Annotated in this window: 188 protein-coding genes, 1 tRNA gene, 1 other RNA gene, 1 pseudogene and 3 riboswitches (1 of these 194 cut by a window edge); of the genes and pseudogenes, 53 read left to right on the top strand and 138 right to left on the bottom strand. The window is 36.9% G+C overall.

All coding sequences use genetic code 11. From position 1 onward, the window contains the following. The 21 genes from C1A05_RS12300 to C1A05_RS12395 form a co-directional block, all read right to left on the bottom strand. On the bottom strand, nucleotides 1-1347 hold the 5' portion of the coding sequence (locus C1A05_RS12300) for a Na+/H+ antiporter NhaC family protein (protein ID WP_102028538.1). Its footprint begins 219 nt before the window's first position; the window shows 1347 of its 1566 coding nt (coding positions 1-1347); its start codon is at nucleotides 1345-1347; its stop codon lies beyond the left edge, outside the window. A gap of 142 nt (nucleotides 1348-1489) precedes the next feature. Continuing rightward, a complete protein-coding gene (yunB, locus tag C1A05_RS12305; protein WP_159462067.1) occupies nucleotides 1490-2278 on the bottom strand; it encodes a sporulation protein YunB in 789 nt (262 codons plus the stop codon). Between the two features lie 150 nt (nucleotides 2279-2428). Further along, nucleotides 2429-2731 carry a YunC family protein gene (locus C1A05_RS12310; RefSeq protein ID WP_102028540.1) on the bottom strand — a complete coding sequence of 101 codons (303 nt, stop codon included), beginning with the start codon at nucleotides 2729-2731 and terminating at the stop codon, nucleotides 2429-2431. Nucleotides 2732-2792: 61 nt separating this feature from the next. Beyond that, entirely contained in the window at nucleotides 2793-4187 is a 1395-nt protein-coding gene (locus tag C1A05_RS12315; RefSeq protein ID WP_102028541.1) for a bifunctional metallophosphatase/5'-nucleotidase, read from the bottom strand. 14 nt (nucleotides 4188-4201) lie between these two features. Beyond that, nucleotides 4202-5023 (bottom strand): sulfite exporter TauE/SafE family protein, encoded by an 822-nt coding sequence (locus tag C1A05_RS12320; protein WP_102028542.1) that lies wholly within the window; start codon nucleotides 5021-5023, stop codon nucleotides 4202-4204. A gap of 137 nt (nucleotides 5024-5160) precedes the next feature. After that, nucleotides 5161-6558, bottom strand: a complete 1398-nt coding sequence (gene sufB, locus C1A05_RS12325; protein ID WP_102028543.1) for a Fe-S cluster assembly protein SufB — start codon at nucleotides 6556-6558, stop codon at nucleotides 5161-5163. Nucleotides 6559-6649: 91 nt separating this feature from the next. Then, on the bottom strand, nucleotides 6650-7096 hold the full coding sequence (sufU, locus tag C1A05_RS12330) for a Fe-S cluster assembly sulfur transfer protein SufU (RefSeq protein ID WP_102028544.1): 447 nt from the start codon (nucleotides 7094-7096) through the stop codon (nucleotides 6650-6652). Continuing rightward, entirely contained in the window at nucleotides 7086-8306 is a 1221-nt protein-coding gene (locus C1A05_RS12335) for a cysteine desulfurase (RefSeq protein ID WP_102028545.1), read from the bottom strand. Before C1A05_RS12335 ends, sufU begins: the two co-directional genes overlap by 11 nt. Beyond that, on the bottom strand, nucleotides 8306-9616 hold the full coding sequence (sufD, locus tag C1A05_RS12340) for a Fe-S cluster assembly protein SufD (protein WP_102028546.1): 1311 nt from the start codon (nucleotides 9614-9616) through the stop codon (nucleotides 8306-8308). The genes C1A05_RS12335 and sufD overlap by 1 nt, the downstream gene beginning before the upstream one ends. Before the next feature lie 17 nt (nucleotides 9617-9633). After that, nucleotides 9634-10419 carry a Fe-S cluster assembly ATPase SufC gene (gene sufC / locus C1A05_RS12345; RefSeq protein WP_102028547.1) on the bottom strand — a complete coding sequence of 262 codons (786 nt, stop codon included), beginning with the start codon at nucleotides 10417-10419 and terminating at the stop codon, nucleotides 9634-9636. A 335-nt stretch (nucleotides 10420-10754) separates the two neighbouring features. Beyond that, a complete protein-coding gene (locus C1A05_RS18185) occupies nucleotides 10755-10895 on the bottom strand; it encodes a hypothetical protein (RefSeq protein WP_200816499.1) in 141 nt (46 codons plus the stop codon). Nucleotides 10896-11133: 238 nt separating this feature from the next. Beyond that, nucleotides 11134-11967 (bottom strand): MetQ/NlpA family ABC transporter substrate-binding protein, encoded by an 834-nt coding sequence (locus C1A05_RS12350; protein ID WP_102028548.1) that lies wholly within the window; start codon nucleotides 11965-11967, stop codon nucleotides 11134-11136. A 16-nt stretch (nucleotides 11968-11983) separates the two neighbouring features. Further along, entirely contained in the window at nucleotides 11984-12652 is a 669-nt protein-coding gene (locus C1A05_RS12355; protein ID WP_102028549.1) for a methionine ABC transporter permease, read from the bottom strand. After that, on the bottom strand, nucleotides 12653-13669 hold the full coding sequence (locus C1A05_RS12360) for a methionine ABC transporter ATP-binding protein (RefSeq protein WP_102028550.1): 1017 nt from the start codon (nucleotides 13667-13669) through the stop codon (nucleotides 12653-12655). A 121-nt stretch (nucleotides 13670-13790) separates the two neighbouring features. Further along, nucleotides 13791-13899: riboswitch (SAM riboswitch) on the bottom strand. 170 nt (nucleotides 13900-14069) lie between these two features. Continuing rightward, a riboswitch (SAM riboswitch) is annotated at nucleotides 14070-14179 on the bottom strand. 101 nt (nucleotides 14180-14280) lie between these two features. Then, complete coding sequence (locus tag C1A05_RS12365) at nucleotides 14281-14586, bottom strand: thioredoxin family protein (RefSeq protein ID WP_102028551.1); 306 nt, start codon at nucleotides 14584-14586, stop codon at nucleotides 14281-14283. Then, a complete protein-coding gene (locus C1A05_RS12370; RefSeq protein WP_102028715.1) occupies nucleotides 14583-14945 on the bottom strand; it encodes a toprim domain-containing protein in 363 nt (120 codons plus the stop codon). Before C1A05_RS12370 ends, C1A05_RS12365 begins: the two co-directional genes overlap by 4 nt. Before the next feature lie 100 nt (nucleotides 14946-15045). Next, nucleotides 15046-15429, bottom strand: a complete 384-nt coding sequence (gene gcvH / locus C1A05_RS12375) for a glycine cleavage system protein GcvH (RefSeq protein WP_102028552.1) — start codon at nucleotides 15427-15429, stop codon at nucleotides 15046-15048. A gap of 67 nt (nucleotides 15430-15496) precedes the next feature. Next, nucleotides 15497-15853: an arsenate reductase family protein gene (locus C1A05_RS12380; RefSeq protein WP_102028553.1), complete on the bottom strand. Its 357-nt coding sequence runs from the start codon at nucleotides 15851-15853 to the stop codon at nucleotides 15497-15499. Nucleotides 15854-16379: 526 nt separating this feature from the next. Next, on the bottom strand, nucleotides 16380-18164 hold the full coding sequence (locus tag C1A05_RS12385; RefSeq protein WP_102028554.1) for an acyl-CoA dehydrogenase family protein: 1785 nt from the start codon (nucleotides 18162-18164) through the stop codon (nucleotides 16380-16382). A 26-nt stretch (nucleotides 18165-18190) separates the two neighbouring features. Beyond that, nucleotides 18191-19366, bottom strand: coding sequence for an acetyl-CoA C-acetyltransferase (locus C1A05_RS12390; RefSeq protein ID WP_102028555.1), 1176 nt, complete (start codon nucleotides 19364-19366; stop codon nucleotides 18191-18193). A 36-nt stretch (nucleotides 19367-19402) separates the two neighbouring features. Further along, complete coding sequence (locus C1A05_RS12395) at nucleotides 19403-21802, bottom strand: 3-hydroxyacyl-CoA dehydrogenase/enoyl-CoA hydratase family protein (RefSeq protein ID WP_102028556.1); 2400 nt, start codon at nucleotides 21800-21802, stop codon at nucleotides 19403-19405. Between the two features lie 228 nt (nucleotides 21803-22030). Here C1A05_RS12395 and C1A05_RS12400 point away from each other — a divergent pair, with 228 nt between their 5' ends. The 5 genes from C1A05_RS12400 to C1A05_RS12420 all read left to right on the top strand — a co-directional run bounded on the left by C1A05_RS12400 (nucleotide 22031) and on the right by C1A05_RS12420 (nucleotide 25646). After that, on the top strand, nucleotides 22031-22303 hold the full coding sequence (locus C1A05_RS12400) for a hypothetical protein (RefSeq protein WP_102028557.1): 273 nt from the start codon (nucleotides 22031-22033) through the stop codon (nucleotides 22301-22303). 62 nt (nucleotides 22304-22365) lie between these two features. Continuing rightward, nucleotides 22366-22701, top strand: a complete 336-nt coding sequence (locus C1A05_RS12405) for a spore coat protein (RefSeq protein WP_373419479.1) — start codon at nucleotides 22366-22368, stop codon at nucleotides 22699-22701. 318 nt (nucleotides 22702-23019) lie between these two features. Beyond that, entirely contained in the window at nucleotides 23020-24048 is a 1029-nt protein-coding gene (locus C1A05_RS12410) for a metal ABC transporter solute-binding protein, Zn/Mn family (RefSeq protein ID WP_102028558.1), read from the top strand. 4 nt (nucleotides 24049-24052) lie between these two features. Further along, nucleotides 24053-24808 carry a metal ABC transporter ATP-binding protein gene (locus C1A05_RS12415; RefSeq protein WP_102028559.1) on the top strand — a complete coding sequence of 252 codons (756 nt, stop codon included), beginning with the start codon at nucleotides 24053-24055 and terminating at the stop codon, nucleotides 24806-24808. Nucleotides 24809-24821: 13 nt separating this feature from the next. Next, on the top strand, nucleotides 24822-25646 hold the full coding sequence (locus C1A05_RS12420) for a metal ABC transporter permease (RefSeq protein ID WP_102028560.1): 825 nt from the start codon (nucleotides 24822-24824) through the stop codon (nucleotides 25644-25646). Between the two features lie 289 nt (nucleotides 25647-25935). Here the strand turns inward: C1A05_RS12420 and C1A05_RS12425 are convergent, their stop codons facing one another. After that, entirely contained in the window at nucleotides 25936-28005 is a 2070-nt protein-coding gene (locus tag C1A05_RS12425) for a sensor domain-containing protein (protein ID WP_102028561.1), read from the bottom strand. 138 nt (nucleotides 28006-28143) lie between these two features. Between C1A05_RS12425 and C1A05_RS12430 the strand changes: the two genes are divergently transcribed. Then, nucleotides 28144-28650 (top strand): GNAT family N-acetyltransferase, encoded by a 507-nt coding sequence (locus C1A05_RS12430; RefSeq protein WP_102028562.1) that lies wholly within the window; start codon nucleotides 28144-28146, stop codon nucleotides 28648-28650. Between the two features lie 90 nt (nucleotides 28651-28740). Here C1A05_RS12430 and C1A05_RS12435 read toward each other — a convergent pair whose 3' ends face one another. Continuing rightward, complete coding sequence (locus C1A05_RS12435; RefSeq protein ID WP_102028563.1) at nucleotides 28741-30459, bottom strand: Yip1 family protein; 1719 nt, start codon at nucleotides 30457-30459, stop codon at nucleotides 28741-28743. A gap of 329 nt (nucleotides 30460-30788) precedes the next feature. On the opposite strand from C1A05_RS12435, the gene C1A05_RS12440 reads away from it, so the two are divergent. Beyond that, on the top strand, nucleotides 30789-31307 hold the full coding sequence (locus C1A05_RS12440) for an RNA polymerase sigma factor (RefSeq protein ID WP_102028564.1): 519 nt from the start codon (nucleotides 30789-30791) through the stop codon (nucleotides 31305-31307). Then, nucleotides 31294-32055 carry a hypothetical protein gene (locus C1A05_RS12445; RefSeq protein WP_234998512.1) on the top strand — a complete coding sequence of 254 codons (762 nt, stop codon included), beginning with the start codon at nucleotides 31294-31296 and terminating at the stop codon, nucleotides 32053-32055. The genes C1A05_RS12440 and C1A05_RS12445 overlap by 14 nt, the downstream gene beginning before the upstream one ends. A gap of 180 nt (nucleotides 32056-32235) precedes the next feature. Here the strand turns inward: C1A05_RS12445 and C1A05_RS18055 are convergent, their stop codons facing one another. Then, nucleotides 32236-32391 carry a hypothetical protein gene (locus C1A05_RS18055; protein ID WP_159462068.1) on the bottom strand — a complete coding sequence of 52 codons (156 nt, stop codon included), beginning with the start codon at nucleotides 32389-32391 and terminating at the stop codon, nucleotides 32236-32238. A gap of 313 nt (nucleotides 32392-32704) precedes the next feature. After that, entirely contained in the window at nucleotides 32705-34390 is a 1686-nt protein-coding gene (locus C1A05_RS12455; RefSeq protein ID WP_102028566.1) for a PucR family transcriptional regulator, read from the bottom strand. A gap of 201 nt (nucleotides 34391-34591) precedes the next feature. Between C1A05_RS12455 and C1A05_RS12460 the strand changes: the two genes are divergently transcribed. From C1A05_RS12460 to C1A05_RS12485, 6 genes are all read left to right on the top strand, one after another. Continuing rightward, entirely contained in the window at nucleotides 34592-35788 is a 1197-nt protein-coding gene (locus C1A05_RS12460; protein ID WP_373419478.1) for a cystathionine gamma-synthase family protein, read from the top strand. A 37-nt stretch (nucleotides 35789-35825) separates the two neighbouring features. Beyond that, on the top strand, nucleotides 35826-37073 hold the full coding sequence (locus C1A05_RS12465) for a M20 metallopeptidase family protein (protein WP_234998513.1): 1248 nt from the start codon (nucleotides 35826-35828) through the stop codon (nucleotides 37071-37073). Then, nucleotides 37063-38139, top strand: coding sequence for a homoserine dehydrogenase (locus tag C1A05_RS12470; protein WP_102028569.1), 1077 nt, complete (start codon nucleotides 37063-37065; stop codon nucleotides 38137-38139). The genes C1A05_RS12465 and C1A05_RS12470 overlap by 11 nt, the downstream gene beginning before the upstream one ends. A 17-nt stretch (nucleotides 38140-38156) precedes the next feature. Further along, entirely contained in the window at nucleotides 38157-39593 is a 1437-nt protein-coding gene (locus C1A05_RS12475; protein ID WP_102028570.1) for an aldehyde dehydrogenase family protein, read from the top strand. Nucleotides 39594-40059: 466 nt separating this feature from the next. Beyond that, complete coding sequence (locus C1A05_RS12480; protein WP_102028571.1) at nucleotides 40060-41283, top strand: M24 family metallopeptidase; 1224 nt, start codon at nucleotides 40060-40062, stop codon at nucleotides 41281-41283. Nucleotides 41284-41890: 607 nt separating this feature from the next. Then, nucleotides 41891-46192: a S8 family serine peptidase gene (locus C1A05_RS12485; protein ID WP_102028572.1), complete on the top strand. Its 4302-nt coding sequence runs from the start codon at nucleotides 41891-41893 to the stop codon at nucleotides 46190-46192. Nucleotides 46193-46242: 50 nt separating this feature from the next. Here C1A05_RS12485 and C1A05_RS12490 read toward each other — a convergent pair whose 3' ends face one another. Continuing rightward, nucleotides 46243-47400, bottom strand: coding sequence for an acyl-CoA dehydrogenase family protein (locus C1A05_RS12490; RefSeq protein WP_102028573.1), 1158 nt, complete (start codon nucleotides 47398-47400; stop codon nucleotides 46243-46245). A gap of 82 nt (nucleotides 47401-47482) precedes the next feature. Next, nucleotides 47483-48529, bottom strand: coding sequence for a PQQ-dependent sugar dehydrogenase (locus C1A05_RS12495; protein ID WP_102028574.1), 1047 nt, complete (start codon nucleotides 48527-48529; stop codon nucleotides 47483-47485). Between the two features lie 145 nt (nucleotides 48530-48674). Between C1A05_RS12495 and C1A05_RS12500 the strand changes: the two genes are divergently transcribed. Further along, the gene (locus tag C1A05_RS12500) at nucleotides 48675-49544 is read left to right on the top strand and encodes an SDR family oxidoreductase (protein ID WP_102028718.1); all 870 of its coding nucleotides are present in this window, start codon (nucleotides 48675-48677) and stop codon (nucleotides 49542-49544) included. A gap of 73 nt (nucleotides 49545-49617) precedes the next feature. On the opposite strand, the gene C1A05_RS12505 is transcribed toward C1A05_RS12500, so the two are convergent. The 9 genes from C1A05_RS12505 to C1A05_RS12545 all read right to left on the bottom strand — a co-directional run bounded on the left by C1A05_RS12505 (nucleotide 49618) and on the right by C1A05_RS12545 (nucleotide 57543). Beyond that, nucleotides 49618-50556: a siderophore ABC transporter substrate-binding protein gene (locus C1A05_RS12505; protein WP_102028575.1), complete on the bottom strand. Its 939-nt coding sequence runs from the start codon at nucleotides 50554-50556 to the stop codon at nucleotides 49618-49620. A 31-nt stretch (nucleotides 50557-50587) separates the two neighbouring features. Continuing rightward, the gene (locus tag C1A05_RS12510; RefSeq protein WP_102028576.1) at nucleotides 50588-51346 is read right to left on the bottom strand and encodes an iron ABC transporter ATP-binding protein; all 759 of its coding nucleotides are present in this window, start codon (nucleotides 51344-51346) and stop codon (nucleotides 50588-50590) included. After that, the gene (locus C1A05_RS12515) at nucleotides 51340-52290 is read right to left on the bottom strand and encodes an iron chelate uptake ABC transporter family permease subunit (protein WP_102028577.1); all 951 of its coding nucleotides are present in this window, start codon (nucleotides 52288-52290) and stop codon (nucleotides 51340-51342) included. Before C1A05_RS12515 ends, C1A05_RS12510 begins: the two co-directional genes overlap by 7 nt. Next, nucleotides 52280-53236 carry an ABC transporter permease gene (locus C1A05_RS12520; RefSeq protein WP_102028578.1) on the bottom strand — a complete coding sequence of 319 codons (957 nt, stop codon included), beginning with the start codon at nucleotides 53234-53236 and terminating at the stop codon, nucleotides 52280-52282. The genes C1A05_RS12515 and C1A05_RS12520 overlap by 11 nt, the downstream gene beginning before the upstream one ends. 398 nt (nucleotides 53237-53634) lie before the next feature. Beyond that, complete coding sequence (locus tag C1A05_RS12525; RefSeq protein WP_102028579.1) at nucleotides 53635-54204, bottom strand: DUF4825 domain-containing protein; 570 nt, start codon at nucleotides 54202-54204, stop codon at nucleotides 53635-53637. 13 nt (nucleotides 54205-54217) lie between these two features. Beyond that, complete coding sequence (locus C1A05_RS12530) at nucleotides 54218-55201, bottom strand: ABC transporter permease subunit (protein ID WP_102028580.1); 984 nt, start codon at nucleotides 55199-55201, stop codon at nucleotides 54218-54220. Then, the gene (locus tag C1A05_RS12535; protein ID WP_102028581.1) at nucleotides 55191-56069 is read right to left on the bottom strand and encodes an ABC transporter ATP-binding protein; all 879 of its coding nucleotides are present in this window, start codon (nucleotides 56067-56069) and stop codon (nucleotides 55191-55193) included. Before C1A05_RS12535 ends, C1A05_RS12530 begins: the two co-directional genes overlap by 11 nt. After that, nucleotides 56032-56454, bottom strand: coding sequence for a GntR family transcriptional regulator (locus C1A05_RS12540; RefSeq protein ID WP_102028582.1), 423 nt, complete (start codon nucleotides 56452-56454; stop codon nucleotides 56032-56034). The genes C1A05_RS12535 and C1A05_RS12540 overlap by 38 nt, the downstream gene beginning before the upstream one ends. 117 nt (nucleotides 56455-56571) lie before the next feature. Beyond that, nucleotides 56572-57543, bottom strand: a complete 972-nt coding sequence (locus C1A05_RS12545; protein WP_102028583.1) for an acyltransferase family protein — start codon at nucleotides 57541-57543, stop codon at nucleotides 56572-56574. A gap of 261 nt (nucleotides 57544-57804) precedes the next feature. Here C1A05_RS12545 and C1A05_RS12550 point away from each other — a divergent pair, with 261 nt between their 5' ends. Further along, nucleotides 57805-58944, top strand: coding sequence for a conserved virulence factor C family protein (locus C1A05_RS12550; protein WP_102028584.1), 1140 nt, complete (start codon nucleotides 57805-57807; stop codon nucleotides 58942-58944). Between the two features lie 208 nt (nucleotides 58945-59152). Here C1A05_RS12550 and C1A05_RS12555 read toward each other — a convergent pair whose 3' ends face one another. The 3 genes from C1A05_RS12555 to C1A05_RS12565 form a co-directional block, all read right to left on the bottom strand. Next, entirely contained in the window at nucleotides 59153-59632 is a 480-nt protein-coding gene (locus C1A05_RS12555) for a DUF1189 family protein (RefSeq protein WP_159462069.1), read from the bottom strand. Between the two features lie 139 nt (nucleotides 59633-59771). Next, nucleotides 59772-60029, bottom strand: a complete 258-nt coding sequence (locus C1A05_RS12560; protein WP_102028586.1) for an alpha/beta-type small acid-soluble spore protein — start codon at nucleotides 60027-60029, stop codon at nucleotides 59772-59774. Between the two features lie 72 nt (nucleotides 60030-60101). Then, complete coding sequence (locus C1A05_RS12565) at nucleotides 60102-60404, bottom strand: iron-sulfur cluster biosynthesis family protein (RefSeq protein ID WP_102028587.1); 303 nt, start codon at nucleotides 60402-60404, stop codon at nucleotides 60102-60104. Nucleotides 60405-60557: 153 nt separating this feature from the next. Between C1A05_RS12565 and C1A05_RS12570 the strand changes: the two genes are divergently transcribed. Further along, complete coding sequence (locus tag C1A05_RS12570) at nucleotides 60558-61166, top strand: DUF4352 domain-containing protein (RefSeq protein WP_102028588.1); 609 nt, start codon at nucleotides 60558-60560, stop codon at nucleotides 61164-61166. A 66-nt stretch (nucleotides 61167-61232) separates the two neighbouring features. Here C1A05_RS12570 and C1A05_RS12575 read toward each other — a convergent pair whose 3' ends face one another. Then, on the bottom strand, nucleotides 61233-62843 hold the full coding sequence (locus C1A05_RS12575; protein ID WP_102028589.1) for a long-chain fatty acid--CoA ligase: 1611 nt from the start codon (nucleotides 62841-62843) through the stop codon (nucleotides 61233-61235). Between the two features lie 258 nt (nucleotides 62844-63101). Further along, entirely contained in the window at nucleotides 63102-64055 is a 954-nt protein-coding gene (locus tag C1A05_RS12580; protein WP_102028590.1) for an alpha/beta hydrolase, read from the bottom strand. A gap of 234 nt (nucleotides 64056-64289) precedes the next feature. On the opposite strand from C1A05_RS12580, the gene C1A05_RS12585 reads away from it, so the two are divergent. The 5 genes from C1A05_RS12585 to C1A05_RS12605 all read left to right on the top strand — a co-directional run bounded on the left by C1A05_RS12585 (nucleotide 64290) and on the right by C1A05_RS12605 (nucleotide 69315). Continuing rightward, nucleotides 64290-66035 carry a carbon starvation CstA family protein gene (locus tag C1A05_RS12585; RefSeq protein ID WP_102028591.1) on the top strand — a complete coding sequence of 582 codons (1746 nt, stop codon included), beginning with the start codon at nucleotides 64290-64292 and terminating at the stop codon, nucleotides 66033-66035. A 96-nt stretch (nucleotides 66036-66131) separates the two neighbouring features. Beyond that, nucleotides 66132-66398 (top strand): cory-CC-star protein, encoded by a 267-nt coding sequence (locus tag C1A05_RS12590; RefSeq protein WP_102028592.1) that lies wholly within the window; start codon nucleotides 66132-66134, stop codon nucleotides 66396-66398. A gap of 15 nt (nucleotides 66399-66413) precedes the next feature. Further along, nucleotides 66414-67367 (top strand): ArsA family ATPase, encoded by a 954-nt coding sequence (locus tag C1A05_RS12595; protein WP_102028593.1) that lies wholly within the window; start codon nucleotides 66414-66416, stop codon nucleotides 67365-67367. Then, on the top strand, nucleotides 67367-68353 hold the full coding sequence (locus C1A05_RS12600) for a zinc-binding dehydrogenase (protein ID WP_102028594.1): 987 nt from the start codon (nucleotides 67367-67369) through the stop codon (nucleotides 68351-68353). The genes C1A05_RS12595 and C1A05_RS12600 overlap by 1 nt, the downstream gene beginning before the upstream one ends. Before the next feature lie 2 nt (nucleotides 68354-68355). Continuing rightward, a complete protein-coding gene (locus tag C1A05_RS12605) occupies nucleotides 68356-69315 on the top strand; it encodes a nuclease-related domain-containing protein (RefSeq protein ID WP_234998515.1) in 960 nt (319 codons plus the stop codon). A gap of 748 nt (nucleotides 69316-70063) precedes the next feature. Here C1A05_RS12605 and C1A05_RS12610 read toward each other — a convergent pair. Further along, a complete protein-coding gene (locus C1A05_RS12610) occupies nucleotides 70064-70435 on the bottom strand; it encodes a carboxymuconolactone decarboxylase family protein (RefSeq protein ID WP_234998520.1) in 372 nt (123 codons plus the stop codon). A 173-nt stretch (nucleotides 70436-70608) separates the two neighbouring features. Here C1A05_RS12610 and yfkAB point away from each other — a divergent pair, with 173 nt between their 5' ends. Further along, nucleotides 70609-71736: a radical SAM/CxCxxxxC motif protein YfkAB gene (yfkAB, locus tag C1A05_RS12615; RefSeq protein WP_102028596.1), complete on the top strand. Its 1128-nt coding sequence runs from the start codon at nucleotides 70609-70611 to the stop codon at nucleotides 71734-71736. 79 nt (nucleotides 71737-71815) lie between these two features. Here the strand turns inward: yfkAB and C1A05_RS12620 are convergent, their stop codons facing one another. After that, entirely contained in the window at nucleotides 71816-72397 is a 582-nt protein-coding gene (locus C1A05_RS12620; RefSeq protein WP_102028597.1) for a DUF1836 domain-containing protein, read from the bottom strand. Nucleotides 72398-72537: 140 nt separating this feature from the next. Between C1A05_RS12620 and trhA the strand changes: the two genes are divergently transcribed. Further along, complete coding sequence (trhA, locus tag C1A05_RS12625; protein WP_102028598.1) at nucleotides 72538-73185, top strand: PAQR family membrane homeostasis protein TrhA; 648 nt, start codon at nucleotides 72538-72540, stop codon at nucleotides 73183-73185. A 159-nt stretch (nucleotides 73186-73344) separates the two neighbouring features. Continuing rightward, nucleotides 73345-74031, top strand: a complete 687-nt coding sequence (pnuC, locus tag C1A05_RS12630; RefSeq protein WP_200816495.1) for a nicotinamide riboside transporter PnuC — start codon at nucleotides 73345-73347, stop codon at nucleotides 74029-74031. A gap of 190 nt (nucleotides 74032-74221) precedes the next feature. Here the strand turns inward: pnuC and C1A05_RS12635 are convergent, their stop codons facing one another. From C1A05_RS12635 to C1A05_RS12660, 6 genes are all read right to left on the bottom strand, one after another. Next, nucleotides 74222-75169, bottom strand: a complete 948-nt coding sequence (locus C1A05_RS12635; RefSeq protein WP_102028721.1) for an alpha/beta hydrolase — start codon at nucleotides 75167-75169, stop codon at nucleotides 74222-74224. A 130-nt stretch (nucleotides 75170-75299) separates the two neighbouring features. Then, a complete protein-coding gene (locus C1A05_RS12640; RefSeq protein ID WP_102028599.1) occupies nucleotides 75300-76310 on the bottom strand; it encodes an NADP-dependent oxidoreductase in 1011 nt (336 codons plus the stop codon). 204 nt (nucleotides 76311-76514) lie between these two features. Continuing rightward, on the bottom strand, nucleotides 76515-79721 hold the full coding sequence (locus C1A05_RS12645; RefSeq protein WP_102028600.1) for an FtsX-like permease family protein: 3207 nt from the start codon (nucleotides 79719-79721) through the stop codon (nucleotides 76515-76517). Continuing rightward, entirely contained in the window at nucleotides 79718-80413 is a 696-nt protein-coding gene (locus tag C1A05_RS12650; RefSeq protein WP_234998521.1) for an ABC transporter ATP-binding protein, read from the bottom strand. The genes C1A05_RS12645 and C1A05_RS12650 overlap by 4 nt, the downstream gene beginning before the upstream one ends. A 191-nt stretch (nucleotides 80414-80604) precedes the next feature. Beyond that, nucleotides 80605-81798 carry an MFS transporter gene (locus tag C1A05_RS12655; protein ID WP_102028602.1) on the bottom strand — a complete coding sequence of 398 codons (1194 nt, stop codon included), beginning with the start codon at nucleotides 81796-81798 and terminating at the stop codon, nucleotides 80605-80607. Nucleotides 81799-81816: 18 nt separating this feature from the next. Next, complete coding sequence (locus C1A05_RS12660) at nucleotides 81817-82260, bottom strand: MarR family winged helix-turn-helix transcriptional regulator (RefSeq protein WP_102028603.1); 444 nt, start codon at nucleotides 82258-82260, stop codon at nucleotides 81817-81819. Nucleotides 82261-82526: 266 nt separating this feature from the next. On the opposite strand from C1A05_RS12660, the gene C1A05_RS12665 reads away from it, so the two are divergent. Further along, nucleotides 82527-83141, top strand: coding sequence for a YitT family protein (locus C1A05_RS12665; RefSeq protein WP_102028604.1), 615 nt, complete (start codon nucleotides 82527-82529; stop codon nucleotides 83139-83141). Here C1A05_RS12665 and C1A05_RS12670 read toward each other — a convergent pair whose 3' ends face one another. Together C1A05_RS12670 and C1A05_RS12675 are read right to left on the bottom strand one after the other, a co-directional pair. Next, nucleotides 83142-84320, bottom strand: coding sequence for an MFS transporter (locus tag C1A05_RS12670; protein ID WP_102028722.1), 1179 nt, complete (start codon nucleotides 84318-84320; stop codon nucleotides 83142-83144). 80 nt (nucleotides 84321-84400) lie between these two features. Next, a complete protein-coding gene (locus tag C1A05_RS12675) occupies nucleotides 84401-84901 on the bottom strand; it encodes a DUF3231 family protein (protein ID WP_102028605.1) in 501 nt (166 codons plus the stop codon). Nucleotides 84902-85064: 163 nt separating this feature from the next. Between C1A05_RS12675 and C1A05_RS12680 the strand changes: the two genes are divergently transcribed. The 4 genes from C1A05_RS12680 (at nucleotide 85065) to C1A05_RS12695 (ending at nucleotide 88162) form a co-directional block, all read left to right on the top strand. Continuing rightward, the gene (locus C1A05_RS12680; RefSeq protein WP_102028606.1) at nucleotides 85065-86030 is read left to right on the top strand and encodes a sulfonate ABC transporter substrate-binding protein; all 966 of its coding nucleotides are present in this window, start codon (nucleotides 85065-85067) and stop codon (nucleotides 86028-86030) included. A gap of 28 nt (nucleotides 86031-86058) precedes the next feature. Beyond that, nucleotides 86059-86823, top strand: coding sequence for an aliphatic sulfonate ABC transporter permease SsuC (gene ssuC / locus C1A05_RS12685; protein WP_102028607.1), 765 nt, complete (start codon nucleotides 86059-86061; stop codon nucleotides 86821-86823). A 20-nt stretch (nucleotides 86824-86843) separates the two neighbouring features. Then, the gene (locus C1A05_RS12690; RefSeq protein WP_102028608.1) at nucleotides 86844-87602 is read left to right on the top strand and encodes an ATP-binding cassette domain-containing protein; all 759 of its coding nucleotides are present in this window, start codon (nucleotides 86844-86846) and stop codon (nucleotides 87600-87602) included. Between the two features lie 122 nt (nucleotides 87603-87724). After that, nucleotides 87725-88162 (top strand): YndM family protein, encoded by a 438-nt coding sequence (locus C1A05_RS12695; RefSeq protein ID WP_102028609.1) that lies wholly within the window; start codon nucleotides 87725-87727, stop codon nucleotides 88160-88162. A 38-nt stretch (nucleotides 88163-88200) separates the two neighbouring features. On the opposite strand, the gene C1A05_RS12700 is transcribed toward C1A05_RS12695, so the two are convergent. Both C1A05_RS12700 and C1A05_RS12705 read right to left on the bottom strand, forming a co-directional pair. After that, the gene (locus C1A05_RS12700) at nucleotides 88201-89376 is read right to left on the bottom strand and encodes a D-alanyl-D-alanine carboxypeptidase family protein (RefSeq protein ID WP_234998524.1); all 1176 of its coding nucleotides are present in this window, start codon (nucleotides 89374-89376) and stop codon (nucleotides 88201-88203) included. A gap of 308 nt (nucleotides 89377-89684) precedes the next feature. Beyond that, nucleotides 89685-91193, bottom strand: a complete 1509-nt coding sequence (locus C1A05_RS12705) for a methyl-accepting chemotaxis protein (RefSeq protein ID WP_102028610.1) — start codon at nucleotides 91191-91193, stop codon at nucleotides 89685-89687. A gap of 247 nt (nucleotides 91194-91440) precedes the next feature. Here C1A05_RS12705 and C1A05_RS12710 point away from each other — a divergent pair, with 247 nt between their 5' ends. The 4 genes from C1A05_RS12710 to C1A05_RS12725 all read left to right on the top strand — a co-directional run bounded on the left by C1A05_RS12710 (nucleotide 91441) and on the right by C1A05_RS12725 (nucleotide 94822). Then, the gene (locus C1A05_RS12710; RefSeq protein ID WP_102028611.1) at nucleotides 91441-92031 is read left to right on the top strand and encodes a YdhK family protein; all 591 of its coding nucleotides are present in this window, start codon (nucleotides 91441-91443) and stop codon (nucleotides 92029-92031) included. Nucleotides 92032-92178: 147 nt separating this feature from the next. Next, on the top strand, nucleotides 92179-92715 hold the full coding sequence (locus tag C1A05_RS12715; protein WP_102028612.1) for an RNA polymerase sigma factor: 537 nt from the start codon (nucleotides 92179-92181) through the stop codon (nucleotides 92713-92715). Further along, nucleotides 92691-94013, top strand: a complete 1323-nt coding sequence (locus C1A05_RS12720; protein WP_102028613.1) for a DUF4179 domain-containing protein — start codon at nucleotides 92691-92693, stop codon at nucleotides 94011-94013. The genes C1A05_RS12715 and C1A05_RS12720 overlap by 25 nt, the downstream gene beginning before the upstream one ends. Before the next feature lie 170 nt (nucleotides 94014-94183). Then, nucleotides 94184-94822, top strand: a complete 639-nt coding sequence (locus C1A05_RS12725; protein WP_234998539.1) for a TerC family protein — start codon at nucleotides 94184-94186, stop codon at nucleotides 94820-94822. 76 nt (nucleotides 94823-94898) lie between these two features. Here C1A05_RS12725 and C1A05_RS12730 read toward each other — a convergent pair whose 3' ends face one another. The 4 genes from C1A05_RS12730 to xylA all read right to left on the bottom strand — a co-directional run bounded on the left by C1A05_RS12730 (nucleotide 94899) and on the right by xylA (nucleotide 100330). Further along, nucleotides 94899-96269, bottom strand: a complete 1371-nt coding sequence (locus C1A05_RS12730) for an MATE family efflux transporter (RefSeq protein WP_102028615.1) — start codon at nucleotides 96267-96269, stop codon at nucleotides 94899-94901. 172 nt (nucleotides 96270-96441) lie between these two features. Next, on the bottom strand, nucleotides 96442-97266 hold the full coding sequence (locus C1A05_RS12735) for an aldo/keto reductase (RefSeq protein ID WP_102028616.1): 825 nt from the start codon (nucleotides 97264-97266) through the stop codon (nucleotides 96442-96444). Nucleotides 97267-97402: 136 nt separating this feature from the next. Next, nucleotides 97403-98902 carry a xylulokinase gene (gene xylB, locus C1A05_RS12740; protein WP_102028617.1) on the bottom strand — a complete coding sequence of 500 codons (1500 nt, stop codon included), beginning with the start codon at nucleotides 98900-98902 and terminating at the stop codon, nucleotides 97403-97405. Between the two features lie 102 nt (nucleotides 98903-99004). Beyond that, entirely contained in the window at nucleotides 99005-100330 is a 1326-nt protein-coding gene (gene xylA, locus C1A05_RS12745) for a xylose isomerase (RefSeq protein WP_102028618.1), read from the bottom strand. A gap of 301 nt (nucleotides 100331-100631) precedes the next feature. Between xylA and C1A05_RS12750 the strand changes: the two genes are divergently transcribed. After that, nucleotides 100632-101246 (top strand): YesL family protein, encoded by a 615-nt coding sequence (locus C1A05_RS12750; protein WP_102028619.1) that lies wholly within the window; start codon nucleotides 100632-100634, stop codon nucleotides 101244-101246. Between the two features lie 68 nt (nucleotides 101247-101314). On the opposite strand, the gene C1A05_RS12755 is transcribed toward C1A05_RS12750, so the two are convergent. The 4 genes from C1A05_RS12755 to C1A05_RS12770 form a co-directional block, all read right to left on the bottom strand. After that, on the bottom strand, nucleotides 101315-102922 hold the full coding sequence (locus C1A05_RS12755; protein WP_102028620.1) for a glycoside hydrolase family 43 protein: 1608 nt from the start codon (nucleotides 102920-102922) through the stop codon (nucleotides 101315-101317). 24 nt (nucleotides 102923-102946) lie between these two features. Then, nucleotides 102947-103768, bottom strand: a complete 822-nt coding sequence (locus C1A05_RS12760; protein WP_102028621.1) for a carbohydrate ABC transporter permease — start codon at nucleotides 103766-103768, stop codon at nucleotides 102947-102949. A 12-nt stretch (nucleotides 103769-103780) separates the two neighbouring features. Further along, nucleotides 103781-104659 (bottom strand): carbohydrate ABC transporter permease, encoded by an 879-nt coding sequence (locus tag C1A05_RS12765; RefSeq protein ID WP_102028622.1) that lies wholly within the window; start codon nucleotides 104657-104659, stop codon nucleotides 103781-103783. A 298-nt stretch (nucleotides 104660-104957) separates the two neighbouring features. Then, complete coding sequence (locus C1A05_RS12770) at nucleotides 104958-106274, bottom strand: extracellular solute-binding protein (protein ID WP_102028623.1); 1317 nt, start codon at nucleotides 106272-106274, stop codon at nucleotides 104958-104960. Between the two features lie 261 nt (nucleotides 106275-106535). On the opposite strand from C1A05_RS12770, the gene C1A05_RS12775 reads away from it, so the two are divergent. After that, nucleotides 106536-107735 carry an ROK family transcriptional regulator gene (locus C1A05_RS12775; RefSeq protein ID WP_102028624.1) on the top strand — a complete coding sequence of 400 codons (1200 nt, stop codon included), beginning with the start codon at nucleotides 106536-106538 and terminating at the stop codon, nucleotides 107733-107735. Nucleotides 107736-107837: 102 nt separating this feature from the next. Here the strand turns inward: C1A05_RS12775 and ssrA are convergent. Together ssrA and smpB are read right to left on the bottom strand one after the other, a co-directional pair. Further along, nucleotides 107838-108200: a transfer-messenger RNA gene (gene ssrA / locus C1A05_RS12780) on the bottom strand. 155 nt (nucleotides 108201-108355) lie between these two features. Then, entirely contained in the window at nucleotides 108356-108817 is a 462-nt protein-coding gene (gene smpB, locus C1A05_RS12785) for an SsrA-binding protein SmpB (protein WP_102028625.1), read from the bottom strand. Nucleotides 108818-109052: 235 nt separating this feature from the next. Here smpB and C1A05_RS12790 point away from each other — a divergent pair, with 235 nt between their 5' ends. Continuing rightward, on the top strand, nucleotides 109053-109913 hold the full coding sequence (locus C1A05_RS12790) for a GNAT family N-acetyltransferase (RefSeq protein WP_102028626.1): 861 nt from the start codon (nucleotides 109053-109055) through the stop codon (nucleotides 109911-109913). Nucleotides 109914-110430: 517 nt separating this feature from the next. Here C1A05_RS12790 and rnr read toward each other — a convergent pair. The 3 genes from rnr to secG form a co-directional block, all read right to left on the bottom strand. Next, nucleotides 110431-112749 (bottom strand): ribonuclease R, encoded by a 2319-nt coding sequence (rnr, locus tag C1A05_RS12795; protein WP_200816496.1) that lies wholly within the window; start codon nucleotides 112747-112749, stop codon nucleotides 110431-110433. A 42-nt stretch (nucleotides 112750-112791) separates the two neighbouring features. Continuing rightward, the gene (locus C1A05_RS12800) at nucleotides 112792-113541 is read right to left on the bottom strand and encodes an alpha/beta hydrolase (protein ID WP_102028627.1); all 750 of its coding nucleotides are present in this window, start codon (nucleotides 113539-113541) and stop codon (nucleotides 112792-112794) included. Nucleotides 113542-113702: 161 nt separating this feature from the next. Beyond that, nucleotides 113703-113939: a preprotein translocase subunit SecG gene (gene secG / locus C1A05_RS12805; RefSeq protein ID WP_102028628.1), complete on the bottom strand. Its 237-nt coding sequence runs from the start codon at nucleotides 113937-113939 to the stop codon at nucleotides 113703-113705. Between the two features lie 220 nt (nucleotides 113940-114159). Here secG and C1A05_RS12810 point away from each other — a divergent pair, with 220 nt between their 5' ends. After that, nucleotides 114160-114426, top strand: coding sequence for a phosphocarrier protein HPr (locus C1A05_RS12810; protein ID WP_102028629.1), 267 nt, complete (start codon nucleotides 114160-114162; stop codon nucleotides 114424-114426). A 4-nt stretch (nucleotides 114427-114430) separates the two neighbouring features. Further along, nucleotides 114431-116143, top strand: a complete 1713-nt coding sequence (ptsP, locus tag C1A05_RS12815; protein WP_102028630.1) for a phosphoenolpyruvate--protein phosphotransferase — start codon at nucleotides 114431-114433, stop codon at nucleotides 116141-116143. Nucleotides 116144-116182: 39 nt separating this feature from the next. Here ptsP and C1A05_RS12820 read toward each other — a convergent pair whose 3' ends face one another. From C1A05_RS12820 to C1A05_RS12855, 8 genes are all read right to left on the bottom strand, one after another. Continuing rightward, the gene (locus C1A05_RS12820; RefSeq protein ID WP_159462070.1) at nucleotides 116183-117160 is read right to left on the bottom strand and encodes an NERD domain-containing protein; all 978 of its coding nucleotides are present in this window, start codon (nucleotides 117158-117160) and stop codon (nucleotides 116183-116185) included. A 603-nt stretch (nucleotides 117161-117763) separates the two neighbouring features. Next, nucleotides 117764-119047 carry a phosphopyruvate hydratase gene (eno, locus tag C1A05_RS12825; RefSeq protein ID WP_102028632.1) on the bottom strand — a complete coding sequence of 428 codons (1284 nt, stop codon included), beginning with the start codon at nucleotides 119045-119047 and terminating at the stop codon, nucleotides 117764-117766. Nucleotides 119048-119080: 33 nt separating this feature from the next. Next, nucleotides 119081-120619 (bottom strand): 2,3-bisphosphoglycerate-independent phosphoglycerate mutase, encoded by a 1539-nt coding sequence (gene gpmI, locus C1A05_RS12830; RefSeq protein WP_102028633.1) that lies wholly within the window; start codon nucleotides 120617-120619, stop codon nucleotides 119081-119083. After that, nucleotides 120616-121374: a triose-phosphate isomerase gene (gene tpiA, locus C1A05_RS12835; RefSeq protein ID WP_102028634.1), complete on the bottom strand. Its 759-nt coding sequence runs from the start codon at nucleotides 121372-121374 to the stop codon at nucleotides 120616-120618. The genes gpmI and tpiA overlap by 4 nt, the downstream gene beginning before the upstream one ends. A 26-nt stretch (nucleotides 121375-121400) precedes the next feature. Beyond that, nucleotides 121401-122582, bottom strand: coding sequence for a phosphoglycerate kinase (locus C1A05_RS12840; protein ID WP_102028635.1), 1182 nt, complete (start codon nucleotides 122580-122582; stop codon nucleotides 121401-121403). Between the two features lie 172 nt (nucleotides 122583-122754). Continuing rightward, the gene (gap, locus tag C1A05_RS12845; RefSeq protein WP_102028636.1) at nucleotides 122755-123762 is read right to left on the bottom strand and encodes a type I glyceraldehyde-3-phosphate dehydrogenase; all 1008 of its coding nucleotides are present in this window, start codon (nucleotides 123760-123762) and stop codon (nucleotides 122755-122757) included. Nucleotides 123763-123807: 45 nt separating this feature from the next. Beyond that, nucleotides 123808-124824, bottom strand: coding sequence for a sugar-binding transcriptional regulator (locus C1A05_RS12850; protein WP_102028637.1), 1017 nt, complete (start codon nucleotides 124822-124824; stop codon nucleotides 123808-123810). Nucleotides 124825-124964: 140 nt separating this feature from the next. Next, nucleotides 124965-125207, bottom strand: coding sequence for a glutaredoxin family protein (locus tag C1A05_RS12855; protein WP_102028638.1), 243 nt, complete (start codon nucleotides 125205-125207; stop codon nucleotides 124965-124967). A 185-nt stretch (nucleotides 125208-125392) separates the two neighbouring features. On the opposite strand from C1A05_RS12855, the gene C1A05_RS12860 reads away from it, so the two are divergent. Continuing rightward, nucleotides 125393-125464, top strand: a tRNA-Arg gene (locus tag C1A05_RS12860). Between the two features lie 125 nt (nucleotides 125465-125589). On the opposite strand, the gene C1A05_RS12865 is transcribed toward C1A05_RS12860, so the two are convergent. After that, nucleotides 125590-125916, bottom strand: coding sequence for a hypothetical protein (locus C1A05_RS12865; RefSeq protein ID WP_102028639.1), 327 nt, complete (start codon nucleotides 125914-125916; stop codon nucleotides 125590-125592). Nucleotides 125917-126781: 865 nt separating this feature from the next. Here C1A05_RS12865 and clpP point away from each other — a divergent pair. Further along, nucleotides 126782-127369 (top strand): ATP-dependent Clp endopeptidase proteolytic subunit ClpP, encoded by a 588-nt coding sequence (gene clpP, locus C1A05_RS12870; protein WP_102028640.1) that lies wholly within the window; start codon nucleotides 126782-126784, stop codon nucleotides 127367-127369. A gap of 103 nt (nucleotides 127370-127472) precedes the next feature. Here the strand turns inward: clpP and C1A05_RS12875 are convergent, their stop codons facing one another. From C1A05_RS12875 to C1A05_RS12905, 7 genes are all read right to left on the bottom strand, one after another. Beyond that, nucleotides 127473-127730, bottom strand: coding sequence for an HPr family phosphocarrier protein (locus C1A05_RS12875; protein ID WP_102028641.1), 258 nt, complete (start codon nucleotides 127728-127730; stop codon nucleotides 127473-127475). A gap of 212 nt (nucleotides 127731-127942) precedes the next feature. Next, entirely contained in the window at nucleotides 127943-128884 is a 942-nt protein-coding gene (gene whiA, locus C1A05_RS12880) for a DNA-binding protein WhiA (protein ID WP_102028642.1), read from the bottom strand. 79 nt (nucleotides 128885-128963) lie between these two features. After that, on the bottom strand, nucleotides 128964-129920 hold the full coding sequence (locus C1A05_RS12885) for a gluconeogenesis factor YvcK family protein (protein WP_102028643.1): 957 nt from the start codon (nucleotides 129918-129920) through the stop codon (nucleotides 128964-128966). 9 nt (nucleotides 129921-129929) lie between these two features. Beyond that, nucleotides 129930-130811 (bottom strand): RNase adapter RapZ, encoded by an 882-nt coding sequence (gene rapZ / locus C1A05_RS12890; RefSeq protein WP_102028644.1) that lies wholly within the window; start codon nucleotides 130809-130811, stop codon nucleotides 129930-129932. Between the two features lie 27 nt (nucleotides 130812-130838). After that, nucleotides 130839-131306 (bottom strand): 8-oxo-dGTP diphosphatase, encoded by a 468-nt coding sequence (locus C1A05_RS12895; protein ID WP_102028645.1) that lies wholly within the window; start codon nucleotides 131304-131306, stop codon nucleotides 130839-130841. 390 nt (nucleotides 131307-131696) lie between these two features. Further along, on the bottom strand, nucleotides 131697-132650 hold the full coding sequence (gene trxB / locus C1A05_RS12900) for a thioredoxin-disulfide reductase (RefSeq protein ID WP_102028646.1): 954 nt from the start codon (nucleotides 132648-132650) through the stop codon (nucleotides 131697-131699). A gap of 35 nt (nucleotides 132651-132685) precedes the next feature. Beyond that, nucleotides 132686-133759 (bottom strand): tetratricopeptide repeat protein, encoded by a 1074-nt coding sequence (locus C1A05_RS12905; RefSeq protein WP_234998532.1) that lies wholly within the window; start codon nucleotides 133757-133759, stop codon nucleotides 132686-132688. Nucleotides 133760-133962: 203 nt separating this feature from the next. On the opposite strand from C1A05_RS12905, the gene C1A05_RS12910 reads away from it, so the two are divergent. Then, nucleotides 133963-135978, top strand: a complete 2016-nt coding sequence (locus tag C1A05_RS12910; protein WP_102028647.1) for a penicillin-binding transpeptidase domain-containing protein — start codon at nucleotides 133963-133965, stop codon at nucleotides 135976-135978. A 489-nt stretch (nucleotides 135979-136467) separates the two neighbouring features. On the opposite strand, the gene C1A05_RS12915 is transcribed toward C1A05_RS12910, so the two are convergent. The 19 genes from C1A05_RS12915 to C1A05_RS13005 form a co-directional block, all read right to left on the bottom strand. Further along, nucleotides 136468-138129: a glycerol-3-phosphate dehydrogenase/oxidase gene (locus C1A05_RS12915; protein WP_102028648.1), complete on the bottom strand. Its 1662-nt coding sequence runs from the start codon at nucleotides 138127-138129 to the stop codon at nucleotides 136468-136470. 380 nt (nucleotides 138130-138509) lie between these two features. Then, the gene (gene glpK, locus C1A05_RS12920; RefSeq protein WP_102028649.1) at nucleotides 138510-140000 is read right to left on the bottom strand and encodes a glycerol kinase GlpK; all 1491 of its coding nucleotides are present in this window, start codon (nucleotides 139998-140000) and stop codon (nucleotides 138510-138512) included. Nucleotides 140001-140024: 24 nt separating this feature from the next. Next, complete coding sequence (locus tag C1A05_RS12925) at nucleotides 140025-140858, bottom strand: MIP/aquaporin family protein (RefSeq protein WP_102028650.1); 834 nt, start codon at nucleotides 140856-140858, stop codon at nucleotides 140025-140027. Between the two features lie 227 nt (nucleotides 140859-141085). Next, nucleotides 141086-141631 (bottom strand): glycerol-3-phosphate responsive antiterminator, encoded by a 546-nt coding sequence (locus C1A05_RS12930; protein ID WP_102028651.1) that lies wholly within the window; start codon nucleotides 141629-141631, stop codon nucleotides 141086-141088. A 112-nt stretch (nucleotides 141632-141743) separates the two neighbouring features. After that, on the bottom strand, nucleotides 141744-142121 hold the full coding sequence (dhaM, locus tag C1A05_RS12935; protein ID WP_102028652.1) for a dihydroxyacetone kinase phosphoryl donor subunit DhaM: 378 nt from the start codon (nucleotides 142119-142121) through the stop codon (nucleotides 141744-141746). 6 nt (nucleotides 142122-142127) lie between these two features. Further along, nucleotides 142128-142748 carry a dihydroxyacetone kinase subunit DhaL gene (dhaL, locus tag C1A05_RS12940; protein WP_102028653.1) on the bottom strand — a complete coding sequence of 207 codons (621 nt, stop codon included), beginning with the start codon at nucleotides 142746-142748 and terminating at the stop codon, nucleotides 142128-142130. A 27-nt stretch (nucleotides 142749-142775) separates the two neighbouring features. After that, the gene (gene dhaK / locus C1A05_RS12945) at nucleotides 142776-143771 is read right to left on the bottom strand and encodes a dihydroxyacetone kinase subunit DhaK (protein ID WP_102028654.1); all 996 of its coding nucleotides are present in this window, start codon (nucleotides 143769-143771) and stop codon (nucleotides 142776-142778) included. A 513-nt stretch (nucleotides 143772-144284) separates the two neighbouring features. Continuing rightward, nucleotides 144285-144809: an acyltransferase gene (locus C1A05_RS12950; protein ID WP_102028655.1), complete on the bottom strand. Its 525-nt coding sequence runs from the start codon at nucleotides 144807-144809 to the stop codon at nucleotides 144285-144287. Between the two features lie 4 nt (nucleotides 144810-144813). Then, entirely contained in the window at nucleotides 144814-145452 is a 639-nt protein-coding gene (gene ppaX / locus C1A05_RS12955) for a pyrophosphatase PpaX (protein WP_102028656.1), read from the bottom strand. Beyond that, a complete protein-coding gene (locus C1A05_RS12960) occupies nucleotides 145427-146386 on the bottom strand; it encodes a nucleoside recognition domain-containing protein (RefSeq protein ID WP_102028657.1) in 960 nt (319 codons plus the stop codon). Before C1A05_RS12960 ends, ppaX begins: the two co-directional genes overlap by 26 nt. An 11-nt stretch (nucleotides 146387-146397) precedes the next feature. Beyond that, entirely contained in the window at nucleotides 146398-147240 is an 843-nt protein-coding gene (gene lgt / locus C1A05_RS12965; RefSeq protein WP_102028658.1) for a prolipoprotein diacylglyceryl transferase, read from the bottom strand. A gap of 100 nt (nucleotides 147241-147340) precedes the next feature. Beyond that, complete coding sequence (gene hprK / locus C1A05_RS12970; protein ID WP_102028659.1) at nucleotides 147341-148276, bottom strand: HPr(Ser) kinase/phosphatase; 936 nt, start codon at nucleotides 148274-148276, stop codon at nucleotides 147341-147343. A 230-nt stretch (nucleotides 148277-148506) separates the two neighbouring features. Further along, complete coding sequence (locus tag C1A05_RS12975; RefSeq protein WP_102028660.1) at nucleotides 148507-148866, bottom strand: phage holin family protein; 360 nt, start codon at nucleotides 148864-148866, stop codon at nucleotides 148507-148509. 13 nt (nucleotides 148867-148879) lie between these two features. Continuing rightward, nucleotides 148880-149977: a DUF4097 family beta strand repeat-containing protein gene (locus C1A05_RS12980; protein WP_102028661.1), complete on the bottom strand. Its 1098-nt coding sequence runs from the start codon at nucleotides 149975-149977 to the stop codon at nucleotides 148880-148882. Nucleotides 149978-150163: 186 nt separating this feature from the next. Further along, entirely contained in the window at nucleotides 150164-150823 is a 660-nt protein-coding gene (gene bshB2, locus C1A05_RS12985; protein WP_102028662.1) for a bacillithiol biosynthesis deacetylase BshB2, read from the bottom strand. Nucleotides 150824-150843: 20 nt separating this feature from the next. Then, nucleotides 150844-151197: a YojF family protein gene (locus C1A05_RS12990; protein WP_102028663.1), complete on the bottom strand. Its 354-nt coding sequence runs from the start codon at nucleotides 151195-151197 to the stop codon at nucleotides 150844-150846. 67 nt (nucleotides 151198-151264) lie between these two features. Continuing rightward, complete coding sequence (uvrA, locus tag C1A05_RS12995; protein ID WP_102028664.1) at nucleotides 151265-154135, bottom strand: excinuclease ABC subunit UvrA; 2871 nt, start codon at nucleotides 154133-154135, stop codon at nucleotides 151265-151267. 7 nt (nucleotides 154136-154142) lie between these two features. Beyond that, nucleotides 154143-156122, bottom strand: a complete 1980-nt coding sequence (gene uvrB / locus C1A05_RS13000) for an excinuclease ABC subunit UvrB (RefSeq protein WP_102028665.1) — start codon at nucleotides 156120-156122, stop codon at nucleotides 154143-154145. 143 nt (nucleotides 156123-156265) lie between these two features. Continuing rightward, a complete protein-coding gene (locus C1A05_RS13005; RefSeq protein ID WP_102028666.1) occupies nucleotides 156266-156922 on the bottom strand; it encodes an SGNH/GDSL hydrolase family protein in 657 nt (218 codons plus the stop codon). 60 nt (nucleotides 156923-156982) lie between these two features. Here C1A05_RS13005 and C1A05_RS13010 point away from each other — a divergent pair, with 60 nt between their 5' ends. Then, a complete protein-coding gene (locus tag C1A05_RS13010) occupies nucleotides 156983-157225 on the top strand; it encodes a hypothetical protein (RefSeq protein WP_102028667.1) in 243 nt (80 codons plus the stop codon). Nucleotides 157226-157397: 172 nt separating this feature from the next. Here C1A05_RS13010 and C1A05_RS13015 read toward each other — a convergent pair whose 3' ends face one another. Further along, a complete protein-coding gene (locus C1A05_RS13015) occupies nucleotides 157398-158609 on the bottom strand; it encodes a PDZ domain-containing protein (RefSeq protein WP_102028668.1) in 1212 nt (403 codons plus the stop codon). Nucleotides 158610-158933: 324 nt separating this feature from the next. Between C1A05_RS13015 and C1A05_RS13020 the strand changes: the two genes are divergently transcribed. Next, nucleotides 158934-159851, top strand: coding sequence for a DUF6612 family protein (locus C1A05_RS13020; protein ID WP_102028669.1), 918 nt, complete (start codon nucleotides 158934-158936; stop codon nucleotides 159849-159851). Nucleotides 159852-159943: 92 nt separating this feature from the next. Here C1A05_RS13020 and C1A05_RS13025 read toward each other — a convergent pair whose 3' ends face one another. From C1A05_RS13025 to C1A05_RS13065, 9 genes are all read right to left on the bottom strand, one after another. Further along, complete coding sequence (locus C1A05_RS13025; protein ID WP_102028670.1) at nucleotides 159944-161428, bottom strand: S41 family peptidase; 1485 nt, start codon at nucleotides 161426-161428, stop codon at nucleotides 159944-159946. Between the two features lie 126 nt (nucleotides 161429-161554). Then, entirely contained in the window at nucleotides 161555-162844 is a 1290-nt protein-coding gene (locus C1A05_RS13030; protein WP_102028671.1) for a murein hydrolase activator EnvC family protein, read from the bottom strand. Nucleotides 162845-162938: 94 nt separating this feature from the next. Next, entirely contained in the window at nucleotides 162939-163829 is an 891-nt protein-coding gene (gene ftsX, locus C1A05_RS13035; RefSeq protein WP_102028672.1) for a permease-like cell division protein FtsX, read from the bottom strand. Then, on the bottom strand, nucleotides 163819-164505 hold the full coding sequence (gene ftsE / locus C1A05_RS13040; RefSeq protein WP_102028673.1) for a cell division ATP-binding protein FtsE: 687 nt from the start codon (nucleotides 164503-164505) through the stop codon (nucleotides 163819-163821). The genes ftsX and ftsE overlap by 11 nt, the downstream gene beginning before the upstream one ends. A 280-nt stretch (nucleotides 164506-164785) precedes the next feature. Beyond that, nucleotides 164786-165289 (bottom strand): c-type cytochrome, encoded by a 504-nt coding sequence (locus C1A05_RS13045; RefSeq protein WP_102028674.1) that lies wholly within the window; start codon nucleotides 165287-165289, stop codon nucleotides 164786-164788. A 66-nt stretch (nucleotides 165290-165355) separates the two neighbouring features. Then, on the bottom strand, nucleotides 165356-166222 hold the full coding sequence (locus C1A05_RS13050; protein WP_102028675.1) for a YitT family protein: 867 nt from the start codon (nucleotides 166220-166222) through the stop codon (nucleotides 165356-165358). A gap of 210 nt (nucleotides 166223-166432) precedes the next feature. Next, nucleotides 166433-167531, bottom strand: a protein-coding gene (gene prfB, locus C1A05_RS13055) for a peptide chain release factor 2 (RefSeq protein WP_102028676.1) whose coding sequence is annotated in 2 segments (ribosomal slippage) — nucleotides 166433-167467 and nucleotides 167469-167531 — 1098 coding nt in all. Because the reading frame shifts where the segments join, the coding sequence is not laid out codon by codon here. Between the two features lie 534 nt (nucleotides 167532-168065). After that, nucleotides 168066-170576 carry a preprotein translocase subunit SecA gene (gene secA, locus C1A05_RS13060; RefSeq protein ID WP_102028677.1) on the bottom strand — a complete coding sequence of 837 codons (2511 nt, stop codon included), beginning with the start codon at nucleotides 170574-170576 and terminating at the stop codon, nucleotides 168066-168068. Nucleotides 170577-170701: 125 nt separating this feature from the next. Next, nucleotides 170702-171307, bottom strand: coding sequence for a CadD family cadmium resistance transporter (locus C1A05_RS13065; RefSeq protein WP_102028678.1), 606 nt, complete (start codon nucleotides 171305-171307; stop codon nucleotides 170702-170704). Nucleotides 171308-171483: 176 nt separating this feature from the next. Between C1A05_RS13065 and C1A05_RS18060 the strand changes: the two genes are divergently transcribed. After that, a complete protein-coding gene (locus C1A05_RS18060) occupies nucleotides 171484-171636 on the top strand; it encodes a hypothetical protein (RefSeq protein WP_159462071.1) in 153 nt (50 codons plus the stop codon). Nucleotides 171637-171927: 291 nt separating this feature from the next. On the opposite strand, the gene hpf is transcribed toward C1A05_RS18060, so the two are convergent. Beyond that, entirely contained in the window at nucleotides 171928-172482 is a 555-nt protein-coding gene (gene hpf / locus C1A05_RS13070) for a ribosome hibernation-promoting factor, HPF/YfiA family (protein WP_102028679.1), read from the bottom strand. Nucleotides 172483-173073: 591 nt separating this feature from the next. Here hpf and C1A05_RS13075 point away from each other — a divergent pair. From C1A05_RS13075 to C1A05_RS17880, 5 genes are all read left to right on the top strand, one after another. Continuing rightward, nucleotides 173074-173373 carry a DUF4176 domain-containing protein gene (locus C1A05_RS13075; RefSeq protein WP_102028680.1) on the top strand — a complete coding sequence of 100 codons (300 nt, stop codon included), beginning with the start codon at nucleotides 173074-173076 and terminating at the stop codon, nucleotides 173371-173373. Beyond that, the gene (locus C1A05_RS13080) at nucleotides 173370-173999 is read left to right on the top strand and encodes a hypothetical protein (protein ID WP_102028681.1); all 630 of its coding nucleotides are present in this window, start codon (nucleotides 173370-173372) and stop codon (nucleotides 173997-173999) included. The genes C1A05_RS13075 and C1A05_RS13080 overlap by 4 nt, the downstream gene beginning before the upstream one ends. 13 nt (nucleotides 174000-174012) lie before the next feature. Continuing rightward, nucleotides 174013-175446: an alpha/beta fold hydrolase gene (locus C1A05_RS13085; RefSeq protein ID WP_102028682.1), complete on the top strand. Its 1434-nt coding sequence runs from the start codon at nucleotides 174013-174015 to the stop codon at nucleotides 175444-175446. After that, nucleotides 175443-176579, top strand: coding sequence for a hypothetical protein (locus tag C1A05_RS13090; RefSeq protein WP_102028683.1), 1137 nt, complete (start codon nucleotides 175443-175445; stop codon nucleotides 176577-176579). Before C1A05_RS13085 ends, C1A05_RS13090 begins: the two co-directional genes overlap by 4 nt. 216 nt (nucleotides 176580-176795) lie before the next feature. Then, nucleotides 176796-177284, top strand: coding sequence for a hypothetical protein (locus C1A05_RS17880; protein WP_159462072.1), 489 nt, complete (start codon nucleotides 176796-176798; stop codon nucleotides 177282-177284). Here C1A05_RS17880 and C1A05_RS13100 read toward each other — a convergent pair. The 16 genes from C1A05_RS13100 to flaG all read right to left on the bottom strand — a co-directional run bounded on the left by C1A05_RS13100 (nucleotide 177267) and on the right by flaG (nucleotide 194981). Continuing rightward, nucleotides 177267-178550 carry a GntP family permease gene (locus tag C1A05_RS13100; RefSeq protein WP_102028685.1) on the bottom strand — a complete coding sequence of 428 codons (1284 nt, stop codon included), beginning with the start codon at nucleotides 178548-178550 and terminating at the stop codon, nucleotides 177267-177269. The two genes, C1A05_RS17880 and C1A05_RS13100, sit on opposite strands and share 18 nt — an antisense overlap. Before the next feature lie 49 nt (nucleotides 178551-178599). Next, on the bottom strand, nucleotides 178600-179778 hold the full coding sequence (locus C1A05_RS13105; RefSeq protein ID WP_102028686.1) for a thiolase family protein: 1179 nt from the start codon (nucleotides 179776-179778) through the stop codon (nucleotides 178600-178602). Between the two features lie 17 nt (nucleotides 179779-179795). Further along, nucleotides 179796-180572, bottom strand: coding sequence for a 3-hydroxybutyrate dehydrogenase (locus C1A05_RS13110; RefSeq protein WP_102028687.1), 777 nt, complete (start codon nucleotides 180570-180572; stop codon nucleotides 179796-179798). A gap of 17 nt (nucleotides 180573-180589) precedes the next feature. Continuing rightward, nucleotides 180590-181267, bottom strand: a complete 678-nt coding sequence (locus C1A05_RS13115) for a 3-oxoacid CoA-transferase subunit B (RefSeq protein WP_102028688.1) — start codon at nucleotides 181265-181267, stop codon at nucleotides 180590-180592. 19 nt (nucleotides 181268-181286) lie between these two features. Beyond that, nucleotides 181287-181982: a CoA transferase subunit A gene (locus C1A05_RS13120; RefSeq protein ID WP_102028689.1), complete on the bottom strand. Its 696-nt coding sequence runs from the start codon at nucleotides 181980-181982 to the stop codon at nucleotides 181287-181289. Between the two features lie 204 nt (nucleotides 181983-182186). Continuing rightward, nucleotides 182187-183557 carry a sigma-54 interaction domain-containing protein gene (locus C1A05_RS13125; protein WP_102028690.1) on the bottom strand — a complete coding sequence of 457 codons (1371 nt, stop codon included), beginning with the start codon at nucleotides 183555-183557 and terminating at the stop codon, nucleotides 182187-182189. Between the two features lie 691 nt (nucleotides 183558-184248). Then, complete coding sequence (locus C1A05_RS13130) at nucleotides 184249-184518, bottom strand: hypothetical protein (protein WP_102028691.1); 270 nt, start codon at nucleotides 184516-184518, stop codon at nucleotides 184249-184251. 9 nt (nucleotides 184519-184527) lie between these two features. Further along, entirely contained in the window at nucleotides 184528-186255 is a 1728-nt protein-coding gene (locus C1A05_RS18330; RefSeq protein WP_234998534.1) for a hypothetical protein, read from the bottom strand. A 394-nt stretch (nucleotides 186256-186649) separates the two neighbouring features. Next, nucleotides 186650-187159, bottom strand: coding sequence for an ankyrin repeat domain-containing protein (locus C1A05_RS13140; protein ID WP_102028692.1), 510 nt, complete (start codon nucleotides 187157-187159; stop codon nucleotides 186650-186652). Between the two features lie 22 nt (nucleotides 187160-187181). Beyond that, a complete protein-coding gene (locus tag C1A05_RS18335; RefSeq protein ID WP_234998536.1) occupies nucleotides 187182-188993 on the bottom strand; it encodes an AHH domain-containing protein in 1812 nt (603 codons plus the stop codon). A 366-nt stretch (nucleotides 188994-189359) separates the two neighbouring features. Beyond that, entirely contained in the window at nucleotides 189360-191105 is a 1746-nt protein-coding gene (locus C1A05_RS13150) for a methyl-accepting chemotaxis protein (RefSeq protein ID WP_102028693.1), read from the bottom strand. A gap of 181 nt (nucleotides 191106-191286) precedes the next feature. Further along, nucleotides 191287-191369, bottom strand: a riboswitch (cyclic di-GMP riboswitch). A gap of 234 nt (nucleotides 191370-191603) precedes the next feature. After that, nucleotides 191604-191966: a hypothetical protein gene (locus tag C1A05_RS13155; RefSeq protein WP_102028694.1), complete on the bottom strand. Its 363-nt coding sequence runs from the start codon at nucleotides 191964-191966 to the stop codon at nucleotides 191604-191606. A gap of 8 nt (nucleotides 191967-191974) precedes the next feature. Further along, nucleotides 191975-192328: a flagellar protein FliT gene (locus C1A05_RS13160; RefSeq protein WP_102028695.1), complete on the bottom strand. Its 354-nt coding sequence runs from the start codon at nucleotides 192326-192328 to the stop codon at nucleotides 191975-191977. Continuing rightward, nucleotides 192328-192735: a flagellar export chaperone FliS gene (gene fliS, locus C1A05_RS13165; protein ID WP_102028696.1), complete on the bottom strand. Its 408-nt coding sequence runs from the start codon at nucleotides 192733-192735 to the stop codon at nucleotides 192328-192330. Before fliS ends, C1A05_RS13160 begins: the two co-directional genes overlap by 1 nt. Before the next feature lie 11 nt (nucleotides 192736-192746). After that, nucleotides 192747-194591 carry a flagellar filament capping protein FliD gene (gene fliD, locus C1A05_RS13170; protein ID WP_102028697.1) on the bottom strand — a complete coding sequence of 615 codons (1845 nt, stop codon included), beginning with the start codon at nucleotides 194589-194591 and terminating at the stop codon, nucleotides 192747-192749. A 15-nt stretch (nucleotides 194592-194606) separates the two neighbouring features. After that, a complete protein-coding gene (gene flaG / locus C1A05_RS13175; protein ID WP_102028698.1) occupies nucleotides 194607-194981 on the bottom strand; it encodes a flagellar protein FlaG in 375 nt (124 codons plus the stop codon). Nucleotides 194982-195146: 165 nt separating this feature from the next. Here flaG and C1A05_RS13180 point away from each other — a divergent pair, with 165 nt between their 5' ends. From C1A05_RS13180 to rfbB, 3 genes are all read left to right on the top strand, one after another. Beyond that, on the top strand, nucleotides 195147-196301 hold the full coding sequence (locus C1A05_RS13180) for a DegT/DnrJ/EryC1/StrS family aminotransferase (protein WP_234998537.1): 1155 nt from the start codon (nucleotides 195147-195149) through the stop codon (nucleotides 196299-196301). Between the two features lie 19 nt (nucleotides 196302-196320). After that, the gene (gene rfbA, locus C1A05_RS13185; protein ID WP_102028700.1) at nucleotides 196321-197187 is read left to right on the top strand and encodes a glucose-1-phosphate thymidylyltransferase RfbA; all 867 of its coding nucleotides are present in this window, start codon (nucleotides 196321-196323) and stop codon (nucleotides 197185-197187) included. 213 nt (nucleotides 197188-197400) lie between these two features. Then, the gene (gene rfbB / locus C1A05_RS13190; protein WP_200816497.1) at nucleotides 197401-198372 is read left to right on the top strand and encodes a dTDP-glucose 4,6-dehydratase; all 972 of its coding nucleotides are present in this window, start codon (nucleotides 197401-197403) and stop codon (nucleotides 198370-198372) included. Between the two features lie 67 nt (nucleotides 198373-198439). On the opposite strand, the gene C1A05_RS13195 is transcribed toward rfbB, so the two are convergent. From C1A05_RS13195 to hag, 10 genes and pseudogenes are all read right to left on the bottom strand, one after another. Further along, on the bottom strand, nucleotides 198440-199630 hold the full coding sequence (locus C1A05_RS13195; protein WP_102028701.1) for a dicarboxylate/amino acid:cation symporter: 1191 nt from the start codon (nucleotides 199628-199630) through the stop codon (nucleotides 198440-198442). A 69-nt stretch (nucleotides 199631-199699) separates the two neighbouring features. After that, nucleotides 199700-200182 (bottom strand): GNAT family N-acetyltransferase, encoded by a 483-nt coding sequence (locus C1A05_RS13200; RefSeq protein WP_102028702.1) that lies wholly within the window; start codon nucleotides 200180-200182, stop codon nucleotides 199700-199702. A 53-nt stretch (nucleotides 200183-200235) separates the two neighbouring features. Then, complete coding sequence (locus C1A05_RS13205) at nucleotides 200236-201426, bottom strand: ATP-grasp domain-containing protein (protein WP_102028703.1); 1191 nt, start codon at nucleotides 201424-201426, stop codon at nucleotides 200236-200238. Nucleotides 201427-201481: 55 nt separating this feature from the next. Further along, a complete protein-coding gene (locus C1A05_RS13210) occupies nucleotides 201482-202474 on the bottom strand; it encodes a glycosyltransferase family 2 protein (protein ID WP_102028704.1) in 993 nt (330 codons plus the stop codon). Between the two features lie 55 nt (nucleotides 202475-202529). Next, nucleotides 202530-204014: a hypothetical protein gene (locus C1A05_RS13215; RefSeq protein WP_102028705.1), complete on the bottom strand. Its 1485-nt coding sequence runs from the start codon at nucleotides 204012-204014 to the stop codon at nucleotides 202530-202532. Nucleotides 204015-204080: 66 nt separating this feature from the next. Next, nucleotides 204081-205070, bottom strand: coding sequence for a Gfo/Idh/MocA family protein (locus tag C1A05_RS13220; RefSeq protein ID WP_373419480.1), 990 nt, complete (start codon nucleotides 205068-205070; stop codon nucleotides 204081-204083). Continuing rightward, a pseudogene (locus C1A05_RS18555) lies at nucleotides 205044-205433 on the bottom strand (adenylyltransferase/cytidyltransferase family protein); the annotation flags it as partial. The gene C1A05_RS13220 and the pseudogene C1A05_RS18555, both read right to left, overlap by 27 nt. A gap of 167 nt (nucleotides 205434-205600) precedes the next feature. Further along, the gene (locus C1A05_RS13225; protein WP_102028707.1) at nucleotides 205601-206659 is read right to left on the bottom strand and encodes a glycosyltransferase family 2 protein; all 1059 of its coding nucleotides are present in this window, start codon (nucleotides 206657-206659) and stop codon (nucleotides 205601-205603) included. Nucleotides 206660-206683: 24 nt separating this feature from the next. Then, on the bottom strand, nucleotides 206684-208621 hold the full coding sequence (locus C1A05_RS13230) for a tetratricopeptide repeat-containing glycosyltransferase family 2 protein (protein WP_102028708.1): 1938 nt from the start codon (nucleotides 208619-208621) through the stop codon (nucleotides 206684-206686). Between the two features lie 93 nt (nucleotides 208622-208714). After that, nucleotides 208715-209536: a flagellin Hag gene (hag, locus tag C1A05_RS13235; RefSeq protein ID WP_102028709.1), complete on the bottom strand. Its 822-nt coding sequence runs from the start codon at nucleotides 209534-209536 to the stop codon at nucleotides 208715-208717. Nucleotides 209537-209853 lie beyond the last annotated feature (317 nt).

A 209853-nucleotide genomic window follows, 5' to 3' on the forward strand; every position in this document is an offset into this window, starting at 1 on the left:
GATGGTTGTATCGGATATTGGTGAACAATGATCACCAAACACAGATCCAGCCAGCACCGCTGCAAGAGTAGGTAAAAACATATCTACATCTAAATTAGCTGCTATACTTCCTGCAATCGGAAGCATAATTCCAAAGGTACCCCATGAAGTGCCGGTAGCAAATGCCATTACTCCACATAATAGAAAAATAATGAAAGGTAAATATTCTACTTTAAGTTCGGATTGCTCTACAAGGTTTGCTAAATAAGGACCTGTTTCCAGTAGCTCAATAACTGCCCCAAGCATCCAAGCTAAAAGTAAGATATAAATAGCAGGCAGCATGGATTTTGTACCTTCTACGATAACCTTTCCATTGGTAGCACTTGAGTGTCTATTAAGCAAATATAAAACCATCGCAACGATAACACCTATTAAACCACCAAGAAATAACGAGAAATTTACATCCGTGTTATTAAATATCGCAAATATATCCACAGATCCAGTTGTATTCTGAATTCCAGTAACAATCATAGACGTGATTGTTACTCCAATTAATACAATAATTGGGATTAACAAAAATGAAACATGTCCTTTTTTCGATTCTATTAAATCATCTTCCATCCCATTATTAAGATCTTTTCGATTCGGATCCACTAATTCACCAGTTTGAATCGCTCTTCTTTCATGAATCTTCATAGGACCAATATCCAATTTTAATAAAATAACAATGAAAACAAATAGTAATGCCACAATAGCATACAAGTTCATCGGAATCATTTTAACAAATGCTTCTAGAGGCTCATATTGAATCAATTTATTCTCTTCAATAATTACGGCAAGTGTTCCAATGATATAAGCTCCCCAACTTGAAATAGGTGCTAGAACCGTAATCGGCGCTGAGGTCGAATCAATAATATACGCAAGCTTTGCTCTTGATACTCGATATCTATCTGTTAATGGACGCGCAACCTGCCCTACAGCCAAGCTATTAAAATAATCATCTATAAAGATAACAATACCTAAAAACGATGGTACTAGCTGTGCACCTTTTCTCGTTTTTACTTTGGTGATAGCCCAATCGCCGAACGCTTTCGTTCCTCCAGAGGCTGCCATATACGCAGTCATAATCCCTAAGAAAATTAAAAACAGCAGTAAATATACATTTCCTAAATTAACTGCACCTTCTGCTACAAAGATGTCAGAAAAAGATGACCAAATTGTCTTGAGCCCCTGTAAAACATCAAACTCCGTTATAATTAGAGCTCCAATTATAATTCCTACACCAAGTGATAATAATACCTTTCTCGTTAATAAAACTAAAATAATCATCACAATTGGCGGTATTAATGAATATATCGTACCAACCATATATCTCTTCCTTCCTAAACATTAATAGCATATCTTGATGTAAAAAAAGGTAATGACAGAGCTATCTCTATCATTACCTTTGTTAGTCTATCACTTTTACTATTCACGTTACAAGCAAATTTTAACCAATTTATTTAACTCTTTATTCTTGAAGGGAATCATACGGAACCGTTACCTCAGGACCGTCACTCCCACCACCACTACCAAAGAATTCTGGTACATCTCCAGGAATTAGTTGTCCATCTAAATATACATTTTGCGTATACTCAGCAATTTCAGTGGAAAATGGAACAACGATTTGAACGGTAACCTTTAAGTCCATGGTTAAATTTAAAAATGTATTGTTGATTCCTAACTCTTCTTTTTTAATGCTTATATCGGACTGTGCAACGCCGATGATTGAAAATCGAATTGGTATTTGGGGACCCAGGTTCGCAAGTAGTGTATTGTTTGTCGCTTGCCCTAATGGTACCGATGTAAATGCGGAACTTTGATTTAAATTATCTGGATCAATTTCTTCCTCCGTTGATTCTGGCTGCACGTCTAAAGACATTTCAGGAATGGGGTCACCCCGCTCTACCCTTTTTAAGTAATTTTCAACTCGATATTGAGCATTCCGTTGAATTGTGTTTACAACAACAGGATCCCAACCGTATGAAATAAGATTGCCTTGTTCATCAAACTCTAAGCTAGCTAATCGAGCGCCTTCTAAATCATCCATCATTTTTTTACTAATTGCTTGATTGATCGCTTGTCTTGCAACTTGTTCAATTCTTTGTTCTGCAATATCCATTAAAGTAGGTCGTATTTGCTTATCAATTAATTCTAAGCTAACAAATACAGTAAAAATGAATACAATTAATGTAATAATAAATACTCTGCCTACTGGAGGCGGTCCTTTTCTTTGTTGCTTTCCAAATTTTCTTCTCACACCTAATACCTCCTCTGTACAATCTATGCAAGTACAAAGAAGGGTTGACCAATTTTTTTATGGAAAATTTCTTAACTTTTTACTCATGACTAAAAACGCTTGAATTTTATCATCCAAGCGTTTTTAGAATGTATTTTTTATCCAATTTTACTACAATAACAATAATGCTTCTTTACAGTTCATTCCTTCTTCCCAACCATACTTCTCTTTGGATGCAATTGTTACTTTATCGAGAGGCGCTTCTAATAACTGTTCAATTGTTTTGACACCAACTGCTCTTCCTGCCACAATTTCACGCTCGTATAACTTATCACTTAATAAGTCTACATCTAATGCGCCACACATAATATAGCCAACCTCATTGGAAACTACTAACAAGTTAGTCTTCGGTAATTTAACTTGCACAGCAGTAAATGCTTTATCGTCAATCCATAAAGGTTTAACAGTAACCAACTTGCTCCACGCTCCCTTCTCATACAATGTATGAGAAGAGCTTGGAAATGTGAACTACGATTTACCCATTCCTTCTTATTAACGAGTATGTTAACAAATCTCGTAAAAATTCAGGTAAAAAGTACTTCTTATCTTTTGCACGCGATACGGAGGGAAGTAACGTGCCAAACGTAAACGTATCAGCAGTTGCTAACGTGTACACTTTATTTAAGTCTAATGGTTCATTATTGATTAAGACATGAAGGATTCGTTCCTCACCATCATGCCCTTTTTTTGTTTTCAAAACGATATTAGAGAATATCATTTTTCCAATTTGCTTACCTCTGAAACCAAATCCTTTAAGCTCATATTCCATAAACGATTTCGTGTGGACCATTCGTAACGTCTCTAACAATTGGTCCCCAACTATAGAAACAGTGGCAGGATTTATAGGGTGAGGACAAATGCGATGGATATCCTCTCTTGTAATGTCCCCCATCGGCAAATCCTCAAGCAAAACACCTGCATTAAGCATTGCACAATCGGCTTTTGTCCACTCCCTTAGAAGGTCAGTTAAATCCGTCATAAGCGCACTTTCTTTAAACCAATTAACTTTTAATGGATCTTTTAATGAAATTATTTTTTCATCTAAAATTTGATGTGCTTGACCCTCGTACTTGTTAAGCAGACTTAGGACCTCTTCGTCTTCAGGGGCGTTTGTTAAATCCATTGCTTTGGCAGATTTCGTAATAATTCGCTTTTGGCTGTGATCCCACTCTATGCATGCCTCTCCTACATAAAAGCCATGTTTCCCGACAGCTCCTAACAACGTATCCTTTACCATTTCTCCATCTTTTAATAAATGATGCGTATGTCCACCTACTATAAAATCAATATTGTTATAGTTGTTACTAATGTATTCATCCTCACTAAAACCTAAATGAGATAGAAGAATCACAATATCACTTTGGGAAGAAAGCGTAGGTAGAAACGTATCTAATGCATCATAAGGTGATATCGCGTTCCAGCCTAATGGTTGGTAAAAGGCGTTAAATGGTGCTGTTAGTCCCATCACTCCAACCTTCAAGCCACTTTTTGTTTCTAGAATCGTATAAGGTTTTAACCAGTTAGGTGTTTTTTTCTCAACTGGATGAATGTTAGCACATACTACTTCAAAGCTTGCATCCTTATATAAAGTATGAAAACTTTCACTAGGCAGTGTTATTCCTTCGTTATTTCCAATTGTAACTGCATGATAGCCACCATGGTTTAACAACTCCACATTGGATTTACCTAAAGACGCTTCTGTAATTGGATGAAAACGATCGATATGGTCCCCATTATCAAATAAAAAATAGGATTCCTTTTTTTGTTCATGATTTTGTTTTCTTTGCTTCAAGAAATGAGCAATTTTCGGCCAATTTTCAAAATGGCTATGAATGTCACTCGTAAAGTAAAGATAAATATTTTCGACCATTTACGTGTCTCCTCTTATCTTAAACCTTCCCAAATTAAATTAATGCCTACTAATATGATTAAAATGCGTAAAACCCACTCAATCGTTTCATTTTTCATTCGTTGACTCGCTTTAGCTCCTACAGTTCCTCCGAACCAAGCACCAATAATAAAGAATAAAGCATAGCCCCAAATAATATGCCCAAGTGCAATATGGGCAACGGAACTAATACTACTCGATATAAAAATCATGAACATCGAAGTTGGTGCTGCAATATGAGCAGGGAAGCCAAATAACATGATCATGGTCGGCACCATTAAGGAGCCTCCACCAATTCCAAAAAGCCCAGAGCATGTTCCAACAAAAAACGCAATAAGTAGAGCTACTGGTATAGAATAGGAATATGTATATGTTTCGCCATTATGTGTAAATGTCCTTTGAAAACCTTTAGTATTGGTGCTAAGTTTACTCGCAGAAATTCTTTTGCGTACAAAAAACATGGCGGAAATAATAATCATTAAAATTCCAAAATATAATTTAAAGCTTTCTCCTTCAATATAACGATTCAACCAGACACCGAATAAGGAGCCAGGAATACTAGCTATTAAAAAAATCGATCCACTTTTTATATCTACACGTTTATATTTTATATATGCGTATGTAGAAGAAAGACCTGTAAACACCATTACTAATAAAGACATACCAACTAGTGTTTGGGGAGTTGCCCAAGAAAAGTCTTCGAAAAAATTTGCTAAAATTAAAATGGATGGAACAAAAATCACTCCACCACCTAATCCTGCAATACTACCGAGAAAAGCTGTACAAAACCCAATAACGATGAGTAAAATATACATCATGTAGAATCCCTACTATCTGTAAAATTTTCTTCCTCTAACATGTGATTCCTATTTTATCATAATGTTTTATTGTATAGAAACGTAATGAAATAGAAATAACCCCGTTCCTTTTAAGAAACGGGGTTATCTTACACTTATTAACCGATAGAACCTTCCATCTCGAACTTGATTAGACGGTTCATTTCTACGGCATATTCCATAGGAAGTTCTTTTGTAAATGGCTCAATGAAGCCCATTACGATCATTTCTGTAGCTTCCTCTTCTGAAATACCACGACTCATTAAATAGAACAATTGCTCTTCAGATACTTTTGATACCTTCGCTTCATGCTCTAAAGAAATATTATCGTTTAAAATCTCATTGTAAGGAATCGTATCGGATGTTGATTTATTGTCCATAATTAACGTATCACATTCAATGTTTGAACGTGCTCCATCCGCTTTTTTACCAAAGTGAACGATACCACGATAGGTTACTTTACCACCTTGTTTAGAGATGGATTTCGAAACAATTGTGGATGAAGTGTTCGGTGCTAAGTGCATCATTTTTGCACCAGCATCTTGGTGCTGACCTTTACCTGCGAATGCGATAGATAGTGTCATACCACGAGCACCTTCACCTTTTAGGAATACTGCAGGGTATTTCATTGTAAGTTTAGAACCAATGTTACCGTCTACCCATTCCATTGTTGCATTTTCATGAGCTTCCGCACGTTTTGTAACTAGGTTATATACGTTATTTGCCCAGTTTTGGATAGTTGTATATCGACAATACGCATCCTTCTTAACGTAAATTTCAACAACGGCACTGTGTAGAGAGTTTGTTGTGTAAACAGGTGCTGTACATCCTTCAACATAGTGTACAGAAGCACCTTCATCAACGATAATGAGAGTACGCTCAAATTGTCCCATATTTTCGGAGTTAATACGGAAGTAGGCCTGTAATGGCGTATCACATTTTACCCCTTTTGGTACGTAAATGAAAGATCCACCAGACCAAACTGCAGAGTTTAATGCAGCAAATTTGTTATCAGAGTAAGGAATAATTTTTCCGAAATACTCTTTAAATAAGTCTTCATTCTCTTTTAATGCTGTATCTGTATCTTTAAAAACGATACCTAATTTTTCAATATCCTCTTTAATGTTGTGGTAAACAACTTCAGATTCGTATTGTGCAGATACACCAGCTAAATATTTTTGCTCTGCTTCTGGAATACCTAACTTATCAAATGTTTGTTTGATTTCGTCAGGAACCTCATCCCATGATCTCTCGGATTTTTCAGATGGTTTTACATAATACGTAATCTCATCGAAATTTAATTCTCCTAAATCCCCACCCCATTGTGGCATTGGTTTACTGTAAAAATGCTTCAATGCTTTAAGGCGATAGTCAAGCATCCATTCAGGTTCTTCTTTCATGCGAGAGATTTCTCTTACAACTTTTTCAGTAAGTCCACGCTCGGTACGGAAAATCGATACGTCACGATCATGGAACCCATATTTATAATCACCGATCTCTGGTGCCTTTTTAGCCATGTAAATACCTCCTTTAAAATTAAAAGCAAAACGACCTTTTTGCCAATAACATCTTCTTAAAAGCAAGTCGTAATATAATGAAACAAAAGAATTACGCTTTGTTAGCGTCTACTCCTTTTTCCATTGCTTTCCAAGCTAGCGTTGCACATTTAATTCGTGCTGGAAATTTGGAAACACCTTGTAATGCTAGAACATCACCAAGTTCTTCTTCTACATCTGAATCCACATCTTTCCCTTGAATCATTTCAGAAAAGACAGTGGATAGCTTCAATGCATCCTCTATAGACTTTCCTTTTATTACTTGTGTCATCATAGAAGCCGAGGACATGCTAATGGAACATCCTTCACCTTCAAACTTCGCATCCTTCACAATTCCATCTTCAACATGAAGCTGTAAGTGAATTCGATCGCCACAAGTAGGATTATTCATATCGATTGTAAGGTGATCGTCTCCTGTTAATGACCCTCTGTTGCGAGGGTTTTTGTAGTGATCCATAATGACTTGCCTGTATAATGTCTCGAGGTTATTAAAAGACATCACCAAAAAACTCCTTTGTTTTACGAAGTGATGCTACTAGTATATCAATTTCTTCCTTCGTATTATATAGGTAAAAACTTGCTCTAGCAGTTGCCGTAACATTTAACCATTTCATTAATGGCTGTGCACAATGATGACCTGCTCGAATTGCAATACCTTCAGAGTCTAATGCTGTTGCAACATCGTGTGGATGCACATCATCTAAATTAAACGTTACGAGTCCTGCTCGATTTTCTGGTCCATAAATTTGGATGCCATCAATCGTTTTCATTTGCTGTAAAGCATATGCAGCTAATTCTTTTTCATGCTTTTCAATATTGTCTAATCCAATTTCCTCTAAATAATCAATTGCAGCACCTAAACCAATTGCTCCAGCAATGATTGGTGTACCACCTTCAAATTTCCAAGGGAGCTCTTTCCATGTTGATTCATATAAATCAACAAAGTCAATCATCTCTCCACCAAATTCGACTGGTTCCATTTCTTCCAATAATTGTTGTTTACCGTATAAAACGCCGATTCCACTAGGTCCTAACATTTTATGTCCGGAGAATACAAAAAAGTCACAATCTAAATCTTGCACGTCGATTTTCATATGAGGAGTACTTTGGGCGCCATCCACTATGAGTTTTGCTCCGTGCTTATGGGCGATTTCCGCAACTTCCTTAATCGGGTTAATAGTACCTAATACGTTTGATACATGGGCCATCGCTACAAGTTTCGTACGGTCTGTTATCGCATTTTCAACATCTTCCATACGAATGCTACCATCTTCTTGTAAAGGAATATATTTTAATATGGCTCCTTTAGCTTTGGCAGCCTGCTGCCATGGAATTAAATTACTATGATGTTCCATTGGGGTAAGGACGATTTCATCGCCCTCCTCCAAATGTAACCTTACATAACTATATGCCACCGTATTAATCGCTGTCGTAGTACCTCTTGTAAAAATTATTTCTTTTGTACTATTCGCATTAATAAAGTTTTTCACTTTGTCACGAGCACCTTCATATCCTTCCGTTGCTCTTGTGCCTAAAGTATGAACCCCACGGTGAACATTAGAATTGTTCAATCGATAATACTCATTAATCTTTTCAATTACAGGAATAGGTTTTTGAGATGTCGCTGCACTATCTAAATATACTAATGGATGTCCGTTAACTTCCTGATTCAAAATGGGAAACGATTTTCGGATCTCCTTAATATCCATTAGTTAACTTTCCTTTCAATCACATTTGTAAGCTGTTTTTGAACAGCTTCAATTGGGATTTGGTTCACTACTGGTGCTAAGAAACCATGGATTACCAATCTTTCTGCTTCTTCTTTTGAAATACCACGGCTCATTAGGTAATAAAGCTGAATTGGATCTACACGTCCAACAGATGCAGCGTGACCTGCCATAACATCGTCTTCATCAATTAGAAGCATTGGGTTCGCATCTCCGCGAGCACCAGGGCTTAGCATGAGGACACGAGACTCTTGTTCCGCATTTGATTTTGTTGCACCATGTTCAATTTTACCAATCCCAGTAAATATTCCACTTGCGTTTTCCTTCATTACACCATGTGTAAGGATAAAGCCCTCTGAGTTTTTACCGAAATGTGTAATATTTGCTACGAAATTTTGCTTCTGATTTCCACGACCTACTGTTACTGCCTTTGCTTCTGAGAACGAATTATCTCCCATAAGGTCAGTGTGGTTTTCCGAAACAGTATTTCCGTCATTCATTTGACCTAATGCCCACTCAATTTTGGCATCACGATAAGCTACACCACGTCGGTTTACATAAGTAGTTGTACCTTCTGCAAAATTATCAACTGCTCCATAAGAAACCTTCGCTTGGTCATTCGCAATTACCTCTGTAATGATATTTGCAACGGATGGTTTATCATGGTTGTTGGAAATATAGTTTTCTACATACGTTACTTGACTACCTTGTTCGGCAACAATAAGTACGTGATTGAATAGTCCAGCCTGCTCATCCTCTTGCCAAAATACTACTTGAAGTGGGTCTTCAATAATTACGTTCTTTGGAACATATACGAATACGCCACCATTTAGTAATGCTGCATGTAAAGCAGTTAAACGATTTTGGTCCACCTTACTTGCATCACGCATAAAATATTTTTGAACCAATTCAGGATTTTCTTTAGCAGCTGTAAAAATGTCTGTGAAGATAACACCTTTATCTACTAAATCAGCAGATAGTGTTTGATATGCAACACTATGATTGCGTTGAATAATAACATTATCGTTTTTCTCTTCTTGGTTAAAGAATACGTTTAATTCCTCAGGTAAATCAGCCAAGCTTTCGATTGGAGAACCTTCAACTTCATGTTTAAATTCAGTGAAATTCCAAGTTTTAATACTGGTCTTTTCCGGCTTCGGCATTGCAAGCTCTTCCGCTTGTTTTAATGCATCTAAACGGAAGTTTTTTAACCAATCTGGTTCACCACGTTTTTCAGAAAACTGACTAACATACTGATGATCGTATGGTAATTTCGTTGTTTCTACAGTCATGTTACCCCTCCTATCGATTACGCTTCTTGACCTACAGTTTCATCTTCAATTCCTAGTTCTTCTTTAATCCAGTCATAACCTTCAGCTTCTAACTTTTGAGCTAATTCAGGTCCACCAGACTTCACAACACGTCCTTGCATCATTACATGTACTTTATCTGGAGTTACATATTCAAGTAAGCGTTGATAGTGGGTAATGATTAAGCAACCAAAATCTTCGCCACGCATTTTGTTTATACCTTTTGATACTACTTTTAGAGCATCAATATCTAAACCAGAGTCAATTTCATCAAGAATTGCAATAGCAGGCTTCAATAGCATAAGCTGTAAAATTTCATTACGCTTTTTCTCCCCACCAGAGAATCCTTCATTTAAATAACGTTGAGCCATATTTTTATCCATTTCTAAGAAATCCATTGTTCCATCCATTTCTTTAATGAATTTCATTAGAGGAATTTCATCGCCTTCTTCACGACGTGCGTTAATAGAAGATCTTAAAAAGTCAGAGTTTGTTACACCAGAAATTTCACTTGGATATTGCATAGCTAGGAATAATCCAGCTTTAGCACGCTCGTCAACTTCCATTTCTAATACATCTTTTCCATCAATATGAATACTTCCTTGTGTAACTTCATATTTTGGGTGTCCCATTATAGCGGAAGCAAGTGTTGATTTACCAGTTCCGTTTGGTCCCATAACCGCATGGAATTCACCAGTGTTAATTGTTAAATTTACACCTTTCAAGATTTCTTTTCCGTCAATTTCTACGTGAAGATCCTTAATTTCTAAAGTTGATCCTGCCATGTAAATAACCTCCATTGCTTTTATTAATAAATGTAATATTTATTCTCAATCTATTCTCATTACAATCTTATAACATTTCGCATCTATTATCAACAAATACGGATAAAGGTTTTTTTTATAATTTACAAATAAAAACACCCTTCGATAAAAGTGTAACATAAGTAATAAATCCTGTTCACTTTCACCTTATTGTAACCTAAATCGTAAAACGCTAAGCCGATATGTATAGGTAAAAAAATGTATTATATTATAGAAGAAAGTCGTAGTTACATTCGGTACTAATTAGGTCCTCCCCATACAAAAGGAGACATCCTTTCGAATGTCTCCTTTTTTTATTATTTAAAAGTGTAGCGATCTACTTCAGAATATATAAATTGACCTTTTCGATAATTCTGTTCTCGACGTTTTTCAACCATTAGACGTTTTTCCAATTTACGGCTATATTCCTCATAGCCAATTCCGTGTGCCTGTTGCATTGCCTTTTCCATCTCACCAGTATAATTCAAATGCAAATAATCAGAAATAATAGGTCATCCCTTTCATTTAGTTTACAATAGCAATGATATCATGCTGGTCATTCCTGCTCAACGCGGATATTTATTTATAAACAAAAATATAAAGGGATTCAATCGATGGAGAATCGATTAAATCCCTCATATCTATGTTTCGTAAAAAACCCTTACTTATACGAAGTAATACTCCCGATTTAATAAATTACTCAGAAACCGGTACAATTGCCCCGTTATATTCTTCCTTCATAAATGTTTGAATTTCTTCAGAACGTAATACTTCTACTAACGTTTGAAGAGCTTCATTATCTTTGTTTTCGGATTTTGTTACAATTAAATTCGCATATGGTGATTCTGAACCTTCTAATAAAAGAGCATCTTCAGTTGGTAATAGTCCTGCTTCAATAGCATAATTCGTATTAATCGCAACTAATGCATCTTCTTCACGGTTATAATATTCCGGTAATAGTGCAGGCTCAATGCTGTCATCAAATTCTAAGTTTAATGGATTTTCCGCAATATCATCGAAATCTGCAGTTAAATTATCTGTACCTTCTTTAAGTGTAATCACACCATCTCGTGCTAATAAAGAAAGAATACGTCCACGATCTGCTTCCGAGCTACTCATAATTACAACAGTGCCTTCAGGTATTTCTTCTACACTTGATACACTTTTAGAATAAATACCAATTGGTTCGATATGGATTCCACCTAAGCTGACAAAATCATAACCAAACTCTTCTATTTGTCCTTCTAGGTATGGTGTGTGCTGGAAGTAGTTTGCATCTAGTCGATCTTCTTCTAAATCACGATTCGGTAAAATATAGTCATCATATTCTTCAATTACTAATTCAATACCCTTTTCTTCTAAAATAGGCTTCGCTTTTTCTAATACTTCAGAGTGAGGAATAACCGCTGCTCCAATTGTGATTGTTTTAGAATCATCTGATCCGTTGCCATCCTCTTTCTCACTGCTTCCACATGCCGCCAAAAACGTAATTAATAATGCAGTAACTAATAGTCCAAGATATTTTTTCATCTGTATGTCTCTCCTTTTAACGTTTATCTAATTTTCTCGAAATAAAATCCCCAATAAACTGGAATATAAATACGATAATGACAATAAGTACAGTACAAGCAAACACTACATCAAAATCCCACTTTTGGAATCCTCGTCGATAGGCTAGGTCACCTAATCCCCCTGCACCAATCGCACCTGCCATTGCTGTATATCCAATTAGAGATATTGCGGTAACCGTAATACCTGATACTAATGCGGGCATAGATTCTGGTATTAAAACTTTGAAAATAACATGGCGTGTTTTCGCTCCCATAGCCTTCGCTGCTTCCAGGACTCCTCTATCCACCTCCTTTAATGCAATTTCCACCATACGAGCATAAAACGGCGCCGCCCCTATAATAAGAGCAGGCAATGCTGCTTCTGGACCTCTTATGGTACCCATTAACCAATCGGTAAACGGGAATAATAATAGAATCAAAATAATAAACGGTATCGCACGAAATACGTTAACAATTGTTGCCACTACAAAATTAGCTGGCTTATTCGCCCATATATTTCCTTGATCGGTTAAGAACAGTAGTAATCCTAATAAAATACCGATAATTAAAGTTCCAAGTACCGAGATACCTGTCATAAAAAATGTTTCTTTTGTCGCTACAATTAAATCTTCCACTACAACATTCGGAAAAAGTTCTCTTAGCATTTACCTCACCTCCACTTCAACAGATGTATTAGATAGGAAGTGAATGGCTTTATCGATTTCATTTTGCGGTCCATCGATGTGAACAAATAATGCACCGTAAGTTCCTTCTTGTGTTTGTGTAATATTCCCTTGAAGGATATTTATATCAATATCAAAACCTTTTGCTAACTGACTTATTAGCGCCTGATTTGTTGTTTCCCCAACAAAATGCAATCGTAACACTTTCCCTGTTTCAAAGGAATTGGCAAGTGTATCAATTAATGCTTGGTCTTGAGGTGGCCCCATTACTTGTTGAACAAAGTGTTTTGTAATCGATTGTTTTGGATGCATAAAGACATCTAATGCATCGCCCTGTTCCACAATCTTCCCACTATCCATAACAGCGACCCTATGGCATATTTTTTTAATTACATGCATTTCGTGGGTAATTAGAATAATGGTCAGTCCAAGCTTTTTGTTAATACTAACAAGTAAATCTAATATATCCTCCGTTGTTTTAGGATCTAATGCAGATGTTGCTTCATCACACAATAGCACCTCTGGATCATTTGCAAGTGCTCTTGCAATTCCCACACGTTGCTTTTGACCACCGCTTAACTGAGAAGGGTAATGATTTTCTCTACCCTTAAGTCCTACAAGGTCTATTAGCTCCAACGCCTTTTCTTTACGTTGCTTTCTCGGCACTCCAGCTATTTCTAATGAAAACGTAATATTCTTTAATACCGTTCTTGACCAAAGAAGATTAAAATGCTGAAAAATCATTCCGATCTTTTGTCTTTCTTTTCTTAATTGGCCAGTCTTCAATTTCGTTATATTTTTATCATTTATTACGACATCTCCTTGTGTAGGATCTTCCAAACGGTTGATTAATCGTATAAACGTACTTTTTCCTGCGCCACTATAGCCAATAACCCCGAATATTTCCCCTTTGTGTATTTTCAAATCTATATCGTCTACCGCAACCACTTGATTATGTTTGGACTTATACACCTTTGATAGATTTTGAATCGTAATCATTGTGCAACCTCCCCCGCTCTACGTTGATTCTTGTCTTTAGTATTTCTTAACTTTATTTTTGTAAACAAAAAAGCCTTTCTGTTCATGAAAGAACAGAAAGGCGGTTTCACACTAGACTGTTCTCTCATCTTGCAAAGCAATCGCTTTACAGGAATTGGCACCGTGTCAAACAATTGTTTGATGGTTGCCGGGTTTCATAGGGCCAGTCCCTCCACCTCTCTGGATAAGAGAAAATTTATCTATTAATTTTTCAATAAGGTTCATAAGGTAATGAGTACTTTAACTCGATAACACTTTAAAACAATATAGTACGAAAGTAATAATACAATGAGTATAAAGATGTGTCAACCATTTTTTAATATAAAAAAATCCCTCTAAAGAAGAGGGATTTTCATCGCTCTTCTCATCTTCCAAAGCCTACGCTTTGTTGGAATTAGCACCGCTTCAAGCAATTTGCCTGATGGTTGCTGGGTTTCATAGGGCCAGTCCCTCCACCTCTCTGGATAAGAAAGCATTACCGTATTCACTTTTAACTAAGTGTAATCATACCAAATGAATAATTTTGGGTCAACAAAAAATATTTTCTATTTCCGTGGAAATAATTGTCGAAATCAATTATATTCCTTTATCTTTTCTAATAGATATGGAACGGAGCGAAATGCATATACTTTTTCCAAGACCTTTCCTTTTTGCATTATTGCAAGACATGGAACACTTTCAATTTTATGTTTTTGCATAAAGTCAGGAAATAGCGAAGCATTCATAGAATGAAACGCCGGCACTCCTTCTATATGTTCCATTGCATCTAACATTTTATGTGCTACTTGGCATGTGCCACAAAATGGTGTGTAAATATATAAAAACTGATATGGATGATGTTGAAGTACAGAAAAATCATCCTTCGTTACTTCAATCATTCAATTCTCCCTTTCAAAAATTCCGGATATATTTCTATATTAGCACTCGCCAAGATGGATGCAAGTACATGATCCGGAGTTGTTTCCACTTCACGATAAGAACGATCTACATATAAATTCACTGCATGTGGCAATTCCATAATCAATTGTTTTCTTAACTTATGGCCAGAGTCATCTTCATCCACTAAAATAAAGACATCCTTATCATCAAGCATATATTGATCAACAAGTTCTTCTACTTTTGTAATCCCCATTGTTCCATTTGTGCATATTATAAGAACATCATCATTTATTATTCTTTTAACCTTCTTTAAATCGGATCGTCCCTCAACAATAATGACTTTCTCTTCATATTCCAATTCCATTAGTCTTCATCACCTTTATAATCGGTAACTGGTACGCGTTCTAAAGTGAAGTAAAGCAAAGGCAGTGAATAGAATCACTGCCCATTTCTATATTTTATTCTTCATTAATTAATGCTTCATACTCTTCTGCAGACATAAGTTTTTCAACATCAGACGCATCATTCGGTTCTACAACAATCATCCATGCTTTCTCATATGGAGATTCATTAACGAACTCAGGACTATCGTCTAGGTCCTCATTTATTTCTACTACTTTCCCACTAATCGGAGCATATAATTCAGAAACTGTTTTTACAGATTCCACACTACCAAATGGTTCATCCGCCTCAATTTCATCGCCTACTTCAGGTAACTCTACGAAAACAATGTCTCCTAGCTCTGATTGTGCAAAATCGGTAATACCTATACGTACTTTATCCCCTTCTACTTTAACCCATTCATGTTCTTCCGTATATCGCAAATCTTTTGGTAAACTCATTCAAATCCCTCCAATATTAATTATATGTATGATGTATTCAAATAGCGCAAGTCTTTATTTGCTAGCTCTATTTCCAAGTATTTTCAAATGTATCTTCTTTAAAGCCTACAGTAACCTTATTCCCGTCTGTTACAATCGGGCGCTTTATTAGCATACCATCTGATGCCAACCACTGAATCTTTTCTTTGTCTGAGGAAGAATCTAGCTTATCTTTAAGTCCTAGTTCACGATACTTCTTCCCACTCGTATTAAAAAACTTTTTAATTGGCAATCCACTTTTTTCGATTAGAGAAGTAAGCTCCTCTTCTGTTGGTGGATTTTCAACAATATGAATTGGTTCATACGTTACTCCATTCTCATCCATCCACTTCAATGCTTTTTTACAAGTACCGCAGTTCGGATAATGATAGACGGTTAGTGCCATAAGTACAGTCCTCCTAGCGAAATATCATATCTTCATCATATCATTTTTTTTATAAAAATAGAAAAGGTTTACTATTTGTTTGTGCTTTTCTGTATGATTTTTTAGTTCCATTTTGGATTATTTCTTATTTTGGATTTTTTTTCGGTTCATTAGGTGATGTTTTCTTCAAGACCTGGAGATTTTTCGGCAGCTCATCGTAGTTTTTCATCAGCACAATTGGAGGATTCTTCAACTTAATAACATTTTCCTGCAACTGAGTTTAATTTTTCAACAACTCAAAGCATTTTTCCCGCAACATGCACGGATTTTTCAACAACCCAAAGCATTTTTCCCGCAACACGAATGGACTTTCCTTCAACTCATAGCACTTTTTCCGCAACATGCACGGGGTTTCCTACAACTCATTTCATACATGCACGGGGGTTTCTCCAACTCATAGCACATGACCAACAACTATATGCTATATCTCCCGAATTCACAGAAAAAAGCATCCGCCCTAAAGCGAATGCTTTTACAATTAAACCGATCAAACAACGTATTTTTCTTCTTCAATAATAGTTGCTGCAATTTCGCGTTTTTTAGCAAATAGATTTTTTGGATCATGACGAGTAAGTTTACGTAAAGCACCAAGCATCATACGTAGTGTATCACCTGTTTCGCTAGCAACTAAGATCTCTTTTGCATTTGCTTCAATTCTATTGAACGCTTCTTGTGTGAATACTTCGGTGTATAAAACTTTTAGTTTGTTTTTCTCTTCGCCTGATTTGTTCAATGCTTTTTCTGTACGCAATACTGCAGATTCAATATTGTAAATGTCAGCTGCAATATCCGCTATATTCGAAAGGATTTCTTGTTCTTTTTCTAGCTTTTCACCAAATTTTTGCGCTGCCAAACCAGCTGCAAGTAAGCCAATTTTCTTTGCATTTTTCAATAAATATTTTTCTTGCTCAAGTGCTGCATCTCCAACTTGCTCTGGCATCATCATCATTAATTCCTCTTGAAGTGCCATTGCTTTTTGGAATAATGGAAGCTCACCCTTCATTGCCTTTTTAATAAATGTTCCTGGCACAATTAGGCGGTTAATTTCATTGGTTCCTTCGAAAATTCGGTTAATCCGGGAATCACGGTATGCGCGCTCCACTTCGTATTCTTGCATGAAACCATAGCCACCATGAATTTGAACTGCTTCGTCTACACAATAATCTAGTAATTCGGTTGCAGCATATTTATTCATTGAGCATTCAATTGCATATTCTGCAATACCTTTTGCTACTTCACTACCATCGTTCAGTTCCTCTTGCGTTAGGTTTCCTAAGCGTTGTTCAAATAGACCTACTGTACGGTATACTGCACTTTCATTTGCATAAATATCTGCAGCCATTTTACCGAACTTTTCTTGAGTTAATGTAAAGCTGGAGATTGGTGTTTTAAACTGTTTTCGTTCATTTGCATATTTCACAGCAAGCTCTAATGCTCGCTTAGAACCACCAACACCACCAATAGCAAGCTTATAACGACCCACATTCAAAATGTTAAAGGCAATTACATGTCCGCGGCCAATTTCGCCTAAAACATTTTCTACAGGTACTTCTGCATCCTCTAAAATTAATGTACGAGTAGAAGATGATTTAATACCCATTTTCTTTTCTTCAGGACCAGTTGAAACTCCAGGGAAATCTCTTTCTACTATAAATGCTGTGAATTTTTCACCATCAATCTTAGCATAAACAACAAATACATCAGCAAATGCAGAGTTTGTAATCCACTGTTTTTCACCATTTAAAACATAATGTGTTCCAGCTTCGTTTAACTTTGCAGTTGTTTTTGCGCCTAATGCATCTGATCCAGAGCCAGGCTCCGTTAATGCATATGCAGCAAGCAATTCACCAGTAGCTAATTTCGGTAAATATTTTTTCTTTTGTTCTTCATTTCCAAAGAATACGATAGGTAAAGAGCCGATTCCTACATGAGCTCCGTGAGAAATAGAGAATCCACCAGCACGGGACATTTTTTCTGTAATTAAGGAAGAACTAATCTTATCAAGTCCTAAACCACCATACTCTTCTGGCACATCTGCACCAAGCAACCCTAAATCACCAGCTTGCTTCAACAATTTAACAGAAATATCAAATTGGTGATCTTCCAATTCATCAATATGTGGAACCACTTCATTTACTACATAGTCTTCTGTTGTTTTTGCAATCATATGATGCTCGTCTGTGAAATCCTCAGGCGTAATTATATCTTCACCTGTTAAATCTTCAACTAAAAAGGAACCACCTTTAAATACTTTCTCTTTTGTTTCACTCATTCTTATTTCCTCCCTATTAAATAGATTTATAGAAGTTCAAATACTCCAGCAGCACCCATTCCGCCACCAATACACATGGTGACAACACCAAATTGTTCATTTCGTCGTTTCATTTCATGGATTAAGGAAAGGGTTAATTTCGTTCCTGTACATCCAAGTGGATGGCCTAAAGCGATAGCCCCACCATTTACATTTACTTTATCTTCATCTAATCCTAGTTCACGAATTACTCGTAAAGACTGGGATGCGAATGCTTCATTTAATTCAAATAAACCTATATCAGATAGAGAAAGCCCTGCAATTTCCAAAGCTTTTGGAACTGCTTTAATAGGTCCAACTCCCATAATCTCAGGCTCCACTCCTGCTACCGCAAAAGAGCGGAATTTCGCTAAAGGTTGAAGTCCTTCTGCTTTTGCTTTTTCATGATCCATTAGTAAAACAGTTGCTGCACCATCACTCATTTGAGAAGAGTTACCAGCTGTAACACTTCCTTTAACGGAGAATGCCGGTCGTAACTTACTTAATACTTCAACCGTTGTACCTGGCCGAACACCTTCATCTTGATTGAAGACGATCTTCTTTTCTTGAACTTTGTTGTTATGATCTAAGTCACGAACGGTGACCTCAACTGGTACAATTTCATCAACAAATTTTCCTTCTTGGATCGCTTTTGCGGCACGCTCATGACTTCTTACTGCGAATGCATCTTGATCCTCACGAGAAATTCCAAAACGATTGGCAACCTCTTCTGCTGTATGACCCATCGACATGTAATAACCTGGTGCATTTTCCACTAATTGTAGGTTGGGCTTAATAACGTGTCCTCCCATCGGTATCATGCTCATGGACTCCGCTCCACCAGCAACAATTGTATCGCTGTGCCCTAACATAATTCGTTCTGCACCATATGCGATACTTTGAAGACCTGATGAGCAATATCGATTGATGGTTACACCTGGAGTATCAATGGAAAGACCCGCAAGACCTGCAATGTTTCTTGCCATGTTCATCCCTTGTTCTGCCTCAGGCATCGCACAACCAATAATGACATCATCAATATTTCCTTCGTAGTTGTTTGCACGTTTTAATGTTTCCTTTAACGCGATTGCAGCTAAATCATCTGGACGAGTATGTGCAAGTGTACCTTTTTTCGCTCTACCTACAGGTGTACGCGCACCTGCAACAATAACTGCTTCTTTCACAATTTATCCCCCTCTTCCATTATCAAAATTACGACACTAGTTACGTAGTGGCTTCCCTTTCACGAGCATGTGTTGCATTCTTGCTTGTGTTTTTGGCTCACCTATTAAGCTAAGGAATGCTTCACGTTCTAAATCTAGTAAATAATCTTCATCAACAAGTGTTCCTTCTTTCAAACGACCACCTGCTAATACAAATGCAAGCTTTTCTGCAATTTTCAAATCATGCTCGGAAGCATACCCACCTTGAGCAAGCTGCTTTGCTCCTAATAGCATCGTTGCATATCCCGCTTCCCCTACAACTGGTACCTTCACACGTTGACGTGGTTGAAAGCCTTCCGTATCTAAAGCCAACACTTTTTGTTTTGCATCATAGATTAAATGATCCTGATTTACACTAATTGCATCATGCTGGTTTAAGAAACCATTTTCTCTTGCCTCTGCTGCGGACGTAGATACTTTCGCCATTGCAACCTTTTCAAATACATCATTCGCAATTTTTTGTAAATCTAGGTCAACACCAGCAGGTAGGCCTTGCAATTGTTTTATATAAAGCTCTTTACTTCCGCCTCCACCTGGGATTAATCCAACTCCAAATTCTACAAGTCCCATGTACGTTTCCTGAGATGCTTGAATTGCTGTAGCCGGAAGGGATACTTCTGCACCACCACCAAGTGTCATTCCAAATGGTGCTGCAACAACAGGTTTTTCACTATATTTAATCGCAAGCATTGCTTGTTGGAATTGCTGTACGATCATACCTAGTTCCATAAAGTTATAATCCTGTGCTTCCATTAGCATCATCCCAAGGTTTGCACCAACACAGAAGTTCTTTCCTTGGTTTCCGATTACAAGCCCCTTATAATTCTGCTTCACTTCCTCTAAGGACTTATTAATCATTTGAATAATATCTAATCCAATTGCATTGCTTTGAGAATGGAATTCTAGCAATGCAACATCGTCCCCAATATCTAGCAAACTAGCACCAGAATTTTTAAATATAACGCCATTTGTTTCTTTGTGTAATTTCAAATTAATATTTTTCACATTTTTGGGTAATTGTTTATACTCTCCATTGTCGTAGTAGTAAACGACACCATTATCTTTTTTATAGAAAGTTTCATAACCATTTGCGAGCATTTCTTCCACCCAAGCTGGCACCGTAACTTCTTCTTCTTTCATACGTTCCACAGATGTTTTTACTCCGATTGCATCCCACATTTCAAATGGACCTAATTCCCAACCAAAGCCCCATTTCATCGCATTATCTATAGCAGGAATATCATCAGCGATTTCTCCTAAAAGCTCTGCAGAATAAATTAGTGCCGGTTTTGAAATGGACCAAATCAAATCTGCTGCGCGATCACCTTTTGCATTTACAAGCGCTTTCAATTTACGTTTAACGCCTTTTTCTTGCTTCGCCATTTGGGTTGCTGCAGTTGTTAGCTTTTTACGTTCTTGGTACTCAAGGGTTTCCGGGTTCAGTTCATAAATAACGCTACCCTTTTCCCCTTTCTTCTTTACAAAAAATCCTTGGCCTGACTTAGCACCTAACCAGCCTTTTTCTAGCATACTGTGCATGAAGTCCGGCACTTCAAATACTGCTTTTTCTTCTCCATCCACTTGGTCATATACGTTTTTTGCAACATGAGCAAATGTATCAAGACCAACAACATCTAACGTACGGAATGTTGCACTTTTTGGTCTTCCAATTAATGGACCAGTTACAGAGTCTACCTCCCCAACACTGTAGCCGCCTTTCAGCATTTCTCTTACTGTAACAAGTAGTCCATATGTGCCAATTCGGTTTGCGATAAAGTTTGGTGTATCTTTAGCCTCTACCACCCCTTTACCTAATACATCCTCCCCAAAGGTTTTCATAAAGCTTAAAACTTCAGGATCGGTTTTCTCAGTTGGGATTACTTCCAACAGCTTTAAGTATCGTGGCGGGTTAAAGAAGTGTGTTCCTAAGAAATGCTTTTGAAAATCCTCTGAACGTCCTTCTGCCATGGCTTCAATAGATATGCCTGATGTATTTGAGCTTACAATGGAACCCTTTTTACGATATTGATCTACACGCTCAAACACGATTTTTTTAATATCTAACCGTTCTACAACAACTTCAATAATCCAATCTACATCCGAAAGCTTCTCCATATGGTCATCCATATTTCCAACTTCAATTAAATCCAAACTTTTTTTACTCGTAATTGGAGAAGGCTTTTGTTTCAATAGCTTTTGCTTTGCAGTAGCACTAATTCTGTTTCTTACCTTCGCATCTTCTAAGGTTAACCCTTTTCGCTTTTCATCATCTGTTAATTCTCGAGGTACAATATCAAGCATTAATGTTGGAATTCCTACATTTGCAAGATGTGCAGCAATTCCAGCACCCATAACACCTGAACCTAAAACTGCAGCACGCTTGATTTGTCGTTTCATTTCAGTTCCCCCTTCTTTTGAATGAATACTCATTCATTTTATTCCCTAAAAAAATGTAGATAGCTCCCTATCTAACTTTATAACATAACTATAAAATATATTCTGACATTTCGCAATCCTTTTTATCTGAATTTTTTCTTTCTACCTCCTTTCTCTCTTAAGAAAAGCATACATTTCTAATTTTTAGGAAATCTAATAAAGATTACATATTTAAAGGAGGTTTATCGCATGTCACAACCCCAAAATAATCAATATAATCAGCCAAACTCTACAAACATGCCCAGTCCACCTAATATGATTAGCACTAAAGATCAAATGTATTTAGCAGATATGCTTTCTTGGAACTTAGTAGCACTTAAAAAAGCACACTTTTATGCACAACAGTGTCAAAATGAGGATGTTAAATCTGCGCTTAATCAAGCAGGTCAAATGCATCAAAAACATTATAATTTAATATTAGAGCATTTAAACAAAAACCCTAGCCCACAAGTTAGTCATTAATGGAGGGACAAGTGATGACAAATGAAGAGCAGCTAAAGCAAGATGCGAATCGAAATATGCAAATGCAACAAATGCAGTTGAATCAAACCATTTCCAATCAAGAAACCCAAGTAGCAGAAACACCTGAAATGAATGAGCGTGATTTCATTTCGGACATGTTAGCTACAGAAAAATATTTTACTAGTGCCTATAGCACTGCTTTAAATGAAGTAAGTAATCAAACCATTTATCAAGACTTAGCAACCATTTTTAAAGAGACACAGGATTGCCAGCGTAATCTATATGAAACTATGTTTCGTAATGGCTGGTATAAGCTTGAAATTGCGGATCAACAAAAAATGCAACAGTCTTATCAAACTTTTTCCGGCTATAAAAACCAATTCCCTTATGTACAATAATCGACTTTTTCATATCAGATAGAAATACGGATATGCACCCAGTTATGAAACGTCTTTAAGCACCAGAAAAATAGGAAACACCAGTGGCAAAGGAATTCACTGGTGTTTTGATTTTAAAGGAAGCCTAATGGGCAAAATAAAATATAAATAGGAAAATTTCTCTAAATCGTAATCATTCCTATTTACAAACGGTAATCATTACGATAAAATGAGTTTTGTCAATTTGGAGACGAAAGAATGAAACGAGATGTACCATTAAATAGCATTATTGTTTTCCTAACACGTTGTATTTAATAGCTTAGAAAGGTGAAAAACATCATGAAGAAATTCATAATACTCGTTATTACCATGCTTGTTCTTTCTGCATGTAATATAAATGATAATAGCAATACCAATAATACCGAAAAGAAAGCATTAGATATAATCGTATCCTCCTATCCTCTAGAGTACATTGTGACTCGATTAGGAGAAGATGCCTTGAACGTAAAATCTATCTTACCACCTGGTGCTGATGCTCACTCTTATGAACCAACCGCCAAGGAGATTGTGGAGGTCGCTAAGAGTGATTTGTTTATTTATACTGGAGAATTGATGGAACCTTATGCAGATAGCATTGCAGATTCCTTAAAAAGTGAAGATGTCCTACTCGTTTCTTTAGATCATGCAGAAGCCGTTTTTCAACAAGTAGACTCTAGTAATCTAGAAGGAGATAATCATCAGCATGAATCGAATGCACATGAGGAGGAAATTGATGCACATCATCATGAACACAAGGAAGAAGCTCATGAGTTAGATAGTCACGATGGTCATTCACATGGTGATGTAGATCCTCATTTTTGGTTAGACCCAAATCGGATGGTTACTGCAAGCGAACATATCAAGACCGAGCTTTCACATCATTTTCCTGAATATGCTTCTTTGTTTTCAGCGAATTTTAAATCGTTGAAAGCGGACTTAGAAAATTTGAATGATGAGTTTAAACAAATGGTAGATAGACATGAAAAGCGCACTATCTTCGTTTCACACGCAGCTTTTGGGTATTGGGAAGAAGAATATGGAATGGAGCAATTATCCATTAGAGGCCTATCTACATCTAACGAACCATCTCAAAAGGAATTAGCCGTATTAGTGGAGCAAGTTCAACACTCTAATATTCCATATGTCATTTTAGAGCAAAATCAACAAGATCAGCTTGCTTCCTTATTAGCAAAAGAATTAGACTTAGAAACGTTGTATATTCATAACTTATCTGTATTAAGTGATGAGGAAATTAAATCCGGTGAAGATTATCTGTCGATTATGAGAAAAAATATTCAAACGATCGACCAAGCACTAGGAAGGAGGTAATAGGATGTCCGTTCCTATATTATCAGTTCATAATTTAGATTATAAATACACCCAAGCACCTGTCTTGAAAAATATCAATATGGACATACATGAAGGGGCATTTGTCGGTCTGGTTGGTCCAAACGGTTCTGGAAAAACAACGCTAATTAGACTGCTTTTAGGCATTCAACGTATTCAATCAGGAAATATAGAACTTTTTGGAACACCAATTCAGAAGTTTAAAAAATGGAATAAAATAAGTTTTGTTTCCCAAAAGGCGAATACATTTAATAAGGGATTTCCAGCAACGGTATACGAAGTTGTTTCGATGGGATTAACAAGCAAAAAAGGCTATTTGAGCTTTTTCACAAAAAAAGATAAGGAAAAAATTATTGCAGCGATAAACAGTGTCGGAATGGGAGATTATGTTCATCAAAATATCGGGGATTTATCTGGTGGTCAACAGCAAAGGGTTTTTATTGCTAGATCATTAGTTAGTGATCCAGAGCTTATTATTTTGGATGAACCAACTGTAGGGGTTGATACGGAAAATGTGGAGAGATTTTATAACATGCTCTCTAGGTTAAATAAAGAGCGTGGCATTACTCTACTTCTTGTTTCACACGACATTGGAACGATTACGTCCTATGTGACAGACTTGCTCTGTTTAAACAAGACGATTCATTATCACGGAGATCCGAAAACTTTCCAACAAAAAAGTGATGAAGAGCTCTCTAATTTTTACGGTCATTCGATGCATTCCATAACGCATCAGCACTAAGTGGAGGTACACTATGTTAGAAACTTTTTTACAATTTGAATTTTTACGGAATACTTTTTACACAGGTTTAATTGTAGGGATTATTGCTCCACTGTTAGGTACTTTTATCGTTGTTCGACGCCTCTCGTTAATCGCTGATGGGCTGTCGCACGTTACATTAGCTGGAATTGCCTTTGGGATGTTTATGCAGAAAAAGTTTGCCCTATTGGCTTTCTCACCTTTTTATACAGGAATTGGATTTTCCATCATCGGTGCCATTATCATTGAATACCTACGAAGCATATATCAATCCTTTCAAGAAATTGCGATACCGATTATTTTATCCGTCGGTGTTGGCCTAAGTGTTATCTTTATTTCTCTAGCAGATGGGTTTAATACGGATCTATATGGTTATTTATTTGGGTCTGTTGCTGCCGTTAGTCGGGAAAATCTATACCTAATCATTGGAATAGCCATCTTTATTATTGCTGCTATTATTTTCTTTTATAAAGAATTGTTTGCATTGTCCTTTGATGAAGAGTATGCCAACGTTTCCGGTATTCATGCCCGATTCATTCATTTGCTGTTTATTATATTAACCGCATTAGCGATCTCAGCATCCATCCGAATCGTTGGTGTATTGCTTGTATCTGCTCTAATGACCTTGCCAGTTGCTGCTAGTATTCGAATCGCCAAAAGCTTTAAGCAAGCCATATTCTTAAGTATCTTGTTTGGTGAATTAGCGGTATTATCTGGTTTAATAAGTGGGTATTACTTTGAAATTCCACCTGGTGGAACAATCGTAATAGCAGCCGCGCTTATTTTAGGGCTGACACTTGTTTTTAGAAGAAAGAAATAATAGAACCGTATAGTAAACAAGAAAATCCAAACCAGGATATACTTCAACGTATAGGTTTGGATTTTTTTATTCTAAATAGGAGCTAGATAAGGGAGCACTAGCAAACACTACGGAAATACACTCATCTTTCCAGAGGCTATGCGTTGAGCCATCTTAGTCGTAAAGTACACGCGCCTTGCAGGGACTCATCGTCTTTACTTATCACAGGAGTCTCCGTGTATTTCCTTCACTTTATTAGCGGCTTTTACTAAGAATTATTGAAGCTATTGCAATTACTTGCCTCTTATTCCTAAGCTAGATTGGCTCGTAATTGTAGTTGTTCAATCAATTGTTGGGAGGAGAGTGGTTTGCTGTAGTAAAATCCTTGTCCTATCGTACAGCCATGGGACTTTAAATACTGACTCACAACTTCTGTTTCTACTCCTTCCCCAACCACTTCCATACCGCTTGCTTTGGCAACGTGAATAATAAAATCTACCATACTAGATTGGCCTTCATCGATCATTTTCACAAACGATTTGTCAATTTTTAAGAAATCAATCGGTAGCTCCTGTAAATATTTTAGCGAGCTATAGCCTGTACCAAAATCATCGATGCTAATTTTTATACCGTGCTGTTTCAATTTGTTTAAGTTTTCTAAGCTATTTTTTATATCCATTGCAACAGTTTCTGTAATTTCGATATGTACAATATGCTTTGGCACTTCATAATCGTCTAAGATGGTAATAAATTTTTCCACAAAGTCTTTATTATAAAATTGGTTTGCAGATAAATTAATGGATACATTTGGAATATGAATTTGTCGCTTCTGCCACTTTATATAATCTTTACATACTTGACGAACCACGTATTCGGTTAACGGAGAAATGAGGCCACTTTCCTCTGCAATTGGAATAAAAACATTTGGTGGAATAAATCCCTCTTTTGGATGCTCCCATCTTAATAATGCTTCAACACCATAGAGTTCCTCCGTCTGTAAATCTACCTGGGGTTGATAATAAACCTCGAGTTTTTCACCCTTTATTGCCCGATGAAGTTCATTTTCATAAAAGAAATTGCTTCCGTCATCATGCATGGATTTATCATATAATTGGTACACATTCCGTTCCTTTTTCGCACGGGAAAGGGCAATGTTTGCTGTGATTGATAACTGCTCATAATGGTCCCCATCATTCGGATAAATACTAACACCCATAGACAACGTAATATGAACAGGCTGTCCTTTTACAAGTATCGGTTCATTAAAACTAGCAAAAATAGTTCGGCAAACATCCACTACCTTTTCTTCATTTTCCAAATTCGGGAGAAAACAGCCAAATTCATCTCCTTTTAAGCGTGCAACTATCCCATTGTGACCAACCGCTTCTTGAACCTTTCGTCCTGCCTCTAGAATAATATGGTCTGCAAAACGACTCCCGAACTTTTTATTCATAATATGAAATCGATCCAAATCCATAACAAGCATTGCACTTTTACGATTGGAATGCTCTACTAAATAATGATGTATGTATTGATAAAAATAGTCATGATTATATAAACCAGTACTTTGATCATAGTTTTTTAAGTACTCTATTCGCTTCTTCGCTTCCTTATAGTCTGTCATATCACTAAAAATGATTTGAAAGCCATTAATCTTTTTATATTGATTAAAGATAGGAGAGCAAGAAAGCTGTAGGATTTTTTGCTGCCCACTTGCAGAAAAGGTTTTGATTTCGTTATGCTGTAATTCATATGTAGTATTGGATTCCTGCATATTAAAAGGACAAGAAAAATTAGGAATAAATTTTTGTACCGATTGCCCAACTGTATTATCGGCACTGTATTCTAAAATAAATTCGGCTTGTTTGTTCCACATAGTCACATGGCCATCTTTATCACAAACCACCATACCTAAAGGCGAATACTCCAGGATTGTTTGTAACTGGTTTTTCGCTTCCCACAGCGCTCTTTCTTTTTCCTTCATTTCCTTCAAGTCTATGAAAATACCAAAATATTGGCGAATTGTTCCCGCTTCATCACGAACAGGATAAATGGATAAAAACTCAGGAACCGTATTTCCATTCGTATCCTTCGTCTCAATCTCACCCTGCCACTTTCCATTTTCTCGAATAATCCGGACAATTTCCTTAAAAAATTCTCTAGGATAATGGAGATGCTTGATGTTGGAAAAGTGCATTCCAATTAGCTGGTCTTCTTTATATCCTGCCATGGCTAAAAACCGACGATTCGCTTTTGTAATCTTCCCTCGATTGTCAGTTATAATAATCCCTTGATTAATATTTTGAATAACTTGATTCGCAATGTGTTCATCAATATTTGCATTTACACTAGAGCTACTATTCGTTTTATCTAATTGCATAAAACTCCTCCTAAAGGAAGTCTATTTCTCTACCATATATTATACATTAAATATCAAAAAAATCTAAAAATTTATAAAAACTGACAAAAATTTTGTTATAGTTAAGGAAAAAGAATCTTATATGTGGAAGGTGATGGAATGGGAATAACGCTCAAAACACTCCATAACAATTTAGTAGATTTAGATGCAATTGCAACGGTTTTTGTCGAATGCTTTCCAACTAATGACAAACAAGAATTTCGTAAAAGTCTTACCAAACATATGACGTATGAGGGTTTTCAAGGAATTGTAGCTTATGAGAATAGCGAAGTAGTGGGATTTGCATATGGCTATACTTCTTTAAAAGGACAATATTACAGGAATTTGCTAGAAAGTGCATTAACCGAACAACAACAGGAAGATTGGTTGCAGGACTGTTTTGAATTCGTTGAACTTTGCGTAAAGACAACAGCGCGCAAAAAAGGGATAGGTACCAATTTACATGATGCACTATTCCAGAATGTCACCACACAAACTGCAATATTAACAACACAAATAGATAACCTAGCCGCAAGAGCAATGTATAAAAAATTAGGATGGGAGGAAATTAAAAAGCCTTTTTATCCTGGTGAGGAGCCTTATGTCATATTAGGTAAGAAACTGTAAGGAAAACTTATAGGATTGGATTCCATAATAAAACAAACCCCCTAAAGAATGTTAGGGGGTTAAATCCTTATATTACTAGTTCTTATACTTTTACTCAGTTAGTCCTTCAATGGAAAGTTCCTCTACAATTGCTGTTCCGTTTCCAAGTATGTTTGCTTTTAATTCCACACGATCACCTTCTTGGATAAATATAGACAACGGGGCTTTTGAAGCATTAATCGTATAGATTGTTTTGTCCCCAGTTAATATAAATTGAACAAGTTGATCTGTATTTTGCGTCGTTACTACAACACGGTCAACTACACCACTTTGTTCCTCAAGGCTAGTTTCCCCTGTAGATTCTACATTACTTGGATCCTGAGCCAATGCTAAACGATATTTATCAAGTGTTTCTTTGGCAGTATCCCCAAATACAACAAAGTCAGAATCTGCTGCTTTGATGTAGGCATAATGCTTAAATAATCCATTTGGATCCAACACATTTACGACCCAAGTCGGGTTTCCGTCGATGTTGTAAAGAATAGGCATGGATCCGGTCCAGTTTTTCTCCGGAAATTCTTTATTCACAATTTCCTTCGCACCCTTACTGTCCATTATCCCGTTATTTTTATCTCCATTATAATAGACCAGTTCTCCTGTTCGTGCATTGACCAACGTATATCCAAGTGCCGAGTCTATATTTTCTTTAGGAGATGACATATCTGTAAAATAGTGCATTTGGCCAGCTTCATCAAAAACTGGTGTTACATTGCTTTCTGTCCCAGATTCATTCGGGATCTTCACGTCCTTTTTACCGAAGATGGAATTCAACCAACCGTGAACATATTTACCGAAGTATTCATTTTCATCAGATGCCAATTCTGAACTTATTGGTCCATCCACAAACGCTGGCGCTCTTTCCACATCGTAAAGTGTTACCTCACTTGTTACTGGGTCCACTACCGCAACATGAAGAGTGGACATATCTGGTTTGTTCGTTAAGCCAATCGGTTTATAAACCGTTTGTACATACCATGGCTTTCCTTCTTCATCTACTTCAATCTGTGCTTCCCCACTTTGAATATAAGTTGGATAAGCACTGTAAATCACACGCTTAATGTTCTGATTAAAATAACTAGAGTTTGTATAACGCATGGTGCTTTCAACAAATTTTGGCTGTGCATTAATATCCGTAGCAGAAATCATAAAGTAACCCGCTGTTTCTTTCCCACGAATATATTTCCAAAAGCCTGAGAACTCAACAGGTGCTACGAAAACAATTTCATCATTAACCATTTGTACTTGTAGCTTCCCTAAATCGTAAAACTGTGTATTGGGCACAACACTCATCGCTTTTTGCACTTTGTTACGTGCAAATTCTGGTGATACGACAATAGGGGTAGCATCTTTGTCTAAAGGCTTCGCTTCCTCTACTTCTGTTTTAGCTATCGTATTATAAGAGTTATCTAATGTCGTAATACCAAGTACAAGTAAAGCCAAAAATGCTATTACGGAAACTGAAATTATTCCAATTACAAGAAAATCTAATTTCTGACTAGCTTTCGAAAATGGCTTCGTTGATGTTAAACCATATATAAGTAGTACGCCAAAAAATGCTACGATTAAATTTAACGCAGTCATATTTGGAATTGTAATCGCAGGTAAAATAAGATAAACGATACCAGCTGTAATGATAAATAGAATCACAAAGGTATAAATTATTGCTTTCAAACTGTTAGCACGTTTTTGACTACTCGTTCCAAGAATAAATAGGCTAACGATAAAATAAAGAATAAATGAAATTATCGTTGTTGTTAATATTCCACCCATGTTTTCATCTCCTTCTGTCTGTTAGTAGTAATACGATTGAGGCTTCAAAAGGTTTCATTTAAATAAGTCCATTGTATGACTATATCATACTTATACAAAACTGTTTCCTATATTGGGTTTTCAGGAAGGTATTTTGGAAAATTAATTAATCGTATTAAGTTAGCTTGCAAACATTGATGTTTTGTCACAAACTTTTTAAAGTGACTCGTTAATGTCTACTTTTCTATTATTTATGTTACAGCAGATAAATATAATTTTTTCAAAAAAAGTGAAATATATAGAGCATCTCATTCGACTAATTTAATGAATGAATTACGGGGGAGAGATAGATGTCTAGTAACAAAATATCCGATTGGTTTTTTCAATACAACAAAGATATATACCATTTTTTACTCTACTACGTAGGATCAGGTGACATAGAAGATTTAGTTCAAGAAGTATTTATCCGTGCTATTAAAGGGTTTGATGACTATCAATGGGAATCTAGTCCAAAAACATGGCTCTTCTCTATTGCACGTAACGTAGGAAGAGATGAAATCAGAAAAAGAGCGAGAAAAAGATTCCGAATGAACAAAGATAATTTTTTGAGTTATCATGAGTCAACGTCCGAAATGACACCAGAAAAAGTACTTCAATTAAATGAGAAAAATAAACAACTATATAAGGCAATAAGATCTTTAAAATCCAATTATCGTGATGTGATTATCCTTCGAGCTATTAAGGAACAGTCTGTTTCAGAAACAGCTGCTATTTTAAATTGGAATGAAAATAAAGTTCGAATTACATATCACCGAGCATTAAAGACTTTGGAGAGAAAAAAGGAGGAAATTGATTTTGAAAGAGAATGAACGTTTTACTAATTTAATTGAAGAATTACGATCTCTTCCAGAACCTAACTTTGAGAAGGATTTTGATATAAATAAACAATATAAAATACACGATAATCTTATGAACTTTTCAAAAAGATTTGAAAAAAACAAACGAAAAGGTACTATGATAAAACATCTATCAACACCATTTCTAGCAATAGCTGCACTTCTATTATTTTCTATTATATTTTTTAGTAATAATAATGATTCGAGCAATTTAAGCTCCCCAGTAAATCAAGAGGGTTCCCAAAATCCTGAGTTTGAATTATACAAAGGAAATGCATTAAAGATAGCCGTTATTGGTCAGGCACCAACTGTTAAAGAGACTCAGGTGACATTTGAAGAAATTTCCTTTTCTGATTTGACTCAGAAGCAAATAAGTTCTTTTGACGCAGTGATTATTACAGAAGAAAATCTTCAGCAAGCCTCCAAAAGTAAATATGCAAATATATATGTAAACTCAACCATTCCTTTCTTCTTTCTATCAGCATATAGTCATATTCCTTTTACCATGGAAGGAAATGAATTTAATAAATATTGGAAATGGGCACCTGGTAAAGAGTACGCAGTCGGTATTCTTAAGTCACAAGAGGATGAATCCTTAAAAGGCTGGGGATTTGGTTTATATAATGATGAAATGACGGAGAAGAATTTACAAAATGTTTACTCTAGAATTTTTGAGGTAATTAATGAAATAGATTCTTCTCAACGTAATTTTAATTATTGAAATTTCTTGATAGTTACAACTTCTTAACTTTTTATCCAAATTTCATATTCAAACATTAAATCGAAAAACGAACCCCTTAGTGACCAGCTAAAGGGTTCGTTTTTTGATGACTAGTGTAATAGCCAATGAACAAATTTGCTTATTTGATTAAAGACTTTTCCATTTTATGCGAATCAAAGTCTACTTCTCTTCCTTCCATTTCTCATATATCACTTGAAGAGCATCCTTCAATTCCTTAATTTCTTCATTAGAAAGTTTCGCTCCACCATATCGTACTTTTTGATATAACTCTAAATCGGCAACGGGATAGGATAATCTTGCAAACCAGTCTTCCACCGTTTCTGATCCATTTCTACCATAACCTTTTTTTCAACGCATACTTTTCAAATTCAAAAACAAGTTTTCTTGCAGGGTCTGCTGGTTTTCGAAAGAACCGGCGAAACGTAGCCTTGCTTTTTACATTCTCTTTGTTATTAGCACCTTTTGTATGGGAGACTAGAATGTTTTCCTCTTGAGGAAATGGATGAATTCTTTTTCGATAGACTCTTATTGCAATGATCACCAAAATAATAACTGCAATAACCCCTTCCCCCTTTAACGTAAATCTATTATATCAATATATTTTGAAAATACTTAACCCTTTCACAAGCTAACCGATATTTCCAATCATCCATAAGCGAATACTTAACTCTATTAAAAATACTTCATCCGGATTGTCTAAGGAACAGTCTGTTAGCTTTTCAATTTTTTTTAAGCGATAAAGAAGAGATTGTCGATGAAGATTTAGTTCCCGGGCAGTTTGACTAACGTTTCCTTTATTCCGACTATATGTTACAAAGGTATGCACTAAGTCAATCCCACGCTCTTTGTCATATTCTAGCAAACTACTTAATGTTTGCTCTGTAATTTCCTTTAAGTCGTTACTCTCTGTTAAGGCCATCAATGCTCGATCTAATCTCGTATCCGAATACATATGAATACGGCCAATCCCTTTTTGTCTTCTCCCAATCTCTAATGCTTTTTGAGCTTCTTGGTAGCTAATGTTAAACATCTGGGATCCTGCTGTTTTGCTTATTCCCCAAGATACTACTAAATCCGGTATGAGTTGTTGAAGTCGAGTTCTAAATTGGGAGTAGAATTGATCTGTCATCTCTCGAACATTATCATGTTTTACCTCTAAATAGACGATAAAATGATCTCGTTGAAAGGTGAATAGAAGATGTGCATCCAATGCCTTTCCGGAATAATAGATTTCATCCTCTATTCTTCGTGTAATCGTTTGGGTCCATTGTTCAAAGGACGTCCCAATTGATTTCTTATGAAAAATTTCTCGTAAATTTTCTGGACATCCAATTAAACAAACAAAGGGCAAATTTATTTGATAGTTTAATGTTTTAGCTCGGGAAAGCATTTCATCCCATGAGGTAAGCTTTTCTTTTGCTAAACTCCAGACAAAATCATCTCGCAATTTCATTTCGGTCTCTACAATTGAATTTTCTTTTAAAAAGCTCAAAGCAATTGCTGTAACCCCATGCTCCAACAGCTGGATGGTCTTCTCCCCTTCTAAGCTTTCTAATTTCTCTTGATTAAAATCATCTACAAGTAAAAATCCTTGTACTTCACTAGCCGAATGTACTAAAAATTGCATCATGCTATTTTCCTTGCTATGGATAACTTGTGCATTGGAAGCAGCCGTTAGGGAAACGCCATCATACACGGAATAAAACGGATCATAGTCGACAGATTTTAAGTAGTCATTCCAGGTATGAGTAAGCTTTTCTGCTTTTTTACTCTTTCCCTTTATTCGCCCCCTCATATCGGTTATAATAATTGGCTTCTCGATTGTCTGATAAAGGTAATCTGCGATATCAAATAGGTCCCCATTTTGTAAAATAACATGGAGGAGCTCTTGTTGAATCTTTTCGTTTCTTTTTAAGATGCGCTCTTCTTCTCGTTTTAATGCTTGCATGACAACCTGTACCACATCAGCAAATCGTACCTCCCAAGGCAAAACAATAATTGGAAATTGGTGATTCTCTGCCAATCTTTTTACCGTATGTGGAATTTCATGTATGTAACGTCCAATTGCCATCGCTAGACCTGCTGCTTCGGAAGCAATAACTTCCTCCACAAATTGACAAAATACGTTTTCGTCATGACTACATCCAATACCTGTACTTAATACAAACTCATTTTTCCGCACAAAGTTTTCTACAGGAGTTTCCATTACGGAAACCCATTCCACAATTGATTCACTCAAACAATCTACACTCGTAACCAGTTTTCCTTCCCGAATCAATGGTAATTCCACTACCTCTTTCATCGTTAACCTCAAGTAAGAACCCCCTCCAATCCTGGTCCATTGGAATTTTTCAAACAAACAATTAAAAACTGTTTAAAGACTTGAGAAAAATTTCATACATTTTTACGAATATTCAATAAATTAATTTTACCATAGTATAAACCTTATAAGGTAACCATACGAAAAAGCGTGTGGAATGATGCCTACTTAAACAAAACGAGGAGGTCGATGTTGTTGTCAAAAAATCAGGAAGTGACAAAAGCAACAAAAACAGTATGGTCTGGTGAAAAAGAATTTTTATCTCATGGAGCAACGCAAGTACCTACCGTATTTAGTGTTGGTTATGGGTACGAGGATTTAGATCATTGGTTAGATGTTGCATTAGGAAAAGAAAAAGGACACATCTATGGAAGAATGTCAAATCCGACTGTACAATCATTTGAAGAAAAAGTAAAAGCATTAGAAGATGCGGAAAAATGTGTTAGTTTTTCAACTGGAATGGCAGCAATAAGCAATACGTTATATACCTTCCTCCAACCAGGAGATCGTATTGTAACCATTAAAGATACGTATGGTGGAACCAATAAAATATTTTTAGAGTTCTTACCGAAGCTTCATGTTGATGTAGAATTATGCGATACAACTGATCATGAAGCATTAGAACGAGAAGTTGAGAAAGGCTGCAAATTTCTTTATTTAGAAACACCGACAAACCCAACGTTAAAAGTAGTAGATTTAGTACGAATGATCAAAAAAGCAAAGGAGGTTGGAGCCCTCGTAGTTGTGGATAACACGTTCGCAACTCCAATCAATCAAAATCCATTACAACTAGGTGCTGACCTTGTTATCCATAGCGCAACCAAATACTTAGGGGGACACGCAGACGCATTAGGTGGAGTTGTTTGTGGTAGTGAAGAATTGGTTAACCAAGTGTTTCATTATAGAGAAATAAATGGGGCAACATTACAGCCAATGAGCGCATATTTACTGTTGCGTGGGATGAAGACGTTAGATTTAAGAGTACAAAAGCAAAATGAAAATGCATTGAAGGTTGCAACGTATTTAGAACAACATCCGGAGGTTTCCAATGTCTATTATCCTGGCCTTGTGAGTAATGAAGGTCATGACATTGCAAAAAAACAAATGAGAGGTTTTGGCGGGATGTTGAGCTTTACCTTAACAGGTGGAGTCGATGCCGTAAAAGAATTCCTACCAAAACTAACATATGCACATAGAGCAGCAAACTTAGGAGCTGTAGAAACAACTGTAGGACCACCAAGAACGACAAGTCATGTTGAAAATACACCTGAAGAAAGAAAAGCAATGGGAATCTCCGAGGGGCTCATTAGATATTCAGCAGGGATTGAAGATGCAGATGATTTGATAGCCGACCTAGAGCAAGCATTTTCTTATATAACGGTTAAGGCGTAATGTAATTTACTCGACGTCAAAGGGGGTGAGGGATGAAGTGTCCTTTTTAGAACAGGCCATAGAGATAAAAAAAGAACTCATTCGATCAAGACGACAATTGCACCAATATCCAGAGTTAAGTTTTAAAGAATTTGAGACTACTGCATTTCTTGTGAAAAAATTACAGGCTATAAAAGGCATGATAGTGTTAACTGGAGTAGAGCGTGTAGGCTTACCAACTGGTGTGATTGGAATATTGTCCTCTGGAAACGGTCCAACAATCGCCGTCCGAGCGGATATAGATGCGCTACCAATAACAGAAGAAAACCATACAAATTATACATCGAAAAACAACGGGGTTATGCATGCATGTGGGCATGACGCTCATACTTCCATCTTACTCGGAACTGCCACATTGCTTGCTGAGAAAATGAGAAAAAAGGAACTTTCAGGCACGATAAAATTTATCTTTCAACCTGCAGAAGAGGATATAGATGTTTCTGGATTAACAGGATCGCCACACCTTATCCAAGCAGGTGTCTTAAACGATGTGGATGTTGCACTTGCACTTCACGTCAATCCTGAGCAACCAGTTGGTGAAGTTTTAGTCAATAGCGGATATAGTATGGCAAGCGTTGATACGTTTAAAGCAACTATTCAAGCATCTGGTGGGCATGCAGCGTATCCTCATCTAGCAACAGACCCCATTTGGATGTTAGGAAACCTACTTCAAGCCATTCAAGGTATTGTAGCACGTAAAATTTCTCCTTTAGAACCATCCGTCCTTAGTGTGACACATGTAGAAACGACACCCTCCTTTAATGTAATTCCAAACGAAGTAACACTACAAGGTACAATTCGAAGCTATAACCCAGACATTCGTATTAAACTACAGGAAGAATTAAGGAATACATGTCATCTAATCTCAGTCTTAGGTGGAGAATATAAGCTTGAGATTAATCAGGGTGAACCTGTGTTATACAATCATCCGGTAGTAATCTATTGGTTGACGGAGACCATATCGGATCTATTACCAAATTTCAAAATAAATATTGGTCCTTATGGATTAGGGGGAGAGGATTTTAGCCATATGCTTGAAAAAGTTCCAGGGGCTATGTTCTTTCTTGGTGCAAAAGTAGACGAACGGGAAAACGGGGGATTACACATGCCACAGTTTGATGTAAATGAGGAAGCACTTGTGTATGGAGCTGCGATAATGGCAGAAACTGTTACGCGATACTTAAACGGCAACTATACATTATCCCTTGAAAAAGAAGAGAAAGGAGCTGACATGCATGGCACATAAAGTAGCTTTTATTGGATTTGGCGGAGTCGGCCAAGGTTTAATGGAAATTTTACGCACAAAAAAGGAAAATCTAAAACGCTCACTAGGCTTAGAAATCGAGGTAGTTTCTATTTGTGATTTGATAAAAGGATCCATTCATCACCCAGACGGATTGGATATAGAGAAAGTTGCAAAGGTTATGCAAACAACAGGACAATTAGAAGATTATCCCGAAGTAGATGGGCTCATAAGAGGATGGGATAGCTTAACAACCATTGAACATACAAACGCAGATACCATTATTGAAATTACGTATACAGATGTTCATACTGGTCAACCAGCGATTGATCATTGTCGAGCAGCATTTCAAAACGGCAAAAACGTTGTCATGAGTAATAAAGGTCCTGTTGCTGTTGCTTATCATGAACTCTCCGAACTAGCAAAGGAGGCTGGAGTTGCTTGGGGCTTTGAAGGCACCGTTATGAGTGGGACTCCCGCTTTACGTATGCCTTTAGTGTCACTTACAGGAAATGAGATAACGGAAATCAAAGGCATCTTAAACGGGACGACGAACTTCATTCTAACGGAGATGGAAAAAGGAATCTCCTATGAAGAAGCCTTAAAGCAGGCTCAACAACTAGGATATGCCGAAGCAGACCCGACCAGTGATGTGGAAGGCTATGATGCATTGTACAAAGTTGTTATATTAGCAAATGTCCTAATGGGAGTACCATTAAAAAAGGAAGATGTTATTTGTAAAGGAATCACCCACCTTACGCTTCAGGATATAGAAGAAGCAAAGCTTGCGAACAAACGTTATAAAATGCTAGGAAAAATTAAAAAGAGTGGCGATCATGTTGTTGCATCGGTTCAACCAGAAAAGCTCGATCTTTCTGACCCATTAGCTGGTGTAAGCGGTGCTACAAATGCCATCACGTATGAATGCGATTTATCAGGTCCTATTACGTTACTTGGTGCTGGGGCTGGGATTATGGAAACAGGCTTTGCCTTACTCATCGACATTATTAATATTGACCGAAACGTTATTCATGCAAAACAAAATAGCGCTTTAAATGTGACCACATAGAGAAGGGAGTGTTTAAAATGAAGACCTCAGTCGAACAGGTAAAAATGTGTGTAGGCGGCGAATGGATAACGAGTAAAGAGCATATTGAAGTAATTGACCCGCAAAACAACGAAATCATCGCAAGTGTCCCTAAGGCAACAAAAGAAGATGTTCTCCACGCAATCGAAGAAGGTAAGACGGGTGCAGAAATAGCAGCCAGCTTATCGGTTCATGTGCGGATGAGTATTTTACAAAAAGCTGCACGTATACTAGATGAGGAAAAAGAAGAATTTGCGATCACAATCGCTAGAGAAGGTAGTAAAACCATTAAAGAGGCAACAAATGAAGTAAAACGGGCAATTGAAACATTAACAATTAGTGCGGAAGAAGCACGACGTATAAGCGGAGAAACACTTGCCTTCGATCAACGTCCTGGAAGTGAAAAACGTATAGGCTACTATTATCGTTTTCCAATCGGTTTAATTGCGGCCATCACACCGTTTAACGATCCTCTTAATTTAGTAGCACATAAAGTTGGTCCAGCAATCGCCAGCGGCAATGCGATTATTGTAAAGCCCGCTACTACTACACCTTTAAGTGCGTTAAAACTAGCTAGTGTATTGGAGAAAGCGGGTCTTCCCAAAAAAATATTGAGCGTTGTGACAGGGCGAGGAAGTGAAATTGGAAGTGTGCTCGCAGCTCATGAAGCTATACGTATGATTTCCTTCACAGGTGGAGTAGAAACAGGACGAAAGCTTGCAAGAAAAGCTGGAATTAAAAAGCTAGGTATGGAATTAGGATCGAACTCCCCTACTATTGTACTAAAGGATGCGAATATAGATTTAGCAGTGGAGTCAACTGTTTCAGGTTCCTTTTCCGCCGCAGGTCAAAATTGTATTGGTGTACAACGGATTTATATAGAAAAAGAGATTTATGAACGGTTTAAAACCCAATTTGTGGCTCGAACAAATGACTATAAGATTGGCAATAAGCTATCTCCTTCTACTGATATGGGCCCCCTTATAACCGAAAAAGAAGCAATCCGAGTAGAAAGTTGGGTTGAGGAAGCAATTGAAAATGGTGCAGAACTTCTATGTGGTGGTAAACGGAACGGCGCATTCTATGAACCTACCGTTTTAGAAAAAGTACCAGAAAACTGTCGATTAGCGTATGAAGAGATTTTTGGTCCAGTTGTTACACTGTACGCTGTAGAAAACCTAGATGAGGCAATTGCTGCTGCAAATAATGTAGATTATGGTTTACAAGCTGGAATTTTCACGAAAAATATCGAACACGCGCATAAGGCTATTCATAAGCTAAATGTAGGCGGAATTATGATTAATGACAGTAGTGATTACCGGATGGACGCCATGCCTTTTGGTGGAGTAAAAAATTCAGGACTCGGACGCGAAGGCATACAATTTACCATACAAGAAATGACAGAGCCCAAGGTAGTATGCTTTAACCTTAAATGATATTTTTGATGTTAGATCATGGCAATTGGCAATTATTTCGGTTGATATAATAACCGACGTACTGTTCTCCCTCAACTAATTGATGTTGAGTGCTTAAAAGCGCTGTGTTGGTCGACATTTGATTGATTGGGGTTGTTTATGAACTCGGAATCCGGTGAATGAGCTAAAATCGGGCACATAGGATTGTCTAGGATCCCGAATACCAGAAAATTTGTAAAAACCGGGCACATAGCAATAGTATTTGAATCCGAAAACCCTATTAACATAAATACACGGAGGCTCCTGCGGAAAGCGGAGTCAATTTCCGTGGCGTATGCCATTTACTATTTCAGATTTTTTATCATTACCTACAATCTTAAAGACGAAAAAAGTGCTGAAGTGAACCTAGTGATACATGATTCAATCTATCCTTCTACAACTCAACTAATAAACCAAATTATATTCACCTCTCGCGAAAGGATGTGAAGTGAACGTGTTTGCTCTAGAAGAATATAAAGAAAGAGTAACGAAAACAAAACAAAAAATGAATGAACAAGGACTTGAAGTACTATTACTCGTTAACCCTTCAAACATGAATTATTTAAGCGGATACGATGCTTGGAGCTTTTATGTTCATCAATTGCTTGTCGTCATTATTGATGAAGAGCAACCAATATGGATAGGTAGAGAAATGGATGCAAACAGCGCAAAAATCTCAACCTGGATGAATGATTTAAATATCATCGCTTATCCTGATGATTACATTCAATCGGATAGCAAACATCCAATGGAATTTGTTGCTAATATTTTAACGGAAATTGGTCAAGGGAATCGAGTCATTGGAGTAGAAATGGAAACCCATTTTTCAAGTGCTCTTTCCTACCAAAAACTCGTGCAAGCATTACCAAACGCAACCTTTAAAGACGCAGGTCAATTAGTAAACTGGGTCCGTAATATTAAATCTCCTCAGGAAATTGAATATATGAAAAAGGCAGGTAAACTTGCAGAGCTAGCTATGCAAAAGGCATATGACATAACAGATATAGGTATAAGAGAATGTGACGTTGCAGCAAATATTTATTTTGCACAAATTAGTGGAACCCCAGAGTTCGGTGGTGACTATCCGGCTATTGTGCCAATGATGCCTTCAGGAAGAAAAACATCTGCTCCTCATTTCACTTGGACAGATGATCAATATAATGCTAACGATCCGGTTATTTTTGAGTTAGCTGGATGCTACAAACGATATCATTCACCGTTAGCCCGAACAATGGTAATTGGAGAACCTAATGATAAAATGATTGATACTGCTAAAGTTGTCATAGAAGGATTAAATAATACACTAGCATTTATTAAGCCAGGTGTAACAGCTGAAGAAATTGAAGCAGTATGGCAGACTTCTATTGCAAAGTATGGATACCATAAACCTTCTCGGCTTGGTTATTCTGTTGGATTAAGCTATCCTCCAGATTGGGGAGAACATACAATTAGTATTCGACATGGTGATAAGACTGTGATTCAACCAAATATGACATTACACATTATCCCTGGTCTATGGTTCGATCAATACGGTGTGGAAATAAGTGAAGCCATTTGCGTTACGGAGCATGGATGTGAAACATTAGCAAATTTCCCAAGGAATTTATTCATTAAAAAAAGCGCACCTAAACTGTATGTCAACGGAACAAGTACTTTACCAAAAGATAAATAAATCTATCAAGCCGAAAATGGAGGCGGAAATTCCACTTTCGGCTTATCATTTGCTCACTTCCAATTCCTCCACACAATGGAATTACGTCACTTTTTTCATCAACTTACTTATACTAAACAGCAAGATAATATATATTTGACGAAACCATTTTATCTAAAGATCTCTCCTTTTAAAAACATAGAAAAAATGAAAAGCAGCATTTCAACCTATTTTTATGTCTAATCTATGAGAGAATAGATGCATATTTTCTAGATAATCTAGTATCTAGTAAGGTATCGAATCTAAGAGTATAGGACATATTTTTCATTTTTCTAAATGTAGCACAATACTAATCTAATAATTAACTTAAAATTTAGAAAAATTAACATAAAAGAACTAAAAAATCCAGGAAAATTTAACCAATGACTAATATTGCCGACACTACTAACCTACCAATTTTCACTAGAGTAAATATTTTTCGTCATAAACTGACACATTCCCCTCTTTATTCCTTATATAGTTAACCATAACTTCACGGAATAACATTATATCAACATACAAACGAAAGGAGGCTTGGTGTAATTCACCTTAGAATATGCACATCTAATATTCGAGGGGAGGAATTAACATGACTAGGTATTTAAGTATTTTTGTTTCCTTAACATTACTTCTATCGCTCCTACTTCCAAGTACAAGCTTCGCCCAATCAAGTGAAGTCAACCGTTCACTGAAGGATCAAAATCAAATCTCTCAAACTAAAATAAGTACCTCATTAAGCACTGAATTTGAAAAGGACGAGAAAGTAACGTTTCTTATCAAATTTACGGAAAAAGCAGATGTAGAAAAGGCTGCTAAAGAAGCAAAAACCAACGCTCAAAAGAATGGGCTATCCTCCGTTAACGTTGAGCATGCTCAACGCTCAGCGGTAATTTCAGAGCTAAAGTATACCGCCCTAACATCCCAAGACAAAGTAAAGCAATTTCTTGATAAACAACTGGAAGAAGGTTCTGTTACAGACTATCACTCTTACTATATTGTAAATGCGATTGCAGTTACCGGAACAAAGGCTGTTGCTGAAGAAATTGCAAAATTCCAAGAGGTGGAAAAGCTATTACCAAACGAAAAAAGACAATTGAATGAAGTAACAGTAGAAAAGAGTTCAAAAGCCGTTCAATCTGAGGTTCAAAATGTTGAATGGAATGTGGAGCGTGTTGGTGCACCAGATGTATGGAATATGGGAATTGATGGTTCTGGTGTTGTTGTAGCCTCTATTGATACAGGAGTTGATTGGGATCACCCAGCATTAATGGAAAAATATTTAGGATATAATGCTGCTACTGGTGAAGTAGATCATACGTATAGCTTCTTTGATGCCGTAAGTGGACAGGCTGCTGCTTATGATGATCAAGGTCACGGTACACACGTTACAGGAACTATGGTTGGAAGTGAGCCTGATGGTTCAAACCAAGTCGGTGTAGCTCCTGGAGCAAAATTTATAGCAGCAAAAGCATTCGACGCAAATGGTAGTGGTAGTGATGCTGATATTTTAGCTGCTGGCGAATGGATTTTAGCCCCTGGCGGAGATGTATCGAAGGCTCCAGATGTTGTGAACAACTCTTGGGGTGGTGGCAGTGGCTTAGATGAATGGTATCGCGATGTTGTAACTGCTTGGCGTCATGCTGGTATTTTCCCTGAATTCTCTGCTGGTAATACATCTCTTACCAATCCAGGTGGTCCAGGGTCGATTGCAGTTCCAGCAAACTATCCAGAATCGTTTGCTACTGGAGCAACTGATTCAAGTGATAATTTAGCTAGCTTCTCATTAGAAGGTCCATCTCCGTACGATGAGATTAAACCGGAAATTTCAGCACCAGGTGTAAACATCCGCTCGTCTGTTCCAGGTGGTAGTTATGAGGGTGGCTGGAATGGTACCTCCATGGCAGGGCCTGCTGTTTCTGGGGTTGTCGCATTATTGCTACAAGCAAACTCCAGTCTATCTATTGATGAAATTGAAGAAATTCTAGTAAATACTGCTACACCACTTACCAATAGCGAATATCCAGAATCACCTAACAATGGGTTTGGTCATGGTTTAGTAAATGCTTTTGATGCTGTATCCACTGTAATGGATGGCTTAGGTACAATTGAAGGTACCGTTACAATGGAGGGTGAAGATACGGAAGCACCAGTATTTGAACATGAAGCATTAGAAGAAGTTTACTCTGGCATGGATTTAGACTTAACTGTATTAGCAAGCGACAATATCAGTGTCACATCTGTAATGGTAAACTATGTGAATGCTGATGGAGTCGAGGGTTCCATTGAAGCTACTAGAGAATCAGGCGACTTTAAGTCTGGATCCTTTGTAGCAACAATTCCAGGAGAAGATATCGTTGAAGGACAGCTTTCCTACACGATAACAGTGAATGACTTCGGAAATAATGAAGTAACAAGTGAAGCATATGAGACAAATGTTGTACCAGGAATCTCTGTCGGTTATGCAACAGACTTTGAATCTGAACCTGTTGGTTGGACTAGCTATGGAGATAGCAATTCATGGGCACGTGGTATTCCATCTTCCGGTCCAGAAGAAGCAGCATCCGGGGAATACGTATATGCAACGAATCCTGAAGGAACATACAACAGCAACGAAAATTCTACCTTATTAATGCCTCCTATTGATCTACAAGAAGGAGAGTCCTACCTTCAATTTGATCATTGGTATAACCTAGAAAGAAATTGGGATTATGCACATGTATTCGTTTCAACGGACATGGAAAATTGGACACAAGTGCTTCGCTTGACCGATACACAAGAAGAATGGACACCGGCTGAAATCGATCTATCCGAATATGCTAGTCAAAGAGTTTATGTAGCATTTAATTTGGATACAGATGGAAGTGTTGTAAGGGATGGGTGGTATATTGATAATGTCACATTATCCGATACTTCCTTAAATTTAGAAGCACCATCTGCTAGTCTTTTCAGTCAGCCCGTAAAAGATAAAGAAACAGCTAAAGAAAAAGAATTTGAAAAAGTAGAACCGAACAAGATTCAACCTGTCTTCACTGAACAGGAGCAAGTGGAATTTTTAGATAGTGAAGTATCTGAGCTTCCACTTGATGCACAAGTGACGGTATTAGAGAACGGCCGAGCCGTTGCAACTAATCCAGCTGACGGAAGCTATTCCTTCGTACATCCTGCTGGGGACTTTACACTAGTTGCGGAATCGTATGGTTTCCGTTCTGAGGAGCAAGCTGTAACGGTAGAAGCAGACCAAACAGCTACTGCAAACTTTGTATTAGAAGAATTACCAAAGGCAACCATTAATGGTACCGTTACAAGCGCAAACTCTGGTGAACCAATTGAAGGTGCTACGCTTTTGCTGGTTGAGGATGCGAATGTAGAACCAGTTCAAACGGATGCGAATGGTAATTATGACCTTACAGCTTATGAAGGCACTTACACATTAAAGGTTTATGCAAGAGACTTTATCGGCACAGAATTAGAAGTAAACTTTGATGAGAATAAAGAAATAAACATTGAGCTTGAGCCTTTATTTACCTACCCAGGTGGAGAAATTGGCTATGATGATGGCACTGCGGAAAATGCTCGAGCATATTACGATGCAGGGAACAAATGGGCTGTTCGGATGTCCTTACCAGAAGGACAAGAAGAAGCCCTTGTTACGGAAGGCGTCTTCCAATTCCATGGAACGGATTGGCCGAACCCAGGTGGAACAGACTTCGCTGTAGAGGTCTGGGATGCCACAGGTCCTGATGGGCTGCCTGGAGAAAAATTAGCAGGTCCAATTGAAGCAGAAGCAATTCGTGACTTGAATGAATGGACGGTTGTAGACTTACGCGAACACAATATTCAAGTTTCTGGAGATTTCTATATGGTATATGTTCAAACATCACCTAACCCGAATACTCCAGGTTTAGCAACGGATGAAAATGGTCCATATGCTGAACGAAGCTTCCAATCTGTTGACGGCGCTTGGTCACAGACTCCAGCTAGTGAAGGAAACTATATGATTCGAGCAAAAGTAGATTATGCAGTTGCAAATGCTCAAATTACGTCACCATCGGATGGATTCTTGACAAATGAAGAATCGATTCATATTGAAGGTACAGCATCACCAACAACTACCATTTCTCTTTTAAATAATGATGAAGAAGTGACACAGGTTGAAGTTGGTGAGGATGGAAGCTTTAACATCCCTGTAACATTAACAGAAGGTGAAAATGTAATTCAAGCTATAAACTACGTAAATGGAGAACAAGCAAATGAATCAGAAGCAATCACTGTTACTTTAGATACGGAAGCACCACAGTTTACAATTGATAGTCCAACAGATGGCGAGGAAATGAATCATGAAACCGTTACAGTTGAAGGTGAAGTAACAGATGCTCATTTAGACTATGTTAAGGTTAATGGACAAGAAGCTACCATTGAAGAGGGACGCTATTCAAAACGAATTATTCTGGATGAGGGCACGAATGAAATTGAGGTTATTGCTGTAGACCAAGCTGGTAATTCTAGTTCCCAACTAATCTCGGTTAAAGCAGATTATACTGCACCTGAAATCTCAAACCTAACACCTACAGAAGACCAGGATGTAACTTTTGGTGAAACGGTAGTAATTGAGTTTGATAGTGAAGCAGATCTCGATGCAACCTTCCAGGTATTAATGCCATTGACCAATATCAATAGTATTCAAAATGCAACAGAGCTTCCAATGATGGAAACAGAAGAGGGGCATTATGTAGGATATTGGACGGTTCCAAAGAAGCTTCAAGCTGAAGGAGCTGTAATCGAAGTAAAAGTTACCGACGCCTTTGATAATCAAACTATTCAACAAGCAGAAGGAAAGGTTAACATTGTGAAAAAAGGTAAGGGGAAAGGGAAAGGGAAAGGGAAGAAATAACTAAGAAACCTGACTTAAGGTCTCCGTGCTTTAAGTCAGGTTTTCCTTTTTTATTCTTCTATTGCTTTATTTGCAAGCATACTAATTACTGCGTCTTCCATTGGGGGATTATGCAAGCCAGCGCGAACATCACGATAATACTTTTCAAATGGAAAATGCTTTGATAGTCCTCTTCCACCAACTATACGCATTGCTAGGTCCACTACTTTACTTGCTGCATTTGTTGCAATGACCTTAACTGCAGCAAGCTCTGCACCCATACCATCGCGCAAATTAGGATGTTTATCCCATTTCTCTGCTATACTATACATAAAGGTTCGAGCTTGCAATAGCTCTAATTCGATTTCCCCAAGTTTATTTTGAACATGAGGAACATATGCAATCGGCTTATCTAAACTATTCGGCTGATAGTTCTTGGCAAATTCCAGCACGTCATTTCTTGCTGCAATTGCGATACCTAAATAGCAAGCTGGAATATGCAGGAGCCATCCTTTCGGTTTATTCCCTTTTAATTTTAATTCAACTAACGCATCCACCGGTACTTTTACGTTTTGAAAGATGACATCATCACTTCCTGTGCCACGCATCCCTAACGTATCCCACGTATGCTCAATAGTTATACCAGTTTCACCCTTCTCCATTAAAAAGGAACCAACTGCATCCTTTTCCTCCACATAAGCAGTTACTAAATAATAGTCTAGTACACTTGCCATGGTCGCAAAGGATTTACGACCATTTAAAATATAGTAGCTTCCTTCCCTTATCGCCTTGGTCTGTGGAATCCCTCCTCTTGTTGGGCTTCCTGTTGCTGGTTCAGTTGCCAGGCGATTTACTACCTTTTTATTCTCACCTAGATCCTTAGCAAACGCATCAAAAGTAGTTGCATCCCATGGGCGCTCCTCTCCTAGCTCTTTCACGACACCTAAGTGCCAGCCAATTGATAATGCTGCTGCACCGTCACCTGTTGCAACCTTTTCTTGAAGAAGAACAAGCTCGTACAAAGAAATACCTTCCCCACCAAACTCTTTTGGCAATGTCATTGTCACATAGCCTAATTCTTTCATATCGTGTAAATTTTCCTCCAAAAACAATGCCTGCTCATCCGCTTCCTTCACACGTGCCTTCATCCTACCTGCAACTTGTTCTGCTATGTGATATAACCTCTGTTGTCGGTCATTTTGAATAAAAGGTGTAAATAAGTCTGCCATTATACTCACTCCAAATTTTCTATTTCTACATGTTTATTCTATGATGGTATTCTGTTATTTCCATCAATAAAACGTCCAATTATTATTTTAGTATAGGGAGACGAATGAGCTTGTCATCATTTGCTTGTGGTGTCCCTCTCCCATCTAGATTGTTCGTTACAATATATACATAACCGTTTTCCACAAAAACATCTCTTAATCTTCCACCCTCATTATAAAGCGTATCATATTGATGATCATCTAAATGGAAGGCAATCAATTTAGAGCCTCGAAGTGTAGCAATATACATTGTTCGATCTTCAATTGCGATACCAGAAGGAGCCCATGTTTCCTCACCTGTATGAAAGATTGGCCTAATCATGCCTTCCTTTTCTTTATCCCCTTGGATTACCGGCCACCCATAATTTTTTCCTGGCTCTATTTTATTGATCTCATCATGCGCGCTCTGTCCATGCTCCGTACTATACATCACACCATTTCCATCCCATACTAAACCTTGGGGGTTTCGATGGCCGTATGAATACACATAAGAATTGTCAAAAGGATTATCAGATGGAATGGAACCATCTACGTTTAATCGGAGAATCTTTCCTGCTAAACTATTCGTATCTTGGGCTAACTCCGCTTCACCCGCATCTCCTGCAGTAACATATAGCTTATTGTCTGGTCCAATTTTTAATCTACCGCCATTATGGATTCTTCCCCCGGGAATACCTTCTAAAAGAACCGCTTCCTCAACCCATTCTCCATTGGTTAATTTTAACGTAATGACACGGTTTAAAATTTGCCCTTCTTCCTGATAGGTATGGTAAGCAAAAGCTTCCCGACTGGATTCAAAATCAGGTTTTAACAAAAATCCCAATAAACCTCCTTCACCTGTATGGAGGATGTCTTTTGATACCCTTATTTGCTGGCGAGCAACATCACCTGTTTCACTGTCTACTTTTACAATTGTTCCACCACGCTCACTCAAATAAAAAGTATTCTCTATTTTATTTATGGTCCAAGGTATGTTTAAATTTGTTGCTAATACTACGGTGTCATTAGCAGTTGTTTCCAAAGCATTGTCCTCTTTAGGAGAACAACCTATTATAATACACAACAAAATAAAACTGACGTATTTTTTCACACAAAGACCTCCATTTTTCCCTATTACTATTATTGTATCCATACCCTATGAAAATTTAAAAGCAAAGAGTAAAAAATAATCATTGGTCAAAAATAAAGGGCAGGATTTAGACAATTTATCTTTACTAGTGAAAGGACGGAATGGAATGACAACACAAGATAATCAATCTTTTCCTTTACAACATCAAGATGTACAGCCTGGTGTCGAGGAATTAATGAACCCCAAACCTATCGTAGATGATGGAAATTATAAAGGCTCTGGTAAGCTTGAGGATAAGGTTATCGTTATTACCGGTGGGGATAGTGGTATTGGTGCTGCAGCAGCTATTGCTTGTGCAAAAGAAGGTGCACATCTTGTCATACCCTATTTTTCGAATTATGAAGATCCAGATGCCTTTCGAACGAAAAGGAAAATTGAGGAGCACGGTAGAGAATGCTTACTTATCGTTGGGGATTTAAAAGAGGAAGAGCAATGCAAGAACGTGATACAACAAACGATCGATCACTACGGTAAGCTGGATGTTCTCATTAATAATCATGCTGTCCAATATCCACAGCAAAGTTTACTAGATATTACAGGAGAGCAATTAGAAACCACATTCCGTACCAATATTTTTTCCTTTTTCTATTTAACGAAAGCTGCACTTCCCCACTTGCAATCAGGAAGTTCCATCATCAATACCGCTTCCGTTGTTGCTTATGAAGGAAACGAGTTACTACTTGATTATTCTGCTACAAAAGGAGCAATTGTTGCCTTCACTAGAGCACTGTCCCAAAATCTAATAAAAAGTGGCATTCGGGTAAATGCTGTTGCACCTGGTCCCATTTGGACGCCACTCATTCCAGCTAGTTTTACTGGAAAAAATGTTACGACCTTCGGACAGAGCGCACCAATGAGTCGGGCTGGACAACCTTATGAACTAGCCCCCGCCTATGTATACTTAGCATCAAACGATTCTGCTTATGTAAGTGGACAAGTAATTCATGTAAACGGCGGTCAAATGGTAAGCTCTTAATAACGTTTCTGTTATTTTCGCAACATGTAAAAAAGTTACATAGAGCCTTCACTCTATGTAACTTTTTTACTACTTATTCAATGACAGCTGAAATATCATCAATCATCTGTTGAACAGATACAAGTCCCCCACCAGATAAATACCAAGTATCTGGATCTAGGTAAACGATTTTGTCACTTTTATATGCATTCGTTTGTTTAACAAGCTCTGTTTCCATTACTTCTTCCGCAGCAGCTCCATCACCTACTACAGCATCACGATCAATGACAAATAAATAATCCGGATTCGTTTCTAAAATATATTCATAAGAAACTTTCATACCATGAGTAGAAGCTTCTATATTTTCATCTGCTGTTTTTACTCCAAATACGTCATGGACGATTCCAAAACGAGAGTTTGAACCGTAAGCACTAATTTTACCACCAGTTGTTAATACAATTAATGCCTTCTCTTCCATATTGGTTGCTTTTTCATTTAAGGCAGCAATATTATCTTGAATCGCTTTGAATTCTTCTTTTACTTCCGCTTCTTTATCAAAAAGCTCGCCTAGAATCGTTAAATTCTCTTCAAAGGATTCCATATATCTTGTTGTGTCTAACCCTACATAAACAGTAGGTGCAATATCACTTAAGTCTTCATATAACTCAGATTGACGACCTGAAATTAAGATAACGTCCGGATCCATTCCATGAATCGTTTCAAAGTCAGGTTCCTTTAGGCTTCCGATATTTACATAATCCTCGCTATCGTATTTAGATAAATAAGCTGGAAGGGAATCTTTTGAAACTCCAGCAACTTCAACACCTAATTTATCTAATGTATCTAAAGCACCATAGTCAAATACCACCACTGTTTCAGGATTTTTTTCAACTGTTGTAGTTCCTAGCTCATGTTTAATGGTAATTCCTTCTCCACTTGCTTGACTTCCTTCTTCAGAATCATCACTTCCACATGCAGCTAAAAATAATGTTAAAACTAAACCAATTATCATTAAAAAACGATACTTTTTCATTTTTGTTCCTCCACGCAAATGTTTTTATTTTTTATGAAAAATATAAACAGATTCGACCACAATTAAAGTTCTCTATTTGTATATCCATTCCGTATACATCCTTTAGTACATCGGAATTGATAATTTCATCCTTTGGTCCTTCTTTTATAATCTTTCCGTCCTTTAACGCTACGATATAATCGGAATAAACAGAAGCAAAGTTAATGTCATGAATGACAATTACAACCGTCTTCCCGAGCTCATCCACTAACCTTCTTAAGGTTTTCATAATTTGAACAGAATGTTGCATATCTAAATTATTTAATGGTTCATCTAACAGAATATATTCGGTATCCTGAGCAATGACCATCGCGATATAAGCACGTTGTCTTTGACCACCACTTAGTTGATCTAAAAATTTATCCTGTATATCACCTAACGCCATATACTCAATTGCTTCATCCACAAAGCGCCAATCTTCTCTAGTCAAACGACCTTGTGAATAAGGAAATCTACCAAAAGAAACGAGCTCTCGAACCGTTAGACGAAGATTAATATTATTGGATTGCTTTAAAATCGAAATTTTCTTTGCAAGCTCATTACTTTTTGTCTTCGTTATATCTTTATCATCGATATAAATTTCACCTTCATCTTTTGTAATCAATCGAGTGATCATGGACAATAACGTACTTTTCCCTGCGCCATTCGGTCCAATGAAGGACGTAATCTTGCCTTTTTGAATTCTAACTGTCACATCGTCTACAACTTTCGTTTTACCAAATATCTTAGAAACACTTTTTACATTTACCATGACTTACTCTCCTTTAATAGAAGATAAATGAAATATACGCCGCCGATAAAGTTAACTATTACACTAATGGTCGTCGAGAAGGTAAATACTCGTTCGACTAGTAGCTGACCTCCTACTAATGCAATAATACTAATGAACATCGCAGCTGAAATTAAATATTTATGACGATAGGTTTTCATAAACTCATATGCAACATTCGCTACTAGTAAACCTAAGAAAGTAATCGGTCCAACTAATGCCGTTGCAATGGAAATCATGATGGCAATTACAATTAACAATCTCTTCACCACATGATCGTAATTCACACCTAAATTTATTGCCTGTTCTTTTCCTAACGAAAGAACATCAAGGTACTTTATATATTTAGATACATAGATTCCTACTAATAGCAGTAATATAGTTGAAATGAATAGAAGATCTGTATTTACATTGTTAAAGCTAGCGAACATTTTGTCTTGAACAATCTGAAATTCGTTCGGATCTATTAGCACTTGCATAAAAGAGGATAGGCTTTCAAACAACGTACCAAATATAATCCCAACTAACAGAAGGAAATATACGTTTTGCCCTTCTCTTTTAAATAACATTTTATAAAGAATTGCTGCAAACAAAATCATTAGCCCAATGGATAATAAGAAATGAGCGTAATTGTTCATCATTGTTAATGTTCCGGAGCCGAAGATAAAAACAATGATCGTTTGAATCAACATGTAGAGAGAATCTAACCCTATTATGGATGGGGTTAATATTCGGTTATTCGTTATCGTTTGAAAGATAACGGTTGAAAATGCAATTGCTGCACCTGTTAATACAATTGCGAATATTTTTGCACTTCTACGCGGAAAAATATAGTCCCACGATCCATTCAAATCCACAAGCAAGAAGATAGCAATTAAGAGGACTGAAATAATACCTAGTATGCTAAGTTTTGTTTTATAACCCATGTTTCTTTCTCCTCAATAATAAGTAAAGAAAAATTGCGCTTCCTATTACTCCTACTGTTAGACCGATGGAAATTTCATAAGGATAGATAATCGTTCTTCCAATAATGTCACACAACAACACAAAGATTGCACCTAAAATCGCCGTATGAAAAATCCCCTTTTTCAAGTGATCTCCTTGATAAATGGTGACAATATTCGGTATGATTAAGCCTAAAAATGGTAATAAGCCGACCGTTACTACAACTACGGAAGTAACAAGTGCCACAATAACTAGACCGATATTTACAACCTGCCTATATTTTAACCCTAGGTTCGTAGCAAATTCTTCCCCCATCCCTGCTATCGTAAATTTATCGGCAAAAATGTAGGCAATGATTAAAACGGGAATACTGAAGTATAACAATTCATATCGCCCTTGGACGATCATGGAAAAGTCCCCTTCTAACCAGGCAGAAATGCTTTGAATTAGATCGTGTTTATAGGCAAAGAAAGTAGTTATCGAACCTACGATATTACCAAACATCAAACCTACTAATGGAATGAAAATCGCATCCTTAAATTTCACCTTATCTAATATTTTCATAAAGATAAAGGTTCCCAGCAAAGCAAAAGTAAAAGCAACAATCATTCTTTCTAATGGACTCGCGGATGTAAATATTAACATAGATACTAAAATACCTAATCTCGCAGAATCCATCGTCCCTGCTGTCGTTGGAGAAACAAACTTGTTTCTGCTGAGCTGCTGCATAATTAAACCAATAATACTCATGCTCGCTCCAGCTATTAAAATACTAACTAATCTTGGAATTCTAGAGACCCATAATATCTCCCATTCCTCTTTACTTAATTGAAAAATATCTAATGGTGATACATTCGAAACCCCAATAAACAAGGATGTTATCGATAATAGGATCAATAAAGTAATTAAATAACGTTTTTTTAACATACTAGGGTTTTCTCCTCACATGCTAGCCATCTACTTTATATTCATTCTAAGCTGTATGTAACATTAATTTAGAATTATTCTAATTAATGAAAATGAGATTCATTATCAATTAGCTCCAGTTTTATTATAACTAATTGAGAACTATTGTCAATGGAAAACGTTTTTATTTTATTGTCTAATTTTGAATATTTTTTGAACAAAATGTCTATGCGTTAAATAAGAAAAGTAGATCTAAGCAAAAAAAAACAAACCATACAACATTCTTTCGCAGAATGTGTATGGTTTGGATTTTCTTTTGCCATTTTTAGACGTGTAGCTCTCGCTCGTCTAATTGATGATGCGTGCTAAAAGCGCTGCGGCAAAATACTTCCCTTTCCTGGACACGGCCTCATTCTCATTCACGACTTTGGAAACTGTTGGTAAAAATCATTTTGAAATGATTCCGACTGAATAAGCTTGGTCCACTCCTTGTAGTGATCTGCTATATATCTTTCCATTACATCTTTTTTATAAAAATCTTCTTCCGACGGGAGGTCTTCCAAATAAGCTTCCAAAAATGCCATCATATCGATTCTAGAAATGGTCAGTGAATGATCTGGTAATTGGAGTGTATACCCCTTTGCGTTCGGAACCAGAAGTGTTAAATAAAACATATTATAAAGAAGATTCTCATTCAGCAGTTTCTCATTTCCATACCAAAAATCCCGAAACTCCTCTGTTTCAATGCTATAAGATACGGTTAGTTGTTGGTTCGTTAAATCAAGCTGATCGTATGTCTCTCCGCCTATAAGCTCCTTCACAATGGCACCTATTTCGGAATTATCTCCAACATACGTTCCACTGTATCCTGCAAGGGCTTCTACATTTACATCGTCTATTGTTTTGATTTTACTTTCTACTTTCTCTGCACATCCGAAAAAGAACAGTAAGCTAATCATTAGTAATACAAGTGCTTTTATTTTTTTCATGTTACCTCCTATATTAACGGTTATATAACCCTAAAAAATTTTTGGAAATCACCCAAGCAAAAGAAACAGCTAGTAATGCTCCAAACCAATAGGCAATAATTCTAGCACTAACTGGAAGGTTATATGGAATAAATGCCGTCATAAGTAACCCACCTAGTAGAAAGGAACAAACGAGAATACCAATACTGAAGAATGGCTTTAATATAGGGAATACGATAAATTCTCCACTACGTTCAGCTGGAGCCTTTTCAAAAAGGAGTAATCCTAATGCCAAGAAAACAAAACCAAAGATTATTGGAACCAACAAATCAAGTAGGTTAAAGCTATTGTCAAATAAATACATCGGCCAAGATAATCGTTGTGGTAACTCTGTAAATCGGACATAACCGAGCTCATGAACCATCCAGAACTCTCTAATCATGAGATAAAGCCCTGCTGGTAATAAAAGAAAAATGACGCTTAACGATAACTGGGAACGAGCATCTCCAGTGAACGTACCGATGAACATCGTAAACGTAAATAATACAAAATATCCAGCTAATGGTGATACAAAGGTAGCAAGGAAGTCTAAATGTGTAAGCATATAGGAAAACTCAGACTGAGCAATTAGAAAATATCCAATCCAGTAGCTAATCATAAACGAAATTACAATGGTGGTTAATCCAAGAACCATCTTTGTCATAAACATGGATGTCCTGGAAAAAGGTAATGCTAGTGAAAAATCATGTCGTTTGGAATTTCGTTCTTTTCCAATAAAAGTAGCCGATAAACCTAAGATCAATCCAAGCAACACGATGGAAAATAAGTTCCCGGAAAATGCGGAGTGAATTTCAAACGGTATGTGTTCATTGAAAAATGGTTGATCTTGATCTGTTTTCCATTCTTCTATTTTCAAACTAATCATTAACGGGAATTGAATAAAACCTATTATAAAGATAGCCCAAATCAATAAAGATACATGCTTCCATTCTTTTTTTAATAATGCTTTAGGAACCAAACGTATCACCACCTAATTTAGCAATAAATATATCTTCCAAGGACAATGGTAATTCCTCATATAAAATGGGTTGCGCCAATTTCAATTGTTGAATCGTCTCTTCATCTTCTTTCTCCAATAGCAAAACGTAAACTCGACCCGATTCATTTAACATATGGACTTTTCCTCTAAGTGCTTCTGGAAATCCTTCTTGATAAGCTACTTGAATTTTGCAATATTGCTGTTTAAGGACATCCATCTCCATTTCTGAATCGACCACACCGTTTTTCAATACAACAATGTGATCCGCTAATGCTTCTAATTCATCTAATCGATGTGAGGAAATCAACACAGAAACACCCTTTTCTGCTACCGCGCCAGCAATAAAACGTAAAATCTCTTTTTTCACAATGACATCTAATCCATCTGTTGGCTCATCGAGTAATAAAAATTTGGCATTTGTGGAAAAGGCTAATATTAGTGAAAATAATGCCTTTTGTCCTTTGGAGAAGGCTTTAATTTTTCCACTTTCTTTCATTTCAAAACGGCTTAACAATTGGTAAAACTCTTCTTCATTAAATTGATTATAAATTCGTTTATAAAGCGAAACAATTTCTTTCACTGTATATTGCCTCAAGGCATCAGTTGTATCTGGAACAAATACAATATCTTGTTTCACTTGAGGATATTGAAAAACATCTTGGTCGTTTAATGTAATCCTTCCTTGGCTAGGCTTTAATATCCCTGCCACTAAGCGCAATAAGGTTGTCTTACCCGCACCATTACGCCCAACAATACCAGTTATGCTACCATTAGGAACCGAAACATTAATATCCTTAAGGATTGTTTTATTATTTATTTTCTTCGTTAGACCCTCGACCTTGATCATTACTTCTCCCCTCCATTTCCAAGTAATATTCTTCAATCCATTCCATCAATTTATCGAGACCAATCCCATTATAGATACTGTCTATTACAAGTTCTTTTGCCACTTCTTTTAATTTCAGAATATCCTTCTCACTCGATAAGTGCTCTATTTCTTCATTAATAAACGTTCCTTTTCCACGATACGTAACAAAAATTCCTAACCGCTCTAACTCTTTATACGCCTTACTAACTGTATTAGGGTTGATTGCTAATTCAGCTGATAACTCCCGAATAGATGGAACCTTTTCCCCTGGACGTACGATTCCTTGCACAATTCTTTCTCGTACCTGTCTTATAATTTGCTCATAAATTGGTACGTTGCTTTTAGGGTCTAGTAGAACATACACTTTTTCACCCCCAACTTTATTGTCTTAAGTGTATTATATCATATAGTACACTTAAGACAATGAGATAATATACCTAATAAAAAAGGATTCGCCTGTTTAGACGAATCCGTAATAGTTCTATTTAATTGGTTCAATTAGCGGTTTGGTTGCTTTTAAAATTGGTTTTGATGACAATAGCAATGTGAGTGCGATCGCTTGTAAAACAAATAGGATATACAAGTTTGTTTCAAGAATCCAATCACTTAGTGGTGTTAATTGGATGATTTTAATTGTAATTCCGTGAAGTAAATAAACATATAACGTCCTGCTGCCAAGCTTCGTAAAGGAATAATTTCGCTTTGGAATAAAGGCAAGAAAACTAAATATTAACACGAACATAACTAGGTAAAGGAAAAATCTTACCAGCACCCCTATTTCCTCCATTGTTCCAATATCAGCATAGGAAGCAGACGCAAATAACCATAAATTGGAGATGTCGTGAAAAAAGAAATAATAACTAATAAACAAACCTAGAAAAAGAATAGCCCCAATAAGTTTACAATGAAGTTGTGTCAGTTTCTCAAAATGCTTCTTTTCTAATAAACATCCAAGTAAGAAAAATGGAAAAAACACAAACGTTCTGGATAAGCTTAAAAAAGAACCAATAAAAGGCACCATACCAATAAAAACACCTACTATTAAGGAAAGTAATAGAGAATACCTTAGCTTTGAAAATACTAATAATAAAAGGTGCCAGCTAAATAAGCTTAACAAAAACCATAGTGTCCAATGAGGCTCTAATAACGTAAAGGTATTTTCTTCCCCTTGCAGGGAAAAGAAAATAGCAAAAATCATTTGAAAGATGAGATAAGGAATCAAAAGCTTTTTCGCAAGCTTCTTTAGATAACCTTTTTTCTTAAACCCTTTCGCAAAATAGCCAGAGATCAAAATAAAAGCTGGCATATGAAAGGTATATACGGATTTGTAGATTGTATTTAATAGATGGCTGTCGCTAATGTATGGGCTTATGCTATGCCCAAACACGACTAGGAATATCAAAATAAATTTGGCATTGTCAAAATATAAAACGCGCTTACCAATTGTCTGCATAATTTCACCTCAATACACTATTAGAAAAACAAAGTCTTTTTATGGGAGGTTATATAGCTCCATTCCCGCTAATGAGGCGTTTTTAACATTAAGAATTGCTAACATTATTGCAGACAAGTTACATGGTTCATCTAGTTTTTCTCTGTTTTGAAAACGAAACGGAAGGATAACCATAGCCGCTTTCAGGAATTATTGAAAATAGAATAGTTGTAAAAAGTTTGTTACTATGATTTGTAAGAAAGGTAAGGGAGGATATTTATTATGAAGTTAGTTTCTATTGAACCAACTCCAAGTCCAAATTCTATGAAACTGAATTTAGATGAGGAATTACCAGTAGGAGAAACAAGAAATTTCAATAAAGGTGATGAATTATCCAAGGCACCTGATTATATACAAAAATTATTCTCCATTAACGGAGTGAAAAATATATACCATGTTGCTGATTTTATTGCCTTAGAACGAAATCCAAAAGTAGCATGGGAAGTTATTTTACCAGAAGCACGTTCTGTTTTTGGAGAAGAAAATAATGGAAATGCAGTGACAGAGCAAAATAAACCTTTAGAACATTTCGGCGATGTTAAGGTTTATATACAAATGTATCGTAATATTCCAATGCAGGTGAAATTAGATGATGGGCATGAAGAGAAACGTTTTGGCCTACCAGCCATGTTCCAGAATGCTGTCATGAAAGCAACCGAATATTCCCCTAATTTTGTCATGGAACGAAAATGGGTTGAGCAAAGCATTCGATATGGCTCCATGGATGAAATTGGGCAGGATGTTGTAGAAGAATTAATAGCTAGCTATGACCAGGAACGACTCAATCAATTAGTAGAAAAAGCATTGCAGCCTACAAATGAAAGTACTACGGAGCAAGCAGTAAAACCAAAGAAGGTCACGCTTGAGGTATTAGATAATCCCGATTGGAAAGTCCGCTATGCCGCTTTAGATCGGATGGATGACCCAACATTAGAGGAACTACCGCTGTTAGCAAAAGCATTAGATGACGAAAAAATGTCCATCCGCCGATTAGCAACTGCTTACTTAGGAATGATTGAAGAGAAAGAAGTATTACCTTATTTATATAAAGCTCTAAAAGACAAGGTCGTAACGGTGCGAAGAACTGCTGGTGATTGCTTATCCGATTTAGGCTTTAAAGAAGCAATGCCGGAAATGATTGCTTCACTAAAAGACCCAAGCAAAATCGTCCGTTGGCGTGCTGCTATGTTTTTATATGAAATTGGTGATGAATCCGCTCTTCCCGCATTAAAGGAAGCAGCAGACGACCCGGAGTTTGAAGTGAAAATGCAAATTAAAATGGCAATTGAACGTATTGAAGGTGGAGAAGAAGGAAAAGGCTCTGTTTGGTATCAAATGACACAAGCGACGAAAAAGGAATAAAGATGGTTAAACGGTGTAGATAGAAGACAAGCCGAAAACGGACGTGTATTTTCCGTTTTCGGCTTGTCTTAACGGATCCCAAAAAATTTTTCATAACTCTGTCCTGCTTAACGAAAAGTGTATTTGAGACCATACCAAATATTATAGAAGGGAAATCAATACAACATTTCTTAATAATGCTGTTTTGTAGCTTGGCTTTTATATGAAGTCACTTTCGTTTTGGGTAAACCATAATCATGAACGTGATATATAAGTAAAATAAAACAAGTAATCCAATATACAACATCCAATGTCTAAGCTCAAGAAAAGAGATAATAAAGAAAAGGATAAGTGGAATCGTTAATGCAAAAACAGACATTTTCCATAATTGTTGATAAGCGAGCTTTCGCTTAAAGAGTCCTTTTAGAAGCATACCCCCACCTGCAAGCAAGGAGATTACTACAATTCCTAAGAAAATACATACCATTGGATATAAAACAATCAATTGAAGAAGAAATAAATCTAAACCATTCCCCTCCAGCAATTCTTTATTCGAAAGTGCAGAAAGGATAAAGTTCGGACTAAGTGCTAGAAAAAGCACCAGAAACAAGTATACTAATGTATTTCGCATACTAATTCGATTCAAACGAAAAACAGCCTTTTTTTTAGGTAAGAGCAAACTATTTTTAAATGCGATAAAAAACTCCATTTTTAAAATCATCCTTTGTGTTTCCAATCCTTATCATTATAAACGGATGCTCGTGAAAATTCATGTATTAAGTGACAAGCATAACGTTTAAATATAAAAACCCTCAAGAGTAGTGACTACCCTTGAGGGAATTGTTTCCTTACTTTTGTTGATTATTTAGACTTTGTTGAGCCATTTTAATCATTTCTTTTACCATGTTGCCACCAAGCTCTCCACCAATTTTCCCCGCATCCTTCGCCTTTATACTACCATTATACCCTTTGTTCAGTGGTAAACCTTGCTCCTTGGCAATTTCATACTTTGCGTCGTTTGGATTTTTCGCATTGGCAACATTTGCTTTTAGTTGGTCTAAAGCATTTCGGGCTTCCGGGACTAAGATCTTATTTCTTCTACTCATCATCATATCCCTCACTTGTAATGGAATACCTTCCTTACGATTAGGATTTACGATGAGTGCGAAATTTAATCATTAATGATGATGGTGTCCTTTTTGAGGATTTGTAATTACAAATTCTTCTTCTGGAACATGGAAATACTGAATCCAAATACCATCTAAAAATTCAGCTTCACGAGTATCTAAAAGAATATCTACATCTTTATCGGTTTTTACAACTTCGTCATGTTCGTTTGCAGTATCATACGTCAGGCCGTAGTGAACATGATCCCCGTGATGGTCCGTAATATAAACACGGATCATCTTTCCTTCCGCTTCTTTCGTGTTAAGCATTTCGGTTAATTTTTTAGCTGCATTACGGTTAATTTTTACTTTCATATGTATCCTCCTAACATTCCGTTCTTTACCATTATGCCCCTAATGGAGGGAAAAATAAAACATAACGATTTTTAAGTGTAAAAATGATAATAACTCTTTAATTGGGATAGCCTAAAAACAACCTTCATTATATTCCATTAAGGGGTGAAGAAGTTGAAAAAACTTGTATTATATGCATTGTTTCTAATGATGTTTATTTTAGGTGCATGCGGTGGTGGGGACGAAGAAAATAGCGATACAGAAAAAAATAACGATACAAATACAGAGGAAACAACAGACGAAACTCAAGAGGGTACAGAAACTACAGATGAAAATGAAAATGGTGGAAATCAGCAGACTGAAGAACCTGAAGAGGATGCAGGAGAAGACACAAAAGCAGCACAAGTTGGAGATACGTTAACTGTTGAAGGTGTCAACATTACAATCACAGGTGTAGAACGTTTTGAAGGCCGTATAAACCAATTTGAACCGCTCCAAGAAGACCATGCAATCGCAATTGATGTAGAGGTAGAAAATACAACAGATGAAAATTACTTTATTGATTCGATGGAATTTACGTTATATGATCCAGAAGGGTTTGAATTAAATAACGCATTACCTGGCGATGAAGAAGCGTTATCAGCTGACTTACCTGCTGGGAAAAAGGCACGTGGTAGACTGTTCTTTGACATTCCCGCTACAGAAGGAACATATGAATTACATTACGAATCAATGGCAAGCTGGGATGGGTCTCAGGCGGTTTGGGAAATTCCATATAAATAAGGCTAGACACCAGTGGAGGTACAATCTCCCTGGTGTCTTTGTTATTTCCTTTATTTTATAAATGCATTAATGCACCAAATGATCCTTTAGCTGCTCCCTTAAACTCCGCTTCAAAAACTTCCCAACAGATGTTTTCGGTAATTCCTCCATAAAGACAACATCATCCGGGACCCACCATTTAGCAAATTGCCCTCTTAAATAATCCAAAAGCTCTTCTTTATCTACTCTTTTATTCTCATGGAGTACGACACAGGCTAGTGGTCTTTCCAACCATTTCGGATGGGGTATGGCTATAACCGCTGCTTCAAAAACTGCTTCATGTGCCATTAATGCATTCTCTAAGTCCACTGAGGAAATCCATTCTCCCCCACTTTTTATTAAATCCTTGGTTCGATCAACAAGCTTTATATTCCCTTCCGCATCAATGGTTGCAATATCACCTGTATGGAACCATCCATCTTTAAAAGCATCCTTTGTTCGATCGTCCTTGTAATATTCACTTGCAATCCATGGGCCTCGGACGAGTAATTCTCCCATTTCCTCTCCATCTGGTTTCACTTCACCAGTATCGTTAATGATTTTCACTTCAAGACCTGGGACCACAATGCCTTGTTTGGAGCGAATAGTTAATCTTTCTTCTTCTGGAAGATTCTTTTGGTAGCTTTTTAACCGTGCTGAAGTAACCACTGGTGTTGTCTCCGTTAAACCATACGCATGAAGGAATGGTATGTTGAACTTTGACTCAAACGCTTGAATTAGTCCCCTAGGTGCTGCTGAGCCACCGCATACAATTGCCCTTAAACTATTCGTGTTATAATCCTTTTGTTCAAGCTCTTTTAATAAACCTAACCAAATCGTTGGCACACCAGCAGTTATGGTAACACCTTCAGATTCTATTAGTTCTGCTAATAATAGAGGTGTGAACATTGGCCCTGGTAAAACCTGTGTGGTACCGAACCATGTAGAAGCAAACGGCAAACCCCATGCATTTACATGAAACATTGGGACAACTGGCATTAAGACGTCTGATTCACTTAATCCTAATGTGTCACTTAGCCCAAGTGCCATGCTATGCAATACAAGGCCACGATGGGAATACATAACCCCTTTTGGCTTTCCAGTTGTAGCGGACGTATAACACATTGCTGCTGGGTCATTCTCATCTAATTCCTCATTGTATTCAAAGTTGGGATTTCCTTTCATTACTAAGTCTTCATAGGAATAGGCAGGCTTTAGTGATGTGGAGGGAAGCGTGTGTTGATCTGTCATAATAATATAAGCTTTTACTGTAGTTAATTGATCTTGAATGGATTCAATAATAGGAACGATACTATCATCGATTAATAACACCTTATCCTCCGCATGATTGATAATGTAAACAAGGTGCTCATGGGATAGGCGAAAGTTTGCCATATGTAAGACCGCACCCATACAAGGTGCTGCAAAATATGCTTCCAAATGACGGTGGTGATTCCAAGCTAATGTCGCAATTCGATCTCCCTTTTGAACACCTAACTCTTTTAGAGCACTAGACAATGCACGAGTACGTTTACCAATATCCTTATAGGTTAGGCGATGAATAACTCCCTCACTTGTTCTAGAAATGACCTGTTTTCTAGGAAAAAACCTTTCCGCTCGTTCTAGCTTTTGTATCAAAGTCAACGGTGTAGACATCATTTCACATTTCCCCTTTCAAATGAACTTTTAAAAAGGATAGCGCTTGTGGATTTTAGTAGAGTACGGTTTGAGGATGAATAGAGTTCATTGTAACAATTTTTATAAAGCACTTGTCACCATAATTGTATGCGTTTACATTCTAATTTACAATAAAAATTTCTACTAAGCAGAGGACTTCCTATTCGTACAAAAAGATTACTAGAATTTTTACTATACTTCTATAGGGATACCATTTTTAATAGTATCCCTTTACAGATTTTAAGACTCCTTCATGGCATCCACAATAAATGCTTGAACACGTCGTTCAAACTCTTCCGTAGCAACATCATATGCTTTCGTATGACCGGCATCCGGAACAATCCAAAGCTCCTTCTTTCCACCGGCTGCTTCATATATTTCATAAGCCATATCTGTAGGAACTAATTCATCCTTATCTCCATGGATAATGAGCAAAGGTCTCGTATTCTTTTTAACTTGTTTCACACTTGAGGCTTCCTCAAAGGTGTATCCCGCTCTTACATTTGTGATCAAGCTTGTAATATCCATTAAAGGAAATGCTGGTAATCCGTATAAATGTTTTAGCTGATAGGTGAGCTCTTCCTTAACAGTTGTGTAGCCACTATCTGCTATAATACCTTTCACTTCACTAGGTAGCTTTTCTCCGCTTGTCATTAATACTAACGCTGCTCCCATGGAATTCCCGTGTAATATTATATTACGAGCTCCATATTCCTTGATTAGCATATCAATCCATTTTTGGTAGTCTTTACGGTCATGCCATCCATATCCAATATAATCTCCTTCACTTTCCCCATGTCCTCTTGCATCAGGCAGTAAAATGTCAAAACCTAAATCATAATAAAACTTGACGTACTTACGCATATCCTCCTTTTTTCCTCTATATCCATGCGCCAAAATAACAACATTACCATTAGAACTGTTATTTTGAAGATAATTTGCTTTTAGCGTTAGACCATCATAGGAAGTTAGCTCAACTGTTGTAAAAGATTGTTCTTCGTACCATGATTCTGCTTCTTGAATAATTGGGTTAGTTTCTTTTGCTAAAGTATTAGCATCTGCCGCACCTTTGTGTAGTTCTACTTGCTGACCCCTTTTGACACTCTCTCCATAAAAGTAATTACCTGCCAATAGCAATGCGACCACAAGAATTGCAACAATACTACTACTAATAATGACAATCTTTTTTCGCATACCTCTCCCCCCTTTTCTATGAGCATAATGTACTATGAAACTTAGAAAATGTAAAAGGTATTTATTTTTGGCATACGTTTTTTCAAAGACTAATACTACAAATCATGTAAATTATTGAAAATTTGTATTTATCAGAATTTTATGTTGATAATAAACAAGTTTAAATAGTATAATGCACTTGAAAGCGGATTCAACAATTTGCTTTCTAAAAACCAATATTAAGGAGGTTGAAACATGCAAGCTATTTATTTAGCCCTATTCGGTGGAATCATCTTCTTCCTTGGTTATCGCTTTTATTCAAAATTTATCGCCGAAAAAATTTATCAATTAGATCCAAATTACGTTACACCAGCTCATAAGTACAAAGATGGTGTGGACTTCGTTCCAACAAACAAATATGTACTTTGGGGACACCACTTTACATCAGTCGCAGGTGCAGCACCAATTTTAGGACCTGCTGTAGCGGTTTATTGGGGCTGGTTACCAGCATTGTTATGGGTCGTATTAGGTACAGTGTTTGCCGCTGGGGTACATGACTTCGGTACAATTGTCCTATCTGCAAGGAATAAAGGACAATCCGTTGGTACGCTTGCCAATAAGTTAATTGGTCAGCGAGCAAAAATTTTGTTCTTATTTATTATTTTAATTTTAGTGTTAATGGTAAATGCCGTGTTTGCTTGGGTAATCGCAAACTTATTTATTACAAACCCAGCTAGTGTTGTATCCGTATTTATTCAAATTCCAATTGCTATTTGGATTGGTTATCGTGTGTACAAACGTCAAGGAAGTATGCTATTTCCTTCTTTGATCGGTCTTGCCGTTATGTACGGGGCAGCAATTTTATCCAGCTATGTACCAGCCTTGCAAATTGATTTAGTAAAATACTTTGGTGGTGAAGGCGCAACTGGATTATTTGGAATGTCTGCCACTTCACTAGCATTCTTTGTTTGGATTATTGTTTTAATGGTATATGTTTATATTGCTTCTACTTTACCTGTATGGAAGCTTTTACAGCCGAGAGATTTTATTAACTCACACCAATTAGTAGTCGGCCTTGTTATTTTATATCTTGGTTTACTATTCACAAACCCAGAAGTTACCGCTCCAATGACAAACTCCAATGCAGATACTTCGTGGTTCCCATTACTCTTTATTACCATTGCTTGTGGAGCTATATCTGGTTTCCACGGACTCGTTTCATCCGGTACAACATCTAAACAGCTTGATAAAGAGACAGATGCACGTTTTGTAGGATATTTAGGTGCTGTTGGGGAAGGTGTACTAGCATTAATTTCCATCATTGCCGTTGTAACCTTCTTCTCATCAGCAGCAGATTTCTCTGCCGTTTACAGCGGATTTACTGCTGCAAATGGTGCAGGATTAGGTACGTTCGTTCAAGGTGCAGCACAATTGGCTTCCGGAATTGGTATACCGCCAGAAGTTGCATCTACGATTGTCGCTATTATTGTAGTTAGCTTTGCTGCTACTACTTTAGATTCATCTGTACGTTTAATGCGCTACATTATTTCCGAGCTTGGAGAAGAATACAAAATTAAACCAATGACGACTGTTCATGGTGCTACAACAATTGCAGTTGTTGCAAGTGCTGCTTTAACACTTCTACCTGAAGGGCCAAAAGGTTTTGGGTCTGGTGGCTATCTACTTTGGCCGCTATTTGGTACAGCTAACCAGTTACTTGCGGGTATCAGTTTATTGCTCATTGCCATTTGGCTCAAACGTCTTGGACGGAACTATTGGCCGGCGATGGTGCCGATGATCTTCCTTATGTTCATGACGATGTGGGCCATGTTCCAGCAGGTATTTTTCGCTTGGGCACCATTCTCGGATAGTCCAGCAGAACAAAACATGCTTCTGTTTATTTTCGGGGCAATTATCTTCGTATTCACAATTTGGATTATCTTAACGGCAATCTCTGCGCTATCGAAGCGTGCGAAAGATGATATTGATATTAGTGCATAGTAAATTATCATTTGTTAAAATATTCATATAATTACAAATGGGCCGCGTTCTGTTACGCGGCTTTTTCTTCATTAATATATAAAAGAGGTGACACAGATGGCACTAATAAAAAGTTCCTTGAAGAAAATGTTTGATTACTATGAACAGGTAATTAGTCTCCCGCACAAATCTGAGGTTGCTCGGGAGCTACGGGACGAAGATGACCTGTTTCTCCTTTTGGTCTATTCCGAAATGCTTGGCATTCCAAACCCGGCTTTTTATTATACATTAGAGCTTTATCCATACATTTTAGAAAAATTCCATGATTGGCATTTGCGGATGGGCATGGAAAAATCACCACTAACAGGCTTTCGTTGCTGTTAAAGGAGGGCATTAACTTTGAGTACCTTAAAGAACAAAAAAATAATTTTCGTTGGAGGTAAAGGTGGGGTTGGAAAGTCTACCTCTTCCGCAGCATTAGCATTAGCCTTTTCTCGAACTGGCCAAAAAACGTTAATTATATCTACAGATCCTGCTCACAATCTGGGAGATATTTTTCATCAAAAACTAAAAAACGAAAAAAAACAATTAGCTAAAAATTTATGGGGGATTGAAATCGACCCCGTACAGGAATCAAAGAGGTATATTGACACAGTAAAAGACAACTTAAAGGGCCTTGTAAAATCCACGATGGTGCAAGAGGTGCACCGGCAAATTGATATGGCAAGCGCCGCACCAGGAGCTGATGAAGCAGCTTTATTTGACCGAATTGTAAGCATTATTCTAGAAGAAAAAGACAACTTTGATAAAATTATTTTTGATACCGCTCCAACTGGACATACCATTCGGTTACTATCTTTACCAGAGATTATGAGCGTTTGGATTGACGGTCTCATTGAGCGTCGGCAAAAAATCAATACAAATTACTCTCAACTCCTTAATGATGGAGAGCCTGTCGAAGATCCGATATATGAAGTCCTCCAAAAACGGAAGGACAAATTTAAAGCTGTCCGCGAAATCATTTTAGATGGTTCCGTAACAGGATTCACTTTTGTATTAATACCGGAACGATTACCAATTTTAGAAACGGAAAAAGCAATCAAGCAACTCGATCAATATCACTTACACACCAGAACACTAATTGTAAATAAAGTACTTCCCGATTATGCGGACGGAGCATTTTTATCAAAAAGACGCGCTCAGGAACAAGATTACTTACAACAAATTGACAAGACCTTTTCTAAGCAAACCTTACTAAGGATTCCTTTATTTGAAGAGGATATTTTTGATCAAGAAAAGCTTGAGATTTTTGCAAATCATATTGAACAATCACTAAAGGAGGTACATTCGTAATGAAAGCAATTGTACATGAAGGAACAGGTTTGGAGGGATTATCGTACCGTGATTTTGAAGAGCCAACAGTGGCACCTCATATGGTAAAAGTGAAGGTCAAAGCGGCTGGAATGAATCGCCGGGATTTAATTGTAACAAAGCTACATCAAGAATCGTCCCCATTAATTATGGGCTGTGAAGGTGCTGGGATTATCGAAGAGGTTGGCGAAGGAGTTAGCGATTTCGCTGTTGGTGATGAAGTGTTAATTAGCGCGTCCATGGGCTGGAAAGAAAAAAGTGATGCCCCACCGGAAACCTTTAAAATTTTATGCAACCCAGATCACGGCACCTATGCGGAATACATCGTAGTTCCCGCTGATATGTTAGAGAAAAAACCAGCATTTTTGAGTTGGGAAGAAGCAGGCGTACTTCCTCTAGCAGGACTTACAGCATATCGCGCCCTATTTACGAGAGGTCAAGTAAAACCAGGTGACACCATTATGCTACCTGGCATCGGTAGTGGCGTTCTTACTTTTATCCTTAAATTTGCAAAAGCAGTTGGTGCACGAGTCATCGTTACATCACGCCATGAAGATAAATTAAAGCGAGCTCTCGATTTAGGTGCAGATGTTGCCATTCCAACCGAATCTGATTGGACTGAAGAATTGAAAAATGAATCGGTTGATATTCTGTTTGAAAGCATTGGTCGTGCAACAATGACTAAATCATTAGGCATTATTCGTAAAGGTGGAACAGTAGTAACCTTTGGTGCTACAACAGAGGACCAAGTAAACATTGATATCCGGCAGTTTTTCTATGGGCAATATAACTTACTCGGCACTACCTTAGGCAGCCATGAAGAATTTAAAGAAATGGTTGCTTTTGTAGAGAAGCATCAAATTCATCCGATGTTGGATCGAAGCTTTTCGTTATCTGAGTATAAGGAAGCATTTGAGTATCTTCGGGATTCGAAGAACTTTGGGAAACTAGCGTTTAAGGTGGATTAATAATGGGGGCGGATCTCTGCCCCCCACTATTTCAGAAAGGAATGGAAGACATGATTCTAAAAAAGCTTGAAGAATCTGAGGATTTAAAGCTATTTCGAGAATTAAGCTTACGAATGCAGCTATCGGATGCAGAGAATCAATACCTTTCTAATATGGAGAAAGGCTATGAAGGTGAACAAGCGTTTTCCAATATGCTAGAAAAACGTTCCGATGACTGGCTAATCATAAACGATTTACTACTGGAACATAACAACACCCGTTTTCAAATTGATACCTTGCTCCTTCAACATAATGGTATCTATCTTTTCGAAGTGAAAAATTATGAAGGAGACTTCTATGTAGAGTTAGATAAATGGTTCCAAAAATCTGGTAAGGAAATGAAAAACCCCATCCTCCAATTAACCCGCAGTGAATCATTACTTCGACAATTATTTCAAGAACTAAGGATTAACATACCTAAAAAAGCATACGTCGTTTTCATCAACCCCGAATTCACCCTATATCAAGCTCCTCGTGATTTACCTGTTATTTTCCCATCTCAACTCAATCGATTTCTAGAGCAGTTGAAAAATAGTTCAGTTAAATTGAATAAAAAGTATCTCAGTTTTGCCGAGAAGTTAATTTCATTGCATCAAGCTGATAATCCGTATGCTCGGGTGCCGGAGTATGATTATGAGCGGGTCGGGAGAGGGATTACTTGTGAAGTCTGTTCTTCTTTTATTACTTCCATTAAACGGGATTATATTGTATGTGATGTTTGCGGAGATAAAGAATTGATTGATACTGCTGTAATTAGAAATGTTTATATTTTTAAACGATTATTTCCAAATCATAAAGTAACTACAAATACTATTTATGAGTGGTGCCATATAATACCATCAAATAAAACCATTAGAAGAATACTTTCAAGAAATTTTATACGTAAAGGACAGGGTAAATATTCTTATTATGTAGATTGTTAGTTTTATGTAGATTTAAGTTGCCGGGATTGTCATTTTAACTTTGACGTGGGATTGTGGTGCATTCATAATTACTGGTGAGATGCTTTTTTCTATTGTACGGGGCTTATGATGCTTTCATAGTTACCGCTGTGACAGGTTTTCCTTTTGTGCGGGGCTTATGACGCTCTCATAGTTACCGCTGTGACAGGTTTTCCTTTTGTGCGGGGCTTATGACGCTTTCATAGTTACCGCTGTGACAGGTTTTCCTTTTGTGCGGGGCTTATGGCGCTCTCATAGTTACCGCTATTACAGGTTTTTCTACCGTACGAGACTCATGACGATCTCATAGTTACCCCTATTACAGGTTTTTGCTATCGAACGAGACTCATGACGCTCTCATAGTTACCGCTATTACAGGTTTTTCTACCGTACGAGACTCATGACGATCTCATAGTTACCCCTATTACAGCTTTTTCTACCGAACGAGACTCATGACGATCTCATAGTTACCCCTATTACAGGTTTTTGCTATCGAACGAGACTCATGACACTCTCATAGTTACCCCTATTACAGGTTTTTCTACCGAACGAGACTCATGACGCTCTCATAGTTACCCCTATTACAGGTTTTTGCTATCGAACGAGACTCATGACGCTCTCATAGTTACCGCTATTACAGTTTTTTCTACCGAACGAGACTCATGACGCTCGTTCATCTCCCCCACAACCCAAAACAAGCATCCCCCTCCCCCGGCACATGCTCCAAAACTTAATGCTTCATCTGATAATAATCATATGTCTCCATTGCAAGGGTTACGCCTTGGGAAAATGCTGCTCCTCCGCCGAGTGCAGCACTCACTGCAATGGTTTCCATAATTTCTTCTTCACTTGCGTCATGCTCCACAGCTCCTTTTGTGTGATACATGATGCAATATTCATCTTGAGCATAAATGGCAACAGCTAATGCCATTAACTGTTTTTGCTTTGCGCTAATTTCTCCTTCTTTGAAACAAGCATCTGTGAAATCAAAATAGCCCTGTGTCATTTCCGGTAGATGTTTCTTTATTCGTTCACTCCCATGTTTGTAGTCTAAAATGGATTGATCAAAATAGTTTTCATATTCATTTTCGTTTATTTCCACTCTAAAATCACCTCGATATATGTATTCAGACACCATTAGTTTCCTATTTTGAAACAAAGCGAATACGTGGTAGTAATTGGAAATCAAACACAGTCTATTTAAGGAATGTTAGTCAAGCAATGGGAATAGTGATAGAATAATAGCGGATTTTAAAATTAGAAAGGATCTTTAACATGAGTATTAACATCAAGCAACAACCGATTACTCCGTCCTTTGACCCTTGGGAAGCGTATATGGATGTCGAGGAACATGGGAAAATGACATTATCTAATATTGAGTTTACGACAACAACACTTTGCAATATGCGTTGTGCACACTGTGCAGTTGGCTATACATTGCAACAAAAGGACCCCGATGCATTGCCAATGGATATTATATTAAAGCGACTGGATGAAATTCCCCATCTTCGGACATTGAGTATTACCGGTGGCGAACCGATGATGTCTAAGAAATCCGTAGAAAATTATGTGGTACCTATTTTAAAATACGCCCATGAACGGGGAGTTCGAACGCAGATTAATTCTAATTTAACAATGCCTTTTCATCGATATGAGCTTATTATTCCATATTTAGACGTTTTACATATCTCTCATAACTGGGGAACAGCAGAAGAATTTGCAGAAACAGGCTTTGCAAGAATGGACCGTAAGCCACCTGAGGAAAATCGCAAAAAGTTATTTGAAACCATGATTGAAAATTCGAGACGTCTTGCAGATGCTGGTGTGATGGTATCGGCTGAAACGATGTTAAACAAACGTACATATCCTTATTTAGAAAAGATTCATAAACAAGTTGTGGAAGAAATGAAATGTGCTCGACACGAAATTCATCCGATGTATCCAGTTGATTTCGCAAGCAGTCTAGAAACACTGTCACTAGATCAAATACGTGATGGCATTCATCAGCTTTTGGATATACGTGATCAACATACATGGATGTTGTTCGGGACATTACCTTTTTATCCATGTAGCTTTCAAAAAGAGGATTTAGATCTTATCCAAAGACTATATCAAGAAAAAAATGTAACAGTGCGAAACGACCCAGATGGACGCTCGCGTCTAAATGTAAATATTTTTACTGGGGAAATTATTGTGACCGATTTTGGAGATGAGCCTTCTCTCGGAAATATTCAAGATACTAGATTACAAGATGCCTATGATAAATGGATGGATAGCAAAACAGCCAAAAGCTTAAATTGTCATTGTCCAGCTGTTAAATGTTTAGGGCCTAATGTCCTTGTAAAAAACTCCTACTATCCAGGTGTAAACTTTCAAGAAAGAAAAGCGACTATTAGCTTGTAAAACGAAACACGAGACTACTTCGTTGCTTTGCAAACAGGTAAACTGTTTACGAAAAGCAATTTAGCAGTCTCGTGTTATTTTATACCTCTTCTTTTTGTTCTTGCAGCTGATCTACTAGCCTTTCAGCAGTCTTTCGATAGTAATTACTTAAATTTACTAAAGAAGCAATTAATAATATTTGCTCTAACTCTTTCGGATTGGGAACAGAGAGCTTATCTACTTCCTCTTTCACTTCTTGTTCCTTTTTGTTGACGTGGGCATAAAAATCCTTCACGTTGTTCTCAACCAGTCCTAAATAACGATTGTAAAATGCATCTAGTTCAAAGTCTTCTTCTGTAATTTTATCATTTAACCCACTTAAAACCGTTTTAATATCACTAATGGAAAGAGCACCTTTTAGTTGATAGATAAGACTTATAAGAAGTAAATGCTCCTTCGAATATTTTTTGTTTTTAATTGGGAAGAATAACTTTCCTTTCGCATAGTTATTAATCATCGTTTTCGTTAAAATTTTTTCCTCATCATTACGTTTCGTATCTTTATATGTTTCTTCAAATAACTGAATGACTTGATCCATGTACAAATCAATATTTGGAACATCCTCAATCTTTAAGTGACGATCTAATTTTAAATCATCAATAATCTCATTTAAATTATGCATGCTATACCCTCATTTATGTTTCATCTACTATTTTTAAGTATAGTCAAAACGTGATGATAAGTAAAGGTTGACTACATGATGTTATGGGTGTATCATTACATGTAGTATTAAAAACCACATTGTGTTATGGAGGTATTTTGATGGGTGTTTATATTCGCGAACCAATCAATGGGTTCACACATTTATTTGGAGCTATTTTTGCTTTTGTAGGCTTACTAGCATTAGTCATCAAGACTTCTGTGACAAGCTTTTCTGCTATTGATTTGACGGCAGTTATCATTTTCGGAATAAGCATGATTTTACTTTATTCCGCATCTGCTACCTATCACATGGTCGTTGCTAAAGATAATGTAATTGCCTTTTTACGTAGAATCGATCATTCGATGATTTATGTTTTAATAGCAGGTACGTACACACCATTTTGTTTAATTAGTATGGAAGGTGTTACAGGATGGGTACTGTTCATTATTATTCAGGCACTTGCCGTATTCGGTGTTGCATATAAATTAATTTGGTTCCATAGTCCACGATGGTTATCCACGGCATTATATATTGCGATGGGATGGCTTGTTATCTTTTTTATCTCACCACTCTCTAAAGTATTGGAAGCAGGAGGAATATTCCTTCTTGTTTTAGGTGGCATTCTATATACTATTGGTGGCATTATTTATGGGACAAAACCGAAATTTCTTGAATTTAAGCATCTAGGATTTCATGAAATCTTCCATGTTTTTATCTTGCTCGGAAGTTTATGTCATTTCTTATCTGTTTACTTTTACGTTTTATAGAACGATACAGATGAGATGAATGAATCAAAAAATGGTTCATTCGTCTCATTTTTCATGTCCAATATTCCCTGTTCCCAAAAAAATTGTATAATTCAAATAAATGCGAAATACCTTGTGAAGTATTTAACAAAGTCAATTTTAATTAGGGAGAGGATTAAAATGCTAAAAGATTGGACTTGGTTTGAACGAATATGGCTGTTATCATTTACTGCCATAAATATTTATTTATTTTTTGCTTGGGATGACACATTATTAGGATTTATCTCGTCGATTACGGGTATGCTTTGTGTGGTTCTAGTAGCGAAAGGGAAAATTAGCAATTATTATTTCGGTATGATTCAAACCTCAACGTATGCTTACATTTCCTATACATACGGCTTATATGGTGAAGCCATGCTAAACGTTCTTTTTTACTTTCCTATCCAATTTATCGGACTTTATTTGTGGAATAAAAGCAAAGTATCAGACGAAAACAGTGTTCAAGGAGAAGACATTCCAGTTCGTCGTTTAACGAATAAAGGCTGGATACAAACAATTGCAATCGTTTCTATTTCCATTGTAGCTTATGGGTTTCTATTAAAATATCTTGGTGGAAACAGTGTGTGGGTTGATTCTGCTACGAATGTATTGTCGGTTACGGCTCAAATCTTTATGTTAAAACGCTTTGCGGAGCAGTGGGCAATGTGGATACTAGTAAATGCACTATCTATTATTCTATGGATTACCGCATTAAGTACAACAGGTGGTAATGACTTTTCGATGCTCGTTATGTGGACTGCATTCCTATTTAACAGTGTATATGGATATATTAATTGGATTAAGATTGGCAATAGACAAGGAGCATGACGACAAGGTTCTAAACCGGAGCTTAATAGGTTATATCTGATGTTTTTTATTTTATATGGAGGAATATGTAAATAAATTCAAATAGCCACAGGTTCCAATTTCTTTAATGTACAAGCAAGCCGGAAATGGAACATCAGATTCCATTTCCGGCTCTCCATATATGTACAGCACTTTTTTCCGGTTCTATTATCTAAACCACCTCAGCCCTAAATACCTTACTAAGATTCTTCGCGCCATCCGCTAATGCACGCTTTGATTCAGGTGAAAAGCCAATAAAATTAGCAAAGCCGTGGATCAGCTCATTGAAATTTTTATAAAATACGTTTACTCCACTATTCTTTAATGCTTCGGCATATCCTCTTCCTTCGTCTCGTAATGGATCGTACTCCGCTGTTAAAACTGTTGCAGATGGGAGATTCCGTAAATCCGAATAATGAATAGGAGATGCATATGGATTTACGTAATCCTTTTCTTCATTAAAGTATTGCTTGCTGAACCACTGCATCATTTCTAACGTTAAAAAGTATCCTTCTGCATTTTCCATTATGGACGGTGGTGGATCTCCTTTATAGCCTGTTGCTGGATACAAAAGGAGTTGATGAACAATGTTAGGTCCTTCTTGTTCCTTTGCTTTAATGCTTGTGACTGCTGCAAGATTGCCCCCTGCACTATCTCCTCCGACTGCGATACGTTTTGGGTCGATTTTAAATTCTTCTGCATGGTCGGCAATCCATTTCAGCGAGTCGTATGCATCGTCTACTGCAGTTGGAAACTTATGCTCAGGTGCTAAGCGATAGTCTACCGAAACGACAATACAGTTTGCCTCTTTAGCAAGGAAGCGACAAACATTATCATGACTGTCTAGATTACCAATTACCCAGCCGCCACCATGGTAATAAACTAAGCCTGGTAGAATCTCCTGATTACCTAAAGGTGTGTACACACGCACAGGAATGTCTCTTCCATCAAGTGGTAATACTCGATTTTCCACCTGTTTCATTTCCACAACCTCTTGGTCAAACTGCATTAACTCATTTGCCCTTACTCGGTACGCCGCCGCCGGAATGTGCTCCATCGGCATTTTAGGCATTGCCTCCAATTTGTCTAAAAAAGCTTGAATACTTGGACAAACTCCCATTTCCATTCCCCTCTCCTTTTATATAGTAAAACCATATTCATAAGCGATTACAAATATGGTTTTACGAAAAAATTTATTTGGTGTTTAAGTATGAATGAAATGGTGGATTTACTACTATGATTTATAATGCTTACTCACTTACTTTAACAAGCTGCTTTCCAATATTCTGTCCTTTAAATAGCCCAAGAAATGCATTCGGGACATTTTCAAAACCTTCTACTACCGTTTCTTGATATTTTATTTTGCCTTCCGCAAGCCACTTACCGAGATCTGACGCAGCTTGTTTAAATTTACTAGCATAGTCGCTAACAATAAAACCTTTCATGAGTGCACGGGTTTTGATCAAAGTTGGCTGAACCCTTGGACCAAAGTCATCTTTTAAACTTGTAATATTATAAGCAGAAATAGCGCCACACACAGGGATGCGCGCATAATCATTTAGTAGACTAATTGCTGCATCCGATATCGGACCACCAACATTATCAAAATACACATCAATTCCACTTGGACAAGCTTCTTTTAATGCACGCCGTACATTATCTACCTCTTTGTAGTTTACTGTAGCATCAAAGCCAAGTTCCTCTTCTAAATATTTAATTTTCGATGATGACCCAGCAATACCTACTACACGTGCACCTTTTATTTTAGCAATTTGTCCAACGACCATCCCAACAGCACCAGCTGCTCCAGAAACGACAACGGTTTCTCCTTCTTTTGGTTGTCCAATGTCTAGAAGCCCAAAATAAGCCGTTAATCCAGTCAATCCAAGGACACTTAAATAAGAGGAAAGTGGTGCAAAGGTAGAGTCAACCTTTCGAACATACTTTGCATCAATCGCATTATATCGTTGCCAGCCTAACTCCCCAGTCACTTTATCCCCCACAAGTAGACGATCACTTTTGGATTCCACAACTTCCCCAACAATATAACCTTTTAATACCTCATTTAATTGGTAAGGTGGCACATACGATTTAGCAGTACTCATTCTCCCACGCATATATGGATCTACCGACAAATAAATGGTACGCACTAAAACTTGTTCATCTTGTAAATCTGGTACCGATACTGTTCGAAATTCAAAATTTTCATCTGTTGGCATACCCTGTGGATAGGATTTTAGTATAATTTGTTCGTTTTTCATATTTTGAATCACCTTCCCTTTTTCTATAGTGAAATACTTATTATGTAATAGTTCGATACTATGCATATTTTTCCTTTCTAAGAAAAATAAAAAAGCCTAATGGTTTATGAAATACAACCACTAGACTCGATTTATTATTTTTAATTCTATTTTTACTCCATAATAATCGGACTCACCATTCAAAGATAAGTCTGTCACAACTATTTATTTTTCAATATTCACCTTAACCAAACGCTCATCAACCCACGATGGTCGCTGAAAAACAATACTCCATTCCTTTACATCCTTTGGTATAACATAAGTTACCGCCCATTTAACAGAGCCTTCGCCAGTAATAACCCCTGATTTCCAACCATTATTATCAATTATACTGGAACTCACTGGTTTATACTCTGTTCCATCTGAAGAATAAAGTTTATATAGATTCGGACCGAATGCCTCCTGCCTTTCCGAATTATTTATAAAAGTGATCGGAATGGTTAAATACGCTTTATCGCCGTCTAGTTGTTCCACTTTATGTTCTGCAGGCGTATCCATTAATTGTCCAAAATAAAGTTCCGTATGTTCCGAATCCGCAACATTTTCCCCTTGTTTATACACTCCACCACGATATTTTGTTTCATCAGCAACTTCTCCAACTACCTCGTCAGCTTTCTCTTTTTGATTGTTTTCTACCACATCTTTATCTACCACATCACCTACAGTAGGGGCAGGGACGTTTTCGACATTCTTATCAGCTGTAGGGTTATCTTTCACCTCGGGAACGGCCTGTGCCATCAATGCGATGAAGCTAGCAAATAAAACAACTGCTAGTGTTCCAATCACTATTTTAAATCTCTTTTCCGTAATCCTATTATTGCTTAAAGTACCCTGCATACCTTGGTATGGCTGGATATTTACTGCCTTTTGGGCTGGAACAATTGCACCGATAAATCCAGTGATAATCGGAACAATTCCCGTTAAAACTAAGAAACCTAGATGTTCTTGTGGGAAGGTTTGATACATTCGCCAAATGATGATAAATGCAATTAGTAATCCAACTATTCCCGCTAGAATTCCTGAAAGCACCCCTTCTAGTAAGACCATCCAACGAACCGATCTATTTTTCCATCCGACTGCTTTCAAAACAGCAATTTCCGGGCGTCGCTCCGTAATATTTTGCCAGATGATTTCCGCGGTTGTTAGAATTGCGATTAATAAGGCAACCCCCATTGCTACATAATGCATCGGTCCAACCTCAAGTGCTACAAATTGGCCAAGCCAGGTCGTAAACATAACACCTTGTAATTGGAAGGTTACAAACAGAAATACCGTTAACAGGCTGGTTGGTACAGCTATGGCGACAATAGATAAAATACTTCTTCTCCACTTAGAAAGGAGCTGGTTAAAGGACATGGTAAAAATTGATTTTGTTCGAAAAAATCTTTTCCCTTTCGTAATTTCACCTGTTCTCATAGCATCATAAGGTTTTATTTTCCTAGTCAAAAGCGCTGGAATGACAGCACCAAGCACATAAATAATAAGTCCCAAAATACCAATGAGTAGAATCCGTTTTACCGATGTATCCGTTTCATGTGTCAGCAGTATGAAACCAAGTATGGCCCAACTAACAAATGAAACAAATAATCCTAATAAAAGCGCTTCTGTATAAATTAATTTCGCTAACTGTTTAGGTCGCCAACCAATTGATAGTAATACGGCAAACTCTTTATTTCTGGCATACATGGAAATTAGGTTCGACGCAAAAACATACACAATCGCAACTAATACTACACTTCCTACCACACCCGAAAATCCAACCTTTGTTTCTTTAAAAATAGCAAAGGAAGATCCTAACTTAATCCAAGGCTGTTGCAACCAGCCACTTGACTCCCGCCCCTCAATTTCAGGGACATAAGCAATAGCAGGTTGTGGAGATGAACCAAGTGTAATATCGGTTATAAGTCCTGTTTCCTTTTCAATATGAGCTGCTAAATCCTCTAATTTTTGTTGACTTTCTTCTGATAAATCCGCAACATCTTTCGCTTTTATCCGGATTGCTGAAATTGGTCTATCTCCCACAATGGATGCTGCCGCCTCAATCGTAGTCAGCATGGATGGGGGCTTTGTTAAAAAACCATACGGAAGGCTAATCGGCTTCATCTCTTTAGGTGGATTTACTGGTTGATTATTAACATCTAACACTTGCTGGGCTTTGGAAGGAAAATAGGTTTCCATTGGCAATTCATTTAGTGGGTCTTTTGAGATGTTTAATTTACTAGAATCGAATAGTCCAATAAAATTGATGTTCAGTCTAGGACTTGTAGAGAAGTCTTCACTAGTCATTTCAACAGGGCGATATGTTTCATGTACGGCTAGATTTGAAGAATCTGGTACCTCGTAGGAATCTATTGTGTATGCATACGGCCATCTTTCCACATAAGGGCTTGTTACTGGTTGATAGTTTACAGGAGTTGGTTTGTTCAAGAGGATATCATTAGAATTCACATAATTTTCTTTTATGCTTTCTATCAATTTTTGATGAGCCTCTTGAGATGAGTATGTATACACTTCCTGGTTAACAGCTTCAATTGTGTCCAAATATTTTTCTGCACCATTTTCCTTAACCTTTTCCATAGTCTCTGTCGCCACTTCGCTACCAAAAGGCAAATCTAACTTTTCAATTTTATATATCATCTCGGAATCGACAAAATCTTGATTGCTAAGTAAAACAGGTAAATTCGTCGTTTTCCAGCCTAAATCGGATTGGTTAGAGGAAACTGTATCCATATTTTCAAAAAATCTACTTGTTGATGAAGGAATAACAGCATTATCCAAACCGACTAATTTGGCTTCTGCTTCTGGGTCAATTCCCGCAATCAGTACATCGTTTCCCATATTCAAGACTTGAGGTTCAAAACGAATTACCCCATACTCCTTACCCATACCTGGCGCTTGCCATCCAACGGTAAAGTAAAGCGAAGGTCCACTGCTCTCTATTTGGTGAACACCTGTATCAGTCTTCTCGGAAATCGTAAGCCGATAAACACCAGGTTCTTTAATATGTAATTCCTCCATTACAATATCTTTATAAACGTAACCAATCATGGCAATAGGAGCAGCCACATCAACTCCTTCCATTGCTTTAATTTGTTCATATTGTTCGATGGAAATACCACCTGATAAACCACTTAAATAATTAGGTTCCAATAAGCCTTTTTCTTCTGTAACACTACGACTATCTGGAGGACGGACGACAATGTCATAGGATGCAGACCATCTCTGTTCGAGTGTATCTACAATGGTTCCTTTATTCGTTTCGGAAAGTCCAACTAAATAACTCAAACCAGCACTAACAATCAATGCTCCAATAAGTAGGAGAATAAACCGTTCTTTATTTCGCCACCAGTTTTTCCAAATAAAACGAATCATACCATATCACCGCGACTGGAATCATGTATGATTCCGCCATCCTTCATTTCTATCATTCGGTCGGCTCTGGCAGCCAAATTCGGATCATGGGTTACATATAATAATCCACAGCCATTTTTTCGATTTAATTTCGTCAACACCTCAAAAATGATTTCCCCTGTTTCTGTGTCCAGATTTCCTGTCGGTTCATCGGCAAGTAACCACTTTGGCTGATTAACCATAGCCCTTGCTATTGCTACTCGCTGTTGCTGTCCACCCGACAACTGAGAGGGTAAGGAATGTAGTTTATCCTCTAATCCTACCTGTTTTAAAACTTCTGTCGCTCTTTCCCTCTTGTTATAAGAAACTTTTCTCGTTAATAATGGAGACATTACATTTTCCAATGACGTTAACGTTGGTAATAAATGAAACTGTTGAAACACAAAGCCAATATTCTCAAATCGAAAATCTGCAAGCGCTCCTTTTTTCTTCAATTTACTTGTTTGACCATCAAACCGAACTTCCCCTGTGGAAGGTTGATCTAATGTACCTAAAAGGCTTAGCAAAGTTGATTTACCTGAGCCAGAAGGACCGACGATTGAAACAAACTCCCCTTCCTGAAATTCAACATCCACGTTATGTAGCGCATTTATCTTTATGCCGTCTCCATGAAATGATTTTGTAACGTTAATACACGATATCGTTGACCCCAATCTGAACATCCCCCTTAATATGTAATTTTCCAAATATTTTAACATTATTTTAAATCTTTTAATATAGTAAGGAAAAATAAGAGCATACCCTCTCCTTTAAAGTTTGGGTATGCTCCATGTTAAATTAATTTAAAGAGGATTTATTAAATTCTCGAATATCCTTCCAATTCAATATTTTTCTCTTCCTTCATCTAAGCTTTACTATTACTCTCCCCTTTTACAAACACCAATGTATAAATCAGGATGAGTGCAACTAAAAACAAAATCGAAAAAGCGAAAATAGCATGATAATTCGTGTAAGATGCAAGAATACCCAGGCCAGTTGAACCAATTGCCATTCCGATATCCATACCTGAGTAATACATCGCATTGGCTGTTCCTTGTTTTTCTTTGCTAACAAGTCCTACAGCAATAGCTTGAAGAGATGGCGTTATCGTACCATATGCAAGTCCATAAAACGCACCGGCAATAAGTAAAGTAACAGTATTTTGGGCAATAAACAATAAAAATAATCCGATTACACCGCTAGTAACAGCTGGATAAAGGATCACTTTATGCCCCATGCTATCAAACACACGACCTGAGATTGGTCGGATAACCGTCATAAAGATAGCCATTACAAGGAAAAACAAAGGAACTGCACCTTCAATACTCGCTTCCTTTCCTAACGGTTGTAGAAAACTCATTACTCCACCTAATGAAATCGTAAAAAAGGCAGCTAATAAACATGGAAGTAGTGCATTTTTATCAAACAAGTAATCCTTGAAGGCAATTTTGGTCTTGCTACTTTTAACAGGCGTTGTTTTTACTGCATCAGCTTGTTTCGGTGCTTTCATAAAAAAGGCAATGACAAACACAATAACCGATAATACTACCGAAATAATTAACAAGCTATTAAAGGACCATAGTTGAATAAATGCAATGGCAAACATTGGTGCGGAGCTTGTTCCTACACTTGTTGCTAAGCTATAATACCCAACTCCTTCCCCAAGTCTTGCTAGTGGAATTTTTTTCGTTGCCATCGTCGCCAAAACCGTGGACATGATTCCGAAGCCAATACCGTGCAAAAAGCGAAGGAACAATAAGTAGCCAACCGAATCATGACCGTAGCTTAAAGCAATCGTGAAAGCTGTAAAGACAAGAGCAATCATACTCATTACGCGAACATTTACCTTTTCAATAAAATAGCTAATAAAAGGTCTTGTAATAATCGCTGCAATCATAAATACAGTAGTCATTAATCCCGCCTGTGTTGGGTTTTGTTTCACATCCGTAATAAAGGTAGGGAACCCAGTCGTAAGCATTTGTAAGCTAATAAAAAAGAAAAAAGCCATTATAAGAATGGCAGTGAACTTTTTCGTCCATAATGTATTCGATTCATTCATGTAACATATGCCTTCTTTCTAGTTGTTTTGTTCTTGAAATAATATGTCTATTTGCTTTTCTAGAGAAAGCATAACTTCTTGATAAATGGTTAGCTTTTCTTCATCGATGGAACGAATCAATTTCTTGTATATATCATTAAGATATGGGGCAACTTCTTGACTCAACCTTTTTCCTTTTGATGTAATAGCAATTAAAAAAGAACGGCGATCATTTGGATTGGGTACCCGTTCTATCAAAAGATGCTTTTCTAAAAGGTCTAATATCTTCGTCAATGTTGCTTGATCTTTATCTGCTCGTTCCGATAATTCCTTTTGCGTAATTTGATCGGATTCACTTAGCGTTCGTAAAACACTCCATTGCTCCGTCGTGATTTGATAAGGCTTTAACTGATGATTAATAAAACGGGTAATTTTTTTACTGAGACGAACGGAACCAGCACCAATCGCTTTATCTAAGGACATGCACAAATCCCCTCTTTCCTTTAGCACATGTTTTTCATTATACACCTTGATATAGTTTGTGTAAATATAGTTTGTATACGAATTATTTTATTTATGAGGAGGAGCGGAGGTTTTGGGGTGCCCGGCACCACCCGATATTTGTCGAATCATGCAACATAGACGCTCCCTATAGCCAAAAACACTCGTCATATGAACGAGTGGACAAGAATAAACTATCTTTACAGTAAGGTTATTAAAATACGAGATATAGAGTTGGGAAGTTGCTTATGGTTCACTTAATAGAAAAAGGATTGCTCATTATGCTAGGCGGTATTACCCAAGGATTTGGGATGGGGTTGTTTCTTTTCCCAAACGATATCCCATCAGGAGGAGCTGGAGGAATAACGGTCATTTTACACCATCTGTTTCAAATAGATCCAGGAATCGGATTATGGATTGTTAACTTTTCGTTAATGATATTTGGGATCAAATACTTAGGAAATAAAAGTACAGTGGGAACTCTATTAGCCATCACGGTCACTTCTATTTCCATTATTGTTTTTGAAAATATGATACATATTTCAGTAAGAAACCTTTTCATCGATTTATTCATTGGCTCCATATTCTTAGGTGTCGGCATTGGAATTCTTATGCGGCAGGGTGTCTCTAACGGTGGAGTAGGTGTTATTGCTTTAATTATTGCCATGAAGCGAAGCATCCTCCCTGGAAAACCTTTATTTTGGACAAACAGTGCGATCTTCTTGCTTACAGCATCCATGGTTAGCTGGCAAATCTTCCTATTAGCCTTTATTAGTCAATGGATCTCGACTAAGCTTGTTGATTTAGTCTGCACGATTCAAACGTATGAAACGTATACATTAGATTGGCGCAAAAAGACATAGCTACACATAATTGTATTTAATGGGCTGATGCTTTTCCTTACCATCTTTTCCTTTTACATGAATGAACATCCAACATAAAAGACCAACAATCAACGTGAAAATAGCTAAGCTTAAAAACATACCAAGCCTTGACCATTCCATTAAACGAGTGAAAATTGGTGGACCAATTGCAACACCTAAAAAACGAACAGACCCATACAAGGATGTAACAAAACCTCTTCTTTCCTTCCCAACAGAACCTGTTATTAAACTATTGATACATGGAAGCACAAATCCTGTACCAATACTACTAATCGCTAAAACAAATAAAAATGGCACAATGCTCTTAAAAAAAATAAGCCCACTATAGGAAATGGTCATAAGCATAAAGCCAATGACGGTTAACCGCTTCATTGCTACCATGTTTTTCCCTATTTTTGCCCCTGTGAAATAAGATGACGTCCCCATTATAAGCAAAGGAATAGCCAAGATAAGTCCCTTTACAACTCCATTTATCCCATAATCCTTCTCTAAAATATCCGATAAATAAAAAAGAATTCCAAATAAAGTAAACAAGCATGTAAATCCAGCTAAATAGGTTATGAACAGCCATCTGCCTTCTTTTTTAAAGACGCTCAATAATCCTCTTACGTATTTGCCAAAGGGTGGCGGTACTTGTCTGTTCTTTTTTTCCTTAATAAAAAGAGCTACTAGTATTATGGATAGGAAACATATTGCCGGAAATCCATAGAAGACAGCAAACCATGCAATGATTCCAAGAAGTGAACCTAGAATTGGGGATAGTACCTTTCCTAAGCCATTGGATGCTTCCACAATACCTAATACCCGGCTTCTTTCTCCACCTTTAAATAAATCCCCTGTCAGCGCCATAGCGACTGGTGCAGTACCTGCCGCTCCAATACCTTGTAAAATTCGGCCAATTAAAATCCAAATATATGGATTGGAAAAAAACGAGGATGCTAATCCAGCTAATAGCCCACCTACACCATACATGATTAAAGCTGGTAGAATAACAACCTTTCTTGAAAACCGATCAGACAAATATCCGAGGATTGGAATAAAAATGGCTGCAGCAATCGAAAAAACCGTAATGGTTAAACTAACTTGTAATTGCGATATGTTTAATGCCTTTTTCATTTGTGGAAGGATTGGAATCAACATCGAGTTTCCCAAGGTCATAATTAAAGGAATTGATCCAATTGCTAATATCACAAGTCCTTTGCCTTTTTTCTTAGCTGCCAAAAGTCATACATCTCCTATTATTTGATATTTAGTGGTGGTGGAACTAGCCACCCTTTCTCCTTCGTCATTTTTAAAAGCTTTTCTTCATACTCTGTCTTTTGATCAAGGAATTCCCCATACATTTGGGCAATATCCTCACGTATCGCGATCCCCATAATAAAAGTACATAGTAGCTTGCCGGCTACAATCTCCTTCTGTACTAAAAAAGCAATTTCCGGATCGTTAAATCGTGCACCTGCAGGTATATCATTTACATCAACACTTGGACGTGCAGGTGGAGCTGGAGGAAGTCGTATACCGTTTGTAGATAGAATTGCTTCTGATTGCTGCTCTTCTTGCTTGATGCAATTTTCCATAAAGTCCTCTAGTAATGCTTTTAAGTCTTTATCGCCAGTATGGTTAATGAGAACTTGTAATGTCACCAAATAGCTCTTCGTAGCAAATAGATGAGACCATAAATGATAGATTTCACCTGAATGAAGTGGTTCATCTTGAGGATTACCGTTCAAAATCCCCATTACATTCACCCTTCCTTTACGTAATTTTTAGTCCATAATAGTTTCTCTACTGCCCCAAAACTTTATGCCAACATATTTTTTATTTCGGACAGGAACCTATATGAAAAACAAACCATAGGCTAAAACAGTTATTACCTTTGTTTCAATTTTTAAGGAGTGGAAAATGGTGAACTATTTAAAGAAGGGAAAAGGTTGGATTCTGTTAGGCATTATGCTTGTTCTAGTCTTTGGATTAGTTGGCTGTAATACAAGCGATGCTGATTCAGAATCAAATGACAAGGTGATTACAATCGGTTACCAGAAGAATGGACCGTTAATTATCTTAAAGACGCTTGGTACATTAGAGGAGCGACTCGAAAAAGAAGGATATACAGTGGAATGGAAATTATTCCAGGCTGGTCCAGCTTTATTGGAAGCGCTAAATGCCGAAAGTATTGACTTCGGTCGAACAGGAAATACACCACCTATCTTTGCACAAGCCGCAGATGCACCATTTATTTATTTAGCGGCAGGATATTCAAAATTTTTAGGTAGCGGTATATTAGTTCATAAGGATTCTCCTATTCAGACATTAGAGGATCTAAAAGGGAAGACAATCGGCTTTGCAAAAGGATCAAGCTCCCATTATTTGCTGATTAAGGCATTGGAAAAGGCAGGCATTGCTTATGAAGATATAACACCGGCTTATTTGCAGCCTGGGGATGCTCGAATCGCATTTGAGCAAGGTCAAATTGACGCTTGGGTTGTATGGGATCCTTTTGCTTCTGCTGCCCAAGTAGAATCGGATGCAAAATTCCTTGTAAATGGTGAAGGATTAACAACAGACCGAGACTTTTTTGTAGTCACAAGGCAATTTGCGAAGGGAAATGAAGAGATTTTACCAGTCGTCCTAGAAGAAATTGAAAAATCGTCTAAATGGGCAAATGAAAATCACGAAGAGCTCATTCCAATGATTGCAGAAATATTAGGAATCAAGGAAGAAGCCATTAAGGTTGCGGTGGAAAGAAGAGAATTTGGGGTGGAGGAAATTACAGAAGATATTATTATGGAGCAACAAAACATTGCAGACATTTTCTATGAGCTTGATATTATACCGAAGAAATTAGATGTAAACGAGGTAATGCAGTAGAAACGAATGGCGAAAAGGGGTGTTGCGAATGAAACAATTTTTAAAAAAATTTGCTCTACAAATCATACCTTGGGCTCTCCCCCTTCTGCTTGTTGTGACCTGGCAAGTGTTTTCCATGAAAGGTATTATTCCTAATACGATACTACCAGCTCCATCCGATGTGTTTATGGCCGGTGTATCTTTATTTCAATCTGGGGAGCTTATGGAGCATCTCTCCATAAGTCTTTGGAGAGCTTTATTAGGATTCCTTATAGGGGGAGCCATTGGATTTATATTAGGACTTCTAAATGGATTGTTCCGTACATGGGATTTGCTAATTGATACCTCCATTCAAATGTTAAGAAACATACCCCATCTGGCTTTAATTCCTCTGGTCATTCTATGGTTTGGAATTGACGAAACATCGAAGGTATTTTTAGTTGCTATTGGGGTCATGTTTCCAGTCTACATTAATACGTACCATGGAATTAAGTATGTTGATAAAGGGCTTATTGAGATGGGGAGAGCCTATGGTTTGAAAGGATTTTCACTATTTTATTCGGTTATCCTCCCAGGGGCTTTATCTTCAGTGCTAGTAGGTATACGATTTTCCTTAGGGGTCATGTGGCTGACATTAATTGTCGCCGAAACCATATCTGCACATTCAGGAATAGGCTTTATGGCCATGAATGCCCGTGAATTTATGCAAATGGATATTATTGTTCTAAGTATTTTACTATATGCCTTGTTTGGAAAGCTTTCCGACATGATTGCGAGATTCTTTGAAAGAAGATGGCTAAAATGGAACTTTTGATGAAATAAGGAGGATAAAAATTGGTTTCTGATTTAGCGTATACCCATATTAAAATAAGTCAATTGCAAAAATCCTTTGGGGACTTAACTGTACTAAAAGGAATCGACTTAGAGGTAAAAAAAGGGGAGTTTATTGCAATAGTTGGTAAAAGTGGGTGTGGGAAAAGCACATTACTACGACTAATTGCAGGATTGGATTATTATGACGAAGGTACTTTATATGTTAACGGAAAGAAACTAACGTCATTAAATAAGGATGCACGTATTATGTTCCAGGATGGGAGACTTCTACCTTGGAAAAAGGTTATTGATAACGTTGGAATTGGATTATCTGGCAAATGGAAATCGGTTGCCTTAGAATCCTTGAAACAAGTTGGCCTTGAAGAGAAAAAAGACGAATGGCCATCAAGGCTTTCTGGAGGACAACAGCAACGTGTTGCATTGGCAAGAGCACTTGTTCATAAACCGGAATTGCTGCTGCTTGATGAACCCCTTGGTGCTTTAGATGCTTTAACAAGAATCGAAATGCAACATCTAATAGAAGAAATTTGGAGTGAGAAAAAGATAACCTCCATACTTGTTACACATGATGTTGAAGAAGCTGTCACACTCGCTGACCGCGTCATATTAATTCGCGATGGAAAGATTGAACTCAACCAAGAAATAGATCTACCTAGACCAAGACAACGAACTCAATCGGCCTTTTCCAACTATGTCGAAACAATCCTAGACAAAATACTAAAATCCCCAAAAGAAAAAAGCCTCCGTTTGGTGGAGTAGGGGGTGCCTGTCACTACCCGATATTTGTCGAAATGCGTCGAGTCTCCAGCTCTCTATCCCTCAAATTGGCACACATATTTTCGATTAGGGATGTTCATTTTAAACATGAAGGAGGAGTGAATTTGAGACATTTAATGGCGTTAGCGATTAAATTAGTATCCTCATTTGTGCTTTTGTGGCTAATCATGGGTGGTATATACGACCTTTCTGTTGGAGATATCTTTACCATTTCATTAGTATTAGGATTCGTATCCTATATCGTTGGGGATTTGCTTATCCTGCGTTTCACAAATAATACAATAGCTACGATTGCTGACTTTGGTTTAGCTTTGTTTGTAATTTGGCTGATGGCCGAAAACATGACCCCAATCGATGATTTATTTACGGCTTCTCTTATTGCTGCTGCAGGGGTTGCGGTATTTGAGTATTTCTTCCACAAATATGTACAAAACAATGTGCTGGAAGATCATCATGATGAAACAACTCAAGTACCAGGACATTTCCGTTACCAAACAGAAACCTCAGAGGAAATTACAGATATCAATCGAAAAGAAAAATAAACTAAAAAGGAATCACCTAATAAAAGGTGGTTCCTTTCTCACATCTGTCCATAAAATTGACGACTTCTTCTTCTTTTCTTTTTCTGAAGAAGCGCTGCAATTATTAAAAATCCAATAATACCTATACCTGCATATAATAATGTTGACTTCAATGGACTAGATTCATTTATTTTATCCTTTGCTGCAAGCACATTTTCCTTTTTGGCAATCGCTTCTAAGGGATAACTACCCATTACCTCCCCGTTTTCATCGCTAAACTGCAGCTCGCCATTAGGTGTGACACTAGGCTGCATTTCTTCCCCTATACGCTTTGTATAATATACTTCGCTAGGGATTTGATAGCCTTGATTATTTACTTCTACCACAGATCCGCCTTCTAATACAGCTGTCTCAAAATTGGCAAGCCCGTAATCCAATAATGTTGCAGTATCCGAGTACGCTTCTGTTTGTGTATTACTTCTCATCGTAATGGCTATTAAATGAATTCGATTACCACTAGCTGAAGTTGCTAACGTATGCCCTGATTGATCTACATAACCAGTTTTTCCACCAGTAACTTCATCATAAGTTATCTCACCTTTTAGCATTTTGTGATGACTTATTAGTGTCGTATCCCACGACTTCCCAGCCCAATCTAACTGGACAGTTCCAAAAATCTCTCGAAATAATTCATTTTGCAACGCATATTTCGTAATAAACGCCAAATCTTCTGCCGTCGTTACATGTTCATAATCAAATAAACCATGCGGGTTTTTAAAGGTTGTATTTTTCACACCTACTGTATTACGTAAGTATGCATTTATATCTTTGGAAAATTGCTCCACACTACCGCTTAAATGTTCGGCAATCGCAACGCCTGCATCATTTCCGGAGTTTATTAGTAATCCTTGAATGAGCTTTTTTAATGGTACTTGCTCCCCTTCTTCTAGAAAAACGGTTGTTCCTTCAACATCAAGAGCATTTTCACTAACTGTTACGATGTCTTCTAAATTACCATTTTCAATTGCATATATAGCTGTAGCGATTTTCGTTAAGCTAGCAGGATACATCGCCTGCTCTGCATTCTTGTCATATAAAATGGCTCCTGTTTTCGCATCCATTAAAACGGCAGTTTCGCTTGTAATACTTGGCTCATCCGTTTCTCCATATATTTTTGGAGACATGGCGAGCGGGGACATCATTAATATAGTGAGTAGTAGTATTCGTTTTATCATATTGTTACACCTTCTATATATAAACTGTTTCTACTTGAGACACAGTGAACCGATTGAACACCATGAAGAGAAATACTTTTCTATAATACCATTAATGTTAGGTAATTTTTAGTGCAAATTTTAAGTGAAAAGGAAATGTTATCTATATGTAATATTAAATTCCTATATTTGTAAATTTTTAATTTAAAAGTAAGGTAAAACACACAAGAGCTTTTCAAGAAAATGAATGGAGCAAATGAACTATGTTTCCGAACGAAAAGAAAAACACCCACACTATAGTGGATGTTTCATTATTTCAAATTAAAGATTTATTTTAATTCCTCTGTCTCTCGAATTAATTCTTCTAATTCAATCGCAATTTCATTTAATGTCGTAATTAAGCTCGATAGAAAATGAATAGAGGAAAGCTGCGCCTCAGAGGATAGGGCAACATGTTGCGTCTTCTCGGTTGTTTCTTCTGTAAAGGATGTCATTTCCTGAATAGATGCCGACGCTTGCTCCGCTGCAACAGAAACCTCTTCCGCCGCAAAGGATATATGTTTAATTTGTTCGGCTACTTGATCAATTGATGTGTCTATTTTGTCAAAGTTCTCCCCTGCTTCTAGTACAATATCTAAACCACGCTGAACCTCACCTTGCACTTGACCCATGGAATCGACTGACGTATCAATATCTTCTTGGATGGCATGAACCAGACTCGTAATTTCGCTTGCAAACCCAGCTGATTGGTCTGCTAATTTCCTCACCTCTTCCGCAACAACAGCAAAACCTTTTCCGTGCTCACCTGCCCTTGCCGCCTCAATAGCCGCGTTTAAAGCAAGTAAATTTGTTTGTTCCGAAATATCAGTAATTAAATTTACAATTTTGCCAATTTCGCTTGAACGGTTATTTAATGATTTCACTTTCTCAGATGAATTTCCAACCGATTCTCTTATGGAATTCATTTGTTCAACAGCTTGTTGAATAATCTCGTTACCACCAGTTGCCTCTTCTGTTGTTTTTAGTGACTTTTGGGAGGCATCGGTTGATGTTTTTGCAATTTGTTGTACGCCAGCTGCTATTTCCTGAATCACATTTGAGCTTTCGATTACCTGTTTATTTTGGTTATCAGCACCACTTGAGATATGTTGAATTTGCGAAACGATATCTTCAAGGGTTACTTTATTTTCCTCATAATTGCCTTTTAATTTTGCGGAGGAGTCCAATAATTTAGTAGAAGTAATCGATAATTTTTCAATCATTCCATTTAAAATGATTTGCTTTCTTTCATTTTCATTCAAATCCTCTATTAACTTATTCTTATGCTTCGTCTGCCAAATGATTGCTCCAGAAGTACCGAGTAAAAATAAGGCATGAATAACAATCATCGAAAATGGATAGGAATCCGTCCCAAAAACATATTCACTAATAAAAAAGAATCCAGCTAAATGCTGCAATGCAAATACGATCGTCATAACTAGAACTAAACTTATCTTTTCATAATATCCAATAATAGCAACTACCATAAAAATCGAAAAATGGTACTCCACCATTCCTTCTCCACCAGCAATTATGGAAATACTGCTGAATGTTATGGTTAGTGTGTTCATTAGCGGGACGATCGGATGATCCTTCTTCATACGGTATAACAGAATTGTGACAATAAATAATACAATAGGTATCACTAAGAAGATGTTTGTTACAAAATCAACTTGCTGAGACATGGGATGTCCCCATATTTCCGATATATTTAAGACACGGTGAAGAAAATGAATAATAAAAGATGCTAATAGAACAAATGCTGATAAGACTATTACTACTCTATTTTTTGTATGCATAGCTTTCTCCTTCCCAACCTACAGTATGGCCTCACGTTTAAAATAAAGATAATTCAAAAAAATGGTTGAAACATTCCAATTTTACATGTATATACCAATTTTGTCTAACTAGACGCCCATATTTTCTTTGTCCCCAGTGTTCCTAGAAGATAATCAGCCCCAACAATCAGAATCACACACTTTTTATGAATGCAATTAAGAAAAAAAATAAACACTAGTAAACAGAAACCTATTAGGAGGGACATAGATGAAGTCAATTTATAAATGGCCAGCAATGTTTATTTTTGTATTACTTTTAACTGCATGTACTAGCACAACTGATGATAATGATGGGGTAGATCCAGATACAGGACAACAATATGAAGAAAATGAAGGAACAGAAGGAACGGAATCCGATCAAGATGGGGAACACAGCCATTCTGGTGAGGCTCCTGAAAACTTAAAACAAGCAGAGGATCCAACATATCCAATCGGTAGTACCGCCATAATCGAAGCAGATCATATGGAAGGTATGAATGGTGCAGAGGCAACTATAGTAGGTGCATATGATACTACTGTATATGCCGTTACCTACACTCCCACTTCTGGTGGAGAGAAGGTGGAAAATCATAAATGGGTTGTGCACGAAGAATTAGAGGATGCAGGAGATGCGCCGCTTGAGCCCGGTACTGAAGTTACATTAAATGCAAAGCATATGATCGGTATGGATGGTGCTACTGCCGTAATTGAATCAGCCGAACAAACAACAGTTTATATGATTAATTATGTATCCAAGAAAAGTGGCGAGGAAATAAAAAATCACATGTGGGTTACGGAAGATGAATTAAAAGCTAAATAACGCTTTCCCCCTTGCATATGTTGCAGGGGGGTTTTTATTTTTACTTTTACTTTATTTGCCATCATTATGAGATAATTATACAAATTAATGAAACCTGAAGTCCGATTCGTTTATCTAATAGAGTGACTATGCAGAAAGGAGGACGACATGAACCTTCAAAAAGAAGTAAAAAAAGCACAAAAAGGAAATGTAGAAGCATTTGAACGGATAATAAGTGAATATAAGCTCCTCATGTATCGTGTATCAAAAGCAATCGTGCATCATGATGAAGATTGTGCCGATGTCATGCAAGAATCTATTTTAAAAGCATTTGATTCGATTCAAACATTGAAAGAACCTGCTTACTTTAAAACATGGCTCATGCGAATCGTAAAAAATGAGTCTTATCAACTGATTCGAAAACGGAAAAAAGTGACTACTCTTGAGAATTATGACCTCATGCAATCAGATGATTATGGCTTTGAAAAAGTGGAGGTTCGCCAATTACTTCGCCAGCTTCCAAAAGAACAGGCCGAAATTTTATCCTTATACTACATAGAAGATCTAACAATAAAAGACATCGCTGCCATTTACGACATGCCAGAAAACACAGTAAAAACAAGATTGCGTCGCGCACGAGAATATGGACGACATTTTTTTAGCAAAAAGGAGGGATTACAATGGAAAAATGGGAAAACGATGTAAAGGATTACGTGAATGGTCCTTTACCAGATCAAATTGAAAAAAGGATACAATCTACATTTCACCAATTGCCTAGAAAGAAGAAAAAGCCTGTTTGGATGTATTCTGTAGCCGCTGCGGTTATAGCATTTTCCATTTTAGTCGGAGGCTCCTTTCTTTCTCCCGCATTTGCAGATACGCTGAAGGGTATACCTATTATTGGTTCTTTATTTGAGAAGTTTGGAGATGAAGGCATCCAACATGCAGAAAAAGAGGGTCTCGGTACGCCCATGTATGAAGTTATTGATATTGAGGGGAAAACGGTAACTTTTACGAAATACATTTATGATGGTTCAAGAATTGCATTAGAGTTTAAAGTTGATCCTTATGAGTCTTTTTATCCTGATCATCAACGTCCATATGATATTTTTGGTATCGTCAATAAATTTTTTGTTAATGGAGAATTACTTCAAAATCCGAAATTAAATATTCAATCAACTAAAATGCCTGATGGGTCAATTGTTGGAGTGATGAAATTATCTCCAGATGAGTCGTTGCCTAAAGCGTTTAATTTAAGATTTAAATCGGATTATACGTGGGTGAAAGAAGATGGACAGATAGAGGTTAAGCGAAATATAGATACAAATACCGTTGTATTAGATAAAACTTTTAAGAGCGATGAAATTACGCTGACTTATGAGGATGTATCTGTATCTCCATTAACTACTTCGGTAAATATTAAAGCTAAGATAAAAACGAAACTATGGGAAGAAGAGCATTTTGATTTTCAAGTAATAGATTCAAACGGAAATGTATTAGGTAATATCCCTACAGGTTTTGGAGGTCCAATATACGATGGATACTTACATGTTGATATTAAGCAGTTTTTTAATCCTATTGAACATGATTCAGAATTCATAACCATACGACCATATCTTCTTAATCATGATATATTCCATGAAGATTCAACACAATATAGTAAAAAATGGACAGAAGAACCTATGACACTTTCCCAAGGTGAATTGGGTGATATAAAAGTGTTAGATGTAAATCAACAAGGCGATGAGGTAAAAGTAACCTTCCAGCCATTGGGAGAATTTCCACATCTTCAAAACGATGTTTACGTTAGCCATACAGAACAGCCCAATTTTTATGGTTATGAAGATATTTCTGAGGTTGAATATGTTAATGGAGAGCCGCAATTTACATTAACCGTTAGAGGTTTTCCAAAGAAAGGCGATATGTATATTGGAACTAGAAAAAGGGAGGTTGCTCCTACTGTATTAGAGGAGTTTGAGATCACCGTTCCTTTAACTGACTAGATAATCCTAATTAATGATTGAAACCTAGCATGCAATTTCTTGCTAGGTTTTTTATTTTTTCATCAAAAAAATCGTTCTCACAGCCTCCCTTTCTACATAAAAATGTGGAGTAAGCCCTATTTTGGACAAACATTCATTCTGCAAACAGGGAGGCTTAAACAGTGGAATATATGGAACCCATGATCCAAATTTTATTGATTAATCTCTTATTAAGCGGGGATAATGCCATTGTAATTGCAATGGCTAGTCGTAACTTACCAAATGAGATACAACGAAAGGCGATTTGGTGGGGAACTGCAGGTGCGATTAGCATGAGGGTTTTGTTTACCTTTATCATGATCCATTTACTAAAAATGCCATTTATCCACTTAATTGGTGGAATACTACTTGTCTACATTGCCTATAAATTACTTGTAGATAACCAAGAGAATCATTCGGTAAAAAGCGGTGAATCCTTAAAGGAAGCAGTTACGATAATCGTATTTGCAGATGTTATCATGAGCTTAGATAATGTACTAGCCTTAACAGCCATCGCAGATAGTAATCTCCCGCTCATAATAGTGGGCATTATGTTAAGCATTCCGATCATTTTAACTGCTAGTGAACTATTTCTAAAAATCATTAATAAATACCCAATCATTATTTTTATTGGTGCCGGACTTCTAGCATGGACAGCTGGTGAGATGATCATAAAAGAACAACGAATCCAATATTTCTTTCGAGCCAATCAAATTTCAGAGCTGACTGTTTTAACTGCAATTACTGTTTTTACTGTTTTAGTTGGGACAATAAAAAGAGGTCGGATTTAAGAAGTACATTTTGTAAACAAGAGGATAATTACAAACAAATAAAAAGGGTCATCATAAGCCATGATGACCGCTCCAATTATATGCTAACAGCTTCTTCCGCATTTTTCGTTTTTTTCTTCTTCAACCAAGGCTGTGAAGTCCAGCGCTTCCATGCAAATACCCCACGTATCCACTCGTCAAGACCTTGTGCTAACCAAATACCTAATAATCCCATTCCAAAAGTAATTCCAAACAAATAACTAAATACGACCGCTACTCCCCACATACAGATTACCCCAATAACGACTGGGAATCGAACATCTCCAACCGATTTTAATGAGCCCATTAATACAATATTCATTGCTCGACCTGGCTCAATAAACACGATTGCCCATAAAACAGGTAGTGCGATTGCGATGATTTCTGGATTAGTTGTAAAGATATTAAGAATAGGCTCGCCGATTAAGGCTACCGCTAATGACACAACTGTCGAAACGAGCATTGCGATTTTTAAAGTCTTCAACCCTCGTTTTAACGCTCGCTCATATTGCTTAGCTCCAATGTACCGAGCTACCAACAATTGAGTTCCTTGTGCAATTGCTAATGTAAATAAGAAACAAATCATGGAGATATTTAAAATATATACTCGAGCTGCTAATGCCGCGTCCCCGATGATTGCAACAAAGCTTGTTATAACAACTTGAGATAATTGATACGATAAATTTTCTCCAGCAGACGGAATTCCAATGGATAGGAGATCTTTTACATCTGCCTTATTAATTTTCACGACATCTTTGAAACGTAGTTTAATAGAAAGAATTCGAAAGACAAAGTAAAGAAGAGTGACAATCAAAAAGATTCTAGCAACAATAATAGAGTAAGCAACACCTGCTACACCGGTAACTGGTAACCCAAACAGTCCCTTTATTGCGATAAAGTAACCCACAATACTAATAAGGTTCATGATTACCGTCAATATCATGGTTTCTTTTGTATGACCATAACTCCGTAAAACAGCACTCAATGCCAAAGAAATAGCCTCTAAGCAAAGAGATAATCCCGTAATCGTAAGGAAAGTGTAAGCAAAGTCATAAACCTCTCCACTTAATCCATAGAATTTCAAAAATACACCACCGAATAGAACGACAACAAAGGTCATCGCAATTCCAACCCAAAAGTTTACCCCGAAGGCCGATCTTGCGAGTCGTCTAGCTCGGTCTAGTTTGTTCGCTCCTAGATTCTGTCCTATTAATATAGTTGCTCCAATTGCCGTTACATTAAACACCAAAATAAAGATGTTCATAATTTGGTTCGCAACCCCAACCCCAGCAACCGCATTATCGGAATATCCACTTAAGACTAATGTAGCAATAATCCCCATACTCATATGAAGCGAAATTTCAATAAATAAGGGCCACGTAATACTAAACAACGATTGATCTTGATACTTGTTGTTTTCTATATTCAATTTTTTCTCCTTCTTTGCTGTAAATTCAATAAGCTTTATTGTAACTACATTTCGATGAAAAGGGAATATCAATTTTTACCTATTTACACACATCATACACATAGCCTAAAACAAAACCTCTAACGTGGAGTTAGAGGTTTTGTTTGGACGTAAAATAGCTATATTAAGACAATTATCGTTTATTCATCTCATTTGGATGTGGTCCATTACGTCGATCTCGGTTTAGTTCATCAATAGCAGACATCTCATCAGTAGTTAATTCAAAATCGAAAACATTGAAGTTTTCTTCAATTCTAGATGGCGTTACCGATTTTGGAATTACAATCGTATTGTTTTGTAAATGCCAGCGTAAAATTACTTGTGCTGGTGTTTTGCGATGTGCTTCTGCAATTCTTACGATTACTTCATCTTGTAATGCTTCCCCTCCTTGGTCAAGTGGGCTCCAAGCTTCTACAAAAATATCATGCTTTGCACAAAATTCCTTTATTTCCTTTTGAGCAAGGTAAGGATGGCACTCAATTTGGTTTAAAACAGGCTTCACTTTACATTCATTTAATATACGCTCCAGATGTTCAATTTCAAAGTTGCATACGCCAATCGCCTTCACACGACCATCATGATAAAGTTTTTCCAATGCTTTATATGTATCTACATACTCATCAAATTCCGGTGTTGGCCAGTGAATCAAATATAAGTCTACATATTCAAGGCCGAGTCTCTCTAGGCTTTCGTCAAAAGCTCGTAATGTGTTTTCATAACCTTGATCACTATTCCAAACCTTTGTCGTAATGAATAATTTTTCACGAGGAATATTAGAATCTTTAATCGCCTTCCCTACTCCCGCTTCATTTCCATAAATCATTGCCGTATCGATGGAGGTATAACCTACTTCCAACGCTTTTGAAACAGCAGTAGTTGCTTGATCGTTCTCCACTTGCCAAACTCCGAATCCAAGCTGTGGCATTTTTACGCCATTGTTTAATGTGACATCATTCATTTTTGCATTTCTCCTTTGCGTAATATTTCATATGTTGCCATTTTCCTTGAGGTAATATTATAGACTAAAAATTACGATAGCTAAAGTATTCTGCAATCGTCCAACAATTTACCTTCAAACAGTACCAATTTTCTACTTAGTTACGGAATGGCGCTAGCTGATCATTCAATGATTTGGTTTGATTGTAAACCTCCTTGTACACTTTAAAAAGCTCCCTATAAATCAATACATTTTCAGGATTGGGTTGGTACGTATCAGCCGTTTGTAAAAAGGCGTGCGCACAATCCTCTAACGTATCAAACCATCCAGAGCCATAGGCTGCAAGCATTGCCGCTCCCATACCAGGTCCTTGCTCACTAGAAAGCTTCACTACCTCTGCTTGAAATATATCTGCTTGCATTTGTAGCCAAGCATCACTTTTCGCACCACCACCAATGGATATAATCGAATTGATTTCTTTTCCACTATTACGGAATAGCTCAATTGATTCTTGTAAGGAAAAAGTAATACCTTCTAAGACAGCACGAACAAAATGTTTTCTTTCATGAGCGCTATCCATTCCAATAAAGCTAGCTCGAATCATCGCATCGGCATGAGGTGTCCGCTCTCCAACTAGATATGGAGTAAATATTAAACCATTGGCACCAGGTGTAACCGTATCTACGCCAGCCAACAGTTGTTCAAAGCTTTCATCCCCAGCAAAAACCTCCTTAAACCAACTTAAGCTATAGCCGGCAGCCAAAGTCACCCCCATCGTATAATAGGCGTCTTCCTTCCCATGATTAAAATAGTGTACCTTGCCTTGAAAATCCTTATCACTATCTTCCTCATAAGATAAAACCACACCAGAGGTACCGATACTACATAGGGTTTTCCCTTTAGACAAAATTCCAGAGCCGATCGCACCACACGCATTATCAGCACCACCAGCAAATACACGTAAGCGCGGAGATAATCCGGTTTCACTAGCCATTTCTGGAGTGAGCGTCCCTACTTCCTCATGAGAATCAACTAATGGTGGACAGAGCTCCTCACGAATATCCAACCTGCTACAAATTTCTTTACTCCACTCCTTTTTGCTTACATGAAGTAATAATGTACCAGCAGCATCCGAATAATCCATATGCAGCTTTCCTGTTAAAGCGAATCGTACGTAATCCTTCGGCAGCAGAAAACGTTTCGCCTTCGCATAAGCACCCGGTTCATGTTCTTTTACCCATAGCAGTTTAGGTAATGTAAAGCCCTCCAATGCAGGATTTTTGGTAATTTCAAGAAGCCTCTCCTCGCCTACGACATCGTAAATTCTGCGACATTGCTCTGTTGTACGCGTATCGTTCCATAGGATGGCATTTCGTATTGGCTCTAGGTCTTCATCCAATAATACAAGTCCATGCATTTGTCCCGAAAAACTTATACCTTCAATGTCTTCCACATCTCCATCAAACTTCTCTACAAGTTCACGTAATCCCAAAACGCATTGCTCCACCCAATCATTTGGATTTTGCTCACTATATCCGGCTTTTTCTTGAAGTAATGGATAGGTTCTTGATATTTCTTGAACTACTTCGCCCTTTTGGTTGACTAGTAGAATTTTTACAGCACTTGTTCCTAAGTCCACTCCAATTACGTACTTCATTTCATCCCTCCTTGAAGATTAGACAACGAAACGCATTTGCTTGTGTATGCAAATGCGCTCCTCCTATATAAAAATGGTATATTTCAAACGTATAAAGTTCTCTTATTCACCTGCAAAAGCTCTAAGTAAATATTGATTTAAGGTCGCTTTTATTCTTTCTAGTTTCCCAGATTCATGTTGGATTTCATCTAAATCAAGGGCATATGCTTCAAGCTTTTTCAAATCTGTTTTTCCTTCAACAATATCTAATCCAATTCCTTCCGTGTAGCTCTTATAGCGTTCAGCAACGATGTTTTCCAATACTTGATCTTTTATTAACTGATTGGCAACTTTATACCCAACGGCAAAGCTATCCATTCCTGCAATATGTGCGTGGAACAGGTCTTCTACTTCAAAGGAGCCACGTCTTACCTTTGCATCAAAATTCAAGCCGCCTTTCCCTAGACCGCCATTTTTAATAATTTCATACATTGCTAGAGTAGTAGAATATAAATCGGTAGGAAACTCATCCGTATCCCAGCCAAGAAGGGGATCACCTTGGTTTGCATCAACAGAACCAAGCATATTATGAATTCGTGCATAGCGTAACTCATGTTCAAATGTATGTCCTGCTAGTGTTGCGTGATTTGCTTCTATATTAAACTTGAAATGCTTATCAAGACCATAATGCTGTAAAAACGCATAACCTGTTGCCACATCAAAATCGTATTGATGGGTTGTAGGCTCTTTTGGCTTTGGTTCAATTAAAAATTGTGCATCAAAGCCGATTTCCTTTGCATAATCGACCGCCATATGGAAGAAGCGTCCTAAATTATCCATTTCTAATTTCATATCGGTATTTAATAATGTTTCGTATCCTTCACGTCCTCCCCAGAAGACGTAGCTCTCTCCACCGAGTTCCTTCCCAATCTCTAAGCCCTTTTTCACTTTTGCGGCAGAATACGCAAAAACATCCGCATTGTTGGAGGATGCCGCCCCATGTAAGAAACGAGGGTTTGTAAAATTGTTTGCCGTATTCCATAGTAGCTTCACTTTGCTATCCTTCATGTAATCCTTGATCATTGCAACAATGATATCTAAATTTTTATAAGTCTCTCTTAAGCTATCTCCCTCAGGTGCAATATCTACCTCATGGAAACAAAAATATGGAACACTAAGCTTTTCAAAAAATTCAAAAGCAGCCTCAACTCGAGCTTTAGCCAAATCTAGTCCTTTGAATTTATCCCATGGGCGAATAGCTGTACCGCTACCAAACGGGTCCGTTAAATCTTGTGTAAAGGTATGCCAATAGGCGACTCCAAAACGGAGAAATTCCTCTAATGTTTGATCACCAATTTTTTCTTGAGGGTTATAAAATTTGAAGGCAAATGGATTCGTCGATTTTGGACCCTCATATTCAATTTGATTAATGTTTGGAAAATAAGACATGCTATTACCTCCTGTTTTTAATATTTTATGGTGGGCATAAATTGCCGTAGGATTTCTATATAAAAACCCTCTACATTAAAATAGAAGATTTAAATCAATTGGCATACGAAAATCAAGTGGAAAATGTAAGTGCTTTCTTATATAATTATATCAACGCTCTATTAGTTTGTCTATTAAATAAACAAAGTGTATAAGGTACAATGTCTATCTATTGCCATAACCTTATATATCTTTTGTTTTTCGCTACTATCAATCTATAATAGTTATAGAAAATGCTTATCTATTGGAAAGGAGTCTTCTCATGAATCCTGTTGGCGGCCCCATCTATCGAATAATGGAATGGATTACTAGATTTGCCTACTTACAATTACTATGGATACTGTTTACACTGTTAGGGGGCATCATCCTAGGATTTTTCCCTTCGACGATTGCTATGCATGCCATCATTCGTAAGTGGTTAAATGGTAATCACGACATTGCCCTCTTCCCTACCTTTTGGAATTTTTATAAAAATGAATTCTGGAAAAGTAATGTTTTAGGAATATTTCTTATCATCTTCTCAGGCTTAATTGTTCTTGATTTTTATTATATAGAAGCGACAACTGATCAATTCTTTCAGTTCAAAACGATTCCATTATACATGTTTATGCTGCTCTTTCTATTCTTTTTATTTTATGTGTTCCCAGTATTCGTACATTATGATTTAAAGGTTCGCTATATCCTGAAGAATGCCTTTCTCATCATGCTGATAAGTCCGATTCACACTTTATTAATGATTGTTACCTTTGTCTCCATGTACTTCATTATTAACATGATACCTGCTTTGTTGTTTATCTTTGGTGGCGTTCTTTATGCCTTTATTACAACGTGGATATCTTTAGATCGATTTAAAAGAATAGAAGATAAGAAAAACTAAGTTCTAGATACTGCCCCGATCTCCAAAACCCTACTTGATCGGGGCTTTTCTATGTTAGTTTGACAAGATTACCTTTCTTTATAAATAAAGTAATCAAAGTCAGCATGTTTCCCTTCGCCTGATGTATCCTGGCATTGCATTCCTACAAAAGCTCCCGTAAAGAATCCTCCACCTTGAACGTAGTCATCCGATAGCTTATACGATGGAAGCGTAATCGGAATCTCACTCCATGTCTCCCCATTAAACGAATAGGAATATTGATACGTACTTGTTCGAACCTCTACTCGCAAGTACACATAATCTACTTCATCTGGGATCACAATTTCCTTTCCAGCTAGTGGTTGATCAAAGACAAAATTATCACAGGTAGAAAGCTCCAAGATTCTACCCTTCTCCTCATTCCAGGTTATCTGACAAGCAGTCCAGTTTTGGGTATTGTAATAGTTTACAAGACCAGCAGATTGCTGAAATGTATCTGGGCGAAAATCCACCTTTGTTTCTGCCATAAATTCAAAATGCTGCCACCTACGAGCTACAAACGCTTGCGTAAATTTGGAAGTAAGGGATTCCTTACCATATAGCCGTAAATGAGATTTGCGATCTGTTAGAGATAAAATTTCCGTTCCAAGCGGAATACGCAACGTTTGAAAATGATGGTTTAACTGTTCCGAATTAAAATCATCCTTTTCTTCAAAGTCCTTTGGCCAAATAACTTCCTCCATATCTGGACCTTCAATAGTTAGAGAAGGTTGATTCCCCCCTACTACATAAGGCCAATCTCCCTTCCACTCCAACCTCTGAATTGCTGTTTCTCTACCAAGAGGACAGTATCCTCGCGGGTCTAATAAAGGCTCCCCTTCTCTCGGTAATGGGCGGCCGGTTAAATGAACGATAAACCATTCATCTGTATGGGTATGAACGATTGAAGCGTGCCCTGCTTTCTGGAGCGGATTCCTTGGATATGGCATGGATGTAATTAATGGGTTTTCCGGATGCACCTCATAGGGCCCCCATAAATCCTTGGAACGAGCAATGGTAGCTTGATGGTCATATTTCGTACCACCCTCAGCTGTTAATAAATAATAATACCCATTCCATTTATATAAATGAGGTGCTTCCGTTAATTTAATATCTGTTCCCTTAAAAATGACTTCCTTTTTACCGACAAGTCTGCCTTCCTCTGCGTTGTACTCCTGAAGTACGATTCCATAAAAGGGATGATGCTTGATGCGATGATCCCAAACCATATTCACTAAATATTTTTTTCCATCATCATCATGAAATAAGGATGGATCAAATCCTGAACTATTTAAGTGAATTGGCTCTGACCATTCCCCATCAATTTCCTCACAGGTTACAAGATAATTATGACAGTCCTTCCAACTACCATCGACAACCTTCACATCTGTATAAAGAAGCCAGAACTTGCCATCATGATAGGACAAGGCAGGTGCCCATATTCCTCCTGAATCTGGATTTCCGATCATATTTAACTGACTTAAGCGATTTAATGGTCTTGATACAAGACGCCAGTTTTGTAAATCCTTAGAATGATAGATTCCCACTCCCGGAAACCATTCAAAGGTAGAAACAGCAATATAGTAATCTTCACCAGCACGACAAATACTTGGGTCTGGATTAAAGCCCGTCAATATGGGATTTTGGATTGTAGCCATATTCATCCTCCTTATAAATTGAATTTATCCTTTAACAGCACTTGCTGATATTCCTTCCACAACTTTATTACTGAAGAAGAAGAACGCTAGTAATATTGGTAAGACACTAATAACAAGGGTAGCTCCTATCGCACCCCAATCTGTCATGTACTGGCCAATAAAATTTTGGATACCAACAGTTAATGTTTTATATTTATCCGAGCTAATAAACGTATTAACAAATACAAACTCATTCCAGTTGTAAATCATATTAATAATCACCGTCGTAGACATAACCGGAATGGTCATCGGTAACGTTATTCGGAAGAAAAGCCGATTAATGGAACAACCATCAATAATTGCAGCCTCTTCAATTTCCCTTGGTAATGTGTAATAAAATCCTAGTAGTATCATGAGGGTAATCGGTAGGTTGTATGCTGTGTATGTAAGAATGATCGATAGAGGCTTATCAATTAAATCTACAGAAAGAAACATTTTAAATAATGGGATTAACGCGGAATGTACTGGTATCATTAAACCTACCATGAACAAACCTAGCACAAAGGAACTTAATTTCCATTGCATTCTTGTAATTGCAAATGCCGCCATGCTTGCTAATATTACGGTTAAAATAATAGCAATAGCTGTATACCAGACACTATTGAAAAAGTAAACACCCACATCCCCTTCCCAGACCTTCACATAGTTTTCCCATTTCCATTCTTGCGGTAATGCTAGAGGATTGGAACCAAAAATCTCTCTTGTGTCTTTTAAGGAAAACAAGACAAGCCAAATTATCGGGAATAGTTGAAAAATAGCAACAAAACCAAGACTCGCATATAAAATCAAATAGCCGATTCTTTTCATATGAACTCCCCCTTAATACTGTATTTCATCGCCTTTACTCGTAAATTTCCGGATTAAATATGTGACAACGAGTGTAATCAGTAATAATAAGAAGCCGATTGCACTTCCATATCCGTAGTTATAACTAGAGAATGCGGTCTTGTACATGTAGGAAGCCATTACTTCACTTGCTCCACTTGGTCCTCCACCTGTCATCACGTAAATTAAGTCAAAATATTTCAATGACCCAACAATCGCAAGCACTACCGTTACCTTAATCACTCCCATAATAAGTGGGACCTTAATTTTAAAGGCGATTTGCAATGGGGAAGCACCGTCAATTTTAGCTGCCTCAATAAGGGAATCTGGAATATTCTTAAGTGCAGCATAGTAAATCAAAATATAGAATCCCGCATATTGCCAAAGAATTGGGATGAAAATTGAATATAATACAATACTTGTATCCCCTAACCATACTGGAGGATTATCGATTCCAAAGGCACTTAAAATACTATTTAAAATACCATTTGAAGGGTTATAAACCTTAATCCAAAGCTGAGCAATTGCAACAGAAGATAAAAGCATTGGAATCAAGTAGATTTTTCTTAATAGATTGGCACCCTTGATCTTGGATGCTAGAATAAGCGCGATTCCGAGGTAGATAAATAGACTTAATGTTGAAAAAATAGCTAATAAAAAGGAATGATATGCACTATCCCAAAATTTCATATCCTTTATTGCTGTAATATAATTTTCTAGCCCCAAAAACGTCATTTCGCCGATGCCATCCCAATCCATTAGCCCATAATATCCAGTCAGTGCTAAAGGAATATAAATTAATATTCCGATCAGTAATAGCGCAGGCAATATGTATATCGCAATCATCAACTTATTGGACATTACCTTTTTCACATTCTTCACCTCCATTTATTTGTTATCAAACGAAAACGTTCTTATATTGTAAAGCTGATATTTTATGGTCTATTTATCCATTTTGTTGTAATCGCTTTCTTTTAAATGCAGACCCCTCCTTCAAATAACCCGAATACACTTAAAAGAATATCAAATGAAGTTAAGTTTGTCTATACGATAAACAAAGTTTTTGAGGACAAGAAAATCCCAATAAAGAAAAGAGGCTGTCACCAATTTATGTTCATTTTGGGACAACCCACTTCTCACTTTATATATAAAAATTAAATAGGGGGAGCATTTATTGTTCTGCTGCTAATGCCTCTTCATGCAACTTCGTAAATTCCTCAGGTGAGATCTCGCCTCCGAATAACGACTGAATCGCATCTAAGTGTACTTGCGCTGATTCTGGACTCATTTGGACATCCGCAAATAACGTAATATTGGATGCATTATTGAGTTCATCTAATACATCAATATACATATCAGGTAATTCTACAGCTGATGTATCCACTTTTGTTGCTGGAATTACACCTGCGTCTGCTACAGCCTGTTGACCCCATTGTTCAACAAAATATGCTGCAAATTTCTTTGCTTCTTCTTTTACATCTGAATTTTCAGCTACAAATAATCCTACACCAGGTCCACCAACCCAGCTCGTTAAATCGCCACTGCCTTCAACTGTTGGGAAGTTGAAGAATCCAACAGAATCTCTAAATTCTTGTGGAACATCTTCATTCGTCGTGTAGTTTGGTAGATCCCATGAACCAATTAGATACATTGCTGCTTGATCATTCATAAACAAGCTTTTGGCTTCTTCATCAGAAAGGGCATTGTAACCTTCTGCAAAAGCTCCTAAATCAACTAAATTTTGAATTTCCTCTGCAGCTTTTACTAATGCAGGATCCTCAAACGTTCCTGTTCGATCAATTGCACTCGTCAAAGTATCCGCCCCACCAATACGATCCGCTAAATACATATACCATAATGATCCTGTCCAGCGGTCCTTATTTCCTAAAGCTATTGGTGCTACTCCATTATCTGCTAATGTTTTCACTACATTCTTGAACTCTTCATATGTAGTTGGAACACTTAAACCATGTTCTTCAAATATTGCTTTGTTATAAAAAATAGGCGCAATATTTAACTCTAACGGCAAACCATACGTATTTCCATCAATCGCATACGCTTCGGTAGTTCCCGATACAAATTGATCTTGTAATCCACTATCCAAAACGTCATTTAATGGTGCGAATAATTTACCATCTACATAAGGTGTTAAAAATCCGGCTGCCCAAGTCATTCCTACATCAGGAAGTTTATCTGATGAAGATAATACTTTTAGTTTTTCCTTGTATTGCTCATTACCTAACACCTCTACGTCAACGTTAACTCCAGGGTTGTCATCTTCATATTGTCCGATGATTTTTTCCACAATCTCATAGTGGTCCTTAGAGCTTCCTTCTGGCCATAGATGCATGAAGCTAATGGTTGTATCTGCGTTTTCATCATCCTTATCCGTGGAATCATCCCCACCATCATCTGAACATCCTGCTAAAACTAGAATAAGAGAAGCTAAAATCGCAAACCAAAATATTGCTTTTTTTCTTTTAAACATTCTCCTCAAAACCCCCTCGGTTTTTAATAAGCGCATTTTATGTAAGCGCTTTAGTTGATTTAATCATAGAATAGCAGATTATTTTACGTTTGTCTACTGGATAAACAAAGTTTATGTTAAAATTATGAAAAACATTTAAAAAATGGGGAAATTAAGTTAACAAACATTCAATATAGGATAGAATAGTGTTATAATAGGGCAAAATTGGATGAAACATTGTAAATGCAATAAACAAAGATGAATTAAAGGAGATATTCGGACATGGTAAACCAAACCTGGAATCAATACGTTGTAAAAAAAGGAAATAAAAATATTGTACTAGAGACGATTATTAACAACTCCCCTATCTCTCGAGCAGACATCGCACAGCAAACCGGTTTGAATAAAGGAACAGTATCCTCGCTAGTAAGTGAGCTTTTAGAAGAACAGATGATCAATGAGGTTGGTCCAGGTAAATCTAGTGGTGGTAGAAGACCTGTCATGCTCCTATTTAATCAAGTAGCTGGTTATACAATCGGCATTGACCTAGGCGTTAATTATTTACTGGGCGTGTTAACCGACCTGCAAGGCAATATTTTTTATAAGAAAAAAATAACATACAGTGAATTGACCTATGAAGAGATTGAAATGCGACTGTTTGAAGTGATTGATGAGTTAAAGCAGGCAGCACCTAAAAGTCCTTATGGCATTGTTGGAATTGGCGTTGGTGTTCCTGGTACCGTTAACAATAATGGTGAAATTTTATTAGCCCCTAACCTTGGATGGAAAAATATTGATCTTAAAACCGTTTTGGAAGAAAAGTATGGAATCCCGGTAAAAATCGAAAACGAAGCAAATGCCGGCGCGTACGGAGAAAAAAGATTTGGAATTGGCCAAGACTTTGATGACATCATATATATTAGTGCAGGAATTGGAATTGGAGTAGGTCTAATCTTATCTGGAAAACTATACAAAGGCTCTAATGGTTTTTCAGGCGAATTGGGTCACATGACAATTCAGGCAAATGGGTTCAAGTGTCGATGTGGAAACGAGGGCTGCTGGGAATTATATGCATCTGAACAAGCATTGTTAAACGAAGCGGAGAAACTCGGTATAGCCAGCGAAACTAATAAAAGAATTACTTTAGAAGATCTTATAGAACGTGCAGAAAATGGGGAAAAGGAAACCATACAATTATTTGAAAAAATCGGCTACTATTTAGGTGTTGGTGTAAATAATATCATTAATATTTTTAACCCCAAACAAATTATCATTGGGAATCGCGCCGCTTCCGCTGAAAGATGGTTAAAAAAGCCAATTGAGAAATTAATGAAAACAAATACGTTATGGTATCAGCATGATGACATACAGGTAAATTTCACAGAACAAGCAACCCACTCAGCAGCACTGGGAATGTCAGCCCTGACGATTGAGGAATTTCTTGAGCCTTGGGATGGAATGGTGCTTTCACAGGATGGATAGTGTGGATTTATTAAGAAAGACTTTTCTATACGTGGAAGAGGTCTTTTTTATATCGAATAATTAATTTTTCATATAAAATAAAAAATCCACCATAATTATGTATGGTGGAGACGGTGGGAGTCGAACCCACGTCCAAAGGCATCGGCACTTAGGCGTCTACGGGCGTAGTCGTTATATTATTGTTTCGCCAACTCTTCAGCCTAACGACAGGCTTCCAAGTGACTAGTCTGATTCAGTTCTTCTGCTAGCCCCAGACGGAGACTAGACAGCATAGCCCACTAAGTTTGAGACCCTTCAATCTAACACATGGGCGATGTTAGGAAGGATCCTTTAGCTCGCTTACGCTGCAGCTAAAGAGTAATTGTTTTCTTTGCCAGTTATATTTAACTGAGTAACGGTTTACGAGTCGTAACCTCGGCACGCAACCCAAGCTCGAACTACCCCTGTCGAATCCGTAACGTCCCCGGATTATAAGAATAGCGCAAGCATTTAGCTTTCACTAGACATTTAAAGGAGTAAGCTTTATTTCAAACCTACTAGCTTTACGTAAATCTCGGTGTCGTCTTTAGCGACATCCTTAGTATAACACATCAAACAGTCATTTCAAATGGTAATTGTAGCTAATAGCGGTCTTTCATGGCACGTTCAATATCACGTTTAGCTTGTTTTTGCTTCAAGTCATCACGCTTGTCGTATTTTTTCTTCCCTTTACCAAGACCAATTAATATCTTTGCTACACCATTTTTAATATACATTTTCAATGGTACTAACGAATAACCTTGTTGCTGGGTTAAACCAATTAATTTATTGATTTCTCCCTTATGAAGGAGCAATTTTCTAGTTCGTAAAGGATCATGGTTAAATCGATTTCCTTGTTCATATGGTGAGATGTGCATATTCGAGAGAAAAACCTCTCCATTATGAATACGAGCAAAGGCATCCTTTAAATTCACTCGACCATTACGAATCGATTTAATTTCCGTTCCTTTAAGAACAATACCGGCCTCGTATGTTTCTTCAATAAAATAATCATGATTAGCTTTTCGATTTTGGGCAATCACTTTGCCTTCACCTTTTGGCATAAGCACTTCCTCCTATACACGTAAAGCTCTAACGACTTGTTCACTTATCGTGGCGGTATTAGCCGTGGTAGGTAGTCGTGGAAGCTAGACATTACGTAACCAATATTTTAACAGAAGTAATGTAGGAATAAAAGAAAAAAGAAATTCAAAATCTTCCTAACATTTAGATGGACTTTTTTTCTATATTTATGCAAATATTAATAAAGAACAGTGTAAGATTATTGGAGGAGTCATCATGACAAATGGACTAATGCAAGTTAGGCAGTTAACAGTTGAAGATTTGGATTCCTATTTAAACATGGAAACAGGCATTGAAGATGATTATGTTGCTCGTATATTTGATCGGCTAGTAATAAGTAAGGAGCATGTTTTATACGGATTATTTGAAGGTGAAACACTTCTTTCTGTCGGTGGTTATTCGATATTCGCGAACCATTATGCAATGCTCGGACGTCTTCGCAGTGACCAACGTTATCTTGGTAAAGGGCATGCTACCCGATTAATGAAGCAAATTATAGCTGAAATAGAAACGAGTTCCTCAATTCATTGGGTCGGTGCAAATACGCACGTCCATAATAAAGCTGCACGGAAAGTATTAGAAAAACTAAATTTTACTGCTTATCATCCACTTTATCCACTAGTTCTTGAACAAGGTAAGGAGGTTAACGGCACACCTGGGCCCCTGTGGTCAAAAGTAGAATCGATAGAAGAGAAAAGAGAACTTTTACTTACCTATTCCAACAGTACAAATAATCTATTTACATATGAATGCTACTACCCATTTCCAGCATCTGAAGTATTATTTCATGATTCCTATTTAGAAAAGTGTCATGTTTTTGTTAACAACGATAGGTCCCGCTTCTTTTTAATGAAGGAAGATCAAAAAGGCGAACTATATGCACTGTTAGAATACCCTTGGGATGACTCTTTGGAACAACCTGGATTATGGGAGACGGTGAATGCTCAAAGAAAAGAAATATTTACCGAACATAAATTATGGATGGATCTAAAAGAAAATCAAATTAAGCAATTCACGCTGTGCACAGATTTTGATATTAAGAAACCATGGTTACTTCATGGAAAATGGGTAAAATAAGGTAAACCTATAGCCCCCGTAATTATTATTGTTATATTACGGGGGCTTTTTATTTATTAAATACTATTAAATTTAAAACTCTCGTCTGATTCAGGTATTTACTCGCCTAAGTGCATTTTTTGTTCGTCTAAATGAGGACTTTATTCGCCTAAATTGCATATACGCGTCTAAAGCCCATTTTTATTTGTCTTTTTACTCAAAATACTCGCCAACTTATACAAATACTCGTCCATGAAAAATTTACTCGTCTATTTGACAAAAATACTCGCCACTTGACCAAGTTTATTTGTCAATTCAATAAGTTACTCGCCGAAATTAATTGGGCTATAAAAATACTCGTCTATAAATAAAATATATTCTTCTATCTTGGCTACTTACTCGCCGAAATTGCCATTTTACTCGCGGCACGCGGCGAGTGGCACGACGAGCGGCACGCGGCGACCGACTCGCGGCACGCAGCGATGGCGCCCCTCAAAAAACAATACCTCACCCTACATAGGGTGAGGTATCACTAATATTATCTTTTCTTCTTCTTTTTCCTCGGTGCACTTTGATAGAACGGTTTTTTCTTCCCGCCTTTTTTACCACCATTGCCACGCTTTTGTCCGCCATTCTTATTACCACCATTACCATTCTCACGCTTTGGCTTCGTACGAATTATCGTTGGAGCCTCTTTCCTAGGTCGTTCCTTACGTGGCTTCATTCCTACAATTTCAAAATCAACGACACGCTCTTCTATGTTTACATTTACACAACGAACGGTAATCTCGTCCCCAATTCGGAACACATTTCCTGTTCGTTCCCCAATCATTGCATAATGTCGTTCTTCAAAGCGGTAATAGTCATCGGTTAAATAGCTTACATGAACTAATCCTTCAATGGTATTCGGGAGCTCTACAAATAATCCAAAGCTTGTTACTGAGCTTATGACACCATCGAATTCCTCGCCAATTTTACCTTTCATAAATTCGGCTTTCTTCAGATCATCTGTTTCCCGCTCAGCATCAACTGCCCGTCTTTCCATAGCAGATGTATGGGTTGCGATTTCAGGTAATTTTTCACGCCAATAGTCAACGGTTTTCGGATCTACCTTTTTCAGCAACAAGTACGTTCGGATTAAACGATGCACAATTAAATCTGGATAACGTCGAATTGGTGACGTAAAGTGTGTGTAAAATTCCGTTGATAATCCAAAGTGGCCTAAGCTATTTGGATCATACTTTGCTTGCTGCATGGATCGAAGCATTAATCGAGAAATAACCATATCTTCCTCTGTACCTTTTACTTCGTCCAAAATAGCTTGCAATGCCTTAGGATGAATATCGTTTGCAGAACCACGCACGTAATAGCCTAGGTTAGCAATAAATTCAAAGAAGTTTTGGAGCTTTTCGGGCTTCGGGTCTTCGTGAATTCGGTAAATAAACGGAAGGTTCATCCAATGGAAATGCTCTGCAACAGTTTCATTCGCCGCAAGCATGAATTCCTCAATCAGTTTTTCACCAACTGAGCGTTCCCGAAGCACAACATCTACTGCTTCCCCATCCTCGTTAATTAATACCTTAGCTTCTTTAAAGTCAAAATCAACAGCACCACGATTCATTCGCTTATGGCGCAATATCTCTGCAAGCTTTTCCATATCCTGAAGCATTGGCACTATTTCTTCATATCGCTCTATAAGCGCTTCGTCTTTATCTAACAATATGCGGTTTACATCGTGATAGGTCATTCGCTCATTTGTCTTAATGACACTGTCAAAAATATCATGTTTGACGACTTCACCTTTTGGCGTAATTTCCATCTCACAAGATAACGTTAAACGATCTACTTGCGGATTTAACGAACATATTCCATTCGACAATCTGTGCGGAATCATCGGAATAACCCGATCGGTTAAATAAACACTCGTCCCGCGCTCTAAAGCTTCTTTATCAATCGGAGAGCCTTCTTGTATATAATAGGATACATCCGCGATATAAACGCCGAGCTTATAGTTACCATTTTCAAGTCTAGACACATGAACCGCATCATCTAGATCCTTTGCATCTGCTCCATCAATCGTAATAATCATTTCATCTCGTAAATCACGACGATTTTCGATTTCCTCTGGTTGAATTTCATCTGGAACTTGATTCGCGTGCTCCATAACCTCAGGAGGAAAATCCGATTTAATACCGTGCTTGTAAATAATCGAGAGAATGTCAATACCTGGATCATTTTTATGACCTAAAATTTCAAGAACTTCCCCTTCCGCACTCATGCGGTCTTCTGGGAATTTCGTTATTTTTACGATTACCTTGTGCCCATCCACAGCTCCATTTACTTGAGCCTTTGGAATAAAAATATCATTCGGGATGCGCTTATCATCTGCAACCACGAATCCAAAAGCACCATTATCCTCAAAGGTACCTACTACTGTGTCAGTATTTCGCTCTACAATACGTACAACAGTTCCTTCCGCACGCTGGCCATTCAATTCGCCCGTTTCAATTCTTGCTAAAACAATATCTCCATTCATTGCAGACTTAAGCTCACGCTGTGGGATGAAAATATCATCTATTCCTTCCTCATCGGGAAGTAAAAAGGCAAAACCCTTCGCATGAACTTGAATTTTCCCTCGAATCAAGTTCATTTTTTCAGGTAAACCATAACGATTTTTCCTCGTTCGAACAAGCCTGCCTTCCTCTTCTAACTCATTTAATGATTTCACTAATTCTTTAAAGTCATCTACGTCACTCGTATCCAACTCCAACGTTTCTTGTAATTCATCGACCGACAAAGGCTTCGTAGCTTCTTCATGGAAGTATGCTAATATCCTTTTCTTCAATGTTTCCAACATGTATTCACTCCGTTCGGAACAATTTAATCCTATTATTCCACATTATTTCCCTGACCAATCCAAATTCTCTAAAAAGTTATAAATATCTTCGTGTAACCTATCCTTCTCTTTCCCTAATGTAATCACATGACCGGATTCCTCATACCATTTTATTTCTTTTTGTTCTGACTCCACATTTTCATATATATAGTTTGCACTATTTACGTTAATCATTTCATCTTTTCTCGCTTGAACAACAAACGTTGGTGTGTATATCGTATCAATTTGATCATGTACATCCGTAATAAAAGCACCTAGCTTTTCGAAGGTTGGTTTCGATTTATCCATAAGCTCTGCTACTTCTTGTTCTATTTCCTCAGCTGATTTCTCTTGTAGTTGTTTATACTCTTTGGCAAAATGTTTAAATCCCTTGGATAGCTGGAAGTTATTATCGAAAAACATAGGGGCACACATTGGTACCACACCTTTTATTGGGAAGGAATAGGCAAGCTTTAAGCCTAATACCCCACCTAGAGATAATCCAGCAACCGCGATTTCTTCATAGCCTAAGCTTTTTAAATGCTCCATTGCATGCTGAACATCCTCCCACCAATCCTCAGGTGTATAGTTCAAAATTTCTTCAGGTGGTGCCCCATGTCCCCGATAAATAGGGGCATGACAGGTATAGCCTTGCTTTTGTAAATAACGACCTAGCATTCTTACATCGGCAGAATGACCTGTAAATCCATGTAGCAATAAAACCGCTCGTTCCCCCGCTTTAAATGTAAAGGGTTTTGGTGTAATGATTTTCACTATGATTCAGCTCCTTAACCACTTATGCTATTAGTGTATGTCATTTATTCTTTTCCTTATTATGCTGGTGTTTAATAAGTGTTAGTAAAAATATTCCTCTATATACTAAATTTGGAATACCCTATATACGCAAAAAAACAGCAAGTCGAATGCTTGCTGTTTTAAGCTGTTACAATATATCCGAGTATAAAGGTTAAGATAAAGAATAAGATTGAAGTAACAATTGTCGCCTTATGAAGAACAGCGTCAATACCTCTCGCCTTTTGTTTACCAAATAATTGCTCAGCACCGCCTGAGATTGCACCAGATAGTCCTGCGCTTTTTCCGGATTGAAGTAAAACTAGACCAATAAGTACTACGACATCAATAATTAATAATGTAACCAACGTTCCATACATGATGTGTTACACCCCCTAAAAACGCACATATCTAAATATAACATAAATGTAGCATAAAATAGGCACTCTAGCAAGATGGAGAGAATAAATAAATTAATAGAGATGAAAATATAGCTTAGACATATAAAATTCAATCCTAATCTTTCTCCTAACGCGCATTTTATGGCATAATAGAGTATGACTAAGTTTTTATAAATGAAGATAATGGAGGAATACAATTATGGTAGAAAAAACGTTTACAATTACATCCGCTGAGGGAGTACATGCAAGACCAGCTACGATTTTAGTGCAAAATGCTAGCAAATATAATTCAGATATAAATATGGAATACAAAGGTAAAAGCGTAAATCTTAAGTCCATTATGGGTGTTATGTCCCTAGGTGTTCCATCTGGAGCAGAAATTAAAATTACTGCTGATGGTTCTGATGAACAAGATGCGCTAAATTCAATCGCAGAAACATTAAAAAAAGAAGGCTTGGGGGAATAATCCTATGCAAACATTAACAGGTATAGCGGCATCTAATGGTATAGCAATTGCAAAAGCCTACCTGTTAGAAGCGCCTGAATTACATTTCACAAAAAAAGCAATTGAAAATGCAGAAGATGAAATCAAGCGTTTGGATCAAGCGATTGAAACATCAAAAAGTGAGCTAGAGAAAATTAAAGAGCATGCCAAGCAAAAATTAGGTGACGAGCATGCTGAAATTTTTTCTGCACACTTACTCGTTTTAAGTGATCCCGAGCTTATTCAACCAATGCACGACAAAATCAGCTCAGAAAAAGTGAACGCAGAAGTTGCACTAGATGAAACAGCAAATATGTTCATTACGATGTTTGAAAATATGGATAATGAATATATGCGTGAGCGCGCTGCTGATATTCGTGATGTAACGAAGCGTGTGATGGCTCATTTACTAGGCGTTTCTTTCCCTAATCCTGCATTAATTAATGAGGAAGTTATCGTCATCGCACAGGACTTAACACCTTCTGATACTGCACAATTGAACAAGCAGTTTGTTAAAGGATTTACTACCGATATTGGTGGGAGAACGTCCCACTCTGCTATCATGGCTCGTTCATTAGAAATACCTGCAGTTGTGGGTACAAAAAATGTAACAGCAACTGTTTCAGATGGCGACCTTATTATTATTGATGGATTAGATGGGAAGGTAATCATTAACCCTTCAAATGAAGAGCGTGCTGCTTACGAAAAGCGCCAGGCGGAATATGAAGAGCAAAAAGCAGAATGGGCAAAACTAAAAGACGAAGCAACAGTTTCTGCTGACGGAACACATGTGGAGCTTGTTGCCAACATCGGTACACCTGAAGATATTGAAGGTGTAATCCGTAATGGTGGCGAAGGTGTTGGTTTATACCGTACTGAATTTTTATATATGGGTAAAAGCAGCCTTCCAACAGAAGATGAGCAATTCGATGCTTACAAAACCGTTCTTGAAAATATGGGCGATAAGCCTGTAGTTGTTCGTACACTCGATATTGGTGGCGACAAGGAATTAGAATACTTAGATCTTCCAAAGGAAATGAATCCATTTTTAGGATTTCGTGCGATCCGCTTCTGCTTGGAAAATGATGATGTATTCCGTACACAATTACGTGCTTTACTACGCGCAAGTGTATACGGTAATTTAAAAATCATGTTCCCAATGGTCGCAACGATTCAGGAGTTCCGCGATGCGAAGGCACTTCTATTAGAAGAGAAAGAAAACTTACGTAAAAAAGGCGTTGAAGTATCAGATGATATCGAAATCGGTATCATGGTGGAAATTCCATCAACAGCTGTTATCGCACGTCAATTTGCGAAGGAAGTAGATTTCTTTAGTATTGGAACGAACGATTTAATCCAATATACAATGGCTGCAGACCGTATGAATGAGAAGGTTTCTTACCTATATCAGCCATACCACCCAGCTATTTTAAACTTAGTGAACAACGTTATTGAAGCAGCACACGCTGAAGGCAAATGGGCTGGAATGTGTGGAGAAATGGCAGGAGATCCAATCGCCATTCCAATCTTACTTGGATTAGGATTAGATGAATTCAGTATGAGTGCCACATCCATTCTACCGGCAAGATCCCAAATCCGTAAACTTTCTCAAGCGAAGATTGCGGAATATAAGGATGAGCTTTTATCTAAAGGGACTGCAGAGGAAGTTGTAGAATTAGTGAATAAAATCACAGAATAATTTTTAAGGAGCCAGCAGATTTATTAGTCTGCTGGCTTTTCATTTATTATTAATAATTTCTTGCACTTCATATTTTCTATTTTTATAACTCCCTCCCCGCTTAACCTGTAGGGACCGTAATATATTCGATGCTATATCTTTAGAAGGAATTTGGAGAAAATGACGACAATCTCGATTCGTCATCGCTTTATGAAACAGTAATGCATAGTCCTCTAGAGTAGATAAATGTGCTTCTTTTGATTTGAAGTTACATTTATTACAATACCAATATCCTTTTATTCTAATCATTGCTAGCTGTGAACAAGAAGGACAGTGTACCCCTGGTAAAATTTCTGATTCTGTAAGTTGAAATTTCTGTAGTACATTAGTGTGATGGGGTGTATTTAATTTAAGTAGAACCCTTGAAATTTTTTGTAGCTCCTTTGTAGTCAAGTGCTCTTTACGATGCTTTTTTTCTATTTCCTCTACTTTAAATGGAATGGCTTCTGCTCGGACAATCATTTTTGAATTTGGATGATTAAATGGTTCTACTTTAATAATAGTAGAAGGATTACTAATAATGACGAGGGTTTCGATTGGGGCATGCGGAAGCTTATGTTTCGTTAAAAAGGATTGAAGCTGATTCTTTTGCCTTCGTGCTTGTATCACTGGATCACTGTAAGCTGTTCGATCACTATCCCATTCTCTAATTAATTGAGATGATTGTTGATCAAATATTAATGTTCCTCTATGGCTTTTCACCTCCATTATAATAATAAATTTCGATGTTAAAATTAATAAGTCCATTTGAAAGAATCTCCCTTCACTATCTGGTAAGCGAAGATCTTTAAAAACGAAATACTCTTTATTTAAAAAGGATATATGAAAATTTAAGGATTGTTCACCTCGATAACCGGACAAACGATTATTGTATTCTTCTACTATTTTAGGTCGCTTATTATGATTTGGATGAAGTCTTCTTAAAAGCGCCTCAAGCATACGTATTATTAGTGGGGTAGAACCATCATGTTTTATCATCATTTCTCTCCTTTATGTTTTTTTATACAGGCTTTGCATTAAAATCATTTAATGAATCATTACTCGCATATCTTGGCAGCTCATTCGTATACTCCTATTTTTTATTCGTCTGTTTAAAGGACTTACTCGTGAAAATCGTATATACGCGTCTAAAAGGCATTTTTATTCGTATTTCAACTATGTATTTTCGCATATTTAAGGAAATACTCGCCTATAAGAAAAATACTCGTAATTTCACTTAACATATTCGCCTATTTCATATAAATACGAGTCTATTACTAATCCCTATTCGCCCAAAATTCCCCGAAAAAATTATACTCGTAAAAAGGATAATTTTTCTCGTTCATCCCAACTAAATACTCGCCCCTCCCCCACCTTTATTCGTCACAACACCACCACCCTCACCCTAACAATTCACAATACTCGTCCCCCCCTCTCATTTATTCGCATCACCCGAATCCACCATAGCTTACTACAACAATCCACTCCACGCACACATACAAAATAGCCCATTATTAATTAAAATTTATTTAAATCATGAAAATATCCAGATCAAACACACAAAAAAGGCACCCACAAAGGATGCCTTTTCCAAAACCTATATTATTTTAAGTTATAAAACGCCTCAACGCCACCGTAGATAGAAGTTTCACCAAGCATATCTTCAATGCGAAGAAGCTGGTTGTACTTCGCTACACGGTCTGTACGGGATGGAGCACCAGTTTTAATTTGGCCAGCGTTCGTAGCAACAGCGATGTCAGCAATAGTTGAATCTTCTGTTTCACCAGAGCGGTGAGAGATTACTGCAGTGTAACCAGCTGTTTTCGCCATTTCAATTGCTTCGAAAGTTTCGGTTAAGGTACCGATTTGGTTTACTTTGATAAGGATAGAGTTACCAACGCCTTCTTCAATACCGCGACCAAGACGTTCTGTGTTCGTTACGAATAAATCGTCGCCTACTAACTGAACACGGTCACCAATCCGTTCTGTCAATAGTTTATGACCTTCCCAGTCGTTTTCATCTAGACCATCTTCAATAGAGATGATTGGATATTTATTAACTAGCTCTTCGTACCAATCAACCATTTCTTCAGAAGTACGAACAACGCCTTCCCCTTTAAGGTTATACTTGCCATCTTCATAAATTTCAGAAGATGCAACGTCCATAGCAAGCTTCACTTCTTCACCTGGCTTGTAACCAGCTGCTTCGATTGCTTCTACGATTGTTTCTAAAGCTTCTTCGTTAGACTTCAAGTTTGGTGCAAAACCGCCTTCGTCACCCACTGCAGTGTTTAGGCCTTTACCTTGAAGTACTTTCTTTAAGCTATGGAAAATTTCAGCACCCATACGTAGTGCTTCTTTAAAGGTAGGAGCACCTACAGGCATTACCATGAATTCTTGAATGTCAACGTTGTTATCCGCATGTTCTCCACCGTTTAAAATGTTCATCATTGGTGTAGGAAGAACTTTTGCGTTGAATCCACCAAGGTATTGATACAACGGAAGACCAACGAAGTCAGCAGCTGCATGAGCTACTGCCATAGAAACACCAAGAATTGCGTTTGCTCCTAGGTTTCCTTTGTTGTCTGTGCCGTCTAATTCAATCATTAGCTCATCAATATCAATTTGACGAGTTGCATCATAACCGATAAGTTCTGGAGCAATAATTTCATTTACATTTTTCACTGCATTTTCTACACCTTTACCATTGTAACGGCTCTTGTCACCATCACGAAGTTCTACTGCTTCGTATTCACCAGTAGAAGCACCACTTGGTACTAGTGCTTTTCCGTAAGCTCCTGATTCTGTGTAAACTTCAACCTCAACTGTTGGGTTTCCGCGAGAGTCCAATACTTCGCGAGCATAAACGTCTGTAATATAAGGCATGTTTTATTCTCTCCTTTAAAATAATAGTTTCGATTATTCCTTGATTAAGCTTTTTCCTGTCATCTCTAGTGGTTTCTCCACATGTAAAAGATCCAATAGAGTTGGCGATAAATCACCTAAAATTCCATCTTCTCGTAAGGTAACACCTTTTTTTGTTACGATAACGGGAACTGGATTTGTTGTGTGGGCTGTCATTGGCTTCCCTTCCAAAGTAATCACTTCGTCCGAGTTACCATGGTCCGCTGTAATTATAGCGTACCCACCTTTTTCTAAAATCTTGTCTACCACTTTACCTAAACATTCATCAACCGCTTCAATGGCTTTCACTGTTGGTTCGAGCATACCAGAGTGTCCTACCATATCTGGGTTAGCAAAGTTTAAGATGATCGCGTTATGCTTCTCTTGTTCGATATCCTCAAGTAAAGCCTCTGTTACCTCGTATGCACTCATTTCAGGCTTTAAGTCGTAGGTTGCTACTTTTGGTGAAGGAATTAAAATGCGATCTTCCCCTTCAAATTTCTCTTCACGACCACCACTCATGAAATAGGTTACGTGCGGATACTTTTCTGTTTCGGCGATACGTAATTGAGTTAAACCATTGTCTGCTAGCACTTCTCCAACTGTATTTTTCAAATGGTTTGGACCAAATGCTACGTTTGCTTTAATATCGTCGCTATATTGAGTTAGCATGACAAATTGAACATTTTTAGGAGCTTTTTCTCCTAAGTCAAATCCAGCAAAGTCTGGGTTTGTAAACGTATGTGTCATTTGTGTTGCGCGATCTGGACGGAAGTTATAGAAAATAACCGCATCCTCATCTTGAACGGTTGCAACAGGCTCGCCGTTTTCCTTCGTAATTACAGCTGGAATGACGAACTCATCGAACACTTCTTCTGAGTAGGAGTCTTCTAAAACTTCATGTGGATTTCTAAATTTAGGACCATCACCATAAACCATTGCACGATATGCTAGTTCAACGCGCTCCCAACGCTTGTCGCGGTCCATTGCATAATAGCGTCCTGAAATGGTTGCAAATTCGCCGACACCTAATTCTTTCATTTTCTCTTCCGTTTGATTAATGTAAGTGGATCCAGTTGTTGGACCAACATCACGGCCGTCTAGAAAAGCATGTAAGTAAACCTTTTCTAATCCTTTATCTGCTGCTAGCTTAAGTAGTGCAAATAAATGATTTATATGGCTATGTACCCCACCATCGGAAAGTAAACCAAAAATGTGTAATGCTTTATCTTTACTCTTCACATGCTCTACTACATCATTGAACTGTTCATTTTCATAAAAGCTTGCGTCTTCTATAGATAGATTAATGCGACTTAGACTTTGGTACACAATACGACCTGCACCAATGTTTAAATGGCCAACCTCCGAGTTTCCCATTTGTCCTTCTGGAAGACCAACTGCAGAACCACTTGCTTGAAGTGTAGCATGTGGGAACTCCTTCCAATAACGATCAAAATTAGGCTTTTTCGCATGTGCTACTGCGTTCCCTTTTGTTTCATCACGTAATGCAAATCCATCGAGTATAATCAATGCTGCTAATTTGTTTTCACTCATTTTGCGCCAGCCTCCACGAGCTGAACATAAGAATCTGCCTCTAGACTTGCTCCACCTACTAAAGCACCGTCAATATCAGTTTGTGCTAATAGTTCATCAATATTTGCTGGTTTTACACTACCACCATACTGAATACGAACCGCTTCTGCTGCTGCATCAGATACAGCACTCTTTACAACTTGACGAATGTGTGCACATACTTCGTTTGCTTCTTCAGATGAAGCTGTTTTACCAGTGCCTATTGCCCAAATTGGTTCATAAGCAATAACCGTTTCTTTAACCTGCTCTTCCGAAAGACCATCAAGTGCAGCTTTTACTTGCGCTTCAACAAGTGTTTTTGTTTCGTTGTTTTCCCGTTGCTCTAACGTTTCCCCAACACAAACAATTGGAATTAAGCCATTCGCAAATGCAGCTTTTGTTTTCTTGTTAACAGATTCATCTGTTTCATTAAACATTTCACGGCGCTCGGAATGTCCAATTACTACATAATCTACCCCTAAATCCTTTAGCATAGTTGGTGATACTTCACCAGTAAATGCACCGTTTTCTTCAAAGTGCATATTTTGCGCACCAATTTTTACGTTTGATCCTTTTGCTTTTTCAACTAATGTTGGAAGAGCAAGAAATGGAGCACAAACTACACTGTCCACTTTATCAGATGCAGGTACTTTTTCACGAATATCGTTTAAAAATGCTTCCGCTTCTGAAATCGTTTTGTTCATTTTCCAGTTTCCTGCAATAATTCGTTTACGCATACTTCTCACCTCATCTAGTACAAATTTTATTTATCATTAAGTGCTGCTACACCAGGAAGTACTTTACCTTCCATAAATTCTAAGGATGCTCCACCACCAGTTGAAATGTGATCCATTTGGTCAGCGTAGCCAAATTTTTCAACTGCAGCAGCAGAATCACCACCACCGATTACTGTATACCCGTCTGTCTTAGAAAGTGCTTCAGCAACTGCTTTTGTTCCGTTTGCAAAGACATTTAATTCAAATACACCCATAGGTCCATTCCAAATAACGAGCTTCGAATTTTGAATTACTTCCTCGTATTTTTTGCGTGTTTCTGGACCAATATCCAGTCCTTCCCAATCAGCAGGAATTTCACTTATTGGAACAACTTTTGTATTTGCATCTTCAGAAAAATCATCAGCAACAACAATATCAACAGGCATTAGGAAGTTTACACCTTTTTCCTCTGCCTTTTTCATAAATTCATTTGCTAAATCGATTTTATCTTCTTCTAATAGAGACTTTCCAATTTCATGACCTTTTGCCTTTACAAATGTGTAAGCAAGGCCTCCACCAATAATGAGATTGTCTACTTTATCTAATAGGTTATCAATAACACCGATTTTGTCTTTTACTTTTGCTCCACCGATAATAGCAGTAAACGGGCGTTCTGGATTTCCTAAAGCTCCACCTAATACTTCAAGCTCCTTTTCCATCAAGAAGCCAGCAACTGCTGGTATGTGGTGAGCAATACCTTCCGTAGAAGCATGTGCACGATGCGCTGCGCCAAATGCGTCATTTACATAAAGGTCAGCAAGCTTCGCAAATTCTTTTGCAAGCTCTTCACTATTTTTCTCTTCTCCAGCTTCAAAACGAACATTTTCAATTAATAGAACGTCACCTTCATTCATACCACTGATCGCTTCATTTACCTCAGACCCAAATACCTCATCTGTTTTCACAACAGATTGATTTAAGTAGTCACTAAGCTTTTGAGCAACAGCATCAAGACGTAACTCTTCTACTACTTGGCCTTTCGGACGACCAAGGTGACTTGCTAAAATGACCTTTGCACCTTGTTCTACTAAATACTGAATAGTTGGTAGTGCTGCTTTAATACGAGTATCATCGGTAATTTCTCCGTCCTTCATTGGGACGTTGAAATCTACACGACAGAAAACCTTCTTACCTTTCACTTCTACGTCGCGGATCGTTTTTTTGTTCACAAAAAGCCCTCCGTAATTATGTAATTAAATTGGAAAAAGCGAAAAAGCGCCTTCGTTAAGCGCTACAGCTGGAAATAAGAGCCTCCCCAACCTTTTTAACTCAAAAACACATCATAAGGAGGAGGGTATCTCCCTTCCTCCTTATATCTATGTTTATATTCTACATCCGGTATTATAGTCCTTTATTTGCGATGTATACAGCTAAGTCAACGCAACGGTTAGAGTAACCAGATTCGTTATCATACCAAGATACAACTTTTACAAGGTTGTCTTCTAGAACCATTGTAGAAAGTGCATCGATTGTAGAAGAAGCAGGGTTACCATTGTAATCACGAGATACTAATGGAAGATCAGAATACTCAAGAATTCCTTTTAGTTCACCTTCCGCAGCTTCTTTAAGAGCAGCGTTTACTTCATCAACGGTTACATTTTTATCAAATTCAGCAACTAGGTCAACGATTGAAACGTTTGGTGTTGGAACACGCATTGCCATTCCGTTTAACTTACCTTTTAGTTCAGGTAATACTAGAGATACAGCTTTTGCAGCACCAGTAGAAGTTGGGATAATGTTTTCAGCTGCTGCACGAGCACGACGATAGTCTTTGTGTGGTAAGTCTAGAATTTGTTGGTCATTTGTGTAAGAGTGAACAGTTGTCATCATACCACGCTTGATGCCAAACTTATCGTTTAACACTTTAGCCATTGGAGCTAAGCAGTTTGTAGTACAAGAAGCATTAGAGATTACATCATGGCTTCCTGCATCATATTTATCTTCGTTAACACCCATTACGATTGTAATATCTTCGTCTTTCGCTGGAGCTGAGATAATAACTTTTTTCGCACCAGCTTCAAGGTGTTTTTTCGCATCGTCACGTTGTGTGAATCGACCAGTAGATTCGATTACAATATCTACGCCAAGGTCTCCCCAACCTAAGTTAGCAGGATCTCTTTCTGTTAGTACTTTAACTTTTTCATCGCCAACTACTAGGCTGTTTCCATCAACAGTAACCTTTTGTTCTAAAGTTCCATGTACAGAATCATATTGTAGTAAATGAGCAAGCATATTTGCATCTGTTAAGTCGTTAATTGCAACTACTTCTACATCCTTATTTTTTAAAGCTGCACGAAATACATTTCTACCAATACGTCCAAATCCGTTAATACCAATTTTTACTGTCATTTTAAAATTCCTCCTTGTGTTATCAACCTTTTTATTTAAAGGGATTTACCCTTTTACCAATAATGTTGCAGCTGCTTCATCGGTTATGAGCACATTGCTATGACCATAATGAAAATAGGATTCAATTGCATCCGCCTTTGAAGCCCCACCTGCTACCGCAATCACATGCTCTTTCTGATTCAAATCTTCAACCTGTAAACCTACCGTTCTAACTTTATGGACAATTTCACCACGTTTATTGAAGTAGTACCCAAAGGCTTCACCAACACCGTTAGATTTTTGAATTTTTTCTATTTCAGCTGGTGGTGTCTTTCTTCTTTTTGCCATAGACATAGCATCCCCAATTCCGTGGAGAACCACATTCGCATTATAGATATAGTTTGTCACTTCCTTTACAGAAGGCTCCTCTATAATGGAACGATAAGAATTTTCACTAATCGGGTCAGGTACAAAAAGTAAACGATAATCTCCTTTTGCTCGTCTCGCCATTAGAGCACAAATCGTATTTGCTTGATTTTCTACTTGCTCTCCTAATCCACCACGGGAAGGAACGAACAAGCAATTGTGTTTGTCTAATGGAGTCATCGCTTCAGCAACTGCTGACATTGTAGAACCACCGGTCACAGCAATAATCATATTATCTTGAATAATTTGTTTTAAGTAAGTAACACAAGCCTTTCCTAACTCTTGTTTTACCCTTATTTCATTATCACTATTACCAGGAACTACAATAACTTTTGTTAAGTTAAATTTTTTCTTTAATTGCAGCTCCATCAGCTCTAATCCTGAAAGTTCTTTCATTACTTCCGTAAGCTGATCTAGAACGGATTTGCCTTCTTTGGTTAATAGCATCCCTTTTGTGGTGATTTCTATTAGCCCTACTTTTTGAAAAAATTCAACTTCACTACGGATTAGTCGTTCTCCATACTTGGTTTGTTCTGCCAATCCTCTACGCCCAACCGGTTGTAATAAATGAATCATTTTCAACAAATGAAAGCGACGTTCAATAATTTCCATTACTTCTGGAAATAATTTTTGTTGTAAGGCAATCAAGTCCCGCATTGGGCCAACTCCTTTAAACGTCTTCTTTCTTATACTGGGATAATAATTGTCCCGGTATGGCTTATTTTGTCCCGATATGTACAAAAAAATACGATATGTACATTTACAATTTTAACAACACTGTTCCAAATGTCAACAAATCAATACTTTTTTTGTAATAAATTTTCTACATTTAAATAATCTATTGTCGAAGCATCTAATAGCTCCCCACCAATTTCAATAACTGGAATCGTTAATTGATATTTTTCTAGAAGTTCATCATCCTGATAAATATCCACTTCCTCAATTGAAAAATCATATACGTCCTGAAATAGATGTAACAATTCCTTTGCTTCTACACATAAGGGGCAACGTTCTTTCGTATAAAGAATAACTTTATTCATCTATATGCTCTCCTTTTCTTTACTCCTTTCTATTTTAGCAAATTTCTAGTTCGTTAAAAAATCTTATCCTTATATTGTATTCTTTTGTTTTTCAATTGTTATTACTGATAAACTTGTAATGAATAGATACACTTGCGTTTTTCCGTAGTTCCAAGTATAATTTTATATGCTGTTTTAGTTTTTCTGCCCTCGTGGTGTAACGGATAGCACGCAAGATTCCGGTTCTTGTAATGGGGGTTCGATTCCCTCCGAGGGCGTTTAAAGAATCACTTTAAGACTTGATATATATAGGTTTTGAAATCTGCTTGTGTAAAATTAGTGTAAAATGATTTAAAAAGTGTAAAAAAAGGCAGTTACTCATTTAAGAGTGCTGCCTTTTCATTTAATGTTTCGTTAACTTATCTAAGAAACTCACCTTTCCTTCTTTCTCTCTTTTATCTAATCCATTTGAAATCATTAATTGTTCCAGAATAAAACCTAAAGCCATGAAGAATACTCCGCTTATTACTCCGCCACCAATAAACATAGAAGTGTTCACAATGTTTTCTGTTTGTAATGGTTTTAACACTTCAACTTTTTCTTCATATATGCTCGGAAGGTCTTTATATCTGTTGTATTCTTCGGTTAAATCACCATCATAAATTAACATTCCTCCGATTATTCCGCTAATAATAAACAACACTCCAAACACTTTTAAGAATGTATCCAATCCTATTCCCCCTAAAATTTTGTCTGCTTATCTGTTTTCGACAAAGATGTTAAAATTCCTACTTAATATATTTGCACACAAATCCCTTACGACTTTACTTTGTTCTACATAACCTTTAATGTTTCTAAGTCCGCTCTTACTCTTTATATATGGTCCGTCATTATCCATATATAAGGGAAATACTTGCTTTCTGAGTTCCATCTTCGCTATAGTAATAAACACGTTATAATTTCTTTTTCTTACTCATTACTTTTTTCGTGTAAATAACACGTTGTATTTCAAGAACTCCATTCCACTCCATAAATATATATGGTTCGATTCCATTTCAAATTTTGTGGGCTTTATATATCTGCATAGGTAAATGTAGAAGTCGGCTATCGTTTTAAAGTGTGGGATTTTTGAGAATCCCTTTTCATATTACTTGGAGATGGAAAATAATTGTAGGGTTGAGTTGAACTGTCTACTTCTATTTTGTATATGCTTCATTTCTATAATAAAAAGTTTAAAGACACTGAAAAAATCGAAGAGATATTGATAACTTATTTTTAGATTATTACAAATATGTTCCAGCTTATTCGTAACAATATTGCTAACGAAAGACCAAATCGTCGAATGACCAATCCCCGATCTTAGTTTAGCTCTTTTCTTATCTATTCCATTTCTCTCAAGTATAAACCGAATAAAACAAGGTGATGATAGTGAAGAAAAATTATTACATACCTTCCAACGTTACAGAGAGGAAATAAAGGGTATAACTAAGAATATATTTTAATAAGGGTTAATAAGTTAAATTGTTTGACCTTAATTGACCATTTATGTATGATAGGTACATAAACAAAACAAAAGATTAAAGGAGGAATTAAGAATGAACTTAATCCCAACTGTTATTGAACAAACAAACCGCGGTGAACGTGCTTACGATATTTATTCTAGACTTCTAAAAGACCGAATTATTATGTTAGGAAGTGCTATTGACGACAACGTAGCGAACTCCGTAGTTGCACAATTGCTATTTCTAGCTGCAGAAGATCCAGAAAAAGATATCTCCATTTACATTAACTCTCCTGGTGGATCGATTACAGCTGGTATGGCGATTTACGATACAATGCAATTTATTAAACCAGATGTATCTACAATTTGTGTAGGTATGGCTGCATCAATGGGAGCATTTCTACTCGCTGCAGGTGAAAAAGGGAAGCGTTATGCACTTCCGAATAGTGAAGTAATGATTCACCAACCATTAGGCGGAACACAAGGTCAAGCTACAGATATTCAAATTCATGCAAAACGTATAATTGAAATGCGTGAAAAGTTAAATGAAATTCTCTCTGAACGAACTGGTCAACCGCTAGAAGTCATTGAAAAGGATACAGACCGCGATAACTTTATGTCCGCAGAAAAAGCACTGGAGTACGGACTAATTGACAAGGTTATGAAAACAAGCAACCAATAAATAACATTCCATAATCAACATAAAACTCCGCATTCGCTATGAATGCGGAGTTTTATGTTTTCTATGTCGAATTTGCTCATTCCATCACAAAAATAGGAAAAAATTAATTTTCTTTCGACACAAATGTTGCTAATTCCTGGATTGCATCCTCTTCATCGGATCCATCTGCGATAAGTACTACCTCTTCACCAGTACCAACTGCAACACTCATTAAGCCCATAATACTTTTCGCATTGATTCGTTTGCCATCTTTCTCTAAAAAGACATTCGCAGAAAAACGATTTGCTTCCTGCACAAATCGAGCAGCAGGCCTTGCTTGTAAACCAGTTGTAAGTAAAACCTTGACCTTTCTCTCTACCAAACTTCTCTCTCCCCTCAATATCTCATTTTTTTAAAAATAAAATGTATAACTCCAATATACCTATAATATAAAAACGCTATTATAATTGAATATAAGAAAAGAACGCCTTCCATGAAAGCGTTTCAATTTATCATATATTATAGCACGAACATATTGGAATGGAAACGATAATGTTCTCCATTTAGGCGTGTTTTTATCGGAAAAAAGTAAGGCTAATTTACTCCCTGAGCACGGAGCTTATCCGCAAACTCGTCTATTTTACGAAGACGATGGTTGATACCCGATTTACTGATTTTCCCTGAAGAAATAAGCTCACCTAGTTCTTTTAAGGAAACATCTTGGTGCTCTAACCTAACCTGGGCAACCTCTCTTAATTTATCAGGTAGAGATTCCAGTCCTACTGTATCTTTTATAAACTTTATGTTTTCCACTTGGCGAAAAGCAGCACCAATGGTTTTATTTAAATTCGCTGTTTCACAGTTTACTAATCTGTTAACAGAATTACGCATGTCCCTCATAATACGAACGTCTTCAAACTTTAAGAGAGCTTGGTGGGCACCAATATTAATCAAAAACTCCGTAATTTTTTCTGCTTCTTTAAAATACGTTATATACCCATTTCTTCTTTCTAACGTTCGAGCATGTAAATCAAAGGAATTCATCAATTCACACAAAGAATCATTATGCTCTTCATATTGATTAGAAATCTCCAAATGATAAGAAGAGGTTTCTGGATTATTTACAGAACCACCTGCTAAAAAAGCACCTCGCAAATATGCTCTACTACAGCACTTCTTCTCTGTATATTTCTTAGGAATAGAACGTTTAAAGGAAAATGGCTCCTCTAAAATATTCAAATCTACCAAAAATTGTTGAACATCTTCTTTCAAACGAACAATGTATACATTATTTTTTTTCAGTCTCATCTTTTTACGTACAAGCAATTCCACAGGATGCTTATAGTTGAGTTTAATGAGCGAATAAATACGACGTGCAATGGCAGCATTTTCTGTTTGAACATCTAAAATATATTGGCGATTTGAAAAGGATAGGGAACCATTCATACGAATCAACGCTGCTAATTCTGCTTCTATACAGCAAGCATCGGCTTCCACTTGTGTTAATTCTTTCTTAACTTCAGCTGCAAAAGACATTCCCACACATCCCCTTCTAACAACTAGACCTGGTGTGCAACAACGGTTAAATAAAAAAGTGCTGTCACACTAGGTCTCGTCATTTAATTAACGAATAGATTAATTTTGCAATTTTGTTTTTGTCATGACGAACTGCTTTTTTGGAATAATCCACGATGTCCCCTTCAATAATCTCAAGGCCCATTTCCAATAAGCGTGTCGTATCAAAGATGACAGGAGAGGCATTTTCGGCCTCATATCGTTGCTTCACAAATGGCTTAATAGGTGCATTGTGCACAACAATTGCATCTACACAGCTTTCTCCAATATGGTCTTGAATCGCTTGCACATGGTCAGCAGCAGTAAAATCCTCTGTCTCTCCAAACTGAGTCATTACATTACAAATATATACTACTTTTCCTGGACAATTTTTTAAGGCATCCCCAATCTCCGGAATAATTAAGTTTGGTAGAATACTCGTAAATAAACTACCTGGGGCTATCACCACGATGTCTGCTGATTCAATGGCATCCATTGCTTCTGGCAATGGCTCAATATGATCCGGACTTAAAAATACCCGTTTTATTCTTTTGTTTGCTTGAGGTATTTTCGATTCCCCAGAAACGATTGTTCCATCATCCATTTCGGCATGTAAATACATGTTTTGATTTGCAATTGGGTATATTTGACCTTTCACATTAAACACACGTGACACTTCTTTTATACCGTGATAAAAATCCCCCGTAATCGATGCCATTGCTGCGAGCAACAAATTTCCTAATGAATGACCAGATAAACTGTTTCCACTCTCAAAACGATGCTGAAAAAGGTCTAGTATCATTGGTTCTACATCAGACATAGCTGCAATTACGTTACGAATATCTCCTGGTGCAGGTATTGCCATTTCATTACGAAGTCTGCCTGAACTGCCGCCATCGTCTGCAACCGTAACAATGGCGGACAGGTTGATCGGAAAATTCTTTAAACCACGTAACAGGACAGGCATTCCTGTTCCACCCCCAATGACAACAACATTGGGCTCTCTCATTTGTATCATAAGATCTGCCTATCCTTTCCTTTTCTTGATGTCACGATGTTTAACATACGTATTTACAGCATTTCCGAAATGGCTTGCGATTTGCTCTGCAATTGCTACGGAACGATGCTGTCCTCCTGTACAACCAATACCAATGACAAGCTGACTTTTACCTTCTCGCTTGTATTGAGGGATCATAAATTCCAGCATATCCAATAACTTATCCATGAATTTTTTCGTTTCCGACCATTTAAATACATAAGTGGACACTTCTTCATCAAGTCCAGTTAACGGTCGCATGGACTCCACATAAAATGGGTTAGGTAGAAAACGCACGTCAAAAACCAAATCGGCATCAATTGGGATACCATGCTTAAAGCCAAAGGAAACAACATTCACGGAAAAGACTTGCTGGGACTTTTCTTTAAACGTTTCGATTAGCTTCTCCCGTAATTCTCTTGGCTTAATAGTGGATGTATTGATAATGTGTTGAGCACGACCCTTTAATTCGTCTAATAGATCTCGTTCTTTTCGAATCCCTTCTAAAGGTAATCCAGATTTGGCTAGTGGATGTGACCTTCTCGTCTCCTTATATCTAGAAACAAGTACCTCGTCATTGGCATCCAGGAATAGAATTTGCTCTGTTACCCATTCCTCTTTGCTCAATTGATCTAGTGCATCAAATAAAGAATCAAAAAATTCACGACCCCTTAAATCCATCACTACCGCAACATTTTGTGTTTTCTGTTGGTTTTCTTTCATCAGTTCCAAAAACTTTGGTAGTAGTGCTGGTGGTAGATTATCGACACAAAAATAGCCTAAATCTTCAAAGCTTTGCACCGCAACTGTTTTACCAGCACCAGACATCCCGGTTATAATGACCAATTGGATATTTTGACTTTGTTCAACCATCGTAATCCCCTCTTTCTACGAATGCTACTATTCGTCTATTTGTGGATCTAGTTGATAGGATAAAAGCTTATAATCCGAAGTATATGTGAAAGTTCCATAAAGTATCTCATCACTTTGTAAAGCATGCTTAATAATGGCACGATCTCCTTCTGCCATTGGCTTCGATAGTACTTCATTAACAGGAACCCATTCGAGCTCCCCTTCTTTACTTTCTTCAAGCAATGTCCCTTTATGTTCTTTGGAATAGAAGGTAAACATCATCCATTCCATAACAATCTCCTCATTTTCATAAATCAAAAAAGTAAAAACGCCTTTTAATTTAGGATCTTCAACTGTCAATCCTGTTTCTTCTTGAAATTCGCGTATTGCAGACTGTTTAATCGTTTCTCCAGACTCCATTTTCCCTCCTGGAGCAACATACCAATTTCTTCGAGGTTTTTTCAGCATTAAAACGTTATTCCCATTCTGCAAAACGCAATTCGCTACCCGTTGCAAAATTTTCTCACCTCATACGAAAAACAACCTTGTGTTTCTGTTTTTCTTTTTCAGTATGTAGCAAATAAGAGCTACCACAAGTTTCTCTAGTTTAATTATACTATTAACCGTACGGAAAACCAATTTATCGATTTCTAGAAACGATCTTAAGTTGGAATTATTTAGGCGGATTTTTGCAAAAGGCATACTTTATCTATTATACGATAGGAAGGCAAAAGAAAAACACAGGCAAATTTTGGGCGCCTGTGCAGGAAAAAGAATATATCTTATAAAAGGGGGTCAATTTCGTTATCCCTATTGTAACTAATTTATGTTGCAAGAGTATTACAACAGTGTTAAGAAGTCGTGACTTTTATTTATTTATCAAAGTCTAAAACGGTTCAGGCTGTATTACTGTTTTACCTCTAAATCTTCTAACAGGTTTTCCACATAAACTTGAGCAGACTGCGCAGCAATACTTCCATCACCAGTTGCTGTTACAATTTGGCGTAAATCCTTCTCACGGATATCACCAGCAGCAAATATGCCAGGGACCTTTGTTTCCATGTTTTCATTTGTTTCGATATAACCATTTTCATTCGTAATACCTAGTGATTGGAAAGGCTCACTTAATGGATCCATACCGATATAAATAAAGACCCCATCCGTTTTCTTTTCATACGTTTTGTCTTCTTTTTTGTCGTATAATGTTACACTTGCAACTTTTCCACCATCACCATTGATTTCTTTCACTTCTGTATCCCAAATGAAATCAATTTTATCGTTGTTGAATGCACGTTGTTGTAAAATCTTCTGTGCTCTCAATTCATCACGGCGATGTACAATTGTTACTTTACTAGCAAAACGAGTTAAATAAACTCCTTCTTCAACAGCAGAGTCTCCCCCGCCAACAACAATTAATTCCCGTTCTTTAAAGAATGCACCGTCACATACTGCACAATACGATACACCGCGTCCACCAAGCTCTTCTTCACCTGGAATACCTAATTTTTTATATTCTGCACCTGTTGCAATAATAATCGCTCTTGCTTTATATTCTTTGCTACCTGCAACAACGGTTTTATATTCTTTACCTTTTTTAATTTCCTTAATATCCCCATAAGCATATTCTGCACCAAACTTTTTCGCATGGTCGAACATCTTATTCGAAAGATCCGGACCTAAAATATTTTCAAAGCCAGGATAGTTTTCGACATCCTCTGTATTCACCATTTGTCCACCTGGTACCCCACGCTCAAGCATCAACGTTTTAAGATCTGCACGTGAAGTATAGACAGCAGCTGTTAGGCCTGCTGGACCTGCACCGATAATAATTACATCATATATTAAATCTTCTGTAGCCATATGAATCAATCCCTTCTCACATCTTACTCTAATTACTACTTATTGTTATCGTATTCGACATTGAAGGATTCGTCTATCAATTTGCTCATCGCCTCTAAGCTGCCAATTTTTCTTAAGAAGGGGTGACGTCTGCATCCTTCTTTCCAAAGGTCTTCTGCTTTTTCCGTTAACCCACAGCGCAAAGCGGAAGCACTATACCATTTATAAAAGGATATATGTTGCTTTAGCTTCGATTTCGATAAGAATTGGAATCGCTCTAATGCCTGCTCATAATGCTTCGTATGAGCGAGACCAATCGCAATTTTTAGCCTTTGTTGTTCATTCATAGGATAAACATTCGTTAATATTTCTATGTACCCCATGGATTCCTCCAACTTCCCTAATTCGTGATAAAACACAGCTAAGTTGACGATACTATGAATCGAATTCGGGTCAGCCTTATACCACTCCAACTCCATTTCTAAAGCATCTTCTTCATTCCCTGCAAAAAAGTTTGCCCAGGCAAAATCATGCTTTGCCATTACATAGTCTGGAAAAAGCATCATGATTTCCTCTAAAATTGGAATTGCCTGTTGCCACTCATGATTTTCAAGATGATAAAATACGGTTTCCTGGTATATGATGAGCTCATCTTCTTCATCAATTAACCATTCATCATCGAAATCATCATCTTCTTCCTCAACTTCATTATAGATTTGAAGCATTTCTAATAACTGCTCTGCTTCTTCCGTAAAGTCCCCATCTGTTGCTTTATCTAAATATAATTCCACGTTTTTTTGAGCATCGTGAAACAAACCTAAATGAGCATAATTATTCGCAATTAGGTAATAACAGTCTACATAGCTTTCCCCAAATGTATCAAGTACCTTCGTTAACAATTGATTCGCTTTTTGATAAGAACGTATTTCGGTATATAGAACTGATAGCTGACATTGATACATAGGGTTATGTGGTGCATATTCAATTGCTTTTTCAAACCATTTTATCGCTTTATTAAAATCCCTTTTTTGAAAGGCTTTAACTCCTATTGAAAAATAAAAGTCCCCTTCCATTAAGAACGGGAGTATATTATAATTTTCGGTATTTTTCATATCATTAGTTATAGACATTTGATGCCTCCCTTAAACGTCCCTTTCGACTTACAAAGTATAACATAAATAAAAGCGTAAAATATACAACAGATTAGATGATAATGTGGAATTTTTTGGTACAATAATAGGAAAGGGGTTCTTTGTTCAAAAAGAGGTCTTCAAAAAGTGTCCATCAAAATTGTGACGCTAGCTATACAAAAAAGAAGAGGTGAATTTCCATTATGAAAAAAGTCACCATTGGATTTTTATTGTTACTCATAATTCCAATTGTACTTACAGCCTGTAAAGAAGAAAAAGAAGTAAGGCCAGATGATCGTTTAACAGAATACATCGAATTATGGAATGAGCAAAACTTTGAGGAAATGTATGAGGAATATCTATCTACATCATCAAAGGAAACATATCCGAAAGAAGAAATGGCCGATCGATACGTCAAGATTTACTCGGACTTAAATATTGAGAACCTACAGGTAACCTTCGAAAAGCCAGATGAGGAAACATCCTACGAGGAAGCTAAGGAAGCAACTTTTCCTATCCATGTGGAGATGGACTCTTTAGCTGGGCCAATTACCTTTGATCATGAAATAACACTAGTAAAAGAAAAGCTTGAGGAAGAGGAAGAAAATTGGTTTGTGAATTGGGATACTACTTACATATTTAAGCAGTTGAAAGACGGGGATTCGGTTGGAATGGATGTAACCGAAGGACCTCGTGGGGAAATTTTTGATCGTAACGGAAATGGATTAGCTATAAATGATAAGGTTACGATGATTGGAATCGTTCCACAAAGTATGGAAGGCAACGAAGAAGAATCAATAGAAAAAGTTTCGGAGTTATTGCATTTAGATGTCGAATTTATCGAAAACCAATTAAATCAGGATTGGGTTCAACCTGATCTATTTGTTCCATTAAGAACAATTAATCCAAATAATAAGGAATTATTTGATGAGCTAATGGAGATTCCTGGTGTGTGGCCTAAGGATCAGTTTGGCCGTGTTTATCCGTTAGGGGAAGCAGCAACTCATTTAGTTGGCTATATTGGTGAAATTACGGCAGAACAACTAGAGGAATATGGAGATAAAGGCTATGAAACACATGATGTAATTGGGCAACGTGGACTCGAGCAGTTATTTGAAGAAGAGTTACGTGGTAAACCAGGAGCAGAAGTTTATATAACAAATGAAAACGGGGACAAAGTTACACTTGCTTCCCAAAACGCTCAAAAAGGAAAAGATATTCACGTAACCATTGATGCGGACATTCAGCAAACCATTTTTGAAAATATGAATGGTAAAAAAGGAACAGCAGCAGCAGTTCATCCGACAACTGGAGAAACGCTAGCGCTTGTTAGCTCTCCGTCCTTTGATCCCAATGGATTAACTTCTGATTACTATGCAAAGTTACTAGAAGATGAAGCGAATCCAATTTTAAATCGCTTTACATCGCTGTATGCACCTGGCTCTACCTTTAAACCAATTACAGCATCTATTGGATTAGCAAATGGAATTATTGATCCAAATGCACCACGTGACATAAAAGGGGAAACGTGGAGTAATGGAGATGCTTGGGGGAACTACGAAGTGCGTAGAGTGACAGACCCTGGTCACCCAGTTGACTTAGAGGATGCCCTCGTATATTCAGATAATATTTATTTCGCACAAACCGCCGTGGAAATGGGTGGGGAAGCGATGGTAGAAGGACTAGAAGCATTCGGGTTTAATCAAGATTTTCCGTTTACGTATCCAATTAGTGCATCTACGATTTCCAATAGCGGAGACTTAAGTGATGAAATCTTACTCGCAGACACCGCATACGGCCAAGGAGAATTACAGCTAAGTGTTTTACATTTAGCGACAATGTACACACCAATATTAAATAATGGTGATTTGGTAAAGCCAAAGCTATTAAAAGATGATGAAACAGAACTTTGGAAAGAACAAATGATTACCCCTGAACAAGCGGACATCTTAAATACTGCCTTGCGAAATGTTGTTGCCAGCCCAAATGGAACTGCACGGGGTGCAAATATGGATGGTGTACCACTTGCAGGTAAAACGGGTACTGCAGAGCTTAAAATGGAGCAAGGCGAACAAGGAAAAGAAAACGGCGTATTTGTTGCCTATCAAGCGGACAAAAAAGACATGGTCATCGCAATGCTGCTTGAGGAAGTTGAGGAAGACGGTAGCAGCGCTTATGTAGTGGAGCGTGTGAGTAACATATTTAAAGAACTCTATTAAAATTACAAATGGGACCTCCGCATTGGATGTCCCATTTTTTTGTTGAATCTTTTGTTAAAGAGTGAAGCATTGATACTAAATTTTGTTGGATTTTATATATTAAATTACTTTTATTCGCCAATAAGGATACCCTACTCGTAAAACAATATTTATTACTCGTCTAATTTAAGTAAAAATTCGTGTAAATACCTGTTACGCGTGAAAACAGCTATTTTATTCGTAAGTACACTAGAAATTCTCGTAATTTATTCAAAATATTCGCCTACCAGATTAATATTCGTCTATCGTCGAATAATACGCGTAATTCACGCATAAATATTCGTCTACTTCACGGAAATACGAGTCCACTTTTCCTACTCAATGCCTCTATTCGCATAAAAGGTCCTTTATTCGTATATAAGGTTAAAATACTCGTCAAAAATTTAAACTTTCCCGCACAGCGCACAGAAAAAGCCTCCTGCATGAACAGGAGGCTTCCCTTATATGATATTAATCACGTTCTACTGGTGTAACAGCTTCTAGTAATAATTGCTCAAGCTCTTTTGTATACGTTTCTTTTTGCTCATCTGTCCAATTGAATTCACTCGCCATGTAGTTAATCACAGATTCTTTATGCGCATGAACCCAATTAATGTTGAAGAACAATGCACCTGTACGACGAATGAAGAAGTCAACCGGCTTATAAACTAATTCATAATCTAAAGCATAGCGTAGCATTGCGAATACGACTGGATCAAGATTTTCTGCTTCTACTTTTTCACGATTGTTTTTGTAAATATCAAATACAATATCTACGTTAGAACCGTATCTTCTGATTAACGCTTCAGCAGTATTAGCATCGAGACCAAGGTCTTTGCCTTCGATTAATTTTTGTTCAATAAATACTTCAAAGCCTTTTGATCCACCAACATCTCCACCAGACATTGGTAGGTGTTTTGTTTGTGTAGAAGGATAGTTCTTACCTTCCTCTGCATTCAATTGCTTCGCTACAAGGTCAACGATTCCTTCTGCCATTTTACGGTATCCCGTTAGCTTACCACCAGCAATAGATAGTAGACCTGATTCAGATTCAAAAATTTCATCTTTACGAGAAATTTCAGAAGGTGATTTACCATCTTCATGAATTAGTGGGCGTAAACCAGACCAGCTGGATTCCACATCATCTGCAGTAATTTTTACGTCTGGGAACATAAAGTTGATTGCCTTGATTACATAATCACGGTCAGCAACAGTCATCTTAGGATGTGCAATGTCACCTTTGTAAACTGTGTCTGTAGTACCAACATATGTTTTGCCTTCACGAGGAATAGCAAATACCATACGGCCATCTGGTGTATCAAAGTAAATAGCTTGCTTTAATGGGAATCGTTCCCCGTCAAATACAAGGTGAATACCTTTGGTAAGCTGTAGGGATTTCCCTTTTTTCGAACCATCGATTTCACGTAGTGTATCTACCCACGGACCAGCAGCATTTACAATTTTCTTCGCATAGATTTCAGATACGGAACCATCTGTTAAATCTTCTACTTTCACTCCAACTACTTTCCCATCTTTGTAAAGTAGGTCGGTAACTTTCATGTAGTTTAGTGCTAATGCACCTTTTTCTACAGCCTTCTTCATAACCTCAAGCGTTAGGCGTGCATCGTCCGTCTTGTATTCTACGTAGTAGCCTGCACCTTTCATACCTTCACTCTTAAGAAGTGGTTCACGCTTTAATGCCACATCTGGTTTAAACATTTTTCTGCGCTCGCTTTTTTTAACACCTGCAAGAAAATCATAAACCTTTAAACCAATGTTTGTAGTGAAAGGACCGAATGTTCCACCTTTGTAAAATGGCAACATCATCCATTCAGGAGTTGTAACGTGTGGTCCATTTTCATAAACGATTGCACGTTCTTTACCAACTTCTGAAACTACTTTTATTTCAAATTGTTTTAAATAACGAAGACCACCATGAACTAATTTTGTAGAACGACTAGAAGTACCAGCTGCAAAGTCTTGCATTTCTACTACTGCAACATTCATACCACGTGTGACAGAATCAAGTGCAATACCAGCACCAGTAATACCTCCACCAATTACAAGAAGATCTAGTGATTCATCTTGTATCTTTTGCTTTATTTCATTTCTCTTTAAATTTGTAAATTGCATAACCATCGTTCCCTTCATTTTATTTACGTGCTAAAAAATTTGTTGAAGATTCAACTTTGCATTTCGTTAGATGGTTACCAATATAGAGAGTGTCTCTACATGTAGTTTCCCAAAACCGATGCAAAAGTTGCAACGATGTTTTTCTTTTCCTCTCATCATTCACCTTCAGAAAAACCAAAAAAAGAGACCACAAAACGCCCTATTTTTTCCACATACAAAAATAGAGTTTAGTGGTCTCTCGAATTCTCCATCCACAATATTAACTTAAGTTCATTATATCACAATATTAATAGAAAGCAAAGCCTTTTACTTTCCGCGGTAGGAAACCTTCACTTGCGTGGGGTGAAGGTTATAGTGAAAAAGGCTTTGCTTAAGTCTTATTACTTAAATTCTCTTGTAGCAGCTACAGCTTTCCTCCAGCCCTTATAAAGCTCTTCACGCTTCTCTTCAGCTAGATCATCTGTAAATGTACGTTCATTTTGCCATTGTTTTGCGATTTCTTCTTTACCAGACCAGTAACCTACTGCTAAACCAGCTAGGTATGCTGCACCTAATGCAGTTGTTTCATTTACAACTGGACGATCAACCGGTACACCTAGAATGTCACTTTGGAATTGCATTAAGAAATTGTTTTTAACTGCTCCACCGTCAACACGTAAAGACTTAAGCTCAATTCCAGAATCCGCAACCATTGCATCTAGAACGTCTCTTGTTTGATATGCAAGAGATTCCAGTGTTGCACGAATGAAGTGCTCTTTTGTTGTACCACGAGTTAAGCCAAATACAGCTCCGCGTGCATCACTATCCCAATATGGAGTACCAAGTCCAACGAATGCAGGTACTAAGTATACACCGTCAGTAGATTCTACTTTTGTAGCAAATGCTTCACTTTCAGGAGCATTATCGATTAGGCGTAGACCATCACGTAACCATTGGATAGCAGAACCTGCAACAAAGATACTTCCTTCTAATGCATATTCTACTTTACCATCTACTCCCCAAGCTAGCGTAGTAAGTAATCCGTGCTTAGACTTAACGCCTTCTTCCCCAGTGTTCATTAACATGAAACATCCAGTTCCGTAAGTATTTTTTGCCATTCCTTTATCGAAGCAAGCTTGACCGAATAGAGCTGCTTGTTGGTCACCAGCAATACCTGCAATTGGTACTTCATGACCAAAGAAATGATAATCCACTGTTTTTGCATATACTTCTGAAGATTGACGTACTTCTGGAAGCATGCTCTTTGGTACAGTAAGAATTTCTAGTAACTCATCATCCCATTTTAAGTCATAAATGTTAAACATTAATGTACGTGAAGCATTAGAGTAATCTGTTACGTGAGCTTTTCCACCAGATAATTTGTATACCAACCAAGTATCAATGGTACCGAATAGTAGGTCTCCATTTTCTGCTTTTTCTCTAGCACCTTCTACATTGTCTAGAATCCACTTTACTTTTGTACCAGAGAAGTATGGATCTAGAAGTAAACCTGTTTTTTCATTGAACAAGTCATTGTAGCCTTGCTCTCTTAGTTCACGACAAATGCCCTCTGTTTGACGAGATTGCCAAACAATAGCACGATAAATTGGTTTACCAGTATTTTTATCCCAAACCACTGCTGTTTCACGTTGGTTTGTAATTCCAATACCTGCAATATCTTCTGGTGTAATATCTGCTTTACGCATAACTTCTGCAATACAAGCTAGAATAGAAGTCCAAATTTCATTTGCATCATGTTCTACCCAGCCTGGCTTTGGAAAGAACTGTTCGAATTCTTGCTGTGCCGTTTCGACAATTTCACCTTGTTGATTAAATAAAATAGCACGAGAACTTGTTGTACCTTGGTCAAGAGATAAGATAAATTTACTCATTCCGTATTCCTCCCCTAAAAATTATTAAAGTGATTGTGAAGCATTATTTTCAACTGTAGCATTGTTTGCCTTTTTCAATTCTGAGCTTGCAGCATAAATAAAGATTAGAGCTATTACTGCACTTGTTACCCAGAATGCTACAGAAAATTCGCTAACAAACATTGCTTTATAGAATAATGCACCGTAGATACCACCAATGATAGGTCCAATAACCGGAATCCAAGCATATCCCCAATCAGAGCTTCCTTTACCTGGAATTGGTAATAAAGCGTGAGCAATTCTTGGTCCTAAGTCACGTGCAGGGTTAATTGCATAACCAGTAGTTGCACCTAGTGACATACCAATCGCGATAATTAACAAACCTACTATAAATGGATTTAAGCCTTCTGTAAATTGATTTGCACCAATAAACATTAAACCAAATACTAAAGCGAATGTACCAATCATCTCACTTACTAAGTTTGAACCTTTACTACGAATTGCAGGATCAGTAGAGAATACTGCTAGTTTTAAACCAGGATCCTTTGTTGCACCCCAATGCGGTAAATATTGAAAGAAAACGATTACAGCACCGATAAACGCACCTATTAATTGCCCTGTAATATACAATGGAACATCTGCCCAAGGAAAATCTCCAGCTGCTGCAAATCCTAATGTTACTGCAGGATTTAAGTGCGCACCTGAAATACTACCTACTGCATAAACACCCATTGTTACGGCAAGTCCCCATCCAATTGTAATAAGAACCCAGCCTGTACCTTCTGCCTTTGTATTTTTTAATACAGCACCACCTACTACACCACCACCAAAAATAATCAAAATCATTGTACCAATAATTTCTCCAACAAAAGCTGACATGGAACCCACTCCCTTAATATATATTTATGAAACTATGAAAACCCAGATCTGGCAATCATGATGGCGCATACAAAAAACCCACACGAAACTAGAACACTACTTAATAAATCGTAGCAACCTTTTGTCTCGTGTGGGTCTCCAATTCTCCATCACTTGTCTTAACTTGTTACCTTTACTTTAATGCATACTGAAAGCGTTGTCAATCATTTTTTCTATTTTTAATTTTTTTACAATTCCCAAAGCTCTTTCCTGGACGTTGTAACCGCTGTCGCAGCGCCATTTAACGCATTTTCTACATCCTGTTTCGTGCGAATTAATCCACCAGCAATTACAGGAATCCCAGTTTCATCATGAATTTCCTGCATCACCTCTGGTATTATTCCAGGTAAAACTTCAATATAGTCAGGCTGTACGTTTTTACAAATCTTTAAGTTATGATCAAGTGCATGACTATCTAATGCAAACAATCGCTGGATACCTGTAATATGGTGTCTTTTCGCTGTTGCAATGACATTTGCTCTTGTCGAAATAATTCCATCAACCTTAATATCATTGATGAGATACTCCAACCCATATTCATCTACTTTTAATCCTTGTATGAGATCGACATGCATAAACACTTTTTTATTGTGCTGCCGCGTATATTTCACAAGACTTTTTACTTGTGAAAGCCTTGTCTCTAAAAAAATGATATTTTCATGCGAACTATTCAGTACTTTTTCGAAATCTCTCATGCTTCTTATTGCGGGTAAAACCCCTTCTAATTTTGCCACTTACATCACCTCAATTGGTACAAGTCTTTATCATTATGTATAAAATAAATAATCCCCTCAAAGAGATTGATTATACATTTCTTTGAGGGGATTCACAAGTGGTAGGCTTGGATTAGTTTGTCGAAATATTTGTTGCAGATTCCACGATTTCGTCTAATGACTTCCCAATACTGGATTCAACCGCTGCAACATAGCCACCTTCTACTAAAGAAGTATTGACCACTTTCACATTATCATAACCACACAATTCAATTGCTAGCTCCGCATTCATCATAGCACTACCAAGATCATAAAAAAGGAGAACACCTTTTTCACTATGCGCTCGCTCAATCGCAGCCGTAATTTTTTCCACACTTGTACCAATTTCATTGTCATCTGTACCGCCTGCTACTTCAATTGGTACGTTATGAACAACTTGCCCAATAATGTCTTTTAATCCTTCTACAACTTTTGCACTGTGTGATATTAGAACAATTCCTACGTTTGACATTGGGTATTATTCCCCTTCCTTCATGACTTCTGCTAAAGATGAAAATAAATAGTAAGAGGATACGGAACCAGGATCTAAATGCCCGATAGAACGTTCCTTTAAATATGCAGCACGACCTTTTTTCGCCATAACATCTTTTGTTGATTCCATCGCATGTTTCGCTGCATCTTCCAATTGCTCTGCATTTACGGATTCGTTTTCCTTTAGTAAGGAAAGAATCGGGTTCCATACATCAATCATGGTTTTGTCCCCTACTGTTGCTTTTCCCCGTTGAAGAATGCCGTTTAACGCATCCTCCACACCCTTCGTAAAAGCAGGCTGATCCACAGACGTATGTCCTTTTACCGCCATTGACATTTTTAGAAAGGCAGTACCGTAAAGAGGCCCAGATGCTCCACCAACTTTTGACAATAATGTCATAGCAACATCTTTAAGCAAATCAGAAACCGTGTCATATTGGGACGCTTCCGTTTTTGTCATCACTTCTTGGAAACCACGCGCCATATTAATCCCATGGTCTCCATCCCCAATCGCTTGGTCTAATGAGGTTAAATACTCTTTATTCGCTTGGATTTTATCATTTGTTTTGCTCATCCATTGTAAAACGTGTTGAACATGTAAATTCATTATACTCTCCTCCTATTCTGTATCCACTTAGCTGCGAAATGCAGGAGCCTTTGATTCTGCATCTAATAATTCTTTTAATTCATCATCTAATTTTAGAAGTGTTACCGAACAGCCTGCCATTTCTAAGGAGGTCATATATTCCCCAACAAATGTTTGGTAAATACGAATTCCTTTTTCCGTTAATAGCTCATTAACTTTACCATTAACAATATATAGCTCCATCTCCGGAGTAGAACCTAAGCCATTAACCATAACTGCAACCTCATCGCCACTAGTTAACTTCATATCGTCTAACACCTTTTGAGTTAACTCCGCAGCAATTTCGTCGGCAGTTTGAATTGCTTTTCTTTCCGTACCTGGTTCACCGTGGATGCCCATTCCAATTTCCATTTCGTTCTCTTCCAAAATAAAACTTGGTTTACCAGCTGCCGGTACCGTACATGGACTTAATGCCATTCCCATTGAACGAACATTTGCCACTACCTTTTCTGCAACTTCCTTCACTTCCTGCAAGGAACCACCAGCCTGTGCCTTTGCACCTGCAATTTTATGTACAAAGACAGTACCAGCAATACCACGACGACCTGTAGTAAAGGAGCTATCCTCTACAGCAACATCATCGTTTACGATTACTTGCTCTACTTCAATACCTTCTGCTTGAGCCATTTCAGCAGCCATCTCAAAGTTCATTACGTCACCTGTGTAGTTTTTAATAACTAAAAATACACCATTTCCACCATCTACTGCTTTAATCGCTTCATATACTTGGTCAGGTGTAGGCGATGTAAACACCTCTCCACATACTGCTGCATCTAACATACCGTAACCAACATAACCAGCATGTGCAGGCTCATGTCCACTTCCTCCACCACTAACTAAACCTACTTTACCTGAAACAGGCGCATCTTTCCGTGCAATAACAGTAGTATTCGGAACCTGTTGTACACTATTCGGATAAGCCGCCACTAATCCTTTCAACATGTCCTGTACTACTAAATTAGGGTCATTAATAATCTTTTTCATTAAAATCCTCTCCTTGTAGTGATCCCACGCAAAATCACCCGAATTTATGGAAAAATAACCCTACCGCTACCCTTATTTTATTACAAAAAGAAAGCTAGTACCACCGTAATATTCAAACTTTTTGAAACAATCTATATAAATGTTTTAAATGGGTATGGATTTGTTGCTCAAGTCTTCTTAAATGAACCTATTTTAATAGGCAATTGTTGAATTTAGATGCTCTTTTGTTGATTTAATCTAACATATTGAATAATTAACACGTTTGTTTATTGAATTCATTCCATTTACGGAATGATTCTAGCGCTATCTTATTGAATCTCCTCACTTCACTGGATAATCCTCACACTCAATTGAATTATCTCACTCTATTAATGAATTCCAGCGTCATATTGTTGAATTAATCCACTATTTTGAATAATACTCATATTTTCTTGTTGAATTAAACCACTATCTTAGATGATTCCAACTCCGCCCACCAAATTACCCCCAACACAGCACAAAAAAAGATGAGTCTTATTGAAAAAACTCATCTTCCGCTTTACGCTTATCCATCTCTTCTTTTGTATAAATGATGCGCATTGGGTTTCCACCGACAAAGGAGCCAGCAGGTACATCTTTATGAACGAGTGTACCTGCTGATACAATTGCTCCGCTTCCAATTTCGACTCCAGGTAAAATTGTGGAGTTTGCGCCAATCATAACCTCATCGCCAATTTTTACTTCACCAAGGCGATATTCCTTAATTAAATATTCATGGGCTAAAATGGTCGTATTGTATCCAATTACGGTGTTACGTCCTACCGAAATTTTCTCTGGAAACATGACATCTAGCATCACCATCAAGGCAAATGAGGTTTGCTCCCCTACTTTCATTCGTAGCAGCTTTCGATACATCCAGTTTTTTATCGATAAAAAAGGTGTATATCTTCCGAGTTGAATTACGACAAAGTTTTTAACAACTTTAAGGAACGGGACTGTTTTATACACGTGCCATAATGAATTGGCTCCTTCAACTGGGTATCGCTTTGTACGTCTCATTGCATCACTTCCCTACTATATCTAACAAGTCTCCCATTGTTTCTAGCATATAATCAGGGTTATGCTTCTGTAATGCTTCTCGCCCTTTTAGAGACCAAGCGACTCCTGCTGACTTTACCCCTGCATTTTGACCAGCTAAAATATCATGATAATTATCGCCAACCATTAGCGTTTCACTAGCTTTAGCCTGAAGCGCCTCCATGCCTTTTAGCACTGGCTCAGGATGTGGCTTTGCATGCTCCACATCATCATATCCAATAATGACATCAAAATAGCGATCGAGCTGCGTTACTTTTAAGCCCCGTAAAGCGGTATCGCCAATTTTCGTTGTTACGATACCTAGCTTTATACCGCGCTCTTTTAATGCTTTAATTGTTTCAATTACACCATCAAAGGGTTTCACAAAGCTGTCGTGATGGTATAAGTTATGTTCACGATACACCTCGATCATTTCTTCTACCTTCGTTGGCTCCACCCATTTAAAGCTTTCATCTAAAGGTGGCCCAATAAAATCTAATACATTTTCACGATTATATTGATTTGGTGCGTATTTCTCTAGCGTATGAAGCATGGATTGAATAATTAATTCATTTGTATCGATTAATGTTCCATCTAAATCAAAAAGTACGGTACGAATGCTCATGTTGTGCTGCTTCCTTTCTTTTTGCATGATCTACTTTGTTCCAAATGTATCCAATCGTTGCCGTTAATACGAGCGCTGTAAGCAATCGAATTACTAATAGTGGCCACAACGGAATACCGAGCGGCGCAAATACTAATGTGTCCTCAACTACAGCGTGGCAGGAAACGAGAAAAATAAGCACCAAGCACATATCCTTCCGAGAAATATTATCCTCCTTCGCCGACTGAATTAACACACCTGCACCATATGCAAGACCGATTGTTAACCCAGTTACAAGTGGCATGGATGCATTTTTCTCAACGCCAAGTATTTTCGTCATTGGTGCTAATTTTTTGGACATTACTTGGAAATGGCCCTTTTCCCTTAGCCACTGCATAATAATCATTAACGGAATGACAATCAATGCTAATTGGAGAATAGCAAGGAGTGCCGTTTCAAGCCCTAAATAGGTAATTTGCCACCAAGTTTCAGGTGCTTCTGTCGCAGGTATCAACCCATATTGAGCAAGTTCACCTCCGCCATTCCAAAACAAGTTCACAGCGACTGCAGCAATTAGTGCTAATCCTACACGAATTCCAGTAATTAGCCACCAGTTTACCCCAACCTTTGACGCGACAGAGGATTCAATTAATAAATTGTGCGAGAAAGAAAGCATTATTGCTAAAATGAATACCTCTTTCACCGTAAAGTCGAAGCTAATAATGGCTGCAATACCTGCATACAAGTTTGAAAAATTACCTAGTACAAGGGGGACTGCCGCTTCTCCTGGCAGTCCAATTAAATTCATAAAAGGTTCAATCCAATCAATAATGATTGGAAAAACCGACGTATGACTTAAAATTGTAATCATTAACGTGATGGGAAAAATGATTTTTCCTAATGTCCACGTAAGGGATAGACCACTCTTTATTCCACGATGTAATATACCTTGCACTTACCTTCCCCCTAGCGCTTCGTTACTTTTTTACCATTGTAATGCTTATCTGCTAATCCTTTTTTTCTTCGATATATAATGAATATGATACATCCAATAATGATAAGAACAGAGATAAGCTGTGCCATACGTATATTCGTGTTCCATACATAAAGACTATCTGTGCGCATGCCTTCTACAAAGTAACGACCAACAGAATACCAAATTAAGTACGTAAAGAAAATTTCCCCACGACGTGGATTGAACTTTCTTCTTATAACTAATATTAAAATGATGCCAAGGAAGTTCCATACCGATTCATATAGAAAGGTCGGATGATGGTAAACACCATTAACACACATTTGATTCATAATGAAGTCTGGAATAAACTTTAATCCATTATCCCAAGCTTCCGCTGAAATCGGGCCACCATAAGCTTCTTGATTCATAAAGTTTCCCCAACGACCAATTGCTTGACCTAGCAATAAGCTTGGAGCTGCTATGTCTGCGATTTGCCAGAAGGAAACTCCTTTGGCTTTTGCGAATAGTACCGCTGTTAACACAGCACCAATTAAGGCCCCGTGAATGGCTATTCCGCCTTCCCAAATTGCAAATACCTTCCACCACGGACCATCTGCATAACGATCCCATTCAAAGATGACATAATAAAATCTTGCGAAGATAATCGCAGCTGGAATTGCAAATACAAGTAAATCAACGAACAAATCTTTATTCAGCCCAAGACGATCTGCTTCTCGCATCGCCATCAACAAGGCTAAAAATGCACCTGTTGCAATGATTAAACCATACCAGTAGATTGTCAAAGGACCGATATCCAAAAAGACACGATCATACGGTTCATACGTACACATCATATTTTATTTCCCCCTATAAACACGAACTCTACCCAATTGATAAGGAAAGTCGTCCTTTTCATTTGACTTGATTCCATTAAATCTTATGCGTTCTTAACTATTACAAGTCCTCTTGTGGATCTGTTTCAATCGCTTGTGTTAACCGTTTCGAAAACTCTTGTGCTGTATTGATTCCCATTCGCTTTAATCGAAAGTTCATTGCTGCTACTTCAATAATAACTGCTAAGTTTCTACCAGGACGTACAGGAATTGTTGCTTTTGGAAGCTCAACATCCATAATCTTCATTTTTTCTTCATCTAACCCGAGTCGATCATACTGTTTATGTTGATCCCAAATTTCTAAGTTAATTACGAGTGAAATACGTTTATGGTTTCGAACAGCTCCAGCTCCGAACAAAGTCATGACATCGATAATCCCAAGTCCTCGAATCTCCAACAAATGCTCAATTAGAGGAGGAGAATTCCCAATCAAGGTATCAAAGTCTTCTTGTCGAATTTCCACACTATCATCGGCAACTAAACGATGGCCGCGCTTAACAAGCTCCAAGGCTGTCTCACTTTTACCAACTCCACTATGTCCTGTAATTAGTACACCAACGCCATAGATATCTACTAATACACCATGAATCGCTGTAAATGGAGCGAATTTTGATTCCAAATAGTTTGTAATTCTGCTTACAACACTTGTTGTTTTGCGTGGTGATCGAATTACTGGCACTCCTGCATCATTTCCAGCATCGACTAATTCGCTTGGAACCTCTAAGCCACGAGTAACAATAATACCAGGTGTTACTTCAGAACAAATTTTGCTCATTCGTTCTCTTTTTACCTCATTCGGTAAGTCATGAAAGTATGATAATTCTGTTTTACCTAGCACTTGTAAACGATCAGCTGGATAGTGCTTAAAATAACCAGCCATCTCCATCCCCGGACGAGAGATATCACTTTTTACTATTTCTCGGTGAATTCCATCGTGTCCTGCAACAATCTCCAAATCAAATCGCTCGACCAAATCTTTTGTTCTAACTTTTGCCATTCGTATGTATGCCTCCCTAGTTAAGCAAATACTGTCCCTATTTTAGCATTTTTCGATGAACTTTAACACTTTTTAACAAGTTTAGGGAAATGAAGGTTTTTTCGATTTCGAAATGAACTTTTTAAGCCATAAGATAAGGAGGGAATCAAAATCTAATGAAGTAAAAAAGGTAGCCTATAATTGCCTTTAAATCTAGTATCAAATGCAAAAAACAGGGTTTCCCCTGTTTTTTACCGTTTTATCGTATCGACTACCAGCTTTTGAAGTAGTAGGTTTAATACAGATAATACTATTGCTGCTAAAATAGCTGTTACAAAATCTTCAATGATAAAGGCATCCCCTATTATGGATGAAGTTAACCATAATGTCACCGCATTGATGACAAACAAAAAGAGTCCTAGGGTTAAAACTGTTACTGGTAATGTAAATAAGATTAATAATGGCTTCACAATAACATTTAAAATAGATAAGATCAGACTTGCTAATAATGCTGTAACAAAACCATCAATTTCAACTTTATCAAACAATTCTCCGACAGCTAGAATTGCAACAGCATTTACTACTAATGATAGTGCCCAATTTTTTAACATTTTGTTTCCTCCCTTATGGTAATGGATGTACGTTGACACTTCCTGTTTTTGTTTCTGCTTCAATATATAATGCCTTTTCATTGATGCCTTCCGTTTGAAAGTGAAGCTGTTTTTTCAAAAAGTCACTTGTATGTTTAACGGTCTCATAATCTGGTAATGTGCAATGTACATTTCCGACGCTCGTTTTCAGCTCTCCATCTATCCTTTTATTTCCAGGGACATAAAGATGAACAGGTCCGGTTGTCGTTTTAAAGAAACCAGTATGACCTGCCATTCCGTGCCAGAAGCAATGAATGGAACCATTTACGAGCTGAGAATCTATTTTATCAAAAGTTCCGTCAACATAAATAGAGCCGTTAATCGTCTCTACATCACAATCACTACAAACACAATTTTCCAATTTAACGGAGCTATTTGCTGATTTTACTTCCCATTCTTCCCCTTTAACTTTTTGGAAAGAAATTTTTCCATTGGTTGTTTTTACATTAACATATTTTGATTCTATGCTATCCAAGAAAATAGGTCCATTAAATGTTTTAAATGCTGCTTTTTGATAGATTTGTTTTGGTACATAAATGATGAAGTCTACTTTTATTTTCTTTGTCTCTAATTTAATGAAGAAGGTGCTATTCTGGAAATCTACTTGAAGCTGCTCCAAAAATTGTTTTTTCGCTGCTTCTTCATCCTCTACCTTATATACCTTCGCGTTACACTCAACTCGTACCTCCCGCTCATCCCAAACATTAATATCTAGGCTTCCATTTTCGATTTCAAAATCGAGGTTGGAAAATGCAAAGTCTTGATACTGAAAAATATGGGATACGGAAACGGACGATCCAAAATTAAAATCTAAATCTACATTTTTAATCTTATGAAGAGTGTTATCAACAAAATCAAATAGTTTATGTTTCGTTGATTTCTTTTTCTGTTTGTTATTATCGAATGCATGTGAGCTATCTTCCCAAAGCACTTGTTCCGATAAAGACTGATCAACATGCGCACTTTTAGCCTTTTCCGCATTTTCCAGTGCATCTAGTAGCTCGTCCGCTTCTTCCGCAGTTATCATGCCTTCCTCTATTAACTTTAAAATTCTTCTCCGTTCTTCGCTCATTCCAATCCCCTTTCCTTACACTACTCTAATTATATTACGAATTAATACGTTCATGAGTTCCAATAAAAAAGATTATCATGTATTCACGAATCCACAAGTCTAGTACCTTTACCTTTCTTACAACAAAGGAGAAAATCCTTCCTTTTAAATAAAATAAAAAATCAGCGTATCCACGCTGACCTTTCATTAAAATTTCCAACGATAAAATTCTTCTCGATAGAAACGCTCATAAATTTCTTCATCATTCGTTGTTGCCGCATTTTCTTTAAATTTCTTCAACATGCCACCAAATTGCGAAGCATGACACTCAATAGCTTTTAACTTAATATCAAATACATCTTTTACATCTTGTAATACGTCAGGTACTCCTAATACATCATAGCGATCATTGGTAATGGCTTGGGCCCAAACCTCTGGTCGTTTCTCTGGATTGATTCGTTTTACCGCCTCGATAGCAGCTGCACCCATTGCATCATGATCTGGATGAACCGCATACTCTGGATAATGCGTAATTACTAAAGTAGGTTCAATCTTATCGAGATATTGTTTTATTTGTTCTGCAATCTCATCTCTTGATTCAAATTCAATCGTTTTATCTCGAAGACCAAGCATCACTAATTCCATGTCCAATACGTTACAAGCATTGATTAATTCTTGCTTGCGTATTTCTGGTAATGTTTCACGATTTGCAAAAAAAGGACTTCCCATATTACGTCCCATTTCACCTAACGTTCCACATAAATACGTTACTGGGACTCCTTCTTTACGAAATTTTGCTACAGTACCAGCACATCCAAAGGACTCATCATCTGGGTGTGGCAAAATAACAACGACATGCTTATGCATTTGATCTCTCCTCTCTTTGCTTAATAGTTAAACGGTCTTTCACTTATTTGAAGAGCTACCATTAGTCTACCGTCTCGATCATGTCCTGCTAGTAGAAGTTCTCCTTTTTCGTTTTGTTCCCAATCGGATACTCCTTCTGCATATATCCAGCCAATATCCATCTTTAGACCAACACGAAAAGAGCCATTGTCTCCCACAATCTTTGCTCTTTGATAAGATACTTTTGCATTACGAATAAAAGCTCCAACATTGTAGGCATTGCTATCGAAATGCTTCGCATATGCTCCATTAGTTGTTTCTAAGTGCACATACACATCTTTATTTACATATTGATCCAGTGCTTGTTGAACAGCTTCCTTTGCAATAACTTCCATGTTTTTTCTCTCCTCTCTATTCAGAAAGTAATATGTAGTTAGGGGAGCAAGAATATCCCTCCTCCCCTTACCGAGAGCTCACTCGTTCTTGAATATGCTCTTCCATCCGCTCTGAATCTCGCTTAAGTATAGGTTTCAAATACTGTCCGGTATAAGACTCCGCAACTTCTGCAACTTCTTCCGGTGTTCCTGTCGCAATAATGGTGCCTCCACCATCTCCACCTTCAGGACCTAGATCAATTAAATAATCGGCTGTCTTAATAACATCCAAGTTATGCTCAATGATCAAAACAGAATCGCCATTTTCTACTAATCGTTGTAAAACGACTAATAAACGGGAAATATCATCTACATGTAAACCTGTAGTTGGTTCATCTAAAATATAAACTGATTTGCCATTTGAACGACGATGAAGCTCACTAGCAAGCTTCACACGCTGTGCTTCTCCACCTGATAAAGTGGTAGCTGGCTGACCAAGTTTAACATATCCAAGACCAACATCATAAATCGTTTGGATTTTTCGTTGTATTTTTGGAATGTTTTCAAAGAAGTCTAGTGCTTCCTCTACCGTCATATCTAATACGTCCGCAATGCTTTTTCCTTTATATTTCACTTCTAAGGTTTCTCTATTATATCGCTTTCCATGACAAACTTCACATGGTACGTATACATCCGGTAAAAAGTGCATTTCAATTTTAATAATTCCATCCCCACGACATGCTTCACAGCGCCCACCTTTTACGTTAAAGCTAAACCGTCCTTTTTTATATCCACGAACCTTGGATTCATTGGTTGCGGCAAACACATCTCGAACATCATCAAAAACACCTGTGTAGGTTGCCGGATTGGATCTTGGGGAACGGCCAATTGGAGATTGGTCAATATCGATTACCTTCTCCAAATGCTCAATCCCTTTTATTTCCTCTACTTTTCCAGGCTTTACTCTTCTACGATTTAGTTTTTGAGCTAACGTTTTAAAAATAACTTCATTTACAAGAGAGCTTTTACCAGAGCCTGAAACACCTGTTACAACAGTCATCATTCCCAATGGAACTTTAACATCTACACCTTTTAAATTGTTCTCTTCCGCTCCAATAATTTCAAGGAATCGGCCATCACTCTCGCGACGTTCTTTCGGAAGTGGAATAAATTTTTTTCCAGATAAGTATTGACCTGTTAATGATTTTTTCATTTTCATTACTTGCTTCGGTGTTCCACTCGCGACTACTTCCCCTCCGTGGGCACCTGCACCAGGTCCAATATCCACTAAGTAATCTGCAGCTAACATCGTATCTTCATCATGCTCCACCACTACTAATGTGTTATCTAAATCACGCATTTGCTGGAGTGTAGCAATTAATTTATCATTGTCTCGCTGATGTAACCCAATCGACGGCTCATCCAGAACATAGAGAACCCCTGTTAACGCCGAGCCAATTTGGGTAGCAAGACGAATACGCTGAGCTTCCCCACCTGACAATGTTCCTGCCGTTCTAGATAATGTTAAATAATCGAGCCCAACATTCGTTAAAAAGGAAAGGCGATCGGAGATTTCTTTTAAAATCATCGTTGCAATTTGTTGATCTTTTTCCGACAATGGTAAGCTTTCAAAAAATACTTTAGCCTCTTTAACAGAAAAATCGGTAACCTGCCCAATATGTTTTCCATTCACCTTCACTGCTAATGTTTCTTCCCGTAAACGGTAGCCATCACACGCTTGACAAGGTTTATCGGTCATGTACTTTTCCATTTGCTCACGAATAAAATCAGAGGTACTTTCACGATAACGTCGTTCAATATTATGAGCAACCCCTTCAAAATAAATTTCATTGGAACGAGTGATGCCCCGATCATTCTCATAATGAAAATGAATTTTTTCTTTATTACTTCCATAAAGAATTTTATCCATTTTTGCTTTCGGAATATCCTTCACTGGAACATCCATCGAAATATCGTAGTGCTTGCACACACTCTTCAATAGCTGAGGATAATACTGAGAGCTAATGGGCTGCCAAGGTAAGATTGCTCCTTCATTTAACGTTAAATTCCAGTCTGGGATTACTAAATCAATATCTACTTTTAATTTAAAGCCTAAACCATCGCAGCTGCTACAAGCACCGTATGGGGTGTTAAAGGAGAACATTCTAGGCTCTAATTCGTCAATCGAGAAACCACAAATTGGACAAGCATGCTTTTCACTAAATAACAGCTCCTCTTGTCCCATAACATCGATGGTAACTTTACCATCCCCTAATTTTAAAGCCGTTTCCAAAGAGTCACTTAATCGACCGGCAACTCCTTCTTTTACGACAATACGGTCGATAACAACCTCTATTGTATGTTTTTTCGTTTTCTCAAGCTGAATGTCATCGGTCACTTCTCGCATTTCCCCATCAACACGTAGACGCACGTAGCCTTGCTTTTTTAAGTCCTCTAAAACCTTAACATGTTCACCCTTACGTCCAGATACAACAGGTGCTAAGATTTGCAGCTTGGTTCGTTCTGGGTATTCTAAAATTCGATCGACCATTTGTTCAATCGTTTGAGATGAAATTTCCGTGCCATGTATCGGACAAAAAGCTTTCCCTACACGAGCATAAAGCAACCGTAAATAATCATAGATTTCCGTTACAGTACCAACAGTGGATCGGGGATTTCGACTAGTTGTTTTTTGATCAATCGAAATTGCCGGAGATAGCCCCTCAATTAGATCCACATCCGGCTTATCCATTTGTCCTAGAAATTGTCGTGCATAGGCAGACAAGGACTCTACATATCTTCTTTGACCTTCTGCATAAATAGTGTCGAAAGCTAACGAAGATTTCCCAGAACCTGAAAGTCCTGTTAACACAACTAATTTATTTTTTGGGATATCTACATCAACATTTTTTAAGTTGTTTGCTCGTGCACCTCGCACTTTAATTGACTTCATTGCCATGTTCTTGTCATCCTTCCGCCTTTAGTTCCAAAATAATATCCCGCAGTTCTGCCGCTCTCTCGAAGTTTAAGTCTCTTGCTGCTTGCTTCATTTCTGCTTCTAAGTCTTTGATTCTCTCCGCCTTCTCTTCTTTAGATAAGTTTGCTAATGTTGCCGTTTCTCCGTATTTCTCATCATCTTCTGCTGCCACTGTCGCTCGAATCACATCACGAACTTTCTTCTTAATGGTCTGTGGCGTAATGCCATGCTCTTCGTTATAGGCAATTTGCTTTTCCCGCCGACGGTATGTTTCTTCAATAGCAATCTGCATCGAGTCGGTCATTTTATCTGCATACATAATAACTTGACCATTCGCGTTACGAGCAGCACGACCAATTGTCTGAATAAGCGAACGATGAGAACGTAAAAATCCTTCCTTATCCGCATCTAAAATCGCCACTAAGGAAACCTCTGGTATATCTAGACCTTCTCTTAATAAGTTAATCCCAACAATTACGTCATATTTTCCAACACGCAAATCTCGAATAATTTCAATTCGTTCCAGTGTTTTGATTTCCGAATGTAAATAAGCGACTTTGAAACCGACATCCTTCAAATAATCCGATAAGTCTTCTGCCATTTTGATCGTCAATGTTGTCACCAATACACGTTCATTACGCTCTGTGCGCTTCTTCACTTCTCCTATTAAATTATCAATTTGCCCTTCAATAGGACGAACATCAATTTTTGGATCTAACAATCCTGTAGGGCGAATAATTTGCTCTGTCATTTTCGGTGTATGCTCTAGCTCATATGGACCAGGTGTAGCAGAAACAAATATTGCTTGATTGACATGCTTTTCGAATTCCTCAAATTTTAAAGGCCGGTTATCTAGAGCAGATGGTAAACGGAAGCCATGGTCCACAAGTGTCATCTTCCGCGCACGATCCCCGTTGTACATTCCTCTTACCTGTGGCAATGTAACGTGGGATTCATCGACTACTAATAGAAAGTCTTCTGGAAAATAATCAAGTAAAGTATATGGTGTTGCTCCCGCTTCACGTAGGGTTAAATGTCTAGAGTAATTCTCTATTCCAGAACAAAAGCCCATTTCTCGCATCATTTCCAAATCATAATTCGTTCGTTGTTCCAAACGTTGCGCCTCTAACAATTTATTATCTGCACGGAACTGCTCTAACGTTTCCTTTAATTCCTTTTCTATATTTTCGATTGCAACTTTCATTTTCTCTTCACGGGTTACGAAGTGGGAGGCCGGAAAAATTGCCACATGCTCTCGGTCTCCTATAATTTCACCAGTTAATGCATCCACTTCTCGAATCCGGTCTATTTCATCTCCAAAAAATTCTACACGTAAGCAATGCTCTTCCTTAGATGCAGGAATAATTTCGACTGAATCTCCACGGACACGGAAGGTACCACGCTGGAAGTCAATATCATTTCTACTATATTGAATGTCTACTAAATTACGGAGTAGCTCATCCCGATCCTTTTCCATTCCTACACGTAACGAAACCACTAATTCACGATATTCTTCCGGATTACCTAAACCATAAATACAAGAAACACTGGCAACAATAATAACATCATTCCGTTCAAACAAAGCAGATGTAGCCGAGTGACGAAGCTTATCAATTTCATCATTAATGCTTGCATCTTTTTCAATATATGTATCTGTCGATGGTACATACGCTTCTGGTTGATAATAGTCATAATAACTCACGAAATATTCCACCCGATTATTCGGGAAAAATTCTTTAAATTCACTATACAATTGTCCTGCAAGGGTTTTATTATGTGCAATTACTAATGTTGGCTTGTTCACTTCTTTTATTACATTGGAAATCGTAAATGTTTTCCCTGTCCCAGTAGCCCCAAGTAGTGTTTGATGTTTCTTACCTTTATGAATGCCATCTACTAGTTCCGCGATTGCTTTCGGTTGATCTCCTTGAGGCTCGTATTGCGACACTAGTTCAAATTGATTTTCCAAACCAAACCCTCCATTTCACACGTACCTATTGTTTCTAACATTATACCATATAATAGAACAGACATTCTATTTTTATCAATATAACCGAATTTTTTCCTAATTACCATTTTATACTTTTTCAATGGGAAATAAAAAAACTCTGACTAAATATGCGATTTAACCAGAGGTTCGAATTCATCATAACCAGTATTATGAAAAGCTTCAGCAATGATACGATATCCATGTTTATTTGGATGAAAACCATCTAGAAAAAGTAAATCCTGCTCTCTACCTAAAAATAATGTATAAACATCAGCCACTTTAATCGTTGATGAAGTGAAAGATAATAATTGATGATTAAAATATTCTAGTGCTCTTGCTGCAATTGGATTTGGATATGGATTATATAATGTCATAAGCCGAATCGCATAGGGCTTATGAGAATCTACCTTCCGTTGATCCACTCTGTCCACAATCTCCCATATATCTTGAAGGATTCCCTCTAATGAATCCCCCAATACATGAGGACTAGGATTTCGTTCAAAATTTTTCCAAACCGTTCTCAAGTCATTTCCACCAATTGTTATCGTAATAATGTCTGCTTGGGTAATAGCATCTAGCACCATCGGGGATTCTACCATGCTTTTTAACTCTGGAATACGCAATCCATTTTCAGCAAACTTCTCAAGTTGGATAGGATAATTGAAAACTTGTTCCATTCTATTTTTATAGATTTCTACAAATCCTGGAGCAAATAAGGAGCCAGTTCCCACTGTTAATGAGTCACCAAGCGCTACATACAATAAGGGCATTCTACTCATAAGCGTCACCTCAGAATAGAATATGCCATTTGTTGTTTAGGTGTTCATCATCATTTTTGGTTGGGGAATTTTATTTGGAGTGAGTTAATTGGTGAATTATTAAGTGATATTGATGAATTGTGTGCTGGTTTTGGGGAATTACCCATTCTTGTTGGTGAATTGTTTACACTTATTGATGAATTTAACATTATTACTGTTGAATCCCGTGCTGTTGATGAGGGATTTCAGCTTCATATTGGGGCTTTGCTCTCACTTTTCATGGAATTTTATATTGCTCAATTCCAAACTGATGTTGTTGAATAAATCCTTCATATTGACGAATTATCCTCGCTCACCGTTGAATTATCACCAGCTTCTATTGAATTCCACAGCGTTATTGTAGAATTACCAACTCATTTTGCTGTATTGCGCACTCAACGCAACAATCCCCCAAAAAATCCAAAACGACATGCCCCTATTGGCATGTCGTTTCCAATTAATCTAAACTACTAGGTATGTCTTGTGGATATAAACGAAACCTAGGCTTCTCTTTAATAAAAACTAATCCAAGCTCGTAATGTTCACCTTCATACATCGGTCCTTGCACGAACCGAAGCTCTCCTTCAATTGTTCGAACCTCTAATTTACAAAAGGCACGATTCTCTTGGAGTGCATCATAAAATTCTTGCTCATTTGAAACAGGAATTTGATGAACCTTTTCAATTTTCTCCCCGACTTTAAGTCCCATTTTATCAGCTGGTGTATTTGGAATAACCGATAAAATGAATAAACTATCCGGTTGAGGCGTGTAAATTCCCTGCTTTTCTTGATCGGAAAATTGAACCCATAACGTAATTATTAGTCTTCCAAATATGGCTACTGCCGCACCAACTACAGCTAATATTGGATAAAAGTAGCTTCCAGCAGTTAACATACCAATAATGACGATGAATCCAATGTTCCATTTCCCAAGAAGTTTTCCTCCTTGATCGACATACATCCCTTGGAATACCTGTTGAATTCCAATTAGGAAGGGCAAAATCATTAAGCTATACCCATCATTTCCAATTGGGAATAGCGGCCACCATGGGGCAAAGGACTCGATCATGCCACTAGGTACTGGAATCACTAATGGCACAACCGCTAATCTTCTCAGCGCATGCCGACCAACATATTTTCCACGCTTCCCTTTTAATAATCTTGCAAAGCCGTATTCTTTCTTCGTGGTAAAGAAAAGAATCGTTTCCAATACAAGTAGCAATGTACATAGACCTAGTAATAATGTGAGATTCGTATGTTCAAAATCTGATGCCCAATTAGATGGAATAAAGCTTACATTAAATTGATTTACACCCCATATAACAAGAATCGTTAAACCAAATGTATATGCTGGTGATAATAACGTTAAAGCCCCAGTAATCGATAGGATTATGGATGCAATCGAAATCGTAAGCAGTACAGAATAAGGTATAACTCCGCCTAAAACGATGAGAAGAATAGATAGAACCAAACTGCTAACGATACTTACCAAAACTGTTTTCTTCCACTCCGAACCAATAGGATATAGTGCTGTACCAAAGCTTTTCCGTTCCCTTTTCCTCCGAAAATAGGATGTTAAAAAGGTTAAAAGAAATACCCAATAAAATAATGGTTGTCCGAATAACCATAAAAATGCATTTCCAATTTCAATAAGCCACGCTTCCATCATGTTGCATCCCCCGCTCATTTCCACTTTACTTTTATAAAGTCCCTAATACTTCTATTCTCCATTATGATACAAATTCCTGCAAGTGCAAGATGTCCTGTTTCATCATAATGTAAAAAAGCGTCGAAAACTCGATAGCCTTCAGGATAATTACTAAGGCATTAAAGTATCAAATTATAAGAATTTTTAATCAAGCCGAAAGTACTAAATTCTCACCCTCCTCCTTCACTACATAGGAATTACTATTCATTTTTGTAAATAATTGTAATTTTTGAAAAATATTTTATTATAATGTGATTGTTGTTAAAAAACCATGGAGGTGGAGATTTGAAATTTTTGACGAAATTATCGCTTTTATTTCTGTTAACATTACTATTAGCCGCTTGTTCAGATGATGACAAGGCTTCAAAGGATGCTGAGGAGCCAAAAACTACGGAAAGCGAAGCACCTGATGAAGAAGCAAATTCCGAAGAAGAACCTGCAGACGACCCTACAGAGGAAGAAGGAACAGAGGAACAAGATACGCCAGCTGGTGGTTCCGATGAAGCAGTTAAAATTTATGAGCAATTAGAAGCAGCTTTCGAAAATGTTGAAAGCAGTAGCAGTGAAATCTCGATGCAAATGGATATTAAAGCCGGAACTGAAGAAGGAACAATGTCCTTCGATTTTGAAACGGATCAATTACATACAACCGGAGAACACCATACGACTGGAAATATGTATCTAGATATGCAAGGACAAACGATGGATATGGATATGGAGGTCTATCAAACAATCGATGCCACATACACGAAAAACTCAATGCTCGGTGAAGGTTGGGTTCTAGATGGAGCTGGCTTCGGTATCCCACCATCAACTGGCTTGGATGTTGTTCAAAGCATGCAAGGATTAGCAAGTCAATTACAAGTTGACGAAATAGATGGCAATATCGTCTTATACTTAGATGAACAGAAATTAGAATCCCACGATTTTATAGATGGCTTTTTAGCTGCTCAGAGCCAAATGGGTCTTGATAGTAGCGTGGACTACGAAGTATTTCTAAATACGTTTATGATTGAAGTAGACCCATCCACAAATTTATTAAACTATATGCAATTTGATATCGAGATGACGGGTAATGACCCTGAATTGGGTGAAACAGGCGTTGCATTACTATTGGAATATGGTGTATCCGAATACAATCACCTTAGTGAAATAACAGTTCCACAGGAAGTAATCGATTCTGCGGCGCAGTCCGCAAACTAAAATGATGCTAAAAGCTTCAGGAGATTATTCTGAAGCTTTTTTATTTCTTCTCTAAAACAGAAAAATCCGCGGTCATTTCCGCGGATTTTTTCTTATTGATAAAGTTCTTTTAAGGCTGTATTCATTTGCTTATCATTTTCTTCATCTCTTACTGCATCCATTACTACTTCTTGAATTTTTGCTCCGGTATCTTTATCAATTTGACCTGAAGCAGTTAAGCCATGATCCGTTTGGAACTTTTTCACGACTTCTTCCATCTCTTTGCTGAAATAGCCATCTTCCCGTCCAGGATCATATCCAATGCCTTTTAACATCTTTTGGATATTGGCAATTGCATCATTGGACATATCGAATGTGTATGGCTCTTCTACTTGGAATGGAGTTGTATAGAAAAACTCCGGCTGTTTCGCCTCGATTGTTGGTGCCACACCTTTTTCATTGATCCATTCTCCACTTGGTGTTAGCCACTTGTACACAGTAATTTTAATGTTGCTGCCATCACCAAGCTGAAGTGTTTTTTGCACTGTTCCTTTACCATAGCTCTGTTCCCCAACGATGTCATAGCCAGCTTCTTTCATTGCTGCTGCTAAAATCTCAGATGCAGAGGCACTACCATTATTCATTAAGACACTAATTGGATAGTCTTTTTTATCATTGGTACCAGAATAGAATCGTTGTTTTTCTCCATTACGGTGTTCAAATAACACGTACGGCTGATCCTTTGGTATAAAGTTTTCTAAAATAACCTCTACCGATTCAAATAATCCACCTGGGTTTCCGCGAACATCAATGACTAATCCATCTATACCTTCCGCTTCCAGCTCTTCCAGTGCTTTATTGAAATCTCGAGCCGTATCCGTTGAGAAGGAAGTAATTTCAATAACCCCTGTCTTCTTACCATCAACTTCTCTTACACTCTTATAAACCGTTTCAATCGGTATCTCATCCCGTACTACATCCACCTCTAACAACTGATCAACGCCTGGTCGTCGGATTTGTAAGGTAACGGTGGAACCTTTTTCTCCACGAATTTTCGATACCGCTTCATATAAATCATAGCCTTCTAAGCTTTCACCATCTACTTGTAAAATTTGATCTTTAGGCATTAGCCCAGCGTCTTCAGCTGGCGAACCTTTAATTGGCGCTACAATCGTTACTACGCCATCTTCCATATTTACTTCTGCACCAATTCCTTCAAAGGAAGATTCAATACTGTCATTAAACTGTTCCACTGTCTCAAGGTCCATGTAGACGGTATGTGGATCATCTAACACTTCTAACATCCCTTGAATGGCACCTTCTACTAGTTCCTCATCTTCCACTTGCTCTATGTAGTTGTCCTTAATAATAGCATAGGCATTCATAAACTTAGAGAATTGATCTGAATTTGCATCAGGCTCAACTACAGCATTCTGTACTTCCTTACTTTTTTCCTCTGCTGTTTTTGTAGAAGATGCATCTTGTGCCACCTTCTCCTCATTATTCCCAATTACTTCTAATGCTGTGTAGGTTAACGCCCCACCAAAAAGGACAGCAATTAACACAATGACAACTAAGTAACGGTTTTTTATGTTCATGGCAATCACCTCTATTTCTGTTTATGTTTCTCTACTTTTGCTTCCTTGAAAGGAAAAAGACATCTCACCGTATGTGCGATGCCTTTTATAATACTATATGATATCTTTTACGTAAACATGTCCGAATTAGAAGCTTACGTAATTCCGTGGGTTCACAGCGTTTGATTTCGCTCCGTTCCATTCTCCAACGTGCACCTCAAAGTGTAAATGCTGTCCAAACGATTGTCCAGTATTACCCATATAACCGATAATTTCTCCTTTGTTTACCCATTGGCCAGTTGATACTTCACGGTTACGCATATGTGCATACACCGTTGTAAACATTTGACCATCAATATCATGGGCGATAAAAACAGCATTACCATAAGATCCAGATAAGTAAGAACGGATGACATAACCAGATGCAGATGCAACAATTGGTACTGTTCCACCCTTAGCAATATCAAGTCCATAGTGGAAGGATCCCCATCTTGGTTCAAATTCTGAGGAAACATAACCTTGTGCTGGTCGCATAAAGCTTCCACTCGTCACTGGAGGTGTGCCTGAGCTGTCACCACCATTATTTGACTCTTGGGATAGGCGGGCAAGCTCCTCTGCTCTCTTCGCTTCCTCTAGGTCAGCGGAACGCTTTTCAATTAATTTCGCAAAGGCTGCTTCTTGACTTGCTAAAAGGTCTGCTTCTTCTTGTAATGTCATTTGGTGCTTATGCAATTCTTCTTCTTCATGCTCAAGCTGTGCCATGAGCGTCTCTTTTTGTGAACGTTGTTCGCTCAACTGCTTTTCTAAAGCAACTAGTGTTTCTTTTTGATCTTCTAAGCTTGTTTTCTTCTCTTCTACTTCAATTTTACTTACTTGAAGTAATTCTACTTCTGTCTTTTGTTGGTCCATGATTTTTTTATCTTGACCCATTATGGTGTTTACCGCGTTACTTCGACTTAAAAAATCCCCAAAATCCTTAGCACCTAAAATAACTTCTAAGTAGCTAATTTCTCCGCCGTTTTGTTGAAGAGTACGAAGGCGGTTTTTAAGTAATTCATTACGCTCTGCAATTCTTGTTTCTAACTCACCTATATTTTTTTCTAGCTCTTCTATTTCTTGAATGGTTTCCTCAATTTGACCTTCCGTTGTTGCAATTTCTGTTTCAGTTTGGGTTAATTGTTGGTCAATCGAAATAATCTCGTTATTAATTCGTTCTTGCTCTGCTTGATTAGTAGCAATTTTTTGTTCTGTTTCTTCTTGTTGATTAGTTATCGTACTTTTTTCTTCTGTAATATCTTCTTTTTTATTTTCCAATTCATTTATTTCCTGTTCAATCTCCTCAGAGCTTGTTGCCTGAATGCTTGTCCCACTGGAAAAAGTTACGGTTGTTAACATGACGGTAAATGCAGAACCGAGTGCAAAAACTTTCTTTTTCACGCGTTTTTTTCCTCCCCTTCACTTACTATTCTATCAATCTATTAAAATCAAAAGATACAAAAGGTCATGCTTCGTGCATGTACCTTTTGCATATTTACACTTTTAAGAATTTACGAACACTCATCACACTACCCCACATACCAATAACTGCCCCAATTCCTAATAGGATAAGAGCAATTTGCCATGCAAATGGGTTGTATGGAAGGAGTTCAAAGTAAGGGAAATTGACACCCTGTAAGCTATCGTAAAGGTAATGGTAGCCGACTAAGACAACAACTACTGGAATGATTGCTCCTAATAGTCCCATTAACAGTCCTTCAATGAAGAACGGCCAGCGAATAAAACCATTTGTTGCCCCTACTAGCTTCATAATGTTGATTTCTCTACTCCGAGCAATGATTGTAATTTTAATTGTATTGGAAATTAAGAATCCTGCTGTAAGAATTAATGCTGCAATTAGGGCTATACCAATATATCTTGCATACTCGTTAAATTTGAATAGTTTTTGAATGACTTCTTCTCCGTATTCCACACTAAAAACATTGTCAAATTTATTAATAGAGGTAGCTACCTTTTTAATATCAAGTGGGTCTTCGGTTTTGACGACGAAGGCATCATTTAGTGGGTTGTCCTGTTCAAACATCCCCCAATATTCTCCCTCTTCACCTAAGTCAGCAATTAGCTCTTCTAATTCATTTTCTTTTGAGGAAAATTGTAAATAGGATACTTCTTCTATAGTTTTTATTTGAGATTCGAGTTTATCAATGGCGGCTTGATCTGCAGCTAAATCAATGTAAACTTTAATTTCTACATCCTCTTCAACGTTTGTTGCAATGGTGTTTAAGTTAAAGATTAATACTAGGAAAACACTGACTAATATCAAGGTTGTTGTTACAGACCCGACTGAAGCAACGGTCATCCAACCATTACGTACAATATTTTTACTACCTTCAACAAAGTGGCGTTTTAGTGTTTTAAGCTTCATACCCGTAGTCACCCCTTTGTTCGTCTCTTACGATGCGGCCTTGCTCTATCGCGACAACTCTTTGCTTAAATGTATTTACAATATCTTTACTGTGTGTTGCCATAAGAACCGTTGTGCCACGATTATTTACTTCTGTAAAAATACGCATAATATCCCATGAAGTATCTGGGTCCAGGTTACCTGTAGGCTCGTCCGCTATCATAATCTTCGGATTGTTTACAATCGCTCTAGCAATCGCAACACGCTGCTGCTCCCCACCAGATAACTCCGTTGGTTTAAATCTTGCTTTGTTTTTTAATTTTACTAAGTCAAGTACATCCATAACTTTACGGCGAATTTTCTTTGGAGATTCTTCAATTACTTCTAATGCGAACGCTACATTTTCATATACCGTTAGCCTTGGAAGTAATTTAAAATCCTGAAAGACTACTCCAATATCACGACGAAGCTTTGGTATATCTTTTCGTTTTACTTCACTAAGATCATGTCCGTTAATTAATACACTGCCTGAAGTTGGCGTTGTTTCGCGATACATGAGTTTAATAAATGTGGATTTACCAGCACCACTCGGCCCAACCACGTATACGAATTCACCTTGTTCAATATTAAGAGAAATACCGTTCAGTGCGGTCACACCGTTTGGATATACTTTACGTACTCCCTTCATTTCAATCATCGAACTACCACCTATGCCTCTCCAGTTGTATTTTGTCACAGAGATGTATATATATCTGAATTTATTTGGTTATTTTGAAGAATGAACAACTATTTTGTAATAATAAGCTTCGTCTATTATACCATTTTTCGACTATTTTTGAGACCTTAATTTTATTACAGTTTTGTTTCATATAAAGATAGAGGGATGTGTCCGAAAAAATAGGAGAATAGAAGGGGTTTTGACACAAAAATAATAACCTGATTAGCTAAAATTACCAACCAGGTTATACAAGTACGTATTACTTTTTAGCAGCTAGCCATGTAGCTACCGTGTTTGCATCCTCATCACTAATGTTAACAGCTTGCATTCCGCCTTTACCATTTTGGATGATGTTTTGAATTTCTTCTTGGCTGTATCTTGCACCAACTTGTTGTAGGTTCGGTCCAACAGCACCAGCTAGATCAGCACCATGACACATGGAGCAGTTGTTTTGATAAATCTTTTCTGCAGCAGCAGTATCAACTGTTCCAGCGTCGCCTTCTTCGCCAGTTTCAGACTCTGGATCTTCAGCAGCATTGTTATCTTCTTCGCCTTCTTCTGTTGTTGTACCTTCATCTGTTGCATTTCCATCGTCTGTAGCATTGCCTTCATCTGTTGTGCCGCCTTCATCTGCTGGTTGTTCTGTATCTGTGCCTGTATCTTCATTTGCACCAGTGTCATCACCAGTGTCTTCATCCCCACCACCACAAGCAGCAAGTACAAGAACTGAGCCAAATAGTAAAGCTAATAATTTCTGCTTCATTACTATTTCCCCCTTAATTAGGTTTTCAAAGTGCGTAGCCTACACTTCAAGCATATTATAACCCAACTATTTTGATTTAAAACCCTCACCCAATACCTCTGCAGCAGACATTGCAATAACAAAGGCTTTGGAATCAACATTATTCACAGTTTTTGTCAATTTAGTGAATTCTTTCTGGTCGACTACACACATGATGATGCTTCGTTGCTCGCCTGTGTAACCACCTTCACCGTTCAGGATTGTTACACCGCGATCAATATTTACAAATATAGCTTTCCTCATTTCTTCCACTTTATCCGAAATTATCATGACATTTTTTGATGTTGTAAAACCAACTTGAATCAAATCAATGGTTCGGCTCGTCGCAAACAAGCCAATTAATGCATATAGCGCTTGTTCTACATTAAAAACAAAGGCTGATGTTAACACGATAGAGCCATCAAAAATGGCAATACATAACCCTAATGAAATTCCGGTATACTTGTGTAATATTTGTGCCGCAACATCTATTCCCCCAGTCGATGCACGCCCACGAAATACAATACCAAGACCCATTCCAACACCCATTCCACCAAAAATAGAGCCTAATAATGGATTCATGGTAGCTGGTGTAAAATCTTTTGTTACATATACGAAAAGTGGTAAAGCTAATGTTCCAACTAAAGACTTAATCCCAAAATTAGCGCCTAAAATGATAACCCCAGCTAAAAATAATGGAACATTTAAACCCCACTGGCTAAATGCAGGCTCGATGCCGAATATTTCGTCCAAAATAATACTAATTCCCGCTACTCCACCAGAAGCAACATCGTTTGGTAATAAAAACAAATTAAATGCAAAGGCTATAAAAAAGGATCCTAAAATAACATATACATAATCTTGTATCACTTGTGCTTTATCTGATAAAGGCTGACGACTATTTTTACGAAACATACTATAACTCCTCTTCCATACATAAATATATCTCTATCTTTTTCTTTAACCGTTTGGAATATAACACATGAAACAAAGGGGTGTAAATGACAGTAAGTTAAAGCTTTACTACGGTGATGGAGTGGTGTGTGTGGGTTTTCAGCGTTAGGTGCTAGTGACTATAAATAAAAAAACAGGAGACAACTTTAAGTTATCTCCTGCGACTCGCGATTATAAATTCGCCCTCAAATATGCATCGATAAACGGATCCAATTCTCCGTCCATAACGGCATTTACATTTCCAATCTCAACATTTGTACGATGGTCTTTTACCATGGAGTATGGATGGAATACGTAAGATCGAATTTGACTTCCCCAGCCAATTTCCTTTTGTTCTCCACGAATTTCATTCATTTCCGCTTGTTGCTTTTCAATCTCAAGTGCATACAATTTCGACTGCAGCATCTTCATGGCTTTCTCCCGGTTTTTAATTTGGGAACGCTCCGATTGACACGTCACTACCGTATTCGTAGGAATGTGGGTAATCCGTACAGCAGAATCAGTTGTGTTAACGTGCTGTCCACCTGCACCACTCGAACGATACGTATCAATTTTTAAATCTTCTGTTTTAATATCGATTTCTACATCGTTATCGAATTCTGGAACAACATCACAGGATACAAACGATGTATGACGGCGGCCGGATGAATCAAATGGGGAAATACGCACAAGACGATGCACCCCTTTTTCCGCTTTTAGATAGCCGTATGCATTGTGACCTTTGATCAATAGGGTAACACTTTTTACTCCTGCTTCATCACCAGGTAAATAATCCAATGTTTCCACAGAGAATCCTTTATCATCTGCCCAGCGCTGATACATCCGTAAAAGCATGCTCGCCCAGTCCTGTGATTCCGTACCACCTGCACCAGGATGTAATTCCAAGATGGCATTATTTTTATCGTATGGCTCACTAAGTAAAAGCTGAAGCTCGAATTGGTTTAAATTCTTCGTTAAATCTTGAATTTCCTCTTCTAGCTCCGCACGTAATTCTTCATCATTTTCCTCTTTTACTAGCTCATAAGAAACCGTTAAATTCTCAAGTGCTTCTTCATTTTTTTCAAATGTTTGAACAAGGTCTTTTAAACCATTTACTTCGCTGATTATTTTTTGCGCTTTTTCTTGATTATCCCAAAAACCAGGCTCAGACATTTCCACCTCTAATTCGGCAATGCGCTTTTTCTTTTCATCTAAGTCAAAGAGACCCCCTAAAGTCTTCTAACCGTTTTTCACTATTGTTTAATTCTGATCTTATTTCTGCTAAGTCCATTCTGTTCACCTCAAAATTTAGTATATAAATTTATTTTTATTGTATTCTGGTTGGGTTGGATTGTTTTTAAGGGTAACGCTCGATATTTATTTAGAATGTTCGAATGTATTCAGTGCGTTTGGTGTATTTTCATTTAATGAATGGGATAATCCTTTAAATACTCGTGAGATTCCTTCAAGATAATGAAATAATTCATTAAGATTGGCAAATATTTATTCAGTAAGATGATTTATTCTTTAAGTCAGCACACTTTTTCATAAAATTTAATAAATAATTCAACAAATTCCTTAATTATTCATTAAATAAAATGAAACATTCACTCAAGTTCGGCACTTTTTCATCCAAGAAGATGAACAATTCATCAGTCTCCGCATTTAATCATGCAATATAATGAGATAATCCCGCAACATTCGATAATATTCATTCAAAATCTAAAAATATTCATTCAAAATCCTTAATTAATCCCGCAACCGCAAAACAATCAATTACCTTAAAAGACACTCCACTTCAACCTAGTGGAGTGTCTCGATTTGATTATGCACCATGACAGTGTTTATATTTCTTACCACTTCCGCATGGGCATGGGTCGTTACGGCCTGTTGTTTCTTTCTTTACATATGGTGTCTTTTTCTTCGGTGTTTTGTCGCCACCGCCAGAAACGGCTTTTGCACCTTTTACAACTTCTTGACGTTGTAAATTATCGCGAATTTGGGCTTTCATGATGTAACGAGATACTTCTTCGTTCATTGAATCAACCATCGCCTCAAACATCGCAAAGCCTTCCATCTGGTATTCACGCAATGGATCGGTTTGGCCGTAAGCTCGTAGGTGGATACCTTGACGTAGCTGGTCCATTTGGTCAATGTGGTCCATCCATTTCGTATCTACTACACGTAGAAGAATAACTTTTTCGAATTCGCGCATTTGTTCAGAGGATAGCTCTTGTTCTTTCTCATCATATTTTGCTTTCACTTTCTCCATGATAAGCTCTGACATTTCTTCCGGCTCTTTTCCTTTGAAGTCAGCTTCAGATACACTATCCTGCTCTAGAAGATTTGCATTCACGTAATCCGCTAATGCTGCAAGCTCCCAGTTTACGTCATCCTCATCACTTGTAAAGGAGGTAACTTTACTTTGAACATTTGCTTCAATCATACCTTCTACAATCTCACGCAGACTTTCTGCTGTGAGCACCTGATAACGCTGTTCGTAAATAATTTCACGCTGCTGACGAAGCACATCATCATAGGAAAGTAAGGTTTTACGAGCATCAAAGTTGTTTCCTTCTACACGTTTTTGTGCAGATTCTACAGCACGGGAAACCATTTTACTTTCAATTGGCTGGGTATCATCCATACCAAGACGCTCCATCATCGCCTTCATGTTATCAGAACCGAAGCGACGCATTAGTTCGTCTTCTAAGGATAAGTAAAATTGGGTAATACCTGGGTCACCTTGACGACCAGAACGACCACGTAACTGGTTGTCAATACGGCGGGATTCATGGCGCTCGGTACCAATTACAGCTAAACCACCAAGCTCTTTTATCCCTTCACCAAGTTTAATATCTGTACCACGACCGGCCATGTTTGTCGCAATCGTTACGGCACCTTTTTGACCAGCCTGTAGGATAATTTCTGCTTCACGAAAATGGTTTTTTGCGTTCAATACATTGTGTGGCACACCAGCTTTTTTTAGTAGCTTCGAAATCAACTCAGATGTTTCAACGGCTACTGTACCAACTAGTACTGGCTGGCCAGTTTGATGACGTTGTTTAATATCCTCTACAACTGCTTTAAATTTCCCTTCCATCGTTTTAAAAATTAAGTCTGGACGGTCATCACGAGCAATTGGTTTGTTCGTAGGAATTACAACAACATCCATATTGTAAATGTTTCGGAATTCTTCTTCTTCCGTCTTCGCGGTACCAGTCATACCAGCAAGCTTTTCATACATACGGAATAAGTTCTGGAATGTAATCGTCGCAAGGGTCATGCTTTCCTTTTGAATTGCCAAGCCTTCCTTCGCCTCAATGGATTGGTGTAGTCCATCGCTGTAACGACGACCTTTCATTAAACGACCTGTAAATTGGTCAACGATTACAACTTCTCCCTCTTCGACGACATAATCTGTATCTCGCTTCATCACAACATGTGCTTTTAGGGCTTGGTTTATATGGTGAGTTACGGATACGTTGGAAATGTCATATAAGTTTTCGAGATTGTAAAAGCTTTCCGCTTTGTTGATTCCTTCTTCTGTTAACTGAACATTTTTTGTTTTTTCATCATATGTGTAATCTTCTTCAAATTTCAAACCTCGTACAAATTGGTTCGCTTGTATATATGCATTCTCGGATTTAGAAGCGGAACCAGAGATAATTAATGGAGTACGGGCTTCATCAATTAAAATCGAGTCGACCTCGTCAATGATGGCATAATGCAACGGACGCTGCACCATATGCTCCTTATACAACACCATGTTGTCACGCAAATAATCAAAGCCAAATTCATTGTTTGTTCCATACGTAATATCAGCAGCGTATGCTTCACGCTTTTCTTCCTTTGATTGGCCGTTTGCATTTAAACCAACTGTTAAGCCAAGAAACTCAAACAGCTGTCCCATTTCTTTCGCATCACGATCAGCGAGGTATTCGTTTACCGTAATAATATGAACACCTTTTCCAGTAATAGCATTCAAATAAGCAGGCATTGTGGAAGCTAATGTTTTACCTTCCCCTGTCTTCATTTCCGCAATATCACCATTGTGCAATGCAATAGCACCTAATAGCTGTACATAGTATGGGCGCATTTTTAATACACGGTTTGCCCCTTCACGTACAACTGCATATGCTTCAGGAAGCAAATCATCTAATGATTCCCCGTTTTGATAACGTTGCTTAAATTCTTCGGTTTTTTCTGTTAACTGTGCATCTGTTAGTTTTTGCATCTCAGGCTCAAGTGCTTCAATTTGATCTGCAATTGCTTCTAACTTTTTCAACTGGCGCGAGTTACCGTCACCAAAAACTTTTTTTAATATTCCTCGCATAAAGTTTGCACCTCTATTTTAAAGAATCAACTAATCTATACATACATTTGTCCAACAATAATCATAACATTTATGGGGAATATGGACAACAAAATACGCAAATAGAAGGGAATTTCTAGCAAAACTTAAAGAATACTGCTTATTGCTCTCCATGTGTGATTCTCCATTAATACGTATATTCCTAATCCAATAAATACTATTGGAGCGAGCACTCTTTCGTATTTTTCCAAAGTATCTTCCATTGCTTTTATTCTGGAAAGCTTCCGGCAAATGGTACACCATATGGGTACAAAGATAAGAAACAGAAGGAAAACTACGATATACTCGAAAGAAGTTAACGTTGAAAAATACGGGATATAGATGGCAAGCTCTTCTGCCCCTCCTGCAATTGCAATAAAAGCGACACTAAGCAATAAACTATTGTATCTATAGGCCTTTTCAATCACTTCATCTTCGTCATCATCATCTTCACCAACAATCCACATACGTAACCCTATAAAAATAGGAATGAAACCTAGTAAACCGATCCATTTCATACTAATAACCTGTATTCCGAATACGGTAAATGTTGTTAGGACAAGCAGGATAAGCATTCCTAGTATTTGTCCAATATAAATCTGATTAATAGAATACTTGTCTTTGGCTTGGGTAAATAGGATGGTTAGCACAAACAATTCGTCTATACTCGTAGCAAGGAATGTGACTATTGCAGTAATCATAGAAAAAAACATACTGCCGCCTCCAAAAAATTCTTATCTCCATTTTTTCACATGATTCCATGAAAATATACTTAAATGAAAAAAAGAAGCAGCCAGGGGTAGCTGCTAATAAAGTAGGATACGTATTCTATTCATAAATAGGGGCAGATGTTCATCATCAAATCAATTTATGGGACGGGAGTTCGGAAATGCTGATAACAATAATTGCCTTCTTTCCAAATCCAGCACTTTTTCATTTGTTTTGGCAAGGATATCCACTAATTGTGCGATATACCTTTCGTGCTGTTGAATTCGGCTTTCTAGTTTTTGGCAATGGGGACACGACAGATGGGGTTTCATGAATACGCCTCCTTTACTTTATTTAAGTAATTTATACCATATAATAAAAATGGATAAAAATACCTATTTTGTGAAAACTACCTGTAGATTTGTGTCGAAAAGAAAAGAATAGATTTATAAATTGAAGATTTTAGGAGAAATATGGGTGTTAAAGACTAAAATTTTAGAAAAACTGAAAAAAATTATTTTTTTACAATAATAAAATTGGACATAAAAACACCCCGATAGCTAGAAGGAAATCGTCTAACTTACGGGGTGAACTTCACATCGATTAACTTGTTATTCTATATTTATTAATTCGGTTCTATTAAGCCATATCGACCATCATTGCGTCGATATACTACGTTCGTATCACCTGTTTCTGCGTTTCGGAAAACGAAGAAACTATGTCCTAGCATATCCATTTGTAAAGCCGCTTCCTCTGAATCCATTGGTTTTAAATCAAATCGTTTTGTGCGAACAATGTCAAGAGAATCCTCTTCTACCTCTTCATTGTTGACGAAAAAGTCTCTTTCCATTTCTGCGAACACATATTTTGGAGATCCAGATTGTCGAACTTTTCTATTTACCTTTGTTTTATATTTACGAATTTGTCGCTCAAGCTTATCAATTACTAGATCGATTGCTGCATATAAATCTTGATGCTTTTCCTCTGCTCGTAATAGGAGGTCCTGCATAGGAATCGTTACTTCAATGCGTTGTTGCCCATTGTAAACGCTTAAGTTCACATGTACCTCAGATGTTGGAGCTTCTTGAAAATACTTCTCCAATTTGCCTATTTTCTTCTCCACATATTCCCCAATTGCATTTGTAACTGTTAGATTCTCGCCTCTTATGTTAAATTTCATAAGACGTTCCTCCTTTCATCCTTTACACTTATTATTCTACCATTAACTAAAAAATTCCTCTATAAACATACAATCTTCATTTTGAATGTTTTGTGTCGAAAATCATCACAGACAGTCAAATAGCCGACTATTTTAGCGGAATAAATTTTTATAATTCTAGTTACGTCGTTTCCAGTACTTTTCAACCGATACTTTCCAACTATGTATACTTGGATTGTTAACAAATTAGGTATTTTTATCCTATTTATTCAGTTGTTAACCTTCTGTAATATTAATTACGATTGTATGGCTAACATAGTGCTGTTGTACAATCCATAGCTACCTTTACAAATAAAAATTGATTCCGAACACTTTTTCATAAACCTATCCATACATCCTTCACAGCTTCTCAAGTTACAAACTCATTTCCGAAATTTCAACAGCTAAGAATTCCAAAATCTATTTATAAATTCAAGGGTCCATATTTTAATGACCGTTTACAGTATAGAATCAAAGAATCTGCCTAAAATGGCTAACAAGTAAAATGATTTTTCAGTTAATGATACTTCTATAGAGGGTCTAAACAGGGTAAGTAAGAAGGGGAGAAGAAGCATGCTTTTTTCAAAGAAGTATTTACCGGTTGGTAGTATTGTAGGGCTACACAATGATTCACGGCGGTTGCTAATTATCGGAAGGCAATTGTATTCAGAGACCCATCATGTGATTCGAGATTATGCTGCGGTTAACTACCCGAATGGTTTTACACAATCGAAGGAACCTTTCATTTTGTTTAACCACCAGGATATTCATCGCTTATATCACTATGGATATGTAGATGAAAAGGAAATGCAGCTGGATCGGTTATTAGTAGAAGCAGAAAATAAGGATTCTAGCTTGGAGAAGAAAGAATGAATACCATAACTTTTAATAAAGATTTGCCAGGAAAAACACGTTCGATGATTTCGGGGCTTGAAGAAAAATTTAGCACATTGCTACAGCAAATGACTTATTTTAAAGCGGAACTAGACCGACACCATGGCAAGGCTGCTGTACGTTTACAAGAAAAAATGGTTAAGAATCTCGACTTTTTCAGTAAATTAAGTAGTAGATTGTTATATTTTGCAGATACGGTTTTGAATTTTGTAAATGCTGTAGCTGCTTTGGACAGTGCTGCCTGTGCTACGAACACGTTAACGAGTAGAGCGGAATATCAATATACTTTTTCAACCAATCGTTTCGAGGAAGAAGTAAAGCTCACACCACATGCATTAAAGGATGAAACGGAACAATTTGAAGGGACTTTAATTGCGGTAGATGATTTGTTAACGGAATTTCACACCCTTCTCAATCAAGTAATATATGAAACTACATTTCCATGGGATGATGTAGATGCAAGCTGGCATTCCGCCAAGACACAAATATCCTCCATTATCCAAATGGCTAAACACCGTATTGAAGACATGTCGAAAAGTGCTCATCTCCTTATTGATGAGCTTACTCGTGTTGATAATCTCTTATCCCATCAAATGATTAAATGAGGAGGGATGCCGAATGTCCAGTCACCACCCTGAGGTAGCAGCAATAATAAACAGACATCGAAGCTCTGCAAATAGTATGTTAAAACGCTCGCAATCTCGTTATCTATACAATATTTTCGTTGCAAATTTAAGTGGCGTTTTTTCCGTTTCCGCAAATGTGGATGGGAATGTTCTTCATATAACAATCGATGATATCAAATCGGAAATAGATAGCTGGATTAATGAGTTAAATACCTTTATAGAAGATGCGTGGAATCGATATGATTCGGAGAAAGATGAATCTGGGGCAGAGTTTGTCAGACTGTCCTCCATGGGTAACGACATTTTGTATATAACAATGGATTACAATAACACTAAGGCAAAATTAGACGAGATGGAGCTTGAATTTCAGAATACCGTCCGTCTATATCATGTGCCTGTACGATCGGCATTAACAGATATTCATATTTTATATAATAATGAAACGGGCTACAACGGGGACTTTTCTGGAATGAAAAACGTTTCAGTATACATTCATGGGATCGAATCCACTTCCAACGAATTTTTAATTGGGGCAACAGAAGGCGGTCAAGAAGGGGACATTATCGTTCATATGAGAAGGGATGGTACCATTCTTTATTATGTTATCCATAATGGTAAAGCCGTTCTGATTCGAGATGATTCCAAGCTAACTCAACTAAAAGAAGAAGCCATTAAAAATAATGGTCGATTACACCTATTATACGATACCGAACAAATGAATGAGCATCGCCAGGAAACAAGCGACGATCTGGCTCGTAAGTTAAATAACCTTGGTTTACTAAATGACGAAACAAAAATCGATATGTTTGCCCATAGCTATGGAGGTAGAAGATCCCTGCAATTTGCGATGGACTATCCAGATCATGTACGCAGCATTACTACTATTGGAACCCCATACGATACAAACATGTTAGGATCTATGGCGGATAATGTTCGCTGGCTAGCTGAGTGGATTGGGCAAAATCCGAAAGAAGCAAGTGACTATTTAGACTTTAATCTAGATAACCAAAATGATGTGGACGGTCTGTATTATAGTAACGCCTATACAGATTTAAACAGTGAGCCAATGACAGAAGATCTTCACAATCTTAAAGCCGCGAATCCAGAAGTATATGAAAAGCTTTTGGAAATGGAAATCACTGCAGCAGCTGGTTACCGAATTGAATATACCTATACACATTCCCCAATTAATCCACAGCGAATCGAGTATAAGACAAATAGTGATGATACCGTATCGGTTGAAAGTCAAAACGGAGAAATACTTGGGGACTTAATTGATTATCGACCTCAATATGAAATTGAGGATGGCACTGGTGTTACGAACCCTAGCCATATATATGAAATAGAAGATGAGGACTTTAGGGCTCTCATAAGCGAAATCAATGTAAAAATGCTAGAAGAAGCAGAAGGGAGTATGGAGAAATGAAAATAGGTTATAAGACGATTACCCTTTTCTTTATACTTCTTTCCTTATTGATTGGATGTGAAGATAAGAAGGATATGACCTATATTAAAGGATTGCCAGAAGAGAAAAGTCCTGCTTTGACCGGATTTATGAAGCATTTGATTACAGGAAATATCGATACGGAATTACGCAATAAGGATAGGGAGTACATTTATGCGTCAGGAAATTTGGTTACTGGCTCTACAGACATAACGTATTATCAACTAACAGACGACCAACTAGCTACGTTTCATGAGCAATTACTACAATCGGAAAATCCGAGTCTCACAAGGAATAAGCTATTCCATTCTGAAGACAGTTCTACTATACGTAAGCCCTTTGAAGACATAGACAATTACTCTTTACCAAATGTATCTGTTAGTGAAGATTATGTGATTAATATCAAACATCAAACAAACGAATTAACGATTGATTTAATCGAGGAAATGAAAGAGTACAATATTACGAATGAAAGTGAATTTATTATCAATTTAATCGGGGCTAACGAAAAAACAATTGCATTAGAAATAGATGATCAATCGAATGATAACCCTCAAGAAAACTATTATCTTTTTATAAATCAGGATTTAACCGAATACACCATCACACCATTAAACGAAGCGGGTTTAAAAAAGGCATTGAATAACGATGAATTCGATAACTATTTTACGATTTTCAAAGGGACGGATAATTATAGAATCACCTTTAATAAAACTGCCATTTTTAATACGGAAACAAAAGAAATGACCCCTGTTGGTGAAAATGATTTGATTAGTGAAGATGGAAAATATGTGTTTTTGAATGGATATACACACGGTTCAGAAGACCTTTCGGATGGAAAACATAGGATTCAAACAATCGAGAACTATGCCAAAGGTAACGATATTTATGAACGAGAATTTACGATTGACTTTGGTACGATTTCAAAAGAATTAGACTTCGAATCCAAAAAGGTAAGCATAGGATATGTCTATTATTTTAATAAAGATTTTATTGTCCTAACATTAAGCTATCACGGGAAAATTATTGGGGATGGAGGATTTACTAATGTACTTATCGACCTTCAGGATGAGGGGAATCTGAGGGCTTATTTAGTTGATCTTGGGTTGATGTAGGGAGTTGGTAGTTGAGCTTATTTCATTAAATTTTGGTTTTTCTCTTGAGATTGCTTAGAATTTAGCAACTTGTTGCGGGGATTCGGCAACATCTTGCGGGAATTCGGCAGTTGGGGGGCGGAATTCGGCAACATCTTGCGGGAATTCAACAGTTGGCGGGTGGAATTCAACAATATACAATGCGGATTCAACAGTTGCGGAGCGTATTCTACTGTTGTGGGGCGGGATTCGACAAGATACAATGCGGATTCAACAGTTTCGGAGCGGGATTCCGCATCATCCAATGCGGATTCAACTGTTGCGGAGCGGGATTCCGCATCATCTAATGCGAATTCAACTGTTGCGGATCGGGATTCGGCATCATACAATGCGGATTCAACAGTTGCGGAGCGGGATTTAGCAACATCTAATGCGGATTCAACTGTTGGCGGGTGGAATTCGGCAACATACAATGCGGATTCAACTGTTGTGGGGCGGGATTCGGCATCATCCAATGCGAATTCAACTGTTGTGGGGCGGGATTCAACAACATACAATGCGGATTCAACAGTCTCAGCATTTAATTCAGCAAAATCTAATGAGAATTCAACAACACCCATTCACTATTCAACAGCACCTATGAATAATCATTCAACAAAACAATTATTATCAAAAAATCTCACTGGAATACCCAGTGAGATTTTTCTATTAATAGATACCGAATGATGCCAATAGGATTGCTGCTGCAGTTGCTATAATTGGGATTCCTATCGCAACTACCGCGATGTCTCTGTAGCTGTTTTTATGTGTCATTCCTGTTATTGTTAGAACGGTTAATACCGCTCCGTTATGTGGGAGTGCATCCAAGCCTCCGGATGATAGGGAGGCGATTCGGTGGAAGGCATCTAGACTTACACCAGAATCCATGGCGACTTGGTAATACTTCTCGCCTAATGCTTCAAGTGCAATTCCCATACCACCAGAAGCTGATCCTGTTGCACCTGCTAATAGGTTAACAGCTACTGCCTCAGATATAAGTGGGTTGCCTGGAATTCCTAGTAAAATTTCGGTTAGCTTTTTAAATCCTGGTACTGCTTGAACGACTGTTCCAAATCCAACTGCAGCACTGGTATTAATAATAGCTGTTACAGATCCAACTGCACCTGCATTGATTGCTTTTACAAATCCTTTGATTTTCGTAATGTTCAATAGCAAGATTAATAGGTTACCTGCAATCAACGAAACGATAATATCCCATTTTAACAGATTTAATGTAACGAGTACGGTAACGAGTGGCAGTAAGGATAAGATCACATTTGGTGTATCCCTAGTTACTTTCACGACACTATTATCTTTCGGCTCTTCAAATCCTTCTCCAAGTGCTGTTAATTTCTTTTGTCTTCTAATTAAATAATAATAACCACCAGCACCCATAATTACCGCTGCAACGATCCCCATAATTGGCGCAGAGGTCGGGGATGTTTCAAAGTATTGAATGGGAATCAAATTTTGAATTTGTGGCGTGCCTGGAATCGCTGTCATTGTAAACGTAAAGGAACCTAACGCTACCGTTGCAGGCAATAGCCTTCTGCTTAGATTAGCTTCACGAAACATTGATAACGCTAACGGATAAACCGCAAACACGACAACGAATAGACTAATACCACCATAGGTCAATACCGCACATGATAACAGCACCCCTAAAATGGCACGTTCTTTTCCCATCAATTTAGATAATGAAACTGCAACAGACTTTGCCATCCCTGTATCTTCCATTAATTTACCGAAAATAGCACTAAGCATAAATACTGGGAACCATTGTTTAGCAAAGTTTACAAATCCACTCATATACGTATTGGAATAGGCGTCTAAAAGATCTAATCCCCCAGTTAGAGCAACGACACCAGCTGCTATCGGTGCAACCCAGATGATGGACCATCCCAAATACGCAAGTACCATTAATACAATAAGACCAAGAATAATACCAAACATTCAAAACCCTCCCTATTAATTGTCTCTATTTATCTTTAAATGAACTTTTTTAAACAATTTCTACAACCATCGCAATTCCTTGTCCCCCACCGATACACAGGGAGGCTACTCCATATTTCTTATCGGTCCGCTTCAATTCCTTTATTAAGGTGTACAGGACCCTTGTTCCACTCGCGCCAATGGGATGACCAATTGCAATTGCACCTCCATTGACATTAACCTTCTCTCGGTCCAACCCTAATTCTTTTTCGACAGCCAAATATTGTGAGGCAAAGGCTTCATTCACTTCAAATAAATCAATAGCATCTATAGACAAGCCAGCCTTTTCTAGTGCTCCTCTAATCGCCGGGACAGGCCCAATTCCCATCTGTGAAGGATCTACACCAGCAATGTGCCAGGAACGTATTTTTGCTAGTGGCTGGATGTTGTTTTTATTAACGAAACGGTCAGCCGCTACAACAACAGCACCTGCACCATCGTTAATGCCACTCGCATTGCCACCCGTTACTGTCCCATCCTTTTGAAAGGCAGCTTTTAATTTTGCTAGCTTTTCTAAACTAGTATCCGGACGAATATGCTCATCCTCATCGAACATAATGCTTCCTTTTCTCGACCTCACTTCAACAGGAACAATTTCATCACGAAGCTTCTCACTTTGTCTCGCTTCGGTAGCTCGCATATGACTTAGTAGTGCATAAGCATCTTGTTCCTCTCGGGAGATTTCGTATTTCGCCGCCAGATTTTCTGCCGTCACTCCCATACCACTGCCGATATATTCATCAGTCAGCGCAGCCCAAAGCATGTCATCCATTTGCGGCTTTCCTAGTTTTGTTCCGAATCGGCTGCCTCTTAATGCGTATGGAGCCATACTCATATTCTCAACGCCACCTGCAATTCCGACCTCTCCATCCCCCGTCATAATAGATTGTGCTGCGGAAACAACAGATTGTAGTCCTGAACCACATAATCGATTAACAGTAAGGGCTGGACTTGTAATTGGTAGCCCGGTTTTTAGGGCAATATGCCGAGAGAGATAAGGGGCATTATTAGCAGAATGAATCACATTCCCCCATACGGAAAAATCGACCTGTTCCGCTTGAATTCCGCTTCTTTTTAACGCTTCTCTACTTACAGTAACTCCTAAGTCTGTTGGATTGGAATCCTTTAGCATTCCCCCAAAGGAGCCAAATGGTGTCCTGGCTCCTTCCACAATATAAACATGTTCCATAGTTGTTTCCCCTCCTTTTATTGCGTGGTATATCCACCATCGATAACGACTGCCTGACCTGTTACGCCTTTCGCTTGTTCGCTCGCTAGGAATAAAGCATAGTCCGCAACCTCTTGCACATCTAACAAACGCTTTTGTGGAACGAGTGGATACAATACTTCCTCAAGTACCTTTTCAACTGGTACATTTCGTGTTTTCGCCAAATCATCAAATTGCCCACGAACTAACGGTGTATCAACATATCCTGGGCAAATTGCATTCACCGTTATACCATGCTCTGCCCCCTCTAGTGCGGCTACCTTAGTTAAGCCAATCACCCCATGCTTGGCACTGTTGTAGGCTGCTTTTCCGGCAAAGCCAATTAAGCCATTGATGGATGCCATATTTAAAATTCGACCAGAGCCTTGTTTTTTCATAATTGGAAAAGCATGCTTTGTAGCCATAAACGGACCAACTAGCATCACTTTTACAATAAATTCGAATTTTTCCGTTGGGAACTCCTCTAAGTTGGCAACGTGCTGCAGTCCAGCGTTATTAAAAAGCACATCAAGTCTGCCGTACTGTTCAACTGTTGCATCAATGGCTTGTTGGATATCCTGTTCATTTGTTACGTCACACTTTAACCCAATACAGTCAAAGCCTTGCTCTTTTAATTCCTCTGCAACTTCCTTCACCTTTTCTTCATTTACATCTGAAAAAGCAACCTTTGCTCCATTTTTCGCAAATTCCACGCCAATTTGATAGCCAATTCCACTTGCAGCTCCTGTAATAAAAACCACTTTATCCTGAACCATCTTATTTTCCCCCTTTTTTAATACGTCTGTGTTTTTAAATCCTCACTTACAGTCAGCTTAGCTTTCGTAGATTCCAAGACTTCCTCTACCCGAAAGCCATTTAGAACCTCCACTAACACAAGTCCATTCTTTTCTACATCAATCACAGCTCTTTCGGTAATGATTCGATTCACCACGCCTTTACCTGTAAGCGGTAGGGTGCAAGAAGGTAAGATTTTCGACTCGCCATTTTTATTGACATGCTCCATGATGATCACGACCTTCTTTGCACCATGAACAATATCCATCGCACCTCCCATTCCTTTAATCATTTTCTTCGGAATCATCCAATTCGCTAGGTCTCCTTGCTCGGAAACCTCCATTGCACCTAATATAGCAAGGTCCAAATGGCCACCACGCACCATCCCAAAGGACTCAGCACTGTTAAAATAAGCTGCACCTAGGGATGCCGTTACCGTTTCCTTACCAGCATTGATTAGGTCTGGGTCGACTTCTTCATCAGTTGGATATGGTCCAATGCCAAGCAATCCATTTTCAGAATGGAGCACAACCTCCTTATCCACCTGAATGAAATTAGCAACTAATGTCGGCATACCAATCCCAAGATTCACATAGTAACCGCTTTCAATTTCCTGCTCAGCTCGTTTCGCGATTTTTTCTCTAATTTCTGCTTTACTTAATTGGTTTACGGTCATTCTTTCCCTCCTCATCCCTTTATGCATGTTGTCGTATTGTGCGTTTTTCAATTCGTTTCTCTTGTCTTCCTTCGATCAATCCTTGAACATAAATTCCTGGTGTCTGAATTTGATTCGGGTCCAGTTCCCCAGCTTCCACAATCTCTTCTACTTCCGCTATCGTCACCTTTCCAGCTGCAGCCATCATTGGATTAAAATTTTGTGCTGTTTTGTTATAGATTAGATTTCCAAATTTGTCTCCCACTGCAGCTCTCACAAAGCTGAAGTCCGCTGTTAATGCTGTTTGCAACACATACTCTTTATTATCAAAGGTACGGATTTCTCGCCCTTCCGCAATTGGTGTACCAACCCCAGCCGGTGTATAGAAGGCTGGAATCCCTGCTCCACCAGCACGAATGCGCTCCGCTAGCGTCCCTTGTGGCACCAGTTCAACCTCTAATTCACCCGATAAAAATTGGCGTTCAAATTCCTTATTTTCTCCAACATAAGAACCAATCATTTTATCAATTTGCTTTTGTTGGAGTAACAATCCTAACCCCCAGTCATCTACTCCGCAATTGTTGGAGATAACGGTTAAATGCTTCACTTTTGAATCTACTAAAGCTAGGATTAGGTTTTCTGGAATTCCTACTAAACCAAACCCACCAACCATAATGGTAGATCCATCTTTAATATCTTTTACTGCATCGTCAAATGATGTATAGATGCACTTCAATATCATCCACTCCCTTCTACCTTTACTAGATGCAAAAATCATGCCAACTTTTAAGGGACGAGAAAACAACATTTTCGTTAAAATAAAAAAAACCATATTCCGAAATCATGGAATATAGCTTATTACTTTTCTTAATGTTTTATGAAAACCCTTACAACCATTGGTGAGGCTTGCTTTCCGGATTTCCGGAATATGTTTCCGAAATCACGGAATTTGGATTGGATACTTTTTTAATTTTTCATAAAAGCTTGATTTACCAAGTCCTAATAAACTTGCCGCTTCTTTTTTATCCCCATTTGTTTTTTGAAGAGCCTGCATAATTGCTTGCTTTTCTGCTTCCTCTACAATTTCTTTTAATGTGTTTTTTTCCACAAAAGCATTCGAGTGGACGCTAAAATAATCAGGGAGATCCGTCAATCCAATAACCTCTTGATTCGTTAAATGGATTGCTGACTCAATAACATTTTCTAATTCCCGAATGTTCCCTGGCCAAGAATACGTCATAAAGCGGTCCATCACCTGTTGATCAAAATCAATGACCCGTTTTCCGACTCGTTTTGAAATTTTATGGAGGAAGTACTTTGCCAATACCCGAATGTCCTCTCGCCTATCCCTTAACGAAGGAATTTCAATTTGCACCACATTGATACGGTAAAATAAATCCTTCCGAAAATCCTTGTTCTCGATCAGCTTTTCAAGTGGTTGATTCGTTGCAGCAATAATTCGCACATCTACTTTTTGAATCTCTGTTCCACCAACGGACTGGACCTCGCCCTCTTGTAAAACCCTAAGAATTTTTACTTGAGCCGATAACGGCATATCCCCAACCTCATCTAAGAAAAGCGTCCCTCCATTCGCAAGCTGGAATTTTCCGGGTTTTCCACCTTTTTTCGCACCAGTAAATGCACCTTCCGCGTAACCAAAAAGCTCAGATTCTAGCAAATGCTCCGGGATTGAGGCACAATTAATGGAGATAAATGGCTGATTGCTTCGATTACTTAGATGATGGATACTTTGCGCAAACAGTTCCTTCCCTGTACCACTCTCGCCTCTTATTAGAACCGAAACATCACTAGGAGCAATTTTCTTGACCTTATTTTTTAACGCTTCCATTTTAGGGGAGTTGCCAATAATATCATGTAGAAAATATTTAACCCCTTGCTGCTTTACTTGCTCACGGTAATGTTCTAATTCTAGTAAAAGAGACTTAATATGTGTATTCATTTCCATCCATTCTTTTGTATCCCGAAACAGTACAAAGCCAACCGCACCTACAATCTTTCCATTGGAGCGAATTGGAATTCGATTTGCAATCATATAATTACCACGAATATATTGAAGATCGGCAATTTCCTCTTTTCCTGTTTCGATAACCAAGTGCATTCTCGTATTCTCAATTACTTCTGTAACATGCTTCCCTATAGCATCCTCCAGCTTTATCTCTAGAAATTGACAATAGCTCTTACTCAAATAGGTCACAATCCCTTGATCATCTACTGTCACGATACAATAATACTGATTTTCTACTATTGCCTCTAAAAATTCATCACGATACGGAATGTCTTTCGGTAGCATAGGTTTTCCTCCTCTCCCATTAATCCTTTATTCGTTCGTCTCGTATAGATCAAGACGGTAAATGTTTGTCCTATTCATTATATTAACGCAAAATTGGAAATTTTACAGATAATCTTATGGAATAAAGGAAAGAGGTGTCAGGCTGATTTAGGTGGTTTACATTTAGAGAGGCTGACACCTTCGTTTGAGAGAGTATTTAACAAATTTATAACTTACCAAGAATAAATTCAAGACTTTCCTAATTTTATGTTAGTAGAAGTGTAACAATTGAAAAATGTACTAGCAACTGTTTAATATACAGACATTTGGAATAGACTATCACTCTCTTTTCTTTTGTTCGGAGTACTTTTTTTAGTGCTATTGGTTGTTCATCAAACAATAGTATTGGTGAATTGGTGAAGTGTCAAAGTGATCAGCCATATCCTAGAATTTTATCCATAGAATGATTTCAATACTAATGTCTTTTTATACTTTGTTTACTACGGAATTGTCATCGTAAAATCGTTTTCCACAATCTTTGACTTCACAAATATGCGACGCTTTCGATAGAACAAGAATGTTCCTTTGGAAAAAATTGTATTATGATTTGATTTTCTTGATTCGATAATCATGTACGTGTTTTTTAATCAAAAATAAAACCTTTGAAAGACTTACTTATCGCCAATCAAGGTTTATGCGTTTATCTAATTTGTTACAATAACTCTTTTAATAAGTTTTCTGCCTTGTGCAATTCATTTAACAAAGGATTTTGATAGTCATTATAACTATCCATGTAGGCTCTTACACCACCAACAATATTTATTCCATTTAAGTCATTATTATTTTCAATAATTTCCAGTCCATTCTTATATCTTCTATATATTAATTGGAAAATATCCTTATTAATTTCATTAGAATACTCTTTTTCAAGAATATTTATTACCTTTTTAAGTTGTTTAGTCAATTGCTCTTTCTTATTCATAAAATCCTCCTATTTACTCGGAACTATTCTTATTTCTTTTATCCATTCAGAAGGCCACCCTTGTGGTAGTAGTATTTGGTCAGCATCTCCTGCTAGTAAAGCCCCTGTTTTTGTATATTGCTTTTCAACTCTTCCTATATTTAAAATTTGTCCTTTAGGAACTTCTATTACTGCTTCAAACTCTCTAGTATTTTTCCAATCTGGAATTAAAGCAGCATCTATTTTCGCATTAATTCTATTACCAGCGGGCCTAGTTGTTACAAATGATCCATTTGCTTTTGATCCACCACCATATGTTCGGTAGAGAGTTATGTTTTCTTCAGTAATAACAGTCCTATAATTACTGTCAGTAAACGATTCTCTTATCCAATCAGGTAAATCCACTTTTTCAATTACCTTTACTTTGTCATCTATAATAGTAGAATACTTTCCAAAATCAACACCATTACCAACCACATTCGCCCTAAACCAACTATAAAACTCCTTCGCCTTCCCCTTCAAATACCCAGTATCAAAAACATTTATATTCTTACTAGATATCCCACTCAACACCGGTACTTCCTTAAAATCTAACATTTGCTTCAGTACCGTCATACCACCAAGAACTTCATTTACTAGATTACTACCAAACTTCCGAACATTTTTAACTATTTCTACAGGGCTTAGTCTAACCCCTTCAAATGATTTGTTCGATTTTACCGTTTTATCAACATACTGCTTTAATTCGGCTTCTCTATCGTTGATTTTCGTTAGTTTTGTAAACTTAGTTGCACCCGCCATCGGAATGAATGAGGAACCACTATAACCTATGGCGTACATCATCCCTTCCTCATCAACCATTTCGGTAAAGCTATTTACCATATTCTCCACAACACCTTTAGGATCTTCAATCACTTGGATAAGGGCTTGTTTGTATGGTTGAAGTCGGTCGTATGCTTCTTGTTTTAAGAAGTCTGGTTCGATGGCGTCAGGGATAATGGCCGAAACTATGATAATGCCTGCATCTTCTGAAAGCCCGATTAGACCTTCGACTGTATCCAACGCAAAGTCCACAAAACCCCTAAAAAGATCACCAGCACTCTCTAGAATACCAAAGGTGTCCCAAAATCCTTCCCAAAAGGTCGTATATTTATCTTTGATTACATCTGCTTTTCCTTTGTATTCATCATCCATATTTTCAAATGGTACAACCTTGGAATCATAAATCTTCCACATCTCAGCCATCTTGTTGTCAAGCCGCACTTTTGTATTTAAAATATCTTGACTAATACTTTCTATTCTCCCTTTATTGTATCGGCTAGCTTCTTTTTCTGCGTCGGATATATCATCCCAAAACTTCCAATTACCTGGAGGATCATCCAGGGTCCGATAAAATGCTTTGGTTACATTGTTGGACATTCCGCTCTCTATTTCTCTTAAATTCTTTTTTATGTTGTTTCGATTTACTCGCATCATGGTGTACTTTTCCAGTGGATAGATGATGGATGTGGTGTCTGTGACGTAGTTTTCAAAGAGGGAGAGAAGGTCTTTAATTTGAATTTCGTATTCCTTTATATTTAGCTCGGAGGTTTTGATCTTGTCCTTCCAAGCATCAATGCTTTTCCCATAATTTGTTTCCACAAAGGAATCAATGTTGCTTAGGGAGTCCCGCATATTTCCCAGTGCTCCCTGATATTTATGGAGCTGATTGATAATATCCTCTAATATGCCGTAATTTATTTTTAAATCCGACTTCATCCAGGTTCCACCCCCCAGTCTACAATTCCGAACCTCTTATTATATGTAAATAGTAATTCCAAAAATATACAATTACAATATTACTATGTGACTATTTTGGGGTGGGAGGAATGGACTAAGGATGGTTTTTTAGACGTTAAATATTTGTCCTATTCATTATCTTAACGTGGCATTAGGAGTTTTACAGAAAATCTTCCTTATATTTTTTTCCTTGCCCTACACATATCAGTCATAAAAATAAATCTTTTCTTATCAAGATTAAATGATTAAAATCAAAAAAACTCGAATGGCAAAGCCAATCAAGTTTTTCCTTCAACTATATTTCTAATATATTTAAATCCAGCAAGAATTCACCAAAATAGTTAGCTGATATTTTATATGTTTGAAAACTTTTTTATTCTCTTTCCTTTATTTTCTTCTTTAAATATTCAGCTATTTCTGTTTGTCCAAATTGTCTAGCATACTCATATGCATCCATATTTTTAATATTCTCTCCAGTATATTTAATGGAAATATCTATTCCTTTTTCAACTAAAAACTCAACTACTTCTTTGTGTCCACCATAAATCGCTCCAAATAAAGGATTTCTTTTTGCTAAGCTTACATCTAATTCTGCACCGTGTTCTATTAAATACTTTACTATTTCTAAATGCCCCTCTCCTGCTGCCAAATTTAGTGCGGAAGCATCAAAGGTTCCACCTCTAGCATTAATATCTATACCTTTATCAATTAGATACTCAACTATTTCGAGGTGTCCCTTCTTAGCAGCTACATGTAACCATGTACCAAATGAAGTTTGGGTATTTAAAATTTCATTATTGTCTCCTATTAATTGTTTTAATTTATTGATATCACCTATTTTAATTGCATTCCTTATTGCCTTTTTTATACTATTTTGTTCCAAAACATACCCTCCTTTAATTCTACTATCTTCTACTAGCTAATATACCTAATTCTTTAAGGGTTTCAATCATGTCGTCAATGTCACCACCCTCAAATTCAACAGCCCTTAACCGATTAACTACTTCTTCTAAAGCATCAAGACTATGTTGTCCTACTATGGCATTTGGTGCCCAAACAAGATTTTCTTCCCCAATTATTGGATCTATCCCGTACCTTCTTAATATTTCCTGACCTTCTCGAACTAGTTCTTGCTGCTTCTGACCAAGACCTTTTTTAAATAGAATGTGGTGTGCATGGGGATTTATCATATCAGTAGGCGGGTTACCTATTAGTCCTCTAAGATACTTACCAAAATCCATTTTAATTAATACTTCATCATATTCTTTAGTAATTCCTAATTTAGACATCTTTTTTCTTATTTCAGACAGCTCATCTACAGTAAATGTATTATTCTGAATAGCATTTTTAAGCTTATTCATCTTAGTGGAATCTACTTTCCCATTCACAACTATATTATTAAGATAGTCATTTACACTCTTACCATTTCCAACTACATTGGCCCTAAACCAACTATAAAACTCCTTCGCCTTCCCCTTCAAATACCCAGTATCAAAAACATTTATATTCTTACTAGATATCCCACTCAACACCGGTACTTCCTTAGAATCTAACATGCGCTGCAGTGCCGTCATACCACCAAGAACTTCATTTACTAGATTACTACCAAACTTCCGAACATTTTTAACTATTTCTACAGGGCTTAGTCTAACACCTTCAAATGATTTGTTCGATTTTACCGTTTTATCAACATACTGCTTTAATTCGGCTTCTCTATCGTTGATCTTCGTTAGTTTTGTAAACTTAGTTGCACCCGCCATCGGAATGAATGAGGAACCACTATAGCCTATTGCGTACATCATCCCTTCCTCTTCAACCATTTCGGTAAAGCTATTTACCATATTCTCCACGACACCTTTTGGATCTTCAATCACTTGGATAAGGGCTTGTTTGTATGGTTGAAGTCGGTCGTATGCTTCTTGTTTTAAGAAGTCTGGTTCGATGGCGTCAGGGATAATGGCCGAAACTATGATAATGCCTGCATCTTCTGAAAGGGCGATAAGACCTTCGACTGTATCCAACGCAAAGTCCACAATTCCCCTAAAAAGATCACCAGCACTCTCTAATATGCCAAAGGTGTCCCAAAATCCTTCCCAAAAGGTCGTATATTTATCTTTGATTACATCTGCTTTTCCTTTGTATTCATCATCCATATTTTCAAATGGTACAACCTTGGAATCATAAATCTTCCACATCTCAGCCATTTTGTTGTCAAGCCGCATTTTGGTGTTTAGAATATCTTGACTAATACTTTCTATTCTCCCTTTATTGTATCGACTTGCTTCTTTTTCTGCGTCGGATATATCATCCCAAAACTTCCAATTACCCGGAGGATCATCCAAGGTCCGATAAAATGCTTTGGTTACATTGTTGGACATTCCGCTCTCTATTTCTCTTAAATTCTTTTTTATGTTATTTCGATTTACTCGCATCATGATGTACTTTTCCAGTGGATAGATAATGGATGTGGTGTCTGTGACGTAGTTTTCAAAGAGGGAGAGAAGGTCTTTTATTTGGATTTCGTATTCCTTTATATTTAGCTCGGAGGTTTTAATTTTATCCTTCCAAGCATCAATACTTTCCCCATAATTTGTTTCCACAAAGGAATCAATGTTGCTTAGGGCTTCCCGCATATTACCCAGTGCCCCCTGATATTTATGGAGCTGATTGATAATATCCTCTAATATGCCGTAATTTATTTTTAAATCCGACTTCATTCAGGTTCCACCCCCATTCTACAATTCCGAACGTCTTATTATATGTAAATAGTAATTCCAAAAATATACAATTACAACATTACTATGTAACTATTTTGGGGGTGGGAGGAATTGACTAAGGATGGTTTTTATTCGTTTGTTTTGTGAGTATTAAGTATTAATCATTTAATAATGGTTATTTTTTTATAGTGTACTCGATTAATCATTCAGAATGTAAGGATAATTCAATAGTTAACTCCAATAATTCAACAGTAGAGGTAGATATTCATTCAACGAAACGAGTTTATTCTATTATGCAGTCAAAATAAAAAAGTGTAGTAAGAAAAACGAGCGTTTCTCTTACTACACTAGGTTCAATATGTCACTTTACAATTTAAACTGCTGTATTAAACCATTTAATTTTTCAGCAAGGTTTGCTAGTTCATCAGAGCTTGATGCAACCTCTTCCATTGAACTGCTTGTTTGCTGTGCGGAAGCTGAAGTTTGTTCTACACCTGCAGCTGATTCTTCTGAAATCGAAGCAATTTCTTCTATGGATGCATTCATTTCTTGGCTTGTAGATCGAATCATAGCTAGGTTATCACTGACTGTCTGTATATTTGTAGACATTTCTTTAACCGCATCATTAATTTTACCAAAGGTTTCTCCGGTAGTTTTAATTTGGTTGGTACCTACTTCCACTTCCGTATATCCATTTTGTAATGATTGAACAACTTCTGAAGTATCAGCTTGTATTCCTCCAACGATTTGAGTGATATCCTTAACAGAATCCGCAACCTGTTCAGCTAGTTTTCGAACCTCATCAGCTACTACAGCAAACCCTTTGCCATGTTCTCCAGCTCGAGCTGCCTCAATAGCCGCATTAAGTGCTAACAAATTGGTTTGTTCTGCTACATCCCTAATAACAACGACTAGTTTTGATATCTCATTAGACTGCATCGCTAACTGTTGTACTTTGCTAACGGATTCTTGGACTATTTGATCAATCTTTGTCATTTGTTGAACGGATTGAATCATCAATTGAGATCCATCACCTGTTAATTCCAATACCACATTAGAAGATTGATGGATTTTTTCTCCATTTTCGTTTGCCTCTTCAACATTCTCTACATAAGTGCCCATTGCAGAGGAAAGATCACTGGCATTATTAGCTTGAGATTCCGTACCAGATGCAATTTCCTCCATTGTTGTAGCAATTTGCTCTGCGCCTACTTTTACCTCATTTGCAGATTGAGTAAGCTCTTCACTATGACCAGACATTAATTGAGACGCATCCGAAATATTCTTGATCATGCTCTTAAGCTTACTTTGTAGATTGTTCATACCATTTGCTAGCTGGCCTACTTCATCATTTGTTTTAATTTCTAACAGTTCTGGAGTTAAATCACCATCTGATATCTGTTCCATTTGTTCCGTTACCTTTTTAATCGGGTTTGAAATTTTAGTAGCAAAAAGCCAAATAATAAGTGTTCCTAGAATTAATGTAATACCTATTATAATTACATTAAATAATAAAATCTCATTCGCAGGTTGATTGAAATCCATCATGTAAGTCCCGGCAACAACTACCCAATCCCATTCTGGATAGGCTTTTGAAAAGGTCACTTTTTCTTCAATTTGTTCACTATTTGGTAATGGATACGTATAAAATGTAAATCCACCACCATTCATACCTTTCTCTATGTACTCTCTAGCATAGTATTTGCCGTCTGAATCTTTGTTGTCCCAAGAGTTCCCTCCTTCATTGGTGGGATGGGCAACCAAGTTCGCTTTACTATCCGCAATAAATAAATAGCCATTTTCACCTAAATCAAAGCGTTCATTAATTGGTCGTGTTCCATCATCTTGCATGCTTCCTAAGATAGCTATTTTAACTTTTTCTTGTGCTTCTTTTAATGAAAGATCTCCATTCTCAACTTGCTCATTTAGTAAATCCATTAATTCAATAGTGTGCTCTACACTATTCTTCAAATTTGTTTTTCCTAATTCATCTAAACTAGTACTGCTTTTTTCAAAACTTAATAAACCCAAGGTTATCATCGGTATCGACACAAGTAAGATCGATACAATTATTAATTTTCTTTTAATCGTTTTCGTAAATAAAGATTTCATATCTATAACACCATCCTATATTCAATTAATATTACTGAACTGCTATCTTTTAATGAATCAACGCTAAGGAATCTCTGATTCAAATATGTTATATCTATTAAACTTATTAAAATCTATTAACATAAAATCTCTTCCTCCCAATCAAAAAAAGCCTAAGCGAAATAAGCTTAGGCTAATATACGCTCGCAACCCGGCTACCATAGTAAATACCTTAGGCCCGTGGTTTTGCGTCCTTGCCTTTCGACAAGTTTGCCATATTTATATTTTCATCAAACATTCTTCATATTACAACAATTTTTGATAATATCCAAGTCTTTTTTACTATTATATCACGATTTTTACGTGGGTATATATACCCAAGTGAATTACCGATTAAAATTATTTTAAATAGTTGCGTTATTTTCAAAAGACAAGTTAACTCTTGGAAGTCTACCTAGTCCAATTTACAAACAAAAAGCTCCTATTACAAAACTCATAATAGAAACTTTTCCAATTAAATTATTGAAGTACATAAGGCTTGATTTGTGTATCGATATCCTGCTTCCAATCTTGAAATGAAGGGATAATGTTTTCTTTCAATAACTGCTGCTTATCTTGTCCATCTTCAAACCACTTTGCCATTTGTTGTACAACGGACTCAAATTGATCGGTGTGCTTTAAATCAATTAAGCTTGTGATTTGTGGATGGCATAGATTGACTTGTTGTGCTGCGTTTACTAGGTCAACGTAGACTGTGTTGGCAATATCTGATTGATTTATAGATGATATATTTACTAAATATTGAAAAGCTAGCTCCATACTTTCTAGTAGCCTGTCATATTTTTGTATGAAAATAATTTGATTAGGATGAAGATTTTTCAAGTTATCACCTAGTTCTTTTTATCAAAAAACATACCATCTACAGTAGAAACATTTTGATAAGGATTTACATATTTCCTGTTATTACGTTTTTTATTCTGGATGTCTTTCATTGATCCTTTAAGTCCACTTAATAAGCGTTGTAACACTTCTTGAATTTGTTGATCCATTACCAAAATCTCTTTACCTAAATTCATTTCTTTTTCTGTAAATGGTGGTTTAATAGCTTTTAATAGTTCATCCCGTTCATTAACAAAGATTGTTATTTCTGATATTAGTTCTTCACGATCCTTCTCAGTACTATCTTGTTTCAATTGTTCATGCAGATTCGCTGTTTTTTCGTGCAATTGTATTACTGCACTCATTAAGCATTTCCACCTTGACCATATTGTTTTTTACGTGCTATTTGAATAACTTCTTTCCAAGTATCTCGGAATTCTGTTACAAGACCGGACACTTCGTCAAGTATAGTAGCGTCATTCTTGAAATTTGCTTCTAACAATCTACGGTTCATATATTCATATAATGGCATAATTTCTTTTGAGATTTCTACGTCCGTTCTTAGAGTAGCCATTAGCTCTTGAATAATCCGTTGCGCCTTTTGTATATTTACGTTTTTCGCTTCAATTTTTTTCTCTGCCATAGCTGTTTTTGCTTGTTTAATAAACTTAATGCAGCCATTATAAAGCATTAACGTTAATTCCCCTGGGGACGCCGTGCTCACTGCATTATTTGCGTACACTTGCTGTTTTGCAGAATATATATTAGACATAATTACACTCCTTAACCAAACATGTTCATTAAATAGGACATTTGTGAGTTCATCTGCTGTATTGCTTTTTCCATAGCAGTGAATTGTGACCAGTACCTGTTTTCTATTGTTACTAATCTATCTTGAAAATTATCGATTCTGTCATTTAAATCGTCAAGTCGTTTACCCATTGTGTATTGCTGAAGGGTAGAAGTAGATTTTCCAGCTTTTGATTCTATATTACCCATTGCTTTTTCTATTGAGTCTTCTACTCGATTTATTAGACCACGACTACTACCTTCCTCAGAATTTGAAAATAGTTTATAAACAGCGTCTGGATCAGTAGATAAAGCTTTCTTTAACTTTGCTTCATCAATCTCTAATTTTCCACCGGCCATAAAATTTGCAGTAGTTTCAATTCCAATTTCTGAAAGATGTGTGTATGCACCATTAGTTTCTACTCTACTATACCAAGCCATACGAAGGTCAGACATAGCAGACGACAAAATACTGTCTCCCTTTAACAGGCCGCTTTTTGCTCTCTCTTCCCAAAGTTCAATTTCTTTGTCTGACATTCCCTCTTTTTGTGCATCGGTTAGTGGAGGATAATCTCGATATCTACCTTCTGTTAACTTGCCATTTACCTTCTCAATAATTTCATTGTATTTATCAACAAATTCTTTAACTTTTTCAAATGAAGCCTCTGTATTATTTTCAACACTGATTGTAGTAGATCCTGTAAAATTATCCTTAAGTGTATAAGATACTCCGCTAATTGTGAAGGAATTAGATGTTCTCTGTGTTTGAAGACCATCTAGAGTAAACGTAGCGTTCGTACCATTTAATTCTTGTGAGGAATCCATACCTAATACATCTGTAAGGAAACTACCAGAAAACTCCATTTCCTGTCCGTTTACATTTAAATCTCCTGTTTCCTTACGTTGAAAACTTACTTTATCAGAAAAACCGTCATAAAATGCAGAAACTCCTACTCTAGAATTACTAATTTCAGACATTATCTGATTTAAAGATTTTGTACCATCAAATTCAAATTGGTATCCGTCTGATTCGTCTGCATTATCTTCAATCACATTACCTTTCTGATCATATGTCTTAATCGAAAAGCTTACTACATAATGATCATAGGATGGACCACTAATTGTACTTCCTTCTGTTAGTTCTTCACCAAAAACTAATTCGCCTGTTCCCGCATTTAAGGACACTTCATTAGCGTTAGAAGGTTCCCCAGAAACAACAGTGTAGGTCTTCTCGACACCTTCACTATCTGTAACAACAATAGATGTCAGACTAGTTGAGTCTATTGCACCTTTTTCAAGCTTGAAGTTCGTCCCTGCCTTGCTAACAGATATATCTTTATTTTCATACGTTCTTGTTTCCCATATACCACCGTTTACATCTGCGAAATCAGAGTTCCCAAAGTTTGATTTTTGACTCCATAAACTCTTAGTTGCATCTACCTTTGTATAATCCGCAGCCGTTTTATCACCAGAAACACCAAGATTTGTGTTCGCATTCCCTTGAAAGCTAATATTATACGCAGCTGTTGCAACTGATACATTACTTAATGTGTGTGTGCCATTAGCAGCAGCAGCAGTAGCTGTTGCTGTAGCAAAACTATCATTTGATGAACTAACCGTTTTATTATTATACGTAGATGATAGTTTCATATTTAATGCTAAGGAATCTAAATCAAATAAAAGAGAGTTAATTTCACGATAAGCATCTCTTTGCCATGTTAACCAAGTTCGATCTTGTTGCATTTTATCTAAAGGCATACGTTCTGCAGTCATTAATTCCTTTACAATTGAATCTGTATCTAATCCTGATGCTAAACCACCAATACGCATATCTGACATATCAAGTCACCTCAATCATATCTTTTTATCTACTATTATTCCTATAAACTCTGCCATTGCAGCATATATATCCAACATTTTCTTTGGTGGTATTTCTTTTATGACCTCTTTTGTTGTTGGATCTATAATACTTACGTAATATTCTTCTAGTTTTTCGTGAAATTCAAATTTTAATGATGTCTTGCTTGGTTCAAGAAACTTGTTTAGTGCATCTGACATAACTTTCACTTGATCACTACTTGGTACTTTTTCATCAGCTAACTGATTTCTATTGTTAAATTGATCTAGCTCGTCTTCTGCATTGGTTTTACTAATAGTTGAAACAATCGTCTGGGTGCTATCTGACCGTTGCAGGAGTTGAGATCCAGATAGAATTTTACCTACATCCACTTTTAGCAACTCCTTGATTTTCTTCTCTTTTTATTTATATCGGATTAATTTTTAATTACTTTAATTTATTTTTTATTTTGTTAAATAATAAGTTCCACAATCATAAATAAAACTAAATTGTTTTTTATAACAACCGATAAATTATATAGTATGTAAGAATTTATAGTGAAAGAAGAGATTTTATTGACAAAAGTGTTCGAACAACCAATATATGTAACAAGGCCTTTATTGCCAAATAAAGAAGAAGTATATAAAAAAATAGATGAAATCTGGGAAAGCAAATGGATAACTAATAACGGAAGACAGCTAAGGAATTTAGAAGAAAAGTTGAAAAACCATTTGAAAATTAATAATATTTCCCTCTTTAATAATGGAACAATGGCTCTTATTCTGGGATTAAAATCTTTAAATTTACGTGGAGAGGTAATTACGACTCCATTTACTTTTCCTGCAACAACACAGGCACTTGATTGGAACAACTTAACTCCCATTTTTTGTGATATTGAACCAGATACTTTAAATATTAATGCAGATTTGATAGAACCTCTGATTACTGAAAATACGTCTGCCATACTTGCAGTACATGTATTCGGAAATCCATGTGAAGTTGAAAAAATCCAGCAAGTCGCTAGTAAATATAATTTAAAAGTTATCTATGATGCTGCACATGCATTTGGAACAATTGTAAATGGTAAACCAATTGGTAGCTATGGTGATATGTCAATGTTTAGTTTTCATGCAACTAAACTATTTAATACTATAGAAGGTGGTGCACTTACTTTTAACGATAATACTCTTAGCGAAAAACTTGAATTACTTAAAAATTTTGGACTTAAAGAATCTGAAAAAGTAATCCTTTCAGGATTAAACGCGAAGATGAACGAAATCCAGGCTGCTATCGGATTAGAAGTACTAAATTCTGTAGAAATAGAACGTTTAAAGAGAGATAAAATCAAAAGAACATACGAAACCCATTTACAAAATATTCCTGGAATTCGAATTATAACTCGATTAGAGAAAGAATTAAGTAGTTATCAGTATTTTGTAATAGAGGTCGATGAAGTATTATTTGGAAAATCCAGGGACTGGTTACAAAAGGAACTTGAAAAATATAATATTTATACAAGAAAATACTTTTATCCGCTCTGTAGTGACTTTTACTGGTATAAAAATAACAAATCTGCAGATTCATTAAGTTTACCACAAGCTTATAAATCAGTTAATCAAGTCCTTGCCTTACCTTACTATGGCGATTTAAGTATACAAAATGTAATAACGATTTGTGAGATAATAAGGGACCTTCATATTAATTTGAATTAACTAAAAACTAGGTGATAAAATGAAAGGAATTATATTAGCAGGAGGTTTAGGCACTCGACTATATCCTCTAACTAAATCAATATCTAAACAACTACTACCGATTTATGATAAACCGATGATTTACTATCCCTTGTCTGTTCTAATGCTTGCAGGAATAACAGAAGTATTAATTATTACAACCCCAAGGGACTTAGAAAGTTTCGAAGATTTATTAGGTGATGGTAAACAATTAGGCATTTCAATAACGTATAAAACACAATATAAGCCAAACGGTTTAGCGGAAGCATTTATTATAGGTGAGGATTTTATTGGTGATTCTTCAGTTGCCTTAGTATTAGGAGATAATATTTTTTATGGTTCAAATTTTGGAAATAAATTACGAGAAGCTTCAAAACTGAATGAAGGTGGTTTAATATTTGGATGTTTCGTGAATGATCCACGATCTTATGGAGTAGTAGAAGTAGATAATCAAGGAAACGCAGTATCAATTGAAGAGAAACCTCTGAAACCTAAGTCGTCATTAGCTATACCTGGCCTTTATTTTCTTGATAACAATGCAGTTAAACTAGCTAAAAGGGTAAAGCCCTCTGAACGGGGAGAGCTAGAAATAACTTCTATATTAAATCAGTATCTTGCTAAAAAACAACTTAAAGTAGAGATAATGGGTAGAGGGCTAGCTTGGTTAGACACAGGAACCCATGAATCACTAATAGAGGCTTCAAATTTCGTGGAAGCAATTCAAAAACGTCAAGGCTTATATATTTCATGTATTGAGGAAATTGCTTACAGAATGGGCTATATAACTAAGGAAGAGTTATTACAGTTAGCAAAACCCTTAATAAAAACAGACTATGGAAAATATTTAATAGAGATCACCACCTCATAAAGCGATAGTATTAATTTTATTTTTAACAAACATTAAATACAAGATTATTGAAATATTACAACTAAGATGTTCCCGCAACTTTACATGGAGCTTCTATGGGCATACTTTTAATCCCAAAAAATATTAACCAGCAATTACACCCAGATCCATGTAAAGTCGCGAATTTATTTCGTCATCACTGCAAAATCCACATAGAAAAGTAAGGTGATTATTATGAATATACTAATAACTGGTGGAGCTGGCTTTATAGGATCTAATTTTATCAGATATATGGTAAAAAAATATAACTATAGAATAATAAATATTGATTTACTTACTTATGCAGGAAATTATAACAACTTAAAGGATATAGAAAATAATAATAATTACACTTTTATTAAAGGTGATATTTGTGACAAAAATCTTATATGTAAAGTTTTTGACCTATACGAAATTGATACAGTAATAAATTTTGCAGCTGAATCTCATGTCGATAGAAGTATATTAAATCCAGGTTTATTCCTTAAATCCAATGTTCTGGGAACCCAGACTCTACTAGATGTTGCCTATGAAAAGTGGCATATAAAAAATAATAACCTACAATATAAAAATGGAGTAAAGTTTATACAAATTTCTACTGATGAGGTTTATGGCACTTTAGGAAAAAGTGGATATTTTACTGAAAATACATGTTTAGCTCCTAATAGCCCGTATTCTGCCTCAAAAGCATCAGCAGATATGTTTGTTAGAGCTTACCATTCAACATATGGACTTCCTATTAACATAACACGTTGTTCTAATAACTATGGACCGTATCAATATCCGGAAAAATTTATACCACTAATGATTCAAAGAGCTTTGAAAGATGTTCCTCTTCCAATATATGGAGATGGAAAACAAATTCGAGATTGGTTACATGTCGAAGATCACTGCAGTGCAATAGATACCGTACTTCATAAAGGAAGAGTCGGTGAAGTATACAATATTGGAGGGAATAATGAAATTGAAAATATAGAGCTAGCTAAAATAATATTAAAATATTTAAATAAAGATGAAGAACTTATTACTTTTGTAGAGGATAGATTAGGTCATGATAGAAGATACGCTATAGATAATTCTAAGATAACAAATGAATTGGGATGGACTCCTTCCTATACATTCCAAGAAGGTATAAAGAACACTATAAATTGGTATAAAAAACTATGAAATATGAATAGGGCATGTGGAGAAAATTCATTTTTCCTTCATGCCCATAAATATTTGTTTTTTAATACTATAAATGTTTCTTTTTTATTGCCTTGTCAATGATAACAGTTGTTGTTGCATCACCAGTAACATTTATTAAGGTTCTACCCATATCAATTATCCTATCAACACCAGCTACTATAGCTACACCCTCAACAGGCAAGCCTACGGACAATAGAACAACACTAAGTACAATCATACCCGCACCTGGTACACCAGCAGCCCCTATTGAGGCAATTATGCCTGTCAATACAATCATAAATTGCATGGTTAAATTTAATTCTATCCCATAAGCTTGGGCAATAAATAATGCAGCAATTCCTTGATATATTGCATTTCCATCCATATTTATAGTTGCTCCGAGAGGTAAAACAAATCCTGATACTTCTTTAGAAATTTTCAAATTATCCTGCACCCTTTTTAACATTATAGGTAATGTAGCAGCACTACTACATGTACTAAAAGCTACTAACTGAGCAGGTAAAATTGCTTCAAAGAATTTACCTAAACTAAAACCTGATAGTAATTTTAACATTATACAATATACTATTAGCATTAAAATTACAGCTAGATAAAATGAAATTAATACGTTTGATAGTGGTATTAATATTTCCAAGCCATTTTTAGATACTACTGGAACGATTAACCCAAAAACTCCTATTGGAGTAAACTTCATGACAAAACCCGTAATAACGTTTACAACTTCATAAGATGATACAAAGAAACTTCTTAGTACTTCTCCTTTTGTTCTTGCTTTTACAATACCAAAGCCAATCATTAACGCAAAGAAAATAATCGGAAGCATATTAGCTTCATATAATGAAACGAAAGGATTTTCAGGCACAATATTCATTATAGTGTCCACAAAAGAAGGAATTTCAACATTATCCGTTGTTTTATTTACTTCCATACTAAAACTATTTCCAGGCTTTAACAGATTAGAAATGAATAATCCAATAATAACAGCAAATCCGGTAGTTATTATAAAAATAAGGAAAGAGTATAGTCCAATTTGTCCTACTTTTTTTAATTCGCTTACATTTGTAATGCCCACAATAAGTGATGTAATAACTAGGGGTATCATGATCATTTTAATCAACTTAATATAAATAGTACCAATTATTCCAAAAAAATCTGCTATATTTTCATGATCTTGTAATACTATTCCAACCACAACTCCTAGAATTAGTGCGACAAATATTTTCGTAGTTAATTTCATATTTTCCTCCAAACTAAAAAGATCGGATGCAAGTTTTTAAATACTATACTAGAGGGATTTTTATAAGCATTAAATTCTCAGTTTTTTTTCCATATAAATTGATTCTGCTGATTCTCCACTAATTTTTTCGAATCCATTTTTATAGTAAAATCGAATAGCATGTATGTTAAAATTCTTAACTTCAAGTTTCACTTTTTGCATCCCTCTAACAATAGATATATCTAAGCATAGTTCTAATAACTTTTTTCCTAAATGCATATTCTGATATTCAGGGTGTAGAGCAATGTGAGTAATAAATGATTCCTTTGTAGTAAAATCGTTTGCATAAAAAGCAATTAATCCAACAACTGAACCCTCATCTATTTTTTGTAGAGCAATTACATCAGCATTTTTAGACAATTTCATCGCATACTTTTCTATATTGGAAACCTTGGATAACAAATGTGTATTATTTGCTTTCTTTATCTCAACTAATGCAGATAAAACTTTATCCTTATGTGTTATTTTAACGAATTCTAAATTTTCAGGATTATTAACTTTTAAATTAGTCACATTTATTGCTCCGATCTATAAATATGAGATGCATAGCAGTTAGTTTAGTCTTTTTATTTAACTATAACGTCTATATAAGTTTCAATATCATCTATTATTTTTTTCATCTCTTCCGCGCTATGAAATTTAGCAATTGCTACTCCTATCACATTTGAACTATTTATATATTGACCAATTTCCTGACCCCTTTTTTTATGTAGATAGAAATGTTGCAAAGCCTGTTTAAAAAAGTCACTAAACTCAACTCCAATAAATTCACCTGATTTTTGTGACCCAATTATATACTGCATGGAGTACGAACGTTCCTTAACATCTCTAATATCTTGTATATCAATAACATTCCCCATTGAAGTCTCTATAATTGCTTTAACTTCATTAAAGCCTGTTGCTTTTTCCATTAACTGAGGTATGTAATTCCCTCCACTTCTTGGTCCTACCTCCATTATGTATATTTTATTGTCCTTTGTAATTCTAACCTCTACATTAATTGCTCCCTCTTTATAGTCTACTCTTTGTATTAAACGATTAACTTCAGATTTTACCTTCTCTATTAAATTTGTTGGAAGACTAGATGGAAATGTTGAAGAAATAGGAACTGTATTAGAAAAATGCTGATCACATAATCCCAAAAATACTAACTCCCCATTCCTTACAAATCCATCTCCATGCAATTGATTATATGGGGTCGGAACATATTCTTCTATTATTACTCTCTTTCTTTTCGAAAATGAAAGAGCAGTTTTAAGGCCCTCCCTAAGTTCATTTTCATTTTTAACTTTTGATATCCCCTTACTACCTGAGGAATCAACTGGTTTTATAAAAAGTGGAAATTTTAAATTCTTAGCAACTTCGAGGTTATTCATTTTTTCAGAATAACTAATAAAAGATGGACTATTAAAATCATGATCAACTAAAAATTTCCTAAATAGATCTTTTTCCGCGAGCGTTTTTACTGAATTATATGATGCGCCAGGTAGCCCCATATTTTGACTTACATAAGAAGCTGTCAAAGCTGATGGATCTGATGCATAAGCAACAATTCCATCAATTTTCAATTTTAAAGCTAGATCAAAAACCTTTTCTTTATCAGTTGTACTAATATTGTGATATTCGTCTGCAAACTGGTGACCCGGGTTTTCTGGAAGATAATCACAAGTTATTACATAATATCCTGCATCCCTAGCATATTTTATTGCCGGAATTTGAGAGTATCCCCCACCTAACATTAATATTTTTTTTTTCACTTTCGTTCCTCCATTTAATATTACATGTTGACAAATGATTATAAATATTTTTAAACTAGGATAAATTTCTATTCTCACTTCTAAACTCTTTTAAATTTTTATTTATTAGGTTACGAAATAATTGTTGCTTATAAGACGGAAAGTACATTTTAATAAACATTGTCACTTTATCTTTAAATCCAGCAGATTGATAGTATTTACTAATCCTTACCATTTTCCAGTCTTTTTTCAATAATGCTATCTTGAAGTAATAATAATTTTTCTTCTTAATTATCGCATCATTATATTTATAATTTGTATATTTATTAAATCCTTCAAGCATATTTATAACCTGTTCAGTATGATATATTTGTTTTTCTCTTTTATCATTACCATTTATTTGTCTCTGTGACCAACTGCCTTCTACACCAATTCTGTATGCACCCATAACCTCATTCATATAATAGGCATATCCTTTACTTGCCAAATAAATTTGTAGTGGGTAATCTCCAACTGATGCATTTAAATAAAAATCTGGAGTGCTTTCTATTAAATTCCTTGGAAATAATAAAGAGGTAGTTCCAACAAAATAGCCCCCTCCTAAAATCAAATCAGTTGTAGGAGCCTTAATATCTCTATCATAAGGGCGTTCATAGCCTATTCTTACCTTATTAATAGTAACTTTTTCAACAGCATGAGTACATAGGGTACAATCTGAATTATTCTCCATATAATCAACTTGTTTTTGAAGTTTAAAAGGGTCAGACCAATAGTCATCCCCTTCACACAATGCAATATATTTCCCCTTTGCTCTTTTCCAATTTAAATCAACAACTTTAATTCCTTTTGAATATTGATTTTCTTTTTGATAAATAGGTTTAATTATATTCGGAAATTTTAATTCATATTTTTTTATTATATCAGCAGTCTTATCTGTAGATGCGTCATCATGAATTAAAATTTCAAAGTCAAAATTAGTTTTTTGCATTAAGAATCCATCAATTGCATCTGCAATAAACTGCTCATGGTTATAAGTGATGCAGACAATACTTACCATTATTTTATCCATATTAGTTTTGCCCCTCCAGATGCAAGTTTCTATATTACTTAATATTATTAAGTGTTTATTTTTGTTCTGATAATACTATGTTACTGATTGTACTGTGAATATTTAAACCTGCTGTTCCATCTGTATTTACGTATGCTTTTGCTGCCATGCCTTTTCGATTTTTATACAAGGGATCATAACCTTCAGAAAACTTTTTCACAAGTTCATGAAGGGGTTCTGAACTGTCGTACGCATAATAAAATACATCAGAAGGAATAGTAGAATTCGGCAGATTACTGCTTGTCCAGAGTTTCTCTGCCCAATAAATTACTTTTTTTTCAGTTAATATATACGAACGTAAAAGTGAACCATTTGTACTAACTAATATATCAGCTACTTTAAGTGCGGGTAAATAATTATCTGATTCGTCAATCAATATATTTTTGTACACAGAACTATTTCCCTTAATATTTTTGTTTAAATTTAAAAAGTATTTTGAGAAATAAGGAGTGTATTGCAGAATGGATACATAAGTAAGAGGATGAGGTCGCCAAATAATCATACTACTCTCCACATATCTCGGGATATTAAATATATCTATTAGTTTTTCCAGTGCTGCAAATGGATCATTTGCAAAGAAAAGACAACCAGTATTAATTAAATATACAGTTTTCCCATCTATTCTATCTTCCCATTCTTTTGGTATAACTGTTTCACTACTTATTTGTTCAACCATGGAATCTAGCTTTGGTGAGCCAAGTACAAGTAGTTTCTCTTCTGAGACACCATCCTCTATTGCTGCATTCTTCACCATGTCATTTGCTATTATCATTTTATCGATATTTTTAAAACCTGGTGTACTATATCCCAATGAGACTCGATCAGAGTCCATAAACATAAAATGTGGACTATGATAGGGCACAAATACTAACATATCTGTATATTTCTTTAAATTAGCCGTATAATATTGTTCAAAAACACGAGTAAGGGTATTATTGTTATCATAGATATTGTGCACATAAATTATATCTGGTTCTTGTTCTTCTAAATCATAATCATTATAGTGTGTAATTGGCACATTAGATGGGAATCGATTTCCCTCATAAGCCGGTATCGCTTTACCTTTTGTTAGCTGATAATATGGTATAGGAACCACATGAACAGTACATTTTTGATCCTTTATAGCAGCTTTATAAATAGTTTCTAAGCTATCCCACATCGATATTTTATATGGAAAAAAGACAATATTTAACTCCGTTTTTACTTCTGAATCAATTAAATCTTTAACTTCTAGGACTAGTATTTTAAGATCACTAAGCAATCCTTCATTAATATTTAAATCCGTCATAATAAGGTTTAAAGATTTCTGCATTTGCTCAAGCTTTGCTATTGTTTTCTCAGGTATTTCATTCTCTTTTTTCATTTGAAAATTTATTGAATCTACTGCTATTAAACAATCTGATATATATTTATATGGACTCTTTAAATCAAGCAATACCTCAAGCATTTCTGAAATAGTATCTAAAAGTTCAGAAATTCTTTTCTTCTTTTTTAAAAACATGACTAAAATCTCCTTTTTACTCTACAGCCTTAAATCTCACTAGAATAACAGTAATTAAATTTTAAACTAATAAGGAAAAACAATTGTATTTTCTCTCTTCAAAAATCTCTCAATTATTTCGGAAATAAAAATTGAATCTTTAGGCAAAAGCTTATATCCTTTGGTATCATTCCCATTTATCAAGGACATAAAATCACTTATTTCATATCTAAGTCCTTCACCAGCATACTTAATAAAGAATTTTTCATTATGCTCTAAGTTCTCATGACGCACTTCAAAATGTTGAGTCTTCCACCACGGTGCTTCTACATAAATATATCCCTGAGTTCCAGAAATCAAAAGTTGCCCTTCAGATTTAACACCAAGACCAACTTTGGCTGTAGCTGTAGCGTTATTATATTGAATATTTAACTTTGTATATAAATCAATTCCACATTCATCTATAAAGGTTTCAAATTGAACATTATTATAGTTGGTGCCTAAAAGTTTAACAATTGCAAGCAGCGGATAACTAGCTAACTCGGTAACGCTTCCTCCCATTTCATTTGGATTTAACTCGCGAACATCTCCTGAAACTAGTTTTGTAAAAGTCGCTTCTATGTCCTTAATCCTGCCTATTTTTCCACTTTTTGCTATCGATAATAATTTATTAAATCCGGGTGTATAGGCAGTTTTAATTGCTTCTAATAATACTAGTTTATTATTTTGAGCTAAATTAAACATTTCCCTTGCCTGGCTCACATTGAGTACCATAGGTTTTTCACACAATACATGTTTTCTGTTCTCTAAAGCTTCTTTAATATATTCATAATGTGTTTTATGAGGTGATGCAATATATACTGCGTCAATCTTATTAAAAAATTCTTCTAAATCTTTCGTATAAAACTTTAATTCATATTGATCTGCCAGTTGTTTAGCACTATGAATATTTGGATTAAATACGCCTTCTAAGTTTACTCCACTTACATACTTTACCTCTTGCGCAAAACGATAGGCTATTCTGCCACTTCCTATAATACCTAACCTTACTATTTTATGGTTTTTCTGGCGCATCATGGTGCTTGAAATGCCTTTGGTCCGTTCTAAATAGATTACCTCACAATAGTCTTTTAAAAATTCAAATTTCCCTTTCCAATCAGAACCTACTGTAAAAATATCTATACCATATTTCTGGATATCTTCTAGCTTTTGACCCTCATGATCTTCAATAATAATCTCGTCTGCTAACCCAGTCTTTTTAATATTATCAATTCTTTCCATTAATGAATCAATAACGTTCATTTTCCCTCTATATTCATCAAACTGCTCTGTTGTTACCCCAACTATAAGATAATCACCGAGCTCTTTAGCACGTTTTAACAGTCTATAATGCCCCTCATGAAACAAATCAAAAGAACCATAAGTAATTACCTTTTTCACTATAAGCACCCCTTTATTAATACACAATACTTTACTTTCATTTTTTAATAAGAAAAATAAAGATATTTCTTAACGTACAGTGTTAATCCACTCCCTTATTTCAAATCATGAGAGTGGATTTTAAATTAAAAAATATAGTATTAACAAAAACAGTCAAATATCTAGTCCTAATTAATTAAGTTTAATCTTTTTGCGGCTAAGTTATAGCCTTCTTTAGACGACAATTCATAATACTTCTTTGCTTTTTGTATATTACCAGTTACCTCATAGAAAACACCTAAATTATATGCAGCCAAAAAACTACTTGTACCTTGCACATATTGAATATTATTTCTATTATTTAGTTCTAAACAGGATAAAAAGCTAGCTTCTATTTTCCCTAGATACTTCTCTATATAATGAGGATTTTTCAAGCAATAATCTAGAAAGAATAAACCTTTGGCAAAATGATAATCCACTGTATTTTTCAATATTTCATCATTTTTTTCAATAATATCTAATATTTCCGAAGCCTCACATTCTTTACCACTATAAATCAGTTCTATTACTAACTCCCCATAATAAGAAAATTGATATTCAGCCTCTGCATAAGACCTCACTAAAAAATGATAGGCCTCTTTGTATCTTTCACTAATCCTTAATTCTTTTCCTAATTGAAATAAATAGTACGCATCTCTCGGTTTTTTTTTAACTTCAGCAATAAGCAATGGAATATTCCTTTTACTTTTATCGGCATTCAAATATCCATCATGTTTTAATTTAAAATTTGCTTTAACTCTTGGTAAGTTACTAACTAGTTGTTCATGTATTGCACCACTATACCTAACATTTCTTGGGAAAAACCGTGAGACATATGACTTTGAACTTAGTATATTATCTTCTTTTAAATATTTACTTTCTATTAGGATTCTGCCGATTTGTTGTTTATTCATTATATTTTCTAAAACTTCTCTTTTACCGTATGCCAAATATTCATCAGCATCTAATACCAATACATAGTCTCCAGTTGTTTTCTCAATGGAATAGTTTCTTGCCATTGAGAAATCTTCACACCATCCAAAAGAAAAGACATGTATATCCTCAATTTTTTTCAAGATTTCCAATGTCCCATCTGTAGATCCTGTATCAACAATAACTATTTCATCAACTAAATTTTTAATGCTACCTAGACATCTTTCAATTACTTTCTCTTCATTTTTAACAATCATAGCTAAAGATATTCTCAAAATGTTATACTCCTTACGTCAGACCTATAAACCAGTTCCCCTTATGTTAAGAGTTTCTAAATAAAAACTATCTTGAAATATTTTATAAGCTTCGTTGATAGTACTGTTAAAAATATTGACATCACGAGTATATTTCAAAATATACTCATAAAATCTAAAATCATCTTCAAATGTAAACATAGCAGCTTTTGAAAACTCTACAGCACTTGTTAGGTTGTTTGTCTTTATTAAACCATTAATAATATTTATAAAATCTCGCTGGACATAACTGTTCCAATCACATAACTCATAAAGTTGAAGAGCCTCTGCTTTAAATCCACTTTCATACAGAAGTCGAGAAACTTTAACGAGGATACTCTTATCCACTTTTTCTATTTCATCTAAAAAGACATCACATAGAGCATAATTTTTATAAGTTAATAAAATTTGTAACGAATATAATATTAGGTTTTCATCTAAATTTTCAACACTTGCTTTTCCATCAGTTAAATTAATTAGATTTTGATAAATATTATTTTTTTCAAATTCTTTTAAAACCAACTCTAAACTCTTATCAATTTCTATATATTCTCTCAAAATAAGAAGATCAATAAAGTTAACGAATTTTGATTCAAGTAAATTACTGAGCACATTAGGGTTAAGTAATTCTCTAATCTCTTCAATATTTCCATTTCTGTGTATGGTGATGTTTTTTAATAATGAAACCTTATATAAAATTTGATGTTCTTTTTCATAACCGTTTAATAAACGGATCGCTAGTTTTGCATTTCCGGCTTCAAAACTAGCTATTACGTAGCTTTTAATATTTTTATTATTAAGTAAATTATTTTCTATTAAAAAAGTCGAAATCTCTCCAGGAGAGTGGAATTTGTTTAGAATATATATTACCTTTTTAATACTTGATTCTTCGTACTTATTGATATTTAATACGCTGGTATAATGATAAATTGCATTATTAAAGTCTTCCTTATAAAGACTAATCTCGCCAAGCCTACTATGAGGTAAGAGGTCCTTCAAATCTGGTCTCAATACTACATTCGTATACCGTTCTTTACTAGAAACAATATGATTAAATACTTGTTTTGCATCTTCAAATTGTCCTCTTAAGAAATATACCTCTCCCTTTAAATATGGGAATTCGGGAGCAGTTTCATAAATTTGTTCTGCATCACGAATAACGTTTAATGCATCATTGTATCTTTTTAAATGTACTAAACAGAGTATTATTTGAACAAGTGTAGTTGGAACCCACGAATACTCTAAACCAATTTTACGCTTATAAGCTTCAAGATAAGCATCTAGTGCTTTTTCAATTTCACCTAAAGAGTAATATTCATTACCAAAATTAAAAAAGTCAAATCCTTGATTAGAACCTTTCTCCATTTCTTTATCAATTAATTCGTGGTTTCTTTCTATTTTGTTTTTTTCATCCATCGTCTTATTTAAATAACCGGAATGAAAAACAATCAAATTAGACTTTTTATTTCTAATAGGAGTGTCGTTAATATTCTTAAATTGTTCATGAATACTTCTGTAATAAATAATTTCACCATTATTTCTATAAATTCTATCATGATAGTTTTGAACCAGGCTTTCACCAATACTGCCAGTGAAATTAATTATTTTTGCATAATAAGTGTCATATTGATTTCCATCGGCTTTTAATTGTTCGATAAAAGACCGGAAATTTTCTTCTTCTACATACTCATCAGCATCTAAAACAAGTATCCAATCAGCTTTTGCCTTAGAAGCAGCATAATTTCGAGCATCCGAAAAATCATCTTTCCAGGTATAATCATAGAGATTGTTTGTATATTTACTTACAATTTCCTTTGTATTATCTGTAGATCCTGTATCAACTACTATAATCTCGTCAACTAAATGAGATACGGATTTTAAACATCTATCTATAACATTTTCTTCATTTTTAACAATCATACACAGAGATATAAATGGATTCATAAAGTTTCCTCCTTGAAGTAATAAACTTAATAAAAATATCGTGCTATCATAAAAATAGCACGATATTTTCTTAAATCTACTACTTTAAAAAAATTAACGAAGTAATTGTAGTACGCCTTGTGGTTGTTGGTTAGCTTGAGCTAACATTGCTTGAGCAGCTTGAGCAAGAATAGAGCTCTTAGTTTGGTTCATAATTTCACTTGCCATATCTACGTCACGGATACGAGACTCAGCAGCTGTTAGGTTTTCTTCAGAAGTACCTAAGTTATTAATAGTATGCTCTAAACGGTTTTGAATAGCACCAAGAGCAGATCGTTGAGTTGAAACAGTAGCAATAGCAGCATCAAGAGCACTAATTGTTGCACTTGCAGCTGAGTTAGAGCCTACAGAAATTGTTACTGAACCACCGCTTATACCTAATCCCTGAGTATCCATTGCAGAAATACCGATATTTAGTATTTGACCATCATTAGCTCCGATTTGAAGTGTACCAGAGAAGCTTCCACCTAATAGGTTTTGAGTGTTGAACTCAGTAGTTTCTGCAATACGATCAATCTCTTCCATTAATTGGTTTAACTCATCTTGGATAGCATCACGGTCAGCAGTAACGTTAGTATCGTTACCACCTTGTACTGCTAGTTCACGCATACGTTGTAGGATAGCGTGAGTCTCGTTAAGAGCACCTTCAGCAGTTTGGATTAAAGAGATACCATCTTGAGCGTTTTTCCCAGCCATTTCTAGACCGCGGATTTGACCACGCATTTTTTCAGAGATTGCAAGACCAGCTGCGTCATCTCCAGCACGGTTAATACGAAGACCTGAAGATAGTTTTTCCATTGATTTAGATTGTGCATTGTTAGCTGCATCTAATTGACGATAAGTGTTAAGAGCAGCAATATTGTGATTAATTCTCATTGATAATTTCCTCCTTGAAATATGTTTAATTGCCACATCCTTGTGGCTTGTTTTTAGACTAAAGTCGGCCGCCTTTAGCTCTATTTGTTCTTACATTATATATATCGGACACCTTTTTATATTATTTAGTCTTTCTTTTAATTTTTTTATATTTTTTTGGTTCTAAGTCAAATGTTGGGGTGAGCATTTGGCTCACTCCTAATTTATGCGACCCGAACATCTATATTTTTATATTGATGGTGTAATAACACCTTTAATCTGAATCGATCAAACCGTTTAAACCCAAATGCATTTCTTTTAATAACCTTCGTTTGGTT

It is taken from the genome of Salirhabdus sp. Marseille-P4669 (genome assembly GCF_900240405.1).
Classification (GTDB): Bacteria; Bacillota; Bacilli; order Bacillales; family Alkalibacillaceae; genus OEQK01.

Coding starts and splice junctions, on each gene's coding strand:
- C1A05_RS12990 (WP_102028663.1), bottom strand. CDS start 151,197: ATGGAAGTTATTGCAAAGGAAGCTGTTCAACAAGCACTGGATCAATAT.
- tpiA (WP_102028634.1), bottom strand. CDS start 121,374: ATGCGTAAACGAATTATTGCAGGAAACTGGAAAATGAACAAAACGATT.
- C1A05_RS12675 (WP_102028605.1), bottom strand. CDS start 84,901: ATGGGGATTTTGAACGGTAATCCTCAAGATGAACCACTTCATTCAGGT.
- C1A05_RS13015 (WP_102028668.1), bottom strand. CDS start 158,609: ATGATGGAAGCGTGGCTTATTGAAATTGGAAATGCATTTTTATGGTTA.
- C1A05_RS12425 (WP_102028561.1), bottom strand. CDS start 28,005: ATGCAATTAGATAAAACGAATAGTAGCTCTAGTGTAAATGCAAATATT.
- C1A05_RS12440 (WP_102028564.1), top strand. CDS start 30,789: ATGTCTAGTAACAAAATATCCGATTGGTTTTTTCAATACAACAAAGAT.
- C1A05_RS12385 (WP_102028554.1), bottom strand. CDS start 18,164: ATGAGTGAAACAAAAGAGAAAGTATTTAAAGGTGGTTCCTTTTTAGTT.
- C1A05_RS12380 (WP_102028553.1), bottom strand. CDS start 15,853: ATGGCACTAACCGTCTATCATTATCCGAACTGCGGTACTTGTAAAAAA.
- C1A05_RS12475 (WP_102028570.1), top strand. CDS start 38,157: ATGAAGACCTCAGTCGAACAGGTAAAAATGTGTGTAGGCGGCGAATGG.
- hag (WP_102028709.1), bottom strand. CDS start 209,536: ATGAGAATTAATCACAATATTGCTGCTCTTAACACTTATCGTCAATTA.
- yfkAB (WP_102028596.1), top strand. CDS start 70,609: ATGAGTATTAACATCAAGCAACAACCGATTACTCCGTCCTTTGACCCT.
- C1A05_RS13220 (WP_373419480.1), bottom strand. CDS start 205,070: ATGATGCGCCAGAAAAACCATAAAATAGTAAGGTTAGGTATTATAGGA.
- C1A05_RS12360 (WP_102028550.1), bottom strand. CDS start 13,669: ATGATTACGATTCAAAATCTATCAAAGGTGTATAAGTCCAAACATAAT.
- rapZ (WP_102028644.1), bottom strand. CDS start 130,811: ATGGTTGAACAAAGTCAAAATATCCAATTGGTCATTATAACCGGGATG.
- C1A05_RS12760 (WP_102028621.1), bottom strand. CDS start 103,768: ATGAAAAGAATCGGCTATTTGATTTTATATGCGAGTCTTGGTTTTGTT.
- C1A05_RS13215 (WP_102028705.1), bottom strand. CDS start 204,014: ATGTTTTTAAAAAAGAAGAAAAGAATTTCTGAACTTTTAGATACTATT.
- C1A05_RS12520 (WP_102028578.1), bottom strand. CDS start 53,236: ATGTTAAAAAAACGTTATTTAATTACTTTATTGATCCTATTATCGATA.
- gcvH (WP_102028552.1), bottom strand. CDS start 15,429: ATGAGTTTACCAAAAGATTTGCGATATACGGAAGAACATGAATGGGTT.
- trxB (WP_102028646.1), bottom strand. CDS start 132,650: ATGGCTACAGAAGATTTAATATATGATGTAATTATTATCGGTGCAGGT.
- rfbA (WP_102028700.1), top strand. CDS start 196,321: ATGAAAGGAATTATATTAGCAGGAGGTTTAGGCACTCGACTATATCCT.
- eno (WP_102028632.1), bottom strand. CDS start 119,047: ATGCCTTATATTACAGACGTTTATGCTCGCGAAGTATTGGACTCTCGC.
- sufB (WP_102028543.1), bottom strand. CDS start 6,558: ATGGCTAAAAAGGCACCAGAGATCGGTGATTATAAATATGGGTTCCAT.
- C1A05_RS12430 (WP_102028562.1), top strand. CDS start 28,144: ATGGGAATAACGCTCAAAACACTCCATAACAATTTAGTAGATTTAGAT.
- C1A05_RS12535 (WP_102028581.1), bottom strand. CDS start 56,069: ATGATCAAGGTCGAGGGTCTAACGAAGAAAATAAATAATAAAACAATC.
- C1A05_RS12885 (WP_102028643.1), bottom strand. CDS start 129,920: ATGATACAAATGAGAGAGCCCAATGTTGTTGTCATTGGGGGTGGAACA.
- C1A05_RS13045 (WP_102028674.1), bottom strand. CDS start 165,289: ATGAAGCAGAAATTATTAGCTTTACTATTTGGCTCAGTTCTTGTACTT.
- C1A05_RS12925 (WP_102028650.1), bottom strand. CDS start 140,858: ATGTCAGCTTTTGTTGGAGAAATTATTGGTACAATGATTTTGATTATT.
- C1A05_RS18060 (WP_159462071.1), top strand. CDS start 171,484: ATGCTGATAACAATAATTGCCTTCTTTCCAAATCCAGCACTTTTTCAT.
- rfbB (WP_200816497.1), top strand. CDS start 197,401: ATGAATATACTAATAACTGGTGGAGCTGGCTTTATAGGATCTAATTTT.
- C1A05_RS13150 (WP_102028693.1), bottom strand. CDS start 191,105: ATGAAATCTTTATTTACGAAAACGATTAAAAGAAAATTAATAATTGTA.
- C1A05_RS13210 (WP_102028704.1), bottom strand. CDS start 202,474: ATGGATAAAATAATGGTAAGTATTGTCTGCATCACTTATAACCATGAG.
- C1A05_RS13230 (WP_102028708.1), bottom strand. CDS start 208,621: ATGAATCCATTTATATCTCTGTGTATGATTGTTAAAAATGAAGAAAAT.
- ftsE (WP_102028673.1), bottom strand. CDS start 164,505: ATGATTGAAATGAAGGGAGTACGTAAAGTATATCCAAACGGTGTGACC.
- C1A05_RS13025 (WP_102028670.1), bottom strand. CDS start 161,428: ATGAACATAAAAAACCGTTACTTAGTTGTCATTGTGTTAATTGCTGTC.
- C1A05_RS12950 (WP_102028655.1), bottom strand. CDS start 144,809: ATGAGACGTACAAAGCGATACCCAGTTGAAGGAGCCAATTCATTATGG.
- C1A05_RS13115 (WP_102028688.1), bottom strand. CDS start 181,267: ATGACCGTAAACCAATTAAGTAAAGCAGAAATTAGAGAAAAAATCGCG.
- C1A05_RS13100 (WP_102028685.1), bottom strand. CDS start 178,550: ATGTTTGGTATTATTCTTGGTCTTATTGTATTAATGGTACTTGCGTAT.
- C1A05_RS12585 (WP_102028591.1), top strand. CDS start 64,290: ATGCAAGCTATTTATTTAGCCCTATTCGGTGGAATCATCTTCTTCCTT.
- dhaM (WP_102028652.1), bottom strand. CDS start 142,121: ATGTCAAACGTAGGAATTGTTCTAATATCACACAGTGCAAAAGTTGTA.
- C1A05_RS12410 (WP_102028558.1), top strand. CDS start 23,020: ATGAAGAAATTCATAATACTCGTTATTACCATGCTTGTTCTTTCTGCA.
- C1A05_RS12335 (WP_102028545.1), bottom strand. CDS start 8,306: ATGGATATTAAGGAGATCCGAAAATCGTTTCCCATTTTGAATCAGGAA.
- C1A05_RS13160 (WP_102028695.1), bottom strand. CDS start 192,328: ATGAGTGCAGTAATACAATTGCACGAAAAAACAGCGAATCTGCATGAA.
- xylB (WP_102028617.1), bottom strand. CDS start 98,902: ATGAAGTACGTAATTGGAGTGGACTTAGGAACAAGTGCTGTAAAAATT.
- fliD (WP_102028697.1), bottom strand. CDS start 194,591: ATGTCAGATATGCGTATTGGTGGTTTAGCATCAGGATTAGATACAGAT.
- C1A05_RS12715 (WP_102028612.1), top strand. CDS start 92,179: ATGAACCTTCAAAAAGAAGTAAAAAAAGCACAAAAAGGAAATGTAGAA.
- ppaX (WP_102028656.1), bottom strand. CDS start 145,452: ATGAGCATTCGTACCGTACTTTTTGATTTAGATGGAACATTAATCGAT.
- C1A05_RS13075 (WP_102028680.1), top strand. CDS start 173,074: ATGCTTTTTTCAAAGAAGTATTTACCGGTTGGTAGTATTGTAGGGCTA.
- C1A05_RS12545 (WP_102028583.1), bottom strand. CDS start 57,543: ATGCAGACAATTGGTAAGCGCGTTTTATATTTTGACAATGCCAAATTT.
- secG (WP_102028628.1), bottom strand. CDS start 113,939: ATGTATGGAACGTTGGTTACATTATTAATTATTGATGTCGTAGTACTT.
- ssuC (WP_102028607.1), top strand. CDS start 86,059: ATGAAACAATTTTTAAAAAAATTTGCTCTACAAATCATACCTTGGGCT.
- C1A05_RS12680 (WP_102028606.1), top strand. CDS start 85,065: ATGGTGAACTATTTAAAGAAGGGAAAAGGTTGGATTCTGTTAGGCATT.
- uvrA (WP_102028664.1), bottom strand. CDS start 154,135: ATGGCAATGAAGTCAATTAAAGTGCGAGGTGCACGAGCAAACAACTTA.
- ptsP (WP_102028630.1), top strand. CDS start 114,431: ATGCAAACATTAACAGGTATAGCGGCATCTAATGGTATAGCAATTGCA.
- C1A05_RS12700 (WP_234998524.1), bottom strand. CDS start 89,376: ATGATAAAACGAATACTACTACTCACTATATTAATGATGTCCCCGCTC.
- rnr (WP_200816496.1), bottom strand. CDS start 112,749: ATGTTGGAAACATTGAAGAAAAGGATATTAGCATACTTCCATGAAGAA.
- C1A05_RS12640 (WP_102028599.1), bottom strand. CDS start 76,310: ATGAAAAACGAACAAATTATACTAAAATCCTATCCACAGGGTATGCCA.
- secA (WP_102028677.1), bottom strand. CDS start 170,576: ATGCGAGGAATATTAAAAAAAGTTTTTGGTGACGGTAACTCGCGCCAG.
- xylA (WP_102028618.1), bottom strand. CDS start 100,330: ATGTCTTATTTTCCAAACATTAATCAAATTGAATATGAGGGTCCAAAA.
- C1A05_RS12400 (WP_102028557.1), top strand. CDS start 22,031: ATGTCACAACCCCAAAATAATCAATATAATCAGCCAAACTCTACAAAC.
- dhaK (WP_102028654.1), bottom strand. CDS start 143,771: ATGAAAAAGATTATTAATGACCCTAATTTAGTAGTACAGGACATGTTG.
- C1A05_RS18330 (WP_234998534.1), bottom strand. CDS start 186,255: ATGAAGTCGGATTTAAAAATAAATTACGGCATATTAGAGGATATTATC.
- C1A05_RS13130 (WP_102028691.1), bottom strand. CDS start 184,518: ATGAATAAGAAAGAGCAATTGACTAAACAACTTAAAAAGGTAATAAAT.
- C1A05_RS12525 (WP_102028579.1), bottom strand. CDS start 54,204: ATGAAAAAAATAAAAGCACTTGTATTACTAATGATTAGCTTACTGTTC.
- C1A05_RS12435 (WP_102028563.1), bottom strand. CDS start 30,459: ATGGGTGGAATATTAACAACAACGATAATTTCATTTATTCTTTATTTT.
- C1A05_RS12315 (WP_102028541.1), bottom strand. CDS start 4,187: ATGGTCGAAAATATTTATCTTTACTTTACGAGTGACATTCATAGCCAT.
- C1A05_RS12555 (WP_159462069.1), bottom strand. CDS start 59,632: ATGGAGTTTTTTATCGCATTTAAAAATAGTTTGCTCTTACCTAAAAAA.
- trhA (WP_102028598.1), top strand. CDS start 72,538: ATGGGTGTTTATATTCGCGAACCAATCAATGGGTTCACACATTTATTT.
- C1A05_RS13105 (WP_102028686.1), bottom strand. CDS start 179,778: ATGGAACATGTTTATATTGTGGAAGGAGCCAGGACACCATTTGGCTCC.
- C1A05_RS12350 (WP_102028548.1), bottom strand. CDS start 11,967: ATGAAAAAATATCTTGGACTATTAGTTACTGCATTATTAATTACGTTT.
- C1A05_RS13110 (WP_102028687.1), bottom strand. CDS start 180,572: ATGGTTCAGGATAAAGTGGTTTTTATTACAGGAGCTGCAAGTGGAATT.
- C1A05_RS12590 (WP_102028592.1), top strand. CDS start 66,132: ATGGCACTAATAAAAAGTTCCTTGAAGAAAATGTTTGATTACTATGAA.
- C1A05_RS12750 (WP_102028619.1), top strand. CDS start 100,632: ATGAATCCTGTTGGCGGCCCCATCTATCGAATAATGGAATGGATTACT.
- dhaL (WP_102028653.1), bottom strand. CDS start 142,748: ATGAATTTACATGTTCAACACGTTTTACAATGGATGAGCAAAACAAAT.
- hprK (WP_102028659.1), bottom strand. CDS start 148,276: ATGGCAAAAGTTAGAACAAAAGATTTGGTCGAGCGATTTGATTTGGAG.
- sufD (WP_102028546.1), bottom strand. CDS start 9,616: ATGACTGTAGAAACAACGAAATTACCATACGATCATCAGTATGTTAGT.
- C1A05_RS13090 (WP_102028683.1), top strand. CDS start 175,443: ATGAAAATAGGTTATAAGACGATTACCCTTTTCTTTATACTTCTTTCC.
- C1A05_RS12910 (WP_102028647.1), top strand. CDS start 133,963: ATGAAAAAAGTCACCATTGGATTTTTATTGTTACTCATAATTCCAATT.
- C1A05_RS12665 (WP_102028604.1), top strand. CDS start 82,527: ATGGTTCACTTAATAGAAAAAGGATTGCTCATTATGCTAGGCGGTATT.
- C1A05_RS12550 (WP_102028584.1), top strand. CDS start 57,805: ATGAAGTTAGTTTCTATTGAACCAACTCCAAGTCCAAATTCTATGAAA.
- sufC (WP_102028547.1), bottom strand. CDS start 10,419: ATGGCAGGATCAACTTTAGAAATTAAGGATCTTCACGTAGAAATTGAC.
- C1A05_RS12355 (WP_102028549.1), bottom strand. CDS start 12,652: ATGCTAAGAGAACTTTTTCCGAATGTTGTAGTGGAAGATTTAATTGTA.
- sufU (WP_102028544.1), bottom strand. CDS start 7,096: ATGTCTTTTAATAACCTCGAGACATTATACAGGCAAGTCATTATGGAT.
- C1A05_RS13125 (WP_102028690.1), bottom strand. CDS start 183,557: ATGCTACCGAAAGACATTCCGTATCGTGATGAATTTTTAGAGGCAATA.
- C1A05_RS12600 (WP_102028594.1), top strand. CDS start 67,367: ATGAAAGCAATTGTACATGAAGGAACAGGTTTGGAGGGATTATCGTAC.
- C1A05_RS13080 (WP_102028681.1), top strand. CDS start 173,370: ATGAATACCATAACTTTTAATAAAGATTTGCCAGGAAAAACACGTTCG.
- C1A05_RS12655 (WP_102028602.1), bottom strand. CDS start 81,798: ATGAATGAATCGAATACATTATGGACGAAAAAGTTCACTGCCATTCTT.
- C1A05_RS12905 (WP_234998532.1), bottom strand. CDS start 133,759: ATGTCTATAACTAATGATATGAAAAATACCGAAAATTATAATATACTC.
- C1A05_RS12580 (WP_102028590.1), bottom strand. CDS start 64,055: ATGCGAAAAAAGATTGTCATTATTAGTAGTAGTATTGTTGCAATTCTT.
- C1A05_RS12810 (WP_102028629.1), top strand. CDS start 114,160: ATGGTAGAAAAAACGTTTACAATTACATCCGCTGAGGGAGTACATGCA.
- C1A05_RS12855 (WP_102028638.1), bottom strand. CDS start 125,207: ATGAATAAAGTTATTCTTTATACGAAAGAACGTTGCCCCTTATGTGTA.
- C1A05_RS12915 (WP_102028648.1), bottom strand. CDS start 138,129: ATGCAATTTACAAATTTAAAGAGAAATGAAATAAAGCAAAAGATACAA.
- gap (WP_102028636.1), bottom strand. CDS start 123,762: ATGACAGTAAAAATTGGTATTAACGGATTTGGACGTATTGGTAGAAAT.
- C1A05_RS12735 (WP_102028616.1), bottom strand. CDS start 97,266: ATGAATGATGTCACATTAAACAATGGCGTAAAAATGCCACAGCTTGGA.
- C1A05_RS12635 (WP_102028721.1), bottom strand. CDS start 75,169: ATGGGAGTTTGTCCAAGTATTCAAGCTTTTTTAGACAAATTGGAGGCA.
- smpB (WP_102028625.1), bottom strand. CDS start 108,817: ATGCCAAAAGGTGAAGGCAAAGTGATTGCCCAAAATCGAAAAGCTAAT.
- C1A05_RS12725 (WP_234998539.1), top strand. CDS start 94,184: ATGGAACCCATGATCCAAATTTTATTGATTAATCTCTTATTAAGCGGG.
- C1A05_RS12575 (WP_102028589.1), bottom strand. CDS start 62,843: ATGATGTCTACACCGTTGACTTTGATACAAAAGCTAGAACGAGCGGAA.
- C1A05_RS12395 (WP_102028556.1), bottom strand. CDS start 21,802: ATGAAACGACAAATCAAGCGTGCTGCAGTTTTAGGTTCAGGTGTTATG.
- whiA (WP_102028642.1), bottom strand. CDS start 128,884: ATGTCTTTTGCAGCTGAAGTTAAGAAAGAATTAACACAAGTGGAAGCC.
- C1A05_RS13085 (WP_102028682.1), top strand. CDS start 174,013: ATGTCCAGTCACCACCCTGAGGTAGCAGCAATAATAAACAGACATCGA.
- C1A05_RS12755 (WP_102028620.1), bottom strand. CDS start 102,922: ATGGCTACAATCCAAAATCCCATATTGACGGGCTTTAATCCAGACCCA.
- C1A05_RS12420 (WP_102028560.1), top strand. CDS start 24,822: ATGTTAGAAACTTTTTTACAATTTGAATTTTTACGGAATACTTTTTAC.
- glpK (WP_102028649.1), bottom strand. CDS start 140,000: ATGAGTAAATTTATCTTATCTCTTGACCAAGGTACAACAAGTTCTCGT.
- fliS (WP_102028696.1), bottom strand. CDS start 192,735: ATGTCTAATATATATTCTGCAAAACAGCAAGTGTACGCAAATAATGCA.
- C1A05_RS13195 (WP_102028701.1), bottom strand. CDS start 199,630: ATGAAATTAACTACGAAAATATTTGTCGCACTAATTCTAGGAGTTGTG.
- bshB2 (WP_102028662.1), bottom strand. CDS start 150,823: ATGCATAAGCATGTCGTTGTTATTTTGCCACACCCAGATGATGAGTCC.
- C1A05_RS12485 (WP_102028572.1), top strand. CDS start 41,891: ATGACTAGGTATTTAAGTATTTTTGTTTCCTTAACATTACTTCTATCG.
- C1A05_RS12415 (WP_102028559.1), top strand. CDS start 24,053: ATGTCCGTTCCTATATTATCAGTTCATAATTTAGATTATAAATACACC.
- C1A05_RS12670 (WP_102028722.1), bottom strand. CDS start 84,320: ATGACCTTGGGAAACTCGATGTTGATTCCAATCCTTCCACAAATGAAA.
- C1A05_RS13065 (WP_102028678.1), bottom strand. CDS start 171,307: ATGTTTTTTTCTATGATTACTGCAATAGTCACATTCCTTGCTACGAGT.
- C1A05_RS18185 (WP_200816499.1), bottom strand. CDS start 10,895: ATGCAACAGGCACACGGAATTGGCTATGAGGAATATAGCCGTAAATTG.
- C1A05_RS12500 (WP_102028718.1), top strand. CDS start 48,675: ATGACAACACAAGATAATCAATCTTTTCCTTTACAACATCAAGATGTA.
- C1A05_RS12720 (WP_102028613.1), top strand. CDS start 92,691: ATGGAAAAATGGGAAAACGATGTAAAGGATTACGTGAATGGTCCTTTA.
- C1A05_RS12490 (WP_102028573.1), bottom strand. CDS start 47,400: ATGGCAGACTTATTTACACCTTTTATTCAAAATGACCGACAACAGAGG.
- C1A05_RS12850 (WP_102028637.1), bottom strand. CDS start 124,824: ATGCGGGACTTGATTGCCTTACAACAAAAATTATTTCCAGAAGTAATG.
- C1A05_RS12660 (WP_102028603.1), bottom strand. CDS start 82,260: ATGTCCTTAGATAAAGCGATTGGTGCTGGTTCCGTTCGTCTCAGTAAA.
- C1A05_RS12620 (WP_102028597.1), bottom strand. CDS start 72,397: ATGCATAATTTAAATGAGATTATTGATGATTTAAAATTAGATCGTCAC.
- clpP (WP_102028640.1), top strand. CDS start 126,782: ATGAACTTAATCCCAACTGTTATTGAACAAACAAACCGCGGTGAACGT.
- C1A05_RS12705 (WP_102028610.1), bottom strand. CDS start 91,193: ATGCATACAAAAAATAGAGTAGTAATAGTCTTATCAGCATTTGTTCTA.
- C1A05_RS12645 (WP_102028600.1), bottom strand. CDS start 79,721: ATGATTCGTTTTATTTGGAAAAACTGGTGGCGAAATAAAGAACGGTTT.
- C1A05_RS18335 (WP_234998536.1), bottom strand. CDS start 188,993: ATGAAGTCGGATTTAAAAATAAATTACGGCATATTAGAGGATATTATC.
- C1A05_RS12515 (WP_102028577.1), bottom strand. CDS start 52,290: ATGGGTTATAAAACAAAACTTAGCATACTAGGTATTATTTCAGTCCTC.
- C1A05_RS12470 (WP_102028569.1), top strand. CDS start 37,063: ATGGCACATAAAGTAGCTTTTATTGGATTTGGCGGAGTCGGCCAAGGT.
- C1A05_RS12560 (WP_102028586.1), bottom strand. CDS start 60,029: ATGAGTAGAAGAAATAAGATCTTAGTCCCGGAAGCCCGAAATGCTTTA.
- C1A05_RS13005 (WP_102028666.1), bottom strand. CDS start 156,922: ATGAGTAGAATGCCCTTATTGTATGTAGCGCTTGGTGACTCATTAACA.
- C1A05_RS12710 (WP_102028611.1), top strand. CDS start 91,441: ATGAAGTCAATTTATAAATGGCCAGCAATGTTTATTTTTGTATTACTT.
- C1A05_RS12980 (WP_102028661.1), bottom strand. CDS start 149,977: ATGAGCGAAGAACGGAGAAGAATTTTAAAGTTAATAGAGGAAGGCATG.
- hpf (WP_102028679.1), bottom strand. CDS start 172,482: ATGAAATTTAACATAAGAGGCGAGAATCTAACAGTTACAAATGCAATT.
- C1A05_RS12975 (WP_102028660.1), bottom strand. CDS start 148,866: ATGTTAAAAAATTGGGCACTATCATTAGTAGTAAATGCTGTTGCAATT.
- ftsX (WP_102028672.1), bottom strand. CDS start 163,829: ATGAAGCTTAAAACACTAAAACGCCACTTTGTTGAAGGTAGTAAAAAT.
- C1A05_RS12565 (WP_102028587.1), bottom strand. CDS start 60,404: ATGAAAGTAAAAATTAACCGTAATGCAGCTAAAAAATTAACCGAAATG.
- pnuC (WP_200816495.1), top strand. CDS start 73,345: ATGCTAAAAGATTGGACTTGGTTTGAACGAATATGGCTGTTATCATTT.
- C1A05_RS12510 (WP_102028576.1), bottom strand. CDS start 51,346: ATGGTAAATGTAAAAAGTGTTTCTAAGATATTTGGTAAAACGAAAGTT.
- C1A05_RS12365 (WP_102028551.1), bottom strand. CDS start 14,586: ATGATTGAAGTAACGAAGGATGATTTTTCTGTACTTCAACATCATCCA.
- C1A05_RS12405 (WP_373419479.1), top strand. CDS start 22,366: ATGCAACAAATGCAGTTGAATCAAACCATTTCCAATCAAGAAACCCAA.
- gpmI (WP_102028633.1), bottom strand. CDS start 120,619: ATGAGTGAAAACAAATTAGCAGCATTGATTATACTCGATGGATTTGCA.
- C1A05_RS12320 (WP_102028542.1), bottom strand. CDS start 5,023: ATGATGTATATTTTACTCATCGTTATTGGGTTTTGTACAGCTTTTCTC.
- C1A05_RS12770 (WP_102028623.1), bottom strand. CDS start 106,274: ATGTTTAAAAGAAAAAAAGCAATATTTTGGTTTGCGATTTTAGCTTCT.
- C1A05_RS12605 (WP_234998515.1), top strand. CDS start 68,356: ATGGGGGCGGATCTCTGCCCCCCACTATTTCAGAAAGGAATGGAAGAC.
- C1A05_RS12790 (WP_102028626.1), top strand. CDS start 109,053: ATGACAAATGGACTAATGCAAGTTAGGCAGTTAACAGTTGAAGATTTG.
- lgt (WP_102028658.1), bottom strand. CDS start 147,240: ATGATGTGTACGTATGAACCGTATGATCGTGTCTTTTTGGATATCGGT.
- C1A05_RS13050 (WP_102028675.1), bottom strand. CDS start 166,222: ATGTTTCGTAAAAATAGTCGTCAGCCTTTATCAGATAAAGCACAAGTG.
- C1A05_RS12775 (WP_102028624.1), top strand. CDS start 106,536: ATGGTAAACCAAACCTGGAATCAATACGTTGTAAAAAAAGGAAATAAA.
- C1A05_RS12505 (WP_102028575.1), bottom strand. CDS start 50,556: ATGAAAAAGTATCGTTTTTTAATGATAATTGGTTTAGTTTTAACATTA.
- C1A05_RS12820 (WP_159462070.1), bottom strand. CDS start 117,160: ATGATAAAACATGATGGTTCTACCCCACTAATAATACGTATGCTTGAG.